The 228,740-nt window shown below is 73.2% G+C and carries 200 protein-coding genes, 9 pseudogenes and 1 riboswitch (2 of these 210 running past the window's edge); of the genes and pseudogenes, 113 read left to right on the top strand and 96 right to left on the bottom strand.

Going from position 1 to position 228,740, the window contains the following annotated elements:
• The 7 genes from J7462_RS29800 to pseB form a co-directional block, all read right to left on the bottom strand.
• Positions 1 to 627, bottom strand: the 5' portion of a protein-coding gene (locus J7462_RS29800; protein ID WP_219469209.1) for an alpha-ketoglutarate-dependent dioxygenase AlkB. Its footprint begins 6 nt before the window's first position; the window shows 627 of its 633 coding nt (coding positions 1–627); its start codon is at positions 625 to 627; its stop codon lies beyond the left edge, outside the window.
• Between the two features lie 13 nt (positions 628 to 640).
• A complete protein-coding gene (locus J7462_RS29805; protein ID WP_219470836.1) occupies positions 641 to 1,732 on the bottom strand; it encodes a PseG/SpsG family protein in 1,092 nt (363 codons plus the stop codon).
• A complete protein-coding gene (locus tag J7462_RS29810) occupies positions 1,729 to 2,457 on the bottom strand; it encodes a cytidylyltransferase domain-containing protein (RefSeq protein WP_219470838.1) in 729 nt (242 codons plus the stop codon). The genes J7462_RS29805 and J7462_RS29810 overlap by 4 nt, the downstream gene beginning before the upstream one ends.
• 116 nt (positions 2,458 to 2,573) lie before the next feature.
• Entirely contained in the window at positions 2,574 to 4,382 is a 1,809-nt protein-coding gene (locus J7462_RS29815) for a class I SAM-dependent methyltransferase (protein WP_374197558.1), read from the bottom strand.
• On the bottom strand, positions 4,379 to 5,215 hold the full coding sequence (locus J7462_RS29820; protein WP_219469212.1) for a hypothetical protein: 837 nt from the start codon (positions 5,213 to 5,215) through the stop codon (positions 4,379 to 4,381). Before J7462_RS29820 ends, J7462_RS29815 begins: the two co-directional genes overlap by 4 nt.
• Before the next feature lie 12 nt (positions 5,216 to 5,227).
• A complete protein-coding gene (locus J7462_RS29825; protein ID WP_219469216.1) occupies positions 5,228 to 6,385 on the bottom strand; it encodes an aminotransferase class I/II-fold pyridoxal phosphate-dependent enzyme in 1,158 nt (385 codons plus the stop codon).
• The gene (gene pseB, locus J7462_RS29830; protein WP_219469218.1) at positions 6,382 to 7,365 is read right to left on the bottom strand and encodes a UDP-N-acetylglucosamine 4,6-dehydratase (inverting); all 984 of its coding nucleotides are present in this window, start codon (positions 7,363 to 7,365) and stop codon (positions 6,382 to 6,384) included. The genes J7462_RS29825 and pseB overlap by 4 nt, the downstream gene beginning before the upstream one ends.
• Positions 7,366 to 7,714: 349 nt before the next feature.
• On the opposite strand from pseB, the gene J7462_RS29835 reads away from it, so the two are divergent.
• Positions 7,715 to 9,616, top strand: coding sequence for a hypothetical protein (locus tag J7462_RS29835; protein WP_219469221.1), 1,902 nt, complete (start codon positions 7,715 to 7,717; stop codon positions 9,614 to 9,616).
• 170 nt (positions 9,617 to 9,786) lie between these two features.
• Here J7462_RS29835 and J7462_RS29840 read toward each other — a convergent pair whose 3' ends face one another.
• A complete protein-coding gene (locus J7462_RS29840) occupies positions 9,787 to 10,299 on the bottom strand; it encodes a GNAT family N-acetyltransferase (protein WP_219469224.1) in 513 nt (170 codons plus the stop codon).
• Between the two features lie 88 nt (positions 10,300 to 10,387).
• Between J7462_RS29840 and J7462_RS29845 the strand changes: the two genes are divergently transcribed.
• From J7462_RS29845 to J7462_RS29860, 4 genes are all read left to right on the top strand, one after another.
• On the top strand, positions 10,388 to 10,639 hold the full coding sequence (locus J7462_RS29845) for an acyl carrier protein (protein ID WP_244252945.1): 252 nt from the start codon (positions 10,388 to 10,390) through the stop codon (positions 10,637 to 10,639).
• On the top strand, positions 10,636 to 11,898 hold the full coding sequence (locus tag J7462_RS29850) for an AMP-binding protein (RefSeq protein WP_219469226.1): 1,263 nt from the start codon (positions 10,636 to 10,638) through the stop codon (positions 11,896 to 11,898). Before J7462_RS29845 ends, J7462_RS29850 begins: the two co-directional genes overlap by 4 nt.
• Positions 11,891 to 12,637, top strand: coding sequence for an SDR family NAD(P)-dependent oxidoreductase (locus J7462_RS29855; RefSeq protein ID WP_208569046.1), 747 nt, complete (start codon positions 11,891 to 11,893; stop codon positions 12,635 to 12,637). The genes J7462_RS29850 and J7462_RS29855 overlap by 8 nt, the downstream gene beginning before the upstream one ends.
• A 94-nt stretch (positions 12,638 to 12,731) precedes the next feature.
• Positions 12,732 to 13,187, top strand: a complete 456-nt coding sequence (locus J7462_RS29860; RefSeq protein WP_308291072.1) for a hypothetical protein — start codon at positions 12,732 to 12,734, stop codon at positions 13,185 to 13,187.
• Between the two features lie 46 nt (positions 13,188 to 13,233).
• Here J7462_RS29860 and pseI read toward each other — a convergent pair whose 3' ends face one another.
• From pseI to J7462_RS29875, 3 genes are all read right to left on the bottom strand, one after another.
• Positions 13,234 to 14,286 carry a pseudaminic acid synthase gene (gene pseI / locus J7462_RS29865; RefSeq protein WP_219469228.1) on the bottom strand — a complete coding sequence of 351 codons (1,053 nt, stop codon included), beginning with the start codon at positions 14,284 to 14,286 and terminating at the stop codon, positions 13,234 to 13,236.
• A gap of 61 nt (positions 14,287 to 14,347) precedes the next feature.
• Positions 14,348 to 15,466, bottom strand: coding sequence for a glycosyltransferase (locus J7462_RS29870; protein WP_219469231.1), 1,119 nt, complete (start codon positions 15,464 to 15,466; stop codon positions 14,348 to 14,350).
• Positions 15,467 to 15,555: 89 nt separating this feature from the next.
• Positions 15,556 to 16,881: a polysaccharide pyruvyl transferase family protein gene (locus J7462_RS29875; protein ID WP_219469234.1), complete on the bottom strand. Its 1,326-nt coding sequence runs from the start codon at positions 16,879 to 16,881 to the stop codon at positions 15,556 to 15,558.
• 186 nt (positions 16,882 to 17,067) lie between these two features.
• Between J7462_RS29875 and J7462_RS29880 the strand changes: the two genes are divergently transcribed.
• The 4 genes from J7462_RS29880 to J7462_RS29895 all read left to right on the top strand — a co-directional run bounded on the left by J7462_RS29880 (position 17,068) and on the right by J7462_RS29895 (position 21,447).
• Positions 17,068 to 18,378 (top strand): acyltransferase, encoded by a 1,311-nt coding sequence (locus tag J7462_RS29880; RefSeq protein ID WP_308291073.1) that lies wholly within the window; start codon positions 17,068 to 17,070, stop codon positions 18,376 to 18,378.
• 98 nt (positions 18,379 to 18,476) lie between these two features.
• Positions 18,477 to 18,923, top strand: coding sequence for a hypothetical protein (locus J7462_RS29885; RefSeq protein ID WP_219469237.1), 447 nt, complete (start codon positions 18,477 to 18,479; stop codon positions 18,921 to 18,923).
• A gap of 126 nt (positions 18,924 to 19,049) precedes the next feature.
• Entirely contained in the window at positions 19,050 to 19,811 is a 762-nt protein-coding gene (locus J7462_RS29890) for a hypothetical protein (RefSeq protein ID WP_307799557.1), read from the top strand.
• A gap of 368 nt (positions 19,812 to 20,179) precedes the next feature.
• A riboswitch (cyclic di-AMP (ydaO/yuaA leader) is annotated at positions 20,180 to 20,324 on the top strand.
• A 226-nt stretch (positions 20,325 to 20,550) separates the two neighbouring features.
• Positions 20,551 to 21,447, top strand: coding sequence for a C39 family peptidase (locus J7462_RS29895; protein ID WP_308291074.1), 897 nt, complete (start codon positions 20,551 to 20,553; stop codon positions 21,445 to 21,447).
• Between the two features lie 232 nt (positions 21,448 to 21,679).
• Here the strand turns inward: J7462_RS29895 and J7462_RS29900 are convergent.
• The 4 genes and pseudogenes from J7462_RS29900 to J7462_RS29915 all read right to left on the bottom strand — a co-directional run.
• Positions 21,680 to 23,368, bottom strand: a pseudogene (locus J7462_RS29900) (CDP-glycerol glycerophosphotransferase family protein); the annotation flags it as partial.
• 24 nt (positions 23,369 to 23,392) lie between these two features.
• The gene (locus J7462_RS29905) at positions 23,393 to 24,901 is read right to left on the bottom strand and encodes a bifunctional cytidylyltransferase/SDR family oxidoreductase (protein WP_219469240.1); all 1,509 of its coding nucleotides are present in this window, start codon (positions 24,899 to 24,901) and stop codon (positions 23,393 to 23,395) included.
• 170 nt (positions 24,902 to 25,071) lie between these two features.
• Positions 25,072 to 25,890 (bottom strand): ABC transporter ATP-binding protein, encoded by an 819-nt coding sequence (locus J7462_RS29910; protein WP_067303417.1) that lies wholly within the window; start codon positions 25,888 to 25,890, stop codon positions 25,072 to 25,074.
• Positions 25,883 to 26,776 carry an ABC transporter permease gene (locus J7462_RS29915; RefSeq protein WP_219469243.1) on the bottom strand — a complete coding sequence of 298 codons (894 nt, stop codon included), beginning with the start codon at positions 26,774 to 26,776 and terminating at the stop codon, positions 25,883 to 25,885. The genes J7462_RS29910 and J7462_RS29915 overlap by 8 nt, the downstream gene beginning before the upstream one ends.
• A 177-nt stretch (positions 26,777 to 26,953) precedes the next feature.
• Between J7462_RS29915 and J7462_RS29920 the strand changes: the two genes are divergently transcribed.
• From J7462_RS29920 to J7462_RS29940, 5 genes are all read left to right on the top strand, one after another.
• Positions 26,954 to 27,592: a TetR/AcrR family transcriptional regulator gene (locus J7462_RS29920; RefSeq protein WP_208569036.1), complete on the top strand. Its 639-nt coding sequence runs from the start codon at positions 26,954 to 26,956 to the stop codon at positions 27,590 to 27,592.
• A gap of 173 nt (positions 27,593 to 27,765) precedes the next feature.
• Positions 27,766 to 29,874, top strand: a complete 2,109-nt coding sequence (locus tag J7462_RS29925; protein WP_219469246.1) for a DUF6077 domain-containing protein — start codon at positions 27,766 to 27,768, stop codon at positions 29,872 to 29,874.
• Between the two features lie 215 nt (positions 29,875 to 30,089).
• Positions 30,090 to 31,844 (top strand): CDP-glycerol glycerophosphotransferase family protein, encoded by a 1,755-nt coding sequence (locus J7462_RS29930; RefSeq protein ID WP_219469250.1) that lies wholly within the window; start codon positions 30,090 to 30,092, stop codon positions 31,842 to 31,844.
• Positions 31,845 to 32,003: 159 nt separating this feature from the next.
• Complete coding sequence (locus J7462_RS29935; protein WP_208569033.1) at positions 32,004 to 32,660, top strand: response regulator transcription factor; 657 nt, start codon at positions 32,004 to 32,006, stop codon at positions 32,658 to 32,660.
• Positions 32,661 to 32,670: 10 nt separating this feature from the next.
• Positions 32,671 to 34,128: a HAMP domain-containing sensor histidine kinase gene (locus J7462_RS29940; RefSeq protein WP_219469252.1), complete on the top strand. Its 1,458-nt coding sequence runs from the start codon at positions 32,671 to 32,673 to the stop codon at positions 34,126 to 34,128.
• 1 nt (position 34,129) lies between these two features.
• Here J7462_RS29940 and J7462_RS29945 read toward each other — a convergent pair whose 3' ends face one another.
• From J7462_RS29945 to J7462_RS29960, 4 genes are all read right to left on the bottom strand, one after another.
• Positions 34,130 to 35,032 (bottom strand): TAXI family TRAP transporter solute-binding subunit, encoded by a 903-nt coding sequence (locus tag J7462_RS29945; protein WP_219470843.1) that lies wholly within the window; start codon positions 35,030 to 35,032, stop codon positions 34,130 to 34,132.
• 170 nt (positions 35,033 to 35,202) lie between these two features.
• Positions 35,203 to 35,871 (bottom strand): hypothetical protein, encoded by a 669-nt coding sequence (locus J7462_RS29950; protein ID WP_219469255.1) that lies wholly within the window; start codon positions 35,869 to 35,871, stop codon positions 35,203 to 35,205.
• A gap of 95 nt (positions 35,872 to 35,966) precedes the next feature.
• A complete protein-coding gene (yaaA, locus tag J7462_RS29955) occupies positions 35,967 to 36,773 on the bottom strand; it encodes a peroxide stress protein YaaA (RefSeq protein WP_219469258.1) in 807 nt (268 codons plus the stop codon).
• A 22-nt stretch (positions 36,774 to 36,795) separates the two neighbouring features.
• Positions 36,796 to 38,424 carry a hypothetical protein gene (locus J7462_RS29960; protein ID WP_219469260.1) on the bottom strand — a complete coding sequence of 543 codons (1,629 nt, stop codon included), beginning with the start codon at positions 38,422 to 38,424 and terminating at the stop codon, positions 36,796 to 36,798.
• Between the two features lie 362 nt (positions 38,425 to 38,786).
• Here J7462_RS29960 and J7462_RS29965 point away from each other — a divergent pair, with 362 nt between their 5' ends.
• Positions 38,787 to 39,770, top strand: coding sequence for an App1 family protein (locus J7462_RS29965; protein ID WP_374197596.1), 984 nt, complete (start codon positions 38,787 to 38,789; stop codon positions 39,768 to 39,770).
• Positions 39,771 to 39,800: 30 nt separating this feature from the next.
• Here J7462_RS29965 and glgB read toward each other — a convergent pair whose 3' ends face one another.
• The gene (gene glgB / locus J7462_RS29970; RefSeq protein WP_219469263.1) at positions 39,801 to 41,903 is read right to left on the bottom strand and encodes a 1,4-alpha-glucan branching protein GlgB; all 2,103 of its coding nucleotides are present in this window, start codon (positions 41,901 to 41,903) and stop codon (positions 39,801 to 39,803) included.
• The gene (locus J7462_RS29975; RefSeq protein WP_219469267.1) at positions 41,891 to 44,131 is read right to left on the bottom strand and encodes an alpha-1,4-glucan--maltose-1-phosphate maltosyltransferase; all 2,241 of its coding nucleotides are present in this window, start codon (positions 44,129 to 44,131) and stop codon (positions 41,891 to 41,893) included. The genes glgB and J7462_RS29975 overlap by 13 nt, the downstream gene beginning before the upstream one ends.
• 191 nt (positions 44,132 to 44,322) lie before the next feature.
• On the opposite strand from J7462_RS29975, the gene J7462_RS29980 reads away from it, so the two are divergent.
• Together J7462_RS29980 and J7462_RS29985 are read left to right on the top strand one after the other, a co-directional pair.
• Positions 44,323 to 44,607, top strand: coding sequence for a hypothetical protein (locus tag J7462_RS29980; RefSeq protein WP_219469269.1), 285 nt, complete (start codon positions 44,323 to 44,325; stop codon positions 44,605 to 44,607).
• Positions 44,608 to 44,685: 78 nt separating this feature from the next.
• Entirely contained in the window at positions 44,686 to 44,997 is a 312-nt protein-coding gene (locus J7462_RS29985; protein ID WP_219469273.1) for a hypothetical protein, read from the top strand.
• Between the two features lie 234 nt (positions 44,998 to 45,231).
• Here the strand turns inward: J7462_RS29985 and J7462_RS29990 are convergent, their stop codons facing one another.
• The 3 genes from J7462_RS29990 to J7462_RS30000 form a co-directional block, all read right to left on the bottom strand.
• On the bottom strand, positions 45,232 to 45,459 hold the full coding sequence (locus J7462_RS29990; RefSeq protein WP_219469278.1) for a winged helix-turn-helix domain-containing protein: 228 nt from the start codon (positions 45,457 to 45,459) through the stop codon (positions 45,232 to 45,234).
• 289 nt (positions 45,460 to 45,748) lie between these two features.
• Positions 45,749 to 45,976, bottom strand: a complete 228-nt coding sequence (locus J7462_RS29995) for a winged helix-turn-helix domain-containing protein (RefSeq protein ID WP_219469281.1) — start codon at positions 45,974 to 45,976, stop codon at positions 45,749 to 45,751.
• A 67-nt stretch (positions 45,977 to 46,043) separates the two neighbouring features.
• Positions 46,044 to 46,271: a GntR family transcriptional regulator gene (locus J7462_RS30000; RefSeq protein WP_219469284.1), complete on the bottom strand. Its 228-nt coding sequence runs from the start codon at positions 46,269 to 46,271 to the stop codon at positions 46,044 to 46,046.
• Positions 46,272 to 46,482: 211 nt separating this feature from the next.
• Between J7462_RS30000 and J7462_RS30005 the strand changes: the two genes are divergently transcribed.
• Positions 46,483 to 46,680 carry a hypothetical protein gene (locus J7462_RS30005; protein WP_219469286.1) on the top strand — a complete coding sequence of 66 codons (198 nt, stop codon included), beginning with the start codon at positions 46,483 to 46,485 and terminating at the stop codon, positions 46,678 to 46,680.
• A gap of 16 nt (positions 46,681 to 46,696) precedes the next feature.
• Positions 46,697 to 47,899 (top strand): helix-turn-helix domain-containing protein, encoded by a 1,203-nt coding sequence (locus tag J7462_RS30010; RefSeq protein WP_219469289.1) that lies wholly within the window; start codon positions 46,697 to 46,699, stop codon positions 47,897 to 47,899.
• A gap of 9 nt (positions 47,900 to 47,908) precedes the next feature.
• Here the strand turns inward: J7462_RS30010 and J7462_RS30015 are convergent, their stop codons facing one another.
• Genes J7462_RS30015 through glgA form a run of 3 tightly spaced genes read right to left on the bottom strand, consistent with a single transcriptional unit; the run spans position 47,909 to position 49,684 of the window.
• Positions 47,909 to 48,166, bottom strand: a complete 258-nt coding sequence (locus J7462_RS30015) for a Txe/YoeB family addiction module toxin (RefSeq protein WP_091246726.1) — start codon at positions 48,164 to 48,166, stop codon at positions 47,909 to 47,911.
• On the bottom strand, positions 48,163 to 48,438 hold the full coding sequence (locus J7462_RS30020; RefSeq protein ID WP_067303547.1) for a type II toxin-antitoxin system Phd/YefM family antitoxin: 276 nt from the start codon (positions 48,436 to 48,438) through the stop codon (positions 48,163 to 48,165). Before J7462_RS30020 ends, J7462_RS30015 begins: the two co-directional genes overlap by 4 nt.
• Before the next feature lie 43 nt (positions 48,439 to 48,481).
• The gene (gene glgA, locus J7462_RS30025; RefSeq protein ID WP_255597951.1) at positions 48,482 to 49,684 is read right to left on the bottom strand and encodes a glycogen synthase; all 1,203 of its coding nucleotides are present in this window, start codon (positions 49,682 to 49,684) and stop codon (positions 48,482 to 48,484) included.
• 95 nt (positions 49,685 to 49,779) lie between these two features.
• Here glgA and glgC point away from each other — a divergent pair, with 95 nt between their 5' ends.
• From glgC to J7462_RS30055, 6 genes are all read left to right on the top strand, one after another.
• A complete protein-coding gene (glgC, locus tag J7462_RS30030) occupies positions 49,780 to 51,012 on the top strand; it encodes a glucose-1-phosphate adenylyltransferase (protein WP_219469291.1) in 1,233 nt (410 codons plus the stop codon).
• 69 nt (positions 51,013 to 51,081) lie between these two features.
• On the top strand, positions 51,082 to 52,719 hold the full coding sequence (gene pgm / locus J7462_RS30035; protein ID WP_219469294.1) for a phosphoglucomutase (alpha-D-glucose-1,6-bisphosphate-dependent): 1,638 nt from the start codon (positions 51,082 to 51,084) through the stop codon (positions 52,717 to 52,719).
• Between the two features lie 151 nt (positions 52,720 to 52,870).
• Complete coding sequence (locus J7462_RS30040; RefSeq protein ID WP_219469297.1) at positions 52,871 to 54,130, top strand: hypothetical protein; 1,260 nt, start codon at positions 52,871 to 52,873, stop codon at positions 54,128 to 54,130.
• 21 nt (positions 54,131 to 54,151) lie between these two features.
• Positions 54,152 to 55,189, top strand: coding sequence for a hypothetical protein (locus J7462_RS30045; protein ID WP_219469302.1), 1,038 nt, complete (start codon positions 54,152 to 54,154; stop codon positions 55,187 to 55,189).
• On the top strand, positions 55,186 to 55,371 hold the full coding sequence (locus J7462_RS30050) for a hypothetical protein (protein ID WP_219469305.1): 186 nt from the start codon (positions 55,186 to 55,188) through the stop codon (positions 55,369 to 55,371). Before J7462_RS30045 ends, J7462_RS30050 begins: the two co-directional genes overlap by 4 nt.
• A complete protein-coding gene (locus tag J7462_RS30055) occupies positions 55,368 to 56,660 on the top strand; it encodes a hypothetical protein (RefSeq protein WP_219469308.1) in 1,293 nt (430 codons plus the stop codon). Before J7462_RS30050 ends, J7462_RS30055 begins: the two co-directional genes overlap by 4 nt.
• A 42-nt stretch (positions 56,661 to 56,702) precedes the next feature.
• Here the strand turns inward: J7462_RS30055 and J7462_RS30060 are convergent, their stop codons facing one another.
• The 3 genes from J7462_RS30060 to gmd are packed head-to-tail and all read right to left on the bottom strand — an operon-like array spanning position 56,703 to position 60,036.
• The gene (locus tag J7462_RS30060) at positions 56,703 to 57,821 is read right to left on the bottom strand and encodes a DegT/DnrJ/EryC1/StrS aminotransferase family protein (protein ID WP_255599211.1); all 1,119 of its coding nucleotides are present in this window, start codon (positions 57,819 to 57,821) and stop codon (positions 56,703 to 56,705) included.
• Between the two features lie 2 nt (positions 57,822 to 57,823).
• Positions 57,824 to 59,026: a glycosyltransferase gene (locus J7462_RS30065; RefSeq protein ID WP_219469314.1), complete on the bottom strand. Its 1,203-nt coding sequence runs from the start codon at positions 59,024 to 59,026 to the stop codon at positions 57,824 to 57,826.
• Entirely contained in the window at positions 59,023 to 60,036 is a 1,014-nt protein-coding gene (gene gmd / locus J7462_RS30070; protein WP_208569012.1) for a GDP-mannose 4,6-dehydratase, read from the bottom strand. The genes J7462_RS30065 and gmd overlap by 4 nt, the downstream gene beginning before the upstream one ends.
• Positions 60,037 to 60,356: 320 nt before the next feature.
• Here gmd and J7462_RS30075 point away from each other — a divergent pair, with 320 nt between their 5' ends.
• Together J7462_RS30075 and wecB are read left to right on the top strand one after the other, a co-directional pair.
• Positions 60,357 to 61,457 carry a glycosyltransferase gene (locus tag J7462_RS30075; RefSeq protein ID WP_219469318.1) on the top strand — a complete coding sequence of 367 codons (1,101 nt, stop codon included), beginning with the start codon at positions 60,357 to 60,359 and terminating at the stop codon, positions 61,455 to 61,457.
• 115 nt (positions 61,458 to 61,572) lie between these two features.
• A complete protein-coding gene (gene wecB / locus J7462_RS30080) occupies positions 61,573 to 62,697 on the top strand; it encodes a non-hydrolyzing UDP-N-acetylglucosamine 2-epimerase (protein ID WP_219469322.1) in 1,125 nt (374 codons plus the stop codon).
• On the opposite strand, the gene J7462_RS30085 is transcribed toward wecB, so the two are convergent.
• A complete protein-coding gene (locus J7462_RS30085; protein ID WP_255597952.1) occupies positions 62,626 to 63,354 on the bottom strand; it encodes an acetyltransferase in 729 nt (242 codons plus the stop codon). The genes wecB and J7462_RS30085 overlap by 72 nt on opposite strands.
• A gap of 244 nt (positions 63,355 to 63,598) precedes the next feature.
• Between J7462_RS30085 and J7462_RS33075 the strand changes: the two genes are divergently transcribed.
• Positions 63,599 to 64,816 carry a glycosyltransferase family 4 protein gene (locus J7462_RS33075; RefSeq protein WP_219469326.1) on the top strand — a complete coding sequence of 406 codons (1,218 nt, stop codon included), beginning with the start codon at positions 63,599 to 63,601 and terminating at the stop codon, positions 64,814 to 64,816.
• Positions 64,817 to 64,970: 154 nt separating this feature from the next.
• A complete protein-coding gene (locus J7462_RS33080; protein WP_307799550.1) occupies positions 64,971 to 65,477 on the top strand; it encodes an acyltransferase in 507 nt (168 codons plus the stop codon).
• A gap of 59 nt (positions 65,478 to 65,536) precedes the next feature.
• On the opposite strand, the gene J7462_RS30100 is transcribed toward J7462_RS33080, so the two are convergent.
• Positions 65,537 to 67,567 carry a hypothetical protein gene (locus J7462_RS30100; RefSeq protein ID WP_219469329.1) on the bottom strand — a complete coding sequence of 677 codons (2,031 nt, stop codon included), beginning with the start codon at positions 67,565 to 67,567 and terminating at the stop codon, positions 65,537 to 65,539.
• Between the two features lie 237 nt (positions 67,568 to 67,804).
• On the opposite strand from J7462_RS30100, the gene J7462_RS30105 reads away from it, so the two are divergent.
• The 4 genes from J7462_RS30105 to J7462_RS30120 are packed head-to-tail and all read left to right on the top strand — an operon-like array spanning position 67,805 to position 72,664.
• On the top strand, positions 67,805 to 68,761 hold the full coding sequence (locus J7462_RS30105) for an NAD-dependent epimerase/dehydratase family protein (RefSeq protein WP_219469331.1): 957 nt from the start codon (positions 67,805 to 67,807) through the stop codon (positions 68,759 to 68,761).
• A complete protein-coding gene (locus J7462_RS30110; protein ID WP_219469336.1) occupies positions 68,758 to 70,218 on the top strand; it encodes a lipopolysaccharide biosynthesis protein in 1,461 nt (486 codons plus the stop codon). Before J7462_RS30105 ends, J7462_RS30110 begins: the two co-directional genes overlap by 4 nt.
• Entirely contained in the window at positions 70,203 to 71,405 is a 1,203-nt protein-coding gene (locus J7462_RS30115) for a glycosyltransferase (RefSeq protein WP_219469338.1), read from the top strand. The genes J7462_RS30110 and J7462_RS30115 overlap by 16 nt, the downstream gene beginning before the upstream one ends.
• A gap of 5 nt (positions 71,406 to 71,410) precedes the next feature.
• On the top strand, positions 71,411 to 72,664 hold the full coding sequence (locus J7462_RS30120) for a glycosyltransferase family 4 protein (protein WP_219469341.1): 1,254 nt from the start codon (positions 71,411 to 71,413) through the stop codon (positions 72,662 to 72,664).
• Between the two features lie 215 nt (positions 72,665 to 72,879).
• Here J7462_RS30120 and J7462_RS33495 read toward each other — a convergent pair whose 3' ends face one another.
• From J7462_RS33495 to J7462_RS30135, 3 genes are read right to left on the bottom strand one after another with little or no spacing between them, the layout of a single operon-like run.
• Positions 72,880 to 74,346 carry an O-antigen ligase gene (locus J7462_RS33495; RefSeq protein ID WP_219469344.1) on the bottom strand — a complete coding sequence of 489 codons (1,467 nt, stop codon included), beginning with the start codon at positions 74,344 to 74,346 and terminating at the stop codon, positions 72,880 to 72,882.
• 55 nt (positions 74,347 to 74,401) lie between these two features.
• The gene (locus J7462_RS30130) at positions 74,402 to 75,388 is read right to left on the bottom strand and encodes an SDR family oxidoreductase (protein WP_219469346.1); all 987 of its coding nucleotides are present in this window, start codon (positions 75,386 to 75,388) and stop codon (positions 74,402 to 74,404) included.
• Entirely contained in the window at positions 75,385 to 76,428 is a 1,044-nt protein-coding gene (locus J7462_RS30135) for a polysaccharide biosynthesis protein (RefSeq protein ID WP_219469350.1), read from the bottom strand. The genes J7462_RS30130 and J7462_RS30135 overlap by 4 nt, the downstream gene beginning before the upstream one ends.
• A 221-nt stretch (positions 76,429 to 76,649) precedes the next feature.
• On the opposite strand from J7462_RS30135, the gene J7462_RS30140 reads away from it, so the two are divergent.
• The 3 genes from J7462_RS30140 to J7462_RS30150 are packed head-to-tail and all read left to right on the top strand — an operon-like array spanning position 76,650 to position 79,863.
• Positions 76,650 to 77,543, top strand: a complete 894-nt coding sequence (locus J7462_RS30140) for a sugar transferase (protein ID WP_219469353.1) — start codon at positions 76,650 to 76,652, stop codon at positions 77,541 to 77,543.
• The gene (locus tag J7462_RS30145; protein WP_219469356.1) at positions 77,540 to 78,586 is read left to right on the top strand and encodes an NAD(P)-dependent oxidoreductase; all 1,047 of its coding nucleotides are present in this window, start codon (positions 77,540 to 77,542) and stop codon (positions 78,584 to 78,586) included. The genes J7462_RS30140 and J7462_RS30145 overlap by 4 nt, the downstream gene beginning before the upstream one ends.
• A gap of 5 nt (positions 78,587 to 78,591) precedes the next feature.
• A complete protein-coding gene (locus J7462_RS30150) occupies positions 78,592 to 79,863 on the top strand; it encodes a glycosyltransferase family 4 protein (RefSeq protein WP_219469358.1) in 1,272 nt (423 codons plus the stop codon).
• On the opposite strand, the gene J7462_RS30155 is transcribed toward J7462_RS30150, so the two are convergent.
• Positions 79,826 to 80,260 (bottom strand): hypothetical protein, encoded by a 435-nt coding sequence (locus J7462_RS30155; RefSeq protein ID WP_208568996.1) that lies wholly within the window; start codon positions 80,258 to 80,260, stop codon positions 79,826 to 79,828. The two genes, J7462_RS30150 and J7462_RS30155, sit on opposite strands and share 38 nt — an antisense overlap.
• A 31-nt stretch (positions 80,261 to 80,291) precedes the next feature.
• Positions 80,292 to 82,751 (bottom strand): Tex family protein, encoded by a 2,460-nt coding sequence (locus J7462_RS30160; protein ID WP_308291076.1) that lies wholly within the window; start codon positions 82,749 to 82,751, stop codon positions 80,292 to 80,294.
• Positions 82,752 to 83,009: 258 nt separating this feature from the next.
• Between J7462_RS30160 and J7462_RS30165 the strand changes: the two genes are divergently transcribed.
• On the top strand, positions 83,010 to 84,521 hold the full coding sequence (locus J7462_RS30165; RefSeq protein WP_219469361.1) for a deoxyguanosinetriphosphate triphosphohydrolase family protein: 1,512 nt from the start codon (positions 83,010 to 83,012) through the stop codon (positions 84,519 to 84,521).
• Positions 84,522 to 84,543: 22 nt separating this feature from the next.
• Here the strand turns inward: J7462_RS30165 and J7462_RS30170 are convergent.
• The 7 genes and pseudogenes from J7462_RS30170 to J7462_RS30200 all read right to left on the bottom strand — a co-directional run bounded on the left by J7462_RS30170 (position 84,544) and on the right by J7462_RS30200 (position 93,076).
• Positions 84,544 to 85,688, bottom strand: a pseudogene (locus J7462_RS30170) (MBL fold metallo-hydrolase).
• A gap of 171 nt (positions 85,689 to 85,859) precedes the next feature.
• On the bottom strand, positions 85,860 to 86,879 hold the full coding sequence (locus J7462_RS30175; protein ID WP_219469364.1) for a serine hydrolase: 1,020 nt from the start codon (positions 86,877 to 86,879) through the stop codon (positions 85,860 to 85,862).
• Between the two features lie 78 nt (positions 86,880 to 86,957).
• Complete coding sequence (locus J7462_RS30180; protein WP_219469368.1) at positions 86,958 to 87,980, bottom strand: SDR family NAD(P)-dependent oxidoreductase; 1,023 nt, start codon at positions 87,978 to 87,980, stop codon at positions 86,958 to 86,960.
• Positions 87,977 to 89,161 carry a zinc-dependent alcohol dehydrogenase gene (locus tag J7462_RS30185; RefSeq protein WP_219469371.1) on the bottom strand — a complete coding sequence of 395 codons (1,185 nt, stop codon included), beginning with the start codon at positions 89,159 to 89,161 and terminating at the stop codon, positions 87,977 to 87,979. Before J7462_RS30185 ends, J7462_RS30180 begins: the two co-directional genes overlap by 4 nt.
• 534 nt (positions 89,162 to 89,695) lie before the next feature.
• A complete protein-coding gene (locus J7462_RS30190) occupies positions 89,696 to 90,457 on the bottom strand; it encodes a succinate dehydrogenase/fumarate reductase iron-sulfur subunit (RefSeq protein ID WP_208568989.1) in 762 nt (253 codons plus the stop codon).
• A complete protein-coding gene (locus J7462_RS30195) occupies positions 90,454 to 92,391 on the bottom strand; it encodes a fumarate reductase/succinate dehydrogenase flavoprotein subunit (RefSeq protein ID WP_219469374.1) in 1,938 nt (645 codons plus the stop codon). Before J7462_RS30195 ends, J7462_RS30190 begins: the two co-directional genes overlap by 4 nt.
• Before the next feature lies 1 nt (position 92,392).
• Positions 92,393 to 93,076: a succinate dehydrogenase cytochrome b subunit gene (locus J7462_RS30200; protein ID WP_308291136.1), complete on the bottom strand. Its 684-nt coding sequence runs from the start codon at positions 93,074 to 93,076 to the stop codon at positions 92,393 to 92,395.
• 77 nt (positions 93,077 to 93,153) lie between these two features.
• On the opposite strand from J7462_RS30200, the gene J7462_RS30205 reads away from it, so the two are divergent.
• Complete coding sequence (locus J7462_RS30205) at positions 93,154 to 94,092, top strand: LysR family transcriptional regulator (protein WP_208568987.1); 939 nt, start codon at positions 93,154 to 93,156, stop codon at positions 94,090 to 94,092.
• Here J7462_RS30205 and hrpA read toward each other — a convergent pair.
• Positions 94,093 to 98,147 (bottom strand): annotated as a pseudogene (hrpA, locus tag J7462_RS30210) (ATP-dependent RNA helicase HrpA). It abuts the gene before it with no gap.
• Between the two features lie 359 nt (positions 98,148 to 98,506).
• Here hrpA and J7462_RS30215 point away from each other — a divergent pair.
• Complete coding sequence (locus J7462_RS30215) at positions 98,507 to 98,986, top strand: cytidine deaminase (protein ID WP_208568985.1); 480 nt, start codon at positions 98,507 to 98,509, stop codon at positions 98,984 to 98,986.
• 141 nt (positions 98,987 to 99,127) lie between these two features.
• Positions 99,128 to 99,340 carry a hypothetical protein gene (locus J7462_RS30220; RefSeq protein WP_219469380.1) on the top strand — a complete coding sequence of 71 codons (213 nt, stop codon included), beginning with the start codon at positions 99,128 to 99,130 and terminating at the stop codon, positions 99,338 to 99,340.
• Positions 99,341 to 99,799: 459 nt separating this feature from the next.
• Here the strand turns inward: J7462_RS30220 and J7462_RS30225 are convergent, their stop codons facing one another.
• The 3 genes from J7462_RS30225 to J7462_RS30235 form a co-directional block, all read right to left on the bottom strand.
• Positions 99,800 to 100,444 carry a hypothetical protein gene (locus J7462_RS30225; RefSeq protein WP_219469383.1) on the bottom strand — a complete coding sequence of 215 codons (645 nt, stop codon included), beginning with the start codon at positions 100,442 to 100,444 and terminating at the stop codon, positions 99,800 to 99,802.
• A gap of 283 nt (positions 100,445 to 100,727) precedes the next feature.
• Positions 100,728 to 102,662 carry a hypothetical protein gene (locus J7462_RS30230; RefSeq protein ID WP_219469385.1) on the bottom strand — a complete coding sequence of 645 codons (1,935 nt, stop codon included), beginning with the start codon at positions 102,660 to 102,662 and terminating at the stop codon, positions 100,728 to 100,730.
• Positions 102,650 to 102,985 (bottom strand): PadR family transcriptional regulator, encoded by a 336-nt coding sequence (locus J7462_RS30235; protein ID WP_219469388.1) that lies wholly within the window; start codon positions 102,983 to 102,985, stop codon positions 102,650 to 102,652. The genes J7462_RS30230 and J7462_RS30235 overlap by 13 nt, the downstream gene beginning before the upstream one ends.
• Positions 102,986 to 103,487: 502 nt before the next feature.
• Between J7462_RS30235 and J7462_RS30240 the strand changes: the two genes are divergently transcribed.
• The gene (locus tag J7462_RS30240) at positions 103,488 to 104,924 is read left to right on the top strand and encodes a vanadium-dependent haloperoxidase (RefSeq protein ID WP_219469393.1); all 1,437 of its coding nucleotides are present in this window, start codon (positions 103,488 to 103,490) and stop codon (positions 104,922 to 104,924) included.
• Between the two features lie 209 nt (positions 104,925 to 105,133).
• Here J7462_RS30240 and J7462_RS30245 read toward each other — a convergent pair whose 3' ends face one another.
• Both J7462_RS30245 and trmB read right to left on the bottom strand, forming a co-directional pair.
• On the bottom strand, positions 105,134 to 107,647 hold the full coding sequence (locus J7462_RS30245) for an RNA helicase (RefSeq protein ID WP_208568981.1): 2,514 nt from the start codon (positions 107,645 to 107,647) through the stop codon (positions 105,134 to 105,136).
• Positions 107,648 to 107,799: 152 nt separating this feature from the next.
• Positions 107,800 to 108,429 (bottom strand): tRNA (guanosine(46)-N7)-methyltransferase TrmB, encoded by a 630-nt coding sequence (gene trmB / locus J7462_RS30250; RefSeq protein ID WP_219470850.1) that lies wholly within the window; start codon positions 108,427 to 108,429, stop codon positions 107,800 to 107,802.
• Positions 108,430 to 108,643: 214 nt separating this feature from the next.
• On the opposite strand from trmB, the gene J7462_RS30255 reads away from it, so the two are divergent.
• The 3 genes from J7462_RS30255 (at position 108,644) to J7462_RS30265 (ending at position 111,682) form a co-directional block, all read left to right on the top strand.
• Positions 108,644 to 109,336, top strand: coding sequence for a hypothetical protein (locus tag J7462_RS30255; protein ID WP_255597953.1), 693 nt, complete (start codon positions 108,644 to 108,646; stop codon positions 109,334 to 109,336).
• A 301-nt stretch (positions 109,337 to 109,637) separates the two neighbouring features.
• Positions 109,638 to 110,249: a class F sortase gene (locus tag J7462_RS30260; protein WP_219469397.1), complete on the top strand. Its 612-nt coding sequence runs from the start codon at positions 109,638 to 109,640 to the stop codon at positions 110,247 to 110,249.
• A 155-nt stretch (positions 110,250 to 110,404) separates the two neighbouring features.
• A complete protein-coding gene (locus J7462_RS30265) occupies positions 110,405 to 111,682 on the top strand; it encodes a lanthionine synthetase LanC family protein (protein ID WP_219469400.1) in 1,278 nt (425 codons plus the stop codon).
• 37 nt (positions 111,683 to 111,719) lie between these two features.
• Here J7462_RS30265 and J7462_RS30270 read toward each other — a convergent pair whose 3' ends face one another.
• From J7462_RS30270 to J7462_RS30280, 3 genes are all read right to left on the bottom strand, one after another.
• Positions 111,720 to 112,037: an antibiotic biosynthesis monooxygenase gene (locus J7462_RS30270; RefSeq protein ID WP_219469403.1), complete on the bottom strand. Its 318-nt coding sequence runs from the start codon at positions 112,035 to 112,037 to the stop codon at positions 111,720 to 111,722.
• 745 nt (positions 112,038 to 112,782) lie between these two features.
• Entirely contained in the window at positions 112,783 to 113,577 is a 795-nt protein-coding gene (locus tag J7462_RS30275; RefSeq protein ID WP_219469405.1) for an exodeoxyribonuclease III, read from the bottom strand.
• Positions 113,578 to 113,826: 249 nt separating this feature from the next.
• Positions 113,827 to 114,747, bottom strand: coding sequence for a proteasome assembly chaperone family protein (locus J7462_RS30280; RefSeq protein WP_208568975.1), 921 nt, complete (start codon positions 114,745 to 114,747; stop codon positions 113,827 to 113,829).
• A gap of 420 nt (positions 114,748 to 115,167) precedes the next feature.
• On the opposite strand from J7462_RS30280, the gene J7462_RS30285 reads away from it, so the two are divergent.
• The 3 genes from J7462_RS30285 (at position 115,168) to J7462_RS30295 (ending at position 117,362) form a co-directional block, all read left to right on the top strand.
• A complete protein-coding gene (locus tag J7462_RS30285; protein WP_208568974.1) occupies positions 115,168 to 116,070 on the top strand; it encodes a peptidase M23 in 903 nt (300 codons plus the stop codon).
• Positions 116,071 to 116,301: 231 nt separating this feature from the next.
• Positions 116,302 to 116,451 (top strand): hypothetical protein, encoded by a 150-nt coding sequence (locus J7462_RS30290; RefSeq protein ID WP_172898379.1) that lies wholly within the window; start codon positions 116,302 to 116,304, stop codon positions 116,449 to 116,451.
• 191 nt (positions 116,452 to 116,642) lie between these two features.
• A complete protein-coding gene (locus tag J7462_RS30295) occupies positions 116,643 to 117,362 on the top strand; it encodes an EcsC family protein (RefSeq protein ID WP_308291077.1) in 720 nt (239 codons plus the stop codon).
• 43 nt (positions 117,363 to 117,405) lie between these two features.
• On the opposite strand, the gene J7462_RS30300 is transcribed toward J7462_RS30295, so the two are convergent.
• Positions 117,406 to 118,260, bottom strand: a complete 855-nt coding sequence (locus tag J7462_RS30300; protein WP_219469408.1) for a GDSL-type esterase/lipase family protein — start codon at positions 118,258 to 118,260, stop codon at positions 117,406 to 117,408.
• Positions 118,261 to 118,460: 200 nt separating this feature from the next.
• On the opposite strand from J7462_RS30300, the gene J7462_RS30305 reads away from it, so the two are divergent.
• The 6 genes from J7462_RS30305 to J7462_RS30330 all read left to right on the top strand — a co-directional run bounded on the left by J7462_RS30305 (position 118,461) and on the right by J7462_RS30330 (position 123,792).
• Positions 118,461 to 118,724: a DUF6343 family protein gene (locus J7462_RS30305; protein ID WP_219469411.1), complete on the top strand. Its 264-nt coding sequence runs from the start codon at positions 118,461 to 118,463 to the stop codon at positions 118,722 to 118,724.
• 12 nt (positions 118,725 to 118,736) lie between these two features.
• Positions 118,737 to 120,149: an NADP-dependent succinic semialdehyde dehydrogenase gene (locus tag J7462_RS30310; RefSeq protein WP_219469413.1), complete on the top strand. Its 1,413-nt coding sequence runs from the start codon at positions 118,737 to 118,739 to the stop codon at positions 120,147 to 120,149.
• 102 nt (positions 120,150 to 120,251) lie between these two features.
• Positions 120,252 to 121,217 (top strand): TIGR03885 family FMN-dependent LLM class oxidoreductase, encoded by a 966-nt coding sequence (locus J7462_RS30315; protein WP_219469416.1) that lies wholly within the window; start codon positions 120,252 to 120,254, stop codon positions 121,215 to 121,217.
• A gap of 37 nt (positions 121,218 to 121,254) precedes the next feature.
• Complete coding sequence (locus tag J7462_RS30320; protein WP_219469419.1) at positions 121,255 to 122,832, top strand: Na+/H+ antiporter; 1,578 nt, start codon at positions 121,255 to 121,257, stop codon at positions 122,830 to 122,832.
• On the top strand, positions 122,832 to 123,089 hold the full coding sequence (locus J7462_RS30325; RefSeq protein WP_208568969.1) for a UBP-type zinc finger domain-containing protein: 258 nt from the start codon (positions 122,832 to 122,834) through the stop codon (positions 123,087 to 123,089). The genes J7462_RS30320 and J7462_RS30325 overlap by 1 nt, the downstream gene beginning before the upstream one ends.
• Positions 123,090 to 123,207: 118 nt before the next feature.
• A complete protein-coding gene (locus J7462_RS30330; RefSeq protein WP_244252939.1) occupies positions 123,208 to 123,792 on the top strand; it encodes a snapalysin family zinc-dependent metalloprotease in 585 nt (194 codons plus the stop codon).
• Positions 123,793 to 124,458: 666 nt separating this feature from the next.
• On the opposite strand, the gene J7462_RS30335 is transcribed toward J7462_RS30330, so the two are convergent.
• Positions 124,459 to 124,869: a hypothetical protein gene (locus J7462_RS30335; protein WP_219469422.1), complete on the bottom strand. Its 411-nt coding sequence runs from the start codon at positions 124,867 to 124,869 to the stop codon at positions 124,459 to 124,461.
• Between the two features lie 148 nt (positions 124,870 to 125,017).
• Complete coding sequence (locus J7462_RS30340; RefSeq protein WP_219470857.1) at positions 125,018 to 127,627, bottom strand: glycoside hydrolase family 9 protein; 2,610 nt, start codon at positions 127,625 to 127,627, stop codon at positions 125,018 to 125,020.
• Between the two features lie 254 nt (positions 127,628 to 127,881).
• On the opposite strand from J7462_RS30340, the gene J7462_RS30345 reads away from it, so the two are divergent.
• Positions 127,882 to 128,607, top strand: a complete 726-nt coding sequence (locus J7462_RS30345; protein ID WP_208568967.1) for a PP2C family serine/threonine-protein phosphatase — start codon at positions 127,882 to 127,884, stop codon at positions 128,605 to 128,607.
• A gap of 78 nt (positions 128,608 to 128,685) precedes the next feature.
• Here the strand turns inward: J7462_RS30345 and hrpB are convergent, their stop codons facing one another.
• Genes hrpB through J7462_RS30360 form a run of 3 tightly spaced genes read right to left on the bottom strand, consistent with a single transcriptional unit; the run spans position 128,686 to position 132,314 of the window.
• Complete coding sequence (gene hrpB / locus J7462_RS30350; protein ID WP_219469425.1) at positions 128,686 to 131,202, bottom strand: ATP-dependent helicase HrpB; 2,517 nt, start codon at positions 131,200 to 131,202, stop codon at positions 128,686 to 128,688.
• Positions 131,203 to 131,227: 25 nt separating this feature from the next.
• Positions 131,228 to 131,428, bottom strand: coding sequence for a DUF397 domain-containing protein (locus J7462_RS30355; RefSeq protein ID WP_208568965.1), 201 nt, complete (start codon positions 131,426 to 131,428; stop codon positions 131,228 to 131,230).
• Between the two features lie 40 nt (positions 131,429 to 131,468).
• Positions 131,469 to 132,314, bottom strand: a complete 846-nt coding sequence (locus J7462_RS30360) for a helix-turn-helix transcriptional regulator (protein ID WP_208568964.1) — start codon at positions 132,312 to 132,314, stop codon at positions 131,469 to 131,471.
• Between the two features lie 142 nt (positions 132,315 to 132,456).
• Here J7462_RS30360 and J7462_RS30365 point away from each other — a divergent pair, with 142 nt between their 5' ends.
• Genes J7462_RS30365 through J7462_RS30375 form a run of 3 tightly spaced genes read left to right on the top strand, consistent with a single transcriptional unit; the run spans position 132,457 to position 135,247 of the window.
• A complete protein-coding gene (locus tag J7462_RS30365; protein ID WP_208569071.1) occupies positions 132,457 to 133,083 on the top strand; it encodes a GPP34 family phosphoprotein in 627 nt (208 codons plus the stop codon).
• Between the two features lie 53 nt (positions 133,084 to 133,136).
• The gene (locus J7462_RS30370) at positions 133,137 to 134,657 is read left to right on the top strand and encodes an APC family permease (protein WP_219469431.1); all 1,521 of its coding nucleotides are present in this window, start codon (positions 133,137 to 133,139) and stop codon (positions 134,655 to 134,657) included.
• A complete protein-coding gene (locus tag J7462_RS30375) occupies positions 134,654 to 135,247 on the top strand; it encodes an N-acetyltransferase (protein ID WP_219469434.1) in 594 nt (197 codons plus the stop codon). Before J7462_RS30370 ends, J7462_RS30375 begins: the two co-directional genes overlap by 4 nt.
• A 334-nt stretch (positions 135,248 to 135,581) precedes the next feature.
• Here the strand turns inward: J7462_RS30375 and J7462_RS30380 are convergent, their stop codons facing one another.
• On the bottom strand, positions 135,582 to 136,406 hold the full coding sequence (locus J7462_RS30380; RefSeq protein WP_208568961.1) for a SigB/SigF/SigG family RNA polymerase sigma factor: 825 nt from the start codon (positions 136,404 to 136,406) through the stop codon (positions 135,582 to 135,584).
• Between the two features lie 380 nt (positions 136,407 to 136,786).
• Here J7462_RS30380 and J7462_RS30385 point away from each other — a divergent pair, with 380 nt between their 5' ends.
• Positions 136,787 to 137,578 carry an acetoacetate decarboxylase family protein gene (locus J7462_RS30385; RefSeq protein WP_219469437.1) on the top strand — a complete coding sequence of 264 codons (792 nt, stop codon included), beginning with the start codon at positions 136,787 to 136,789 and terminating at the stop codon, positions 137,576 to 137,578.
• On the opposite strand, the gene J7462_RS30390 is transcribed toward J7462_RS30385, so the two are convergent.
• Positions 137,527 to 139,116 (bottom strand): phospholipase D-like domain-containing protein, encoded by a 1,590-nt coding sequence (locus J7462_RS30390; protein WP_219469440.1) that lies wholly within the window; start codon positions 139,114 to 139,116, stop codon positions 137,527 to 137,529. The two genes, J7462_RS30385 and J7462_RS30390, sit on opposite strands and share 52 nt — an antisense overlap.
• Before the next feature lie 135 nt (positions 139,117 to 139,251).
• Between J7462_RS30390 and J7462_RS32810 the strand changes: the two genes are divergently transcribed.
• Positions 139,252 to 139,380 carry a hypothetical protein gene (locus tag J7462_RS32810; protein ID WP_255597954.1) on the top strand — a complete coding sequence of 43 codons (129 nt, stop codon included), beginning with the start codon at positions 139,252 to 139,254 and terminating at the stop codon, positions 139,378 to 139,380.
• A 181-nt stretch (positions 139,381 to 139,561) separates the two neighbouring features.
• On the opposite strand, the gene J7462_RS30395 is transcribed toward J7462_RS32810, so the two are convergent.
• Complete coding sequence (locus J7462_RS30395) at positions 139,562 to 140,548, bottom strand: pirin family protein (RefSeq protein ID WP_219469443.1); 987 nt, start codon at positions 140,546 to 140,548, stop codon at positions 139,562 to 139,564.
• 11 nt (positions 140,549 to 140,559) lie between these two features.
• The gene (locus J7462_RS30400) at positions 140,560 to 141,042 is read right to left on the bottom strand and encodes a MarR family winged helix-turn-helix transcriptional regulator (RefSeq protein ID WP_219469446.1); all 483 of its coding nucleotides are present in this window, start codon (positions 141,040 to 141,042) and stop codon (positions 140,560 to 140,562) included.
• Between the two features lie 135 nt (positions 141,043 to 141,177).
• Between J7462_RS30400 and J7462_RS30405 the strand changes: the two genes are divergently transcribed.
• Both J7462_RS30405 and J7462_RS30410 read left to right on the top strand, forming a co-directional pair.
• The gene (locus J7462_RS30405) at positions 141,178 to 141,705 is read left to right on the top strand and encodes a GNAT family N-acetyltransferase (protein WP_219469448.1); all 528 of its coding nucleotides are present in this window, start codon (positions 141,178 to 141,180) and stop codon (positions 141,703 to 141,705) included.
• Positions 141,706 to 142,120: 415 nt separating this feature from the next.
• Positions 142,121 to 142,717 carry a DUF1684 domain-containing protein gene (locus J7462_RS30410; RefSeq protein ID WP_219469451.1) on the top strand — a complete coding sequence of 199 codons (597 nt, stop codon included), beginning with the start codon at positions 142,121 to 142,123 and terminating at the stop codon, positions 142,715 to 142,717.
• Between the two features lie 50 nt (positions 142,718 to 142,767).
• On the opposite strand, the gene J7462_RS30415 is transcribed toward J7462_RS30410, so the two are convergent.
• Both J7462_RS30415 and J7462_RS30420 read right to left on the bottom strand, forming a co-directional pair.
• Positions 142,768 to 143,022 carry a flavin reductase gene (locus J7462_RS30415; RefSeq protein ID WP_308291078.1) on the bottom strand — a complete coding sequence of 85 codons (255 nt, stop codon included), beginning with the start codon at positions 143,020 to 143,022 and terminating at the stop codon, positions 142,768 to 142,770.
• Positions 143,019 to 143,300 carry a hypothetical protein gene (locus J7462_RS30420; protein WP_308291079.1) on the bottom strand — a complete coding sequence of 94 codons (282 nt, stop codon included), beginning with the start codon at positions 143,298 to 143,300 and terminating at the stop codon, positions 143,019 to 143,021. The genes J7462_RS30415 and J7462_RS30420 overlap by 4 nt, the downstream gene beginning before the upstream one ends.
• Before the next feature lie 429 nt (positions 143,301 to 143,729).
• Between J7462_RS30420 and J7462_RS30425 the strand changes: the two genes are divergently transcribed.
• Positions 143,730 to 144,497 carry a DUF5753 domain-containing protein gene (locus J7462_RS30425; RefSeq protein ID WP_219469454.1) on the top strand — a complete coding sequence of 256 codons (768 nt, stop codon included), beginning with the start codon at positions 143,730 to 143,732 and terminating at the stop codon, positions 144,495 to 144,497.
• Positions 144,488 to 144,679, top strand: coding sequence for a DUF397 domain-containing protein (locus J7462_RS30430; protein WP_219469457.1), 192 nt, complete (start codon positions 144,488 to 144,490; stop codon positions 144,677 to 144,679). The genes J7462_RS30425 and J7462_RS30430 overlap by 10 nt, the downstream gene beginning before the upstream one ends.
• Positions 144,680 to 144,930: 251 nt before the next feature.
• Here the strand turns inward: J7462_RS30430 and J7462_RS30435 are convergent, their stop codons facing one another.
• Complete coding sequence (locus J7462_RS30435) at positions 144,931 to 145,518, bottom strand: general stress protein (protein ID WP_219469462.1); 588 nt, start codon at positions 145,516 to 145,518, stop codon at positions 144,931 to 144,933.
• 163 nt (positions 145,519 to 145,681) lie between these two features.
• On the opposite strand from J7462_RS30435, the gene J7462_RS30440 reads away from it, so the two are divergent.
• From J7462_RS30440 to J7462_RS30450, 3 genes are read left to right on the top strand one after another with little or no spacing between them, the layout of a single operon-like run.
• Complete coding sequence (locus J7462_RS30440) at positions 145,682 to 147,529, top strand: glycoside hydrolase family 15 protein (protein WP_219469465.1); 1,848 nt, start codon at positions 145,682 to 145,684, stop codon at positions 147,527 to 147,529.
• A gap of 41 nt (positions 147,530 to 147,570) precedes the next feature.
• Entirely contained in the window at positions 147,571 to 148,350 is a 780-nt protein-coding gene (locus J7462_RS30445) for an SDR family oxidoreductase (protein ID WP_219469468.1), read from the top strand.
• 41 nt (positions 148,351 to 148,391) lie between these two features.
• Positions 148,392 to 148,892: a metallophosphoesterase gene (locus tag J7462_RS30450; protein WP_219469471.1), complete on the top strand. Its 501-nt coding sequence runs from the start codon at positions 148,392 to 148,394 to the stop codon at positions 148,890 to 148,892.
• A 2-nt stretch (positions 148,893 to 148,894) separates the two neighbouring features.
• On the opposite strand, the gene J7462_RS30455 is transcribed toward J7462_RS30450, so the two are convergent.
• A complete protein-coding gene (locus tag J7462_RS30455) occupies positions 148,895 to 149,110 on the bottom strand; it encodes a DUF3072 domain-containing protein (protein ID WP_208569384.1) in 216 nt (71 codons plus the stop codon).
• A 94-nt stretch (positions 149,111 to 149,204) separates the two neighbouring features.
• Between J7462_RS30455 and J7462_RS30460 the strand changes: the two genes are divergently transcribed.
• Positions 149,205 to 150,143, top strand: coding sequence for an NAD(P)/FAD-dependent oxidoreductase (locus tag J7462_RS30460; protein ID WP_219470864.1), 939 nt, complete (start codon positions 149,205 to 149,207; stop codon positions 150,141 to 150,143).
• A gap of 11 nt (positions 150,144 to 150,154) precedes the next feature.
• On the opposite strand, the gene J7462_RS30465 is transcribed toward J7462_RS30460, so the two are convergent.
• Positions 150,155 to 151,450, bottom strand: a complete 1,296-nt coding sequence (locus J7462_RS30465; protein ID WP_219469474.1) for a sodium:proton antiporter — start codon at positions 151,448 to 151,450, stop codon at positions 150,155 to 150,157.
• A gap of 218 nt (positions 151,451 to 151,668) precedes the next feature.
• Positions 151,669 to 153,789, bottom strand: a complete 2,121-nt coding sequence (locus J7462_RS30470) for a SpoIIE family protein phosphatase (protein ID WP_219469476.1) — start codon at positions 153,787 to 153,789, stop codon at positions 151,669 to 151,671.
• 198 nt (positions 153,790 to 153,987) lie between these two features.
• On the opposite strand from J7462_RS30470, the gene J7462_RS30475 reads away from it, so the two are divergent.
• Positions 153,988 to 154,863 carry a hypothetical protein gene (locus tag J7462_RS30475; protein ID WP_208569387.1) on the top strand — a complete coding sequence of 292 codons (876 nt, stop codon included), beginning with the start codon at positions 153,988 to 153,990 and terminating at the stop codon, positions 154,861 to 154,863.
• An 87-nt stretch (positions 154,864 to 154,950) separates the two neighbouring features.
• On the opposite strand, the pseudogene J7462_RS30480 reads toward J7462_RS30475, so the two are convergent.
• Positions 154,951 to 155,313 (bottom strand): annotated as a pseudogene (locus J7462_RS30480) (DUF6401 family natural product biosynthesis protein); the annotation flags it as partial.
• Positions 155,314 to 155,590: 277 nt separating this feature from the next.
• A complete protein-coding gene (locus tag J7462_RS30485; RefSeq protein ID WP_219469481.1) occupies positions 155,591 to 156,520 on the bottom strand; it encodes a hypothetical protein in 930 nt (309 codons plus the stop codon).
• Positions 156,521 to 156,790: 270 nt separating this feature from the next.
• On the opposite strand from J7462_RS30485, the gene J7462_RS30490 reads away from it, so the two are divergent.
• Positions 156,791 to 157,624, top strand: a complete 834-nt coding sequence (locus J7462_RS30490) for a hypothetical protein (protein ID WP_219469485.1) — start codon at positions 156,791 to 156,793, stop codon at positions 157,622 to 157,624.
• 23 nt (positions 157,625 to 157,647) lie between these two features.
• Here J7462_RS30490 and J7462_RS30495 read toward each other — a convergent pair whose 3' ends face one another.
• Positions 157,648 to 157,860, bottom strand: a complete 213-nt coding sequence (locus J7462_RS30495; protein WP_219469489.1) for a hypothetical protein — start codon at positions 157,858 to 157,860, stop codon at positions 157,648 to 157,650.
• Between the two features lie 161 nt (positions 157,861 to 158,021).
• Between J7462_RS30495 and J7462_RS30500 the strand changes: the two genes are divergently transcribed.
• Positions 158,022 to 159,338 (top strand): sugar MFS transporter, encoded by a 1,317-nt coding sequence (locus J7462_RS30500; RefSeq protein WP_219469493.1) that lies wholly within the window; start codon positions 158,022 to 158,024, stop codon positions 159,336 to 159,338.
• A gap of 13 nt (positions 159,339 to 159,351) precedes the next feature.
• On the opposite strand, the gene J7462_RS30505 is transcribed toward J7462_RS30500, so the two are convergent.
• The 4 genes from J7462_RS30505 to J7462_RS30520 form a co-directional block, all read right to left on the bottom strand.
• Positions 159,352 to 159,615 (bottom strand): hypothetical protein, encoded by a 264-nt coding sequence (locus J7462_RS30505; protein WP_219469496.1) that lies wholly within the window; start codon positions 159,613 to 159,615, stop codon positions 159,352 to 159,354.
• Between the two features lie 134 nt (positions 159,616 to 159,749).
• The gene (locus tag J7462_RS30510) at positions 159,750 to 160,211 is read right to left on the bottom strand and encodes an SRPBCC family protein (RefSeq protein ID WP_219469499.1); all 462 of its coding nucleotides are present in this window, start codon (positions 160,209 to 160,211) and stop codon (positions 159,750 to 159,752) included.
• Positions 160,212 to 160,263: 52 nt separating this feature from the next.
• The gene (locus J7462_RS30515) at positions 160,264 to 160,680 is read right to left on the bottom strand and encodes a DUF2795 domain-containing protein (protein ID WP_219469502.1); all 417 of its coding nucleotides are present in this window, start codon (positions 160,678 to 160,680) and stop codon (positions 160,264 to 160,266) included.
• A 63-nt stretch (positions 160,681 to 160,743) separates the two neighbouring features.
• Positions 160,744 to 161,727 (bottom strand): YihY/virulence factor BrkB family protein, encoded by a 984-nt coding sequence (locus tag J7462_RS30520; protein WP_219469504.1) that lies wholly within the window; start codon positions 161,725 to 161,727, stop codon positions 160,744 to 160,746.
• A gap of 164 nt (positions 161,728 to 161,891) precedes the next feature.
• Between J7462_RS30520 and J7462_RS30525 the strand changes: the two genes are divergently transcribed.
• Positions 161,892 to 162,293 (top strand): ChaB family protein, encoded by a 402-nt coding sequence (locus J7462_RS30525; protein WP_219469507.1) that lies wholly within the window; start codon positions 161,892 to 161,894, stop codon positions 162,291 to 162,293.
• 51 nt (positions 162,294 to 162,344) lie between these two features.
• Here J7462_RS30525 and J7462_RS30530 read toward each other — a convergent pair.
• A pseudogene (locus tag J7462_RS30530) lies at positions 162,345 to 163,777 on the bottom strand (aldehyde dehydrogenase).
• 70 nt (positions 163,778 to 163,847) lie between these two features.
• Between J7462_RS30530 and J7462_RS30535 the strand changes: the two are divergent.
• Positions 163,848 to 165,461, top strand: a complete 1,614-nt coding sequence (locus J7462_RS30535) for an NAD(P)/FAD-dependent oxidoreductase (protein ID WP_219469510.1) — start codon at positions 163,848 to 163,850, stop codon at positions 165,459 to 165,461.
• 57 nt (positions 165,462 to 165,518) lie between these two features.
• Here J7462_RS30535 and J7462_RS30540 read toward each other — a convergent pair whose 3' ends face one another.
• Both J7462_RS30540 and J7462_RS30545 read right to left on the bottom strand, forming a co-directional pair.
• Positions 165,519 to 166,286, bottom strand: coding sequence for a polyprenol monophosphomannose synthase (locus J7462_RS30540; protein WP_208569400.1), 768 nt, complete (start codon positions 166,284 to 166,286; stop codon positions 165,519 to 165,521).
• 90 nt (positions 166,287 to 166,376) lie between these two features.
• Complete coding sequence (locus J7462_RS30545; protein ID WP_208569401.1) at positions 166,377 to 166,835, bottom strand: SRPBCC family protein; 459 nt, start codon at positions 166,833 to 166,835, stop codon at positions 166,377 to 166,379.
• Between the two features lie 227 nt (positions 166,836 to 167,062).
• On the opposite strand from J7462_RS30545, the pseudogene J7462_RS33085 reads away from it, so the two are divergent.
• From J7462_RS33085 to J7462_RS30585, 8 genes and pseudogenes are all read left to right on the top strand, one after another.
• Positions 167,063 to 168,720: pseudogene (locus tag J7462_RS33085) on the top strand (HAD-IIIA family hydrolase).
• A pseudogene (locus J7462_RS30555) lies at positions 168,717 to 169,690 on the top strand (glycosyltransferase). The pseudogenes J7462_RS33085 and J7462_RS30555 overlap by 4 nt, the downstream one beginning before the upstream one ends.
• Positions 169,675 to 170,892: a glycosyltransferase gene (locus J7462_RS30560; protein WP_208569404.1), complete on the top strand. Its 1,218-nt coding sequence runs from the start codon at positions 169,675 to 169,677 to the stop codon at positions 170,890 to 170,892. The pseudogene J7462_RS30555 and the gene J7462_RS30560 overlap by 16 nt, the downstream one beginning before the upstream one ends.
• Positions 170,892 to 171,596 (top strand): annotated as a pseudogene (locus J7462_RS30565) (SIS domain-containing protein); the annotation flags it as partial. The gene J7462_RS30560 and the pseudogene J7462_RS30565, both read left to right, overlap by 1 nt.
• A 233-nt stretch (positions 171,597 to 171,829) precedes the next feature.
• A complete protein-coding gene (locus J7462_RS30570; RefSeq protein ID WP_219469513.1) occupies positions 171,830 to 173,338 on the top strand; it encodes a PfkB family carbohydrate kinase in 1,509 nt (502 codons plus the stop codon).
• Positions 173,335 to 174,036 carry an SDR family oxidoreductase gene (locus J7462_RS30575; protein ID WP_219469516.1) on the top strand — a complete coding sequence of 234 codons (702 nt, stop codon included), beginning with the start codon at positions 173,335 to 173,337 and terminating at the stop codon, positions 174,034 to 174,036. Before J7462_RS30570 ends, J7462_RS30575 begins: the two co-directional genes overlap by 4 nt.
• Positions 174,033 to 175,046, top strand: a complete 1,014-nt coding sequence (locus J7462_RS30580) for a glycosyltransferase family 9 protein (RefSeq protein WP_219469518.1) — start codon at positions 174,033 to 174,035, stop codon at positions 175,044 to 175,046. The genes J7462_RS30575 and J7462_RS30580 overlap by 4 nt, the downstream gene beginning before the upstream one ends.
• Position 175,047: 1 nt before the next feature.
• A complete protein-coding gene (locus J7462_RS30585) occupies positions 175,048 to 176,031 on the top strand; it encodes a DNA topoisomerase IB (protein ID WP_219469523.1) in 984 nt (327 codons plus the stop codon).
• A gap of 193 nt (positions 176,032 to 176,224) precedes the next feature.
• Here J7462_RS30585 and J7462_RS30590 read toward each other — a convergent pair whose 3' ends face one another.
• On the bottom strand, positions 176,225 to 177,256 hold the full coding sequence (locus J7462_RS30590) for a helix-turn-helix domain-containing protein (RefSeq protein ID WP_219469526.1): 1,032 nt from the start codon (positions 177,254 to 177,256) through the stop codon (positions 176,225 to 176,227).
• A 345-nt stretch (positions 177,257 to 177,601) separates the two neighbouring features.
• Here J7462_RS30590 and J7462_RS30595 point away from each other — a divergent pair, with 345 nt between their 5' ends.
• The 5 genes from J7462_RS30595 (at position 177,602) to fxsT (ending at position 183,369) form a co-directional block, all read left to right on the top strand.
• On the top strand, positions 177,602 to 178,756 hold the full coding sequence (locus J7462_RS30595; RefSeq protein ID WP_308291137.1) for a helix-turn-helix transcriptional regulator: 1,155 nt from the start codon (positions 177,602 to 177,604) through the stop codon (positions 178,754 to 178,756).
• Positions 178,757 to 178,909: 153 nt separating this feature from the next.
• Positions 178,910 to 179,080, top strand: coding sequence for a hypothetical protein (locus J7462_RS32830; protein WP_232378610.1), 171 nt, complete (start codon positions 178,910 to 178,912; stop codon positions 179,078 to 179,080).
• Positions 179,067 to 180,263, top strand: coding sequence for a helix-turn-helix domain-containing protein (locus J7462_RS30600; protein ID WP_308291080.1), 1,197 nt, complete (start codon positions 179,067 to 179,069; stop codon positions 180,261 to 180,263). Before J7462_RS32830 ends, J7462_RS30600 begins: the two co-directional genes overlap by 14 nt.
• A 294-nt stretch (positions 180,264 to 180,557) precedes the next feature.
• Positions 180,558 to 181,028, top strand: a complete 471-nt coding sequence (locus J7462_RS30605) for a hypothetical protein (RefSeq protein ID WP_219469532.1) — start codon at positions 180,558 to 180,560, stop codon at positions 181,026 to 181,028.
• On the top strand, positions 181,021 to 183,369 hold the full coding sequence (gene fxsT, locus J7462_RS30610; protein ID WP_219469535.1) for an FxSxx-COOH system tetratricopeptide repeat protein: 2,349 nt from the start codon (positions 181,021 to 181,023) through the stop codon (positions 183,367 to 183,369). Before J7462_RS30605 ends, fxsT begins: the two co-directional genes overlap by 8 nt.
• 130 nt (positions 183,370 to 183,499) lie before the next feature.
• Here the strand turns inward: fxsT and J7462_RS30615 are convergent, their stop codons facing one another.
• The 4 genes from J7462_RS30615 to J7462_RS32835 all read right to left on the bottom strand — a co-directional run bounded on the left by J7462_RS30615 (position 183,500) and on the right by J7462_RS32835 (position 187,041).
• Complete coding sequence (locus tag J7462_RS30615; protein ID WP_219469538.1) at positions 183,500 to 184,003, bottom strand: hypothetical protein; 504 nt, start codon at positions 184,001 to 184,003, stop codon at positions 183,500 to 183,502.
• A gap of 63 nt (positions 184,004 to 184,066) precedes the next feature.
• The gene (locus J7462_RS30620; RefSeq protein ID WP_219469541.1) at positions 184,067 to 185,698 is read right to left on the bottom strand and encodes a RecQ family ATP-dependent DNA helicase; all 1,632 of its coding nucleotides are present in this window, start codon (positions 185,696 to 185,698) and stop codon (positions 184,067 to 184,069) included.
• 188 nt (positions 185,699 to 185,886) lie between these two features.
• Entirely contained in the window at positions 185,887 to 186,837 is a 951-nt protein-coding gene (locus tag J7462_RS30625) for a TIGR03557 family F420-dependent LLM class oxidoreductase (protein WP_219469544.1), read from the bottom strand.
• A 78-nt stretch (positions 186,838 to 186,915) separates the two neighbouring features.
• Positions 186,916 to 187,041, bottom strand: a complete 126-nt coding sequence (locus J7462_RS32835) for a hypothetical protein (protein ID WP_255470159.1) — start codon at positions 187,039 to 187,041, stop codon at positions 186,916 to 186,918.
• A gap of 139 nt (positions 187,042 to 187,180) precedes the next feature.
• On the opposite strand from J7462_RS32835, the gene J7462_RS30630 reads away from it, so the two are divergent.
• Entirely contained in the window at positions 187,181 to 188,668 is a 1,488-nt protein-coding gene (locus J7462_RS30630; protein ID WP_219469547.1) for a glycoside hydrolase family 3 protein, read from the top strand.
• 141 nt (positions 188,669 to 188,809) lie between these two features.
• Here J7462_RS30630 and J7462_RS30635 read toward each other — a convergent pair whose 3' ends face one another.
• The gene (locus J7462_RS30635; RefSeq protein ID WP_219469551.1) at positions 188,810 to 190,036 is read right to left on the bottom strand and encodes a cysteine desulfurase-like protein; all 1,227 of its coding nucleotides are present in this window, start codon (positions 190,034 to 190,036) and stop codon (positions 188,810 to 188,812) included.
• Positions 190,037 to 190,117: 81 nt separating this feature from the next.
• Here J7462_RS30635 and J7462_RS30640 point away from each other — a divergent pair, with 81 nt between their 5' ends.
• The 7 genes from J7462_RS30640 (at position 190,118) to J7462_RS30670 (ending at position 194,623) form a co-directional block, all read left to right on the top strand.
• Positions 190,118 to 190,480 carry a hypothetical protein gene (locus J7462_RS30640; RefSeq protein WP_208569415.1) on the top strand — a complete coding sequence of 121 codons (363 nt, stop codon included), beginning with the start codon at positions 190,118 to 190,120 and terminating at the stop codon, positions 190,478 to 190,480.
• Positions 190,481 to 190,539: 59 nt separating this feature from the next.
• On the top strand, positions 190,540 to 191,361 hold the full coding sequence (locus J7462_RS30645; protein ID WP_208569416.1) for a DUF1206 domain-containing protein: 822 nt from the start codon (positions 190,540 to 190,542) through the stop codon (positions 191,359 to 191,361).
• An 80-nt stretch (positions 191,362 to 191,441) separates the two neighbouring features.
• Positions 191,442 to 192,680 (top strand): mechanosensitive ion channel family protein, encoded by a 1,239-nt coding sequence (locus J7462_RS30650; protein ID WP_219469554.1) that lies wholly within the window; start codon positions 191,442 to 191,444, stop codon positions 192,678 to 192,680.
• A gap of 318 nt (positions 192,681 to 192,998) precedes the next feature.
• A complete protein-coding gene (locus J7462_RS30655; protein WP_208569418.1) occupies positions 192,999 to 193,433 on the top strand; it encodes a phage holin family protein in 435 nt (144 codons plus the stop codon).
• Positions 193,430 to 193,789: a DUF3618 domain-containing protein gene (locus J7462_RS30660; protein WP_219469557.1), complete on the top strand. Its 360-nt coding sequence runs from the start codon at positions 193,430 to 193,432 to the stop codon at positions 193,787 to 193,789. The genes J7462_RS30655 and J7462_RS30660 overlap by 4 nt, the downstream gene beginning before the upstream one ends.
• The gene (locus J7462_RS30665) at positions 193,786 to 194,058 is read left to right on the top strand and encodes a DUF4235 domain-containing protein (RefSeq protein WP_208569420.1); all 273 of its coding nucleotides are present in this window, start codon (positions 193,786 to 193,788) and stop codon (positions 194,056 to 194,058) included. The genes J7462_RS30660 and J7462_RS30665 overlap by 4 nt, the downstream gene beginning before the upstream one ends.
• A 361-nt stretch (positions 194,059 to 194,419) precedes the next feature.
• On the top strand, positions 194,420 to 194,623 hold the full coding sequence (locus J7462_RS30670; RefSeq protein WP_067306996.1) for a cold-shock protein: 204 nt from the start codon (positions 194,420 to 194,422) through the stop codon (positions 194,621 to 194,623).
• A 110-nt stretch (positions 194,624 to 194,733) separates the two neighbouring features.
• On the opposite strand, the gene J7462_RS30675 is transcribed toward J7462_RS30670, so the two are convergent.
• Positions 194,734 to 194,928, bottom strand: a complete 195-nt coding sequence (locus J7462_RS30675; protein ID WP_219469560.1) for a hypothetical protein — start codon at positions 194,926 to 194,928, stop codon at positions 194,734 to 194,736.
• Between the two features lie 85 nt (positions 194,929 to 195,013).
• A complete protein-coding gene (locus tag J7462_RS30680; protein WP_219469563.1) occupies positions 195,014 to 195,997 on the bottom strand; it encodes an aldo/keto reductase in 984 nt (327 codons plus the stop codon).
• 85 nt (positions 195,998 to 196,082) lie between these two features.
• Here J7462_RS30680 and J7462_RS30685 point away from each other — a divergent pair, with 85 nt between their 5' ends.
• Entirely contained in the window at positions 196,083 to 196,877 is a 795-nt protein-coding gene (locus tag J7462_RS30685) for a trans-aconitate 2-methyltransferase (protein ID WP_219469566.1), read from the top strand.
• A complete protein-coding gene (locus J7462_RS30690) occupies positions 196,874 to 197,893 on the top strand; it encodes an adenosine deaminase (protein ID WP_219469569.1) in 1,020 nt (339 codons plus the stop codon). The genes J7462_RS30685 and J7462_RS30690 overlap by 4 nt, the downstream gene beginning before the upstream one ends.
• A 243-nt stretch (positions 197,894 to 198,136) precedes the next feature.
• Here the strand turns inward: J7462_RS30690 and J7462_RS30695 are convergent, their stop codons facing one another.
• The gene (locus J7462_RS30695) at positions 198,137 to 199,537 is read right to left on the bottom strand and encodes a HAMP domain-containing sensor histidine kinase (RefSeq protein ID WP_208569425.1); all 1,401 of its coding nucleotides are present in this window, start codon (positions 199,535 to 199,537) and stop codon (positions 198,137 to 198,139) included.
• Positions 199,538 to 199,566: 29 nt separating this feature from the next.
• A complete protein-coding gene (locus tag J7462_RS30700) occupies positions 199,567 to 200,256 on the bottom strand; it encodes a response regulator transcription factor (RefSeq protein WP_204961325.1) in 690 nt (229 codons plus the stop codon).
• 73 nt (positions 200,257 to 200,329) lie between these two features.
• Here J7462_RS30700 and J7462_RS30705 point away from each other — a divergent pair, with 73 nt between their 5' ends.
• Positions 200,330 to 201,253 (top strand): ADP-ribosylglycohydrolase family protein, encoded by a 924-nt coding sequence (locus J7462_RS30705; protein ID WP_219469572.1) that lies wholly within the window; start codon positions 200,330 to 200,332, stop codon positions 201,251 to 201,253.
• 115 nt (positions 201,254 to 201,368) lie between these two features.
• On the opposite strand, the gene J7462_RS30710 is transcribed toward J7462_RS30705, so the two are convergent.
• Entirely contained in the window at positions 201,369 to 202,292 is a 924-nt protein-coding gene (locus tag J7462_RS30710; RefSeq protein WP_219469575.1) for a DUF1775 domain-containing protein, read from the bottom strand.
• A gap of 211 nt (positions 202,293 to 202,503) precedes the next feature.
• Here J7462_RS30710 and thrS point away from each other — a divergent pair, with 211 nt between their 5' ends.
• The 4 genes and pseudogenes from thrS to J7462_RS30730 all read left to right on the top strand — a co-directional run bounded on the left by thrS (position 202,504) and on the right by J7462_RS30730 (position 207,380).
• Positions 202,504 to 204,507: a threonine--tRNA ligase gene (gene thrS, locus J7462_RS30715; protein WP_219469577.1), complete on the top strand. Its 2,004-nt coding sequence runs from the start codon at positions 202,504 to 202,506 to the stop codon at positions 204,505 to 204,507.
• A gap of 70 nt (positions 204,508 to 204,577) precedes the next feature.
• A pseudogene (locus tag J7462_RS30720) lies at positions 204,578 to 205,149 on the top strand (HIT domain-containing protein).
• Between the two features lie 155 nt (positions 205,150 to 205,304).
• Positions 205,305 to 205,943 (top strand): hypothetical protein, encoded by a 639-nt coding sequence (locus J7462_RS30725; protein WP_219469580.1) that lies wholly within the window; start codon positions 205,305 to 205,307, stop codon positions 205,941 to 205,943.
• A gap of 306 nt (positions 205,944 to 206,249) precedes the next feature.
• Positions 206,250 to 207,380 (top strand): aldo/keto reductase, encoded by a 1,131-nt coding sequence (locus J7462_RS30730; protein WP_219469583.1) that lies wholly within the window; start codon positions 206,250 to 206,252, stop codon positions 207,378 to 207,380.
• A 122-nt stretch (positions 207,381 to 207,502) separates the two neighbouring features.
• Here J7462_RS30730 and J7462_RS30735 read toward each other — a convergent pair whose 3' ends face one another.
• The gene (locus tag J7462_RS30735) at positions 207,503 to 209,629 is read right to left on the bottom strand and encodes an elongation factor G-like protein EF-G2 (RefSeq protein ID WP_219469586.1); all 2,127 of its coding nucleotides are present in this window, start codon (positions 209,627 to 209,629) and stop codon (positions 207,503 to 207,505) included.
• Positions 209,630 to 209,879: 250 nt separating this feature from the next.
• On the opposite strand from J7462_RS30735, the gene pgsA reads away from it, so the two are divergent.
• The 8 genes from pgsA (at position 209,880) to J7462_RS30775 (ending at position 216,533) form a co-directional block, all read left to right on the top strand.
• Positions 209,880 to 210,500, top strand: coding sequence for a phosphatidylinositol phosphate synthase (gene pgsA / locus J7462_RS30740; protein WP_219469589.1), 621 nt, complete (start codon positions 209,880 to 209,882; stop codon positions 210,498 to 210,500).
• Complete coding sequence (locus J7462_RS30745; RefSeq protein ID WP_219469593.1) at positions 210,497 to 211,438, top strand: phosphatidylinositol mannoside acyltransferase; 942 nt, start codon at positions 210,497 to 210,499, stop codon at positions 211,436 to 211,438. Before pgsA ends, J7462_RS30745 begins: the two co-directional genes overlap by 4 nt.
• Positions 211,439 to 211,453: 15 nt before the next feature.
• The gene (locus J7462_RS30750; protein WP_208569434.1) at positions 211,454 to 212,623 is read left to right on the top strand and encodes a glycosyltransferase family 4 protein; all 1,170 of its coding nucleotides are present in this window, start codon (positions 211,454 to 211,456) and stop codon (positions 212,621 to 212,623) included.
• Positions 212,620 to 213,135, top strand: a complete 516-nt coding sequence (locus J7462_RS30755) for a hypothetical protein (protein WP_372444114.1) — start codon at positions 212,620 to 212,622, stop codon at positions 213,133 to 213,135. The genes J7462_RS30750 and J7462_RS30755 overlap by 4 nt, the downstream gene beginning before the upstream one ends.
• A gap of 250 nt (positions 213,136 to 213,385) precedes the next feature.
• A complete protein-coding gene (gene pdxS, locus J7462_RS30760) occupies positions 213,386 to 214,303 on the top strand; it encodes a pyridoxal 5'-phosphate synthase lyase subunit PdxS (protein WP_208569435.1) in 918 nt (305 codons plus the stop codon).
• Between the two features lie 43 nt (positions 214,304 to 214,346).
• A complete protein-coding gene (pdxT, locus tag J7462_RS30765) occupies positions 214,347 to 214,952 on the top strand; it encodes a pyridoxal 5'-phosphate synthase glutaminase subunit PdxT (protein WP_219469596.1) in 606 nt (201 codons plus the stop codon).
• Between the two features lie 208 nt (positions 214,953 to 215,160).
• Entirely contained in the window at positions 215,161 to 215,913 is a 753-nt protein-coding gene (locus J7462_RS30770; RefSeq protein WP_208569437.1) for a YebC/PmpR family DNA-binding transcriptional regulator, read from the top strand.
• A gap of 5 nt (positions 215,914 to 215,918) precedes the next feature.
• Positions 215,919 to 216,533 carry a DUF402 domain-containing protein gene (locus J7462_RS30775; protein ID WP_307799648.1) on the top strand — a complete coding sequence of 205 codons (615 nt, stop codon included), beginning with the start codon at positions 215,919 to 215,921 and terminating at the stop codon, positions 216,531 to 216,533.
• An 88-nt stretch (positions 216,534 to 216,621) separates the two neighbouring features.
• Here the strand turns inward: J7462_RS30775 and J7462_RS30780 are convergent, their stop codons facing one another.
• The 3 genes from J7462_RS30780 to J7462_RS32840 all read right to left on the bottom strand — a co-directional run bounded on the left by J7462_RS30780 (position 216,622) and on the right by J7462_RS32840 (position 218,499).
• Positions 216,622 to 217,569, bottom strand: a complete 948-nt coding sequence (locus tag J7462_RS30780; protein WP_219469598.1) for a permease prefix domain 1-containing protein — start codon at positions 217,567 to 217,569, stop codon at positions 216,622 to 216,624.
• Positions 217,566 to 217,907 carry a PadR family transcriptional regulator gene (locus J7462_RS30785; RefSeq protein ID WP_219469601.1) on the bottom strand — a complete coding sequence of 114 codons (342 nt, stop codon included), beginning with the start codon at positions 217,905 to 217,907 and terminating at the stop codon, positions 217,566 to 217,568. Before J7462_RS30785 ends, J7462_RS30780 begins: the two co-directional genes overlap by 4 nt.
• A gap of 118 nt (positions 217,908 to 218,025) precedes the next feature.
• Positions 218,026 to 218,499 carry a hypothetical protein gene (locus J7462_RS32840; protein ID WP_308291081.1) on the bottom strand — a complete coding sequence of 158 codons (474 nt, stop codon included), beginning with the start codon at positions 218,497 to 218,499 and terminating at the stop codon, positions 218,026 to 218,028.
• 259 nt (positions 218,500 to 218,758) lie between these two features.
• Here J7462_RS32840 and J7462_RS32845 point away from each other — a divergent pair, with 259 nt between their 5' ends.
• The gene (locus J7462_RS32845; protein WP_255597955.1) at positions 218,759 to 220,273 is read left to right on the top strand and encodes a serine/threonine-protein kinase; all 1,515 of its coding nucleotides are present in this window, start codon (positions 218,759 to 218,761) and stop codon (positions 220,271 to 220,273) included.
• Here J7462_RS32845 and J7462_RS30800 read toward each other — a convergent pair.
• Both J7462_RS30800 and J7462_RS30805 read right to left on the bottom strand, forming a co-directional pair.
• Positions 220,270 to 220,818, bottom strand: coding sequence for a hypothetical protein (locus J7462_RS30800; protein ID WP_219469602.1), 549 nt, complete (start codon positions 220,816 to 220,818; stop codon positions 220,270 to 220,272). The two genes, J7462_RS32845 and J7462_RS30800, sit on opposite strands and share 4 nt — an antisense overlap.
• Positions 220,811 to 221,350 (bottom strand): RNA polymerase sigma factor, encoded by a 540-nt coding sequence (locus tag J7462_RS30805; protein WP_208569443.1) that lies wholly within the window; start codon positions 221,348 to 221,350, stop codon positions 220,811 to 220,813. The genes J7462_RS30800 and J7462_RS30805 overlap by 8 nt, the downstream gene beginning before the upstream one ends.
• Positions 221,351 to 221,549: 199 nt before the next feature.
• On the opposite strand from J7462_RS30805, the gene J7462_RS30810 reads away from it, so the two are divergent.
• The 4 genes from J7462_RS30810 to dnaE all read left to right on the top strand — a co-directional run.
• On the top strand, positions 221,550 to 222,203 hold the full coding sequence (locus J7462_RS30810) for a TetR family transcriptional regulator (RefSeq protein ID WP_219469605.1): 654 nt from the start codon (positions 221,550 to 221,552) through the stop codon (positions 222,201 to 222,203).
• An 11-nt stretch (positions 222,204 to 222,214) separates the two neighbouring features.
• Positions 222,215 to 223,798: an MDR family MFS transporter gene (locus tag J7462_RS30815; RefSeq protein ID WP_255597956.1), complete on the top strand. Its 1,584-nt coding sequence runs from the start codon at positions 222,215 to 222,217 to the stop codon at positions 223,796 to 223,798.
• Between the two features lie 214 nt (positions 223,799 to 224,012).
• On the top strand, positions 224,013 to 225,332 hold the full coding sequence (locus J7462_RS30820; RefSeq protein ID WP_219469607.1) for a hypothetical protein: 1,320 nt from the start codon (positions 224,013 to 224,015) through the stop codon (positions 225,330 to 225,332).
• Between the two features lie 242 nt (positions 225,333 to 225,574).
• Positions 225,575 to 228,740, top strand: partial view of a DNA polymerase III subunit alpha gene (dnaE, locus tag J7462_RS30825; protein WP_219469609.1) — the 5' portion only. 365 nt of this gene lie beyond the right edge of the window; the window shows 3,166 of its 3,531 coding nt (coding positions 1–3,166); it begins with the start codon at positions 225,575 to 225,577; its stop codon lies off the right edge, out of view.

Genomic DNA, 228,740 nt, shown 5'->3' on the forward strand with positions numbered 1-228,740 from the left:
GACGTCGACCGGGCGGAACTGGACGCTGACCCGGGGGCCGACCGGGCGGGTGGTCTTGGGCACGGCGTGCTCCCAGGTGCGCTGGCAGGAACCGCCCATCACCACCAGGTCGCCGTGGCCGAGCGGGAAACGTAGCGTGTCGCCGCCGCCCCGGGGGCGCAGCAGCAGCGGGCGGGGCGAGCCGAAGGACACGATCGCCACCATCGTGTCGGTGTGCGCGGAGCGGCCGATGGTGTCGCCGTGCCAGGCGACGCTGTCCCGCCCGTCGCGGTAGAGGCACATGCCGGCGGTGACGAACGGCTCGCCCAGCTCGGCGGCGTAGTGCCGGCTCAGCGCCGTGCGGGCCGCGGTGAGCAGCGGGTGCGGCAGCGGGCGGTCGGGGCCGTACCAGCAGAGCAGGCGGGGGACGTCGACCTCGGTGTCGTACATGGTGCGGCGTTCGGCCCGCCAGGGGACCCCGGTGCGCAGGGCGTCGAGGACCGTGTCGGAGCCGTGCACCCAGCCTGGCAGGTGGTCGACCCAGGCGCCCCGGGTGAGCACCCGGCGGCGCAGCCCGGCCAGCGGGGTCAGTGTCGGGCCGGCGTCGGTGAGGTCGAGCATCGACGGTTGGTAGGCGGCCTGCGACATACCCGGCACCCTATCAGGGGTTTAGTACACCCGTACGATCGGCGATCCGGGTGAGGACGGCGTCGGCCACCCGGGCCCGGCCGCGCCCGTCGACGGTGGCCCAGGCGCGGGCCGCGAGCGCCGCCCGACGCTGCGGGGACGCCAGCAGGGCGCGCAGCGTGCGGCCCGCGTCGGCCCGTGCGGCCCGACCGGCCAGCCCCGGCGCGACCAGGTCCGGCAGTTCACCGAGGCCGGCGGCGAGCCGGTGCGCCACCACCCGGCGGTACGCCTCACGCTGGTTGTCCACCACGCAGACCAGCGCGGCGGGCGCACCCAGACAGCAGAGTTCCCAGGTGGAGGTGCCGGCGGCGCTGACCACCAGGTCGGCCGCGCCGATCAGCGCGGGCAACGTGTCGGTGGGCGCGAGGAGGTGCAGCGACTGCCCCCGCCCGGTGGCGACCCGCGTCAGCTCGGCCTCGATCTCCGGCCGCCCGACCACCACGGTCAGCTCCATCGGGTGGCCGGTGTCGAGCAGCACCCGGGCCAGCACCGGGGCCGCCCCGACGGCGTCGGTGCCGCCGAAGAAGGCCAGCACCCGGGGTCGGTCCGTCGGGGTGGCCGGCGGTGGGGCCGGCGGCCGGACGGCGGTCACCGCGTCGCGCAGCAGCGCGTACCGCACCCCGGCCAGCAACCGGCCGCCGCCGGTGCCCGTGCCGCCGGTGCCGTGCGTGCCGGCGGTGTCCGCGCCGAAGTTCTGGTCCAGGTAGAGGTCGGCGTCCTGGCCCCGGGTGTCGCCGTCGACGATGGCCAGGGTGACCACGCCGGCCGCCCGCAGCGCCCCGGCCCCCGCCGGGTCCAGCTCGTACGAGTCGAGCACCAGCGCGTCCAGGGCGTGCGCGCGGGCCGCCTCGACCAGCCCGGCGGGGGTGCCCGGACCGGGGTGGACCGGGATGCCGCGCGCGGTCAGTCGGTCGGCGGCCCAACCGACCCGCTCGACGGTCCCGAACAGCTCGACCCGGGCACCCCGGGCCAGGAACTCCTCGCCGAGGGCCAGGCAGCGCACCAGGTGCCCGACGCCGGTACGCGGGCCGGCGTCGCAGCGCAACCCGATCCGTGGTGGCTTCAGGACTCCTCCAGCCGCTTCTGGCGTACCGAGGAGTTGAGGGTACGCAGGTCGGGCCGCCCGTCCAACCAGTCGGCGAGTTTCGCCAGCGGCACGCTGACGTCGCCGAAGTGGTCGACGACCGCGCTGACCAGCGCCCAGTCCTGGTCGGTGTCGAGGGTGAGCCGCAGCGTCGACCGGTCCGGGGTGAGGGTCACCCCGAGCACCCGGAACAGCTCCGGATGGGCGTACGCCCAGGAGGTGACGTGCACCCGGTGGTGCTCGACGGCGAGCCGGTCCAGGGTACGCAGCGCGTCCGCCCGGATGATCTCCACGTCCAACCCCCGGGGCAGGGTACGGGCGATCGAGGTGCTGGCGTAGTCGAGCCCGGGGACGGCCCGGTAGACCGCCGCCACCAGGGAGACGATCTCCGGGTCGAGCAGCGGGCAGTCCGCGGTGAACCGCATGACGGCGTCGCCGGGGTGGGCGTCGAGCGCGCCGACGAACCGGCTCAGCACGTCGTCCACCGGTCCCCGGTGCACCGGCACGTCGAGCCGCGCGCACTCGGCGACCACCGCGTCGTCGACCGGGTCGACACTGGTGGCGACCACCAGGTCGGCGAGGACCCCGCTGTCCCGGGCGGCCCGGACCACCCGGCCGAGGACGCTGCGCCCGGCCAGCGGACGCAGCACCTTGCCGGGTAGCCGCGACGAGCCCATCCGGGCCTGCACGATCCCGACGATCCGCAGGTCGGAGCCGACCGGTGCGACCGCGTCGGGTCCGACGAGGTCGGCGTGGCCGGGCCGGCCCGTCGTCGGGACGCCGGCGCCGCCGGGCCGGCATCCCGGTGGGGTGTGCGGGGCGGTCACTGCTGCTCCTCCGGCGGCTTGGGGCCGAGCGCCTCACGGGCCCGCCGTTTCGCCGCCCGGGCACCCCGCTTGGCCAGCCGGGCGGGGGTGATGGCCAGCCGGCCCACCCGGTAGCTGAGCGAGCCACTGAGCAGGTTGATCGTGGCGTCGGCGCGACGTAGCGCCCGTTCCCGCGAGGTGAGCAGCTCCTCGGTCCACTTCAGCAGGGCCGCCAGCCGGGTCAGCTCCTCCCGCTGGCGTACCCAGGCTTCCCGCATCTGCTGGTAGCTGCGCGGCCCGGCGGGCGGGTCGGTGGGGGTGACCGCACGCAGTTCGGTGGCGAGCGCCCCGCGCCCGTCGGTGTCCAGGCCGCGCAGGGCGGCGGTGACCGCCGCCTCGGTCTGCACGGCCGCGTCCACGGTGGCCCGGTCCAGGTCGTGCCCGGCGACTCCACCGAGCACCACGGTCAGCCCGGCGACGTCCACGGTGGACGGCCACGGGTGGGCGTAGCCGCCGGTGAGCAGGGTGACCGCGAACCGCCACAGCCCCCGGGCCAGCACCACCTCGAGGGGCAGCGGCTCGCTGGCCTGCCAGCTCGGGTCGAGCACCGCGAAGGTGTCCCCGTCGACGACCACGGTGTCGGGGTCGGCCAGCGCCGCCGCGCCGGTCAGCCGTCCGTCCGGGTCGGCCTGCCCGGCGAGCCACCCGGCGTAGCCGCGCAGCAACCGGCGTAGGGCGTCCAGGTCGCGCCGCAGGCAGCCGTCGAGCAGCAGGGTCCGCAGCAGCCGTCCCGGCGGCACCGGCCCGGTGAGCGCGGCCGGGTCCCGGTGGGCGGCCTCCCGGCTGGCGAAGGGCGCCGGCCGGGTCCGGCCGGCCCCGCCGCCGGTGACGGCCCAGCGCCAGCCGGCGACCCCGTCGTGCACCTCGACCACCCCGATCCCCGGCGGGCCGGTCTGCACCAGCACCACCGGCAGCGCCGCGCGGGTGGACCGGTCGTCGTCGGCGGGCCGGTGGGCCACGACCAGCCAGCCCGGGGCCAGTGTCGCGCCGAGCCCGGCGTGCAGCGCGTCGACCGCCAGCCGGGCCGGGTCCTGGAGCACCGCGCCGCCGGCGAACCCACCGGCGCAGGCACCATGCAGCACCGCGTCGAGCAACCCCGAGGTGGGTGACCGGTCCAGCGCGTCGGTGCCGACCAGCGCCGTCGCGGCACCCGGATCGGGGTACGCGGCGTAGCTCGCGTCGGCGGTCAGGCCCACCTCGGCGAGCCTGTCCCGCAGCTGCTCCCGGTTGGCCGGGCGGCCGGCGTCCAGCACCCCGCCGATGCTCCACGCCGCGTCGGCCCGGTCGGCGTACCAGGGGGAGGTGGCGACCAGCCGGGACACCCCCAGCGGGTTGTCCAGGCGTAGCAGCAGCGTGCCGCCGGGCCGCAGTGCGGCGGTCAACCGGGCCAGCACCCCCGCCCAGCCCAGCCGGACGCCCTCCACCGACTCGACGGCGTCCAGGCCGGCCCCGGCCAGCACCACGTCGAACGTGTCGGCCGGGTCGAGTCCGGCCGGCCCGCCGACGATCACCCGGGCCGCCCGGTCGGTCAACACCACCGCGTCGGGGTGGCTGCGCAGCAGGCAGGTGACCTCCGCGTGGGCGAGCCGGTCCAGCAACGCCGGATCGTGCGGCCCGGCCACCAGGACCCGGGCCCCGGCCGGTACGACCCGCGCGGCCAACGCGCCCAGCGGACCGCCGTCGGCCAGCCGCTGCTCCGGCAGGTCGGACCAGGCCAGCATCTCCCCACCGGGCAGGACGACGGGGGCGGTGGTTCCAGTGGTCAACTCGTGCCTCCTGCGGGATGCGCCCAGCCGAGCAGCTCACGCAGCTCGGCGGGGGTGCAGCGGTGGTCGGTGCCCAGCTCGGCGCGGGCGATGTCGACGGCGGTCGGCAGGTCCACCGTCTCGCCGTGCAGCTGCGGCCACTGCCGGCGGATGCGGGCGGTGCCGCCGAAGGTGGGGTCCTCCTTGGCCAGGATCATCGGGTCGCCGTAGACGGCCGGTTCACAACCGGCGGCGATGCCGTAGAAGATGGCGCTGGTCAGCCGGTTGGATGCCACCCGGGCGTGCCGGCGCAGCTCGGTGAGCTGCTTGTCGAGGAAGAGCGGGTCGGTGTCGCGCCACCAGTGGCCCCGGTAGCCGTGGCAGATCACCCGGAAGCCGGCGTTCTCGTAGAGCCGGCGGACCCGGCGCATGCCGTACTCGTGCCAGTAGAGGCAGACGGTGACCGGGCCGGGTTCGGTGTCCCTGATCCGGGCGATCAGCTCCTTGTGGTCGCCCTTGACGTGCTGGCCCTCCCAACCGTGGAACGGGTACCAGATGGTGCCTTCCCGGGCGGCCGGCGGCGGGTCGTCGCGGCGCAGGTCGAGCAGGTACGCGAAGGGCGCACCGGTGACCACCACGTTGCGCCGCCCGACCGACCAGGCCCGCCGCCGGGTCTGCTCCGACCAGAGCAGGCTCGGGGTGCGCTCGGCGTACGGGTGGCCGGGAGCGAGGCCGTCGCCGATGTTCCAGCCGTGCTGGACGTACCCGTTGATCCGGGGCGGGTGGCCGTCGCCCAGCCCGCAGTAGCGGGCCAGCACGTGGGCGTGCCCGTAGAAGTGGTTCGCGTGGTGCATCGGTTCCCCCGGTCAGGCGGCGGTGGGCGCGGTGACGCCGCGCAGCGCCGCGCCGAGCGCGTCGATCACCCGGTCCTGGTCGGTGTCGGTGAGACCCGGGTACAACGGCAGCGAGAGCTGCTGTGCGTAGAACGACTCGGCCACCGGGCAGGACCCGCGCCGGTAGCCGAGGTCGGCGAAGGCCGGGTGCCAGTGCACCGGCAGGTAGTTGACCTGGACGCCGATGCCGGCGGCGCGCATCCGGTCGTAAACCTCGCGGCGGCGGCCGTCGAGGACCCGGACCGGGTAGAGGTGCCAGGCGGGGGCGGCCCACGGCCGGCGGGTCGGGGTGAGCACCCCGTCCAGGTCGGCCAGCGCCTCGTCGTAGCGGGCCACCAGCCGGGCGCGGGCGGCGAGGAAGTCGCCGAGCCGGCGCAGTTGGCTGCGGCCCAGCGCGCAGAGCACGTCCGGCAGCCGGTAGTTCAACCCGAAGGAGTGCACCTCCTGGTGCCAGCCGCCCTCGTCCGGCGCGCGCAGCTCGGCGCGTTCCCGGACCAGCCCGATGTTGCGGAACCGGCGGGCCCGCTTCAGCAGCTCAGCGTCGAGGCTGGCGACCGCGCCGCCCTCGGCGGTGGTGAGGTTCTTGGTGGGGAAGAACGAGAAGGTGGTCAGGTCGGCCAGTGAACCGACCGGCCGGCCCCGGTAGGTGGCCCCGATGGAGTGCGCCGCATCGGCCAGCAGCAGCGCGTCGGAGCCGGTCAGGGCGGTGCGCAGGGCGTCGTAGTCGGCCGGGTGGCCGGCGTAGTCGACGGCGGCGACGACCTTCGTCCGGGCGGTGGTCGCCGCGGCTGCCGCCGCCGGGTCCAGGGTGAACGTCTCCTCCTCGACGTCGGCGAAGACGATCCGCGCGCCGAGGGCGACCGCGCTGCTGGCCGTCGCCACGAACGTCATCGGCGGCACCACCACCTCGTCGCCGGGTCCCACCCCGGCCGCCGCGTAGGCGACGTGCAGGGCGGCCGTGCCGTTGGCGACCGCCGCGCAGCCGGCCCCGCCGGTCCAGCCCGCGAGGTCCGCCTCGAACGCGTCGACCTGCGGGCCGGTGGTCAGCCAGTCGCTGCGCAGGGTGGCGACCACGGCGGCGACGTCGTCGTCGGTGATCGACTGCCGGCCGTACGGGAGCATCGCCGTCACGCCGTGATGCCCAGCATGTCGCGCAGCTGCCGGACGCTCAACCACTCGTCGTTGCCGTCGGACTGGTAGGCGAACCCGTCCGGCACCGGCTCACAGTCGACGGGCGGCCGGTAACCCCAGGTGGCGATCGTCGGTTGGACGATGAACCGGTCCTTCGCGCGCAGCGTCCGGCGGCTGTCGTCCGGGGCGATCATCTCCTCGTGCAGCTTCTCGCCGGGCCGGATGCCGATCTCATGGGTGGTGGCGTCCGGGGCGACCGCCTCGACCAGGTCGAGGATGCGCATGCTGGGGATACGCGGCACGAACAGCTCCCCGCCCTGCATCTGGTCGAAGCTGTCCAGCACGAACTGCACGGCCTGGTCCAGGGTGATCCAGAACCTGGTCATCCGCTTGTCGGTGATCGGCAGGCTCTTGCCTTCGGCGGCGAGCCGGCGGAACAGCGGCACCACCGAACCCCGGCTGCCCACCACGTTGCCGTAGCGGACCACGGCGAACCGGGTGGGGTGCTGGGCGGCGTAGTGGTTGGCCGAGACGAAGAGCTTGTCGCCGACGAGCTTGGTCGCGCCGTACAGGTTGATCGGGCTGGACGCCTTGTCGGTGGAGAGCGCGATGACCTTCTTGACGCCGGCCTCGATGGCCGCGTCGACCACGTGCTGCGAACCGGTGATGTTGGTAGCGATGAACTCCGACGGGTTGTACTCGGCGGTGTCCACCTGCTTGAGGGCGGCGGCGTGCACCACGTGGTCCACCCCGTGCATGGCCCGGGTGAGCCGGTGCCGGTCCCGGATGTCACCGATGAACCAGCGCAGCCGGGGGTCGTCGCCGAGTTGCTGGCGCAGCTCGTACTGCTTGAGTTCGTCGCGGGAGAACACCACCACCCGGGCCGGGTCGGCCACGTCGAGGACGTGCCGGAGGAACGTCTTCCCGAAGGACCCCGTCCCGCCGGTGACCAGAATGGAGGACCCATTCAACTCACTCAATTTGGTGCTCCCCAGCTCGTGGTTGGTGCGCCACCGGCTCGGGCCAGGCGACCGGACGGACGCTAACCAGGTCGGGTTAACACCCCGACGCCCCCGGGTGAACCCACCGCGCTGCTCCCGTGAATGCCGGACCCCCGGCAGACGAACACTTGCCGACCCGGCTGCTGCCGGCTGACCAGCGGCTACGTCGCTGACTACAGTGGCCCGGCGCGGCCGGTGGGCACCCCGCCGCAGGCGCATCCGACACCCACGGTCGGGCACCCGCCCCGCCCGGCCCGGCCTGCGGGCCGGGACCGTCGCGCGTCCCGGGCGGGCCGACGGGGGTGCCCCGACGAGGCAGGAGGCGACGATGGTGGCCGTCACCGAGGTAGGACCCCGGGTCGCCGACCCGCCCGGGCAACCGGCCGGTCGAGGCCGTCGGCTGGTGCCGGTGCTGCTGGTGGTCGGCTGGCTGGTGGGTGTCGGCTGGCGGATGTGGTCGTCCCGGCACGTGCCGCTGCCCATCGCCCACACCGACGAGGACAGCTACCTGCACACCGCCCGCGCGTTGGCCGGTGGGCCGGGCGGCTTCAGCAGCGAGAACGGGCCGTTGCGGCGGGTCGGCTACCCGCTGTTGATCTCCCCGGCGTTCCTCGGGGAGCGGGACTTCACCGACAGCTACCGGCTGGTGCAGTTGATCAACGCGGTGCTGAACGCGACGGTGCTGCCGCTGGCGTACCTGCTGGTGCGTCGGCTGGTGCCGGTGAGCCGCGCGGTCGCCCTGGCCGCCGCCGCCGTCGCGGCCACCCTCCCGGCGACCGTCTTCTACGCAGGCGTGGCGATGATCGACGCCGTGCTGGCGCCGCTGGTGCTGGCCTGGCTGCTCGCCGTGCACCACTGGGTACGCCGACCCGGCCCGCTGGCCGCCACCGGGGTCGGTGCCCTGGTCGGGGTGTTCCACCTGCTGCACTCGCGGGGCCTGGTGATCGTGGGGGTGCACGCCGGTCTGGTGCTGCTGCTGTTGCTGCGGCGACGGATCAGCCCGGCGCAGGTGCTCGCCGCCGTCCTGCCGGTACTGGCGTTGGCCCTGCTCAACGAGGCGGTCATCCGGCTGCTCGGCGACCGGGTCTACCTGCTCGGGGACCCGCCCGGCGGCGGCACCGTCCGGGCGGTCGCCTCCGGGCCGGGGCTGCTGCGGGTCGGCGCGGCGGTCGCCACCCAGCTCTGGTACCTGGTGGTCATCACCTTCGGCCTGGCCGGTGTCGCCTGGGCCGGCGCCGTCCGCCTCCTGCTCCGCCGTCCCGCCGCGTTGTCCTCCACCCCGGCCTCGGCACTGTCCTCCGCGCCGGCTCCGGCTCCGGCTCCGGCTCCGGCTCCGGCCCCGGTCCCGGTCTCCGCGCCGGCTCCGGCCCCGGTCCTGGCCTCCGCGCCGGCCGCGACCACGGTCGGCACCTCCGTCGCAGCAGGGTCGGCGGCGGACGATGCGGCGACCCGGTGGACGGTCGGGGTGGCGGTGGTGACCAGCGTCGGGGTGGCCGCCGGAGCGTCGGTGATCCTGGCCGGCATCACCGGTAAACCGCTGGACGCCATCTACGGCCGCTACGTGCAGATGCTCGCCCCGTTCTGGCTGCTGGTCGGGGTGGTGATGCTGGTGACCGCGACGCCCCGGGTGCGGTGGCGGCGGGCGGCGGTCGCGGCGGCGGTGCTGCTGGCCGGGGCGACGCTGATCGCCGCCCGGCTCGCCTGGGTGGCCGGCCGGGGACACGAACTGCGCTACGGCGGCTTCGGCGCACCCGACCTGATGGCCCTGACCGGGGGCTGGCGCGAGTTCCGGCCGTTCACCGGCGCGGCCGTCGGACTGGCCGGCTGCCTGCTGCTGGTCGCCGCCGTGCGGTCGCCCCGGCTGCGCGTGCCGGTGCTCGCCGCGCTGGTGGTGGTGAACATCGGCACCATGCAGGTGATCACCGACCGGCTGGTCCGGCCGATGGTCGCGGCGACCGCCCCGACCCCCCGGGTGGCCGACCTGGGGGTACGCCCCGGCGACCGGGTCTGGGCGTCGCTCGGCGTGCAGTGGGTGCTCCGGTTCAACCTCAGCCACCAGGTCACCTGGGCCGACGTGCGGTGGTTCGTGGACAACCCGCCGGCCGACGCGGACGTCGTCCTCGTCCGGTGGGCACCCGGCGAGCCGGACGACTGGGACGGCACCCGGTACGGCTTCGTCCGGTTGGGGGGTAACCCGGCGCAGCACTGGGCCGCCTGGCGTCGCCACTGATCCGGGTGGTCCCCGCACGTCACCGCCACCCGGTGCCGGGTCGCGGTGGCGCACGCTTTCGCCATCCGGTGCCGCCCCGGTCGTGTGCGTTTCCCGCCGTCGCCCGGTGCGCGCCATTCGGTTAACGGGGGATGGCCGGTCGATGAATCGTCACCGGACACCTGTCGACATCAGCGTCGGCGACGATTTTCCCGGGTCAGGGAAATGGGGACGACGGTGATTTCCCGGCCGTCGACCGTCTCGGGCCGCCCGGTGCCCTCGACGAACCCGAAACGACGGTTCATCTGTCGTACGACGGTGTTGTGCGCCAACACCTCGCCGTCGAGCCGGTCCAGCGCGAGCACGTCGAAGGCGTGGTCCACCGCCGCCCGCATCACCCCCAGCCAGGCGGGCAGGGTGGCCCCCCGTTCGGCCAGCCCGTCGGCATCCAGATAGAAACCCCAGGTACCGGACCGGGTCGGCCCGTCCAAGCACAGGTCGAAGAAGGTCACCACGCCCGCCGGCAGGTCGTCGTGGAGATAGACCAGCACGCGGCGGGCCGGGTCGGTGCGGACCCGCGACCACCACGCGGCGTGCTCGGCGGGGGTGATCTCGTGACTGGTCTTGCTGACCTGCCGGTTGGTTTCCTGATTACGCCAGGAAAACATCAGGTTAACGTCTTCCGTGGTGGCCTCGCGCAACACTCGTACCCCTTTTATTCACCTGGTGGACCCGGGTCGACCCTACCCGGGTAAATGGGCGAGGTAATTGTCGGGCTGTACACTCCGGCGCATGAACGAATTGAGTCGCGCGCAGATCCGCGACCTCATGGCGCAGGTGGTGCGGAACCAGGGCAGGGTGTTGCCCGACGACGACTCCGCCGACCTGCGGGAGATCGGCTTCCGGTCCCTGGACTTTTCCGAGCTGGCGCTGCGGGTGGAGGACGAGACCGGGGAGGAGCTGAACTTCGACGCCCCCGGGCTGCGTCGGATCGCCACTGTCGGGGACGTCCTCGACTTCCTCGCCGAACTCCAACGGCAGTGACCGTCGCGACCTCGCCGGCCGGGCTGGACAACCGCATCGTCGTCGCCGGGGTGCCCCGGAGCTGGCGCGACCTGCCCGCCCCGGCGCTGCCGTCACCCGGTGCGGTCCTCACCGCCGGAGCCGCCGACGCCCTCGCCGTCGCCCGACACCACGCCGGCTACGGCACCGAGCTGCTGCTCGCGGGCCCTACCCGGGTCGACGCGACGATGCGGGACGAACTGCGCGCCGCCGGGTTCGCCGTCACCCTGCTCGTCGACGGGGTGCCGCAGACCACGCCGCCGGCCACCCCCCGGTCGCCGGAGCCGGGCCGGCTCTGGCTGCTCACCTCCGGCTCGACCGGGCGGCCCAAGCGGGTCGGGCACACCCTGGACTCGTTGACCACCGTGCGGGCGGCCCAGCCGGAGCGGACCTGGCTCTGCCCGTACGCTCCCGGCAGCTATGCCTGGTGGCAGGTGGTCACCCTGTCGCTGACCCAGCCCGGTCAGCACCTGGTGGTGGTCGACCCGGACGAGCTGGACGACTGGCCGGCGCTGGCCGCCGCGCACGGGGTGGACGCCGTCTCCGGCACCCCGACCTTCTGGCGGCGCACCCTGCACCGCGACCCGGAGGCGCTGGCCCGGGTGCCGCTGCGGCAACTCACCCTCGGCGGGGAACCCGTCGACCAGACCGTCCTGGACCGGCTCCGGGTGCTCTTCCCGACCGCCCGGATCTCCTGGATCTACGCCTCCTCGGAGGTGGGCGCGTCGATCGTGGTGCACGACGGCCGGGCCGGCTTCCCGGTCGACTGGCTCGACCAGGCCGTACCCGGTAGGCCCACCCTCTCGCTGCGCGACGGCGAACTGGTGGTCGCCTCACCGCACCACGGCGTCGGGCACGACGGCCCGGTCCGCACCGGCGACCGGGCGCAGATCGTCGAGGGCCGGGTCCTGATCACCGGTCGGTTGGACTCCGACGAGATCAACGTCGGCGGCAGCAAGGTCTCCGCCGGGCTGGTCCGCGACGTGCTCACCGCCCACCCTCAGGTGGCCTGGGCCCGGGTGACCGGCCGCCGCGCGCCGGTGCTCGGCCGGATGGTGGTCGCCGAGGTCGTCCCCACCACCGCGCCGGGCGACGCCGGCCAACCGGACGGGGCATCCCTGCTCGACGAGGGTGCGCTGGTGCACTGGTGCGCCGAGCGGCTCCCGGAGTACGCGGTGCCCCGCCGCATCCGCCTACTGACCGAGATTCCCGTCAAGGAGACCCTGAAGAGCGATGTCTGATTCCGCGCTCGTCCCACCCAGCACCGTCGTCCTCGTCTCCGGGGGGTCCCGGGGGCTGGGCCTGGCCATCGTCACCGACCTGCTCGACGCCGGGCTCACCGTTGCCGCGTTCGCCCGCAGCGTCACCCCCGAGCTGGAGAAGCTGGCCGACGCGCACCCCGACCGGGTGCACGTCGGCGCGGTGGACGTCACCGACCTCGCGGCGGCGCAGGGCTTCGTCCGGGCGGTCGAGGCGCGGTTCGGTCCGATCGACGGACTGGTCAACAACGCCGCCGTCGGGCAGGACTCGATGCACACGCACACCGCCACCGCCGACATCGCCCGGATCGTCGAGACCAACCTGACCGCGCCGTTGCAGCTCACCCGCCTGGTGATCCGGCGGATGCTCGGGCAGGGCCGGCGCGGCCGGGTCGTGAACGTCACCTCGATCTGCGCGCAGCGCGGCTTCCCCGGCCTGGTGGCGTACTCGGCCACCAAGGGCGGCATGGACGCGGCGACCCGGTCGCTGGCCCGCGAGCTGGGCGGGCGGATGCTGGTCAACGCCGTCGCGCCGGGCTTCTTCGCCTCGGAGATGTCCGCCGTGCTGGGCAGCACCCAGCTCGACCAGATCGTCCGCCGCACCCCGACCGGGCACCTGACCGAGCCCGCCGAGGTGGTACCGGTGGTGCGGATGCTGCTGCGCGAGCACACCAACATCAACGGCCAGGTCATCGTGGTCGACGGTGCTGCCTCGATCTGACCGTGCCTGCCCCGACCACCGGCCCGGCGGCGGTCGGGGCGACGGTGTCGTGACGGCCCGGTCCGGGTCGGCCGGTGGGGGTGCGGTCGGGTCGGTGGGCACCCGGCCGGGCGGGCAGGCGGGGCGCGCGGTCGGCCCGCCGGTCCGGGCGGCGGGAAACGTCGGGCTGCGACCGGTGCCGGCGCTGCTGGGCGCCGCCGAACGGCACCTGCGCGTCGGCACCCCCACCGAGCTGCGGTACGCGGTGACCCGCAGCCATCTCGACGACGGGCGCTGCGTCGGCTGGTACGGGCCGGTCACCCCAGGTTGGCGGGTGGCGATCGACGCCGAACGGGCCACCGCCGAGGTCCCGCCCGCGTTGGCCGCCCGCTTCGGCCCGGTCGACTTCTGGGCCCGCTGGACCCGGGCGGAGAGCCTGTGCAAACTGGCCGAGATACCGGTGGCCGCCTGGTGGCGGCGGCACGGTCTGGCCGTACCCCCGCACACGCGTGCGGTGTGGCGCACCCTGCACCTGGCCGACCTGGTGGTCACGGTGGCCTTCGCCCCCTGAACGCGCCCCCGCCCCGCGCGGTGGCGCGGGGCGGAGGCGGGCGGTGTCAGACGAGGTCCCAGCTCAGCGGGGTACCGCGGGGGACGTCGGTGGTGAAGGTGCGGCCGAGGACCCGGGCGATCTCCACCGGAGGCAGGCCGCCGGCCGGGCGGATCGAGCGGACGTTGGCTGCGGTCACCTCGTCGCCGGCCCGGACGTCGGCCACCACGAACAAGGAACGGCGGAACCGCAGCCCCTCCCGCTCGGCCGGGGTCGGGCCGATGGCGGTGCCGCCGAGCGCCGCGTGTGCCCGCGCCGACTCGACCACCAGGGCGGCCAGCTCGTCGGGGTGCAGCGAGAAGTCGGAGTCGACCCCGCCGTCGCCCCGGTCGAGGGTGACGTGCTTCTCGATGAAGCACGCGCCCAGCGCCACCGAGGCCACCGGCACCCCGATGCCGGGGGTGTGGTCGGACAGGCCGACCGGCACCCCGAAGGCGTCGGCCAGCACCGGGATCCGGCGCAGGTTGCTGTCGGCCGGTGGGGCCGGGTAGGCGGCGGTGCAGGCCAACAGCACGATGCCACCGGCCCCGCCGTCGCGGGCGGTGCCCACCGCAGCGTCGATCTCGGCGACGGTGGCCATCCCGGTGGAGATGACCAGCGGCTTGCCGGTGCCCGCGACCAGCCGGATCAGCGGCAGGTCGACCAGCTCCGACGAGGCGATCTTGTACGCCGGGACGTCCAGCCCCTCCAGCAGCTCCACCGCCGACGGGTCGAACGGGGACGAGAACACGGTCAGCCCCCGCTCCCGGGCCCGTTCGAAGATCGGCCCGTGCCACTCGTACGGGGTGTGGGCCCGCTCGTAGAGCCGGTAGAGGTTCTGCCCGCCCCACAACTCGTGCCCGCCGGAGATGCGGAACGCCGGGGTGTCCACGTCGATGGTGATGGTGTCCGGCCGGTACGTCTGCAACTTCAGCGCGTGCGCCCCGCTGGCCGCCACCGCGTCCACGATCGCCAGGGCCCGCCCCAGGTCACCGTTGTGGTTGCCGGACATCTCCGCCACCACGAACGGCTGCTCGCCGGCCCCCACCAGGTGCGGCCCGATCTTCACTGTCGTCGTCATCTGAGACCCCTGTTCCTGTGCTCGTTGCTCGTGTCCCGGCGGGCACCCCGACGCCGGCCGGTCACCGGCTGCCGCGACCCGCGAGCGCGTCCCGGTCGGCGGGGGAGTCGTGGGACGGCCCGACGACCGGCGGCACCGGTTGCGGCACGGCGGCCGGGCGGCACAACCACCCCGCCAGCCGGTGCGCCTGGCGCAGCACCGCGTACGCGAGGTAGGCGTCCCGGCCGACCAGCCGGTGCTTGAGCCCCGCCACGCCGCCCGGCCGGGGGTAGCCGCCCGGCGGCAGGTGCCGGCGGTGGTGCGCGGCGATGCGGTGGAAGAACTCGCGGCGCAGGTGCGGGTGCAGCCGGCCGTCGTTGCCGACCACCACCAGCATGTGGTTGATCATCAGAGTGAACAGCTCGCCGCGCAGCCGCTCGTCGGGATACCGGCGGGCGACCCAGTCGAACAGCCTGTCGTACTGGGCGAAGGCGTCGAAGTGGCGACCGCTGCGGGTGGAGGTGATCGCGCCCTGCCGACCCTGCCGGTAGAGGTAGCAGACCCGGTCCAGCACGGAGATCCGTTCCGCGCCGATGAGCAGCGGGTTGCTGAACGGGATGTCCTCGTACCAGCCGGGGTGGAAGCGCAGTTCCAGGTCGACCATGAACTCCCGGCGGACCACCTTGTTCCACGCGGTGTGCTGCACCCGCAGCAGCCCGGGTCGGTCGGCCAGCCGGACCACCCCGGGGATGCCGCGTAGCAGGTGACTGCTCGCGTCCACCTCCCGCCGGCCGTCCTCGCTCACCCGCAGGTGGTCGAGCATCAGCACGTCGGGGCGGTGCGCCCGGAGCCGGTCCAGCACCGCCGCGATGGTGCCCGGCGGCAACCAGTCGTCGCTGTCGACGAACCAGACGTACTCCCCGGTGGCCACGTCCAGGCCGGCGTTGCGGGCGGGACCCAACCCGACGTTGCGGGTCAGGTGCATCGTGCGTACGCCCGGATGCTCGGCCGCGTACGCGCGCAGCAGCTCACCGCACCGGTCCGGCGAGGCGTCGTCGACCGCGACGATCTCGACCGCGCCCGCCGCGTCGGCCGGCACGTCCGTGCGCACCGAGTCGAGGCACTGGTGCAGGTACGCCTCCACCCCGTGGACGGGGACGACGACGCTGAGCAGCGGGGTGGGCGCGGGCTGGTTGACCACCCCGCCACCCTGGTGCACGGGTATGGACGGCCACGGAACGTGACGTATCCGGCGGAGATGGAGCTGCTGAACAGCGGCCGAGCGGCAGGTTAACGGTTCAGCATCCGCCGTACCGGTGCGCCGACCGCCCGCTTGACCCGGGCCCGCAGCCGCTGTTCCCGCAGCTCCCGCACGTCGTCGCCGAGCGCCGCGTTACGGTCGCGCAGCCACTGGATGCGGGCCAGCAGTTCCTCGGGCGAGGTGGCCCCGGCGGGCCGGACCGCCGGGGGGAACACCGTCTCGCGGACCTGCGCGTCGAACCGGGCCGCGCTGTCGCCGTCGTCGAACGCGTTGCCCAGGTCGTGCCGGGCGAGGAACGCGCGCAGCACCTCGTAGCGGGCCCGGTGCCCGGTGTTGAGGGCGGTGTAGTCGGCCTCGGCATAGAGCTGTGCGGCGTCCACGTCGGCCGGCACGTCCTTCATCAGCCGGTGCGGGATGTCGAAGTACCTGGCCAGTTCCAGGGTGCGCGAGTCGTGCGCGAACAGGTAGCCGGGGGTGCCGGAGACCAGCGCGGTGATGGTGCCGTGGATGCGGGTGCCGAACGCGAAGTCGAAACCGGCGAGATAGTCCATCCAGGTCCACGGGTCGAGGAACATCCGCACCTTGTCCTCGGTGAACAGCGGGTGCGAGGTGTGCACCGGGATGGCGCTGGTCTTGCCCCGGTCCTCGGGGGCGTCGCCGTAGAGCAGGGTGCCCAGCGTCTTGAGGTCCTGCGGGAGGTAGCGCAGGTTGGGGTAGCGGGCCTGGTGCGAGGTGATGATCTTCGCCATCGACTTGACGTACGGGGAGACGGTCAGCGCCACCCGGGCGTCGGGCGGCAGGGCCGGCGCGGACTTCTCCACCCGGAACCGGTCCCCGTGCAGGAACATCGACGGGCAGCCGATCACGTCGACGGCGGAGAAGCCCAGCGTGTTCAGGTACCGCGCGGTGATCTCCCCCCGCACACCGATGCTCGGCCCCCGCTCCAGCGCCGCCCGGACGAACCGGCTGACCACGTCGTCGATCGGACGCAGGTACTCCCGGTCTCCGGTGACGTCGGTCTGCACGCCGACCCCGAACACCACCACCGGGATCCGCAGCCGCTCGACCAGCTTCGTCATCAGCTCGATGCGGTGGGCGTAGCTGCGCCGGAACGCGTTGGCCAGCGGGATGACGTACACGTCGTACTGCTCGTTGATCCGGTCGGCGTCGCGCAGGTCGACCTTGAACTCGGTCGACGTGATCCGCGCGGTGGAGGTGCGCAGCAACTTGTGCGCGGCGTGACTGAAGACCAGGTTGCCGTTGTTCTCCCCGATCCAGTTCCCCTCGTACGCCTCCTCCGGGCCGCGTACGTCGAACGGGTCCTTCTTGGCCCGCATCAGGATCCGCTGGTGCACACTCTGCTCCGTTCCTCGTTCGCCGGGCGTGCCTGCGACGGGCCGCGCCGGTCCGCCCCATGGGCGCGCGCCGACACCGACGGGTCCCGCGATGTTAGGGCAGTGGAGGGATTTCGTACACCTTCCGCACATCCGCACCACCCCGGCGCGTCACCCGCGGTGGGGTGTGCCGGTAGGGTGCCCCGGGTGACCAGCGTGCCCACCCCCGCGTCCCCGGCGCTGAACCGGCTGCCGTCGCTGACCGGGCTGCGGTGGATCGCCGCCATGCTGGTCTTCGGCTACCACGTCGGCACCATGCGGATCGTCACCCAGCCCGACGCCAGGGCGGTGGTCGACTGGCTGTTCACCCTGGGCCTGTCCGGGGTGCAGTTCTTCTTCATCCTCAGTGGCTTCGTGCTGGTCTGGTCGACCCGCGACGGCGATCGGCGGCGGGACTTCTGGCGTCGGCGGCTCGCCAAGATCTATCCCAACCACGTGCTGACCTGGGCGGCGGCGCTGCTGGTGATGTGGTGGTTCGCCGACCCGGTGGTGCCGCGCGCCGCCCTGGAGAATCTCTTCCTCGTCCAGGCGTGGGACCCCACCCCCGGCTACTTCTACAGCATCAACAACGTGAGCTGGTCGCTGTCCTGCGAGCTGTTCTTCTATCTCTGCCTGCCGCTGGTGCTGCCGGCGATCCGGCGGGCCCACTCCGGCGTGCTCTGGGCCGTGGTGGTGGCGGTGCCGCTGGTCATCCTGGCGCTCTGGCCCGGTCAGCAACTGCTCCCCGAGGGCAGCAACTGGTGGTTCACCCAGGTCTTCCCGCTGGTCCGCTCCACCGAGTTCTGGCTGGGCGTCGCCGCCGCCGAGCTGCTGCGCCGGGGCCACTGGCGGGGGCCCGGCCTGCCGCTGGCCAGCCTGCTGTTCGTGGTCGTCTGGGTGGCGGCGCACTGGATTCCGGCCGAGATGTGGGCGGCGCTGCTGTCGGTGGCGTACATCCTGGTCATCCCGGCGGCGGCCCGCGCGGACGTGCAGGGCCGCTGGTCACCGTGGCGGCACCGCACCCTCATCTGGCTCGGTGAGGTGTCGTTCGCCTTCTACCTGGTGCACGTGCTGGTGATGATGACGGTGCTGCGGCTCACCGGGCACTGGGGTGTGGGGCTGCCCGGCTGGTCGGGGCCACTGGCCGTGCTCGGTTTCCTGGTGCTGAACCTGGCGTTGGCCGCCGCCCTGCACCGCTTCGTGGAGACGCCGATGATGCGCCGGCTCGCTCCCCGCCGCCGTACCCCACCCGTGCCGGCCGCCCCCGACGCCGCCCGCGGTGCCGCTGTCCCCGACGCCGCTGTTCCCGACGCCGTTGTCGGTGGTGGGGCGCCGGCCGGCGTCGCCGCCGCCGGTGGGGTTCGGCCGGACGACGCGGCCGGCAGCGGCGGTGTCACCGTGCCGGGGCCGCGGGCTGCCGGCGACGGGCGGCGTGCCGGACTCCCCGTCGAGTACGTCGGACCGCGCGACCCGCACTGACCACCCCGCCCGGCCGTCCGGACCAGGTCCACGGTGGTGGGCGCGGCGACACGCCCGGCGGTGCTGCGGGTCGGTCACCCCGGCGGTAACGTGGACATATGCTCCCGGCCGCACTCACCAGTCCGCTGTGGTGGGTCGCCCGCTGGTGGTCCCGGCTGCTGACCGGCCTGGCCGTCGCGATCGCGTTCGCCGTCGCCGGCCCGTCGCTGCCCGGCCCGGCGTCGTTCGACCCGGGGCCGGCGGCAGCCGCCCTGCCGGTCGACGCGTCGCTGTCCTTGCACGCGGCCGGAGCCCCGGCCACCCCGACCGGCATCCGCAGCGGTGGGCAGGAGGCCGACCCGGCCGGCGTCGCCGCAGATCGGGCCGTCGCCGTGGTGCTCGCCGTGCCGGCAGCGGACCGGGCCGCCGTGGTGCTGGCCGTGCCGACGGCAGACCGGGTCGACGCCGTCGTGCCGGCCGGCGTCGCACGGAGCGCCCCGCCCCCGGCGCTGCCGGCCGGTCGAACACCCGTCGCCACCGCCCCCCGGGCACCCCCGGCGGGCTGACCGCCCACGCGGGGGCCGACCCACCCGCGACCGCCTCCGCCACGCACCACACCCGCACCGTCCGGCCGGATGTTCCCGCCGCCGGTACGGCCTCCTCTTCCGCATCCCGCCTGCGAGGTGTCGACCGTGAACACCGTGCTCTCCCAGTTCCTGATCGAGGTCCCGACCGCCACCGTGATCTGGTCCGCGCTGCTCGTCCTGGCGCTGACCGGGATCACCATCCTGGTGGCCCGGCCCGAGCGGGACCAACCGGCCGCCGCAGCCACTGCCGCCGCGCCGGCATCCGACGCCCCACCCCCCGTCGCCGACCTGCGTCGCTACGCGGAGGAGGTGGCCGTCGCCGCCTCCGGAGCCGCCCGGAGGGCCCGCCACCACCGCGTGGCCTGGCTGGCGGCCCACGACGCCCTGGAACGGGCCTGGCAGGCGTACGACGAGGCGGAGACGCTGGCCCGCCGGTTCACCGGTGCCCGGGCGCTGCCCAGCCCGCGTACTCCCCGCACGCCCGCCGAGTACGCCGGTCGGGAGCGGTGGCTGCACCAGGAGGCCGTGGCGGCGCACTGGCGGGGAGAGTTGTCGGTGGAGCGGCTGCGGGACGTCTTCGCGCACCGCGACGGTTGGGACCCGCGTCGGCACCCGGTCGAGCACGAGGTGATGCTGGCCCGCGCGGTCCGCGAGGACCGGCGTACGGCGTACCGGGCTGCGGTCGGGCGGGAACGGGCGGCGTGGCGGAACGCCGAACTGGCCGCCGAGGCGGCCCGGTCGCTGGCTGCCGAGGCACACGCGGCGGCGCAACGGTGGCGGCCGACCCGGGTCCCACTGCCCCGTCCGGCGACGTCCGCCACCCGCCCGGCCCCCGCCACCCGCTGGCGTCCGGCCCGGGTCGGCTGACCCGGCCGTCAGGTCGGCCGGCCGCTGGTTGGCGAAGCCGGACCGGTCGGCGGGTCGGCGGGTCGGCGGGACTGAATTGTTATCTGCGGGTTGTGGGTGCCGTCACTGCGGGTGGAAACCGGACACCTGGTCACAGTCGGTCACATCGACTGCGACGATCATCGGTGGTCGGTGCCCCGCCGTCCGGGTTTTCGCCTGGACGGGCCCGGGCGCTCCGACCGTCCCACGCGTGGCGGGTCAGTGCCCGAGTGCCCCGAAACTGACTCGTCCAGCCCATGTTTGTGCAGCTCAACGGGCTTGGCGAGGGGGGAAACCGGCCAGTAGTGTCGCTGCGGTCCGGTGCGGTTTCCGATCGCAAGAGGCGACGCCGTGCCGACCCGCTCAATCGTGCCAGTCACGAACCGGGGACCCACACGCACCACCTGGGGTGAATCTCCGGGCCACGGCCCGGGGTAGGGCGATCTTCCCGCCCGAATCCGTCAGCTAACCCGGTCGGCGGCAAAGGAAGGAGTTCCCTCCTCGTGCAGCATGACCCCACCCCCTCGGTAGTTCCTCCACCTCGGTGCCGGGGCACCGCCGGACCGTCGCGCCCGACGCGCTGACCCGGCTCTGTGCCCCGCCGCCCGGCCCCTGCCGGGCGAGCCGCCGATCCGCCCGGCCCCCCGTCGGGCGGTCCCTGCCGAACGAGCGGCGCAACACCCGATCCGCGCGTGGCGTGTCCGCCGCGTGCCGATGGGTTGTGCCCGCCGCCTCGCCCCGTGGAGGAACACCCTGTGAAGCACCACATGAAACGACAGCTCCGCCTACTGGGCACCCGACGCCCGTACCGGATGGTCGTCGGCTCGGCGGCGGTCCTCGTCCTGGCCGCCGGTGGCACCGCCCTGGCCGCCGGGGTCGACGACGCCCCGACCGACCAGCAGCGCGCCACCGCCGTGGCCGAGACCGCCCCCGCCTCGACGACGTCGCCAGCCGCGCCCAGGCCCGGGTCGCCGTCCCCGCCCCGACCAGCCCGTCGGCCACCCCCTCGGCCAGCCCGTCGGCGAGCGACGCCCCGTCGCCGCGCGTCACCCGGGCGAAGGCCAGGGCCACCGCCGACCCGGACCTGACCCGCAAGGCGGCCCCGAAGCCGCCGTCGTCGAAGGTCCTGCGCTACGACTACCAGGCCCAGACCACCTACTACTACTGCGGCCCGGCGGCGGTCCGCAACGCGCTCAGCGCGGCCGGCATCGAGCGCGGCCAGGACGACCTCGCCGCCCTGTTGGGCACCACCGAGATGGGCACCAACTCGGCCGAGGACACCACCCGGGTGCTCAACGCCGTGGTCAAGGGTGACCCGTACCGGACCAGGATGTTCGCCGGCACGCCGAGCGACGCGCAGATCGACCGGCTGCGGGCCGACGTGGTCACGGCGGTCGCCGACAAGCGGGCCGTGGTCGCGAACGTGGCCGGGGACGCCACCGACCTCGACGGCGGCTGGCACTCCTTCCCCGGCGGCCACTACATCGCCGCCGTGGGCTACCGGGACAACGGTCGTACCGTGCGGATCGCCGACTCGGCCGACCCGTCGCTGCCGGCCTACTGGGTCAGCGTGACCACCCTGGCGAACTGGATCGCCACCCGGGGCTACTCCGCCTGACCGAGCCACCCCACCCGCCCCGGCCGCCCGACCACGGGTGGCCGGGGCGGTTCGCTGTCCCCGGGTCGACCCGGCCGGCCGGACGAAGATCGTGCTCGAACATGGTTGTAGTGGCCTCCTGCGAGAAGGCCACTACAACATGGATCGAGCACGATCTTGCCGACGGAGGCGGGTGCGGGCGGAGGCGGGTGCGGGCGCGAGCGGGTGTGGGCGGAGGCGGGTGCGGGTCAGGCGTGGGGGGAGAGGGGGCGGCGGGGGCACGGGGGGTCGGCGGGGCCCAGCCCGGTTCCAGCTCGCGGCGGGCCGCGGCCAGAAAACCCTCGGCGTACGCGTCGGCGGGGAAGTCGCCCAGGTAACGGCGGCGGGTCTGCCAGCGGGCCGCCGCCAACGGGTCGGTGTCCAGCAGCCCGGTCAGCACCTCGTCCAGGTTGGCCATGTCCCGGCGCAGCACGTAACCGGAGCGGGCCAGCGGGAACCGGTCCAGGAACTCGTCGCCGTCGACGCCCAGGTCGGTCACCGCGTACGGCTTGCCGGAGTAGAGGTAGTCGGAGATGACCCCGGAGACGTCGGAGACCAGCGCGTCGGAGCGGTTGACGCACTCGGTCAGGCTCAGCTCGCGGCTGGCCGCCGCCCCCCACAGGTGCTGCCGGCCGGTGCGGGTCCGGTCGGCGGCGAGCAGTTCGGTGAGCCGGGCCAACTGCCGGGCCGAGGCCGGATTCTGCCCGGTGTACGGGTGGGCGCGCAGGATCACCGTGGCCCCCCGGTCGAGCAGCCGGCGCAGCAGCGGCTCGGCCACCGGCAGCGAGCAGTAGTTGGCGTCGGCGTGGTGGCCGGTCCAGGTGGGGGTGTAGAGCACGGTCGGGGCGGTCAGCGGGCGGGCCTCCCGGCGTACCTCGATGGCCTCGACCTGCGGGCGGCCGACCACGACGAACTTCTCGGCGGGGATCTCCACCCCGGCCCGCGCGTACCGCTCGATCGCCGCCGGACCGGCCACGAAGATCTTGTCGAAGATGGCCGAGACCGGGTTGGCGCTGGGGGCCTTGTCGCTGTCGCCGTGGTGCAGCTGCACGTGGGTGAGCTGGGTGAACCGGATGCAGTGACTGTTCTTCGCCCCGTGGTTGACATAGAACGCCACCCGCAGGCTGGGCACCAGCGCCTCGTCCATCGCCTTGAGGGTGGGGCAGTAGACCACCGGGGCGCTCGTCGCGGCGGCGATCGTGGGCAGGAACTCCGGCTCCCGCAGCAGCACCAGGAACGGCCGGCCGAGCCGCTCCAGGTAGGGCAGCCACATGGTGACCTGGTATTCCGAGCCGGGTGGGGCGGAGAAGTAGAGCAGGAACTCCGGCTGGTGCGCGCGCAGCGCCCGGGTCACCGGGCCGCCCCCGCCCGACGGCCGGAACCGCCGCCGGGCCAGGTCCAGGCCGACCGCACCGCAGCCGGCCGCGACCACCAGCACGACGACCAGCGCCAGCACGGCAGGCAGGGCGAACGCGGCGGCCACCGCCACCACGGCGAGCAGCCCCAGCAGTACGCCGCCGAGCCGGGCGGCGACCAGCGGGGTCCACGCCCGCACCGGCAGGTTCGCCGCCCGGATCTCCAGGTTGCCGGCATCGCGCAGCGGTCCCACCAGCAGCACCAGGCCCAGCAGCAGCAGCGCGGTGAGCGCCAGCACCGGGTCGAACCCGTCGTCGAGCCGGCGGGCGTAGCCGACCAGGATGCCGGCGGCCAGCAGCACCGTCTCGGCGACGATGTCGGCGTCGGGGCGGACCCGACGTTCGTAGCCGGCGGCGGCCAGCGCGGCCACCGCCAGGGCCAGGCCCCAACCGGTGGCCCCGGTGAACGCCACCACCAGGAAGGCGACCACGGCCAGGCCGGTGGTCAGGCACCGTGCGATCAGTTTCCTGACCAGCTCACCACGCATGTCGTACCGTCTCCGGGGGTCGGGTCAGCCGGCGTCGACGCCGCTGGGCAGCCGGTCCTGCTCGGCCGCGGTCGGCTGCGCCGGCACCGGGGCCGCCTCGCCGGGGGCCCGCCGGACGTCGATCACCTGACCGGTGAGGTCGGAGATCAGCACGTCGAGCGAGGACTGGGCGACCGTTTCGGCGGCCAGCAGGGTGTGCTCCGGCTCCTCACCGAACGCCTTGGTACGCATCGGGGTGGCGGTGCGCTCCGGGTTGATGCAGTTGACCCGGACGCCGTACTCGGCCCACTCGTCGGACAGCGCCTGGGTCAGGTTGACCAGCGCCGCCTTCGTCGAGGAGTAGAGCGCGTACTGGGCCCGGCCCCGGGTGTAGGAGCTGGACGTGTAGAGCAGCAGCTGACCCTTGGTCTGCTGGAGGTACGGCAGGGACTGCCGGGCGGCGATCACCGGGCCGACGAAGTTGACCTGGAGCACCCGGTCCATGGTCTCCTCGTCCATCTCGGCCAGCGCGCCCTTCTCCAGGATGCCGGCGGTGACCACCACGTGGTCGATCCGGCCGGTGGCCTCGAACGCGGTCTTCAGCGCGGCCTCGACGTCGCCGGTCTGCTCGACGTGGGTGCCGGTGCTGGAGCGGCTGAACGCGAAGACCTGCGCGCCGTAGCCCCGGGCCAGCTCGGCCAGGTCGTGCCCGATGCCGTAGCTGCCGCCGAAGATGACGATCGTGCGCCCGGCCAGCTCCTCGGTGTAGCTGCGGTGCGACAGCCGGGGGGCCTGGGCGGCGGCGAGCTGGAACAGCTTGTCGGCGAGGTGCACGTCGACCGGGTGGGTGACCTTGATGTTCTCGTCCGACCCGTCGATCACCTTGATCGGGGTGCCGGGCAGGTAACGCAGCACCACACCGCAGTCGTCGGTGGCGGCGAAGTCCGGGTCGCCCTCGGCCCGCCGGTACGCCTCCCGGATGGTGCCCGAGCGGAACGCCTGCGGGGTCTGCCCCCGGCGCAGCCGGGACCGGACCGGGATGTCGGTGATGCACTCGTCCTCGTCGACCTGGATGATCGTGTCGGCGGAGGGGATCGCCACGTCGACGGCGGAGTAACTCCACAGCGCGTTCACGCACTCGCGGACGATCCGGGCGCTGACCAGTGGGCGGACCGCGTCGTGGAAGAGGATGTTGACGTCGCCGTCGCCGACCGCGTCCAGGGCGGCCCGGGTGGTGGCGTTACGGGTCTCGCCGCCCTCGATGACCTTGCTGACCTTGCGGAAGCCGGCCTTGTCGACGATCTGCTGGGCGTCGGCGACGTGCCCGGTGGCCATCAGCACGATGATCTCGTCGATCTCCGGGGCGGCCTCGAAGACGGCCAGGGTGTGTTCGATGATCGGCTTGCCGGCGATCTTCAGCAACTGCTTCGGGATGCCCAGGCCGAGCCGGGTCCCGGTGCCTCCGGCCAGCACCACCGCCACCGTCCGCGAGGGCCGCCACGGTGCCGGGGTCTCCGGTGTGGCGTCCGGGCCAGTGGTGTGGTCCTGCGTCATTGCCGATCCTCACTCTCGGGGGATGTCTGCACGCGTCCCGGGGGTCACCCTGAACGAAGGATTGCGCCAGCGTGGCGACGGGATGAACCTTAACGCGCGGACCGCGCCGCCCCAACGGGACGACGCGGTCCGTGGAGCATCGGATCGATGCCGTACGTGCGCCCGGAATACTACTTGCCGTTGGCGAATGCCTCGTACGCCCGGATCACCTCGTCGGTGGGCCCGTCCATCCGGATCAGCCCCGACTCCAACCAGATCGTCCGTTCACAGGTGTCCCGTACCGAGGAGAGCTGGTGGCTGACCAGGAAGACCGTGCCGGCCCCCTCGCGTAGTTCCCGGACCCGCTGCTCGCTGCGCTTACGGAAGCCCTTGTCGCCGGTGGCGAGCGCCTCGTCGATCAGCAGCACGTCGTGCTTCTTGGCGGCGGCGATGGAGAACCGCAGCCGGGCCGCCATGCCCGAGGAGTACGTCCGCATCGGCAGGCTGGCGAAGTCGCCCCGCTGGTTGATCCCGGAGAACTCGATGATCTCCGGCGTCATCCGGGCCACGTCGTCGGGCTGCATCCCCATCGCCAGGCAGCCCAACGTGACGTTGCGCTCACCCGACAGGTCGTTGAGCAGGGCGGCGTTCACCCCCAGCAGGGACGGCTGGCCCTGGGTGTAGACCGCGCCCCGGTTGACCGGGAGCAGCCCGGCGATGGTCCGCAGCAGGGTCGACTTGCCGGAGCCGTTGCTGCCGATCAATCCGATCGCCTCACCCCGGTACGCGGTGAAGGACACCCCCTTGACCGCGTGCACCTCCTGGATGTTGGGCGCGGAGGAGCGCTTGACCAGCCGGCGCAGCGCGGCCACCGGTGTGCTCCCGCCCCCGGCGCCCTTGTGCACCCGGTAGATCACGTGTGCGTCGTCCACCACCACGGTGGGGATCCGCTCGACGACCCGGGGCAGGGTCACGGTGACGTCGTTGGACGTCTCGTACCGGTCATCCACGGCCGTACTCCTGTTCGCCGCGCCAGAAGTAGACGTACCCGGCGATCCCGCCCAGAATCGCCCAGCCGGCCGCCACCAGCCAGAGCTGGGTCAGCGACTCGTTGAGCAGTGGCGCCTGCTCCAGCAGGGCGTACCGGGCCAGCTCGATGTAGACCAGGATCGGGTTGAACTGGATGAGCGTCGAGGCCCACTCGGGCAGCCGGTCGAACAGCTTGACGTTGTAGAGCACCCCGGAGCCGTACATCCAGGTGCGCAGGATGAACGGCATGACCTGCTTGAGGTCGCTGGCCTTGGAACCCATCCGGGCGACCACCATCACGACCCCGGCGTTGAAGGCCGCCTGGAGCAGCAGTGCCGGCGGCAGCATCAGCCAGGCCAGGGTGAGCGGCTCGCCGGTCACCAGCACGATGCCGACCAGCACGATCATCGAGGCCAGCAGCTGCTGGAACTGGGTCAACGTGGCGGCCAGCGGCAGGCAGGCCCGGGGGAAGTGCAGCGCCCGGATCAGCCCCAGGTTGCCGCTGATCGACTGGGTGCCGGCCAGCACGGCGCTCTGGGTGAAGTTGAAGATGAACAACCCGGTGGTCAGGTACGCGATGAAGTTCGGGATGGTGTTCTGCCCGAGCACCACGCCGAAGATCAGGTAGTAGACGGCGGCGTTGGTCAGCGGGGTGAGCACCTGCCAGATCTGGCCCAGCTTGGCGTTGCTGTACGAAGCGACCAGTTTGGCGTTGGCGTACGCGGCGGTGAAGTGCCGGTAGGCCCACAGTCTGCGGCTGTACTCGGTCAGAGAGGGGCGCTCACCGGCGACCCGTAGTCCGTGCCGAGCGGCCAGCTGCGCCTGGGTCAGGCCCGTTTCGGGGTCGACCAGCGCGGTGGTGGCCATGGGAAGGGCGCTCCGATCTTTCGTACCAACGGGATGCGCGCGACGATGGGAACTGTGGGTCGGCGCGGTGCCGGGGCAGCCTCGTCGCTGCGTGGACGGTAGTCCATAACACGTCGGGACGCAACCGTACCGTCGTTGCGCTACATTGGCCCACGTGACAGGTGCGAAGAGTCCCCGATGACCAGCGACAAGAGGCGTGCGCCGGCCGGTGCCGCAGTGCTGAGAGGCGACATCACCAGGGCCATCCGCCGCGCGTTGATGCAGGAACTCGCCGCCGTCGGATACGGGCGGCTCTCCATCGAGGCGGTGGCCCGCCGGGCCGGCGTCAGCAAGACCGCGATCTACCGGCGGTGGAGCTCGAAGCTCGACCTGGTGATCGAGACCGTGGTCGCCGCCGCCGGCAGCAAACTGCCGGCGCTGGACACCGGCAGCCTGCGCGGCGACCTGACGCTGCTGTTCCAGGTGGTCGCCCACGCGCTGAGCCACCCGCTGGCCTCGCAGATCATCCCCGACCTGCTCGCCGAGGCGGCCCGCAACCCGACCATCGACGAGACCCTGCAGCAGTTGCTGCGGGCCAAGCAGCAGGAGATCGGCGGCCGGCTGATCGGCCTGGCGGTGGAGCGCGGCGAGCTGCCCGCCGACACCGACGCCGACGCGGCGGTCGACCTGATCGTCGGGCCGCTGTACTGGCGACTGGCCATCGCCCGTACCCCGCTGACCCCGACCTACCTGGACCTGCTGGTGGAGTCGGTGGCCATCGGGCTCACCGCGAACGGCACCGTGCCCCGGCCGCGGGCGGCCCCGGTGTCCGGTTGACCCGGCATCCACCCCACCCGGCCAACTCCGGGACACCGCCACGCCGCCCACCGGCCATCGACGGACGATGGTTGCGGTTACCCTGCTTTCCGGACCGGAGCCGGGCGACCGTCCGCCGCCCGCCGGCCGTACGACTCTCGCGTACCGTGCCCGCACGACGACAAGGACGATCCGTGCCGAACGCCGACCCCGTTGCCGTCGCGCCTCCGCCCGTCGCACCACCCCCCGCCGCACGGCCGCAGCCCGCGCACCGGCTGCGGTCGGCGCTCGCCGCCGCCCCGGCCGTCGTCACCGACGCGGCAGTGCTGGGCTTCGCGCTGTGGACGGTGCTCTACCACGCGTCCTTCCTGTTCGGGCTGCGCCCGTCGGTGACGTTCCTGATCTGGCTGGTCGGCTGCGCCCTGATCACCGCCCTGGTGGCGGTGCGTGCCCTGCGCCGGGCCCGGGTCCCCGCCCCGGCGGGTGCGGCTTCCGACGCCGCCGGAGCGCCGACGGCTACCGAAGCCGTCCCGGCGGGCGGCACGGGCCAGCCGCGCCGCTGGCTGCTGCCCGTGGTCGCCGCCGGGGTGGTCGCCGCCGTCACCGCCGGCCTCGCCGGCACCCCGGCCGGCGACGTGCTCTCCTGGTGGGTCCCGGCCGCCGCCGGCGCGGTCGCGGGCGTCGGTGCCATGCTGCTCACCCGGCGGGCGTGGCGGGCTGACGACGCGGCGCCGCCCGCGTCACCGGTCCCCACCGCCCTCCAGTCCGGGTACGCGCTGCTGATCTCGGCCGGGGTGGCGATCTCCTCGCTCTACCTGGCCCGCAACACCCCGGACGACGTCTACTACGTCGGCAAGACCGTCTGGGTGGCCGACCGTGACCTGGTGCCCACCAACGACTTCCTGTTCACCGAGAACGTCGCCCCGGCGATGGGTTCGCTGCCACCGACCCCGTCGATCGAGGTGTTCGACGGCGCGCTCGCGCACGTGCTCGGCATCCACGGCGCGTCCGCCACCTGGTACCTGGCGCTGCCGGTGATGGCGGTGCTGGCCGTCCTGGCGTTGTGGCGGCTCACCCACCGGTGGGCCCCACGCCGGCCGGTGCTCGCGTTCAGCGTCGCGGTCACCTACCTCTACCTGGTGGCCGGCTCGGACGCCGCGCTCGGCACCTTCCACCTGCCCCGCCTCTACGAGGGCAAGGGGATGTTCGTCTCGGCGGTCATCCCGCTGATGTGGCTCTACCTCACCGAGTGGTTCGACACCCGGTCGCGCCGCTCGCTGCTGCTCGTCTTCGCCCTCTCCGTCACCGCGGCCGGCCTCACCACCACCTCGGCGATCATCCTGCCGATGCTGGTCGGCGCGGCCGGGCTGGCGATGCTGCTGGTCGGCCGCTGGAAGGACGCGGTGGTCGGCGGGCTGGCCGCCGTGGCGTACCCGGTGGGGGCGATCGTGGTGTCCCGGCTGGTGCTGGGCGGTATGGACGCGGCCGGCGCGGACGACGCCTTCTTCGACGCCGAGTACACCTACCGGCGGACGCTGCTGGTCGGGATCGTCGGCGTGATCAGTGGCCTGGCGCTGTGGTGCGGGCCGCTGCTGGCCCGTCGGCGCACCCCGGCCCTGCTGGCCGCCGGTGCCGCCCTGGTGATGAGCGTGCTGCTGGTGCCCGGCGTGCTGGAGACGCTCGGCGCGCTGACCGGCATCTCCGTGGTGCTCTGGCGGGTGCCGTGGCTGCTCGCCCTGCCGACCCTGATCGGCCTGCTCTGCACGGTGCGCGTCCCGTCGCCGTCGCGGCTGCTGCGCGGTGCGGTCGGCGGGCTGGTCGCCGCCGCGATGGTCACCTCGTTCGCCGTCTGGGCCACCCCGATGTGGTCGAAGGACAGTTGGGTCGAGACGCACACCCGCCCCACCTGGAAGCTGCCCCAGCAGCGGCAGGAGATCGCCTTCTGGATCTCCCGGCAGGACCGGCCGGCCGGGTTGCTCCTCGCCCCGTCGACGATCATGCGGACCTCACTGATCGTCACCAGCCGGGTCCGGGTCGTCCTGCCCCGCGACTTCTACCTGGTGGAGTACGACCTCAACTCCGACTTCGCCAAGGACCGGCTGTTGCTGGCGCACTTCGCCGACGGGCGGGAAAAACCCGCCCGGGACCAGGTCGACGCCGCCGTCGACCGGCTCGGGGTGGGCACCATCTGCGTCTACAACGGCAACCGGTACGCCCGGGACATGGCCGTCGAGCTGGGCTTCAAGGAGTTCGCGACCCGACCGGGACCGGGCGCGACGACCTGCTACGGCCGGGCGGGCTGAGCGGCGGACGTCAGGTGTCGCCCGAGGGGTATCGTCGCGTCTGACCGAAATGGACCTGGATACCCGAGCGACACCGGGACGCCCTCTCGCGTTAAAGTCGCAATCACCCGCAGACCGGCACGTTCGGTCGCGGTGCTGCGGTCACGCCCGTCGCACGACGAGGCCGTCGACCGCCGGGCCCCGCCCGTCAACGACCTCGTAGGGAGCGTCCTCCTTTGTTCGGCACGTTACTGGAACGCACCGGCACCGCCGCCCGAGGCGCACTGCTGGTGCTGTTCTACCTGGTCATGCTCGTCGCGGGCGTCTTTGGATGGGTGGTCCTGTTCGCCGTGGCCGGGCTGGCCGCGGTGGTCGGTGAGTTCGCCGTCACCCGCTGGTCGCCGCCCTCGGACACGCTGCTGGAAAAGGTCGGTCTCAACCGGGGCTACCGGCAACTGAGCCGGGACCTGGCGTCCGTGCTCCTGGTCGCCGCCACGGTCCCGCTCACCGGGGTCGAGCTGACCTGGCTGCTGGTGCTCCCGGCGGCGGTCTGGGTGATCGCCGTCTTCGCGGGTGCCCTGAACACGATGATCGACCGGCGCAACCCCGTCTCCGCCCTGGTCCGCAACATCGAGCTGGGGCCGATCCGCTCGGCGCCCCGCCCGCCGGACTGGATCGCCAACCTGGCCGGTGTGCCGCTCGCGGTGCTCAACGTGCTGCTGGTCCCGGCCGCCGTGGTCGCCGCGGTCCGCGTCGACGCCACCCCCGTGCTGGCGGTCGCCGCGGTGGCCGCCGGGCTCGCCGCGCTGATCGGCGCGGTGGTCGCGGTGACCTGGCTGCGCGGTCGGGGCACCGGCAAGAGTCCGGTGCTGCCGGTGTTGCAGCGCTGGCTCGACAACCACCGGCCCGAGGTCGCGCTCTACTTCGCCGGCCCGGCCAAGGACGTCTACCAGGCCAACATGTGGCTGGCCCCGACCGAGGCGCTGCACCAGCGGGCGGTCGTGCTGATGCGCAGCAAGGAAGCGTTCTTCGAGCTGGCCGACACCCGGCTGCCGGTGATCTGCGTGCCCACCGGGCCCGACTTCATGAACCTCGAACTGGGCACCGTCCGGGCCGCCCTCTACGCGGCGAACGTCGGCGCCAACATCCACATGTTGCGCGAGCCGGGCATGAAGCACGTCTTCGTCGGTCACGGCGACAGCGACAAGCAGGCCAGCGTCAACCCCTACAGCAAGGTGTACGACGAGGTGTGGGTCGCCGGCCTGGCCGGCCGGGAGCGGTACGCGCGGGCCGCGGTCGGCGTCCGGGACGACGACATCGTGGAGATCGGCCGGCCGCAGCTCGCCGGGGTGCACACCTTCGGCTCGACGGCCCCCGACCGGCCGTTCACCGTCCTCTACGCCCCCACCTGGGAGGGCTGGCTCGACGACGACCCCTACCACACCTCGCTGGTGCTGATGGGGGAGCGGATCGTCCGGGGGGTGCTCGCCTCGCCGCAGGTGCGCCTGGTCTACAAGCCGCACCCGCTGACCGGTTCCCGGTCCAAGGAGGCCAAGGCGGTGCACGAGCGCCTGGTGTCGCTGATCCGGGCCGCCGGTGGTGACCCGGACGCCGGTTCGCTGGACGGCCCCGGGCACCGGGTGGTCACCGGCCGGGTCCCCGCGCTGTTCGACTGCTTCAACCAGACCGACCTGCTGGTCAGTGACATCTCCAGCGTGGTCTCCGACTTCGTGCAGAGCCAGCGGCCGTACGTGGTGGCCAACCCGAGCGGGCTGCCGGAGGACGAGTTCCGGCGCGAGTTCCCCACCTCCCGGGGGGCGTACCTGCTCTCCCGCGACTGCGGTGAGCTGCCGAAGATCCTGGCGCTGACCCGGGCCGGCGACGACCCGATGACCGACGCCCGGCGGGAACTGAAGACCTACCTGCTCGGCCCGGCCGAGGCCAACCCGATGGACCGGTTCCAGGAGGAGATCGGCCGGCTCTGCCGCTGACCGGACGGGGTACGGGGCCCGGGGCGAACACCCGTCCCGGGCCCGGTCCCGTTCGCTGGCCGGCCCGGCACCGGCCGACCCGTGTTCCCCGTGGTTTCCGGCGGGCCGGTGCTTCTGCCACCATTCGCTCGTCATCCGTACGACGAATGGGGGTCACCGGTGCGCATCCTGCTGGTCGAGGACGACCGACGGGTGGCCGCCGCCCTCGCGTCGGCGCTGACCCGCCGCGGCTACGAGGTGGAGCACGCGGCCACCGTCGCTGCCGCGCTCTCGGCCGCCCCCTGTGACCTGGTGCTGCTCGACCTCACCCTGCCCGACGGGGACGGCACCGAGGTGTGCCGGGAGTTGCGGCGGCGCAGCAGCCAGCTCGGCATCATCGCGGTGACCGCTCGCGGTGAGGAACGGGACCGGGTGCTCGGGTTGCGGCTCGGTGCCGACGACTACGTGGTGAAGCCGTTCTCCATGGTGGAGTTGCAGGCCCGGATCGAGGCGGTGCTGCGGCGGGCGGCCCACGCCGCGCCGGCGCGGGACCTGATCGAGGTCGGGTCGGTCCGTATCGACGTCGCCGCCCGGACGGTCGCCGTCGACGGTCGGCAGGTGGCGTTGACCCGCAAGGAGTTCGACATTCTGCTCTCGCTGGCCCGCCAGCCCGGGACGGCGGTGTCCCGGGACCGGATCCTGCTCGACGTCTGGGGCACCACCTGGGCCGACCGGCACACCGTCGAGGTGCACGTCGGTTCGCTGCGGGGCAAGCTCGGCGACCCCCGGCTGGTGGAGACCGTACGCGGGGTCGGCTACCGGCTCCGGGGCGAGTGAGGGGCAGCCGGTGCGGCGTCGACTGGTGATCAGCTACCTGCTGCTGATGGTGCTGGTGCTCCTGGCGTTGGAGACGCCCCTCGCGGCGACGCTGGCGTCCCGGGAGACCGACCGGGTCCGGGCCGACCGGCTCGCGGACGCGACCCGGTTCGCCTCGCTGGCCGGGCCGGCGCTGCGGGGCGGCGGCGCCGGGCCGTTGACCGGCGAACTCGTCAGCTACGACCAGCTGTACGGCATCGGAGCCGCGGTCGTCGACCGGGACGGCCGGGCGCTGGTGGTGTCGACGAGTTGGCGTACGGGCCGGGACACCCGGGCGGCGCTGGACAGCGCGTTGGCCGGGCAGCAGTTCAACGGGCCGGACTCGGTCTGGCCGTGGGTGGACGGCCCGCTGGTGGTGGCGGTGCCGATCAACGACGGTGGTGAGGTGCTCGGCGCGGTGGTCACCAGCACCCCGGTGGCGAAGGTCCGGCGCACGGTCACCGCCTGGTGGCTGCTACTCGCCGGGATCGGCCTGCTTGCCGTGCTGGCCTGTGTCTCCACCGCGTTCGGGCTGGCCGGTTGGGTGTTGCGCCCGGTGACCGAGCTGGACGCGGTGACCCACGAGATCGCCGAGGGGGACCGGGGCGCCCGGGTGCAGGACCGGTGGGGGCCGCCCGAGCTGCGCCGGTTGGCAGCCAGCTTCAACCACATGGCGGTGGTGGTGTCCGACGTGATGGACCGGCAACGGGCCTTCGTCGCGCACGCCAGCCACCAGCTGCGCAACCCGCTGACCGCGCTGCGGCTGCGGGTCGAGGAGCTGGGGCCCAGCGTCACCGACCAGGCCGGCCAGGTCGAGCACCGGTTGGCCCTGGAGGAGACCGACCGGTTGGCGCTGGTCCTCGACGGGCTGCTCACCCTGGCCCGCGCGGAGCGGGAGCAGAACGAACGGGTCACCGTGGACGCGGCGGCGGTGGCCGCGTCCCGGGTCGCCGCGTGGGAGCCGCTGGCCCGGCACCGGTCGGTCACCCTGCTCCTGGCGGCGTCCGGCCCGGCGTACGCGCGGACCGTGCCGACCGCCGTCGACCAGGCGCTGGACGCGCTGATCGACAACGCGATCAAGTTCAGCGGGGAGGGCGGCGAGGTGACGGTGGCGGTCCGGCACGTCGACGGGGGCACCGCGCTGGAGGTGCGCGACACCGGCCCGGGGATGACCTCGGAGCAGCTCCACCAGGCCACCGAGCGGTTCTGGCGGGCCCCGGACGCACAGAACATCGAGGGTGCCGGCCTCGGCCTGACCATCGTGGCGGTGCTGGTGGACGCCTCCGATGGTCGGCTCACCATGCATCCGGGTCAACCGCGCGGTCTGGTCGCCGAGCTGTGGTTCCCCGGCCCGTCCGACATCGCCCCCCCGTCGGACACCGGCTCCCCGTCCGACGCCGACTCCCCGCCGGACGCCGTCGTCCCCGCCCTGCCCGGCGGGGCGGGCTGAGTCAGGGTTTGGCGGACCGGTACCAGGCGGCTGCGCCCGGGTGCAGCGGTAGCGGGGTGGTGGCGATCGCCGAGCGGGGACTCATCCGGCCGGCTGCCGGGTGGGCGGCGGCCAGCTCCGACCGACGTTCCATCAGCAGCCGGGTCACCTCGCGCACCAGGGGCTCCGGCAGGTCCGCCCGGACGATCAGGTAGTTGGGGTTGGCGACCGTGGTGACCGGGTCCACCCCGTACACCGAGCGGGGGATGTCCCGGGAGACGTACACCTCCCGGTAGGCGCGACGTAGCGGCTCGGTCCACTCGCCCAGGTTCACCAGCCGGATCGAGGTGGCGTCGGCGAGCGCCTTCACCCCGCGTACCGGCAGGCCACCGGAGAAGAAGAAGGCGTCGATCCGGCCGGCCCGCAGCGCGGCCACCGAGTCGTCCAGCCCGAGGTGTTCCTGCCGGACCTGGTCGCCGCCGAGCCGGGCCACCTCCAAAAGCCGGGTCACCGTGACCTCGGTGCCGGACCCGGCCGCGCCCACCGAGACCCGCCGTCCGCGCAGGTCGGCGAGGTCGCGGATCGGTCCGCCGGCGGTGGTGACCAGGTGCAGCAGGTCGTCGTAGACGCGCGCCACCGCGAGCACCTTCGGTGGGCCGTTCGGGTGGGTGTCGAGCACGTCGGCCTGGGTGAAGCCCAGCTCGGCGGCACCGGAACCGACCAGCCGGACGTTCTCGGCGGAGGCGGCGGTGACCACCACGCCGGCCCGGACACCGGGCATCTCGCGGTTGAGGACGGTGGCCAGCGACTGGCCGAAGGCGTGGTAGACGGCGGTCGGGCTGCCGGTGGCGATCCGGATCCGGACCGGTTCGTCGGGGGAGTCCTGGCAGGCGACCAGCCCGCCGAGCACCACGACCAGCAGCATCAGCAGCGCTGTGCCGGCGGAGGCGGACCGCCGGCCGCGCCCGGTCCGGCGACGGCTCACGCGGTGCACTCTGCGCCGTCACCGCCCTCGGCGCAAGCTCAGACGGCCGGTGCCGGGCCTGACCGCCGGGTCAGCCCGCTGCGGGGTGGACGCCTCGACGTCCGCCGCGCTCAGGCCGGGGCGGGCTGCCGGGCGGGGGCCAACGCGGCCCGCTCCATGATCCGCAGCCGGTCCGGCCCGTCGGCGACGCTGACCACCAGGCAGCCGGTTCCCGGTCGCAGCAGCGCCGGCACCTCCAACTGGGCCGCCGACCGGACCAGCACGGCGGCCAGTTCCCGGTCGGCCAGCCGGATGCCGAGGATGTGCCGCCGGACGTGCCGGCCGCCGGCCAGCAACGCCGAGCGCCAGGCCGCCGAGGCGAGCCGGGTCCGCCAGGCGGCCCGGGGGGTGGACGAGCCGACGGCGGGGCCGAGCAGTTCCCGCCGTCCCTGCCGCCAGCCGGCCTCGCGTAACGCCGTGTACCCGGGCACCTGCGCCGTCGGCACGTGCAACCGGTGCAGCTCGTAGCGGCGACGCAGGCCACCGGTGGCCACCTCGTGCTCGACGGGGACGCCGAGCCGGACGAGCAGTTGCCGCATCCGCAGCGCGGCGTCCTCCCGGTTGAACTCCACCACCGCCCGTGGTGGGGGTGGTGTCGGGCGGTGCGTGGCGACGGCCGGCGTCGGCGTGCAGCGCACCAGGCAGGCCACCTCGAACGCGTCGGCCAGGGTCAACCAGTCCAGCGGTGGTGGGGACGCCGGGGGGCGCGGCCGGTCGAGCAGGCGGGGTTCGGAGGTCATCGGACCGCTCCTTCTCGACGGGGGTTCCCCTACGGTCGCCTGCCGGTCCGCCCGCCTCCAGCCATCGGCACCGGATTTGAGGAAATCTTGCGTTCCTAGAGTTCGGTCACCACCACGTCGACCTGACGGGGGCGGCCCGCCGTCACCGGCTGCTCCTCGACCGGGTACTTCAGGTCACGCAACGCGCCGATCAGGGCGGTCGCGGTGCGCGGCCGGGCCCCCGCAAGCAGCAGGTCGCGGACCAGCCGGCCCTTGGTGGCCTTGTTGAAGTGGCTCACCACCGTGCGTTCCCCCGGCCGGCGTTCGTGCAGCACCCGCACGGTGACCGTCCGGGCGGCCAGCTCCGCCGGCGGCGTCCAGGTCGCCGCATAGGCGGCGGACCGCAGGTCCAGCACCGGGCCGCCGCCGGCCGCCGCCGTCAGCACCGGCGACAACACCCGCCGCCAGTACGCCGACAGCGCCCCCACCCCCGGCAGCCGCGCCCCGATCGGGCACCGGTACGGCGGGATCCGGTCGGTGAGGCGTACCGCGCCCCACAGGCCCGAGCTGACCAGCACCGAACGGCGGGCCGCCCGCAGCGCCCCGGGCGGCAGGGTGGCCAGGCCGAGCGCCTCGTAGAGCACCCCGGTGTAGACCTGCCCGGCCGGTGCGGTGGCGGCCCGGTCCAGCCGGGCGTTGCGGGCCAGCTCGCCCCGCTGACCGGCGGTCAACCCCAGGGCGGCCAGGGCGGCGTCGGCGGCACCGGGCCCGTCCGACCGGCCGGCGGCACCGAGGGCCATCAGCGCGGTCAGCACCTCCTCGCGGGCCGGGGTCAACTCGGGCAGGGAGAGCCGGGTCAGGTCGAGCCGACGACCGGTGCCGGCGTCGGCCTTGCCCTCGGAGGGCGGCAGCAGGATGAGCACCCGGAAAGCGTACGGGCCGAGGTCAGCGCCACGGCCGGACGGCACTCGCCGGTTGGTACACCCGGTATCCGGCGACCTCGACCAGCCGGGCGGGGTCGGCCCCGTCCCCGAGCAGCCCCCGCAGCCGGCGCTCCGCCGGGGAGTCCACCGGCAGCACGTACCCGGGTCGTTGCGCCCCCTCCACCCGCCGCCAGTACGGTCGGTAGCGGTTCTGCCCGGGGGTGAGTTGCCCGTCGAGCACCGCGCAGACCACCCGCTCACCGGTGTCGAAGGTCAACCGGTGGCAGGTCCAGTAGTCGCCGTAGACCTCCCGCAGGCCGGTCCGGCGCACCGCGTCGGCCAGCTCCCGGGCCCGCCGCTGGTCGGCCCGGGGCGCGTCCAGCGCCGTCAGGAACAGCCCGGTCGCCACCACGGCGGTGGTGGTCAACCCGGCCAGCACCGCCGTGGCGCTCGCCCCGACCAGCCGACCGACCACCCCGACGGTGCCCCGCCAGCAGGCCGCCGCCGCCAGCCACAGCGGCCACAGCACCGCCGGCAGGGAGATCTGCACCACCGCCAGGTAGCGGGCGTTGGCCAGCGGGTCGGTCGCGGCGGGCGGACTGCGGACGTACGACAGCAGGGTCAGGGCGGCACCGGCGATCAGGGCGAGTTGGGCGACGGGCCGGACCCGCACGGCGGTCGGCCGGCCCGTGGTCCGGCGGTAGCCGACCAGGGCGAGCCCGGCGGCGGCGACCAGCAGCACCGGGTAGAGCGCCCCGAACCACTCCTGCCGGCGGGCGCACCCGGTGACCTGGCAGAGGCCGGTGGCCAGCGGCACCCCGGTCAGCAGCCCACCGCGCACCCGGTCGACCAGCGGCGGCGTCGGCCCGGTGCCGGCGCTGAGCTGGCGCAGCACCGACCACGAGTCCGCGCCCGGCGGGGCGACCAGGTTGTCCCCGACCAGCGGGGCCACCCCGACCGCGAACCCGGCCACCAGCAGCAGCCCCGACCAGCCGAGCAACTCCCGGCGGGTGGCGTAGACCAGCAGCACCCCGGCGACCGCCAGGTAGGGGGCGAGCAGCCAGTCGGACCAGAGCGCCGCTCCGGCGCACACCCCGGCCAACCCCACCGCCGCCCGTCGCCACCCGGGCCGCCGCCACCGGCCCCGTCGCCCCGCCAGCCCCACCGCGATCAGCAGGATCGCCAGCACCATCGGTTTGCCCTCGGGCCGCCCGCCGACCACGGTGAGCTGGTCGCGGACCACCCGTTCGGTGCCGAGCGCCAGCAACCCGACGGTGAAGGTGGCGAACCACGGCCCGTAGAGCCGCCGGCTCAGCCGGTGCGACAACCAGAGGAAGAGCGCGTACAACGCGACGAGCGGCAGCCGTAGCACCGGCCAGGACGGTCCGGCCAGCGCCACCAGCGGGGCGGCCAGGTAGGACTCGATCATGCCCATGTAATGCTGCCCGTAGAGGAAGACCGGGTGTTCCCGGCCGGCGGCGATGTGCAGCGCGGCCAGCCCGAAGGTCGCCTCGTCGCTGTTCGCGGCGGGCACCGTCAGCAGGGTCAGAACCAGCCGGTAACCCACCCCGGCCACCCCGAGCAGCAGCGCGACCCGCGCCGGACGGTCCAGCCGTGCGCGGTCGGGCGGTACACGTGTCGACACGACCAACGCCCCCGTCGTCGTCCCGACCGGAGTGTGTCACGCCTGCCGGGCCTCCCGGGCCGGATCGGTCCAGCCGACCCGCTGCCGGTCCGCGCCCGCCCGACGCGCCCGCCCGACTGGTCTCCCGTCCGGACTGACTCGTTTCCCGTCCGGCCCGACCCGTCTCCCGTCCGGCCAGGCCCGGCTCGTTTCCGCCCGGCCCGGGGCGTCGGACGTCTGGTGCGTGCGCCGCCGTCCACCTGGGCGCTCGACCCGCTGTGCTCCTGGTCGCTCGCCTGGCCGCTGCCGGACTCCTGTGGCAGGGTTGCAACGTGCCCTCCACCACCGCGAGCCAGCTGGCCGTACCCACCCTGCACCGGGCCGCGCGGATCGAGGACGCCCTGCACCAACTGGTCGAGCGCCGGTTGCGCCGCACCGGCTGGCAGCCCAACATCGTCGCGTACGCCGGTTACGGCGCACCCGGTTGGGCCCGGGTGATGTGCCGGGTGCTGCTCAGCCGCCCCGACCGGCGGCAGGGCCGGCTGGAGAAGGTACGCGGCTGGCGCAGCTTCGCCACCCTGCCCGCCAAACATGTCGAGGTCACCATCGAGGCCGGCGACGGCGTACACACCGCCCGCGCCGACCGCAGCGGCTTCGTCGACACCATGGTCAAGGCCAACTTCGCCCCCGGCTGGGCCTCGGTGCGGCTGCGGGTCGCCGACGCCGAACCGGTCGAGGCGCTGGTCCGGGTGATCGACCCGGAGGTGCGCCTCGGCATCCTCTCCGACATCGACGACACGGTCATGGTCACCGCGCTGCCCCGGCCCATGCTGGCCGCGTGGAACACCTTCGTCCTCGACGAGCACGCCCGCACGGCGGTGCCGGGCATGGCGGTGCTCTATGAACGCCTGGTCACCGCCCACCCCGGCAGCCCGGTGTTCTACCTGTCCACCGGCGCGTGGAACGTCGCGCCGACGCTGACCCGGTTCCTGTCCCGGCACCTCTACCCGGCCGGTCCGCTGCTGCTCACCGACTGGGGGCCGACGGCCGACCGCTGGTTCCGCAGCGGCCGGGAGCACAAGCGGGCCACCCTGGCCCGGTTGGCCGCCGAGTTCCCCGACGTGCGCTGGCTGCTGATCGGCGACGACGGGCAGCACGACCAGGAGATCTACCGGGAGTTCGCCGCCGCCCACCCGGAGAACGTCGCCGGGGTGGCGATCCGCAGGCTCTCCCCGACCCAGTCGGTGCTCGCCGGTAGCCTGCCCGTGCCGAACGACCGGCCGTCGTCGGCGGGGCCGGTGGGGCAGAAGTGGCTCTCCGCCCCCGACGGCGCCGGCCTGTGGAAGCTGCTCCGCGACGCCGGCCTGGTCTGAGCTGCCCGACCGGCGTGCAGCGCGGGTGGGTCAGTCGCGGCGCAGCCAGAGTACGCCGAGCGGGGGGACCCGCAGTGCCACCGAGGCGGGCAGGCCGTGCCAGGGGACGTCCTGGGCGTGCACCGCGCCGAGGTTGCCCACGCCGGAGCCGCCGTAGTGGTGGGCGTCGGTGTTGATCACCTCGGTCCAGGTGCCGCCGGCCGGCAGGCCGACCCGGTAGTCCTCCAGCGGGCCCGCGGAGAAGTTCGCCACGCAGACCAGGGTCGCGCCGTCCGGGGCGATCCGGACGAAGGAGACCGCGTTGTTGGCGACGTCGTCCCCGGCGATCCAGCGGAACCCGGCCGGGTCGGTGTCCTGCGCCCACAGCGCCGGGGTGTCCCGGTAGGCGGCGTTGAGGTCGGCGACCAGCCGCTGCACCCCGGCCCGCGCCGGATCGTGCAGGAGGTACCAGTCGAGGCCGCGTTCCTCGCTCCACTCCCGGTCGTCGCCCAGCTCACAGCCCATGAAGAGCAGTTGCTTGCCCGGGTGCGCCCACATGTACGCCAGCAGCGCCCGTACGTTGGCCAGCCGTTGCCAGGTGTCGCCGGGCATCTTGCCGGCCAGCGAACCCTTGCCGTGCACCACCTCGTCGTGGCTGATCGGCAGCACGTAGTTCTCGCTCCAGGCGTACGCCAGGGAGAAGGTGAGCTGATGGTGGTGGTGCTGCCGGTAGATCGGGTCCTTGGCGGTGTAGAGCAGGGTGTCGTGCATCCAGCCCATGTTCCACTTGAAGCCGAAGCCGAGCCCGCCGTCGGCGGTGGGCCGGGTCACCCCGGGCCAGGCGGTGGACTCCTCGGCGATCATCACCACCCCGGCGTGGTGCTTGTAGACGGTGGCGTTGACCTCCTGCATGAAGGCGATCGCCTCCAGGTTCTCCCGGCCGCCGTGCTGGTTGGGCAGCCACTGTCCCTCGGGGCGGGAGTAGTCCAGGTAGAGCATCGAGGCGACCGCGTCGACCCGCAGGCCGTCGATGTGGAACTCGTCGCACCAGTAGAGGGCGTTGGCGACCAGGAAGTTGCGCACCTCGCGGCGACCGAAGTCGAAGACGTACGTGCCCCAGTCGGGGTGTTCGCCGCGGCGCGGGTCGGGGTGTTCGTAGAGCGGGGTGCCGTCGAAGCGTGCGAGGGCCCACTCGTCCTTGGGGAAGTGCGCGGGCACCCAGTCGAGCAGCACCCCGATGCCGGCGGCGTGCAGCCGGTCGACCAGGTGCCGGAAGTCGTCCGGGTCACCGAACCGGGAGGTGGGCGCGAAGTAGCCGGTGACCTGGTAGCCCCAGGAACCGCCGAACGGGTGCTCCATCACCGGCAGGAACTCCACGTGCGTGAAGCCCATCTCGGTGACGTACGTGGTGAGCTGGTCGGCCAGCTCCCGGTAGCTGAGGCCGGGCCGCCACGAGCCGAGGTGCACCTCGTACACGCTCATCGGTTCCCGGTGCGGCTGCCGGCGGGCCCGCTGCTCCAGCCACCGCGCGTCGGTCCACTCGTAGCGGGACCGGTGCACCACCGAGGCGGTGGCCGGCGGCACCTCCGCGTACGCGGCCATCGGGTCGGCCTTGTCCCGCCACCGCCCGTCGGCACCGAGGACGCGGTACTTGTAGCGGGCCCCCTCCGGGGCGCCGGGCACGAAGATCTCCCAGACGCCGCTGGATCCGAGGCTGCGCATCGGCCAGCCGTCGTCGGGACCCCAGCCGGTGAAGTCGCCGACCACGCGCACCCCACCGGCGTTCGGGGCCCACACCGCGAAGGCGACACCGCCGTCGCGGACCTGCGCGCCGAGCGCCTCCCAGAGCCGTTCGTGCCGGCCCTCGCCGATCAGGTGCAGGTCCAGCTCGCCGAGGGTCGGCGGGTGGCGGTAGGGATCGTCGGTGACCCAGCCGTCGACGTCGACCCGGTAGTCGAGCACGCTGCCTTCGACGCGGGCCTCGAAGACGCCGACGTCGTGCACCCGCTTCATCGGGTGCCGGTCGTCGCCGACGAGCAGCGTCACGTCGCCGGCGCCCCGCCGCAGGGTGCGGATCGTGGTCCACCCGTCGGCGGGGTGCGCGCCGAGCAGGGCGTGCGGGTCGTGCGTCGCGCCGGCGATCAGCTGGTCCATCGGTCGTCCTTCGGGGCGGGGTTGGTCGGGGTGCTGCCGTGCGGGGCACGGCCGGTCCTGGAGCCACCGGTCCGGGCGCGGCGGGCCCTGGCGGGGCGGGGCGCGGCGGTGCCGGTCGGCTGGTCGGCCTCCGGGGCGGGGGTGGTGGGCGCGGTGCCGCCGGAGAGTTCGGCGGGCACCTCCGTCACGGTCAACTCGGCTGGTTCCGCGCCGGCCGGCAACTCGGCCGGTTCCGCGCCGGCCGGGATCTCGGCCGGCGGGGTCGGCGGGCGGCGGACCGTCAGCACGTGCGCCGGTTGCAGGTACGGGTCGAGCCGCACCGCGTTGCGCTGCCCCCACTCGTAGCTGGCCCCGGTCAGCTCGTCGTGCACGGTGAACCGTTCGTGCCAGTCGAAGCCGAGCGCCGGCATGTCCAGGGTGGTGTTGCCCCACTGGACGGTCTGGGAGTCGAACGAGCAGACCACGATGACCGTGTCGCCGGTGTCCGGGTCGTGCTTGGACCAGCACAGCAGCGTCGGGTTGTCGATGTCGTGGAAGACCAGGTTGCGCAGCCGGTGCAGGGCCGGGTGCTCGCGGCGTACCCGGTTGAGGGTGGCGACGAACGGGGCGAGCGAGCGGCCGTGTGCCTGCGCGCCGGCCCAGTCCCGGGGGCGCAGCTCGTACTTCTCGTTGTCGAGGTACTCCTCCGCGCCGGGGCGGGCGACGTGCTCGAACAGTTCGAACCCTGCGTAGATGCCCCAGGAGGGGCTGAGCAGGGCGGCCAGCACCGCGCGGATCTTGAACATCGGCGGTCCGCCGTGTTGCAGGGACTCGTGCAGGATGTCCGGGGTGTTGGGCCAGAAGTTCGGCCGCATCCAGTCGGCTGAGGCGACCAGCTCCTCGCAGTATTCGCGCATCTCGGCAGCCGTCGTGCGCCAGGTGAAGTAGGTGTACGACTGGGTGAAGCCGACCTTGCCGAGCCCGTGCATGATCGCCGGCCGGGTGAACGCCTCGGCCAGGAAGAGCACGTCCGGGTCGGTGCGCTTGACCTCGGCGATCAGCCAGTGCCAGAAGTCGAACGGCTTGGTGTGCGGGTTGTCCACCCGGAAGATCCGCACGCCCTCGCCGATCCAGTGCCGCACCACCCGCAGCACCTCGGCCCGGATGCCCTCGGGGTCGTTGTCGAAGTTGACCGGGTAGATGTCCTGGTATTTCTTGGGCGGGTTCTCCGCGTACGCGATGCTGCCGTCGGCGCGGGTGGTGAACCACTCCGGGTGCTCGGTCACCCAGGGGTGGTCGGGGGCGCACTGCAACGCCAGGTCCATCGCCACCTCCAGGCCCTGCTCGGCGGCGGCGGCGACGAAGTCGCGGAAGTCGGCCGGCGTACCCAGGTCGGGGTGGATGGCGTCGTGGCCGCCCTCGGCCGCGCCGATCGCCCACGGCGAGCCGACGTCGTCGGGGCCGGCGGTCAGCGCGTTGTTGCGGCCCTTGCGGTTGACCCGGCCGATCGGGTGGATCGGCGGCAGGTAGAGCACGTCGAAGCCCATCGCCGCGACCCCGGGCAGCCGGTCCGTCGCGGTGACGAAGGTGCCCGAGCGGGCCGGGGCGTCGACGGTGGCCGGGACCGCGCCCTCGGAGCGGGGGAAGAACTCGTACCAGGCGGAGAAGAGCGCCCGGGGGCGGTCCACCCAGAGCAGGTGCGGGGTGCCGGTGGTGACCAGTTCCCGCACCGGGTGGGCCCAGAGCAGGTCGGCCAGGTCCAGTGCCGGGGCGACCCGGCGGGCCAGCTCGGCCTCCTTGTCGCCCAGCGCGGCCACCGCCGCCTCGACCCGCCCGACGTCGCCGGCCGGTACGAGCTCCAGGGCGGCGGTCAGCACCCGCACGCCCTCGGCCAGGTCGTTGGCCAGCTCGGCCGCGCCCTGCCCGGCGGCGACCTTCTTGGTCACCGCGTTCTGCCAGGTCAGGTACGGGTCCTGGAACGCCTCGACGGTGAAGGTCCACTCGCCGACGGCGTCCGGCCGGATGGTGGCGTGCCACCGGTCCTGCCCCGGCTCGCCGGGCCGCATCCGGGTGAACGGGCGGGTCACACCGTCGGGGCCGTGCCAGACCACGTTGCAGCCGAGGGCGTCGTGCCCCTCCCGGTAGGCGCGCGCCGACACCGGCACCAGCTCGTCGACCACCGCCTTGGCCGGGTAGCGACCGCAGGCGACGACAGGGGAGACGTCTTCGATCGGGAACCGTCCGCTCACCCGCTCAACCTACTGTGCGAGATCCCTTCGCGCTCAATCAAGCGTCCCCTTCTCCCGCCGACGCCCCGTCGGACGTTCGCCCAGCTCCGGACACGTGGCGTTGCGGGCCGATCACCGCGTGTGTATGGTCGGCCGGGTCAATCGACAGATCATGATCTGGAGGTAGGATGAAACGGCTCAAATCCCGCGCAGTGACCCTCCTGGCAAGCGCCATGATCGTCGGCCTCGCGGTGGTCGCGGTTCCCGGTGGGGCCGCCCAGGCCGGCTACTACCAGTACCGGAAGTGCTCCGACGCGGTCTCGCTCTCCTTCTTCGTCGACAGCACCTCGTCGACCACGCGGTGGCCGCACTCGATCGGCTGGAACAACGTCATGTACGCGGCACAGGAAGCCAATGGCCGCTACCACGTCTCGCTCTGGGACACCTCGGGTGACACCAACGGCTGGGTCAGCACCGCCTGGGTCCGGCCCTGCTGAGCCCGGCCGCCGTACGGCGCCGACCGTGACGCCGACCCGGCTCCGCGCCCACCACACCTGACGACCCGGAGGTACCCCGTGAGAACGACCAGTAAGCGCGTGTTCGCCCTCCTGGCGGTGACCGCCCTGACCAGCCTCGGCACGGCCGTGGCCACCGGTGGTGCCGCCCAGGCGGCCTACTACCAGTACAGCAAGTGCTCCACCGCCGTCAGCCTGTCCGTGTTCGTCGACAGCACCTCGTCGACCACGAAGTGGCCCCACTCGGTCGGCTACAACACCCGGATGTTCGCCGCGCAGGAAGCCAACGGCCGCTACCACGTCTCGCTGTGGAACGACAGCGGCGACACCAACGGCTGGGTCAGCACCGCCTGGGTCCGACCCTGCTCGTAGCCCTCCCCGCTGCGGCGGGCATCCGTCCCGCCTGTAGCTCTCCGGCGGTGCTGCACGCGGCCCAGCCGTGCGGTAGGTCCCTGCCCCCTCTCAGGCGCCTGCCCCGCGTCGGATCCCCTCCCCGCGTCACCTGTCCGGAGACACGTGTGCCCGGCTGGCATGTCCCTGCCAGCCGGGCAAACGGTCTTCGTGAGCGCGGATCTCCCCTGCCGGGGGCCAGCGGCGTTCGCCGGGCTAAGCGGGTGGTTTCGGTACGACGAACGACCCCTTGCCCTGGTGTACCTCGATCCAGCCCCGCTCCTCCAGGATTCGCAGGGCGAAGCGGACCGGCCAGGCACTCGACTGGTACTGCTCGCATAGTTCGGCGATGGACGGCAGTTTGTCGTCGGGGTGAAGCATGCGGCTGCGGATCGACGCGGTGACATCGTCGATGATCTGCTCATAGACGGGTTTGCGGGGCACCGGTGACCACCTTTCGTCAGGCTGACCAAAATCTCACTGACTGCGACTCGACGTGGACCCTGGGTGAGTCGTGTGGCTGGTGCCTCGGTGGCCGTCTTCCGTTGCCCGTCGGGGTGTTCATGGACCCGACTCCGTCTGACCATGTTCTTGTTGGAGGGGCGTATGACTGTCCGGCATAAATATGCCGGACAGTCATACGCCCTTCTGGAGAGTGATACTCCCGCCGAGGCGTCGCAGCGTCCGGGCCGACAAATCCCCGGGGTTCCGGTATCCAACAACGCTCGCCGCCCTAGGCGGGGGGCTTGGGCGCCACGAACGATCCCTTGCCCTGGTGTACCTCGATCCAGCCCCGCTCATCCAGAATCCAGAGGGCTCGCCTGATCGGGTAGTCGGAAGAGCTGTACTGCTGGGCGAACTGAGCGATCGTGGGTAGCCTGTCGCCGGGCTTGAGCATGCCGCTGCGGACCGATGCGACGATGTCGTCAATAACCTGCTCGTACACGGGCTTGCGGGGCACGGGGACCGCCTTTCGGGAGACTGAACATGATCTCACCGAATGCGACCTGGTGTGGACCCTGGGTGACTCAGGTGGGTGGAGCCTCGGCTACGTACAGGCCGGCCCCTTGGACGCCAACGATGATCCCCTGGACTTGCAGGAGCATCACGGCTCGTTGGACGGTGGAGACGCTTGCCGAGTAGAGCTGGGCCAGCTCGGCGTAAGAGGGCAGCCGGCTCTCTGGTGGGTACTCGCCCTGCTTGATGCGGGCGTGAAGATCGGCGGCTATCTTCCGATAGCCCATCGGGATGGTCATGGACTTGTCTCCGTTCGGCAGCCCCGATTCGACCACGCCACCTCACCCCGTTCAACCTCATCGTTGACTTAGGTATCAATGAGACTTAGCGTGATGGGTGTGACGCTCTCCGTTCGGCGACGGGGCGCACGCTGCCGGGCAAGGCAGATGGCTACTTCTGGTCGATCGCCTTGCCCGGCATCCAGATACCACTGATCCCAAGGGAGCTTCGATGCGAGAACGGCCCGTTGACCGACCGCCCTGGACCGCGCACCACGTCCCGGGTGGCCCTGCTCCGCTGCCCGACGGCGACCGGGTGCCGGTGCCGGTCCGGCCGCGCCGCGCGGCGGTGCGTCGGCGGCGGTTCGCCTACGGCGTGGCGGTCGCGGTGTGCGTACTCGTGCTGCTCGTGGTGGGGGTCTTGCGGTGAGCGGGACGGGTCGGCGGTGAACGAGCTGCCGGTGGGCCGCCGGGTCGCCCAGTGGCGGGTGCGGCGCAACATGACGCAACAGCAGTTCGCCGACCATCTCGGCAAGTCGAAGAGCTGGGTCGACAAGGTCGAGCGCGGGGTGCGCCGGCTGGAACAGGTGTCCAACCTCCGGATGGTCGCCGAGACGCTCCGCATCGACCTGGAGGTGCTGCTCGCCGGGTCGGCGGGGGAGTCGGCACGACCGGAGACCGCCACCACCGGTGTCGACGCGGTGCTGGCCGCGCTGGCCCGCTACCACGTCGAGCCGCCGGCCCGGCCGCCCGACGTCGCGGAGGTGCGCGCCCGCCTGGCCCACGCGGAGCAGAGCTACCGGCACGCCCGCTACCCGGAACTGCTCGTCGTGCTGCCCGGCCTGGTCGATGCGGTCCGCGCGGCGCGGGCACTCCGGCCCGGTCGGGCCACCGACGGGCTGCTCGCCCGGGGGTACGGCCTGGTCGCGCTGGTGCTGCTCAAGGTCGACCGGCCGGAGGTGGCCTGGCTGGCCGCCGACCGGGCGGTGGCCGCCGCGCAGGTCACGAAGGACCCGTGGGTGGCCGCCGCCGCCACGGTGCCGCTGGCCCAGGCCCTGCGCCACGGCGGCCGGCGGCGGGCCGCGATGGAGGCCGCCGCCGTCGCGGCCCACCGCCTCCTGCCGGGGCGTTCCCCGGGCGCGCCACGGGCGACCTCGTCGACGCCCGGTGACGACCGGTCGGCCGACCCCGCGCTGCTCGTCACGCTGCTGCTCCAGGCCGGCCTGGCTGCCGCCGGGCGGGGTGACGGGCGGGCCTCCCGGGATCTGCTCGACCGGGCCGGTCGGGCCGCCCGGGAGGCCGGGGCCGAGGGCGGCGGCGCGGCGGTCGAGGCCGCGCGGGTGGTCGCCGAGGCCGCCCTCGGCGAGGTCACGGCGGCGACGGTACGCCACGAGCGGCTGGTGGCCGGCGACGAGTGGCGGTGGCTGCCCCCTGAGCACCGGGCCGCGTACCTGCTCGATACCGCCCGGGCCTACGTGCTCGACGGCAACCTGCTCCGCGCCGGCCGGGCGGTGCTCGAAGCGGAGCGCACCGCCCACGGCGAGGTGCACCACCGCCCGGCGGTACGCCCCCTGGTCGCCGTGGTGGCCCGTTCCCCCGCCGCCCCGCCCGCCCTGACCCGCCTCGCCGCCACCCTCCACGTCACCTGACCCTGGTGGCTACCTGTCGCCGTAGTGGTACCGGCAGGCGATGATCTCGACGTCGTCCTTCGTGATGCGGTACACCAGCCGATGTTCGCGATCGATCCGGCGGGACCAGAAGCCGGACAGCTCACCCCGCAGGGGCTCCGGCTTGCCGATGCCCTCGTATTCGTTGCGCATGACGTCGGCGATGAGATCGTTGATGCGTTTGACCAGCTTGCGGTCCGTGTGGCTGAGGTACTGGCTCCACGCCGTCGCGGTGAAGACCAGCCTCACGCGACGTCCCGTACGGTCGTCGGGTCGACCAGTTCCCGCTCGGTGGCGTCACCCTCGTCGAGTTCCGCGATCGATCGGCGCAGGGCCGCCGCGTTGCCCGGACTGCGCAGCAGGTACTCGGTCTCCTTCATCGACTCGTACTCCGCCAGCGGCACGATGACCACCGGCTCGTGACCCGACCGGGTCACCACCACTTCCTCCGCGTCGTTGATGACGCTGTCGAGTTCGGCGGCCAGGTTCTGCCGTAGCTGGGTGAAGTTCACGGTCCGCATGACCACCTCCGAGGTAGGTACAGAAAACTGTACCTGACCCTGGTTATTCCAGGAGTGAGCGGTACAGCTCCAGGGTCTGGACGGCGATGGCGTCCCAGGAGAAGTGCTCCACGGCCCGCCGCCGGCCGGCGAGACCGAACGCCTCGGTGCGCTTCGGGTCGGCCAGCAACTCGTTGATCGTCGCGCCGAGGTCGGCGACGAAGCGGTCCGGGTCCAGCGGGTTGCCGGAACCGTCGCCGGCCTGCTCGATGGGCACCAGCAACCCGGTCTCGCCGTCGGCGACCACCTCGGGGATGCCCCCGGTGGCGGTCGCCACCACCGCCGTCTCGCAGGCCATCGCCTCCAGGTTGACGATGCCCATCGGCTCGTAGACCGACGGGCAGACGAAGACGGTGGCGTGGGTGAGCACCTGGATCACCTCGGGCTTGGGCAGCATCTCGGCCACCCAGACCACCCCGGACCGGTTGGCCCGCAGCTCGCTGACCAGCCCCTGCACCTCGGCGGCGATCTCCGGGGTGTCCGGGGCACCGGCGAGCAGCACCAGCTGGGTGTCGGCGGGCAGCTCCCGGGCGGCGCGCAGCAGGTAGGGCAGGCCCTTCTGCCTGGTGATCCGCCCGACGTACACCACGCTGGGGCGGGCGGGGTCGATGCCGAGCCGGTCCAGCACGTCGGTGCCGTGGTCGGGGGCGTACTGGGCGGTGTCGATGCCGTTGTAGACCACCCGGACCCGGTCCGGGTTCACCGCCGGATAGGCGGTCAGCACGTCCCGCCGCATCCCCGCACTCACCGCGACGATCGCGTCGGCGGACTCCATCGCCGTCCGCTCGCACCAGGAGGAGAGCGCGTAGCCGCCGCCGAGCTGCTCGGCCTTCCACGGGCGCAGCGGCTCCAGGCTGTGCGCGGTCACCACGTGCGGCACCCCGTACAGCAGCTTGGCGGTGTGCCCGGCCAGGTTGGCGTACCAGGTGTGGCTGTGCACCACGTCGGTGCCGGCGCACCCGGCGGCCATCGCCAGGTCGACGCCCATGGTCCGTAGCGCCGCGTTCGCGCCGCCCAGGCCGGCCGGCTCGGGGTACGCGGTGACGCCCGGCTCGACGCGCTCCGCGCCGAAGCAGTGCACCCGGACGTCGGCGAGCCGGCGCAGCTCCCGGGCCAGGTACTCGACGTGCACCCCGGCCCCGCCGTAGACCTCCGGCGGGTACTCGCGGGTGAGCAGGTCCACGCGCAGCGGGGCGGAGTCGGTCATGCCCGGCACCCTAGTGCAGAAACCGGCCGCGCACCGGTCACGGAACTGTGCCCGTACGAGTGGTGAAGTCGCAGCGGTATGGATAGCGTCTGGTCATGGCTGCCAAGGTGCTCGCGATCGTCCTGGCCGGCGGAGAGGGCAAGCGCCTCATGCCGCTCACCGCGGACCGGGCCAAGCCGGCCGTCCCGTTCGGCGGGATGTACCGCATGGTCGATTTCGTCCTGTCCAATCTGGCGAACGCCGGCTTTCTCAAGATCGTCGTTTTGACCCAGTACAAGTCCCACTCTCTGGACCGGCACATCACCAAGACGTGGCGGATGTCGACACTGCTCGGCAACTACGTCACGCCGGTGCCGGCCCAGCAGCGCCGGGGCCCCTGGTGGTTCGCCGGTTCCGCCGACGCGATCTACCAGAGCTTCAACCTGATCAACGACGAGCAGCCGGACTACGTGATCGTCTTCGGTGCCGACCACATCTACCGGATGGACCCCCGGCAGATGGTCGACGACCACATCGCCTCCGGGGCGGCGGTCACCGTCGCCGGCATCCGCCAACCGCTGTCGATGGCCGACCAGTTCGGCGTGATCGAGGTCGGCGAGGACGGCAAGCGGATCCGGGCGTTCCGGGAGAAGCCCACCGACGCGGTCGGCCTGCCCGACGCCCCCGACCAGATCTACGCCTCGATGGGCAACTACGTCTTCTCCACCCGGGCGCTCTGCGAGGCCGTCGAACGGGACGCCGCCGACAAGACCAGCAAGCACGACATGGGCGGCAGCATCATCCCGATGCTTGTCGAGCGGGGCGAGGCGAACGTCTACGACTTCAAGGACAACGAGGTGCCCGGCAGCACCGACCGGGACCGGGGCTACTGGCGGGACGTGGGGACGCTCGACTCGTTCTACGACGCGCACATGGATCTGATCAACGTGCACCCGGTGTTCAACCTCTACAACTTCGACTGGCCCATCTACACCGACCAGCCGCCGTACCCGCCGGCGAAGTTCGTCCACCAGTGGGGTGAGCGGGTCGGCCGGGCCGTCGGCTCGATGATCTCGCCCGGCGCGGTGGTCTCCGGCTCGCTGGTGGAGAACTCGGTCGTCTCGCCCAAGGTCAAGGTGCACTCCTGGGCGCAGGTCGACGGCGCGGTGCTGATGGAGGGCGTCGAGGTGGGCCGGCACGCCGTGATCCGCCGGGCCATCCTCGACAAGAACGTCTTCGTGCCCGAGGGCGCCGAGATCGGCGTCGACCTGGAGAAGGACCGGCAGCGCTACACCGTCTCCGACAACGGCGTCGTCGTCATCGGCAAGGGTCAGCGCGTCGAGCCCTGAGCCGGGTGTGACCCGGCCGACGCCGGGGAAGACAGCGCACCGACCCGTACCCTCAAGGAGGTTTCCGCAGTGGCCCACCCCCGTGCCGGACAGCCCGCCGAGCCCGCCGACCTGGTCGACGTGCCCCGGCTGGTGACCGCCTACTACGCCGAGCACCCGGACCCGGACGACCCGGCGCAGCAGGTCTCCTTCGGCACCTCCGGCCACCGGGGGTCCAGCCTGCGCAACGCCTTCAACTCCGACCACATTCTGGCGGTCACCCAGGCGTTGTGCGACTACCGCCGCCAGGAGGGCCTCACCGGACCGCTCTTCCTGGCCCGGGACACCCATGCGCTCTCCGCCCCCGCCGAGGCCGACGCGCTGGAGGTGCTCGCCGCCAACGGGGTGACCGTGCTGCGGGACAGCCGCGACGGCTACACCCCCACCCCGGCGCTGTCGCACGCCGTGCTCACCCACAACCGGGGTCGCACCGACGGGCTCGCCGACGGCATCGTGATCACCCCGTCGCACAACCCGCCCGACGACGGCGGCTTCAAGTACAACCCGACCAACGGCGGGCCCGCCGACACCGACGTCACGAAGTGGATCCAGGACCGGGCCAACGCGATCCTGGCCGCCGGGCTCAAGGAGGTCAGACGCATCCCGTACGCGCGGGCGCGCGCCGCCGACACCACCGGCACGTACGACTTCCTCGCCGGCTACGTCGACGACCTGCCGTCGGTGCTCGACATCGACGCGATCCGCGACGCCGGGGTGCGGATCGGGGCCGACCCGCTCGGCGGGGCCAGCGTCGCCTACTGGGGTGAGATCGCCGAGCGGCACCGGCTCGACCTCACCGTGATCAACCCACTGGTCGACCCGACCTGGCGGTTCATGACCCTCGACGGCGACGGCAAGATCCGGATGGACTGCTCGTCGCCCAACGCGATGGCGTCGCTGATCGCCGCCCGGGACCGGTTCCAGGTCTCCACCGGCAACGACGCCGACGCCGACCGGCACGGGATCGTCACCCCCGACGGGGGCCTGATGAACCCCAACCACTACCTGGCGGTGGCGATCGGCCACCTGTTCCGTACCCGGTCGCGGTGGAGTCCGGCGGCGGCCGTCGGCAAGACCCTGGTCTCCTCCTCGATGATCGACCGGATCGCCGCCGACCTGGGCCGACCGCTGCTGGAGGTGCCGGTCGGCTTCAAGTGGTTCGTCCCCGGGCTGCTCGACGGCACGGTCGGCTTCGGCGGCGAGGAGAGCGCCGGGGCGTCGTTCCTGCGCCGCGACGGCAGCACCTGGACCACCGACAAGGACGGCATCCTGCTCTGCCTGCTCGCCGCCGAGATCATCGCCAGCACCGGCCGGACCCCGAGCGAGCACTACGCCACGCTGACCGAACGCTTCGGCGCACCCGCGTACGCCCGGATCGACGCCCCGGCCAGCCGGGAGCAGAAGGCGGTGCTGGGCCGGCTCTCCCCGGAGCAGGTCACCGCCACCGAGCTGGCCGGTGAGCCGATCACCGCCACCCTGACCAGCGCCCCGGGCAACGGGGCGGCCATCGGCGGGCTGAAGGTGACCACCGAGTCGGGTTGGTTCGCGGCCAGGCCGTCCGGCACCGAGGACGTCTACAAGATCTACGCCGAGTCGTTCCACGGGCCGGCGCACCTGGCCCAGCTCCAACAGGAGGCGAAGGCCCTGGTCGACGCCGTGCTGGAGTAGTTTCGGCGGCTGCCCTGCGCCCCGTCCGGCTAACGGACGGGGCGCACGCCGTGCTGCCCCCGGTGCCCGGAGTTTCCGCTCCGGAGCGTTTCGTGGACCTCGACTCGCTCGTTGCGCATGAGGCGACCGAAAACGGGTGAGGGGGCGGACGATGACCTGTTCCAGGGCGGTCTCCGACCCTGGCTCCGAAATCGATGTCGTCGACTCCCGGGCAGCGTCGTCGGGACGCCATCGGGAACTGGTCGGTCGGCTGCTGCGCTGCTATCCCGTGAGCTTCCTGGTGCTCGCCCCGTATGCGCTGTTGATCTTGCCGATGGCGTTGGTCAATCACAACCCGCGTACCGGTTTCATCGTGTTCCTGGTGGGCCTGGCGTTGCTGGGCAGTGTCTCCGTGGAGACGTTCTGTCTGCTCCTCGGGCGACCCGATCCGCAGTGGCGGCGCGGCATGCGCCAGGCGACCGCCCGGTACCCGGGGATCTATCCGGTGGCCCGCCTGGTCGTGTTGATCAGCATCGCGGCCGAACTGCTGGGGGCGCACCTCGGGGAGGGGAACCTCGTCGCGCAGATCTCCGGGGAGACGTCCGACACGCCGATGGTGGCGCTGACCAAGTTGTTCTCCGGTTGGGCGGCGCTCGGGTTCGCGCTGCTGGTCGCCAGCCACCTCGGCGGCCACCTGTCCAAGGCGAAGCTGTACGGCTGGTTGGGCGCGCTCGTCGTCACCAAGGCCTTCGTCACCGTGCTGACCGCCCTCACGGCGCCCCTGATCGCCTTCGTCTTCTTCGCGGTCACCGCCGGGGTGGTCTGCGGCGTGTTCCGGTTGCGGTACCTGGTGTTCGGCACACTGGTGCTGGTCCTGTTGTGGCCGGCCATGTTCGACTACCGCAACGGGATACGGGAGGACCAGGGCGTCGCGGTGGACGACGCGGTGACCGCGACGGACCGGATGCGCCTGGACCGGCAGCTGACGGTCGTCGCCCCCACGGAGGTCCCCGTCGACCTCGGTCAGCCCGAGGGCGTCGACTACCTCAGGTACGGGCTGGTACCGCGGCTCCTGGACCCCGACCGGCCGGCTCTGACGACCGGGCAACGGATCAACCGGTACCTCGGCGGTAGCCGGACGTCGGCCTCCAACTTCCTGCTGCTGGGCAACATGTGGTTCTTCGACGGTCCCGTCGGGGTGGTGGCCGTGCACGCCTTCTGGGCCGGGTTCGTGGCGCTGTTGCTGCGCTGGCGGGGCCGGCCCGGCCCGGCCCGGTTGAGTCTGGTCTGTCTGGTGTTCTCCGACGCGTTGCTGTGGTCCGGCACCTACCCCGACTCGATGATCGGGTTCCTGCAACACGCGGTGTCGGCGATGGCGGTCTTCTTTCTACTGTGGTTGGCCCGCAGCTTCCCGGGCCGGGCGCCCGCATGACCCGAGCGGGGCGGGGTCCGGGTGAAACGTCAGCGGGAGTTGGTCGGCGGGCTGCTGCGGTGCTATCCCGTCAGCTTCCTGGTGCTCGCCCCGTACGCGGTGTTCATCGTTCCGATGGCGGTGCTCCACCACAACCCGCGTACCGGCTTCCTCGTGTTCCTGGTGGGCCTGGCGTTGCTGGGCAGCGCCAGTGTGGAGACGGCCAGCCTGTCCTTCGGGCGTCCCGATCCGCAGTGGCGGCAGGGCATGCGGCAGGCGACCGCCCGGTTCCCCCAGATATATCCGGTGGCCCGGCTGGTGACCCTGACCGGCATCGCGGCGAACATCGTCGGTGCCCACCTCGGTCGGGGGACCGTCGTCGCCCAGGTGTCCGGCGAACTGGCCGACACACCTCTGGGAATGGTGTGCGCGCTCTTCTCCGGGTGGGGCACGCTGGGCTTCGCACTGCTGGTGGGCAGCCAACTCAGCGGTCGGCTCTCGCGGCCGAAGCTGTACTGCTGGCTGACCGCTCTCGTCGGCGTGGAGGCGTACGTCGCAGCGCTGACCGCCCGTTCCGCGCCACTGGTCGCACTGGTGTTCTTCGTGGCTGCCGCCGGAGCCGTCTGCGGCGTCTTCCGGCTGCGTCATCTCCTGCTCTGGACGGTGGTGCTCCTCCTCGCCTGGCCCACCATGTTCGCCCAGCGCAACGCCATCCGGGAGGAGTCCGGGGTCATGGTGGACACTCAGGTCACCGCCGCCGACCGGCTCCGTCTGGACAGTCAACTCACGGCGGTGGCGGGCTTCGAGGTGCCGGTCGAGATCGGCCAGCCCGGTGTCGTGGACTACTTCCGGTACGGGCTGGTGCCCCGGGTGATCGATCCGGACCGGCCGGCGCTGTCCACCGGGCAACGGATCAACCAGTTCCTCGGCGGCGGGCCGACGTCGGCCTTCAACTTCCTGTTGCTGGGCAACATCTGGTTGTTCGACGGCCCCGTCGGAGTGGTGGCCGTGCACGCCTTCTGGGCCGGGTTCGTGGCGCTGCTGCTGCGCTGGCGGGGCGACCGGGGCCGGCCCGCTTGACGTTGTGCTGCCTGGTCTTCTCCGATGTGCTGCTCTGGTCCGGGACCTACCCCGACTCCACCATCGGCTTCCTGCAACACCTGATGTCGGCGGTACCGGTCTTTCTCCTGCTGTGGCTGACCCGTCGCTCCCCCGTCGGGCGGGACGACCGGGTGCCGCTGTTGCGGGGTGCCGCCCGGTGACCGTCCGGGTCCGTGCTCGCGCGGCCCGGCACCGGGCCGTTCCGGGCCCGCCCCGGACCGGTCGCCGTGCCCTGCTCGCCCTGGTCGTCGGGGGTCTGTCCAGCGGCGGCAACCTGCTGGTGGCGATCACCGTCACCCGGCTGGAGCCGATCGGTGGGGTGGGTCAGTTCGCGCTGGCCTTCTCGTTCTACATCCTCGGCTCCGGGCTGGTACGCAGCATGGTGACCGACTCGACCCTGGCGGCCGGTACGGGGGCCGCGTCCGCCGCCCGGCGGGCCATCCTGCTCGGCACGGTCAGCGGGGTGGCGCTCGGCGCGGCGGGGATCGCGTATGGCTCGTCCTATCTGGTGTTCGTGGGCCTCGCCCTGCCCGGTCTGGTGCTCTACGACTACACCAAGGCGATCGCCGTCGGCGTCGGGACACCGTCCGGGGCCCTGGCCCAGGAGACCGCCTGGGCGGCGGTCACCGGCTGCGCCGCGCTTGCCGGCCTGTTCCGGCTGCTCGACGCGCCGTACGTGTTCGCCCTCTGGGCGTTCGGTGGCGGGCTCATCGGCGTGGTCGTCGCGCTCCGCCGCCGGTACGCGTTGCGGCCCGGCTGGCGCATCGGTCGGGCGGAGAGCCGCGTCGCGTTGGGGTTCGGCACGCAGTTCCTGCTGACCACCGGATCGGCGCAGTTGGCGCTGACCGCCCTGGCCGCCTTCGCGGGCACCGCGGTGGTCGGCGCGTTGAGCGCCGGCAGGACGCTGCTGGGGCCGGTGAACCTGGTCCTGTCCACCGCCGCCACGCTGATCCTGCCGCACCTGGCCCGCAGCCGTGCCGAGTCCCGCGCGGTGCGGACCCGGGTGGCCGTACGACTCGCGATGCTGGTGTCCGCCGGTGTCCTGCCGATGACGACGGCGGTCGCCCTGCTGCCCGACGCGGTCGGGACGACGCTACTCGGCGCCAACTGGGACCTGGCCCGCAGCCTGTTGGTGTTGCTCGCGCTGGAGAGCCTGTTCGCGGCGCCGGCTGCCGTCGGCTTCGCCGGGCTGCGGGTGGAGCAGGCGAGCCGGCTGGCGATCCTGCTCGGCGTCCTGCTCGGCGGAATCCGGGTGCCCGTGGTCGTTGCCGCAGCGGTCCTGTCCGGTGCGACCGGTGCGGCCGGCGCACTCGCGGTGCTGGCCCTGGCCAGCGCGGTCGCCTGGGGCGGCAGCTATCTCCTGCTGCTGCGCAGACGCGAGGCGGACCGCGCGCGGGGTGTCCGGCGAGACCCCACCGACGAACTGGCCGACGTTGTCCGCCCGACGTGAGCCGCCCCCGCCCTGCGGCACCGGGCGGGGGCGGCACCCGCGTCAGGCGACGGTCGACAGGGCGGCGCGGACGCGCTCCACCACCGTCTTGACCGCCGGCTCGGTCAGCTCGGGGTACGTGGGCAGGTTGATGCCGCGCCGGCTCAGGTCGACGGTCACCGGGCAGTCCGCGTCCGGATCACGGTGCGCCGGCAGATCGGGGATCGGCACGAAGAAGGGCCGGGTCTCCACGCCGAGCCGGTCGAGCGCTCGGGCCACCGTGTCCCGGGAGGTGGCGTCCCCTTCGGGCCCGACCAGGAAGGCGGCCATCCACGGTGCCCGGCGGACGCCGGCGAGCACCGGCTGGGCCGACAGCGCCGGCTGGTCGGCCAACTGCGTCTCGTAGCCGGCGATCACCGCGTCCCGCCGGGCGATGATGTCGTCGGCCCGCTCCAGCTGGGCGCAGAGCAGCGCGGCGGCCAGGTTGGTCATCCGGTAGTTGTAGCCCAGCACCGGGAAGTAGTACCGCCGCTGCGGATCCATGCCCTGGTTGCGCAGCAGGCGCATCCGGTCGGCCAGCGCCTCGTCGGAGGTGGTGACACAGCCGCCCTCACCCGCGGTGATCACCTTGTTGCCGAAGAAGGAGAAGGTGGTGGCGTCGGCCAGGGAACCGGTCGGGTGCCCGTCGACCGTGGCCCCGAAGGACTCTGCGGCGTCGGCCACCAGGAGCAGTCCGTGCCGCTGGCACAGCGCGCGCAGGGCGGGATAGTCGGCGGGGTGGCCGTACAGGTCGACGGCGATGACCGCCCGGGTGCGTGGCCCGATCGCGGCCCGGACGGCGGCGGGGTCGACACACCAGCTCTGCGGCAGCACGTCCACACAGACGGCGCGCGCCCCGCAGTACGCGACGGCGTTCGCGGTCGCCACGTAGGTGAGCGCGGGAACGATGACCTCGTCGCCCGGACCGATACCGGCGGCGGCGAGGACCAGGTGCAGGGCGACCGTGCCGTTGGCGGTGGCCACCGCCGTGCCGGCGGCGCACCGCCGGGCGAAGCGGTCCTCGAAGGCGTTGAGGTAGGGGCCCCGGGAGGAGACCCAGCCGCTCCTCAGGGCGTCGACCACGTACCGCTCCTCCAGGTCGGACAGGCTCGGTCGGGCCACCGGATAGCGGTCGTCCGTCATGCTCACGACGCTTCCTCCCCGCTGAGTTCGGCGGCGAACGCGGATCTCGGTATCGGTCCCGGTCGTCCCTGCGCCACCCAGCGCAGCACGTCGAGGTAGTCGGCACCGGTCGCCGCCCAGGTGCGGGCGGCCAACCGGCCGTTGGCGTGCCGGGCGGCGGTGGCGTAGCGCGCCCGGTCGGCCAGCAGCCGCTGGACCGCCTCGGCGAGGGACGCCGGGTCGGTGGCCCGGAAGACCGTCGCCTCGGCACCGGTGAACTCCAGTTGGGCCAGCAGCGGCTCGGCGTCCGCGCAGGCGACGGGCAGCCCCCAGCTGAACGCCTCCAGCATGGCACCGCTGGCCGCCTCCCAGAGCGAGGGGATCACCACCGCGTCGGCCCGGGCGTAGAGGGCGTTCAGCTCGTCGAGGGTGACGAACCCGGGGAAGGACACCCGGCCCCGCAGGTCGGGCTGCGCGGCGCGGGCGAGCAGGCGGCTGGCGTCGGGCTCGACCAGCGGGCCGGGGCAGACCAGCCGGCACTGCGGCAGCAACGCCATCGCCTCCAGCAGGGTCGCGTGGTTCTTGTGGGTCGCGGTGGAGGACGGGTAGACCAGCAGGCCCGGTTCGGGCCGGGCGGCAGCCCGTTCGGGTGCGGGCTGGAACGTCGGGGTCGGGATGAGCGCGGTCCGCTCCGCCGCCTCGGGAAACAACCGCAGGGTCTCCCGGTACGGGTGCGGCCAGGTGACCACGAGGGCGGCCGCGCGGGCCACGTTCTCCCGGACCACCGCGGCGAAGCCGGGGGAGTGGAAGGCGGCCCGCAGGTGCCGCAGGTCGTGCACGACGACGACCGACGGGCCGGGCCCGATCGGGGCGCTGTGGAACGGGTACAACGTCACGTCCGATCCCCGCTGCCGAGGGACCGAGCGCTGCCGGACCGCGTTGACCGCCCTGCGGACGGCGAGCGAGTCGCGGACCCGGGTCGGCGTCCAGCGGCGCAACAGCTGCCCGGGAGGAGTGTCCGAGCGCAGCGGCTGGGCGACCTCGGTCCAACCGAGCTGATCGGCGGGCACCTGGTCACGCCACTGGTCGAGGGTGCCCCGCAGGATGTTCACCCGCAGGTCGTGGGAGGTGTCGGCGGCCATGCCGGTCAGCAGGCCGTAGGTGAAGGCCTCGACCCCGGCGGCGTGTCCGGGGCGGATCGGGGTGGCGTCGACGGTGATCCTCATCGGTCCACCCGCACGAGACGTCCCATCCGCTCGTCTTCCAGGAGTTGTCGGTCGGCGTCCACCATCACCCGTACCAGGTCGCCGAACAGGGTCTTCGGCGCCCAGCCCAGGTGCCGCCGGGCCTTGCTGTAGTCGCCGATGAGCGCGTCGACCTCGGCGGGCCGGAAGTAGGCGGGGTCGATCTCCACGTACCGCTGCCAGTCAAGACCGACCCGGTCGAAGGCGGCCTGGACGAACTCGCGTACGGAGTGCCCCTCGCCGGTGGCCACCACGTAGTCCTGTGGGGTGTCCTGCTGAAGGGCCAGCCACATCGCCTCGACGTACTCCGGGGCGTAGCCCCAGTCCCGGACCGCGTCGAGGTTGCCCAGGTAGAGCTTGTCCTGGATGCCGGCCTCGATCCGGGCCACCGCGCGGGTGATCTTGCGGGTGACGAAGTTCTCGCCGCGCCGGGGGCTCTCGTGGTTGAACAGGATGCCGTTGACGCAGAACATGTCCCACGACTCGCGGTAGTTGACCGTCGACCAGTAGGCGTAGACCTTGGCGCACGCGTACGGGCTGCGCGGGTGGAACGGGGTCTCCTCCCGTTGCGGAGGCGGGGCGGAGCCGAACATCTCCGAGGACGAAGCCTGGTAGAAGCGGCAGTCGATGTCGGCCGCCCGCGCCGCCTCCAGCATCCGCAGGGCGCCGAGCCCGGTGATGTCGGCGGTGTAGCCGGGGACGTCGAAGGAGACGCGGACGTGGCTCTGCGCGCCGAGGTTGTAGATCTCGTCCGGCCGGATGTCGCGGATCAGCGCGGTCAGTGAGGCCGGGTCGGAAAGGTCGCTGTAGTGGAGGAACAGACGCGCCTCGCCGTTGCGGGGATGGACGTCGACGCGGTCGATCCGTTCGGTGTTGAACGAGGACGACCTTCGCTTTATCCCGTGCACCGTGTATCCCCGGTCGAGGAGGAACTCGGACAGATAGCTACCGTCCTGACCGGTGGTGCCGGATATGAGTGCCACTCGCGACATGGGGGTCCTCTCGTGTCGGTTGGGATTTGTTGCGCGACTCCCTTATACCGTTTGCCGGACCGGTGATCATGATTTTTCGGGTGGCGTTCGACGAATTTGCGCGAAGCGCGGTACGCAGTCACCGAAGTGACGCTCGCTCGTTGTTCAACCCAGTTCCCAGATTTCAGCGAGGAGCGAGGATGGCCGGTGACACCAGCCCCGCAACGAACGTTGACGAACGGTTGGCGAGTGCCGGGGGGACCACATTCCGGGTCCTCGTCACGGCGGGCTACTTCAGCCCCGGATGGCGTGCCGGAGGGCCGGTCCGTTCCATTTCGCACGTGCTCGAAACGGCCAGCGGCGCGGTTTCCGCCACCCTGCTCACCCGGGATCGCGACCTCGGTTCCCGGGCGGCCTATCCCGGGCTCTCCGGCACCTGGGTGCGACGCGGCCGGACGAAGGTCTTCTACCTCGGGGTACGGCACCCGGCGCACTGGCTGACGCTCTGGCGTTCGTTGCGGTCGGCACGTTTCGATCTGCTCTACGTCAACAGCGTCTGGTCGGTCTTCTCCATTCTTCCGATCGCCGCCACCCGGCTCGGCCTGCTGCGGGCGGATCGCATTCTGGTGGCCCCGAGGGGTGAATTCGGCTCGGCCGCCCTCGCCCTGCACCGGGCCCGCAAACGGATGTTCCTGGCCGGCTGGCGGTGGATGCTGCGGGGGCCCCGGGTGCTGTGGCACGCCACCGGGCCGCAGGAGGTCGCCGACATCCGGGGGGTGCTGCCCCGGGCCAGGATCGGCGTCGTTGCGATCGGCGTCGGCCCCGAACCGCGCCCCGCCCCGGCCGACCCGCCGCCGGCCGACCCGCCCCGGCTGGTCTTCATCGGTCGGATCTCACCGATGAAGAACCTCGACCTGGTGCTCGCCGCGCTCGCCCACGTCCGGGCCCGGGTGCGGCTCGACATCTACGGCCCGGTGGAGGACGCCCGGTACTGGCAGCGCTGCGAGCAGTTGCGGTCCGCCCTGCCGGACCCGTCCGTCGTCAGCTACCGGGGAGAGTTGCGCCCCGACCAGGTCGGCGAGACCTTCGCCCGGTACGACGCCTCCGTCCAGCCGACCCGGGGGGAGAACTTCGGCAACGCGATCGCGGAGAGCCTGGCGGCGTGCTGCCCGGTGATCTGTTCGGACCGGACACCGTGGACGGCCGTGCTGCGTGACGGCGGCGGGCAGGTGCTCACCGAGCTGACCCCGGTGGCGTTGGGCGCGCTGTTCACCCGGCTCGCCGCCACCTCGCCCGAGCAGCGGCAGGCGGCCCGGGCGGCGGCGGGGGAGGCTTACCGCCGCTGGTGGCTCGACCGGCCCCGGATCAGCGTCCTCGACCAGGCATGGCAGGCGGTCAGTGCCCCGGCGTGCCGGGTCCCCCCACAGGGACGGCCGTCGTGACACCGGCCGACCCGCGTACCGCCGACCCGGACCCCGCACCGCACCGCCGGGCGGACCGCGCCCACCGGTGCCGGGCGGTCCCCGCCACACCGCGACCGACCATGAGGAGACATCCATGACCCGGGTGATGACCGTCGTCGGGACCAGACCGGAGATCATCCGGCTGGCCCGGGTGATCGACGCGCTGGATCGGACCGTGGAGCACACGGTGGTGCACACGGGCCAGAACTGGGACCCCGCGCTGTCGGACATCTTCTTCACCGAGCTGGGTGTCCGGTCCCCGGACCGCTTCCTGCGGGCCGACACCCGGTCGCTGGGTAGCCTGCTCGGGGCCGTGCTGGTCGGCACCGAACAGGCGATCGGTGAGCTGCGCCCGGACGCGCTGCTGGTGCTCGGCGACACCAACAGCGCCATCGCCGCGTTGATGGCCCGGCGGATGAAGGTCCCCGTCTACCACATGGAGGCCGGCAACCGCTGCTTCGACCTCAACGTGCCGGAGGAGACCAACCGCCGGCTGGTCGACCACGTCGCCGACTTCAACCTCGTCTATTCCGAACACGCCCGGCGCAACCTGCTCGCCGAGGGCCTGCACCCCCGCCGGATCCTGCACACCGGCTCACCCATGCGGGAGGTGCTCGACCACTACCGGCCGCAGATCGACCGGTCCACCATCCTGGCGCAGCTCGCCCTCGAACCGGGCGGCTACTTCGTCGTCAGCGCCCACCGCGAGGAGAACGTCGACCACCCGGACCGGCTCCGGCGGCTGCTGGACTGCCTCTGCGCCGTACGCGACGAGTGGCGGCTGCCGCTGCTGGTCTCCACCCACCCGCGTACCCGCAAGCGCCTGGAGTCCCTCGCCGTCGACGGCACGCTGCTGGACGGCATCACCTTCCACGAGCCGTTCGGGTTCTTCGACTACGTGACCCTGCAACGGCACGCCCGGTGCACGCTGTCCGACAGCGGCACCGTCAGCGAGGAGGCGGCGATCCTCGGGTTCCCGGCGGTGACCCTGCGGGAGTCCATCGAGCGCCCCGAGGCACTGGACTGCGGGGCGATCGTGATGACCGGGCTGGACCCGGCCGGGGTGGTGGAGGCGGTACGGGTCGTGGTGGCCCAGGTGGCCGCCGGTCCGGTCGCCTGCCCGCTCGACTACCAGGTGCCGGACACATCACGCCGGGTGGTCGACTTCATCCTGTCGACCGTGCGCCGGCACCACGCCTGGGCGGGCATCCGCCGCTGACCGGTCCACCGGCCGGGCGGGCACCCCGGTGACCACCGCGCCGGCCGGGACGTCCCGGGTCACACACGCGCCCGCACCCACCACGGCGTCCCGACCGACCCGTAGCCCCGGCAGGACGGCGGCGGTGGTGCCCACCATGACCCCGTCGTCGAGCCGGCAGTAGCCGGAGACCGCGGCGAGTGGATTGACCGAGACGTGGTCGCCGAGCACGCTGTCGTGCCCCACCGTGCAGTTCTGGTTGAGGTGCACCTGACGGCCCAGCACCACGTTCGTCGTGACCCGGGCGCCACCGGCCGCGAACAGCCCTTCCTGGAAGACGCAGTCCGGGCCGATCTCGGCGGCCGGGTGCACCACCGTGGCGGCGGGCAACCCGTAGCGGGCCAGGGCCCGGTCGGTCTCGCGGCGCAGCCGGGGGTGCCCGACACCCAGCGCCACCTGCAGGCCCGCCGGTGCTCCGGCGAGCCACCGGGTGGGGCCGAGGAAGGGCACCCCGAGCCGCCGCACCCGCTCCACGTTCGGCGCGGTCGGATAGTCGTCGACGAAGCCGAGGACCCGCCACCGGGCGTCGTCGACCGGGTAGGCGTTCAACAGCCGAATTACCCCGAATATCTCCCGGCCCATCCCGCCCACACCTACGATCACTACGTCGGTGGTCAACCGTTGCCCCCTCGGCCACGCAGAGCACCGGTCGCGCTCCGCCATCCGCCCCCGGGCGGCACCGCCGGGGTCCGCCCGGCGCGGGCACCGGCAAGGGTCGAGTTCCCGGCCCGCGGACGCGTCCCCCTCCACGACTGCGGCATCCGGTACGGGCTGCGCCCCCCGGCAGCCCCGGTCGTTGCCTGTGCAAGCCAGACACCCCTGCGTGATGCCGATCTGCGGACGGCACGGTGAAGGTGGGCCGATGGTGGACAAGTTGACAAGGCTGCCCTCCCTGGACGACGCCGCCGTCGTGCGCCGGACCGGTGACGCGGTGGGCGGCTACCGGGTGGTCGCGACCGCAGGGGTGTTCGAGCCGGGCTTCCGAGGTGGCGGCCCGATTCGCTCGCTGCGGTTCATCCTGGACACCCTGCCGGGGCATCTCGACGTCACCCTGGTCACCCGGGACCGGGATCTCGGCTCGTCTGCACCGTACCCCGGTCTGTCCGGGCGGCTGCTGCGGCGCGACGAGCGGTCCGCCGTTTTCTACCTGGACCCGTGGGCGCCGCGACACTGGGCCCGGCTGATCCGCCACGTCCGCGCCCGCCCGGTCGACCTGCTCTATGTCAACAGCATCTGGTCGCTGTTCTCGGTGGTGGCGATCCTGGCGGCGGCGCTGCGCCTGGTGCGCGTGGGGGCCGTCCTGGTCGCCCCGCGCGGTGAGCTGTCGCCCGGCGCCCTCGCGATCCGGTCCGCCAAGAAGCGGCTCTTCCTGGCGGTGTGGGCGCCGCTGCTGCGCCGGCTGGGGGTGCGCTGGCAGGCGTGCAGCTGGCTGGAGGAACAGCAGATCCGGGCGACCATGCCGTGGGCGCAGGTGATGGTGAACGGCAACGAGAGCCCGATCCCGGCGCACCCGGCCCCGCCGGCCCGACCGCACGACGGGCCGCTGCGGTTGGTCTTCGTCGGCCGGATCTCGCCGATGAAGAACCTCGCCACCGCCCTGGAGGCGGTGGCCGGCACCACCCGGCCGATGGAGTTCGACATCTTCGGGCCGCCGGAGGACCCGCACTACTGGTCGCGCTGCCAGCGGATCATCGCGGCCATGCCGGGCCACGTCCGGGTCCGCTACCTCGGCGAACTCGTGGCGGCGGACGTCATGCCGACGTTCAGCCGGTACGACGCCTTTCTCTTCCCCACCCTCGGCGAGAACTTCGGTCACGTGATCCTGGAGAGCCTGGCGTCGGGCTGCCCGGTCGTCTGTTCGGACAACACGCCGTTCAGCGAGCTGATCGCCGACACCGGCGGGACGGTGGTGCGGCCGGCGACGGCGGCGGGTCTCAGCCGGGTGCTCGACCTGCTCGCCGACCGGTCACCCGAGGAACGGGCCGAGGCGAAGGCGACGGCCGGCCAGCGGTACCGGCGTTGGCGGCAGCGCCGCCGGGAACCGAACGTGCTGGAGCACGCCCGCCAGTTCTGCCGCTGAGCCCGTTCCGGGCCGCGCCCGGCGTCACCGTGGCCGGGCCCGGCTCGTTCACCCCAGTGACCGGGACCACCTGCCCCGGTCCGGTGCTCTCCCAGCCGTACCCTGCGATCGAGGATAGTCAGTGCCCAGTCGTGTTCGTACGATGGTCCGGCGGGTGCGGGACCATCTGGCCGCGTCCCGCGACCCCGAGGCGTTCGTCCGGTCCCTCGGGGTCAACCTGACCGGCCGGGTCAGGTTCTACGGGGTCAACCGGGCGATGTTCGGCTCGGAGCCCTGGCTGATCACCATCGGGGACAACGTCTACGTCACCTCCGAGGTGCAGTTCGTCACCCACGACGGTGGCACCCTGATCCTGCGCAAGGACTATCCCGACCTCGACTGGACCGCGCCGATCAGGATCGGCGACGACGTCTACATCGGCATGCGGGCGATGATCCTGGCCGGGGTCACCATCGGCAACCGGTGCGTCATCGGGGCGGGCTCGATCGTCACCCGGGACATCCCGGACAACACCGTGGCGGCGGGGGTGCCGGCGCGGCCGGTGCGCACCACCGACGAGTACCTCGAACGGCTGCGGGCCAAGTCGCTGGGCATCGGACACCTGCCCGTCCCGGCCAAACACGAGGCGATGAAGCGGATCTACGGCGTCCCCACCGGTTGAGGCCCGCCGGGACCCGACGCCCGCCGGTGCGGTCCCGCCGGGGGCACGGGGCACCGGGGTCAGGCCCGCCGGTACGCCACCTGCGGCGGCGCGAACTGGTGGACTCCGGTGATCGTGATCGCGCCCAGCGCACCGGTCACCCCGGTCACCTCGTAGCCGAACCGGTCCCCGGTCATCGCCGCCGCGCCGGCACCGAGGTTCAGCGTGGTGGCGGCGCCGACGCCACTGACCCGTACGGCGGGCGGCGTGGTGCCGCTGGCCTGCCAGACGTGCGCGTACCAGTGCCAACCGGCGGGCAGCACCACGGGAGCGACCAGCACGGACTCCCGCACCCCGACCGAGGTGACGGCGACGGTGCCGAAGTCGGCGATCGGGCCGAGGACGGCGGGACGCCCGGTGGACGGATCGTGGGCGTACACGCCGTGCCGCAGGACGCCGGTGCCGGCCACGGTGACCTCCACACAGACCCGGTCGACCGGGGTCGGTTCGGCCAGGAAGACCGGGTGCAGCAGGAGCCGCTGGTAGGTGCCGGTGCAGGTGCGGCTCAGCGTCGGGCCGGACCGGACGAGGAAGTAACTGCCCCGGGGTCCGGTCGCCCCCGGTAGCGGTCCCGATGCGACCTGGTCGGGTTCCGCGCGCCACGTCCCGTACCCGGGGGAGACCGGCACGGTGTACGGGATGCCGTCGACGGTGACCCGGTCCGGCACGTCGAGGTTCGTCGGGCCGACCGGGACCAGCAGCCGGTGGAACAGTTGCGGCGCCGTCATCTCGGCCTGCGCCACGGTGCCGACCCGTTCGATCACCACGAAATCCGCGCCGTCGGCGGACACCACGATCTCGGTGGCGGTCGACGGGGGCGCCAGGTAGCGGCGGTAGGCGGTGCCGGTCACCGACTCACCGGCGGCCAGGGTGCGGCCCCAGACCAGTTGCGGGTAGTTCTTCTTGAGGCTGGAGCTGATGAACCAGCCCTTGGCCGTGGTGTAACGGACCCGGATCTCGGGCTTCCCGTCCGCGACCGGCAGCAGCCCGACGGCGATGCCCCACTGTTGGACGCCCCCGCCGCTGACCACCCACTGGGTCATGCTGCTCGCCGGCATCAGCCGGTTCCGCAGCGTCGCCGGGGTGAAGTCGGTGAGCGCCGTCAGGGTGTCGATGTTCGCCCAGACGGACCAGTTCAGGCCGCCGGCCACCCCCACGTTCGGCATGAACTGCCGACGGGTGCCGCCGGCCACCGGGGTCAACGGCCCGCACTGGGTGACCCCCGCGTTGAGGGTGAACCGGCTCAGGGCGGTGACCGTCTGCGCGACGATCAGGCTGCCACCGGGCGACCAGCGGTATTCGTTCGAGATCCGGCACAGGGACGGGATCCTCGGCATGATCGTGGCGATCGGGGTGCCGATGTTCGCCCGTGCCGTGTCGATCATCCCCTGGTAGGAGGGGATGACGTACGACTCCCGGATCACCAGCTCCTGGCCCGTGGACCGACCGTCGGGCACCGGCCGGCCGTCGAGTTCGACGGCCACTGTGTGGGAGTGGGTGGCCGGGCGGATCTGCACGTCGGGGGTGAGGCCGGTGATCGGCACGGTGGTCCGGTTGGTCGCCCCCGAGACGTGGGTGAGCGGTGCGGCCGGTTTCACCCGCGCGCCCTGGGCGATGCCGTCCACGATCGTGTACGGGTTGCCGAACAGCAGGCTGTTGGCGTTGGTCACCGCCAGCAGGGTGAAGATGCGGGTCCCGTCGCTCCACTGCGAACCCACGTCGGCGGTCGTCTTGCCGTGGTTGGCCACCGCGATCTGGTTGCCGACGTTGTAGCCGTGGTTGCCGCCGACGTACGACCAGCCGGTGTTGATCGGGCAGTTGTCGTCCGAGGTGTCGTGGATGCGGGTGCCGACGGCGGACAGGACCGGCCACACCTGGGCGTCGGTGGCGGTCGAGGGCACCAGGCTCACCTGGGGCAGGCCGGAGTGCCACATGCCGACCATGCTCTCCGCGTACGCCAGGTTGACGGGCATGATCACGTCCCGGGTGGCGTCGATCCGCGACCTGACGGACATCAGGGCGTTGGACCGGTAGACGATCAGCTCGGCCATCCTCCACACCTCCACCGTTGAACTGCGACGATGCTGTCACTGTGCGCGTTTGCCCAGCTGGCGGTTGGTGTCGGTCGGCTCCCGGACAGCACCACCGGCCGTTCGGTGGACCCCGGCCGGGCTGCTGCAGGCCGACGGCCGAGATTTGTCCTAATTGTGATGAAGATTCCGTCTGTGCCGTAATGTGCTGCATGCCTGCTTCGACGAACAGGTGAGGTGTGTACCGGGGGGTTGTCCATGCGCATTCTGATCACCGGTGGGGCCGGCTTCATCGGCGCCAACCTGGCCCGCGCCGCCCTGGACGAGCCGGCCGTCAAGGAGGTCAGCGTCCTCGATGATCTCTCGGTCGGGCTCCGGGGCAACCTCGACGGGCTGGACGTCGAATTCGTCGAGGGGTCGATCCTGGACCCGGCCGCCCTGGACGCGGCGATGGCGGGTCGGGAGGCGGTGGTCCACCTGGCCGCCCTGCCCAGCGTGCCCCGCTCGCTACGCGACCCGCTGGCCTCCCACCACGCGAACGCCACCGGCACGTTGATGGTGCTGGAGGCGGCCCGCCGGCACGACGTGGGACACGTGCTCGTCGCCTCCTCCTCGTCGGTGTACGGCATGAACCCGGCGTTGCCCAAGGCGGAGCAGACCTGGACCCGCCCGATGAGCCCCTACGCGGCCAGCAAGCTCGCCACCGAGGCGTACGCCCTGGCGCACCAGGCGTCGTTCGGGCTGCCCACCCTGGCCTTCCGGTTCTTCAACGTCTACGGCCCCGGGCAGCGGCACGACCACGCGTACGCGGCCGTCATTCCCCGGTTCACCCACGCCGCCCTGCGCGGCGAACCAGTCGTGGTGCACGGCGACGGCACCCAGTCCCGTGACTTCACCTACGTCGGTACGGTCTGCGACGTCATCCTCGACGCGCTGCGCCGCCGGGTGCACCACCCGCATCCGGTCAACCTCGCCTTCGGGGCGCGGGCCAGCCTGCTCCAGGTGCTCGACGAGTTGGAGGAGCTGCTCGGACGGCCGATCGCCCGGGAGCACGCGCCGCCGCGTACCGGCGACGTCCCCCACTCGCTGGCGGACGACAGCACCCTGCGGCAACTGTTCCCGGACGTCACGCCGGTCCCCCGGGCGCAGGGGTTGCGGGCGACCGGCGCGTGGCTGGCCGCGCGGCTGGGGGTCGCCCCCGCCCCCCTCCGGTGACCCGGGCCGTGGGCCGGCCCGCCGCCGAGGCGGTCGCCGCCGGACCGCCGGCTCCCGCGCCGACGCCGGCCCCCGCGCCGACGCCGGCTGCGGCGCTGACCGGCACGGCGGTCGTCGCCCCGGTGGCGACGTCCGGCCCACCGTCGGGGCCCGGTCGCGACCGCGCCGTCACAGTGGGCATCGCCACCGCGATGGTGGCCAAGGGGATCGGCCTGGCCGCTCCGCTGGTCATCACGCCCGCCTGCTTCCGGTATCTCGGCGACCAGCGGTACGGCCTCTGGATGGCGATCACCGCGCTCACCGGGATGGCCTGGTTCGCCGATCTGGGGCTGGGCAACGGGCTGCTCACCCGGCTCGGTCAGCTGGCCGACGACCCCCGGCAACAGGCCCGGGAGATCTCCGGGGCCTTCGCCACCCTCGGTGTGGTCGCGGTGCTGCTGCTGGCGACACTCGCGGTGGTCACGCCGGTGGTCCCCTGGGTGGACCTGTTCGCCGTCCGCGACCCGGCCGTCGCCGCGCAGACCACCACCATGGTGCTGATCTGCTTCGGCGCGTTCGCGGTCAACATCCCGCTGTCGGTGATCCAGCGGATCCAGTACGCCCGCGGCCAGATGGTGCAGAGCAACGCCTGGCAGTCGGCCGGGGCCCTGGCCGCCCTGGCCGTCGTGCTGGTCGCCATCGCCGCCGACTGGGGACCGCTGGTGGTCGTCGGCGGCGCGGTGCTGGCCGTGCCGGTGACGAACCTGCTCAACACGGTCACCTACTTCTGGTCCGCCGACCCCGCCAGCCGGCCGGGACCCCGGCTCGTGCACCGGGCCACCGTCGTCGGCCTGCTCCGGCTGGGTCTGCAGTTCTTCGCGCTCACCACGATGTCGTCGATCGCGCTCAACGTGGACAACCCCCTGGTCGCGAACGTCCTGGGGCTGACGGTGGCGGCGCACTACGCGGTCGTCGGAAAGCTGTTCGGGGTCCTGTGGATCTTCGTCGGGCTAGTGGGCATGACGGTCTGGCCGGTCAACGGCGCCGCCCTGGCGCGCGGCGAGGTGGCCTGGGTACGCCGCAACACCCGTCGCATGATGGTGCTCTACGGCGTGATCGTCGGGGCAGTCGGGCTGCTGCTGGTCGGCTACGGCCACCGGCTGATCGAACTCTGGGTCGGCCAGGTCGACCGGTCGACGATCCGGCTCCCCGTCCTCGTCGGGCTGGCCGGCTGGTCCCTGCTGGTCGCGGTCACCTCCCCGCTGATCCTGGTGCAGAACAGCATCGGGCTGCTCCGGCCGCAGTTCGTCGGCTGGGCGTCGTTCCTGGTGCTGGCGACCGGGCTCAAGGTCTGGGGACTGCGACAGTTCGGCCTGGCCGGGCTGCCCGCGGCAGCCTGCGCCGGGTACCTGCTCACCATGGTTCCGGCGGCGCTGGTGGGATACCGGCGGGCCCTCGCCCGGTGCGGACCGTCGTGACCGGCCGGGTCCGGGTGCTGCGGGTCGTGGGTGAGCTGAACTTCGGCGGCACCGAGATGCGTACGGCCGAACTGCTGCCCCGGCTCGCCGCCGCCGGCACCGAGCTGCACCTGGTGACCCTCAGCGACACGGTGGGGCCCGGACCCCTGGCCGACATGGTCACCCGGCACGGCGGCACCGTCACGGCGATCCCGCTCGACCTGCGCTTCCCCGCCCGGTTCCTGCGCCTGGTCGGGAGGCTGCGCCCGGACGTGGTGCACGCGGACTGCGCCAACTTCTCCGGGGTGCCGCTCGCGCTCGGCGCGCTGCGGGGCGTACCCGGACGGGTCGCGCACTTCCGGGGGGACGACAACCGGCCGCGTACCCTGCGCCGCCGGGTCTACCGGTGGATCTGCGGTCGGCTGCTGGGCAGCTGCGCCACCGACATCCTGGGTGTCTCACCCAGTTCGCTGACGTTCGGCTACCACCCGGGTTGGCGTGCCGACCCCCGCTGCCGGGTGGTGCTCAACGGGCTCGACCTCGACCGGCTCCGCCGCCCCAGCCCCGACGACCTGCGGGCCCTGATCGGCGCGGGGCCGGCCGACCTGGTCTGCGTGACCGTGGGCCGGGCCTCGCCCGAGAAACGCCGCTGGCTGTTGCCGCCGATCCTGGTCGCGCTGCGGGAACTGGGCGTGTCCGCGCACGCGGTGCTCGTCGGGCCGGGTGACCCGGCCGACGACGACCGGGTCCGGGCGGCGGCGCACGCCGTCGGGCTCGGCGACCGGGTGCACCTGCTGGGCCCCCGCGACGACGTCGGCGGGCTGCTGCGGCAGGCCGACGTCGTCGTCCACCCGTCCTGCCTGGAGGGGTTGCCCGGGGGAGTGCTGGAACCCGTTGCGGTGGGCGTGGGCACGGTCGCCGCCGACCTGCCGGGCGTGCGCTTCATCGGCGACCGGCTACCCGGGGTGAGCATCGTCGGTGTCGACGCCCCGCCGCACGTGTGGGCGCGGGCGGTGGGCCGGGCGGCGGCGTACACCGCGTCGACCGCCCCGGCGGTGGCCGCCGACCGGTTCGAGCACAGCGTCTTCGCCATCGACACGGCGGCCAGCATCCACCTGGAGATCTACCGACGGTGGGCCTCGGCCCACCCCGGGCGGGACCGGGTGCCACGAGAGAGCAGCCGACCCCCGGTCGGCTCGGGACGGTGAGAGAGATGACCGATCAGAGCATGCTCGTCGGCCGGGAGCCACGGCCGGCCGGCGGATCGACTGCACGGGCCGACCAGCCCCGCCCGCTGCTCGTCGGCGCCTACGCCTTTCCGCACGGGGACGCCACCTCGAACCGCCTGCTGCAACTCGCCCGGTCCGCCGCCCCCGAGGGCAGCCGCACGCTCGTCGTCAACGACTGGCCCTGCGAGCTGGCCTTCCCGGCCCGACCACCCGAGGCGGCCGGCGTCGACCTGGTCACCCTGCGCGTGCGTGGCCGGCACCGGCTCACCCGGCTGCCGGCCCGGCTGGCCCGCCCGGTCCGGGTGCTGCGGGCCGCCCGCCGGCAGGGGGTACGCCGTGGCGACGTGAACGTGGTGCTGCTCCCGATGGCGTTGATGACCCTCGGCAACTGGACGGTGCTGCGTCTGGTGCTGCGCTGCCCGATCGTGGTCGACGCCAGCGAGCGGCACGACCGGCGGCAGTTCCGGCACGGCTGGCTGACCCCGTACTTCGTCCGGCACCGCTGGTCGACGTTCCTGGCCACCCGGCTCGTCGGCCGGGCCACGGCGGTGTCCACCACGTTGGCCGGATACCTCGCGGCGCACGGGCTGGCGGTGCTGGTGGTGCCGCCGCAGGTGGACTGCGACGACTTCCCGACCGGCCGGCCGCCCGCCCTCTCCACCGGCCTGCGGCTGCTCTACGCCGGCACCCCCGCCCGCAAGGACATGCTGGACGTGATCCTGCGCGGCATCGGCCGACTCACGCCGGAACAGCAGCGACGGGTCAGCCTCACCATCGCCGGGGTCACCCGGGAGGCTGCCGCCGCCCACTCCGACCTGGACGTCTCGGTCCTCGACGGGCTCCACGCCGAGGTGCGGTTCCTGGGTCGGGTGCCCCGCGCCACCGTGCTGACGCTGCTCGCGGAGTCGCACTTCTCGATGCTGGTCCGCCCCACCGGGGGATACGCCGCCAACGGCTTCCCGTCCAAGGTGCCGGAGAGTCTCGCCGCCGGCTGCCCGGTGCTGCTCAACCACACCAGCGACCTGGCCACCTACGTGCACGACGGTGTCGAGGGGCTGGTGCTCGCCGGCAACGGGCCGGACGACGTGCGGTGGGCGGTCGAGCGTGCGTTGCGGCTGACCGACGACGACTGGACGGCGATGAGCCGGGCCGCCCGGTCGAGGGCCCGTGAGTCGTTCGACCACCGGGCCTGGCGGGACCGGGTCAGCGCCTTCCTGGCGGCCGACGACCGGAGCTGACCCGGGCGTTCCGACGAGGCGGTGGGCGTCCCGACCGGACGCCCACCGTCGTGCGATCCCAGGCCCGGTACCGAAGCCGGGTCTCAGTTTCTCCGCCGTCGGGTGATCGTTGCGCAGCGCCGTCGGGTGAGCTCAGTGCAGCACCGTCGGGTGAGGTGAGCTCAGCGCAGCGCCGTCGGGTGAGGTGAGCTCGGGGCAGCGCCGTCAGGTCGACGTCAGCGCAGCACCGGCACCGGCACCGGCCGGCGCGGCACGGCGTCCACCGGGGCGTTGACCTGGTGCGGGTGTGCCGGCGCGGGGGAGGGCTCGACGCCGTCGTCCGCGTCGGCCCGGCGGTCGGGCAGGTGCCGCAGCACACCGGCGGCCACCAGCCAGAACACGTACGGGTAGGTCTGCCCGGTGCCGAAGATGGCCGACTCGGTGATCTGGATCAGCACCCCGGTGACGACGAGCCAGACCAGACCCGAGTCGGCCCGGCGCACCGGTGCCCGCAGCGCGACCCGCCCGACGGCCAGCAGCAGCAGCGCCAGCGGCGCCACGGCGGCGAGCCCCAGCTCCAGCAGCAGTTGCAGGTAGCTGTTGTGCACCACGCTCACCCCGGTCCCGAAGGACTCGTCGAGGCTGGCGAGGGCGAACAGGTGGTTGCGGGACGCGTACCCGAAGCCCAGGGTGGGGCGGTTCTGCCACCACAGGTCGACCGTCGCCTGCCACATCTCGGTGCGGCCGTTGGACAGGTCGCCGCCGGTGGGGGCGGTGAAGCGCAGCACGAGCTGCCGCATCCAGGGGCCGGCGAACAGGATCGGCAGCAGGTTGAACAGGTACGCCACCAACAGCCCGGCGGCCAGCCCGGCGGCGATGCGGACCATCCGGCCCAGCCCGTGCCGCAGCACGACCCAGAGGGCGCCGACGAGCACGGCGATCAGCCCGGTGCGGGACTGGGAGAGCAGCAGACAGGCGACGGCCGGCACCATGCCGAGCAGTTCCGCCCGTCGCCGGGACGCCCGGTAGACCGCCCAGCCCAGCGGGGTGGTCAGGGCACAGACGATGCTGAGCATGTTGGGGTTGTTGTAGAGGCCCTCGAAGCGGTCGGTCTGCGACAGCGCGGCGACGAGGGTGCCGTCGGCGAGCCCGAGGCCGAGGCTGAGCAGGGCGGAACCGCTGAGGACCAGGTAGACCACGCGCAGGTCGGCCAGCATGACCGCCCGGTCCGCCCACCGGCAGCGGATCAGGACGTGCACCAGCGCGGCCAGCAAAAGCAGCGCCACGCCGCGTTGGAGAGTCTCCAGCGGCACCACCGACCAGGTGAAGCTCAGCGTGGCGAGTCCCGCCATCGCCCAGAGCGCGCCGATGAGCAGGCGGGTCCACCGATCGAGCCGGGCCACCGTGCGTCCCGGGGTGCGCAGCGCCCAGACGATCAGGGCGGCGACCGCCGCGTACCGGGGATAGAAGCTGGCCTCCACCAGGGACGGCAGCTTGGACGAGGCGCAGACCAGGAGCACCATGGTCAGGCCCAGCAGCCACCGCCAGCCGTCCATCTGCCGCGCGAGGGCGAACAGCGCGAGCAGCAGCAGAGCCACCGCCCCGACCGCCACCATCGGAACGTTGACACTGGCGACGGTGGTGACCACCGCGACGACGAACGCCCCGACGATCAGGCACAGTTGACCGACTCGGTTCCCCACGTGATGTCCTTTGACTCCAGCAGGCCGGCGGTGCCGGCGGTGGTCGTTTGGTCCGTCAGCGCGGGACGCCCGCCAGGCCCGGCCGGGCCCGGTCGAGCGCCCAGCGGGACCGGGCCGCGTGCATCGCCGCGATCATGTCCGGCCAGCTCGGCGGACGGTAGCCGGTGACCTGGGCGAGGGCGTCCGCGCACATCGACCGGTCGCAGACGAACTCGTCGTCCGGCACCAGTTCGCCGGGCCATCCGTACACCTCGGCGACCAGGCGGAGCAGGTCATACTTGGCGATCGGTGCGGCGGCGACGTGGTAGAGGCCGGTCAGCTCCGCCCGGGGCAGGACCACGGTGCGCAGCAGCCGGGCGAACTCCACGGTCGTCACCCCGCTGTAGATGGCCCGGGTGAACCCCCGTACCTGGCTGCGTCGGGAGAGGAACCAGTCGACCAGGGAACGGTTCGTGCCCAGCTCGTGCCCGACGATCGAGGTACGCAGGGTGAGGGCCGACGCTCCCGACGCCTCGCCCAGCAGTTTGGACCGGCCGTAGAGGTCGGGCGGGTCGGGCAGGTCGTCCTCACGGTAGCCGCCCCGGCGGCCGGAGAAGACGCAGTCGGTGCTGACGTGCACGAGCCGGCTGCCGACCTGCGCGCAGGCGTCGGCCAGCAGGTGGGGCAGGAGAGCGTTGAGGGTGACCGTGGGCACCGCGTCCTGCACGTCCGGTCGCTGCTTGATGACGCCGACGCAGTTGACGACGACGTCCGGTCGCAGCTCGTCCACGAGCCGCCGGACGTCGTCGAACCGGGTCACGTCCACGGCCGCGACGATGCGGGCGAGCAGGTGCGCGGGGAACCACCCCGCCCGGTCGTCGATGATGCGGGCGAGGCCGCGGACGTCGAGATCCGGGTCGTCGGCGAGTTCGCGCAGCACGGCGTGGCCGAGCATGCCGGTGACGCCGACGACGAGGACCCGACGGGCCGGGCGGTCGGCCTGGTGGTCGCTGCGCCGCCGGGGCACCCGGTCGGGCCGGCCGGTGTCGGCGGCCGCGCTCATGTCGTCACCACGGCCGCTGCGTGGGCCTGCACCTGCGCGCGCACCTCGGGCAACGTCATCAACAACGACTCGATCTCCGGTACGGACAGCCGGCGGGCGTTGTGCGAGTGGAAGTCGGCCAGGCCACCGTGCTCGACGTCACCCTCCTCGAAATAGAGGGAGTAGTTGAGGTCGCGGCTGTCCACCGGCACCCGGAGGAAGTCGCCGAGGTCCTCGGCGAACGCGAGTTCCTCCCGGCTGGCCAGGGTCTCGTAGAGCTTCTCCCCGTGCCGGATGCCGAGCACGGTGAACTTCGCCGGCACCCCGAACAGGTTGCACAGGGCGGTGGCGAGGTCGCCGATGGTGCAGGCGTCGGCCTTGCGGATGAAGACGTCCCCCGGCTGGCCGAAGGTGAACGCGTGCTCCACCAGATCGACCGATTCGGGCAACGACATCAGGAAACGGGTCATCGTCGGGTCGGTGACCGTCGGCAGTCCGCCGCGCAGGATCTGGTCGATGAACAGTGGAATCACCGATCCGCGCGAGTACATGACATTGCCGTACCGCACGCAGCAGACCCGGGTCCGGGCCGCCGCGTTGTTGCGGGAATGGGCCTGGGCGACCTTCTCCATCAGCGCCTTGGTCATGCCCATCGCGTTGACCGGATAGACGGCCTTGTCGGTGCTCAACAGGACCAGCGTCTCCACACCGACCCGCTCACAGGCGTCCACCACGTTGGCGCTGCCGAGCACGTTGGTGCGGACCGCCTCGAGGGGGAAGAACTCGCAGGAGGGCACCTGCTTGAGAGCCGCGGCGTGGAAGACGAACTCCATCCCCCGGGCGGCCTTGAGCACACTGTCGTAGTCGCGGACGTCGCCGACGTAGTAGCGCACCCGGTCGTTGCCGAGGCGGTGCCGCATCGCGTCCTGTTTCGACTCGTCCCGGCTGAGCACCCGCACCTCGGCGGCACCGGCGTCGAGCAGTCGGGAGACCATTGTCTGGCCGAACGACCCCGTGCCCCCGGTGATCAGGAAACGCCTGTCCGAAAGCGAGGGAAGCATATCTCCTCCTGCCTGTTTCCCGGCGGACCATCCTCGGGAATCGCGATCTCGTCAAAGGTGACCATACTGTTGCAATAACGAGACCGGGCGGGCTTCCGGTAAAGGGAGGAACAATCATGTTTCACCTTTACCGGGGATGCTGCGCACTCCATTGTCGACCTGTCCGGGGTGGCGAATGTGAAAGCGCGGATCGTCCACCGTAAAGGTGGTAGGTGTGTTTCATGCCCAAAGTTGCTGTCCACACGGCACCGCCGCGAGCCGGGGCCGACGGGCGGGGAGCCACCCCGACACCCCGGCGGCCGTACGACCGCTGGAAGCGGTTGTTCGACGTGCTCGGCGCGCTCGTCGTGCTGACCGTCGGCGCACCCCTGCTGGCCCTCGTCGCCCTGGTGGTGCTCGTGACGCACGGGCGGCCGGTGCTGTTCCGGCACACCCGGCCCGGCCTGCACGGCGAACTGTTCGAGGTGGTGAAGTTCCGCACCATGCTCCACCCCGACCCGGACCGGGGGCTGGTGACCGACGCCCAACGCCTCACCCGGGTGGGTCGTTGGCTGCGGGCGAGCAGCCTCGACGAGTTGCCCGAGTTCTGGAACGTGCTGCGCGGCGAGATGAGTGTGGTCGGTCCCCGTCCACACCTGGTGCGCTACCTCGACCTCTACAACGCCGAGCAGGCCCGCCGGCACGAGGTGCGGCCCGGCATCACCGGGCTCGCCCAGGTGCGCGGGCGCAACGCCCTGAGCTGGGAGGCGAAGTTCGGCTACGACGTCGAGTACGTCGACCGACGCTCCTTCCTGCTGGACCTGAAGATCCTGCTGACCACCGTCCGGGTGGTGCTCACCCGGGAAGGTATCTCGGCTCCCGGTGCCGCCACCTGGCACGAGTTCACCGGCAACGCCCCTGCGCCCGCGTCGGCGCCGGCCGACGCCCGGCCGGACGCGTCGGCACCGGCCGACGCCCGGCCGGACGCGTCGGCACCGATCTACGCCCGGCCGGACGCGTCGGCACCGACCGACATCCGGACGGGCGCGTCGTCGCCGGCCTACGTTCAGCCGGTCGACGGCCCGAGGCCCGTGTCGTCGCCGGTCGACGACCGGGACGCCGCGTACCGCCGATGAGCCGGGTGCTGCTGCTGGGCGCGGGTGGTTTCCTGGGCCGGCACATCGGTGCCGCACTGGCCGGGCACACCGACCTGCGGTCGCCCACCCGGGCACAGTGCGACCTGGTCCGGATGGACCTGCCGGAGCTGACCGCGCTGGTCGCCCGGGAACGACCGGACGTGGTGGTGAGCGCGGCCGGCCAGATCGTCGGTTCCGGGCTCGACTTCGTGCGGGCGCACGTCGTGACCACGGCGAAACTGGTCGAGGCGGTGGCCGTCGCCGCCCCCCGGGCCCGGCTGGTCCGGATCGGCTCGGCCGCCGAGTACGGCGTCGTGCCGCACGGCCTCGCCGTCGCGGAGGACCACCCGGCCGCCCCCGTGAGCGAGTACGGGCTCAGCCACCTGGCCGCGACCCGCCTGGCCGAGCTGGCAGGCGACACCGGCCGCCTCGACACGATCGTGCTGCGGGTCTTCAACCCGGTCGGGCCGGGGATGCCGGCGGGAAACATGCTGGCCCGGGTGACCGCGATGGTCCGCGCGGCGGCGGCCGACGGGGCGGGTGACCTCGCTCTGGGGCTGCACGACACCTACCGGGATCTCGTCGACGTGCGGGACGTGGCGGCGGCGGTGCTGGCCGCGACGCGGTGCGCCGCGCCCACGCAGCGGGTCGTCAACGTGGGCAGCGGACGTGCGGTCGCGACGCGCGATGTCGTGCGGCTGCTGGCCGACGTGGCCGGTTTCCCCGGGGAGATCCGGCCGGGCGGCTTCCCGCCCGACGCCACCCGCTCGGCCGCGGTGCCGTGGATGTGCGCCGACCTGGACCGCGCCCGCCGGGTGCTCGGCTGGACCCCGGTCCACGACCTGACCGAATCACTGCGCGCCCTGTGGGCGGCCGACGGCGTGCGGCCGACCGATCCGGCAGCTGACGGCGTGCGGCCGACCGGCCCGGCGGCCGACGGCGTGCGGCCGACCCGCCCGGCGACCGACGGCGTGTGGCCGACCGGCCCGGCGGCTGACGGCGCGCGACCGACCCGCCCGGTGGCCGGCGTGGCGGCGGGGTGACAACGATGCGGATCGGCCTGCTCACCCAGTGGTTCGACCCGGAACCGGGCCCGGCGGCCCTGCCCGGGATGCTCGCCCGCGCTCTCGCCGACCGGGGACACGAGGTCCAGGTGCTGACCGGTTTCCCGAACTACCCGAGCGGCCGGCTGGCCCCCGGCTACCGGCTGGCCCGCCGGGTCGACGAGACCGACGGCCCGGCCCGGGTCCGCCGGGTCGCCCTCTATCCCAGCCACGACCGTTCCGCGCCACGTCGGTTGGCCAACTACGGGTCCTTCGCCGTCTCCGCGCTGGTCTCCGGCACCCCGGTGCTGCGGGGTCTGGATGCCCTCTGGGTCGGCAACTCGCCGATCAGCGTCGCCCTGCCGATGTGGTTCACCCGCTACGTGCACCGGGTGCCGGTGCTGCTGCACGTGCTGGACCTGTGGCCCGACAGTGTGCTGGCCAGCGGCTTCCTCGGCACCGGTCGGGTGTCACGGACCGTCGAGCGGGGGATGGCCGCCTGGTGCGGTGCGATGTACCGCAGCGCCGCCCGGGTCGCCCACGTCTCCCCGGGCGCCGCCGAGCTGCTCGCCGGCCGGGGGGTGCCCCGGGAGAAGCTGGTGCACATCCCGATGTGGGCGGACGAGACCCTGGGCGTCCGCGCCACCGACCTGCGCGCCGACCTCGGACTCCAACCCGACCAGGTGGTGCTGGTGTACGCGGGCGCGCTCGGCGAGGCGCAGGGGCTCGACTCGCTGATCGACGCCTGCGCCCGCACCGGCGACCCCCGCCTGGTCTGCCTGATCGCCGGTTCCGGCACCACCGAGGAGCGGCTGCGTCGGCGGGCCGCGGCGGTGGGGGCGGCGAACGTCCGCTTCCTCGGGCAGCTGCCCCGGGACCGGATGCCCGCGTTGATGGCCACCGGTGACGTCCACTACGTGAGCCTGCGGCCCGGTGGCATGTCCGCATACACGATGCCGAGCAAGGTGCAGTCGACCCTCGCCGCCGGGCGGGCGCTGCTGGTCGCTGCGGAAGGCGACGCCGCCGCGGTGGCCCGGGACAGCGGCGCGGGCATCACCGCCCGCCCCGGTGACCCCGACTCGATCGCCGACGCCCTGCGGGAGGTCTGCGACCTGGGCCGGGAGAAACTGGACCTGCTCGGGCAGGCCGGCCGGGCGCACTACGACCGGATGTTCTCCGTCGCGACGGGTGCCGACCGGGTCGAGCGGACCCTGCACGAGATGGTGGCCGCCGGGCCGGTCAGGGCCAGTCGTCGCCGGCGGCCAGCCGACGGGTGAGCAGGTCGGCCAGCGGGACCGACTCACCGTCGCGTCCGCCCCGGCCGACGACCAGGGGCGGCCGGGCCGGTGGCACGTCCACGCCGAACAGTCTGGCGCGTACGCCCGGCGGCACGGTGAGCAGGAAGAACCGGCCGTCGACGGCGACCGCGCGCAGGCCGGCCCGGTCGACGTACCAGCCGGTCAGGCCGGTCCGGTAGCGGCCCCGTCCGTCGTAGCCCTGAGCCACCAGCCGGGTGGTCCGCAGCCCCCGCCGGGTCGCCTCGGCCGTGAACCGGGCGACCAGTGCCTCGGCCTGCGCGTGCTCACCGTCGCGTTGGCGGGCGTCGGCCGCCGCGTGCGCCCGCGCCGCCCGCTGCTGCTGCTCCCGCCACCCCGAACCGCCGTCACCACCCATGCCGCGACGGTACGCCCACCCCCTCGACCGCTCAGGCCAGGCCCGCCCGGCGCAACGCTTCGGCCATCGCGTCGTTGGCGGGTGCCGGTGCGGAGCCGCCCCGGCCCTGCCGTTGCTGCGACCCGCCCCGGGACCCGCCCCGTTGCTCCCGCTGGCCGCCGGACCCGCCTGCCCCGCTGGACCTGCCTGCGCCGCCTGCCCCGCCGGACCCGCCCGCGCCGCTTCGCCGGCCGCCCGGCGCGTCACCGCGCCCGCCCTGGGGGGCACCGCGTTCGCGACGCTGCCCGTCGGCCGCCGGCCGGTCACCGCCGGTCGGCACCTCGTCGTCCAACCGCAGCGTCAACGAGATCCGCTTGCGCGGCACGTCGACGTCGAGCACCTTGACCCGCACCACGTCACCGGACTTCACCACGTCGCGCGGGTCCTTGACGAAGGTGTGCGACATCGCCGAGACGTGCACCAGGCCGTCCTGGTGCACGCCCACGTCGACGAACGCGCCGAACGCGGCCACGTTGGTGACCACACCCTCCAGCAGCATCCCGGGGGTCAGGTCGCCGATCTTCTCCACCCCCTCGACGAAGGTGGCGGTGCGGAACTCCGGTCGCGGGTCCCGGCCGGGCTTCTCCAGCTCGGCGAGGATGTCGGTGACGGTGGGCAGGCCGAAGGTGTCGTCGACGAAGTCGGTGGCCCGCAGCCCGCGCAGGAGGGCCGACTTCCCGATCAGCGAGCGCAGGTCCTGCCCGGTGCTGGCCAGGATGCGGCGCACCACCGGGTACGCCTCCGGGTGCACGCTGGACGAGTCGAGCGGGTCGGTGCCGCCGGGGATGCGCAGGAAGCCGGCGCACTGCTCGAAGGCCTTCGGGCCGAGCCGGGCCACCTTCTTCAGCTCGGCGCGGGTGCGGAACGGCCCGTTGGCGTCCCGGTGCAGCACGATGTTCTCCGCCAGACCCGCGCCGATGCCGGAGACCCGGGTCAGCAGGGGAGCGGAGGCGGTGTTGACGTCCACCCCGACCCCGTTGACGCAGTCCTCCACCACCGCGTCCAGCGAGCGGGACAGCTTCACCTCGGACAGGTCGTGCTGGTACTGGCCGACGCCGATCGAGCGCGGGTCGATCTTGACCAGTTCGGCCAGCGGGTCCTGGAGCCGCCGGGCGATGGAGACCGCGCCACGCAGCGACACGTCCAGGGTGGGCAGCTCCTGCGAGGCGTACGCGGAGGCCGAGTAGACCGACGCGCCGGCCTCGGAGACCATCACCCTGGTCAGGCCGAGCTGCGGATACCGCGAGATCAGGTCGGCGGCGAGCTTGTCGGTCTCCCGGCTGGCGGTGCCGTTGCCGATCGCGACCAGCTCCACCTGGTGCGCCCCGGCCAGCTTCGCCAGCGTCTCGATCGAGGCGTCCCACTGCCGGCGCGGCTCGTGCGGATAGATCGTGTCGGTGGCGACCACCTTGCCGGTGGCGTCCACCACCGCCACCTTCACCCCGGTGCGCAGGCCCGGGTCGAGACCCATGGTGGCCCGGCTGCCGGCGGGGGCGGCGAGCAGCAGGTCGCGCAGGTTGGTGGCGAAGACCCGGACGGCCTCCTCCTCGGCCGCCTGCCACAGCCGGGTGCGCAGGTCGGCCCCGAGGTGGATCAGGATCCGGGTACGCCACGCCCAGCGCACCGTGTCGGCCAGCCACCGGTCGGCGGGCCGCCCCGCGTCGGTGACACCGAACCGGCCGGCGATGGCCGCCTCGTAGCGGGTCGGGCCGGTCGGGTCCTCCTCGGCGTCGGGGGCCATGGTGAGGTCGAGCACGCCCTCCTTCTCCCCCCGGAACATCGCCAGGATGCGGTGCGAGGGAAGCTTCGGGTACGGCTCGGCGAAGTCGAAGTAGTCGGCGAACTTCGCGCCGGCGGTCTGCTGCCCGTCGCGTACCCGGGAGACCAGCCGGCCCCGCGACCACATCTGCTCACGCAGGGTGCCGATCAGGTCGGCGTCCTCGGCGAACCGCTCGATGAGGATGGCCCGCGCCCCGTCCAATGCGGCGGCGACGTCGGCGACCCCACGCCCGGCGTCGACGAACCCGGCGGCCGTCTCCTTCGGGTCCCGGGTGGGGTCGCCGAGCAGCGTGTCGGCCAGCGGCTCCAGCCCGGCCTCCCGGGCGATCTGTGCCCGGGTCCGCCGCTTCGGCTTGTAGGGCAGGTAGATGTCCTCCAGGCGGGACTTGGAGTCGGCCGCCATGATCTGCGCTTCCAGCGCCTCGTCCAGCTTGCCCTGGCTGCGGATCGACTCCAGCACCGCGGCCCGCCGTTCGTCCAGCTCCCGCAGGTAGCGCAGCCGCTCCTCCAGGGTGCGCAGCTGGGCGTCGTCGAGCAGGCCGGTGGCCTCCTTGCGGTAGCGGGCGATGAACGGCACGGTCGCGCCGCCGTCGAGCAGCTCCACGGCCGCCCGCACCTGGCGCTCGGCGACGCCGAGCTCGTCGGCGATCCGCTGATGGACTGACTGGGTCACGATGTTGATCCGCCTTCGTTTCGGGTTCCCTGCTGCATTCTGCCGCCCACCCCCGACGCCGTGCGCCACCCCCGCCGCCCACCCCCGTCGCCGGGCCGGCCGCACTGCCGTCGCAGCCCCACCGTTCCCGGCCCCGGGCCGGCCTGCCGCGCCCCGGTGACCCGTCGGCCCGGTGACCCGTCGGCCCGGTGGCTAGTCGGCCCGGGAACCCGTCGCGTGCCGCCGTGCCGGTCGGCCCGCTGCGCTAGCGTGGCGATCATGGAGCAACCTGCGGATCCGCGTGCCCGTCGCCTCTTCGGCGGCAGTGCCCGAGCCCTCGGTGACCTCGCCGCGAGCCCGTTCCGGGCCGACCGGGACCGGATCGTGGCCTCGCCCTTCTTCGCCCGCCTCGGTGGGGTGACCCAGGTGATCAGCCCGGTCGGCTCCGGACTGCTGGTGCACAACCGGCTCACCCACAGTCTCAAGGTGGCGCAGGTGGCCCGGGCGATCGCCGAGCGGTTGACCGCCGACCCGACCCAGCGGGACCTGCTGGAGAAACTGGGCGGCTGCGACCCGGACGTGGTGGAGGCCGCCGCCCTCGCCCACGACCTCGGTCACCCGCCGTTCGGGCACCTGGGGGAGCGGGTGCTGGACCGGTTGGCCCGGCAGCGGCTCGGGCTGGCCGACGGATTCGAGGGCAACGCCCAGTCGTACCGGATCGTCACCAGCACCGAGATCCGGGGGGCCGCCACCACCGGTCTCGACCTGACCGCCGCCGTGCGGGCGGCGATGCTGAAATACCCGTGGACCCGGCTGGACCACCCCGACCCGCACCCCCGGCACCTGCGTCCCGCACCCCGGGGCGCCGCCGCCCCACCGGACGACCCGGACAGCGGCTCGGCGAAGTTCGGCGCGTACGGCACGGAACTGGCCGACCTGCGACAGGCCCGCGCCCCGTTCACCGGGCGGATCGCGCAGTGGCAGCAGACCGTCGAGGCGTCGGTGATGGACACCGCCGACGACATCGCGTACGCCATCCACGACGTGGAGGACTTCTACCGGGTGGGGGTGCTCCAGCAGGGCACCGTCGCCGCCGAGCTGATGGCCTGGCAGCGCGAGGGCGGGCACCTGCGCGCGGTCACCGACCCGGCGCTGGCCGGTGCCGCCCGCCGACCCGGCACGGCGATCGAGGCGCTGCGCCGGCAACTGCACCGCAAGGACGCCTGGATCGCCGACGACGACGCATTCGCCGCCGCCGTCGAGCACGTCCGCGAGGAACTGGTGGACGGGCTGCTGGCGTTGCCCTTCGACGGGTCGATCGAGGCGGAACAGTACGTGGCCCGGTTCTCCGCCAGGTGGACCACCCGGCTGGTCGACGCGATCACGGTGACCGCCACCCCGGACGTGCGCTCCGGCCACGTGCAGCTGGCCCCGGCGCAGTGGCACGAGGTGCAGGTGCTCAAGTTCGTCCACCACCGCTTCGTGCTGGCCCGCCCCGACCTGGCCCTGCACCAGCGGGGCCAGGCCCGCCTGCTGGACACCCTGGTCGACGCGCTCTGGCAGTGGCTGCTCGACCCCGAGGAGGAGTCCCGGCTGCCCCGCCGGCTGCCCGACCTGGTCGAGCTGGCCGAGGCGGAGCTGCACCCGCGTACCCCCGACCGGATCGGCCGGGCCCGCGGCCGGGCCATCATCGACTTCGTCGCCCAACTCACCGACGGTCAGGCCGTGGCGATGCTGGACGTCCTGTCGGGTCGCTCCGGGGCGCTGTGGACCGACGCCTTCGTGCTCTGAGCGGCGGGCGGTGGGCGCGCGGTCAGGCGATCGTCTGCCACCAGCCGTCGACCGGCGGCGGGTCGGCCACCACCACCCGCTCGCCGGGCCGGGGCACCGCCAGCCGCACGCCGTGCGCCTTGGCCTCGGCCCAGAGCCGGTCCACCGGCTCGGACCAGTCGTGCAGGGCCAGGTTGAAGGTGGCCCAGTGCACCGGGACGAGCAGGTCGCCGCGCAGGTCGAGGTGGGCGGTGACGGCCTCCTCGGGAAACATGTGGATGCCCGGCCAGGCCCGGTCGTACGCGCCGATCTGCATCAGCGTCACGTCGAACGGCCCGTGCTCCGCGCCGATCTCGGCGTACCCGTCGAAGTAGCCCGAGTCGCCGGTGTAGAAGACCTTCCGGTGCGCCCCGGCGACCACCCACGAACTCCACAGCGTGCCGTCACGCCGCAGCCCCCGGCCGGAGAAGTGCTGGGCGGCGGTCGCGGTGATCTCCAGGCCGCCGACCCGGTGCCCCTGCGACCAGTCCAGCTCGACGATCCGGTCCTCCGGCACCCCCCACCGGTCGAGGTGCGCGCCGACGCCCAGCGGCACCAGGAACGGCGCCGACTGCCGGCGCACCAGCTCCCGGACGGTGGCCATGTCGAGGTGGTCGTAGTGGTCGTGGGAGATCAGGATCGCGTCGACGGTGGGCACCTCGTCGAGGCGTACCGGGGGCTCGTGCAGCCGCTTCGGCCCCACTGCGGCCGACGGCGAGCAGCGGTCGCTCCACACCGGGTCGATCAGCACCCGGTGCCCTCGATCTCGACCAGGGTCGAGGCGTGGCCGTACCAGACGATGCCCAGCTCACGGTCGACGTCGGTGGTCGGGGCCGGGGCGGGCCGCACCAGCGGGACCGGGGCGGTGGGGCGGCGACGCTGCTGGCCGAAGAGCAGCTCCCGGAGCAGGTTGCGACCGGGATCACCGCCGGGCACGGTGCGGGTGGCCACCCGGTTGTGGAAGGTCCCGTCGCGGAACTGCGCCGACCGGGCGGCCCGTTGCGCGCGTGCGCCGGTCAGTCGGCCGCCCAGCGCCGCCGGTACGTCCCGCGCCGTCCAGGCCAGGCCGGCGACCGCCGCCAGCCCCGCCACCTGCCACAGCCGACCGCCGAGCCTCCGCTCGACCGCGCGTTGCGCTGGTTGCCCCATGTGTCGTCCCCCTCGCCGGTGTCCCCGCACTACACGGTAGTCACCACCGGCGGCTCCCGCCCACGCCGACCCTCGGACCGCCCCGCTTCCCCGGGCCGGCCGGCGGGGGCCGGGGCGGCCCGGACGCCGGGCCGTGGGAGGTCCGGGTGGCGGGACGGACGGCAGGGCCGGTCAGCCGCCGTTGCTGGGTCGTTGCCGGGCCACCCGGTGCCGGGGCGCGTCCGCGGTGCCCCTCAGCTGTGCGGTGGCGTCCAGGAGGAACCGGCCGAGCCGGGCCCGGGCCTGCACCACCGGGTGGGTGGCGCCGAAGTTGTCCCGGTCGGCTTGGCCGTCGGCGAAGAGGACGTAGGTCAGCACGGCCGCCCCGGTGGTGTCGAAGACCACACCGGCCTCGTGCCGGGCGTCGACGAACCAGCCCGCCTTGGTGGCCACCCGGGCCCGCTCCGCCGAGGACATGGTGCGCCGGATGCCGTCGGTGAAGGCGACCGGGGCGCGCAGCAGCTTGAGTACGAGGGCGGTCGACGACGGCGACAGCAGGGTGCCGGCGACCAGGGCGCGCAGCAGCGCGTGCGTCTCCCGGGCGGTGCTGGTGCCCAGATAGAACCGGTGCGGGTCGGACAGCGGCTGCACCTGGGTGTTGGGGAAACCCTTTGCGGCGAGGGTGCGGTTGATCTCGGCGGCCGGGCAGACCAGACCGCACAGCCGCGACGCGGTGTCGTCGGAGACGGTGAGCAGGTTGGCCAGCACGTGCCCGACCGTCACCGAACTGGGGTAGGCGGTGTCCAGGACGAAGATGCCGTCACCGCCGGGCACCACGGTCGAGGCGGCCACCTCGACCCGCTGGTCGAGGGTGAGCAGCCCCCGGTCGATCTTGTCGAGCACTGCGACGGCCACCGCGATCTTGTTGACGCTGTACGCCTCGACCCGCCGGTCGGCGGACTCGGAGACCGCGACCAGCGGGGTGACCCCGTTCTCCAGGCTGAGGTGGACCTGCCAGTTCCCGCCGGTCAGCGACTTCTCCCGCTGGAAGGCCGCAGCGATCCTCGGGGCGACGAGCTCGGGGCTCGCCGCGGGGGCAGCGGACTTGCCGGGGCGGCCGGCGGCCGATGCCGGTGTGCCGACGAGTACCGCCCCGGCCGTGGCGGCCGTGCCGAGACCCAGCGCCGTCCTGCGGTTCACCCTGCTGGTCACGTCTCTCCCGTCGAGCGGTGCCCGGAGCTGTCTCCGGGCCACCACTCTAGGTGGGCGGACCGGCCCGTGGGGGGCTGCTCACCGCCGCCGACGCCGGGCCGCCCCACCCGCCGCGAGTGCCGTCCCGACCGCCAGCGCCGTCCCGGCCGCGACCGCCGCCCCCGCCGCGACCGCCGTCGCCGCCCGGCCGGTCGGGGCACCGGCCCGGCGCAGCAGATCGGACAGCTCCGGCAGCCACCCGCCGCGGACGGCCGCGCCCGCCGGGTCCGGGGAGAAGACGACACCGTCGTGCGGGGCGACCGGCTGCCCGGTCAGCCCGCCGCGCCGCATCAACGGCCCGACGAGCGCGTCGTAGACGCCCGGCAGGAGGGTGAAGCCACCCCGCATGAGCAGGTTGACCCGGCCCACCGACACCTCCCGGCGGCGGGGCCGGTCGGCCAGGCGCGCGACGGCCCGGGCCACCCGCTGCGGGGTGGTGATCGGCAGCGGTGGCCGGCCGGCCCGCCCCAGGTAGTTCGCCGCCCGTTGGTAGACCGGGGTGTCCACGCTGCCCGGGGTGACCAGGCAGACGTGCACCCCGGGCAGGTCCCGGGCCTCCTGCTGCACCGAACGGACCAACCCCTGAAGGCCCCACTTGCTGGTCACGTAGCCGCTCATGTAGGGGGCGGTGACGTGCCCGAGGACCGAACCGGTGAGGATCAGGGTGCCCCCGCTGGCCGCCCGGAAGCAGCGCAGCGCCACCCGGACGACGCCGGCCGCGCCGAGCAGGTCGGTGCGGACCACCTGGTCGAAGACCTCCGCCGGGATCTCCTCGAACCGGCCGTACGCCATCACCGCCGCGGTGTGCACCCACACGTCGATCCGACCGAACTCGCGTACCGCCGTGTCGGCCAGGGCGTCGAGCGCGTCGGGGTCGGTCACGTCGGTGGGCACCGTGCGTACCCGGTCCGCGCCGGCCGTGCGGCACTCCCGGCGTACCTCGGCCAGGCTGGTGGGGGAGCGGGCGGCGAGGACCAGCCGGTCCCCGCGCCCGGCGAACTCCCGGGCCGCCGCGCGGCCGATGCCGCTGGTGGCCCCGGTGACCACCACCACCCGACTCACGGAGCCAACACGACCTTGACGCAGCCGTCCTCCTTCTTCTGGAACATCTCGTACGCCTTCGGCGCGTCCACCAGCGGCACCCGGTGGGTCCGCAGGTCCTCCACGCCCAGCGGGTCGTCGTCGCCGGACAGCAGCGGCAGGATCTCGTCGGTCCACCGGCGTACGTGGCACTGACCCATCCGCAGTTGGATGCCCCGGTCGAACATCTCCATCAGCGGCATCGGGTCCACCTCGCCGCCGTACACCCCGGAGATCGAGACGGTGCCGCCGCGCCGCACCGCCTTGAGGGCGGCCTTGAGCACGGTCAACCGGTCCACACCGACCTTGTCGATCATCTTCTCGGCCAGCTTGTCCGGTAGCAGCCCGGCGGCGTGCTGGGCCAGCTTGCCGCTGGTGGAGCCGTGCGACTCCATCCCGACCGCGTCGATCACCGCGTCCGGGCCGCGCCCGTCGACCAGGTCGACCAGCGCGCCGGGCACGTCGTCGAGCTGGCTGACGTCGAGCGTCTCGATGCCGTGCCGGCGGGCCATCTCCAGCCGCTCGGGCACCAGGTCCAGCCCGATCACCCGGCCCGCGCCGAGGTGCCGGCCGATCCGGGCGCAGAACTGCCCGACCGGGCCGAGGCCGAACACGGCCAGGGTGCCACCGGGCGGGGTGTCGGCGTACCTCACCGCCTGCCAGGCGGTGGGCAGGATGTCGCTGAGGTACAGGTAGCGCTCGTCGGCCCCGGTCTGCGGGATGACGATCGGGCCGAACTGCGCCTGCGGGACCCGCAGGTACTCGGCCTGCCCACCGGGGACCGAACCGTAGAGGGAGGTGTAGCCGAACAGCGACGCGCCCTTGCCCTCGGCGGTCACCTGGGTCGTCTCGCACTGGGCGAAAAGCTGCCGCTCGCACATCCAGCAGTGCCCGCAGGCGATGTTGAACGGGACGACCACCCGGTCGCCGGGCTTGAGTCGGGTCACCCCGGAGCCGACCTCCTCGACGACGCCCATCGGCTCGTGCCCGAGGATGTCACCGGGCTTCAGGTACGGCCCGAGCACCTCGTACAGGTGCAGGTCGGAGCCGCAGATCGCGGTCGAGGTGATCCGGACGATCGCGTCCGTCGGCTCCTCGATCCGGGGGTCCGGGACCTCGTCCACCCGGACGTCGCGCTTGCCGTGCCAGGTCAGTGCCTTCATCGCTGAGTCCCCTCGCCGTGCCGTCGAGGGGTCTGCTACCCGAGCGGGGACGCTTGAACCGGCCACCGGCCAGCCAAGGTCGGCGGCCCACCGAGCCGTGATCGTCCCCTGCCCCGGCCCCTGCCCTGATCGTCCCCTGCCCCGGCCCCTGCCGTGATCGTCCCCTGCCCCGGCCCCTGCCGTGATCGTCCCCTGCCCCGGCCCCTGCCGTGATCGTCCTGGACCACCGCCGTGATCGTGCTCGGTCCTTGCCCGTGGTCGTCCCCGGTCTCCGTCGTGATCGCGCTCGATCCTGGATGTAGTGGCCTCATGGCGTGCGGAGGCCACTACATCCAGGATCGAGCCCGCAGCCCGCAGCCCGCAGCCCGCAGCCCGCAGCGCGGGGCGTGGGGCCCGGAGCGCGGGGCACGCTGGGTGTGGGGCGTGGGGCGTGGGGCGGAGGCGTGGGGGCGGGACGGAGCGACCGCCGCACCCCTCGGTCGGGGGTGCGGCGGTCGGAGGGTCCGGAGGCGGCCGGTCGGACCGTCGGTGGGGTCAGGAACCGGGGGTGTCGCCGCGCTTGGCGGTGGCGGTGAGGTAGTCCCGGTTGAGCCGGCCGATGGTGTTCAGCGGGATGCCCTTGGGGCAGACCGCGGTGCACTCGCCGGCGTTGGTGCAGCCGCCGAAGCCGGCCTCGTCGTGCGCGTCGACCATGCCGATCACCCGGGTGTAGCGCTCCGGTTGGCCCTGCGGCAGCAGCGACAGCTGGGTGACCTTGGCGGCGGTGAAGAGCATGCCGGAGCCGTTGGGGCAGGCCGCCACACAGGCCCCGCAGCCGATGCAGGCGGCGGATTCGAAAGCCGCGTCGGCGTTGGCCTTGGCCACCGGGGCGGCGTGCGCCTCGGGGGCGCTGCCGGTCGGCGCGGTGATGTAGCCACCGGCCGCGATGATCTTGTCGAAGGCGTTCCGGTTGACCACCAGGTCCTTGATCACCGGGAACGCGCGGGCCCGCCACGGCTCGATGTCGATCGTCTCGCCGTCTTTGAACTGCCGCATGTGCAGTTGGCAGGCGGTGGTGCCGCGCTGCGGGCCGTGCGCGTCCCCGTTGATCATCAGGCCGCACATGCCGCAGATGCCCTCGCGGCAGTCGTGGTCGAACGCGACCGGCTCCTCCCCGGAGAGGATCAGCCGCTCGTTGAGCACGTCGAGCATCTCCAGGAACGACATGTCGGGGGAGACGTCGTCGACCGGGTAGGTCACCATCCGCCCCTTGTCCTGGGGGCCGGACTGACGCCAGATGCGCAGGGTCAGGTTCACTTGTAGCTCCGCTGCGTGGGGTGGACGTACTCGAACTTCAGGTCTTCCTTGTGCAGCACGGCCGGCTCACCGGTGCCGGTGAACTCCCAGGCCGCCACGTAGGCGAACCGGTCGTCGTCGCGCTGCGCCTCACCGTCGGGGGTCTGGTGCTCGGCCCGGAAGTGGCCGCCGCAGGACTCCTCGCGGTGCAGGGCGTCGATGCACATCAGCTCGGCCAGCTCGAAGAAGTCGGCCACCCGACCGGCCTTCTCCAGCGACTGGTTGAGCCCTTCGCCGTCGCCCGGCACCCGGACCCGCTGCCAGAACTGCTCCCGCAGTGCCCGGATCTCGTCGATGGCCTTGCGCAGCCCGGCCTCGGAGCGCTCCATGCCGCAGTGCTCCCACATGATCTGACCCAGCTCCCGGTGGAACGAGTCCACCGTCCGGTCGCCGTTCACGGCCAGCAGCCGGGCGATCCGGTCTTCCACCTCGCGCCGGGCCTGCACCGCCGCCGGGTGGCTGGCGTCGACCTTCTCCCGGGGCCCGGACGCCAGGTAGTGGGCGATCGTGGTGGGCAGCACGAAGTACCCGTCGGCCAGGCCCTGCATCAGTGCCGACGCGCCGAGCCGGTTCGCGCCGTGGTCGGAGAAGTTGGCTTCACCGATGACGAACAGGCCGGGGATGGTCGACTGGAGGTCGTAGTCGACCCACAGCCCGCCCATCGTGTAGTGCACGGCCGGGTAGATCCGCATCGGCACCTGGTACGGGTCCTCGCCGGTGATCCGCTCGTACATCTCGAACAGGTTGCCGTACTTGGCCTCGATGGCCTTGCGGCCGAGCCGGTCGATCGCGTCGGAGAAGTCGAGGTAGACCCCGAGCTTGGTCGGCCCGACGCCCCGGCCCTCGTCGCAGACGTTCTTGGCGGCCCGGGAAGCGATGTCCCGGGGGACCAGGTTGCCGAACGACGGGTAGATCCGCTCCAGGTAGTAGTCCCGCTCGTTCTCGGGAATGTCCCGGGGGGCGCGGTCGTCGTCCTTGTTCTGCGGCACCCAGACCCGGCCGTCGTTGCGCAGCGACTCGCTCATCAGGGTCAGCTTGGACTGGTGGTCGCCGGAGACCGGGATGCAGGTCGGGTGGATCTGGGTGTAGCAGGGGTTGGCGAAGTACGCGCCTTTGCGGTGTGCCCGCCAGGAGGCGGTGACGTTGCAGCCCTTGGCGTTGGTGGAGAGGTAGAAGACGTTGCCGTAGCCGCCGGAGGCGAGCACCACCGCGTCGGCCATCTCGGTGCTGATCTCACCGGTGACCATGTCCCGCACCACGATGCCCCGGGCCCGGCCGTCCACGACGACCAGTTCCAGCATCTCGTGGCGGGTGTGCATCTCCACGTTGCCCAGGCCGATCTGCCGCTCCAGCGCCTGGTACGCGCCGAGCAGCAGCTGCTGGCCCGTCTGGCCCCGGGCGTAGAAGGTGCGCTGCACCTGCGCGCCGCCGAAGGAGCGGGTGTCCAGCAGCCCGCCGTACTCGCGGGCGAACGGGACGCCCTGGGCGACGCACTGGTCGATGATGTTGACCGACACCTCGGCGAGCCGGTGCACGTTCGACTCGCGGGAGCGGAAGTCGCCGCCCTTGACCGTGTCGTAGAAGAGCCGGTGCACCGAGTCGCCGTCGTTGCGGTAGTTCTTGGCCGCGTTGATGCCGCCCTGGGCGGCGATCGAGTGTGCCCGGCGCGGGCTGTCCTGGTAGCAGTAGCTGCGGACCCGGTAGCCCTGCTCGGCGAGGGTGGCGGCGGCGGAGCCACCGGCCAGGCCGGTGCCGACCACGATCACCGTCATCTTGCGCCGGTTCGCCGGGTTGACCAGCTTGGCCTCGAAGCGGCGGGTCTCCCAGCGCTTTTCGACCGGGCCGTCGGGAGCCAACGTGTCGGCGATCGGCTCGCCCTCGGTGAAGAGTTCCATGTCAGGACACCAATCCGGTGAGTACGGCGAACGGGACCACCAGGTAGCCGACGGTCAACGCGACGGCGAGGACCAGGGCCAGGGCGCGTGCCCGGCGCTCGCCCGCCGGGGTCTGCTGGCCGAGGCTGCGCAGGGCGCTGAACAGCCCGTGCCGCAGGTGGAAGCCGAGGGCGACCACCGCGAGGGTGTAGAAGAGCGTCACGTACCAGCGGTCCGGCGCGAAGTCGGCCACCACGTTGGCCTGCGGCCGGGCCGGATCGCCGACCGGGTTCAGGTGTCCGGTGGTCAGGTCCAGGATGTGGTAGACCACAAAGAGCGCGATGATCACCCCGCCCCAGCGCATGGTGCGGGCCGCGTAGCTGCCCTGGACCTTCTTGCGGTGGGCGTAGCGGACCGGGCGGGCGGCGCGGGCGCGCAGCGCCAGCACGGTGGCCGCCCAGATGTGGCCGACCAGGGCGAGCAGCAGCACGCCGCGTTGCAGCCACAGGTACCAGCCGGGGGCCAGCAGCGGGGTGCCCAGGTCGCGCAGCCAGTGCGCGTAGTGGTTGAACGACTCGGCGCCGGTGAAGATCTTGAGGTTGCCGAGCATGTGGGCGACGAGGAACAGCACGAGCATGATGCCCGTCACCGCCATGACGGCCTTGAGGCCGACGTTCGAGCGGATGGGCGACCGAGTTTTCGTGATTACCACCTGACCGACGCTAGGAGCCCTGCAATCAGTCGTCCAATGCATCGACCTCGCAGTCTCGATAGCCATAAGCTATGAAGATGCAGCTCCATCAGCTGAGGTACTTCGTCGCGGTGGCTGAAGTACGACATTTCACCCAAGCCGCCGACCTCGTCGGCATAACCCAGCCGTCGTTGAGTAAGCAAGTTCACGCTCTGGAGACCGCCCTCGGCGCCCCCCTGTTCGAGCGGGTACGCGGCAACATCGCCCTCACCGCCGCCGGTGAGGTGCTGCTGCCGTTGGCCAAGCGCATCCTCGCCGACGTCGACACCGCCACCCGGGAGGTGCAGGAACTGGTCGGCCTGCGCCGGGGCCGGGTCCGGCTCGGGGCCACCCCCAGCCTGGCCACCTCGCTCGCCCCACCGGTGCTGCGCCGGTTCCGCGACGCCCACCCCGCCGTCGACCTGCGGGTCGAGGAGGGCGGCTCGCAGGACCTGGTCCGCGACCTGCTGCGCGGCGACCTCGACCTCGCCCTGATCATCATGCCCGCGCAGGGGGCCGACCCCGGGCTGCGGGTCGACCCGATCCTGCGGGAGAGCCTGGTGATCGCCTCGGTGGAGCCGCTGCCCGCCGCCCTGGTCAGCGGCGAGTTGCGGATCACCGACCTGCGCGACCAACCGCTGGTGATGTTCCGCGAGGGCTACGACCTGCGCGACGCCACCATCCAGGCGTGCCGGGAGGCCGGCTTCGAGCCCACCTTCTCGGTCGACGGCGGCGAGATGGACGCCGTGCTCAGCTTCGTCGAGGCCGGCCTGGGCATCGCCCTGGTGCCGGGCATCGTGGTCAGCCGCCGCCCCGGCATCCGGGTCACCCGGCTCGCCCCGCCCGGGGTGCGCCGGACCATCGCGGTGGCCCGCCGCCGCGACGTGGTGCCCACCCACGCCGGGCGGGAGCTGCGCCGCATCCTGCTCGACTACGTGCACGCGGCCACCAGCACCAGCGACCTGCCGCCGGGCGTGGAACCGCTGCCCTGATCAGCGCCCCTCGGCGTCGTCCATCGCGCGGTAGATGCGCTGCTCGGAGACCGGATAGGGGGTGCCGAGGGCCTGCGCGAAGACGTTCACCCGCAACTCCTCGATCATCCAGCGGATCTGCCGCACCGGGGCCGAGGCGCGGCGGGCCGGGGGCAGCCCGGCCACCAGGTCCCGGTACTCCTTCTGCACCGTGGCGATCCGGTCCTGCTGGGACTTGTCCCGCTGCGGGTTGGCGGTCAGCCGGTCCAGCCGGCGCTCCATCGCGGTCAGGTAGCGCAGCAGGTCGGGCAGGCGCGCGTAGCCGGTCTCGGTGATGAAGTCCTTGTGCACCAGGCCGGTGAGCTGCTGGCGCAGGTCGGCCAGGGCGGCCACCACGGCCAGGTTGCGGGTCGCGCCGAGGCGCTGCTCCACCGCGTACGCGGCGGCGAGCACCTGGCGGACCCGGCCCATCACCTCCACCACCGTGTCGACCAGGTCGGCGCGGACCCGGTCACGCAGCGCGGCGAAGCCGTCGGCGTCCCAGGCCGGCCCGCCCGCGTCGGCGATCAGCTTGTCGATGGCGGCCCCGGCGGCGTCGGCGATGAGCTGCTGCACCCCACCGTGCGGGTTGCGGCTCAGCGCCAGCTTCGCCTCGTTGCTCAGCCGCCCCTGGAGGAACTGCGCCGGTGACGGCACGGTCAGCCGCAACAACCGCCGGGTGCCCGCCCAGTGCGCGGCGGCCTGCTCCGCCTCGGAGTCGAAGACCTTCACCCCGACCGTCGTACCCTCGTCGACCAGCGCCGGGTAGGCGGTCACCGCGTAGCCGGCCCGGACCTGCTCGATGGTGCGGGGCAGGGTGCCGATGGTCCACCCGGTCAGCCCGGTCCGGGCCACCTCCGGTGCGGCGGCGGCCACCACCTGGCGTACCTCCTGGCGGAGCTGGCGTTGCAGGGCCGGCAGGTCCTTGCCCTCGGCGACCGGCTTGTCGGCGTCACCGATCACCCGGAACGTCACCCGCAGGTGCGGCGGCAGCTTCGCCGGCTCCCACGCCTCCCGGGGCACGGTCACCCCGGTCATCCGGCGCAGCTGCCGGCTGAGCGCGTCCAGCAGCGGCTCCGCACCGGGGGTGATCGCGGCGAGCGCCGCGCGGGCGTGGTCCGGCACCGGGACGAAGTTGCGTCGGATCGGCTTGGGCAGCGACCGGATCAACGCGATCACCAGCTCCTCGCGCAGCCCCGGCACCTGCCAGTCGAAACTCTCCGCCGGCACCTGGTTGAGCAGCGGCAGCGGGATGTCGACGGTGACGCCGTCGGTGGCGACCGTCGGGTCGAAGGTGTACGTCAGCGGCAGGGTCACCCCGTCGGCCTGCCACTCGTCCGGAAAGTCGGCCTCGTCGACCCCGCCACGCCCGGCATTGACCAGCACCTCCCGGGTGAGGGTGAGCAGGTCGGGCTGCTCGTGCCGGGCCTTCTTCCACCAGGCGTCGAAGTGTCGCCCGGAGACCACGTCGGCGGGGATGCGCTGGTCGTAGAAGGCGAAGATGCTCTCGTCGTCGACCAGGATGTCCCGGCGGCGGGCCCGGTTCTCCAGCTCCTCGATCTCGGTGCGGAGCTTCTCGTTGTCCCGCCAGAACGGGTGGTGGGTCTGCCAGTCCCCCTCGACCAGGGCGTGCCTGATGAACAGCTCCCGGCTCAGCGCCGGATCGATCCGCCCAAAGTTGACCTTGCGGGAGGTGACCAGCGGGACGCCGTACAGGGTGACCTTCTCGTAGGCCATCACGGCGGCCTGCTTCTTCTCCCAGTGCGGCTCGCTGTAGCTGCGCTTGACCAGGTGCTGGGCCAGCGGCTCCACCCACTCCGGCTCGACCCGCCCGGCGACCCGGCCCCACAGCCGGGAGGTCTCCACCAGCTCGGCGGCCATCACCCAGCGCGGCGGCTTCTTGAACAGCGCCGAGCCGGGGAAGACCGCGAACTTCGCCCCCCGGGCGCCCAGGTACTCGTGCTTCTGGGCGTCCTTGAGCCCGATGTGCGACAGCAGGCCGGGCAACAGCGACTGGTGCACCTTCGGGGTGTCGATCTCCTCCGGCAGGTCGGCGGCCGGACCGCGCCGGCCCCCGTCGGGCGGGCCTGCGTCGCGCCCCGCCGCCCCCGACGCCCGTCACCCTGTTCCGGGGTACGCAGCACCTGGCGCAACTGGGCGACGATGTCCTGCCACTCGCGTACCCGCAGGTAGTTGAGGTACTCCGCCCGGCACATCCGGCGGAACGCGCTGGACGACAGCTCCCGCTGCTGCTCCCGCAGGTAACGCCACAGGTTGAGGAACGACACGAAGTCCGATTCCTTGTCGGCGAACCGGGCGTGCGCCTGGTCGGCCTGGGCCTGCTTCTCCGCCGGCCGCTCCCGCGGGTCCTGGATCGACAGCGCGGCGGCGATCACCAGCACCTCGGTGGCGCAGCCGTTACGCTCGCCCTCGATCACCATCCGGGCCAGCCGGGGGTCGACCGGGAGCTGGGCCAGCCGACGGCCCAACGGGGTGAGCCGCCTGGCCGGGTCGGCCTCGGTCGGGTCCAACGCGCCCAGCTCGTGCAGCAGGTTGACCCCGTCGGTGACGTTGCGCCGGTCCGGTGGGTCGATGAACGGGAACGCGGCGAGGTCACCGAGACCGATCGCGGTCATCTGGAGGATCACCGAGGCCAGGTTGGTGCGCAGGATCTCCGGGTCGGTGAACTCCGGCCGGGAGGCGAAGTCCTGCTCGTCGTAGAGCCGGATGCAGATACCGTCGGAGGTCCGGCCGCAGCGGCCCTTGCGCTGGTTGGCCGACGCCTGGGAAACCGGCTCGATGGGCAGCCGCTGCACCTTCAACCGGCTGGAGTAGCGGGAGATCCGGGCCGAACCCGGGTCCACCACGTACTTGATGCCGGGCACGGTCAGCGAGGTCTCCGCGACGTTCGTGGCGAGCACCACCCGGCGACCGGGGTGGGCGGCGAAGACCCGATGCTGCTCGGCCGCCGACAGCCGGGCGTACAGCGGCAGGATCTCGGTGCCCAGCAGCGAGCGTTTCGACTGGGTCAGCTTGCCCAACGCCTCGGCGGTGTCCCGGATCTCCCGCTCCCCACTGAGGAAGACCAGGATGTCGCCCGGCCCCTCGGCGGCCAGCTCCTGCACCGCGTCGCCGATCGCCTGGATCTGGTCGCGGACGTTCTCCTCGTCGTCGGCCCCGTCCTCGTCGCCCTCGGCGACCTCGACCAACGGCCGGTAGCGCACCTCCACCGGGTACGTCCGCCCGGACACCTCGACGATCGGCGCGGGCCGGCCGTCGGCGTCGGCGAAGTGCTCGGCGAACCGGGCGGTCTCGATCGTCGCCGAGGTGATGACCACCTTGAGGTCGGGCCGCTGGGGGAGCAGTTGCCGCAGGTAGCCGAGGATGAAGTCGATGTTGAGGCTGCGCTCGTGCGCCTCGTCGATGATCAGGGTGTCGTACTGGCGCAGCATCCGGTCGGTCTGCAACTCGGCCAGCAGGATGCCGTCGGTCATCAGCTTGACCAGGCTGCGGTCGCTCACCTGGTCGGTGAAACGGACCTTGTAGCCGACCACGTCCCCCAGCTCGGTGCCGAGTTCCTCGGCGATCCGGTCGGCGACCGTCCGGGCGGCCAACCGGCGGGGCTGGGTGTGCCCGATCAGCCCGGTGATCCCACGCCCCAACTCCAGGCAGATCTTGGGCAGCTGGGTGGTCTTGCCGGAGCCGGTCTCACCGGCCACGATCACCACCTGGTGGTCACGGATCGCGGCGGCGATGTCGTCGCGGCGCTCGCTGACCGGCAACTGCGCCGGATAGGTGATGCTCGGCACGGCGGCCCGCCGGGTGGCCAGCCGGGCCTCCGCCCGGGACACCTCCCCGGCGATCTCGACCAGCGCCTCGTCGCGCCGCTGCGGGTCACGCAGCTTGCGTACCCCGTCCAGCCGACGCTGGAGGCGGCGCTGGTCGCGGAACATCAGCGGGGTGAGACGGCGGTGCAGCTCACGGGCGGACACGGCATCGGCGGGCGCGGCGGGGCCGGAGGCGGTTGGATTCTGCATGTCGTCGCCAAGGATAGGCAGCCCGCCGCCGGACCGCCCCCGGGTTACGCCTCCCGGGCTACGCGCCGCCTCCGCCGTGTGGATGTGGTCCGGGTGGCGGTCTGTTGCGGGGCGGCCCCCGGGTAGCGGCTTTCGGGCGCGGCGCCGCGCCCACCGTCGGGTGCCTCCGGTCCGGGCAGGTCACGGTGTCAGCGCGCCGACGGGTCACGGCGTTGCGGGCCGAGGGGGTCGAGACGCAGGTCACGGTGCTGCGGGCCGGGCGGTCCAGGTGTCGCCGCGTCCGTCGGAGCGCTGCCCGGGAAACCGGCCGTCGCCGGGCTACGCTGACCGCCGGACGACGCGACACGGGGGGCTGCCGGATGACGACGACGATGCTGGACACCGACCGCGCACTGGTCCAGGCGGCCACTGCGGTCGCCAAGCTGCGCTGCCGCAGCGACAACCACTCCGTCGCGGCGGCCGCCCGGACCGCCGACGGCCGGGTGTTCACCGGGGTGAACCTCGCCCACTTCACCGGCGGCCCCTGCGCCGAGCTGGTGGCCCTCGGCGCCGCCGCCACCCAGGGGGAGACGGAACTGGAGACCATCGTCGCCGTGGGCGACCGGGGGCGCGGGGTGCTCCCGCCGTGCGGACGATGCCGGCAGGTACTGCTCGACTACCACCCGGGCATCCAGGTCATCGTCGGGCCGATCGACGCGCTGCGGAAACTGCCGGTGACCGACCTGCTGCCGGACAGCTACGTCTGGGCCGACCAGCAGCTGGATGCGTCGGCGATCGTGCGGACCGGGCAGTGGCCGATGCCGACGGTCCCGGCCAGCCGGCCCGCCTCGGAGGACTGACCCGGCGTCGAGCCCCGATCCCTCCCGGTCCCGGCTTCTCGGTGTGGAGCCCCTGTTCTCTACTCCTCGGTCCTTGGCGTCAACCCGTGGGCCGATTCTTGGTGTCGAACCGTGGGCCGATCCTTGGCGTCGCTGGACTCGGTGGAGGCGTTCCTGCGCGGTCTTCTCGGCTGGCGCGAGTTCCTCCGGCAGCTACCCGTCGGCCGCTCCTTGGTGTCGAACCGTGGGTCCTCGGTGTCGACGTCGGGGTCTCGATCCGTCAGGGCAAGCGTGACGCATGACGTCTCCGGCGATGTCTGGAAGATCCGCGTCGGCATCGCCAACAAGATCCTCGATGCCCTGGCCAGCACCTGACGGACTGATCCACCTCGCCCGCCCTCCGAAGTAGGACGGGCCTCCTCCCCGGACCCGGGTCTCCTTCCTTGGCACCAGGGGCCCTGCCCCGAACCCTGGGGGTCCTTGCTCGGCACCGTGGCCCCTTCCCTGACACCTGGGCCCCTTCCCCGGCACCGGGTGCGTCTTTTCCGACCGCAGTTGGAGGCCACTACATCCTGGTTCGAGCACGATCTTGCGCCGCGCGGACCCGCATCCTCGGCCTCGCTACGCCGGTCCCCGTGGTACCGAGTCCAGGGGCGTCCGCGCGGCGGGATGGGCGGGGTGGTGAAAGCCAGCAGCGTCCGAGCCTCGACGCTGCTGGCGGGTGCGCTGCTGGGTGGGCCGGGGGAGGGTGGTCGCGGTGGGTCGGTGGGCTGCCGGTGGGGGCTGGCCGGTCCGGGTGGGCTCTGCTCCTCCCGGACCGGCCGTTGCCCGGGATCAGGCGGCGGTGGACCAGATGGCGCGGAAGGCGGCGGCCTCGCCGGCCAACCACTGCTCCACCTGTGCCGACTTGACGTGCTCGCGTGTCCGGTGCGCCACCCCCCGCCGCACGTCGACCAGGACCGGCTCGGCGTGCGGCAGCACCGCGTCCATGTGCCGGGCCATCAGGTGCAGGGTGGCCAACGCCGCCTCCTCGCTCGGCGGGGTCTCGTCGAAGTGCAGCCGGACCGCCTCGGCGTGACCGTCGGCGTACCGGATGCCGAAGTGGGGGTTGATCTTGACGGGTAGGTCGCCGAGCATCGCGAGGGCGTCGCGGGTCTGCGCCAGGTCGATGCCGGCCGGCTCGCCCAGCGACTCCAGCCAGGCCGTCGCGCCGGGCACCAGTGCCTGGTAGAGCGGACGCCAGCGCGGCTTGACCACGTCGGCCACGCCGGCCAGGTGGGTGCCGCCGGTGTGGAAGGCGATGTCGGCCTTGAGCGCCTTGACGAACTGGCCGTGCGGGTTGAAGCCGTGCCGGCTGGCTCGCTGCTTGCGCAGCCCGCCGACGAAGCTTGCCTTGGTGGGCCCGGTGCGGTCGACGTACCGGGTGAAGCCGAGGAGGGTGGCGTACGGCGTGAGGGGGGCGTTGACGGGCGCGGTCACGAGCGTCCTCCCAGGTCAGGAACTCGATTAGTACATACATTCTAATCGACGGGTGTGACATCTCCCAGGGTCTGGAGGGGGGTTCTCTTGTCCTGTCCAGTCGAGCCTTGCGGTGTCCAGATCCACCTGGCGGGGGTTGACATGGAACGGTCCGTTCGTGGCGTACACGATGCAGGTCTGACGGACTCCGCGATGACCGTCCAGACCTACTTTCGGGGCGCTGGCCAGCGACCAGCCGACCGAGATCTTCGGCTGGACCGGCCAGCAGCCGTGTCCGCGCTGCTCAGGAGCCCTGGAACGCCCGCCAGAACGGCGGCTCGCCTTGACCGGCCGGTGCGGTGACGCCCGACTCCGGCAATCCCGGCGCCGGGTCCAACACCAGCGGCCGCAGCAGCCGCGCCACCACCAGGCCGACCACCACCGCGATCAGCGCTCCGATGGTGTCCTGGTCGGCGCTGTTGACCGGCGGGCTGCCGGCCATCGCGGTGAATAGGCTGCCGACCGGCAGGAGGATCGAGAGGTAGGTCAGCGGCACGATCAGCGCAGGGATGGCGACTGCAGCGACGGCGAGGGCCACCATGGGGCGCAGCCACTGCCGGGCCGTGCGCGGGCGGGGCCCGGCCAGCATCACCACGGCGAACAGGGCCAGCGCGAGGGCCAGCAGGACCCCGTGGAACCGGCCGTCGACGGGCTGCGGATACCGCAGGCGCACCAGCCACGGGCCGGCGGCGGCGAGCAGGACGGCCGCAACCGTGGCGGCGGCCCGCCAGCGGCTGACCGTCCCGGCCGCGCGGACCGCGGCGAGCACGGCGACCGCCGCAAGCAGCGAACCAGCAGCCGCACTGCCCAGGTTCAATCCGGGCTCCCCGTCGGTCGGTGACTCGGTCTGGGTCGTGATGGCCGACAGCACGGCGGCGACGATCGCCACGGTCAGCAGCACCGGCGGGCGGGGCACGACCGCTGCGGCGCCGATGACTGCACAGGCCACCACGGCGACCGAGACCGCCGCGACAGCCAGCCCGGTGGTGGCCGAGGACGTCAGGTCCAGCTGGTCGAGCACGATGTCGGCGGCCAGCCCGGCGACCCCGCCGAACAGCACGCCGCGGGTGGCCCGGCGGTCCCCGCGTACCTGCACGACCAGGCTCAGGACGATCGCGATCAACGCGCTCCAGCGCAGTTCCCGGGCCCAGTACGTGTTGTTCTCGCCGATCGCGCCGTCGGTCGGCTCGCTCAACGGTTGCCACACCGTCATGCCGATCGCCCACACCAGCGCCGCGGCGGCGGCCAGCACCGTCAGCACAACCCGGACCACGGTGACCCGGGGACCGGCGGCCGGAACCGCAACGGCGGGTACGGCAGCCGAGGCCCGCGACGCGAGCCCGTCCTCGGCCGGTGCCGACCAGCGGCGCACCACGGCCCGGCCGAAGACGACCGCACACACCGTCCATGGCAGCAGGAACAGTCCGACGCCGGCCAGCTGGTCTGGTAGGAGGAACATCGGCACGCCCGGGACGCCCTGCGACAACAGCACGCCGACGACGGGCGGCAGGACCACGGCGACCGGCACGGCGACCACCGGCCAGATCCGGGCGCCGCGGATGCCGGTGACCACCAGCAACCCGGTGGTCACCGCCCACACCGCGGCCATCGCCACGGACACCACCAGCGGTTCGTAGGTCAGCTCGGCCAGAACGTACGGCATCGGCACGGCCAGCGGCACGACCACCGAGGCGGCGGCGCCCAGACTGCCTGCCGGGCCCGGCTCCGGCGCCACACGCCGACCGGCCCACCGACCCACCAGGACGGCGTAGACCATCACCACGGCGGCGGTCACGCCGGCATGGAACAGGCGGCCGATCAGGAACCCGGTGTCGTCGGCCGGCACGAGTTCCGGCAGTGACGTGACCATCTCCCGGACGACCAGGGCCAGCCCGTAGCCGAAAGCGCCGGCCATCGCTACCCGCGCCATGGTCCGCAGCGTCGCCCCAGCCCGCATCCACTCCCAGCTGCCGCGTGGCGCCCCACTCTCGTCGAAGGTCAGCGGCGTGACGGCGAGACTGGCCGCGAAGGCCATCCGGCGCCATCCGGTGCCGCGGCGCTGCCGCAGCATGGCGACCTCGGCGACCCATTCGCGGGCCATGTCGTCGCGCTGGCTGACCGGCCAACGCCGGGCGGCCGTCCGCAGGCAGGCCGCGATCAGCCGGTCTACGAAGCCCACGTCGGCTCCACCCGGACGGCCGCGCCGGGCGTGGCGGTGCGCTGCCGGTAGGCGGCGAGCCCGGCCCGGGCGGCCACGAGGCCGTCGGCGCTGAGCCGGTACCAGCGACGGGCCGGCCGGCCCGCCGCGGAGGGATCGATGTCCTCCCAGTGCGCGTCGAGCCAGCCGGCGTGCTGCAGCCGGCTGAGGATCGGGTAGACGGTACCGCTGGGATAGCCGGTCACCTGCATGATGTCGAGGCCGTACCGTTCGGCTGCCGGGTCGGTGAGAAACGCCGCCAGCACGCCGGCCACGGCGGCCGTCATACGAGGGGATGACGCCATGGGCCGTACGCTACATAGGGTCGGCGAGTTTGGCTACATAGGGTCTCAGAGATGGCCGGCGCCGCATCGTTGCGGTCCGAACATCACCGGGTCCCGGAGATCGTCGGCCCGGCGCGTCCGGTGGACGCGGCCCGCCCGCCGGAAGCTCCGGGGCGGGGGCGCGTGGCCCAGCCCCGTGTGGTCGACCCCCGGGCGGGGCTGTCACCTGGCACAACGTACGTGCCCGGTTCCGTTGCACCGTTTTCTCGAATGCCTACTCCCGACAGTCGCCCACAATTTCGGTGCTTTCGCTTGACCCGTCGTGCCGCCGGTGGCAACCATTGATTGTCGACATCCAATCCAGGATCGGGGCGTCGAATCGCCGACGTCTCCGCAGCTCAGATCCGGCGAGAATTGCACCCAACGGCATTGTTCCCGCAATGCGCGTCAAATTCTGGCCGCCCATCCGAATACGGTACGGGTGTCGAGAAACTGTCTGTCCACCACACCTCGGGGGAGCATCGTGGACCCAATCATGTACTGGAACGAGGTCGCTCTGGAAGCGGACCGGGTCACCCACACGACGGGTGATCCGACCGAGGCGGGGGCGCGGGGCCCGCTCGGCAGTTCGCGGGCGCTGGCCATCACCCACCTCGCCATGCACGACGCGTTCTTCGGCATCGTCGGCGGGCAGGAGCCGTACCTCGGCAACCGGCTGCCGACGCCGCCGACCGGGGGCGACGTGGCCGCCGCCGTCGCGGGCGCGGCCCGGACGACGCTGAGCGCGCTCTACCCGGCGCAGCGGGACCACTTCGCGGCCCGGCACCTCGCGGCCGGGCTGGTCGACGGCAAACACGCCGCCGAGAGCCACGACTACGGGCGGCGGGTGGCCGGGAAGCTGCTGGCGCTGCGCCGGGGCGACCCTGGTCACGGCGACGAGGGCTACGTGCCCTCGCTCGCCCCGGAACACCACCGGGAGGACCCGGACAACCCCGGGCAGGGTTTCTACGCGCCCTTCCACGGTGCCCGCTCAGCCTGCTTCGCGGTCAGCGTCCGCCACCGTCTGGACGGCCCGCCGCGTCCCGGCGACCGGGCCTACCGGCGGGCCCTGCGGCAGATCCGCGGCAAGGGCATCGCTGCGCACCTCACCGGTACGCTGCCCGACCGGTTCCCGCAGCGGACGCCCACCGAAACCGGCATCGGGCTGTTCTGGGCCTACGACGGTGCCAAGGGCCTCGGCACGCCACCACGACTGTTCAACCAGATCGTCCGGCGGGTCGCCCGGGCGCGGGACAACGACCCGGCCGCCAACGCCAGGCTGTTCGCACTGGTCAACACCGCGATGGCGGACGGTGGGATTCTCTGCTGGACCGAGAAGTACCGCCACGACCTGTGGCGTCCGGTGGTCGGGATCCGGGAGCACGACAGTGCGCTGGGGCCGACCGGACAGGGCGGTACGGAACTGGACCCGGACACTGACATCGGGTGGCTGCCGTCGGGTGCGCCGAACACCAACAACGTCGGGCAGAAGAACCGCACCCCGAACTTCCCCGCCTACCCGTCGGGTCACGCGACGTTCGGTGCGGCGGCACTGCAGACGGTGCGCCAGTTCTATGGCCGGGGCGGCCACGGCCCGGACGACCTCGCCGACGGGCTGGAGTTCGTGTCCGACGAACTGAACGGCATCAGCGTGGACAACACCGGCACGGTACGTCCACGCCTGGCACGCCGGTTCCCCGGCGGGCTGTGGCAGATGATCGAGGAGAACGGTCGTAGCCGGGTCTACCTCGGGGTGCACTGGGTGTTCGACGCGTTCGCCGTGGACGACGAGGACCGGATCGATCTCGGCCCCAACGTCGGCGGTGTGCGGCTCGGGCTGGCCGTGGCCGACGATCTCGCGACGCACGGTCTGCACGCCGCCACGGCGGCGGGACCGGCCGAGGAACCCGCCGGTTCCTGACCGATCCGGTCACCCGGGCGGTGCGGGCGCACCGTGGGCGAGGTGGCGGTGTCACCAACAGGTGATGCCGCCGCCTCGCCGGGGCCGGGTCGAGCACCGTGGCGGAGCGGGGCCGAGCACCGTGGCGGGGCCGGGTCGAGCACGGTCGGCGGGGCCGGGTCGACCACCGTCAGGTCGATCCGGCAGCCGACCGCACCCCGACCTCCGCGCTAGAGCTGCCCGACGTCCGTCACCCGGACGACGGCGGCCCCCACCTCGTCCGAGGCGGCCAGGTCGACCTCGGCGCTGATCCCCCAGTCGTGGTCGCCCTCCGGGTCGTCCAGGATCTGCCGGACGGCCCACTTCTCCCGCCCCTGTTCGATCATGAGCAGCGCCGGGCCGCGCGCGTCCGGCCCCACCCCGATCCCGTCGTACGCCTCGAAGTACGGCTCCAGCGCCTCCGCCCAGGCGTCGGCGTCCCAGCCCGATGCGCCGTCCAGCTCGCCGAGGTCCCACCAGCGGCGCAGGGCGGCCAGCTCGACCCGACGGAACAACGCGTTGCGGACCAGCACCCGGAAGGCGCGGGCGTTGCGGGTGACCGCCGGCACCCGCTCCTCAAGCGACGCGTGCGCCAATGCGGCGTCGGCGACGTCGGAGGGGTTGCGCAGCCGCTCCCACTCGTCGATCAGGCTGGAGTCGACCTGGCGGACCAGCTCGCCCAGCCACTCGATGAGGTCGATCAGCTCCTCGGTCTTGGCGTCCTCGGGGACGGTCTGCCGCAGCGTCTTGTACGCGTCGGCGAGGTAGCGCAGGACGAGGCCCTCGGAGCGGGTCAGCCCGTAGAACTGCACGTACTCGCCGAAGGTCATCGCGCGTTCGTACATGTCCCGCACGACGGACTTGGGGGAGAGCTGGTGGTCGGCCACCCAGGGGTGCCCCTGCCGGTACATCTCGTACGCGGCGTGCAGCAGCTCCGCCAGCGGCTTCGGCCAGGTCACCTCGTCGAGCAGCTCCATGCGGGCCTCGTACTCGATGCCGTCGGCCTTCATCGCGGCGACCGCCTCGCCGCGCGCCTTGAACTGCTGCGCGGAGAGCACCTGGCGTGGGTCGTCGAGGATCGACTCGATCACGCTCAACACGTCCAGGGCGTACGACGGGGATTCGACGTCGAGCAGTTCGATGGCGGCCAGCGCCAGCGGCGACAGCGGCTGGTTGAGCGCGAAGTCGAGCTGGAGGTCGACGGTGAGCCGGACCCGCCGGCCGGTCTCGTCGGGCGTGTCGAGCTGCTCGACCACCCCACCGGCGCGCAACGCCCGGTAGATGGCGATCGCCCGACGGATGTGTCGGCGCTGGGCGGCGGCGTCCTCGTGGTTGTCGGTGAGCAGGTGCCGCATCGAGGCGAACGCGTCACCCGGCCGGCCGATCACGTTGAGCAGCATCGAGTGGCTGACCTGGAAGCTGGAGGTGAGCGGCTCCGGCTCGGCCTCGACCAGGCGCTGGAAGGTCGGCTCGCCCCAGCCGATCGAGCCCTCCGGTGGTTTCTTCTTCACCACCTTGCGGCGTTTCTTGGGGTCGTCGCCGGCCTTGGCCAGCGCTTTCTCGTTGTCGATGACGTGTTCGGGGGCCTGCACCACGACCCGCCCGATGGTGTCGAAGCCGGCCCGTCCGGCCCGACCCGCGATCTGGTGGAACTCGCGGGCCTTGAGCAGCCGGGTGCGTACCCCGTCGTACTTGCTCAGGCCGGTGAACAGCACGGTGCGGATCGGCACGTTGATGCCCACGCCCAACGTGTCGGTGCCGCAGATGACCTTCAGCAGGCCGGCCTGGGCCAGGGTCTCCACGAGCCGGCGGTACTTGGGCAGCATCCCGGCGTGGTGCACGCCGATGCCGTGGCGCACCAGCCTCGACAGCGTCTTGCCGAAGCCGGAGGTGAACCGGAAGTTCCCGATCGCGGTGGCGATCATGTCCTTCTCGGCCCGGGAGCAGACGTTGACGCTCATCAGCGCCTGGGCGCGTTCCAGCGCCGCGGCCTGGGTGAAGTGCACCACGTACACCGGGGCCTGCTTGGTCTCCAGCAGCTCTTCGAGCGTTTCGTGCAGCGGCGTCATCGCGTACGAGAAGATCAGCGGTACCGGCCGCTCGGCCGACCGGACGACGGCGGTGGACCGGCCGGTACGCCGGGTCAGGTCGTCGACGAACCGGGTGGTGTCCCCCAGGGTGGCCGACATCAGCACGAACTGCGCCTGCGGCAGCTCGATGATCGGCACCTGCCAGGCCCAACCCCGGTCGGGCTCGGCATAGAAGTGGAACTCGTCCATCACCACCTGGCCGACGTCGGCCCGTGCCCCCTCGCGTAGCGCCAGGTTGGCCAGGATCTCGGCGGTGCAGCAGATGATCGGGGCGTCGGCGTTGACGCTGGCGTCGCCGGTGAGCATGCCGACGTTCTCCGCGCCGAACACCTCGCACAGCGCGAAGAACTTCTCCGACACCAGGGCCTTGATCGGGGCGGTGTAGAAGCTCGTCCGGTCGTCGGCCAGGGCGGTGAAGTGCGCCGCGATCGCAACCAGGCTCTTGCCCGAACCGGTCGGCGTATTCATGATCACGTTGGCGCCGGAGACGATCTCGATGACCGCCTCCTCCTGGTGGGGGTAGAGGTTCAGCCCACGCTCGGACGCCCAGCCGGCGAACGCGTCGAAGAGGGTGTCGGGGTCGGCGCTTCGAGGCAGCGCGGCAGTCAGCGTCATAGCGTCCCCATCGTGCCCGCACCACCACCCCGCCCGCCAACCGGGCCACCCGCCCGCCCCGATCGGTCCCCGCCGCCCGCCCGGTTTCCCGGATGGCCGAGGAGGCGGTGTCGCCGGCGGTCGGATGCCGCCGGGCGGGCGGTCCGACGGGCTCAGGGGCGGCGGCGGTGGATCAGGTCGAAGACGGGACGCCCGGCGGTCAGCGCGCGGCGTTCGAACTTGGTCACCGGGCGGTGGTCGGGGCGGGGCGCAAAGCCTGCGTACCCGTCGACCAGCTCCGGGTCGGCGGTCAGCGTCGAGCGCATCGACTCGGCGTACTCGGCCCAGTCGGTGGCGCAGTGCAGCGTCCCGCCGCCGGCCAGCCGGGACCGCAGCAACGCCACGTGCTCCGGCTGGATGATGCGCCGCTTGTGGTGCCGCGACTTGGGCCACGGGTCGGGAAAGAACACGTGCACCGCGTCCAGACAGCGCTCCGGCATGGCCCGGACCAGGTCCAGCGCGTCACCCTGGGCGACCCGGACGTTGCCCAGGCCGTCCCGCTGCACCAGGTCGAGCAGGTGGGCGATGCCCGGGGTGTGCACCTCGACCGCGAGGTAGTCCCGGTCCGGGTCGGCGGCGGCCATCGCCGCGGTGGCGTCACCCATCCCGGAGCCGATCTCCAGCACCACCGGCGCACCGCGACCGAAGAACCCGGCCGGATCGACCGGCCCGTCGAGGTCGGCGATCTCGATCCCGTACGCCGGCCAGAGCCGGGCCAGCGCGTCGGTCTGCCGGCTGCTCATCCGGCCCCGACGGGGATGGAAGGTGCGGATCCGGGTGGCCGACGGGGCCACCGGGACGGCGGGGTTCTGGTCGATGGAGGTCACAGCGACCCGAGCGTACGCGACGGTTCCGCCGTATCGGATGTGCCGTCGGTCGGGGGGTGAGACGATTCATCCCGTACGGCAGGTCGGCGTCCGGGTCGTCCGGCGCTGCCCTGGGCGCCGGGAGGGGGACATGGTGGCGATCGCGCTGTACCGCACCGCGCTGGCGGTCGCCGTCGGTGCCCTCGCCCCCGCGCTCTGGCACGCCGCCCCGGTCTCCGCTGCTCCGCCCATCTCGGCCGTCCCGGTCTCCGCTGTCCCGGTTGCGGCTGTCCCGCCGGCTGTGCCGTTGCCCGCTGGTCCGCCCCTGCTGTTCGCCGGGCCGGTCGTCGGCCCGGCGGTCGCTGCTGCGGCCCCCGGCCCGGGGCAACCCGCGCCGGACCAGGGCGGAGATCCGCAACCACCGCCCGGCGTGGTCTTCGTCGAGGTGACCCCGGGCACCGTCGAGCCTGGCTATCTGGTCGGCATCGAGGCGAGCTGTCACGACAACTCGATCCCGGCGACAGTCGTCTCGGACGCCTTCGGCCGGGTCCAGGTGCAGCCGCAGCACGGACGGCTCACCGCCGCCCCGATGGTCAGGGACCGGGTCCGGCCCGGCAACTACCGGATCAAGCTGGAATGTCCCGACGGGGCGACCGCCTCGACGGCGCTCCAGGTGGTCAAGAAGGTCAAGCCCAGCCCTGGTCCGCACACCGGCTTCGGCGGTGCGGCGGACGGCGGGTTGCCCGGCGGACTGCTGGTGCCCGGCGGGTTGGCGCTGACCATCGCCGGGGCCGTCGTCGGGATCGTGGCGGCCCGCCGGCCGCGTGGCGTCGCCGGGAGCTGACCATGCCCCCACCGCCCGTCCCCTCAGGTCCCCGTAGCGGCCCGTTCCGACCGTCCCCCGGCCCGAACCCGCAGCACCACGACCCGGTCCGGCTACCCGGTGGCCAGGCGTCGCCGGGCGGCCCGATGCCACCCCGCAGCGGTCCGTTCCCGCCACCCGGTGGGCTGATCCCGCCGGGTGTCTCTGCGTTCCCGCCGCGTGGTGGCCCGTTCCCACCGCCCGGTGGGCCGACGGCGCAGCCGGGCGTCCCCGGGCCGGCGGCGTCGCGCGGGGCCCGGCGTCGACCCGCAGTCCCTGGTCGGTGCCGCTGGCCGTGCTGCTGGTGCTGCTGGGTGTCTTCGCCACCGGGGCCGGGCTGGGTCGTACGGTCGGGCCACTGGACCGGACCGACACGACGGCGCAGCGTCCGGCGGCCGGTGCCCGGCAGAGCCCCACGCCGGGCGGCCTGCCGGCCAGCCGACCGGTCCGGCTCACCGTTCCGACGATCAAGGTGGCCGCCCCGGTGGCCCCGGTCGGTCAGGCCCGGGACGGGTCGATCGACGTCCCGCCGCTGGACCGGCACCAGGAGACCGGCTGGTACGACCGGGGTCCGACCCCCGGCGAGCCGGGCCGGGCGATCATCGTCGGCCACGTCGACTCGAAGGACGGGCCGTCGGTCTTCTATGACCTGCGCAAACTCAAGCCAGGTGATCGGATCGAGGTGACCCGCGACGACCGCCGGGTGGTGGTGTTCCGGGTCGACTCGGTGGAGTTCTTCGACAAGTCGGCCCTGCCCGCCGACCGGGTCTACGGCGACAGCGGAGCGCCGGCCCTGCGGTTGATCACCTGTGGTGGCCAGTGGATCGGCGGGCGTACCGGCTACGCCGACAACGTCATCGCCTTCGCCTCGCTGGCCGAGACCCGCTCACCCTGACCCCCCGCTCACCCTGCCCCCGCGCCCCACCGCGCCGGCCGGGTCCGCCGCCTGACCGGGGCACGGCCGGGACCGCCCACCCTGACCGGTCGTGGCCGGGGTGTGCGCCCGATATTGCGGGGACGCCGTCGGGCGGCGGTGGCAGGATCGGCGCGGTGACGGCGGACGTGGTGCGGCAGGCGTTCAGGTGGATCGAGTCGGTGGCGGTGCCCGCCGAGGGTGGTCTGGGGTGGCAGGAGGCGGGTGAACGCTTCGACGACCTCTATGCCGGGACCGCCGGGGTGCTGCTCGGCTGTGCCGAGGCCACGGCCACCGGCCGCCACCCGGCCGATGGGCCCGTCGTCACCACGACCGACGGCGGCGTCGCCACCGCAGCGGGGTCGGCGCTCGGCCGGGTCGCGGCCGGGGCCCGGGGTCGGCTGGTGCATCTTGCCCGGCACGAGCCGGACGCCGCGACGATGCCCGACGACGGGCTGTTCGGCGGCTGGGCCGGGGTGGCGGTCGCGTTGCGCGCCTGGGGCCGGGTCTCCGGCGACCGGGTGGCCCTCGACACCGCCGCGTCGGTGACGGTACGGATAGCCGAGCGGCTGCTGCGCCGTCCGGTGGACCCGGGCCGGTGTTCCGATGTCATCTCCGGCGACGCCGGCATCCTGCTGGCCCTCCTCGACGCCCTCGACGATGATGCCGATCCGGTGGTGGCGCAGGCGGCCCACGTCCTGGCCGACGGGCTGGTGGGGTTGGCCGAGGACCGGCCCGACGGCCTGCACTGGCGGATGCGGGCGGGCGACGAGCGCCTCATGCCCGGCTTCTCCCACGGCACGGCCGGCGTCGCCTACGTCCTGGCCACAGCCGGCGACTCCCTGCGTCGCGACGATCTGCGCGATATCGCCGTGCGCGCCGCCGACGGACTGTTGGCCCTGGGGCGCCGCCCCGGCGGGTGGGCGCTGCCGCTGCTGGTTCCGCCCCGCCCGGACCGTCCGGCGGTCACCTTCGGCTGGTGCCACGGCCCGACCGGCACGGTACGACTCTTCGCCCTCCTCGACGCCGTCGACCCGCAGCCCCGCTGGCGGCTGGCCGTCGAGGAATGCCTGGGGGCGCTGCGCGACAGCCGTCTTCCGCAGCGGCTCTACCCGGGGTACTGGGACAATCTCGCCCGCTGCTGCGGCACCGCCGGGGTCGGGCAGATGCTGGTCGACCGCTTCCGGGACGCCGGCGACCCCGCCCTGCTCACCTGGGCCGACACGCTCGCCGAGGACGTTCTCGCCCGTACCGTGTCCACCTCGGCGGGCGTCACCTGGTCGAACACCGAGCACACCAGGACCCCGCCGCAGCTGCCGCCGGAGCCCGGCTTCATGCAGGGTGCCGCCGGCATCGCCGGCTGGCTCGCCCGGCTGGCCGCCCCCGCCACCGCCCCCGTCCTGCCCTGGATCTGAGCCGCCCGCCGGCGACCGCCGTGGGCGGTATCGCCGGTCAGCCCTTGCCGGTCACCTGCTGGACCACCTCGAACTCCAGCAGCGTCGCGCCGGAGGCGACCGGCCGCCGCTGCTCGCCGCCCTCGCCGGCATGTGCGGCCCGGGACGACCCGGCGGCCCATGCCTGGTACGCCTCCTCCGTCTCCCACCGGGTGTAGACGAAGTAGCGGCTCTCCCCGGCGACCGGGCGCAGCAGCTCGAAGCCGAGGAAACCCGGGGAATTCTCCACCGCGCCGGCCCGAGCGGCGAACCGCTTCTCCAACTCCTCGCCGGCACCGGGCGGGACGTCGATCGCGTTGATCTTCACGACTGCCATCCCACCACCCTAACCCCGCCCCTGCGGCCGGACCGTCCGGCGGCCAGCCTGGCCGTACGCCGTCGGTGGTGCCCGCGCGACGCGGAGTTGCCGTGCAGGATGCGGCGGGCGGACCCGGGGCGGCGCGTGGCGCGCGGGCTGCGGGGCGTGGGCGCATGCCGAGCGCGGGGAGACGCGCCTCCGGCGGGGGGAGCGCGGAGCGCACGCGGCTTTGTGGAGAGTTGTTGTCGCCAGGGGCGCAACAACTCTCCACAATCCGCCTGCGTCGCCCGGTCGCCGGCCGGCCGGATGGCGGGCGGGGGCGGGCAGCCGCCGGCAGAGTGGTGGGGGAGAGGCGCGGCCGGCGCGGGACGGTCAGTCGGCGGGCGGGCGGGCCCAGGTCAGGAAGCAGTCGGTCAGGTCGGCCTGGCGACCGCTGTCGAGTCGCGTCAGGTGGTCGGTCGCCTCCACCGACAACCGGGACAGCAGGATCAACAGGCCCGGCCGGTCGCCGTCGTACCTCGCGAGGAGCGCGAGTTTCGCCTCGCCGCACGGCCAGGGCCGTGCGGCGACCCGGCGCCGGTGATCCGGCCCGGCCCCCGGTAGGCCTGGAGCGTGGCGTGGCTTCGTCGACCGCGCCAAGACGTCCCACCCCCGATAGGCGGCAGCGGCACGCAGGGACGCCCCGGGCGGGGCACGCCCTGACAGGAGGGGGCGCCCCCATAGGCGGGAGCCGGAACCGTTGGCGGCGCTGTCCCGGGGCGGGTCAGGGTGCGTCGACAGCTGGTTGGTCGGTGTCGACCACGATCGGGGCATGGTCGGAGGGGCCTTTGCCCTTGCGGGCCTCCCGGTCGACGTACGCGGCGCGGACCGTCGCGGCCAGCGGCGCGGACGCGTACACCAGATCGATGCGCATGCCCTTGTTCTGGTGGAACATGCCGGCCCGGTAGTCCCAGTAGGTGTACGGGTGCGGGCCCTTCATCGGGGTGGGCACCACGTCGCTGAGCCCGAGGTCGCGCAGGGCGGCCAGGGCGGCCCGCTCGGCGGGGGTGACATGCGTGGAGGTGACGAAGAGCGCCGGGTCCCAGACGTCGGCGTCGGTCGGGGCGACGTTGAAGTCCCCGCAGACGGCGACCGGCCCACCGGCGGCCACCTCCGGTTCCAGGGCGTCCCGCAGCGCCGCGAACCAGGCCAGCTTGTACGCGTAGTGCGGGTCGTCGACCGCCCGGCCGTTCGGGACGTACACCGACCAGATCCGGACCCCGGCGCAGGTGGCGGAGATGGCGCGGGCCTCGGGCTGCGGAAAGCCCGGTTCGCCGGGGAAGCCGACGGTGACGTCGGTCAGGCCGACGCGGGACAGGATCGCCACCCCGTTCCACCGGCCGTCGCTGTGGCTGGCCACCTCGTAGCCCAGCTCACCGACCTCGGCGACCGGGAAGGCCCCGTCCGGGCACTTGGTCTCCTGGAGGCAGACCACGTCGGGGGTGGTGCCGGCGAGCCAGTCCAGCAGCCGGGGGAGGCGGGCCTTCACCGAGTTCACGTTCCAGGTCGCCAGGCGCATGTGCCCAGCCTGCCGCATCCCGGCCCGCCCCGCCGGGCAGCCCGCCGGCGTGGTCACCGACCCCGCCCGCCGCGGGCTCCGCGCACCGCCGATCCTCGCGGCGCGAGGGCTCGCCGGGCCTGGCGGCGCACCAGCTCGCCGGGCCTGGCGGCGCACCGGTGTGCCGGGCCGCCCCGGCGTGCCGGTGCGTCGGGGATGACCGGGCGGCGGCGTCCCGGGTCGGGTCGCCGCCGCCGTGGTACGGGTGGGTCAGGTGCCCGGGGTGTCGCCCGGTCGGGTCTGCTCGGCGAGGAAGCGTTCCAGCTCGGCGCCCAGCTCGTCGGCGGTGGGCAGCGGGCCGGTCTCGGCGGCCAGCAGGTTCTTCTCGCCCCGTCCCCGGGCGAACGCGTCGTACTGCTCCTCCAGGGCGGTGACCAGCGCGGCGGCCTCGTCGGTCTGGGCGACCTGCCGGTCGATCTCGACCCGGACCACCTCGGCGGCGGAGCGGAGGCTGTCGTTGGGCAGCAGCAGGCCGGTGCTGCGGGACACCGAGGAGAGCAGCACCTCGGCGGCGGCCGGGTACTCGGTCTGCGCGACGTAGTGCGGCACGTGGGCGGAGAACCCGAGGGCGTCCCGGCCGGCCTGGCCGAGCCGGTATTCGAGCAGGTGCCCGACGCTGCCCGGGACCTGCACCCGCTGCAACCACGGCTCGTAGCCGGAGATCAGTTCCCGGCGGGTGGCGTGTGCGGTGACCCCGGTGGGCCGGGTGTGCGGCACGGCCATCGGGATCGAGTTGAGCCCGACGGTGAGCCGGACGTCGAGTCGGGCGGCCACCGCGCTGACCGCCGCCACGAAACGCTCCCACTGCAGGTCCGGTTCCGGGCCGGTGAGCAGGAGGAACGGCGTCTCGTCGTCGTCGTGCAGCAGGTGCAGGGCAAGCTCGGGGGCGTCGTAGTCCTCCCAGTGGTCCTCGACGAAGGTCATCACCGGGCGGCGGGACCGGTAGTCGAAGAGCTGGTCGACGTCGAAGGTGGCGATCGTGCGGGCGTCCAGCGAGGTGAGCAGCTGCTCGCGGGCCAGCCGACTGGCGTTGCCGGCGTCGACGAAGCCGGTGAGCGCCTGGATCAGCACCGGCTGGCCGAGGTCGGGCAGATCGTCGGTGAGCTCGTAGAGCTCGTGTGGGTCGAGCACCGGTCGGACCTCCTGAAGAAACACGCGCGTACGGGCGACCGTGCGCGGACGGCACCCGGTTCGGGGAACGTACCTGTCGGCGTCATCCATTCCAGCACTGGGCGTGTCGTGACCGATCCGGCTATCAAACCCGGAGGAAGCCACCAATTCGCCGATAGTGCCGGGGCGACTCGGTCGGATGGTTCCGGCCTGTCACCCGAAAGGCGGACATAGTGGATCATGCGGCCGGCCGCGGCGCTCTGGGCGGTTGACCACGCGGGACGACGTGGCCCGGATTTCCTGACCGTAATGCCTGTTGCGGGAGGTCTGTCACCCTGGCCGCGCGTCCACGACGGGTGTCCCACCCGTAGGTGCGCGATTGTGATGAGGGCCACCCTGTGACGGTGGGTCACCGGATGGGAGCGTGTCTAGCCTCGGCGGATGCGTGACGACGACACCATCGACGACCAGGTCGCCCCCAAGGGCATGACTGGCCGTTCGGACGACACCCCCTCGTCCGTTCAGGTCGGCGTTCTCGATGAACCCCGCTCCTTCCGTACCCGCCTCGGCGGGCTCCTTAACCTCCGCCGCCGCCCGGTGCGTACCCGGGTGGCCCTCGCCGCCGGGGTGCTCTGCTGCCTCGGCGCGACCGCCGTCGCCGGCGCACAGGCCCTGCCGGACGAGCCGACCGCCGACCGGGCCGGCACCGAGGCGGCGCTCGCCGAGCGCAGCCGGCAGGCCGCCTCCCGCGCCGAGATCCGTACCCCGGTCACCATCGTTCCCGGCACCCCCACCGCCAGCCCGACCGTCGCCAGCCCGACGGCCGCCGCCCCGACGCCGACCGCGACCAGGACCACCAGGCCCAAGCCCCGCCCCAAGCCCACGCCGAAGCCGAAACCGAAGCGGATCGTCCCGGTGGCCGGTCTCGACCAGGCCCAGATGGACAACGCCAAGGAGATCGTCAAGGCCGGGCGGGCGATGGGTGTGCCCCGCCGGGCCCTGATCATCGCGGTGGCCACCGCGATGCAGGAGAGCAACCTCTACAACTACGCCAGCGGCGTGCTGCCCGAGTCGCAGAACTACCCGCACCAGGCGATCGGCTGGGACCACGACTCGGTCGGGCTGTTCCAGCAGCGGCCCAGCAGCGGCTGGGGCGAGGTCGGTCAGCTGATGGACCCGGCGTTCGCCACCCGGGCGTTCCTCACCGCGCTGCTGGCGATTCCCGGCTGGGAGGACCTGCCGTTGACCGTCGCCGCGCAGGCCGTGCAGATCTCGGCCTACCCGGACCTCTACGCCCAGCACGAGTGGCGGGCCACCGAGGTGGTGGGCGCCATCCTGGTCTGAGTCACCGCCTGTCCGGCCGGAGCGGCATCCGCCCCGGTGACCCGGCCCGCCCGAGCCCGGCTTGGGCGGGCCGGTCCCGTTCGTCCCGTTCTGCTGGCCCGGGCCGTGCGGGGCGGTCGGGTCCGTTCGGGGCGAAACCGGTCGGTGGTTATCCTCGACCGGACACAGTGGACGGTTGGCGGTTGCTCGAATCGGGTACACATGACGCAGGACACCCGATCGGAGGACGACATGTCAGCACTGATGCAGCGGATCAGCGCCTTCCTGCGCTCCCCCAAGGGGCAGCAGTTGGTCGACCGGGGTCGGCGCGAGCTGGCCAAGCCGGAGAACCAGGCGCGGCTCAAGCAGGCAGCCAGCAAGCTGTCGGGCCGCCGCCGCTGACCGCCCCTGAACCGATTCCACCCCCGGGAGCCTTTGTGACCGACGCCGTGCCTGTCGACGACGAACCGACCGTCCCCACGCCGCCGGTCCGGGCCGACACACCGGCGGTCCCCGCGCCGCCGCCGCCCGCCGCCCCGACGGCCGCGCCACCACCGGCGGCCCCGGGAACGGCTGTCGCAGCGGTGCCGGGGGTGGCTGTCACGGCGGTGCCGGGAGCACCGGCTGGTGACCCGGGTGACGCCCCCGAGGCGCCGCCGGCCCGGCTCTGGGACCGGATGCGGGAAGATCCGCAGTACGCCCCGGAGCACCTGGCCCTGGAGGCGGTCCGCCGGCTCGGCCCGGAGGCGGCCCAGTGGCTCGCCAGGGCGCGGGCGGAACGACCCGACGCGACCGCCGACCAGTTGGCCGAGCAGGCGATCCGGCGCTTCGTCAACCGGGCCCGGCTCTCCGGGGCGGTCTCCGGCGCGGCGGGGCTACCGGGTGCCGTCATCGACGTCGGGGTGCTGGCCTGGACCCAGGCCCGCCTGGTGTTGCACGTCGCCGCCGCGTACGGGGCGGACCCGGAGCACCCGGACCGGGCCACCGACCTGCTCGTCCTGCAGAAGGTGCACAAGGCGGCCGAGACGGCCCGGCTGGCGCTGGGCGTCGCGGCCGGTCGGGAGCGGGCCGGTGCGCTGTTCGGCCACGCGGCCCAGAACCCGCTGGGGCGGGTGATGCTGCAACTGGGCGTCCGGCTGGCCCGGATGGCCGGGGTGCGGGCGGCGAAGCGGGTGTTCGCCAAGGTCGTCCCCGGGGCCGCGATCATCCTCGGCACCTGGGCCAACTCGTCGGCCACCAAGGATCTCGCCGAGCGCGCCCAGACGCTCTACCGGGAACACCGGGACGGGGTGCCCCAACCGCGTCGCCCCTGATCAGTGGGCACGCCGGGCCCGGCCCGGCGGCTGCCCGGGTGGCTCACAGCCGCCAGCCGGCCGCCGGGAAGGTCGCGTCGGCGAGCCGGTTCTGCCCGGCGACGTTGGGGTGGAACCAGTCCAGCGCGTTGACCTCGTCCAGGCTGAACCGCACCCGGTGCACCGCGCCGCCGTCGTAGCGGCACCGCGACCCGTACGCCCGGCAGGCCGCCTTGAGCTGGCCGTTGTACGCGTCGATCCGCTCGGCGAAGCGGGCCCGGCGGTCCCGGTCGACCTTGGCGTCCGAGGTGGGGTTGGCCAGCAGGGCCGGGCAGATGCCGGTCTTCCAGATCCGCACCGCGCGGGACTCGGTGTGCCCGATCTCCCAGAGCCGGTTGAGGTCGGGGACGCTGGCCACCAGGACCCGGGCCTTGGGGCGGCCCTCGCGCAGCACCCGCAGCGCCCGGTCGACCTGGCTGCGGAAGGTGGCCGTCGAGGTCATCGCGTCGATGTCGGCGCGGCAGGCGTCGTTGGCGCCGATCAGCACCGTGACGTAGTCGGCCTTGTCCTTGACGGCGGCACCGGCCTGCCCGGCGAGGGCCTCGGCGCGGGCCCCCGGCACGGCGTGGTTGCGGGCCCGGTTGCGGATCGGCGCGTCGGCGTCGAGCAGCCGCCGGTAGTGACTCTCCACCCGGATGCCGTCCCCGGTGGACCAGGAGTTGCGTTGGCACGAGGTGAGCACCAGGCAGGAGCCGAAACCGGTGGTGATCGAGTCGCCGAGGGCGGCCATCGTGGTGGGCAGGCCGGTCGGTGTCGACCCGCTCTTCGTCGGGCGGGGCGACGCCCCGCCGCCCTCCTCGCAGGCGAGCGCGACCAGCGCGAACAGGCAGGCCACGGCGGCGACCCAGCGTCGAGGCATGCGTCTTCCCCCGGTCAGACGGCGCAGAGCGACAGCCCGGTCACTCTACGGGCCAGGTGCGGTGTTACGGCCCGGTCGTGTCGACTTCCGGGCAGATTAAATACCTGGAAACATGAATCTGGTACGAGTGTGTAAGACACCCGTCGTGATCCGGGCGTCGGGGCCGGTTAACGGTGTCCGTGCCGGGGTAGCCCCAGACGATGACGAGATCGCAGCCCCGGCGTGCCCGTGGCACGGTCGGCCACGCCTACAGCGCGTTGAACCTCCGCCTGACGCTTGCCCTGTTCGGCCTGGTGAGCATGGCCGTCTTCGCGGTCGGCGCGTTCTGGGCCGGGCTGGCCTGGCTGGGTGTGCTCTGCGCGCTGTTCGCCGTCGTGGCGGTCGTCGACCTGGTCGTCATCCAGCGCCGCCGTGCCGCCCGCCGCCATGAGCAGCCGGGCGCGCGGCACTCACTCTTCGAGTGACAGGAGTACGAGATGCCCATCGCCACCACCAACCCCGCCACCGGTCAGGTGCTCAAATCGTACGAGCCGATGTCGGCCGAGCAGATCGACGCCGCCATCGACCGGGCCGATCTGGCGTTCCGGGACCTGCACCGGACCACGGTCGCCCAGCGGGCGCAGTGGATGAACACCGCCGCGGACCTGCTCGACGCCGAACGCGACGACACCGCCCGGCTGATGACCACCGAGATGGGCAAGACCTACACGGCGGCGAAGGCCGAGGTCACCAAGTGCGCGACCGCCTGCCGGTTCTATGCCGCGCACGCGGAACGGATGCTCGCCGACGAGCCCGCCGACGCCGCCGCGGTGAAGGCCAAGCGGGCCTTCGTGCGCTACCAGCCGATCGGGGCGGTGCTCGCGGTGATGCCGTGGAACTTCCCGCTCTGGCAGGTGCTGCGGTTCGCCGCGCCGGCCCTGATGGCCGGGAACACCGGCCTGCTCAAACACGCCTCCAACGTGCCGCAGACCGCGCTCTACCTGGAGGACGTGTTCCGCCGGGCCGGCTTCCCCGAGGGCGCGTTCACCACCCTGCTGGTCGGCTCCGACGCGGTCGACCGGATCCTCGCCGACCCCCGGGTCCGGGCCGCCACGCTGACCGGCAGTGAGGGCGCGGGCCGCTCGATCGCCCAGATCGCCGGCCGGGAGCTGAAGAAGACGGTGCTGGAGCTGGGCGGCAGCGACCCGTTCGTGGTGATGCCCTCGGCCGACCTGGACCGGGCCGCCGAGGTGGCCACCACCGCCCGCTGCCAGAACAACGGGCAGTCCTGCATCGCCGCCAAGCGGTTCATCGTGCACACCGACGTCTTCGACGCGTTCGCACAGAAGTTCGCCGCGAACATGGCCGCGCTGCGGGTCGGCGACCCGATGGACGCCGACACCGACGTCGGCCCGCTGGCCAGCGAGAGCGGCCGGGACGAGATCCACGCCCAGGTGCAGGACGCGGTGGCGCACGGCGCGACGGTACTCTGCGGCGGCGAGAAGCCGACCGGCGACGGTTGGTTCTATCCGCCGACCGTGGTCACCGACCTGAACCCGCAGATGCGGATGTGGGCCGAGGAGGTCTTCGGGCCGGTCGCCGGGCTCTACCGGGTGTCGTCGTACGACGAGGCGGTCGAGGTGGCCAACGGCACGCCCTTCGGGTTGGGCGCGAACGCCTGGACCACCGACCCGGCCGAGCAGGAGCGGTTCGCCACCGACCTGGACGCCGGCAACGTCTTCGTCAACGGCATGACCACCTCGTACCCGGAGCTGCCCTTCGGCGGGGTGAAGAACTCCGGCTACGGCCGGGAGCTGTCGGCGCTGGGGATGCGGGAGTTCTGCAACACCAAGACCGTCTGGGTGGGGGAGGGTGCCGCCACCGCCGGGGCCGGCGCGCACGCCGAGTGACCCCGCGTCGCCGCCACCCGGGCCGGGCGGCGGACGCCCGCGCCGGCCAAGTCGGCGCGGGTGAGCTTTAACCGGGCACCGTCATGGGTACGGAAGGACGCCATGACGGTGTTCGGCTTCCACGCCTCCCACGAGCAGATCCATCCGAGTCGCCTGCTGGAGGCGGTGGTGCACGCCGAACGCGCCGGCTTCGACGCCGCGATGTCGTCGGACCACTTCTCGCCGTGGAGCACCCGGCAGGGCCAGTCCGGGTTCGCCTGGTCCTGGCTGGGGGCCGCGCTGCAGGCCACCGGGCTGCCGTTCGGGGTGGTAAACGCCCCCGGCCAGCGCTACCACCCGGCGATCATCGCGCAGGCCATCGGCACCCTCGGCGCGATGTACCCGGGCCGGTTCTGGGCGGCGCTGGGCACCGGCGAGGCGAGCAACGAGCACATCACCGGCGACGGCTGGCCGCGTAAGGACGTGCGTACCGCCCGGCTGCGGGAGTGCGTCGAGGTGATCCGGGCGCTGCTGGCCGGCGAGGAGGTCAGCCACGACGGCCTGGTCCGGGTGGACCGGGCGAAGCTGTGGACCCGGCCCGAGGAACCCCCGGCGCTGATCGGGGCGGCGGTCAGCGTGGCCACCGCCCGGTGGTGCGCCGAGTGGGCGGACGGGCTGATCACCGTGAACGCGCCGACCGCGCACCTGCGCGAGATGATCGACGCCTACCGGGACGCCGGTGGGCGGGGACCGGTGCACCTGCAGGTGCACGTGAGCTGGGCGCCGGAGCAGGCCGAGGCGGAGGCGATCGCGTACGAGCAGTGGCGCAGCAACATCTTCCCGCCGCCGGTCTGCTGGGACCTGGACACCGCCGAGCACTTCGACGCGGTCAGTGAGCGGGTGCCGCTGGAGCAGGTCACCGAGGTGGTGAACGTGTCGTCGGATCTGGGCCGGCACGTGGGCTGGCTCGAGGAGTACCTGTCGCTGGGCGTCGACCAGATCGCCCTGCACCACGTCGGGCAGGAGCAGCGCGCCTTCATCGACACGTTCGGCGCGGAGGTGCTGCCGAAGCTGCGCGCCGCCGGGTGATCACCCCGGCCGGGTCGTACCCCTAGGCTCGTACCCCATGGAAGCTCTGTTCGAGGTCGTGGTCTTCCTGGCCATCGCGACCTTCGGTGCCGCGCTGGCCCGCAAGCTGGGCCTGCTCGCGCCGATCCTGCTGGTGGTGCTGGGCCTCGGGCTGTCCTTCCTGCCGGGGTTCCCGCACGTCCGGCTCGACCCCGACCTGGTGCTGGTGGGCATCCTGCCGCCGCTGCTCTACGTGGCGGCGTTGGGCACGTCGGTGCCGGCGTTCCGGCTCAACCTGCGGCCGATCCTGCTGCTCGCGGTGGGTCTGGTCATCTTCACCGCCTTCGTGGTGGGCACGGTGGTGCACCTGTTCCTGCCCGACCTGCCGTACGCGATCTGTGTGGCGTTGGGTGCGGTGGTGGCCCCGCCGGACGCGATCGCCGCGACCGCGGTGGCCCGGCGGGTGGGTCTGCCCCGGCGGGTGGTGACCATCCTGGAGGGGGAGAGCCTGGTCAACGACGCCACCGCGCTGGTGCTGCTGCGGGTGGCGATCGTCGCGGCCACCGCCAGCGCCGGCTCGGTGAGCTTCGGGTACGTCGCGCAGGAGGTGGTGGTCGCCACCGGCGGCGGGGTGCTGGTCGGGTTGCTGGGCGTGGTGGTCTTCGGCTACCTGCACAAGCGGACCACCGACCCGCTGCTGGACAACGCGCTGTCGCTGATCGTGCCGTTCGCGGTGGTCTTCGCCGCCGAGGAGATCCACGCCTCCGGGGTGGTGGCGGTGGTGGTCACCGGGTTGGGGATCGGCCACAAGATGCCGCTGCTGCTGTCGGCCGCCTCCCGGTTGCAGACCGGCGCGTTCTGGCGGCTGGTGCAGTTCCTGCTGGAAGGGCTGGTCTTCCTGCTGGTCGGCCTGCAACTGCCCGAGGTGCTGCGGGATCTCGACGAGCCGACCGGGCGGCTGGTGGGGATCACCGCGGCGGTGCTGGCGGCGGTCTTCCTGACCCGGTTCGTCTGGGTCTTCCCCGCCACCTACCTGGCCCGGCTGGTGCCCCGGGTCCGGCAGCGCGACCCGGGCCCGCCGGTGCAGTTTCCGATCGTCATCGGCTGGGCCGGGATGCGCGGGGTGGTGACCCTGGCCGCCGCGCTGGGTCTGCCGCTGACCCTGGCCGGGGAACAGCCCTACCAGCGGGCGCTGTTCATCTGGCTGGCCTTCGCGGTGATCATGGCGACCCTGCTCGGCCAGGGCGCGACCCTGCCGTGGCTGGCCCGCCGGTTGAAACTGCCCCCGGACGACCCGGTGGCCGACGCGCTCTCCGCCGCGACGGTGCAGCAGCAGGCCGGGCGGGCGGCCCGGGAGAAGCTGGACGCGTTGGCCGACGGTGCGCCGCCGGCCGTGGTGGAGCGGTTGCGCGGGCTGGTGCAGAGCCGCACCAACCTGGCCTGGGAACGGCTCGGTGGCAGCGACCGGGAGACCCCGTCGCAGGCGTACGGTCGGTTGCGGCAGGAGATGATCGACGCCGAGCGGGAGGTCTTCCGGGCCGCCCGCGACGAGGGACGGATTCCCGAGGAGGTGCTGGTGCGGGCCTACCGTGACCTTGACCTGGAGGAGTCGTTGTTGCGACGGGAGAGCGACTGATGAGCTGTGCGCACCTGACCGGGGCGGGGACCGCCGAGCCGACCGTCACCGACGCCTGCCCGGAGTGCGTGGCCGTCGGCAACGACGACTGGGTGCACCTGCGGTCGTGTGTGGAGTGTGGGCAGGTGGGGTGCTGTGACTCGTCGCCGTACCAGCACGCGACGAAGCACTTCGAGTCGAGCGGGCACCCGGTGATGCGCTCGATCCAGCCGGGGGAGTCCTGGCGCTGGTGCTTCCTCGACGAGGAGATCGGCTGACCGGGTGGCTGAGGCGGGAGCGGCCGGGCGGGCGGTCGCGGCGGTATGACGTAACCGCTATTCGACCCGGGTCCGACCAACCACATAACATCGGTAAACTTCTATCGATGGAGGTCGGATGATTCGACGACGACAGTTCTCGCGTACCGCCGGGACCCTGCTGGCGTTGGTGCTCGCGGCGACCGGCGCGGTCACCTCGGCCGGCACCACCGCGTCGGCGGCCGCCCGGACGGTCTACTACGACGCGAGCCGGGCCGGCGAGTTCCGCACCAACTTCGACCAGGCCGCGACGATCTGGAACAGCTCGGTGGGCAACGTCCGGCTGGTCGCCCGCACGCCCGGCAACATCACCATCTACGTCGACACGGGCTGGCCCCGGGCGCAGACCACCAGCCTCGGCAACGGTCGGGTCTGGATGGGCACCCAGGCCGTCGACCAGGGCTACGACCGGACCCGGATCGCCACCCACGAGATCGGCCACATCCTCGGCCTGCCGGACAACCGGACCGGCCTGTGCACCGACCTCATGTCGGGCAGCAGCGCCCCGGTCTCCTGCCGCAACGCCAAGCCCAGCGCCGCCGAGGCGTCCCGGGTCAACTCGCTGTTCGCCGGAGGGTTCGCCGCACCGGACGTGGACGCCAGCTACGTCTGGACCGGCGGCGACGTCGCCGTGCCCGCCGCCGTCAGCGGCCTGCCCGGCTGAGTCCGGCCGGGTTCGAGCGCCCGCCTGTCGTGCCGTGACAGCGGGCGCTCGGCCCTGCGCTGCTCGGCCCCTTCGGCCCCGCTGGTTTCATGTGCTCGCGCCAGGCGGGCATCGGCCGACGTCGCCGCGCTGCTCAAGCGGGACCTCCCTAGATCTCTGGTCCGCTCTCCACGCCACCGACTGGCACTGCTGGTGGCGGTCAACGACAAGGCGGCTGCCCACCCGATGTGTTGTCGATGATCGCCCTGCGTGAGCGGCAGGGGTGTATGACTGCCCTGGAACACGTATGACTGTCCGTCATATTTATGCCAGACAGGCATACAGGTCTCGGGCAATAGTGTGGGTCGGCGCCCGACCCCGACCCCGACCCGGCCCCGCGGTCGTCGGGCCTCGGTGACCGCGCTGCCTGTGCTGTTGGCTGTCCCTGGGCCGCCGCCGGTTCCGCTCGCGCCGCCACTGCCGCGCCGCTGCCACCGGCCCCGCCCGCACCGTCCGTGCTGCTGGCATCGCCCGCACCGTCCGTGCTGCTGGCATCGCCCGCACCGTCCGTGCTGCTGGCATCGCCCGCACCGTCCGTGCTGCTGGCATCGCCCGCGCCACTCCACTGTTGATCAGGCGGGAGCGCGGAGGGCGGGGTCCGGGTCGGCGGTGGGGCGCGAAGGGCGGTCAGGGGGCGGGATGGTGACGCAGGGCGGCGATGAACCAGTCCAGGACGGGGGCGAGGGTCGGGGGTGGGGTCCAGCCGTTGACCGTGGCGAGGAGTTGGAAGTAGCGCTCGGTCCGGGGGTCGTTCGCGACCTCCAGGCGGGCCAGTAGCGCGCTGCGGTAACCGGCGTCGTCGACCCGGTCGAAGACCTCGCCGTACGCGGCGACCAGCGCGGCCACCACGTGGCCGGCGCGGGGCGACTCGGGGGTGATGCCGGCGGCGCGGGCCAGCTCGACGGTGTCGCGGACCCGGAAGGTGAGGTCACGGACCATCGCCACGACCTCGGGGTGGGCGTCGCCGACGGTCTCGTCGACGAATTCGTGGACGATGCGCCGACGTTCGGCGTCGGAGATCGTGGTCAGCTCGGGCATGGAACTCGTCTCCACTACTGGGCCGGAGGGACGTCACGGGTGGGGCGTGGTGAGGGGCTTGAGGGGGAGCGCCGGGCGGTCGGGGGACGACCGCCCGGCGCGCTCGGGCCCCGGGTGGCAGCCCGGGGCCCGAGGGTGGGAGTGCCGGTCAGGACACCGTGCAGGCGACGCCGTTGACGGTGATCAGGTCCGGCGACGGGTTGGCCAGCGTGCCGGTCTTGGCGAGCAGACCGAAGGTGATGCTGGCGCCCGGCGCGATCTTCGCGTTGTACGACTCGTTCTTAGCCGTCACGGTGGCCCCGGACTGGGTCACCTTGGCCGTCCACGCCTGGGTGACCTTCTGGTCGCCGTTGTAGGCGTACCGCAGGGTCCAGCCGTTGATCGCGGTGTCACCGGTGTTGCGCAGGACGACCTGGGTGTTGGAGCCGTCCGGCCAGGTGCCGTGCACCTGGTAGCTGACCGCGCAGGTGCGCGGGGCCACGGCCTTGGCCTCCCCCTGGTCGGCGAGGAACGACGCGAGCCAGGCCAGCGCCGAGTTCCAGTTGACCGCCACCTCGTTGGTCGAGTACGAGTTGATGTCGTCGACATAGCAGAACATCGGCGCGCAGTCCTTGAGCAGCTGGGCGACGAACGGGTCCTGCAGGGCGGCGTTCGGGCCACCGGCGAGCGAGCCGACCGGCGGGTTCGGCATGGCCGGGTTGAGCTGGTTGCCGAAGATCCGGCTGTGCTGGTTGCGCGCGTTCTGCTCGCCCCAGCCGGTCACGTACGACATGTTCAGCGCGTTGCGGCCGAGCAGGTAGTCGGTCGCCTGCACGGCGCCGTCCCGGTACTTCGCGTCCCGGGTCAGGTCGAACGCGGTGGCCAGCACGACCATGTTGTTGATGATGTTGCTGTTGCTCCCCCAGACGTAGCTTGCCGCCTCGCCCGGCACCGGCAGGCCGTACGCCTGGGCGTGCAGGGTGGTCAGGTAGTTGTCGGCGGCGGCGGTCACCGAGTCGCGGACCCGGGTCTTGTCGGCGGCCGGCAGGCCGTTCGGCACGGTGGCCAGGTCGAGCCGGCCGACCGCGCCCACGCTCTGCCAGCTGAACGCGCCGCCCGTGGCGAACACGTCGCCGTTGTGCTGGGGCGAGGCGGTCAGGTCGTCCAGGTACGCCTTCTTGCCGGTGGTCAGGTACAGCTCCACGGCCGCCCAGTAGAACTCGTCGGTGACGTTGGTGTCGTCGTACGCGCCGCCGCCGATGCCGTCGTTCGGGTCGGCGTAGACCGCCGGGTGCGCCTTCGCGGCGGCGTACGCGCTCGACGCGGCGGTGCCGCAGCGGGCGGCGAACGCCGCGTCGTACGGGGCGAACAGGCGCTGGCACTGCGCGGCGACGGCAGCCAGGTTCAGGGTGGCGGCGGTCGTCGGCGGGTGCAGCTCACGCGGCTGGGCGTCGTCCTGCGGGGCGAGCGGCAGGCCGGTCCACGCCTTGTCGTGGATCTTGTGGTGGACCATCCCGGACAGCGGCTTGCCGTCCGGCACCTGCATCCGGAGCAGGAACTCGATCTCCCAGCGGGCCTCGTCGAGGATGTCCGGCACCGCGTTGCCCCGCTCGGGCACCCGCAGCGTCGAGTCACCCAGTGCGGCGCCACCGGCGGCGGTCTCCGCCGTCTTGGTCCGCTCGAAGGCGCTCAGCAGCTGGTAGGCGGCGATACCGCCGTTGACCACGTACTTGCCGTGGTCGCCCGCGTCGTACCAGCCACCGCGCACGTCCAGCGAGTAGTCGCAGACGCCGGGCTGGCAGGGCACCTGCGTGTCGCCCTGGTTGGGGGCCACGCCGAGGTGGCCGGCCGGGCGGGCGTACTCCTCGCCGATCAGGTCACCGTCGATCTCGATGCCGCTGCGCTGGGCGTAGAAGAACTGCATCGCGTCGGCCCGCAGCCGGTCGTAGAGGTCGCCGGAGATGTCGAACGGGTGACTGGTCTCGCCGTCGGCGACCAGCGTGTAGCCGGTGCCGGGCGTGCGGAAGGACGAGAAGTCGACGGTCTGCACGTTCTGCCCGGAAGCGGCGTCGACCCCGCGCGGGGTGCTCTGGCCGCTGGCGACGACCGTGCCGGCGGCCGACTTGAGCTGCCAGGGCAGCGCCCCGGTCGACTCGGTCACCACGGTGGCGTTCTTCGGGCCGCCGGGCAGGTAGCCGACCTGGTTGACCCGGACCCGGGGGCCGGTGTCCGGCACGTACGGCGGGGCGGCCTCGCCACCGCGCAGCGAGACGTTGTCCAGGCAGATCCGCTGCTCGGCGGCGGCCCCGCCGACCTGGAAGATGAGCTGGGCGTTGGGGTTGTCGTCCGGGACGGTGAACGTCTGCTCGACCCGCTTGCTCGTCGGGGCGGCCACCGCCGGCACGCTCGCGTACGACGTGTAGGGGGCGCTGCCGAGCTGGAGCACGGCGTTGACGCTCAACCCGGGGGTGGCGGAGATGTCGAAGCTGAGCTTGTATTCGGCCCCGGCGTTGAGCCGGACCCCGTCGTGGCCGATGCCGGCGTCCCACGGGTTGGCCAGGCCGGCGGGGACGGTGACGCAGAGCCGGCCGTCGACGACGTCGAGCGGGCCGGTGCCGTAGGAGAACCAGGGCGAGACGCCCTCGCTGAAGTCGCCGTTGCTGATCTGCTCGGGCGCGTCCGGCGGGACTTCGGCGTGGGCCACGCCGGTGCCGGCGCCGGTGAGGATCAGGGTCGTCGCTGCCAATACCGCGAGATGCCGCCGACGTCGTCGGGTCAGGATCACGGGATTCCTTTCCGGGCGGAAGGACAGTGGTGGGGTGTGCCGTAGATGGTCATCACTGGGAGCGCTCCCAGCTATCAGCCAGATGTTTCCAGCGCGTCTCGTCCCTGTCAATCGATTCGACTGGATGACCTTCGGGCTGGTCGCAGCCGTCCGGATCGACGCCTGCGGTAGTGAGATTCGCCGCGCCACGCGCAGTCGTCCTGATCTCCTAGAGACAACAACGCCCTCCGCCTGGCAGGCTGCCACCCATGACCCTGAAGCTTCGTTCCGTCGGGACGAGCGACCGTGGGCTGATCCGCAGCGGAAACCAGGACGCCCTGCACTCCGGTGCCTGGCTCGTCGCCGTCGCCGACGGCATGGGCGGGATGGCGGCCGGCGACCTGGCCAGCCGGATCGCCATCGACGCGGTCGCCCCACTGGACGTGGAGACCCCCGAGGACGCCCTGGTGGCGGCGTTGCAGACCGGCATCGAGCTGGCCACCGCGCGGATCCACCAGGCGGTCGAGGAGGACCGGGAGCGGCAGGGCATGGGCACCACACTGACCGCCCTGCTCTTCTCCCGCACGGGCAGCTGCCTGGCGCTCGCGCACGTCGGTGACTCCCGGGCCTACCTGTTCCGCGAGGGCACCCTCAAGCAGGTCACCCGGGACGACACCTTCGTCCAGATGCTGGTCGACCAGGGCGTGATCAGCCCCGAGGAGGCGTCCAGCCACCCCCGGCGGGCCGTGGTCACCCAGGCGTTGCAGGGCGAGCAGGTCTCCCCGTCGTACGCGACGATGGTGCCCCGGGCCGGTGACCGCTGGCTGCTGTGCAGCGACGGCCTCTCCAACGTCGTCCGCCTGGAGACCCTCACCGAGGTGCTCCGGGAGACCCCCGACCGGGAGGCGTGCGCCCGCCGCCTGATCGACCTGGCGCTGCGGGCCGGCGGCCCCGACAACATCACCGTGCTCATCGCCGACGTCGTCGACGAGTGACAGCTCCGCCGCCCTGCGGCGTCGGCTCGGCGTCGTCCGGCGGTGCGTCGGCCCGGCGTCGTCCGGCGGTGCGTCGGCTCAGCGTCGGCGGTGCGTGGTGTGCCGGGTCGGGGTGGCCGTGGTCGGGTCCTCCGGCCAGGGATGGCGCGGATAGCGCCCGCGTAGTTCCCCGCGCACCTGCGGGTAGCCGGTGCGCCAGAACGACGCCAGGTCGGCGGTGACCGCGACCGGCCGGCCCGCAGGGGAGAGCAGGTGCAGCAGCACCGGCACCCGACCGTCGGCCAGCCGGGGCGCGTCCGCCCAGCCGAACGTCTCCTGGAGTTTCACCGCCAGCACCGGCGCCGCCGGATCGGCGTAGTCGACCCGGACCCGGGAGCCGCTGGGCACCTCGATGCGTTCCGGGGCCAGCTCGTCCAGCCGGCCCGCCTGCGGCCAGGGCAGCAGCCGACGCAGCGCCCCGGTCACGTCGATCCGGGCCAGGTCGGCACGGCGACGGGCGGCGGCCAGCTCCGGCCCGAGCCACCGGTCGGCGGCGGCGAGCAGCGCGGCGTCGGAGACCTCCGGCCAGTCCGCCCCCAACGCCTGCCGGCAGAACGCCAGCCGCTGGCGCAGCGTCCGGGCCGCCGGGGTCCAGGTCAGCAGGTCCAGGCCCACCTGGCGCAGCCCGTCGGCGAGGGCGGCGGCCAGCAGCTCCGACGCCGGCCGGGCCAGTGGGCGGCTGACCAGCTCGATCGCCCCGAGCCGGGCCACCTGCCGGGCCAGCACGTCGCCGTCGACCCAGCCGACCTCGCGTACCTCGGTCAGCAGCGGACCGCCGACCTCCCGGGCGGTCGCCTCGTCGACCGGGGCGGCCAACCGGACCCGGGCGGTCGGTGCGCCCGGCGACCGGTCGGCGACGGCGACGGCCAGCCAGCCCGTCCCGGCCAGCGCCGACCCGGCCGCCAGCTCCGCCCCGGTCCCACCCGCCATCAGGTACGACGTCCCGCCGGCCCGGCGCAGCCGGGCCAGCCGCTCCGGATAGGCCAGCCCCACCAGCAGCCCCGCCGCCAGGTCGTCCGGCAGCCGTGCGCCGACGTCGCCCCGCTCGGTGGTGGCGGGCAGGGCGGCGCGCAGCCGGCGTACCTCCGCACGCCAGCGGGCGGTGGCACCGGGATCGGTGTCGTCGCGCAGCCGCCGCCACCCGGCGGTGAGGTCGTCGTGCCGCCCGGCCAGTCCGTCCTCGGCGAGCAGGGCGACCAGTTCGGCGGCCCGGTCCCGGCCGACCCGGGCGGCGCCGTCGAGCAGGGCGCGACCCAGCCGGGGGTGGGTGCCGGTGGCGGCGATGGCCCGTCCCCGGGCGGTCACCCGACCGTCGGCGTCGATCGCGCCGAGGCTGGTCAACGTCTCCCGGGCGACGGTCAGCGCGGCGGGCGGCGGTGCGTCGGGCAGTGCCAGGCCGACGCCGTCGGGGCTGCCCCAGGCGGCCAGGTCCAGGGCGAAGCCGGTCAGGTCGGCGGTGGCGATCTCCGGCTCGGGCTGGGCGGCGAGCCGGCCGTGGGCGGCCTCGGACCAGCAACGGTAGACCACCCCCGGGGCCTGCCTGCCGGCCCGCCCGGCCCGCTGGGTCGCCGCGGCCCGGGACACCGCCACGGTGACCAGTGCGCCCAGCCCCCGGGACAGGTCGGTGCGGGCCACCCGGGCCAGGCCCGCGTCGACCACCACCCGGACCCCGGGCACGGTCAGGCTGCTCTCCGCGACGGAGGTGGCGAGCACCACCCGACGTCGTGCGGCCGGGCGCAACGCGGCGTCCTGTGCGGCGGCGGGCAGCCGCCCGTGTAGTGGCAGGACGGCCACCCGGTCGGTCAGGTCGGCCAACCGGCGGGCCACCGCCCCGATCTCGCCCGCCCCGGGCAGGAAGACCAGCAGGTCGCCGTCCTGCTCGTGCAGGGCCCGCCGGACGGTGGCGGCGACGTGGTCGAGCAGCAGCGGATCGACCCGTCCCGCGCCCGGCGGCGCGACCGGGCGCGGCGGCGGCGTCCAGACCCGGGCGACCGGGTGCAGGGCGGCGTCGGCGCGGACCACCGGGGCCGGCGTGTCGCCGCCGAGCAACGCGGCGAACCGGTCCGCCTCCGGGGTCGCCGACATGGCCACCAGCCACAGCTCGGGCCGCAGCGCCGCGCGGGCCTCCACGGTGAAGGCCAACGCGAGATCCGCGTCGAGCTGCCGCTCGTGACACTCGTCGAGCAGCACCGCGTCCACCCCGGGCAGCTCGGGGTCGCGCAGCAACCGGCGGACCAGCAGGCCGGTGGTGACCACCTCGATCCGGGTGGCCGGGCCGACCCGGCGGTCGCCGCGCACGGCGTACCCGACCCGGTCGCCGACCCGCTCGCCGAGCAGGTCGGCGATCCGTCGGGCCGCCGCGCGGGCGGCCACCCGGCGGGGCTGGGCGACCAGCACCCGACCGGGCACCCCGTCGGCCACCGCGAGCGGCGCGAGGGTGGTCTTGCCGGTGCCGGGCGGGGCCACCAGGACCGCGCTGCCGGTGCCGGTCAGCGCCCGCAGCAGCGGTGGCAGCGCCGGCCGGACCGGCAGGTCGAGTGGTACGTCACGGAGCACGGCTGCCACTGTGGCACGCCGGGGGTCAGCCCGGTCGTACCGCCTCCATGCCGGTGACGAAGGCTGTCCAGGCGTGGGCGGAGAAGACCAGCGCGGGACCGCACCGGTCCTTGCTGTCGCGCACCGCGATCCGGTCGTCGGTGGTGGCGATCTCCACACAGTTACCGTTGCCGCTGCTGCGGCTGCTGGTCCGCCAGTCCATCATGGACAGAGGCAGCGCCTGCATTCCCATACCTTCCGTTCCCCCCGGGCGTGCCGCAATGCGATCACGCAAAGTGACGAGCAGCCTCCTCCAGGCGGGCCAAAGACGCCGCCGGATCCAGTGCCATCCGGCACAGCTCCTCGTGCACAAGGGTATACCCGCGCACGTGTCCCGCTTCCTCCAGCGCCAGACCCAGCGTGAGATTGTCCAGGTAAACCACGGAATTGTCGGCCGCGTCGGCAAACGTGATGATCACGTACGGAGTGCTCATCGCCGGGTGCCCGCCGGACGCGAACGGAAGTACGTGGCATGTCACGTTCGGTGACTGGGCGATCCGGGCCATGTGGGTCAGCTGCTCCGCCATGACGGCCGGTCCGCCCACCGGGCGCAACAGCACCGCCTCGTTGAGCACCACCGACAGCTCGACCGGGGGAGACTCCCGGTGCAGCACCTCCTGCCGGCGCAGCCGGGCGGCCACCTTGCGTTCCAACCCCTCCTCGCCGGCCGTACGGCGGAACATCTCCCGGGCGTACGCCTCGGTCTGCAACAGGCCGGGGACGGACTCCGCCTCGTAGGTGCGCAGGCTCTCCGCCTCCGCCTCGAGGCCGACGTAGAACTCGAACCACTCCGGCAGCACGTCGCTGTAGTTCTGCCACCAGCCGCGCTGCTGCGCGCCCCGGGCGATCTCGATGAGCGCCTCGGCATCGACGCCGGTCACCTCGTAGAGGGCCAGGGCGGCGCGGACGTCACGGGGTTTGATCCCGATCTGCGCGTTCTCGATCCGGGACAGGTTGCTCTTGGACATGTCGAGTTGGCGGGCGGCCACGTCGAGCGTCATGCCCGCGCGTTCCCGCAGTTGGCGGAGTTCACGGGCGATGCGGCGGCGGCGAACGGTGGGGCTGGCAGTCACCCTCCGAGTCTGTCACGACAAGATCCGCAGGTCGCATGAGTACGGAGTGCAACCATCGAATCTGGGAGTTGCAAAGCTGGAGGTCTGGGGGCATCCTGTCACCCGGCGTGGATCACCTGTGGACAATGCGTTGGAGGCTCGTTTGCTGATCGCCGACGAGTTTTTTCTGATTGCGCACAACGACAGCCGGGGCAAGGCCAAGCTGCATCCGAGCGCCACCGGCCTCGGTCTCGCCGCCGGTCTGCTGGCCGAGTTGATCCTCTTCGGACAGATCACCGTCTCGGGTGGACTGGTCAGCGTGATCGACCGGCGTCCCCCGGCCGACGCGCTGGCCCACACCGTGCTCGACCAACTGATCGGTGAGTCGCAGCACCAGGCGGTGCGCACCTGGCTCGCCTTCCTGGCCCAGTCGTCCACCACCTCGGTGGGGGAGCGGCTGGCCCGTGCCGGGGTGCTGCGCCGGCAGGAGAACCGCCGGCTGCTGCGGACCACGGTCAGCTACCTGCCGATCGACCTCAACGCCGCAGCCTGGCCGGCGACCCGGCTGCGGGCCCTGGTCGAGCGGCCGGAGCAGCCCCTGGTGTCGGACACCACGCTGCTCGGGCTGGTGGCCGCCGCCGGGCTGACCCGCGAGGTGCTGTGGAGCGCCGGCCCGCGCGCCCACCACCGACTGGCCACCCTCGTCCAGTCGCTGCCTCCGCCGCTGAAGGAACTCGTCGTGCACACCGAGGCCGCGGTCGGCGCCGCGGTGCTGCGCGGCATCCCCTGATCTCGCCGCGCCACCACCTTCCCCCTCATCTCCCCCTCTTCCGGAGCAGCCCCATGCCCCCCCATCCGACAGTCGTACGACCAAGCAACGTCAGTGACGCCCTGGCCCGTGGCCGCCTCGGCGTGCCGTCGGTCATCTTCTTCGTGCTCTCCGCCGCCGCCCCGCTGACCGTGGTGGCCGGCGTGGTCACCACCGGTTACGCGGTCACCGGCATCACCGGGATGCCGCTGGCCTTCCTCGCCGTCGGCGCCGTGCTGGCGCTCTTCTCCGTCGGCTACGTGGCGATGGCCCGCCGGGTGGAGAACGCCGGCGCGTTCTACGCCTACGTCGCGCGTGGCATCGGCCGGCCGGCCGGCGTCGGCGCGGCCTGGGTCGCCCTCATCGCGTACAACGCGCTCCAGGTCGGTCTGTACGGCGCCATCGGCGCCGCCGCCGCGCCGGTGCTCGGCACCCTCTTCGGCGTCGAGCCGCACTGGGCCGTGGTGGCCCTGGTGGCCTGGGCGCTGGTCGCCTTCCTCGGCCTGCTGCGGGTGGACGTCAACGGCAAGGTCCTGGCGGTGCTGCTGATCGCCGAGATCGTGGTGATCGTCGTGTTCGACCTGGGTCAGCTCAGCAACCCGGCGGGCGGCACGACCAGCTTCGCCGCGCTGGCCCCGTCCAACCTGCTGGTGCCGGGGGCGGGTGCGCTGCTGGTGCTCGCCATGACCGGCTTCGTGGGGTTCGAGTCCTCGGTGGTGTTCAGCGAGGAGAGCAAGGACCCCAAGCGGACGGTGCCGCTGGCGACGTACCTCTCGGTGGCGATCATCGCTGGGCTCTACGCCCTCTCCTCCTGGTCGATGACCGTGGCCGTGGGGCCGGAGAACATCTCCGCCGCCGCCGGTGAGCAGAGCATCGAACTGATCTTCAACCTGGCTGCCGCGCACCTCGGCGACACCGCCGTCACCATCGGCCAGGCGCTCTTCATGACCTCGGTGCTGGCCGCGATGATCTCGTTCCACAACACCACCGCCCGGTACGCCTTCGCGCTGGGCCGGGAGCGGGTGCTGCCGGCCGCCTTCGGGCAGACCTCGCCCCGAACCGGGGCACCCCGGGTGGCGTCGCTGGCGCAGAGCCTGCTCGGCCTGCTGGTGATCGTGCTGTACGCGGTCAACGGCTGGGACCCGGTGGTGCAGCTCTTCTACTACGCCGGCACCGGCGGTGGCTTCGGCGTACTGCTGCTGATCGCCACCACCAGCGTCGCCGTGATCGTCTACTTCGCCCGGTCCGACACCTCGGAGTCGCTCTGGCGGCGGGCGATCGCCCCGGCACTGGCCACCGTCGCGCTGGCGGCCGTCGTCGCGGTGGCGGTGACGAACTTCGCCACCCTGCTCGGCGTCGCGCCGGACTCGCCGCTGCGCTGGATCATCCCGGGGGTCTACCCGGTGGCCGCGCTGATCGGCTTCCTCTGGGGCATGGTGCTGCGGTCCAACCGTCCCGATGTCTACGCCCGGATCGGGCGCGGCGCGGAGAGCGCGGCGACCTCACTGTTCGACCCGCCGGTGGACGGCCCGGTGCCGGTGGAGGCCCGGCGGTGAACACGGTCACCGTCGAGCGACTCGACGCCGCCGACACCCGGCTCGTCGCCGAGCGGATCGCCGAGGCGTTCCTGGTGCTCCCGGCGACCCGGTGGCTGGTGCCGGACGAGGCGAAGCGGGAGGCCGTCTTCGCCGACAACTTCGAGATCCTGGTCGACCACGCGATGCGGCACGGCCTGGTCTTCGGCACCGCGGACCGGGACGGGGTGGCGGTCTGGCTGCCGCAGGTCGGTGGCGATTCGCCGGCCCCGGTGGACTACGACGACCGGCTGGCCGCCGCCTGTGGTGAGTGGACCCCCCGGTTCCAGCACCTCGACGAGCTGTTCGCGGCCAACCATCCGCATCCCGACCACCACCACCTGGCGCTGCTGGCCGTCCGGCCGGGGCGGCAGGGCCAGGGGCTGGGTACCGCGCTGCTGCGGCACCACCACGCCTGGCTGGACGACCATGGGGTGCCCGGCTACCTGGAGGCGAGCAGTGAGGCCGGGCGGGACCTCTACGCCCGGCACGGCTACCGGTTGCGGGAGGTCTTCCGACTGCCGGACGGCACGCCGTTCTATCCGATGTGGCGGGACCCGGCGGCCGGCTGACCGGACCGACGAGACCGTGGCCCCGACGCACGCGCGTCGGGGCCACGGCTTTTCCGCTTCGGAGCCACGCCGCGCGGAGTCGGGCGCGGCACTTCCTACGTCGGGTACGGCGGTTGCGGAGCCGGGCACGGCGCTTCCTACGTCGGGTACGGCGGTTGCGGAGCCGGGCACGGCGCTTCCTACGTCGGGTACGGCGGTTGCGGGTCGGGCCACGGGGTTGCGGGGTCGGGCACGGCGGCTCCGGACATGGGGAAGGCCCGGCCGGCGAACCGCCGGCCGGGCCTCGTGGTCGTGGCCGTCACCGACCCGCCGGGTCGGTGACCGCCGCCACCCCCTAGTAGGTGCCGTCGAGCTGACCGCGCAGCTTGGTCAGGGCCCGGGCGAGCAGCCGCGACACGTGCATCTGCGAGACGCCGATCTGGTCGGCGATCTGCGACTGGGTCAGGTTGCCGTAGAAGCGCAGGGTGAGGATCTTCTGCTCGCGCTCGTCGAGGGTGGCCAGCGCGGGGCCGAGGGCGACCCGCAGCTCGGCCAGCTCGAACTCGTTGTCCTCGCCGCCGAGCATGTCGCCCAGTTCGGTGGCCCGGTCGCCGTCGCCGGTCGGGGTGGACAGCGACACCGCGTTGTAGGCGCGGGCACCCTCCAGGCCCTCCAGGACCTCCTCCTCGGTGATCTTGAGGTGGGCGGCGATGTCGGCGACCGTCGGCGAGCGGCCGAGGGTCTGCAGCAGCGAGCTGTTGGCGTCGGAGATGGCCAGCCGCAGCTCCTGGAGCCGACGGGGCACCCGGATGTCCCAGGTGCGGTCGCGGAAGTGCCGCTTCAGCTCACCGATGATGGTCGGGATGGCGTAGCCGGCGAAGTCGACACCGCGCGTCGGGTCGAACTTGTCGATCGCCTTGATCAGGCCGACGGCGGCGGTCTGGGCCAGGTCGTCGGTGGGCTCGCCCCGGCCGCTGTAGCGGTGGGCCAGGTGGTTGGCCAGCGGCAGCCAGGCCTCGATCGCCCGGTCCCGCAGCGCGGCCCGCGACGGGTGGTTGGCGGGCAGTGCGGCCATCGCGTTCAGCAGGTCGGCGGCGCTGTCGGTGAGGGCGCGCGGGTCGAGCTTCTCGGTGGTGGTCGGCGTGGTGGTCGCCTGCTCGCTCATGGTTGACGCGGTCATTGGTGGTCCTCCCTGCACCTCGTCCGCGGAAAAAGGCGTGACGCTTTGGTTTAGCTTCAGATGGGCCGTTCGGAAGCCACCATAGCCTGATCGGTGAAGGGAAATCTAGCCGAAAGGCTGATGTACTTAAGTGATTTTGCTTCACCAAAGCCCCGAAACGGTCATAGATTACCGATGACGGTGATCCCCACCACGCAACGTCGTCCGATCCGGGGACCGGAGCCGGCACGGCCCCGCCGGGTCGCCCCGCCCGGCCCACCGGTGGACCGGTCCGTCGACCGGGAGCCCGACACCACGGTGCCGTGTCGGGTTTCCGTCCTTGTCCCGCCGCCGAGCCCGCCCGTACCGTCGCGGGGACCACCCCGTACGGAGGAAACACCGTGCTCGACCCCGCGGACCCGCAACTCGTCGTCGACAGCCGGACGCTGCACTTCAGCTGGCTGCCGGCCGACCCGGACGCGGTCGCCGCCCTGGTCCCCCCGGGCCTGCGCCCCCGGCCCGACCGCCAGGTCTTCATGAACCAACAGGTCGTCGAGGACGCCGCCCAGACCTCCGGCTTCGGCGCTTACACGCTCACCTACCTCGGGGTGGCCCTCGCCGGGGTCGACGCGCCCGACGGGGTGACCCCCGGCGGCTGGTGGACCCACTACGTCACCTGCAGCCCCCGGGTGCGTGACTACGCCGCCGCCCGGGGCGCCCCCGCCGTGCTGGGGCGCACCACCCTGCGGGTACGCGGTGACGTGCTGGTCGCCGACACCGAGATCGGCGGCGCCCCGTTGATCCGGACCCGGGCCCGGGTCGGCCAGACCGGCCACGAGATACGCGCCGGACACCACCGCTACTTCACCCTCCGCGACGGCGACCTGGTCAGCGGCGTCTACCCGTACGTGTCGGAGCCGGTCAGCCCCTTCGAGATCGAGTCGGTCGAGTTCTTCGACCCGGTGCACCCGAGCTACGCGCTGCGCCCGGAGAACCCCCTGCTCATCGTCGGTGGCTGCTACGCCCCGCGTACCTCGTTCGCCTACCCGGGCGGACTGACCCGGTATTCCCCGCCGCCCCCGGCGACGTCAGCCACCGCACCCGCCCGGCCCGCGTCCAGCGGGCCGACCGCCTCGGAGGCTCACCAGGTGCCCTTGCGCCGGGCGTGCAGCGGCCTGCCGTCGGGGTCGTAGACCAGCCGGTAGGCCGGCAACGCCCAGAGCCGGGTGTACCAGGGCAACCGCTCGGGCCGGTGCGGACGCAACCGGCCCGGTGGCCGGGGACCCTGCCGACCGGTGTCGTACCACCGTTGCAGGGCGTCGGCGGTCGAGGTGATCGCCGCCACCGCGTCGGCCGGATCCAGCAGGTCGACGTCGTCGGCCCCGTCCGGATCGCGGTCCAGGTGCTCACGCCACAACCGCAGCCGCAGGTCCCGGGCGAACACCCGGGCACCGTCACCCTGACCCGCCGGGTCGGCGGGGGCCCTCGGGTCGCGGGTGTCGTCGAGCACCGCGCAGGACAGCTCGCTGTCGTGCGTCCAGGACCGGCGGTTGAAGTTGTCGCTGCCCACGCTCGCCCAGACGTCGTCGACCACGCAGATCTTGGCGTGTACGTAGACCGGCTCGCCCGCCCGGTTCTCCACGTCGAAGACGTGCACCCGTTCCGGGGCGGCCCGCTCACACAGCGACAGCGCCTGCTCCCGGCCCACCATGTTCGGCGGCAGCGCCAACGCGCCGTCGACGTCCGGATGACGCGGCACCACGGCGACCAGGTGCAGGTCCGGATTGGCCCGCAGCGCCTCGGCGAACAGCTCCGCCACCTCGGTCGACCAGAGGTACTGGTCCTCCAGGTAGATCAGCCGGCGGGCCCGGCGTACCGCCTTGGTGTAGCCGCGGGCCACCGTGCGCTCGCCGTCCGGCGCGAACGCGTAGCGGGGGCGGACCGCAGGATAGGTACGCAGCACCTGGATGCGGTGCGGCCCGCAGGGCGGCGGGTCGGCCGGCTGGGCGGGCAACGGATCGGGGCGGAGGTCGGAGCCGCGCAGCCGGTCCCGCAGGTAGGCCAGCGGGTTCTCCGAGTCCAACGGCATCGGGTCGGTCCACCGCTCGCGGAACGTGGTGTCCAACGCACCGACCACCGGCCCCCGGACGGCGAGCTGCACGTCGTGCCAGGGCGGGCGCGGGCCGTACCGGGGCGACATGGCCAACGGCTGCGGGTCGCCGTGGTGGTCGGCGTCGTCGCGGCGGCTGTGGCACAGGTCGATCCCGCCGGCGAAGGCGACGTCCCGTTCCGGCGCGTCGGGGTGGCGCAGCACCACCAGCTTCTGGTGGTGCGACCCGCCCCGCCTCACCCGCTGGTCGAGCAGCACCTCACCGCCGGCGGCGTTGACCGTCTCGCTCAGGTCCCGGTTCTCCGCCTCGCTGTAGGACAGCGCGTCGAGGTGGGAGCGCCAGAGCAGCCCCTTGACCACCACGCCACGTTGGGCGGCCTGCGCGAAGAGTTGGGCCACCGTCGGGCCGTCCGGGCGCATCCGTTCGTCCGGGTCGCCCCGCCAGTCGGTGAAGAAGAGGTGGTCACCCGCGCCGAGGGCCTCCACCGCGCTGACCAGGCGGTCGAAGTACGCCGCACCGTGAATCAGTGGCTCGGCGAGGTTTCCGGTCGTCCAGACGGGTATCCCCGACACCGGGTTGGCGCGTTCCTCAGCGGTCAGGAACCAGTCCTCGATCGCCACGCTCCACCTCCCGAGGTCGACGACGTCCTCACGGTAGGACCCCCGCCGCGAATGCGCATTCCGGGTAGCACGACAGACGCCCGGACGGTGGCCTACCGCACCCCGTAGAGCCGCGAACGCCGAGGAGGCACCGCAATGCCCGCCGAGACGACGAATTCCGCGACCGAGGACCGTACGCAGGCGGTCGAGAGCGAACGCGGCGCAATCCTGGCGGTGCTGCTCATGGTGATTCTCGGGGTGGCCGGGATCTTCGCGGTCTCCTGACGGCCGCCACCCACCTGCCACCACCGCCCGCCCCGGTCCACCGGAACGGACACCGGGAAAAGGACACCTCGGCGCACGAGGGCCTCCCCTTCGCGCCGGTCACCGCGCCCGAAACGGGCGTCCCGGGATGTCCCGGGACGCCCGTGGACGGGTCACCGGCTTCAGACCGGCGTGCGCCCGGTCAGGGGCGGTCGCCCTGGCCGCCGGTGTGCGGCAGCCGCTGGGCGGGCACGACGCCCAGCTTGCCGGCCTGGAAGTCCTCGAAGGCCTGCATCAGCTCGGCGCGGGTGTTCATCACGAACGGCCCGTAGTGCGCCACCGGCTCCCGGATGGGCTTTCCGCCCATGATGTAGAGGTCCAGGCCCGGGGTGTTGCCATCCTGCTTGCCGGCGGCGGTCACCCGCAGCGCGTCGCCCGGACCGTGCACGGCCAACTGGCCGCCCTGCAACGGTCGCCGGTCGGTGCCGACCGTGCCGCGACCGGAGAGCGCGTAGACCAGCGCGTTGAAGTCGGCCCGCCAGGGCAGGTCCAACTCGGCACCGGGCTCCAGCGTGACGTGGGCGATGGTGATCGGCGTGTGGGTCGACCCCGGCCCCTGGTGCCCGGCGATCTCACCGGCGATGATCCGGATCAGCGCGCCGCCGTCCGGCGTGGTCAGCAGGGCCGCCTCCCGACCCCGGATGTCCTGGTAGCGCGGCGGCATCATCTTGGCCACCCGAGGCAGGTTGACCCAGAGCTGGAGGCCGTGGAAGAGGCCACCGCTGGCGACCAGGTGCTCCGGTGGGGCCTCGATGTGGAGCAGGCCGCTGCCGGCGGTCATCCACTGGGTGTCGCCGTCGGTGATGGTGCCGCCGCCACCCTGCGAGTCCTGGTGGTCCATGATCCCGTCGATCATGTAGGTGACCGTCTCGAAGCCCCGGTGCGGGTGCCACTGGGTGCCCTTCGGCTCGCCCGGCGCGTAGTCCACCTCGCCCATCTGGTCGAGGTGGATGAACGGGTCGAGATCCTGCATCGGCACCCCGGCGAAGGCCCGGCGGACCGGGAAACCCTCACCCTCGTAGCCGCTCGGGGCGGTGGTCAGCCGGCGGACCGGCCGGTAGCTGGTGGTCTCGTCGAGCCGGGGCAGGCGGGGCAGGACGAGGACGTCGTCGACGGTGATCGCGGGCATCTCGGCTCTCCTCAGGTGTCGCGGTGGGTGGACGACGCGTCCCGGTCGGCGCGCAGCCGCCGGCCGAGCCGATCGAAGACCCGGGTCAGGGTGGTGACCTCGGCGTCGTCGAGGTCGTCCATCAAATGCCGGCGGACCGAGGCGAGGTGCCCCGGCGCGGCCTCGCGCAGGGTCAGCAACCCGGCGGCGGTGAGCACCGCCTCACTGCCCCGACGGTCCCCGGGGCAGGACTGCCTGGAGACCAGGCCCCGCCGCTGCATGGTGGAGATCTGGTAGGTGAGCCGGCTGGGGGAGAAGACCAGCCGGCCGGCCAGCTCACCCATCCGGAGCCGCTGGCCCGGCGCCTCGGAGAGCAGGACCAGCACGTGGTAGTCGGCGAAGCTCAGCTCCCCGTCGGCACGCAGGTCGTCCTCCAGCTGGGTGAACAGCCGCTGGCTGGCCTCGATGTAGGCACGCCAGCAAGCCATCCGCTCGCTGTCCAGGCTCTCCGTCATGCCCGAACAGTAGCACTCCTTCAAATTTAAACAAGCTCTCTAATGTGCCTGTGAGCAGCGAGACACTTCTCCTTGACGGGAGGAAATTCAGGATTTGAAAGGAAAGGGTGGCCGGTGAGCTGGCAGACTGCCCCGGTGGAACCCGTACAGATCACCGCACCCGGCCTGGTGCTGCGTCCCTGGCGGGCGGCGGACGCGCCGGCCGTGTTGGCCGCCCTCGTCGACCCCGACATCGTCCGGTGGAACGGGCAGGGGGTGACCGACCTGGCGCAGGCCGCCGCGTGGATCACCCGGCGGTCCGACCGCAGCGACGGCAGCCACGTCTCCGTCGCGGTCACCGACGCCACCGACGGGACGCTGCTCGGCGCGGTCTCCGTGCACCAGATCCGGGACGGCAACGCCGCCGTCGGCTACTGGACCGCCGGGCCGGCGCGCGGACGCGGGGTCGCCTCCGGCGCGCTGCGGGCGCTCACCGGCTGGGCCTTCACCCACCTCGACCTGCACCGGATCGAACTGTGCCACGCGGTCGACAACCCCGCCTCCTGCCGGGTCGCCACCCGTGCCGGCTACCGCTGGGAGGGCACGCTGCGTGAGTCGCACCGCTACGGCGACGGCCACCGGCACGACGAACACCTGCACGCCCGCCTCGCCACCGACGACTGACCCGCTCCGCTCCCGCTCACCCGTCGCGGCCCTGCCCTGTCCCGGGTGATCAAGAGCTTTGCGTCACCGTTGAGCTCGATTTCCGCCTCAAACTTCTTGATCACCGCCGCTCGGCGCGGTGTCCCGGTGGAGCGTCCCGTGATCAAGAGGTTTGCGTCATCGATGAGCTCGATTTCCGCCTCAAACTTCTTGATCACCGCCCCTTCGGCGCGGTGTCCCGGCGGTGTCCCCGGTGATCAAGAGGTTTGCGTCATCGTTCAGCCCGATACTGACGCGAACCTCTTGATCACCGGGGACGGCGGCTCGGGGGAGGGTGCGGGGGTCGGGGGAGAGCGGCTCAGGGTGGGGGAGGGGAGAGCGGCTGGGGTGGCGGGAGAGGGGTGGGTCGGGTTCGGCGGCTGGTTAGGGTCGGTGGGTGGACGATCTCGACGTGCTCGACTGGCGGGAACGCACCGCCGCGCTCTACCTGTCCGACACCGACCTGGCCGGCTTCCGGGCCGCCCGGGACGAGTTGTTCCGCAGCCACCCGGCCAGCCCGCTGCCGGCCGCCGACCGGGCCGCTTTCCCCGGGCTGGGCTGGTTCCCGGCGGATCCGGCGGCGGTGGTCGAGGCCCCGCTGCGTCCCGCCTCCGGCACCGAGACCATCGACACCGGCGGCCCGGACGGGGTGGTGCGCTACCGGCGGGTGGCGGTCGCCGAGACCCCGTGGGGGCCGCTGACCCTGTGGTGGATCGAGGCGTACGGCGGGGGACTGTTCGTGCCGGTCCGCGACGGCACCAGCGGCCGGGAGACGTACGGCGGCGGTCGGTACCTCACCGACACGGTCAAGGGCACCTTCGGGCGGGGACTCACCGTGCTCCCCGGGCACCGGGTCCGCCTCGACGCCAACTATCTCTACAACCCCAGCTGCGCGTACGACGACACCTGGGCCTGCCCGCTGGCACCCCCGGAGAACCGGGTCAAGGTGCCGATTCGGGCCGGTGAACTGGTCTATCCTCGCCGCGACCGCTGACCCTGCCACGTCCCCGCCCCACCCACCTCGCCGCTCGGAGAGAGGTGAGGTCAGCGGCCGGCCTGGTATGTCCAGGTCAGGAAGCGGTCGGTGGCGTCCACGGGCCTGCCGCCGTCGAGCTGCGTGAGATGGTCTTCGGCTTCCTCCTTGAGCGTCGACAGCAGGGTCAGCAGGCCCGGCCGGTCGTCGGCGTACGCCGCGATGAGCGCGAGTTTCGCTTCCCCGCAGGGCCACGGGTGGGCGTCGATCCGGCAGAGCCAGGTGGGTGGTAGCGGCGTGTGCCGGCCGGGAAGCAGCTCGGTCACGCCACCACGACCTTTCCCGGGATCGGCCTGCGTGGAGCCGGTCGACGGGGGCCGGGCTCCAGACGTGTCGCTCCGGCCGGCATCAGGAACAGGGTCCGCCGCCGGACCGCGTCGCCGGCTGCGTCCAGCTCGTAGGCGTCGATCCACAACCAACAGTCGTACGTGTGCCGGTCGGTGAGCACCCGGATGACCCGTACCGTGGTCGGCCGGATGAACTGCACGCTCGCGGCGCGCGTCAGGTGGAGCACGTCACCGGGGCGGATCGTGTGCGGGGTCACCGGGCCAGCTCCCGTTCCAGCCGGGGGGCCCGGCGGTGGCAGTGGGCCCGGCGGTGGCAGGGGACGGCGTTCCCCAGCCGGCCGGGGCCCCGCCATGGTGGGATGAACGGCCCGATCGGGCCGGGCACCGACGGGCGTGCCGGTGGTGGGTCGTCGTCAGGCTTGCGGTGCGGCTCGGGCGGCGGTGGGCTGTCGGGCTCCGGCGTGTCCGGCACGGTGTTCCCCCTTGGTAGCGGTGGATGGAACGGGGGCCGCCTCCTGCCCCTCCACAGGAGACGGCCCCCGCAGCAGGCGCGGCCGGCGGATCTCCCCTCCGACCGGCGGCGCCGCTCTGGCTCCACCTTGCCGAGGGTTGTGGAGCGAACACACCGCGTAGCAATATGGAGGCAGACGTTCGGAACGTTCGGTCGGAACGGGGGAGGGAGCGGGATGAATCTGGCAGTCAAGGAGGCCATGGCGCAGACCGGGGAGACCGCCGAGAGCCTGGCAGCTCAGGTCGGGGTCGACCCGAAAACCGCAGCCAGGTGGGCACGCCACGGCAGCATCCCGCAGACCCGGCATCGCGCCAAGGTCGCGGCGGTCCTGGGCCGCGACGTCCTGGACCTCTGGCCGGACGCGCTGAAGCGCCACGAGCCGGTCTGGTTCCGACGATGGGCGGACATCGAGCGCGAAGCGGTCGAGCTGCGATGGTTCGAACTCGCGTGGGTGCCGGGGCTCCTGCAAACGGAGGCGTACGCGCGGGCGACGCTGGCGCTGGCTACACCCACCCCCGAAGAGGTCGACGAACTGGTGACGGCACGGATGCAGCGGCAGGCGATCCTCCACCGGCCGCAGCCTCCGCTCGTCGTCGCGGTGATCGATGAAGCGGTCCTCCGGCGGCGCGCAGGCCGCGACGGCAAGCTGATGCGCGAGCAGTGCGAACACCTCGCGGCCTGCGCCGAACTGCCGTGCGTGCAGGTGCACGTCGTACCGCTCGACACGCCCATCTACCTGGGCATGGGCGGTCCGTTCATCCTGGCCGAGCTGCCGGACGGTGCGCGGATGGCGCACCAGGACGGTCCGGCCAGCGCACACGTCACCGACGACGCGGCAGAGATCGCTAGCCTTGAACGTAGGTGGGCTCGCATAGTCGGCGAGGCCCTACCCCGGTCGCAGTCTCTCGACCTCATCAGGAAAGCGGTGGCAGCATGGACCTGACCGGCGCGCGGTGGCGCAAGAGCACGAAGAGCGGGGACAACGGCGGCGCGTGCGTCGAGGTCGCCGACAACCTGCCCGGCGTCGTCCTGGTGCGGGACACGAAGGACCGTGACGGCGGGACGCTGGCGTTCGCGCCGGGCGCGTGGCGGGGGTTCGTGGACTTCGCGAGGACGTCCCGCTAGTCAGACAACATTCAAGGCCCCGATCGGCCGGGGCCTTTTCGTCCTGATCGTCACCTCCGGTTCGCCGTCGCCGTGGCCGTGGCCGTGGCCGTGGCCGTGGCCGTGGCCGTGGCCGTGGCCGTCGCCGTCGACCGGAGCGGCGGGTGCTCCCCGGGCCTGTCGTGGTCGGGCCGCCCGCCCCGGTCAGGGGCCGACGACGCGACCGCCGCCCCGGCGCTGGGCGCGTCGGGGCGGCGGCTGGGTCGGACGGGTCAGCGGGCGGTGGCCCCGGTCGGGGTCAGGTGCATCCGGCCGAGCATCTGCCGCGCCTGGTCGGCCAAGCCGGCGTCCACGGTCACCGCGTACTGGCCGGCCCGCAACGAACTGGCCGAGGTGAAGTCACGCTGGCCGCCGGACATGGCGTGCGCCACCGCGCCGAACACGGCACCCCAGATCGCGCCGATCACCAGCCCGACCAGGATCACCGCGAGCCAGTTGCCGACCGTGAAGATGCCGAACAACAGGCCGATGAACAGCCCGAACCACGCGCCGGTGCCGGCACCCAGCAGGGCGGCGCGTCCCGTGGTGAGCCGGCCGAGGACCGTCTCCACCAGGGTGAGGTTGGTCCCTACGATCGCGCTGTGCTCCACCGGGAACCGGTTGTCCGCCAGGTAGTCCACCACCCGTTGCGCGGACGGATAGTCCGGGTACGCGCCGATCGTCACCGCCGGCGCTCCGGCCTGCGGGCCGTGCCCGTCCCCCGGGGGCGTCGCCGGCCGGCCGGCCGGACCGGACGGGAGGTTGTCGCCGCCCGGCATCCCGGGTCGCCAAGTGGCGGTCGGGTTCGCTGCTCTGGTCATGGCATCCTCCTTCGTCAACGACCGGCGTTCCCGCCGGCCCGCCGAGGTAACGCCGGCAGCTCCGGCAATCCGCGCCGGGCGGCCGGGGTGACGGTCACGGGCGGACAGACAGAAGACGGTGTGGTCGAGGAATGCGCTCCGGGGTGCCCGGGTAACCCGGCCCGTGGACAGCGGACGGATCAGCGAGCACGGGTTCCTTGCCGACGGTCGCAGCGCCGCGCTGGTGGACCGGCACGGCTCGGTCAACTGGTGGTGCCCTGCCCGGTTCGACAGCCCGTCGGTGTTCGGGCGGCTCCTCGACGACCGGGCCGGGCACTGGTCGATCGCCCCGGAGGGCGACGACGTGCGGGTGACCCGCTCCTATCTGGACGACTCGCTGGTGCTGCGTACCGTCTTCCACACCGGGGCCGGGTCGGTGGCCGTCACCGACGCGTTGGCGCTGGAACCGGACGCACGCGGGCACGACATCGGCCTGCGCTCGCCCCGGGTGCTCGCCCGGCTGGTCGAGGGGATCTCCGGCGAGGTGCCGGTACGCGTCGAGTTCGCTCCCCGGTTCGAGTACGGCCGGGTCACCGCGTACCTGACCCACGCCGCCGGGGTGATCGACGCGCGTGCCGGCGCGTGCCGGCTCAGCCTGCGCTCCGACGTGCCGTTGGCCTGCCGCCGTGGCGACGCCGTCGGCCGGGCGACCGTCCGGGCCGGGGACACCCTGCGGTTCACCCTCGGGTACGCCCCGACCTACGGCGGCGGCGAGCCGGCCCTGCCCGCCGCCGACCGGGTGGTGGCCGACGCGGTGGCCGGCTGGCGCTCCTGGGCCGACCTGCACGACTACCAGGGTCTCTACCGCGACCAGGTACGCCTCAGCGCGATGGTGGTGCAGGGCATGACCTACCAGCCCAGTGGCGCGATCGTCGCGGCGGCCACCACCTCGCTGCCCGAACAGCTGGGTGGCGACCGCAACTACGACTACCGCTACGTCTGGGTCCGCGACTTCAGCCTCACCCTCCAGGCGCTGTGGCGGTCGGCCTGCCCCGACGAGGCCGACCGGCAGTTCTCCTGGGTGGCGCGGGCGATGGGCCGCATCGACGACGGCCGGGTGCCGATCATGTACGGCGTGGAGGGCGAGCGGGACCTCACCGAACACTCCCTGGACCACCTGCGCGGCTACGCCGACAGCCGGCCGGTGCTGGTCGGCAACGACGCCTGGACCCAGCGGCAGAACGACGTGCTCGGCGAGATCCTCGACGCCGCCTGGCTGATGCGGCACTACCTGGACCCGATGTCACCCGACGTACGGCACCTGCTGCGGGCCCTGGCCGACCAGGCGGTCCGGGCCTGGCACCTGCCGGACTCCGGCATGTGGGAGTCCCGCGACGCCGAACGGCACTACGTGTCGTCGAAGGTCCAGTGCTGGACGGCGTTGGACCGGGCGGTGCGCTTCGGTCCTCGCCTCGGCGATCCGGCCGACATCGGGCGGTGGGCGCGGGCCCGCGACGAGGTCCGCGCGGCGGTGCTGCGGCGGGGATGGAACGACCGGCTCGGCGCGTACACCGGGGCCTTCGACTCCGACCGGTTGGACGCCTCGGTGCTGCTCATGCCGCTTGTCGGGTTCCTGCCCGCCGCCGACCCGAGGATGCGCTCCACCATCGACGTGGTGGAGCGGCGGCTGTCGCGCAACGGGCTGCTGCGCCGCTGGGACGGCGACCCGGCCGGTTTCGTCATCTGCTCGTTCTGGCTGGCCGGTTGCCTGGCCCTGGCCGGCGAGCAGGAGCGGGCCACCCGGCTGTTCGAGCAACTCGCCGGCCGGGTCAACGACCTCGGCCTCTACGCCGAGCAGATCGACCAGGCCACCGGCGAGCAGGTGGGCAACTTCCCGCAGGCCTTCTCGCACATCGGCCTGATCAACGCGGCCGGCTTGCTCACCGACGTCGCCGAACGACGACGCGACCTCGCCACGGAGCGACCGCATTTCGTGACGACCGGCACCGACATCGTGCCGACGTCGACCTGAGCCGTGCCGACCGGTACGGGACCGACGAAGGGAACACGCTGATGAGTGGACGACTGACCGGCCGCACCGCCCTGATCACCGGCTCGGACTCGGGCATCGGGCAGGCCACCGCGATCGAGTTCGGTCGGGAGGGCGCCGACGTGGTGGTGCACTACCTGCACGACCACGCCGGCGCGGACCACACCCGGGCCGAGATCGAGAAGGCCGGCCGGCGGGCGGTGGTCGTGCAGGGCGACATCAGCGTCGAGCACCAGGTCGAGGCGATGTTCGACGAGGCGCTGACGGCGTTCGGCACGGTGGACGTGCTGATGAACGACGCCGGGGTGGACGCCTCCGGCATCGGCGTGGCCGACCTGGACACCGAAACCTGGGACCGGTGCATCCGTACCAACCTGTACGGGATGTTCTTCTGCTGCCGGCGGTTCGTCCGGCACCGCCGCGACCAGGGCGGCGGCGGGAAGATCATCAACATCACCTCGATCCACCAGGAGGTCGCCCGGGCCGGCGGGGCGGACTACGACGCCAGCAAGGGCGGCATGCTCGAACTGGCCAAGAGCCTCGCCCTGGAGGTCGCCCCGATGCGGATGAACGTCAACAACATCGGACCCGGGATGGTGCTCACCCCGTTCAACCAGGAGGCCATCGACGACCCGAAGTACCTGGCGGAGCAGGTGCAGAGCATCCCGTGGAAGCGGGCCGCCGAGCCGGTCGAGATCGCCCGGCTGGCCGTCTTCCTCGCCAGCGACGACGCCGACTACGTGACCGGGTCGACGTACTTCATGGACGGCGGCCTGATGCAGAATCAGGGCCAGGGCGCCTGAGCCGGCCGGCCGCGCCCGGCCCCGCCCGGAAGGTCCGCCTGATGCGGCTGCTCATGATCGCCGACACCCACCTGCCCCGCCGCGCCCGGGACCTGCCCGACGAGGTCTGGGCGGCGGTGGACGCCGCCGACGTGGTGCTGCACGCCGGGGACTGGGTCGAGGTGGGACTGCTCGACCGGCTGGTCGGCCGGGCCCGTCGGCTGGTCGGCGTGTACGGCAACAACGACGGCCCCGACCTGCGGGCCCGGCTGCCCGAGGTGGCCGAGGTGGAGCTGGCGGGCCTGCGGGTGGCCGTGGTGCACGAGACCGGGCCGAAGACCGGCCGGGAACAGCGATGCGCGGCCCGGTTCCCCGATCGGGACCTGCTCGTCTTCGGCCACTCGCACATCCCGTGGGACAGCGTCGCACCGGGCGGCCTGCGGTTGCTCAACCCCGGCTCGCCCACCGACCGGCGGTCCCAGCCGTACGCCACGTACCTGACCGCCGAGGTGGTGGCGGGGCAACTCGACCGGGTCGTGCTGCACCGCCTGCCACCCCGTTGAGGTCACCGGCCCCGGCCGGTCTCCTCCTGCAACTCGTCGATCCGCTGGGACGCCTCCGCCTTCGTCAGGTCGTCCGGCACCTCCTCGCCGGCCTCCCGGGCCAGGGTGTGCAGGTACGACTCCTGGGCGGCGGTCGGCGGTTCGTCGCCGGTCACCCACTCCTGCGGATCCTTGATCGCCCCACGCGGGTCGGGCTGCTGGTCGTTGCGGTCGGTCATCAGGTTCACCTCTCCTCGAACAGCCGTGCCAATACCCCGCCGGTCGCCCGGTCATGCCGGTCGCGGCGCATACGATCACCGGGTGGACGCGGATGTGATCGTGGTGGGTGCCGGCATCTCCGGGGTGGCGTGCGCCGCAGAACTGGTGCGGGCGGGTGTGCCGGTGCAGATCCGGGAACGCGGTCGGGTGGCCGGGGGCCGGATGGCCAGCCGACGCTTCGACGGCCGCCCCGCCGACCTGGGTGCGGCGTACCTGACCGCCGACGACCCGGACTTCGTCGAGGTGGTCGGGCGCTGGCAGGCCGCCGGGCTGGTGCGGGAGTGGACCGACACCTTCGTCGCGTACGGCCCGGACGGCCGGCGGGAGGTGCCCGGACCGGTCCGCTGGGCCGCCCCGCGCGGCCTGCGTTCCCTGGTCGAGGAGCTGGCCCGGGAGTTGCCGGTGACCGTGGACCGGTTCGTGTCGGGCGTCGCACCGGGCCCGGTGGTGGACGGGGAGTCCGCCGCCGCCGTGGCGCTGTGCACCCCGGGTCCGCAGGCCGCCCTGCTGCTCGACCCGGCGCTGACCGGGGCCACCGGGGCCGCCGTACGGCAGGGGTGGTCGCCGGTGCTCGCGGCGGTGCTGCGCTTCCCCGGCCGGCGGTGGGCCGACTTCCGGGGCGCGTTCGTCAACGGGCACCCGGTGCTCGCCCTGGTCTGCGACGACGGCGACCGGCGCGGCGACGCCGCCCCGGTGCTGGTCGCCCACACCACGCCGGAGTTCGCCGCCGGGCGCCTGGCCCAGCCCGGGGCGGCCGGCCCGGCGATCGAGGAGGCCGTCCGCGACCTGCTCGGCCTGCCGGACCCGGCCGAACTGGTCCACGTGCACCGCTGGACGTACGCCCGGCCGGTCGAGCCGGACCCCGACGGGACGTTCTTCCTGGACGACGACCTGGTCGGGCTGGCCGGGGACGCTTTCGGCAAGCCCCGGGTGCAGAGCGCCTGGCGCTCCGGCCGGGACCTGGGCCGGGAGTTGGCCCGCCGACTGACCTGACCGGCCACCGGTCAACCCCGCGCGCCGTCCAGGGCCGGCTCGTCGCGTCGACCCTGCTCCGACGGGTCGCCGGTGCGTTCACCGGCCCGGTCCAGCAACTGCATGACCGGGGTCGCGGCCATCCCGTGCACCACCACCGACACGACCACCACCAGGCCGACCGTCGCCCAGATCAGGTCCGCCTGGGCGAAGTCCGCCTTGGTGGTGGCGTACGCCAGGTAGTAGAACGAGCCGACGCCCCGGATGCCGAACGACGAGATCACCCAGTGCTCGGCCGGCCGACCCGGTGCGCCGCGCAGCGACAGCCACCCCACCAGCGGCCGGATGACGAACACCAGGGCCAGCCCGACCGTCGCCGCCTGCCAGGTGAGCGGGGCGAGCAGACCGGTGATCACCGCGCCACCGAAGAGCAGCAGCAGCAGGACGGTCAACAGCCGCTCGGTCTGCTCGGCGAAGTCGTGCAGCACGGCGTGGAACTCGTGGGTCCGCTCGGCGGCCCGGATCGCCCGCGCGGCGACGAAGACGGCCAGGAACCCGTACCCGCCGACCACCTCCACCAGCCCGTACGCCAGGAAGGTGGCGGCCAGCGCGAGGAACCCCTCGGCGTGCCGGGCCAGCCGCAACTCGCTCGGGGCGCGGAAGAAGAGCTTGCCGAGCAGCCAGCCGATCAGCAGGCCACCACCGACGCCGACGGCCAGCTTGTAGAGCACGTCGACGGCGAACCACTCGGCGAACCAGCCCGACGGGGCCAGCCCGACGCTGGCGATCGCGATGGCCGCGTAGACGAACGGGAACGCCAGGCCGTCGTTGAGGCCCGCCTCGGAGGTCAGCGCGAAGCGCACCTCGTCCTCGGAGTCCTCGGCGTCGGTGGGTTCGCCGACCTGGACGTCCGAGGCGAGCACCGGGTCGGTCGGGGCCAGGGCCGCACCGAGCAGCAGCGCGGCGGCCGGCACCAGACCCGCCCACCACCAGCCGAGCAGCGCCACCGCCGCGATGCAGATCGGCATCGCGATCGCCAGCAACCGCCAGGTCGACGACCAGCGTTTCCAGCTCAACGGTCGGTCGATCTTCAACCCGGCGCCCATCAGCGCCACGATCACGCCGATCTCGGTCAGGTGGGTGGCGACCTGCGGGTAGCGCAGCGGGTCCGGGGAGGGCAGGCCGATGGGCAGCGCGAAAACCAGCATCCCGAGGCCGAGGAACGCTATCGGCATGGACAGCGGGCGGCGCTCCAGCAGTCGGGGGAGCACCCCGGCCAGCAGGGCTCCCGCGCCCACCAGCGCGAACTCGACATCGACCAGTTCCACCCCGACCACCTCTCACCCCCGGCCACGGATGTGGGCGGGGGTGGGACTGTGCCCCGTCGATGGCCGGGCTAAGCCTGGGTGTCCGGCTTGTCTCCGGACCCGTACCCAGGTAGGCAAGATCGCGCTACTTCCAGGTTGTAGTGGTCTACGACCGTAGCGAGGCCACTACAACATGGTTCGAGCGTGACCTTGAAGCGTGGCCCCCAGCGGGACTCCGGTCAGGTCGGGGGAAGGAGGATCTCGAACCAGACGGTCGAGCCCCGCACCGTCGGGTCGGTGCCCCAGGCGTCGGAGAGCTGTTCGATCAACCCGAGGCCCCGGCCCCGGCTGCTCAGCGTGTCGGTCTGGGCCCGGGTCACCGTGCCTCGGGTGCCCGAGTCGGCCACCGACACCAGCAGGCGCTCGGGGCTGAGGTCGATCTCCACCCGGGCGGCGGTGCCGGCGTGCAGCAACGCGTTGGTGGTCAGCTCGCTGGTGCACAGCACCGCCGCGCCGATCACCGCGTCGGGCACCTGCCACTCGCCCAGTTGTGCCGTCATCCAGTGGCGTACCCGGCTGGGTGCGGTCGGCTCGGCGGGCATCTCCATCCCGGCGGAGCGGCTCGGCTTGAGCGCGTGCTCCACCGCGAGCACCGCCACGTCGTCCTCGGTGGCGCCGGGGACCGCGCCGGTGGCGACGGCGCAGAGCGCCCGGGGGTCACCGCTGGCCGCCCCGGCCACCGCCGCCGCCAACCCGGCCAGGCCGGCGGTGAGGCTCTGCCGTCGCCGCTCGACCACCCCGTCGCTGTAGAGCAGCAGGGTGTCGCCGGGGGCGAGCGGCACGGTGGCGGTCGGGGGTCGGCAGCCCAACCCGAGGGGTGCGCCGGTCGGCAGTTCGACGAAGGTGGCGGTGGCGACGCCGTCCGGCCCGCCGCGCCGGATCAGCGGCGGGGGGTGCCCGGCGCTGGCCAGGGTGATCTCACTCCGGTCGGCGTCGACCACCCCGAAGACCACGGTGACGAAGAGTTCGTGGGTGCCCGTCTCGGTGCCCAGGCTCGCCACCAGCCGGTCCAGCCCGGCCAGGACAGCGTCCGGTCGCGGGTCGGTCAGCGCCAGCGCCCGCAGCGCCGCCCGGACCTGCCCCATCCGGGCCGCCGCTTGCACGTCGTGCCCGGCGACGTCGCCGAGCACCACACCCAGGTCGCCGGAGGGCAGCAGGAACGCGTCGTAGAAGTCACCACCGGCGGCGTTGCCGTCGACACCCGGGTCGTAGCGGGCGGCGATGCGCAGCCGGGGCAGGGCCGGTAACTGCTCCGGGAGCATGCTGCGTTGCAGCAGTTGCGCCGTGCCGTGCTGGGTCTCGAACCGGCGGGCCCGCTCCGCCGCCTGGCCGACCAGCTCGGCCGAGGCGGCCAGCAGTGCCCGTTCCGCCGCCGACCAGCCGTGCGGGGTCTGGTAGCCCACGGCGATCCCGCCCCGGATCACCGACGAGCGCAGCGGCAGTGCGGCCAGCGAGCGAATCTTCTGGTCGTGCCGGTCGACGGCGGTGTCCCGCAGCGGCTGGCCGTCCCCGGCGAAGAAGGGCACCCCGCTGTGTGCACCGACCACCACCGGCGCGGTGGTGTCGGCCGGGACCGGCCGCCACAGCGGGGGCAGCCGCTCGTCGGCCTCGTCGAGCAGTTCGCCCCGGATCCGGCGGACCAGCCGCCAGGCCGGGCCGTCGTCGACCGCGAAGGAGACCTGGTCGGCGTCGAAGGAGTGCAGCGCGTAGCGCAACGTCACCCGGGCCACGTCGTCCAGGGTGAGGGTGCCCGACAGTGCCGCGGCGAAGTCGGACAGGCTCTGCAACTGCTGGGTGAGCTGGCTGGTCTGGGCGGCGACGGTGAGCACGCCGACGATCCGTCCGGTGCTGTCGCGCACCGGGGAGTGCCCCCGGGTGAAGACCGCGTGTTCGCCGGTGGCGTGCTGGTGGACCGGGAGCACCGACTCCTTCTGCAGGAACGACTCCCCGTGCCGGTAGGCCCGCTCGATCACCTCACCGACGTCGGGGGCGTGCCACAGGTCGGCGTACACCTCGGGGGCCGGCCGGCCCAGCGCGCCGGGGTGCCGGTCGCCGATCACCTCGGCGTACGCCTGGTTGTAGAGCAGCACGAAGTCGTCGCCGTAGTGCAGCGCCATCGGTACGGGGGAGGACAGGATCACGTCGACCAGCACGCGGACCGTCACGTCCCAGCCCTGTTGCGGGCCCAGCGGGGTGTCGGCCCACGGGTGGGCCCGCACGGCAGCCACCGCCGGTGAGACCCCGTCCGGTCCCGGTACGGGGGCTGGTGACGTCGGGACCCGCCCGACCGTGCCTGGCATGTCCGCAGCCTATCCGGCGGCGTCCCGGGGCGAACCGATCGTGCCCCGTGCCGCCTGCCCGACGCCGCTGCCGGAGATGTTCGTGCAGGTCAGGGGCTTTTCTAAAAACATGTCGGAAAAATCCGTACGGATTCTGCGGCGTGCTGGTGCGACGGACGGGTAACCGGGCGGCGCAGTCCATTGGACAGGAGGGACATCATGCCGGAAACCCTTGCGGTCAGGCAGGTCGACATCGGTAGCGCCTTGACCGACATGTGGCGGTCGGTGCTGCTCTTTGTGCCGAGGGCCATCGCGTTCATCGTCATCCTCGTGGTGGGCTGGCTCATCGCCCGCGCGGTACTCAAGATCGTGGACGCGGCGCTGGAACGGGTGGGCTTCGACCGGGCGGTCGAACGGGGCGGGATCAGACGGGCGCTGGAACGCACCAAGTACGACGCCAGTGACATCCTGGCCCGACTGGCGTACTACGCGGTGCTGCTGTTCACCCTGCAGTTCGCCTTCGGGGTGTGGGGGCCCAACGCGATCAGCGACCTCATCCGGGGGGTGGTGGCCTGGCTGCCACGGGCGTTCATCGCGATCGTCATCGTGGTGGTGGCCGCCGCTATCGCCAACGCCGTCCGGGACCTGGTCTCCGGTGCGCTCGGCGGCCTGTCGTACGGCAAGGTGCTCGCCGACCTGGTGGCGGTCTTCATCCTGGCGCTGGGCGTCATCGCCGCGCTGAACCAGGTCGGTATCGCCACCACGGTCACCACGCCGGTCCTGATCGCGGTGCTCGCCACCGTGGCCGGCATCCTGATCGTCGGCGTCGGCGGTGGTCTGGTGAAGCCGATGCAGTCCCGCTGGGACGGCTGGCTGGACCGGGCGGCCGAGGAGTCGCGGGCGGTCCAGGAGCACCGGCGGGCCCGCGCGGCCGGGCAGGGCGACATGAGCCGGCAGATGGCCGACCGGGGCGGCGAGCGGACGCAGACCATGCCGCGCGTCGACGAGGCCCGGACGATGGCCGGTGGCCGGGGCACCTACCAGTCGGGTCAGTCCGGCGACGAGACCCAGCAGTTCGGTCGTCCGGGCAGCTGAGTCGGCACGTACCACCGGGAGGGTGTCCGCGCGACGCGGACGCCCTCCCGTTCGCGCTGCGCCGGGCCGTCCCCGCCGCGGTCGGTCAGGCCGGGTCGAGGTGCCGGGGTCGAGGGTGCGGGCCAGGGCGCAGACCGCGAGCAGCCGGGTCAGCACCCAGTCCGGCGCGGCGAAGTCGGCCGCGCCGACGGGCAGCAGGCCGTGCGCGCCGGCGGTGTCCCGGATCCCCTCGGCATAGCCGGCCAGGGCCGCCGGGGTGAGCGGCCGGCGGTCACCGTCGAGGCTGTCCCGGACGGCTGCGGCGTGCTGGTCGACCAGCGCCAGCAGGCCCGGCCGGGCCCGCGCGGCGGCGAGGCCGGGAGCACCGACCGAGGCGGTGAGCAGGGCCAGCCGGGAGCGTGCCGCGCGCACGGCGGTCCCGGTCGCTCCCTGGGGGTACGGCACTCGCATGAGGACCGAGGTTAGCCACCGGCTGACCGGGGCGGGGTCGGCCGCCCGGCCGGTCCCGGCGCACCCTTGCGGCCGGCCGGCCTCCGCCACGCGGACCGACCCGGTCCCCGGCGGGCAGAGGGAACACCGCGCTCACCGGCCACCTGCGCGGCCGGGACGGGCGGCAACGGGACGACCCGGACACCCGATCCGGGTCCCCCGGCCCGTCCCAGGGCTGGCCCGGGGCGTGTCCCAGGGCTGGCCCCGGGCCCGTCCCAGGCTGGCCCGGGGCCGCGCCTCAGGGGGTCAGCGAGCCGAGCAGGACGGTGCCGGCGCAGGGCAGTTGCCCGACGTTGCCGACGGTCAGGAGGTACTGCCGTTGGCTGGTGCCGTCCGGGTTGATCCGCTGCGCATACCGGCTCCGGGTCACCTCCAACTGGCAGGCGGTGCCGCCGCCGGCACCCGTCGGGGACGCCCCGGGCAGGTAGACCGCGCTCAGCGGGTTGGCGTTGGTCCAGGTCCAGCTGGCCGAGGCGCCGACGGCCAGGGTGCCGGTCGACCAGGAGGCCGCCGGGCTGGTCTGGGCGAGCTGGAACTGCCCGGAGCAGGTGATCGTGCCGATGTTGCGCAGCACGAAGTAGAACTTCCGGACCCCGTCGGGCTCCTGCCGGTACCAGGTGCGGGTGATCTCCAGCTGGCAGGCGGCCGTCGCGGTCGCCCCGGTCGGCGTCAGCCCCAGCAGGTACGACACCGTCGGCGCGATCTGCTCCACCCAGCCGTAGTTGCCGCTCGCCCCGGGGGCCAACGCCCCGGTCGACCAGTCGTGGGTCGGGGTCAGCCAGGACAGCAGGACGGTGGCCCCACAGCTGGTCGTACCGCTGTTGCGGATCACGAAGTGGAAGCGCCGCTCGCCGCTGGGCTGCCGGGAGTACCAGCTGCGGGTCACCTCGAACTCGCACGGGGTCGTGGAGTTCGCCCCGGTCGGGGAGAAGCCCACCTGGTAGGCGGCGTTGAGCGGGTTGGCGTTGTTCCACACCCAGCCCTGGGTGGCGCCGGCGGCGACCGGGCCGGTGGACCACGACGCCTGCTGCGCGGCGCTGCGGGTGGTGGCCCGGTCGCGGGCGTCCCGTTCAGCGCCGGCCGGGGCGGCCGGGGCGGGCGTCGGGGCGAGCAGCACGGCTGCCAGCAGGCTCAGCAACCAGGTCCACACCGTCGGTCGTCTCGTCACGGTCGGTGCTCCTCAGCGGTCGGGTCGGCGGTGGTCCGGGTGCCGCCGGTGGGCGCACGGTGGTCCGGTTGCCCGGGAGCGGCAGTCGACCTGCGTCGGTCGCTGCCCGGGGCGGCAGCCGACGTGGCTGGTCGTGGTGCCGGGTGCGGCTGGGGACAAGGTCGCACAGGGACGGCCGGCGCGGTGGGGCCGATATCCGACAGCGCGGTAGCGCCCCGTGGCGCCCCGACGTCGCTACAGTCCAGATCCCGCCTGGAAGGAATCCCACCGATGGCAATGTCCCGAACCGGCCGCCGGTGGTGCGGCGCGCACCTCGCCGCCCTCCTCGCGGTGACCCTCGTCGCACCGCTGCCGTACCCCGGCGCGGCGGTCGCCGGCACCGGACTCGGCGACGGCGACGTGCTGGTCGCCCGCACCGCGCAGGACTACGTCTACCGCACCTACCAGCGGCGCTGGTCGGTGGTCGCCGTCCAGCCCGGCGCGACCGCCGACTGGGACCTGACCCTGCGCGACGCCGCCGGCACCACCCTGGCCACCAGCTGGTACGGCGTCGGGCGCACCGACTTCGTGGTGGTCGACTCCACGGCCGGGCACCGGCCGTTCGGCGCGTACACGGCCGCCGTGAGCGCGTACACGGCCGGTCCGTACTGGGTGCAGCAGCGCACGGACACCACCACGATCACCCTGCCGCCGGTGACCCACTCCGGCACCACCGGAGCGGCCGACCCCGACCTGACCTTCTCCAGCCTGGTCGACCACGACGTGATCACCGTCGCCGACCTCTACCTGACGGCGGGGGAGTCGTTCTGGGCGAACACCACGACCGCCGCGTCGTCGCTGCTGCTGGCGGAGAGCGACCCGGCCGACCCGGCGACCTTCGCCCAGGGCCGGGCCACCGTGGCCGCCCGGCAGCACACCCAGGTCCTCGACGGCTGCACGCTCTATACCGCCCAGCGCACCGGCTGGCACGCCCTGGTCCAGCTCGGCGACCGGGCACCCAGCACGCACGTCCCGACCCAGGGGACCGGGTACGCCCTGCACCGGGTCGACCCGGCCCGTCCGCTCAGCTGCCCGCAGCGGGAGTTCCCCGGCCCGACTCCCTGATCAGCGGTGCGGCCGGGCGGGTGTCATTCCGCGGGGGTGGCGTCGGCCGGGCGACGACGGCCGGCGTCGTCGGCGATGATCACGGTGGCCACCATCAGCGCGACGCAGAGGCTGAACAGCCACGAGTCGTCGGAGGAGAATTTGGCGGAGACCGGAGCCTGGAGCGCGGCGAGCAGGAAGCCGAGCCAGGCCAGGCGACGCTGACGAGGGGTGAGGAAACCGGAGCCCTGTTGCATCCCGAAAGTCTTGCGCGCCCCCTGCGGATTACCGTCAGCCGAACGGTGGATTCTGGACTACCTGTCCGCTTTCCTGCCCGTCCGGGCGTTCCAAACCACCGGTTCGGGGGAGGCGACAATCACGTCGACCCGTTCTCGATGATGCGGCAGGATGAGCCTCCGTGCCCGTCGCCCCGCCCCGTACCTCCCTGCTCCTGCTCGCCTACCTCGCCTTCGTCAGCCTCGGCCTGCCCGACGGCCTGCTCGGCGTCGGCTGGCCCTCGATCAGCACCGAGTTCGGCGTACCCACCGCAGCGGTCGGCCTGGTGCTCACCGCCGGCACGATCGGCTACCTCACCTCCAGCGTCCTGGCCGGGTTCACCCTCGCCCGGCTCGGCGTGGGCCGGCTGCTCGCCGGCAGCACCCTGCTGGCCAGCCTGGCGCTGACCGGGTACGCCAGCGCACCCGGGCTGACCGTGCTGATCTGCTGTGCGCTGGTGCTCGGCCTCGGCTCCGGAGCCATCGACTCCGGCCTCAACGCGTACGCGGCCGGGGCGTTCGGCCCCCGGCACATGAACTGGATGCACGCCTTCTTCGGCCTCGGCGTGGCGATCGGCCCCCTGGTGATGACCGCCATGCTGAGCACCGGCGCGGGCTGGCGCTGGGGGTACGCGGTCACCGCCGCCGCCCAGCTCGCGCTGGCCACCGCGTTCGCGCTCACCGTCGGCGCGTGGCGGGACCGGGCGGGCGGCCCGGGGTCGCCGAAGCGCGCCGGGCCGGCCGGGGAGACCGCCGCCAGTGCACCGGTCGACGCCGTCGCCGCCACGCCGGTCGGGCCCCCGCAGCGTGGTCCGGTCGACGACGTTGTGCCGGGCGGGGTGGCGACGCCGGGCGGGGCGGCGGAGCCGGCCGTGGTGCGGATCGCCGAGACCCTGCGGCTGCCCGCCGTCTGGTTCGGCGCGCTCGCCTTCGCCATCTACGTGGCCATCGAGGTGTCCGCCGGGCTCTACGCGTTCCTGCTGCTCACCGAGGGGCGAGGGCTGTCCGCCGCGGTCGCCGGGCTGAGCGTCTCCGCCTACTGGGGGAGCCTGTTCGTCGGCCGGGTGGTGCAGGGGCTGGTCGCCGAACGGCTCGGCACCGCCCGGGTGCTGCGGGGCAGCCTGCTGGGGATGGCCGTCGGGGCGGTGCTGATCGCGCTGCCGGCCCCGGGCTGGGTGACGGTGGCCGGCCTGGTCGTGCTCGGCTTCGCCGCCGCGCCGGTGTTCCCGCTGCTCACCCTGAGCACGGCGGAGCGGGTCGGCCGGCAGCACACGGACCGGGTGATCGGCGTGCAGATCGGCGCAGCCGGGATCGGGGCCGCCCTCATCCCGGCCGGGCTCGGGGTGCTGCTCGGTGACACGTCGGTGCGGTTGCTCGGCCCGGTGCTGACGGTGCTGGCGGTGGCCCTGCTGGTGGCGCATGCGGCAGCCGCCCGCCGCACCGCCGCACCGGCCGACTGAGCGGGCCGTTGGGTCACATGGTGTCCGGGCCGGTACGTCCCGTCGTGGAGGGGCGGTAGGCACGCTCGGTGTCGGTCATCTCCCGACGCTCGGCGGCCGGGCCGGCACCCCGGTCCACCGGTTCGGGGCCGTGCCCGAAGGCCGCCTCCTCACCCGCGTCGTTGCCGGTCGGATCGTCGGCCTGCCCGTCGATGGTGGACCGCGCGATCGCCCGGTCCAACTCCTCCAGCGGTGTCTTCTCCTCGTCCCGCCAGACCCTGCCGTCGTTGTCCGTCATCCCTTCGCGGTACCCCGACCAGATGATCGCAAACGGCCAACCCGGGGGCGGACCGCAACACCCCGGCACCGCGGACGGCCGCCGGGGAGCCGGCGGCCGTCGGTGGAGCGCCTGACGTACGTGCGGGGGGTGGATCAGGGCTGCGGGCGGTCGACCGACCCGCGCCACGCGCCGGTCTCCTGACCGCGACGCTCGATGAACTGCTTGAACCGCTCCAGGTCACCCTTGGTGCGCCGGTCCACCACGCCGAGCTTGTCGCCGGCCTGCTCGACCACGCCGTGCGGCTCGAAGTCCATCTGCAGGGTCACCCGGGTGTTGTCCTCGTCGAGGCGGTGGAACGTCACCACGCCGGCCTGCTGGGTGCCGCCTGTCGACTTCCAGGCCACCCGCTCGTCGGGCAGCTGCTCGGTGATCTCGGCGTCGAACTCGCGCTTGACCCCGGCGATCTCCACCGTCCAGTGGGTCATCGTGTCCGACAGCTGCCGGACCTCCTGCACCCCCTCCATGAAGTGGGGGAACTCCTCGAACTGGGTCCACTGGTCGTAGGCGGTCCGTACCGGTACGGACACGTCCACATGTTCGATAACGCCGCTCATTGGAAGTCCTCCTCTGCCCGCTGGTGGTCGTCCGGATCGTGGGCCGATCCAGTCACCAGCGCGTCGTCTCGTTTCGGTGCCCGAGGGCGGCCCACACCTCGGAAATCGTCTGGTAACGGGTGCCCTCCGGCAGCCGCTCCAGGGCGGCCACGAGGTCGTCGGGCGCCTGGTTCTCCCGCGCGTTGGCGATCAGGGCCAGGCGGTCCCCCGGCAGGGCCGCCATCGTGATGAACCGGCCCAACCGGCTGCGCGCCTCCACGTCCTCCGAGGTCATCCCCTGGGGGGTGCCGGTCCGCAGGTCGCCCGCCGGGGCCGTGGTGGCGCCCGGCTGGTCCTCGCCGGCCGGCTCCGCCTCGCGGAACTCCTCGACCCGCGAGCCCGCGGTGCCCGGCCCCTGGACGAGGCCGCTGACCTCCTGACTCATCTGGTCGTCGACCCTCGGTGCGTGCTTGCTGCTGCCACGTTCCATGTCTGGTGTGCTACCCGCAGTCGGTGCGGGGAAACGCCGGGCCGGACACGGGTACCCGACCGGTCACGAACCGGCGGTGGCCTTCGGCGGCAACGCCGGCTCAGCCGCGGCGTCCCGGCCCGCCTGCAACCGGCGTCCCCGCTGCAACTCGGCGTTGATCTGCACCCCGAACATCAGCGCCGAGTTCGACAGGTACAGCCACACCAGGAAGGCGATGACCGCGCCCAGGCTGCCGTAGGTGACGTCGTACGAGCCGAAGTTGGCCACGTAGAGGCCGAAACCGAAGGAGACGACGATCCAGGACAGCAGGGCCACCGCCCCGCCCGGGGTGAGCCAGCGGAACCGGGGCTGCCGGACGTTCGGTGCTATCCAGAACATCAGCGACAAAAGTGTCATCATCACCATGGCCAGCACCGGCCACTTCGCGACGCTCCACACCGTGCGGGCCAGTCCACCCGCCCCCACCAGGTCGCCCACCGCGTCGGTCACCGGCCCGCTGACGATCAGGCCCAGCGCCACCACCGCGAGCAGCACCAGCGACAACGCGGCCATCGCGATCTGCAACGGGCGCAGCCGGTAGAACGGGCGGCCCTCCTCGACCCCGTAGATCGCGTTGGAGGCCCGGGTGAACGCGCCGATGAACCCGGACGCCGACCACAACGCGCCCGCCAACCCGAAGCTGAGCAGCACCTTCGTGCCGCTCTGCTGGTCGACCACCGTGCGGACCACCGAGACGAAACCCTCGTTGCCGACCACCGAGCCGGCCCCGATGTCGCGGGCCAGATCCAACACCGTGTCCACGGTGCGCTCGCCGTCGGAGACCAGACCGACCAGGGCGACCACCACGACCGTGGACGGAAAGAGGGCGAGCACCCCGTAGTAGGTCAACGCCGCCGCCCAGTCGGCGCAGTTGTCCTTCACGAAACCCTGCCCGCTGCGGATCAGCACCCCCCGCCAGGTGGACCAGCTCAACTGGCGCATCCGCCGGGGAATCCGCAGCTGCGGTCCGTCCTCGGCGACCGCGGTCGGCTCCGTCGTCGCTGCCATGCTCGGCTCCTCGTCGCCCGGCGACCCGCGGACCCGACGTCCGGTGCGCGCCTGGGCCGGGCGGTACCCGACGGCGGAAATCGACAAACCCGACGCCCGTGTTTGCCGGTGCGGGCGCAGGGAACCGTGCAGACAGCCAGACAGTCGACGCGGAGGAGGACGAGATGCCCGGGCGCGAGGTACTGCCCAGCACGCTGCGACGCTCCCCGGACAAGGCGCAACGCACCTGGGAGAAGACACACGACTCGGCGGTGCAGACCTACGGCGAGGGGGAACGGGCGCACCGCGCCGCCTTCGCCGCCGTCAAGCACAGCTTCGAGAAGGTCGGCGACCACTGGGAACCCAAGGGACGCAAGGGACCCAGCGACCGGCAGGCCACCGGCGGTGGCCCCGCCCGCCGGGCACCCACCGCCGGTGGAGTGGACGCCAACGCCACCAAGGACCACCTGATGCAGGTGGCGAAGAAACTCGACGTGCCGGGCCGCAGTCGGATGACCAAGCCGGAACTGGTCAAGGCCATCGAGAAGGCCAACGACCGGGCCACCCGCAAGGCCCGGGGCGACTGACCGCCGGATCCGGTGAGGTACGCGGGCCGCTCCGGTTCGGGGCGGCCCGGCTCACCAGTGCCCGCCGGCCGGCGGTTCCAGGTGGACCGCCTTGACCGCGCTGAACTCGTCCAGCAGTTCCGGGCCGTACCCGAAGCCCTGGCCGCTGCCCCGGCGTGGCTGCGCGGCACCACCCGGAGCGCCCCCGAACACCGCGTTGACCTTCACGGTGCCCACCGGCAGCTCCCGCCAGGCCCGCTGGGCGTGGCTCATCGACCCGGTCAGCACCGTCGCCGCCAGCCCGTACGGCGAGTCGGCGGCACACCGCAGCGCCTCGCTGAACGAATCCACCGAAACCACCGCCGCCACCGGCCCGAACGTCTCCTCCCGGACCAGCGTCATCTCGTGCCGGCAGTCGGTGACCACCGTCGCCGGATAGAACGCCCCCGGCCCGTCCGGCAGCACCCCACCGGCGCGCAGCGTCGCCCCCTGCGCCACCGCCGCCGTGACCTGCCCGTGCACCTGGTCACGGTGCCGCCGGTCGACCAGCGGGCCCAGCTCGGTGGCCGGGTCGCGCCCCGGCCCGACGACCAGCGCCCCGGCCCGCTGCACCAGCGCGTCGACGAAGTCCTCCGCGACGTCCCGGTGCGCGTAGATCCGCTCCACCGCCACGCAGAGCTGCCCGGCGTTGGCGAACGCGCCCAGGGCCGCCTGTTCGGCCGCCCAGCCCGGGTCCACCCCGGCGTCGACCACCAGCGGGTCGCTGCCGCCGTTCTCCAGCAGGGCCTTGGCCCCGGTCCGGGCGCAGGCCGCCGCGATCGCCCGGCCGGTCGCGGTGGCACCGACGTGCGCCACCACGTCCACCGGCTGCGCGGCCAACGCCGCACCCACCTCCGCGCCCCGGTCAGCAGGGACAGCACCCCCGCCGGGAACACCCCGTCGAGCAGCCGGGCCAGCAGCCAACCGGTCACCGGGGTCCGTTCGCTGGGCTTGAACAGCACCACGTTGCCGGTGACCAGGGCGGCACCGAGCAGGCCGCAGGAGACCGCCACCGGGTCGTTCCACGGGGTGATCGCGGCGACCACCCCCCGAGGCTGCGGCGTCATGAAGTCGATCGCGTCGACGCCGCCGTGCAGCGTCCGGCCGCCCCGCAGCGGGCCCAGTTCGGCGTACTGGCGCAGGGTGCCCACGCCGGCCGCCACCCCGCCCCGGGCGTCACCCAGCGGCTTGCCCATCTCCGCCGTGGTCGCCGCGGCCAACTCCTCCGCGTCCGCCGCCACCGCGTCCGCTGCCTGGAGCAGCAGCTCCGCACGCTGCGCCGTCGCGGTGGCCGCCCACTCGGCGGCCACCTCCCGGGCCGCCTCGACCGCCTTGGCCACCTCGTCCGCCGTCGCCACCGGCACGGTGCCGACGGGGGAGCCGTCGGCCGGATCGTGGACCGTCAGCTCACCACCCTCGCCGCCCGCGCCCCACACCCCGCCGATCAGCTGCTCCACCCGGTACATGCGGCGGGATGCCCCGCTCCCGGCGAAGCAAACGCGTTTCGCCCGGTTGCCGGCCGGGTAGCCGGATCTGATGACCGCGACCGGCACGGACAGCGCGGACGCCGTCGTCATCGGCGCCGGACACAACGGCCTGGTGGCCGCCAACCTGCTCGCCGACGCCGGCTGGGACGTCCTGGTGCTCGAGGCGACCGACGCGCCCGGTGGGGCGGTGCGCTCCGCCGAGGTCACCGCCCCCGGCTACCTCAGTGACCTCTACAGCTCCTTCTACCCCCTCGGGTACGCCTCCCCGGTGCTGGCCGGCCTCGACCTGCCCCGCTACGGGCTGACCTGGACGCACGCCCCCGACGTGCTGGCCCACCTGCTGCCCGACGGGCGGGCCGCCGTGATCAACCGGGACCTGGACACCACGGCCGCCTCGCTGGAGACGTTCGCCCCCGGCGACGGGGACCGCTGGCGGCACGCGTACGCCGACTGGGCGCAGGTGTCCGGGCCGATGCTCGACGCCATCACCACCCCCTTCCCCCCGGTACGCGGCGGGCTGGGTCTGCTACGCCAACTGCGGGTCGGCGGCGCGCTGCGCCTGGCCCGCCGGCTGGTCCTGCCGGTACGCAAACTCGGCGGTGAACTGTTCACCGGCGAGGGCGGCCCCGCGCTGCTGGCCGGCTGCGCCCTGCACACCGACCTGTCCCCCGAGGAGGCCGGCTCCGGCGTGTACGGCTGGCTGCTGGCCATGCTGGGTCAGCAGGTCGGCTGGCCGGTGCCGGTGGGCGGCGCGCAGCGGATCACCGACGCGCTGGTCGCCCGGCTCACCGAACGCGGCGGCCGGATCTCCTACCGGGCGCAGGTCGACCGGGTGCTCACCGCCCGGGGCCGGGCGATGGGGGTGCGCACCGTCGGCGGGGCCACCTTTCGGGCCCGCCGGGCGGTGCTCGCCGACGTGCCCGCTCCCGCCCTCTACCTGGACCTGGTGGGTGCCGCTCTGCTGCCACCCCGGCTGGTGGAGGACCTGGCCCACTTCCGCTGGGACGGCTCCACCCTCAAGGTCGACTGGGCGTTGTCCGCCCCGCTGCCGTGGACCAACCCGGCGGTGGCCGGCGCCGGCACCGTGCACCTGGGCGCCGATCTCGACGGGCTCACCACGTACTCCGCCGAACTGGCCCGGGGCGAGATCCCGGCGCAGCCGTTTCTGCTGGTGGGGCAGATGAGCACCGCCGACCCGACGCACTCGCCGGCCGGCACCGAGTCGCTCTGGGCGTACACCCACCTGCCGTTCCGGCGGCACTGGCGGGCCGAGGACATCGCCCGCCAGGTGGACCGGATGGAGGACGTGCTGGAGGCCGCCGCCCCCGGGTTCCGCAGCCGGATCGTCGGCCGGCACGTCGCCGGGCCGGCCGAGCTGGAGCAGGGCGACCCGAGCCTGGTCGGCGGGGCGCTGGGCGGTGGCACCGCGGCGGCGTACCAGCAGCTGTTCCTGCGCCCGATCCCCGGCCTGGGCCGGGCCGACACCCCCATCGACCGGCTCTACCTGGCCAGCGCGTCGGCGCACCCCGGCGGCGGGGTGCACGGCGCACCCGGCGCGAACGCCGCCCGCGCCGCGCTGGCCCGCGACCGTGCCGTCACCGGCGGCCTGTACGCCGGGATGATCGACGCCGCGCACCGGACGCTCTACCGCGCCGACCACTGAACCGGGCGGAACCGGCCCTGCGGCGGGCACCGGCGACCCCGGTCACCGGCGCCCGCGTCAGGAGTCCAGGTTGCGGTGCCGGGTACGCAGCTTGAACGGCATCAGCGCGCTCTCCACCTTGGTCGCGGTCGTCATCTTGGACAGGCCGTCGCGACGCTCCTCGAACCGGATCGGCACCTCCAGGATGGTGTGCCCCAGCTTGGTGGCCAGGTAGTGCATCTCCACCTGGAAGCTGTAACCGTTCGACTGCACCCGGTGCAGGCCGATGTCGCGCAACGCGTCGGCCCGCCAGATCTTGAAGCCGGCGGTCAGGTCACGGATGCGCACCCGCAGCAGCGTGTGCACGTACAGGTTGGCCCAGCCGCTGAGCGCCCGCCGGTAGAGCGGCCACGCCTCGTCGAGCTGGCCGCCGGGCACGTACCGGGACCCGATCACCACGCCGGCCTGGGTGGACAGCAACGCCCCCAGCATCCCGGGCAGCGCCTCCGGCGGGTGCGACAGGTCGGCGTCCATCTGCGCCACGTACTCCGCGCCGCCGTCCAGGGCCCGGCCGATGCCGTCGACGTACGCCCGGCCCAGGCCCTCCTTGCCGGCCCGGTGCACCACCTGCACCTTGTCCGGGTGCTCGATGGCCAGCTTGTCGGCCACCTCGCCGGTGCCGTCCGGCGAGTTGTCGTCGGCGACGAGCACCTTCAACCCCGGCAGCGGAAGGGCCAGCAGCCGGTCGACCAACACCGGGAGGTTGCCCGCCTCGTTGTAGGTGGGGACCACGACGGTCAGGCGTGCGTCCCGCCACGGTGACGGCAGCTCCACGGGTTCGATCATGTCGGACATCCTCAGTCGGCGGACGGCATTCCCCCACAGGGTAGCCAAAAGCCCGGCGGGACCCCGCCGAGGCTCCCCGCGACCGCCCGGTCACCGATCGGCGTGCGTGTCGGCCTTCTGCCGTACGGCGATGTCGGAGAGCCGACGCAGGGTCTCCTTGTTGCGCTGGTGCAGCACCAGGTCGTTGAGCTTGGTGCGGAACCAGCGCAACGGGCCGGCGGCGAAGTCCTCGCCGATGCGGACCCGGGTCGCACCGTCACCGGTCGGGGTCAGGGTGAACACCACGATCGCCTCCCCGGCCGGCCACAGGCCGGCCCGCAGCACCAGCCGGTGCGGTGGGTCGCAGGCCAGCACCGTCGAGGCGTCCTCCAGCGAGAACGGCCACGGCCCGGCCCGGTGGTGCAGCCGGGTGCCCACCCGGGGCCACTGCGCGTCGACGTCGCGCACGTGCACCGTGCCGACCACCCAGTCGCTGTACGTCCACCCGTCGGCCAGCACGTCGAAGACCTGCTGCGGGGGTGCATCGACCACTCTCTCCACGATCGCCATCGCTGCCCTGTACCCGGGTCGTCCCGGCCTAACCCGGCGCGTTAGCTTCTCCGGGCCGACGGGTAACGCTGCACCGCTGACCCGACCCACCTGCCGACAGGGTCAGGTTTACTCCCCGGGGCCTCGGGAACCCGCCGCCCGTGCCACGGGACGCGGAGCCATATCAGTGCAGGTCAGGCCGGGTTGACCCGGGCGTTGACCGGGGCCGTCCCGCGCTGTACGACGCGGTGCTGCTCGACCGGGACGGCACCCTGATCGAGGACGTCCCCTACAACGGCGACCCGGACAAGGTCCGGCCGGTGCCGGGGGCCCGGGCGGCACTGGACCGGCTGCGCGCCGCGGGCCTGCGCCTCGGGGTGGTCACCAACCAGTCGGGGCTGGCCCGGGGGCTGTTCACCGCCGCCCAGCTGCGCGCCGTCAACGCCCGGGTGGAGGAGCTGCTCGGCCCGTTCGACACCTGGCAGCACTGCCCGCACGACGAGCGCGCCGGCTGCGGCTGCCGCAAGCCCGCCCCGGGCATGGTGCACGCCGCCGCGCGGGCGCTCGGCACCACGGCGGACCGCTGCGTGCTGGTCGGGGACATCGACGCCGACCAGGCCGCCGCCGCTGCGGCCGGTGCCGCCGCGATCCTGGTGCCCACCCCCACCACCCGGGCCGCCGAGGTGGCCGCCGCCGGACACGTCGCCGCCGACCTGCCCGCCGCCGTGGACCTGATCCTGCGCCGGGCCGCCCTGGTCGCCGCCCCGTCGCCGCGCCGCACCGGCACCGTGCTGGTGGTGCGCAGCGACTCCGCCGGGGACGTCCTGGTCACCGGTCCCGCCATCCGCGCCGTCGCCGGTCACGCCGGGCGCGTCGTGCTGCTCTGCGGCCCCGGGGCCGGGACGCCGCCGCTCTGCTGCCGGGTGTCGACGAGATCGTCGAGTGGCCGCTGCCCTGGATCGACGGTGCACCCGCCCCGGTCGACCCGCAGGACATCGACCGGCTCACCGCCCGGCTGCGGGCGGTACGCGCCGACGAGGCGGTCGTCTTCACCTCCTTCCACCAGTCACCGCTGCCGCTGGCCCTGCTGCTGCGGATGGCCGGTGTCCCGAGGGTCAGCGCGATCAGTGACGACTACCCCGGCTCCCTGCTCGACGTCCGGCACCGGGTCCCCGCCGGGCTGCCCGAGCCGGAACGGGCGTTGTCGCTGGCCGTCGCCGCCGGCTTCGCCCTGCCCGACGGCGACGACCTGCGGCTGCGGGTGCGCACCGACCGGCTGCCGCCCGCACCGGCCGGGCTCGGCGGCCCCGGCTACCTGGTGCTGCATCCCGGTTCGGCGGTGCCGAGCCGGGCCGTGCCACCCGACCTGGCCGCCCGGATCGTCCGGGTGCTCACCGCCGCCGGGCACCGGGTGGCGGTCACCGGTGGACCCGACGAGGCCGCGCTGACCGCCCGGGTGGCCGGCGACACCGGCATCGACCTGGGCGGCCGGACCGGGCTGGCCGAGCTGGCCGGGGTGCTCGCCGACGCCGGTGCGCTGGTGGTGGGCAACACCGGGCCGGCGCACCTGGCCGCCGCGCTGGGCGTGCCGGTGGTCAGCCTGTTCGCCCCGACCGTCCCCTACGGACAGTGGGGTCCGTACCGGGTGCCGACGGTCCGGCTGGGCGACGCCGCCGCGTCCTGCCGGGACACCCGGGCCACGGTCTGCCCGGTGCCCGGCCACCCCTGCCTGGCCGCCGTCGAACCGGGCCGGGTCCTCGACGCGGTACGCCTGCTGGGCGTTCCCGCCGACGCCCCGACCGGCCCGGTCGGCGTGCCGCTCCTCGGCCCCGCCGGACCGTCGCCGGCCGGACCCTCGCCGGCCGGGGCGTCGCCGGTGACCGTGGGGCGGGGGAGTCACCGATGAACATCCTGCTCTGGCACGTACACGGGTCGTGGACCACGTCCTTCGTGCACGGCAAGCATCGCTACCTGGTGCCGGTCACCCCCGACCGGGGCGCGTACGGGCTGGGCCGGGCGCGCACCTACCCGTGGCCGGACAGCGCCGTCGAGGTGACCCCGCAGCAGTTGCGCCACGCCGACGTCGACGTGGTGCTGCTGCAACGCCCCGAGGAGTACGACCTGGCCGGCGAGTGGCTCGGCCGGCCGGTGGGCCGGGCGGTGCCGGCGGTCTACGTCGAACACAACACCCCGAAGGGCGACGTGCCGAACACCCGGCACCCGATGGCCGACCGGGACGACCTGCTGCTCACCCACGTCACCCACTTCAACGAGCTGTTCTGGGACAACGGGAGCACCCGCACCGCAGTCGTCGAGCACGGGGTGGTGCCCCCGCCGTCACCTGGACCGGCGAGCTGGACCGGCTCGCCGTCGTGATCAACGAGCCGGTACGCCGGGGCCGGATCACCGGCACCGACCTGCTGGCCCGGTTCGCCGAGATCGCCCCGCTGGACGTCTTCGGGATGAAGGTCGCCGGGCTCGCCGACCACCTGGGCCTGCCGGCCGACCGGCTGACCAGCCACGACGACGTCCCGCAGCACCGGATGCACGCCGAGTTGGCCCGGCGGCGGGCCTACCTGCACCTGTGCCGGTGGACCTCGCTGGGGCTGAGCCTGATCGAGGCGATGACCATCGGCATGCCCGTGGTCGCGCTGGCCACCACCGAGGCCGTACAGGCGGTGCCACCGGGGGCGGGGGCGCTGTCCACCCGGGTCGACACCCTGCTCGCCGCCGCCGCCGGGTTCGTCGCCGACCCCGCCGAGGCCCGCCGGGTGGGTGCGCAGGCGCGTACCGCCGCGCTGGGCCGTTACGGCCTCGACCGTTTCCTCGCCGACTGGGACCGCCTGCTGGAGGAGGAAGTATGCGCATCGCGATGATCTCCGAGCACGCCAGCCCGCTCGCCGTGCTGGGCGGTGAGGACGCCGGTGGGCAGAACACGCATGTCGCGGAACTCTCCGCCGCGCTGGTGGCGGCCGGCCACGACGTCCGGGTCTACACCCGGCGCGACGCCGTCGACCTGCCGGTCACCGTCCGGGCCCCGGACGGGTACGAGGTGGTGCACGTGCCCGCCGGTCCGGCCGAGCCGGTCGCCAAGGACGCCCTGCTGCCGCACATGAAGGAGTTCAGCCACTGGCTCACCGCCCGGTGGCGGGGCGGGGACTGGACACCCGAGGTGGTGCACGCGCACTTCTGGATGAGCGGGCTGGCCGCGCTCGCCGCCAGCCGGCAGACCGGGGTGCCGGTGGTGCAGACCTACCACGCGTTGGGCACCGTCAAGAAGCGCTACCAGGGGGTGCAGGACACCAGCCCGGCCCGGCGGATCGGCTACGAACGGGAACTGGGCCGCGCCGTCGACCGGGTCGTCGCCCAGTGCCGCGACGAGGTCGGGGAGCTGGTCCGCCTCGGTGTCCCCCGGTCCCGGATGACCGTCGTGCCGTCCGGGGTGAACCTGGACACCTTCGCCCCGCTCGGCCCGGCCGTCGAGCGGGAACCCGACCGTCCCCGGGTGCTCACCGTCGGCCGGCTGGTCGAGCGTAAGGGCTTCCAGACGGTGATCCGGGCGATGGCACTGGTGCCCGACGCCGAGTGCCTGGTGGTCGGGGGGCCGCCCGCCGGGCTGCTGGAGACCGACCCGTACGCCCGGCGGCTGCGGGCGCTCGCCGGCACCTGCGGGGTCGCCGACCGGGTCCGGCTGGTCGGGGCGGTGCCCCGGGAGGAGATGGGCCGCTGGTACCGGTCGGCCGACGTGCTGGTCGCCGCGCCCTGGTACGAACCGTTCGGGCTGACCCCGCTGGAGGCGATGGCCTGCGGGGTGCCCGTCGTCGGTACCGCGGTCGGCGGCATCCGCGACACCGTGGTCGACGGGGTGACCGGCGACCTGGTCCCGGCCCGTGACCCGCAGGCGTTGGCCGCCGCGCTGGGCAGCCTGCTCGGCGACCGGATCCGCCGCTTCGGGTACGCCACCGCCGCGTTGCAGCGGGCCCGCCACAGCTACTCCTGGGCGACCGCCGCCGACCGGCTGGCCGAGGTGTACGCCGAGGTCGCCGCCGTGCACCGGCCGAGCCGGGTGGTCGCCTGATGACGACGTCGACCCGGGCGGCGCGGGCCGGCCTACTGGACGCGCACCTCGACCTGCTGGTCGAGGCGATGCTGCCGTACCGCGCGGCGGAGCCGTTGCTGGCCCGCTGGGGCACCGAGCTGGCCGGCATCCTGGCCGGCGGCGGGCGGTTGCTGGTCGCCGGCAACGGGGGCAGCGCCGCCGAGGCCCAGCACCTCACCGCCGAGCTGGTCGGCCGGCTGCGTGACGACCGGCAGCCGCTGTCGGCGATCGCCCTGCACGCCGAGACCTCGGCATTGACCGCGATCGGCAACGACTACGGCTACGACGAGGTCTTCGCCCGCCAGGTGCGGGCCCACGGCCGGCAGGGTGACGTGCTGCTGCTGATGTCGACCAGCGGGGCCAGCGGCAACCTGCTCGCCGCCGTCGACGCCGCCCGGGAGACCGGGTTGCGCTGCTGGGCGTTCACCGGCCCCGCGCCGAACCCGCTCGCCGGGGCCTGCCACGAGGCGCTGACCGTCGCCTCCCCGGACAGCCAGGTGGTGCAGGAGCTGCACCTGGTCTCCACCCACGTGCTCTGCGAGTACGTCGACCGGGCGCTGCCCACGGCGCTGGCGGCCCTGGCCGGGCAGTCGGCCGCCGTGGCCGCCGACCGTGGCGTCGCCCCGACCGGGCAGCCGCCCGCCCCCCCGGGCGGCGTCCCGGACCTGCCGGTCGACGGCCCGCCGGCCGACGAACTGCCCGATCCGCTGGTGGACGCCGTGCCCGACCCGTCGGTGGACGCCCTGCCCGACCCGTCGGTGGACGCCCTGCCGGTGGACGGTCCGTTGGTGGATGGTCCGGCGGGGGATCGTCGGCCCGTGCCGCCGCTGGCGGATCCCGGTCCGGTGCGGGCCGGGGTGGAGGTGGTCGTCGACGGGATCGACCCGGCGGCCGACGGGCACCGGGAGGATCCGGCGTGAGGGGCCCACTGGTGGTGGTCGGGGACACCCTGCTCGACCGGGACGTCGAGGGGGTGGTGAACCGGCTCTGCCCCGACTCACCCGTGCCGGTGCTGGACGAGACGGCGTACGCCGACCGGCCCGGCGGGGCGGGCCTGGCCGCCGTCTTCGCCGCCGCCGCAGGTGCCGAGGTGGCGTTGGTGACCGCCCTCGCCGACGACGCCGGGGCGGCCCGGCTCAGTTGCCTGCTGACCGCCGCCGGGGTGCAGGTGTACGGCCTGCCGCTGGCCGGGACCACGCCGGAGAAGATCCGGCTGCGGGCCCGGGGCCGGGTGCTGCTGCGCCACGACCGGGGCGGCGCGGCGGGCGAACCGGGGCCACCCTCCGAGGCGGTCCTCCGGCTGCTCGCGGGGGCGTCCGCAGTGCTGGTCAGCGACTACGGCCGGGGGGTGGCCCGGCAGCCGGCGCTGCGGGCGGCGCTGGCCGCGACCCGGGCCCCGGTGGTGTGGGACCCGCATCCGCGTGGCCCGGTCGCCGTGCCCGGGGTGCAGTTGGTCACGCCGAACGAGGCGGAGGCCCGGGACCTGGCCAAGGTGCCGCCGGGCGGGTCACGGCTGGCGGTCGCGGCCCGTGCCGGGCAGGGGCTGCGGGACCGGTGGCGGGCCGGGGCGGTGGTGGTCACCCTCGGCGGTGACGGCGCGCTGCTCTGCTCCGCCGGGTCGACCCCGCTGATGGTCTCCGCGCCGCTGTCCGCGGAGGGGGACACCTGCGGGGCGGGGGACCGGTTCGCCGCGGCGGCCGGGCTGGCGCTGGCCCAGGGTGCGCTGGTCTCCGAGGCGGTCCAGGCGGCGGTCGGCGCGGCATCGGCGTACGTGGCGGACGGGGGAGTGGCCACCGCGCTGCCCGCACCGGTGCGGGCCTGCCCGCCGGTGCTGGTCGGCGGCGGGGAGCGGATCGGGGCCGCCGCCGCCGGTGCGGTGGTGGCCGAGGTCCGGGCGGCCGGCGGGACGGTGGTGGCCACCGGCGGTTGCTTCGACCTGCTGCACGCCGGGCACGTGGCGACCCTCCAGGCCGCCCGGCAGCTCGGCGACTGCCTGGTGGTGTGCGTGAACTCCGACGCCAGCGTCACCGCGCTCAAGGGCCCGGACCGGCCGGTGATCCCGCAGGGGGACCGGGCCCGGCTGCTCGCCGCGCTGGGCTGCGTCGACGCGGTGGTGGTCTTCGACGAGACCACCCCGCACGCGGCGCTGGGCTGGCTGCGGCCCGACATCTGGGTCAAGGGCGGGGACTACGCCACCGGCGTCGGTGACGGACCGGCCCTGCCGGAGGCCGAGCTGTTGCGCCGGTGGGGTGGGGACAGCGTGGTGGTGCCGTACCTCGCCGGGCGTTCCACCACCGAGATGATCGCGGCGGCCCGCGGTGGACGCCGGACCGCCGCCCCGCAGCCGGGGCCGGCGGGTACCCCGGCGGGCCCGGCGCCTTCGACGGTGGGCCCGGCACGTACGACAGCGGAGGGAGCACGATGAGCAGCAGTCCACCCGGTGCCGGTCCGGCCGTCCTGGTCACCGGCGGGTCGAGCGGGCTCGGCGCGGCGGTGGTCGCCGCCGTGGCCGGCTCCGGCGGACGACCACTCGTGCTGGACCGACGCCGCCCCGGCGACGGGGTGCCGTGGGTCGAGTGCGACCTGGCCGACACCCGGGCCGCCGAGGAGGCCACCCGGGAGCTGGCCGAGCAGGCCGGCGGGTTGGACGCGGTGGTGACCGCCGCCGGGATGGACGTGCCGGGCCGGCTGGCCGACGTCCCCCGCGACACCTGGGAGCGGATCGTCGTGGTGGACCTGCTCGCCACGGTGGCGGTGATCCGGGCCGCGCTGCCCTACCTGGCGGAGTCCCGGGGCAACGTCGTCACGGTCGCCTCCACCCTGGGCGTCAAGGCGGTCGGGGACGCCACCGCGTACTGCGCGGCGAAGTTCGGGGTGGTCGGGTTCACCCGGTCGCTCGCCGCCGAGCTGGCCGGCAGCGTCGGGGTGACCCTGGTGATCCCGGGCGGGATGCGGACCGCCTTCTTCGACGACCGCGACCCGCAGTACCGACCGGGGCCGGACGCGAAGCTCAACGACCCGGCCGACACCGCCGCCGCGATCATGTTCGCGCTGTCCCAACCACCCGGCTGTGCCGTGCGGGAACTGGTGGTCTGCGCCGAACAGGAGACCTCGTACCCGTGATCCTGGTGCTGCGGGCGCTCGGCGTCGGTGACCTGGCCACCGCGGTGCCCGCGCTGCGGGCGCTGCGGGCCGGATACCCGGACGAGGAGCTGGTGCTGGCCGCGCCGGCCTGGCTGGGCCCGCTGGTCGACCTGGTCGGCGGGATCGACCGGTTACTGCCCACCGACGACCTCGGCCGGCCACCCTGGCCCGATACGACCGGGTGGCCCGACCGGTCGTCCGGTGGTGCGCCGCCCTGGCTCGGGTCGTCGCCGTCGGGTGCGCCGGGGTGGTCCGGGCCGCCGCCGGAGGTGGCGGTCAACCTGCACGGGCGGGGACCGGGCTCGCACCGGATGCTGGCCGGGGCGGGCCGGCTGTGGGCCTTCCGGTGTCCGCCGGCCGGGCACTGCGCCGGCCCCGGCTGGCGCGACGACGAACACGAGGTGGACCGGTGGTGCCGGTTGCTCGCCTGGTACGGCGTCACGGCCGACCGCACCGACCTGGCGTTGCGGCGGCCGGCAGCGGGGCGGATGCCGACCGGGGCGACAGTCGTGCATCCCGGCAGCAAGGTCGAGGCGAAGCGGTGGCCGGCGGACCGGTTCGCCGCGCTGGCCCGGCAGCTGACCGACCGGGGGCACCGGGTGGTGGTGACCGGTTCGGCCGGCGAGCGGGAGCTGGCCGGCCTGGTGGCGGCCGAGGCGGGCCTGCCGGGGTCGGCGGTGCTGGCCGGCCGGACCGACCTGGGCGAGTTGGCCGCGTTGGTGGCCGCCGCCCGGCTGGTGGTCAGCGGGGACACCGGGGTCGGCCACCTCGCGACCGCCTACCGGGTGCCGTCGGTGCTGCTGTTCGGCCCGGTGCCTCCGGCCCGGTGGGGGCCGCCGCCGGACCGGCCGTGGCACCGGGTGCTCTGGGCGTCGGGCGAGGATTGCGACGGTTCGTCCGGGGTACCACCGGCGTCGAGATGGGCGGCGCTCCCGGTCGACCGGGTGTTGGCCGCCGTGGACGAGGCCGAGGAAACGGTACGGGTCTGAGGTGCGACTGCGGCGTAGTGATCCGGGTCGGGCGGGGTACGGGCGTCGCCGACGTGGCAAGGGCTGGACCTTCCTGGACCGGCACGGTGCCCGGGTCCGGGACCCCGACACCCTGGCCTGGCTGGGCGACCTGGTGATCCCACCGGCCTGGTCGGACGTGTGGATCGCGCCGTACCCCAACGGGCACATCCTGGCCACCGGGACCGACGCCGCCGGGCGCCGGCAGTACCTCTACCACCCCGAGTGGCGGCGTCGGCGGGACGAGGCGAAGTTCGACCACGTGCTGGAGGTGGCCCGGCGGCTGCCGAGCCTGCGGGAGCGTATCGCCGGTGACCTGGCCGGCCGGGGGCTGAACCGGGACCGGGTGCTCGCCACCGTCGCCCGCCTGCTCGACATGGGCACCTTCCGGGTCGGCAACGAGCAGTACGCCGTCGGGGAGGACGCCACCTTCGGCGTGTCCACCCTGCGCCCGGAGCACGCCCGGTCCCGGGGCGGCTGCGTGGTCTTCGAGTTCCCGGCCAAGGGCGGCATCGAACAGGTCCGCCGGATCGAGGACCCGCAACTGTGCCGGGTGCTGACCCACCTGCGTCGGCGGCGGCGGACCGAGGAACGGCTCTTCGGCTACTGGGACGGGCGGACCTGGCGGGACGTGCGCAGCGACGAGGTCAACGGCTACCTGCGCGACGCCAGTGGCGGCGAGATGACCGCCAAGGACTTCCGCACCTGGCACGCCACCGTGCGGGCGGCCACGGAACTGGCGACCGTGGGGGCGCAGCGTTCCGTGACGGCCCGTCGCCGGGCGGTGGCCGGGGTGATGCGGGCGGTCGCCGAACTGCTCGGCAACACCCCCACGGTGGCCCGTACGTCGTACGTGGACCCCCGGGTGGTCGACCTCTACCACGACGGGGTGGTGCTGCCCGTGGCCGCAGGCTCCCCGCAGGAGCAGGTCGAGCGGCTGGTGCTGGAGTTGCTGGAGGAGGCCTGACCGGCCCCGCCGCGAGTCCTGGGGGGAAGGGCGACGGGGCCGGGGTCGGTGCGGCCGGGGAGCCCACCGCGTGATGTCGGTCGCGCCGGGTGGATGCGGCACCGGGGCGGTCGTCCGTGACCGTGGGTCACGGACGCCACCGCGGTCCCCCGTTACCGTCGGGCCGCACGGTCGGGTGACCGTCGGCCCACGGTCAGTATGTCGGCCCCGGGTTGACTTCGGACGCCGGGCTGTTGACTATCCGTGCCTGTTGCAGGTGGAGCGTCCGGTACGCCTGGGGGGTCAGCTGATGGGCGGCCCGGAAGGCGCGACTGAAGTGCGCCTTGTCCCGGAAACCCCAGCGGGCGGCGATGGCCTGGACCGGCCGGTGCGCCAGCGCGGGATCGGCCAGGTCCCGCCGGCAGCGCTCCAACCGCAGCTCCCGGATGTACGCCGCCACCGTGGTCTGTTCCGCCTCGAAGAGCCGGTGCAGGCTCCGTACGGAGACGTGGTGCGCCTCGGCGATGGTGGCGGGGGTCAGCCCGTCGCCCAGCCGACGTTGGGCGTACGCCCGCACCTGGGCGAGCAGCGCCTGACGGCGTACCTCGCGGGGCAGCTCGTCCTCGGCGACCAGGTACCGGCCCAACATGGTGGAGACCAGGTCCAGCGCCACCCCGCCCAGCCGTTCGGCGTCGGCCTGCTGGTACTGCTCGGGGTACGAGGTGATCCGGGTCAGGTACTGGGCGACCAGCGCGCCGATCCCCTCGCTGGCCGACATCCGGCCGGCCAGCAGCGGCGTGAGCCGATCCGGGGTCAGCGGGATCGACCCGTACGGGATCAGGGCGACGATCGAGGCGGCGTGCTCCGCGCCGTTGCCGTCGCCGAGGTGGCTCACCTCGTGCGGCCGGGAGCCGTCGTAGAAGGTGAACTCGCCCGCGCCCAGGCGGCTCTCCCGCCCGGCCTGCCCGGCGATGCCGGTGCCGTTGGTGGTGAGGGCGAGCATGTGGAAGTCCACCTCGGTGCGGCGGACCAGCTTCGCGGTGCGGACCGCCTCCAACGACGGGTAGCGGTACCGCACCAACCGGAGCGGACCCAGTTCGACGAACTCGGCGCGGGCCCGGAAGTCGTGCTGGTGCGCGGAGCGGATCCGCAACGGCGCGGCGGTCCGGGCGACCAGGTCCAGCCACATCCCGAACCGTTCCGCGGGTGGTAGTTGTTCGGTGTCGATCACTGTGCGGTGCACCATGTCCGGCCTCCCCGTCGGCGGGCACTTCCCCTCCATTCTGGACGAAGACCCCACACCCGGGGTATCGCATGTGGTCGCGGGGGTGTCGATGCCGCTATTTCGCCGAAATAGCGGCATTGGAGCGCCGGCGATACCACTCCGTCGGCGACATTGAGTCGATCAACTGGCTCACGCTCGCTCGGCATCGTTCTTGAGCGCCGGCCGGCGACCAGCGCAGGGTGTCACGCATCCGGTGGTGCGGGTGTACTTTCCGTGGTGGCAGCCTGTCGGTTCCGGCCGGTGGGGATCTCGTGTCACCGGGGGAGTGTGCTGATGCCTCGTCGCTCTATTCCTGCTGATCCGTCGATCGGTGATCGTATTCGTGCTCGCCGGGAGTTGCGTGGTTGGAGCGTGCGGTATGCGGCCAGCCGGGCGGGCATTTCCCACACGTCGTGGTCGCGCATCGAGCGGGGACTACAGCGCACCGACCGGTACATGGTGGTGGATCTGGCGGCGGCGCTGGAGTGTTCGGTGGTCGACCTGACGGGTCAGGCGTACACGCCTGCTGATCGGCAGCTCGATGCGGCCCGGATCGACGCCGAGCGGGTGTGGCGGGTCATGATGGACACGCCGATGGCCCGGCGTTCCGAGGCGACGGCGACGGTCGAGCAGGTGCGTCGCGAGGCGGCGTTGGTGTGTGGTCTGTATGGGCGGTGTGATTACGCGGGTGCGTTGCGGCGGCTGGTGGATCTCGTGCCGGCGATGCACGGCCTGACGGACCGGCGGGCTGCGTTGTCGGAGATGGTGCCGGTGTACGGCGTGGCCATGGGGTCGTTGCTGAACGTCAGCTATCCGGCCCATGCCTGGCTGGCGGCCGAGCGTTGCGCCGAGGCTGCCGGGTTACTCGACGACCGGGTGGCGGTCGGGGTGGCGGCGGCCAACCGGGCGCGGGTGTCGGCCCACTCCGGGGCCTACGGGCCGGCCCGCGCGTGGTGTGACGCGGCGGCGGCCGATCTTGCGGGTAGCGCTGCCGATGGCGCGTTGGACGTGCTGGGGTTCCTGCACCTGGCGCGGGCGCACCATCTCGCCGGTCTGCGGGACCGGGTCGGTGCCGAGGATCATCTCGCCGAGGCGGCGCGGATCGCCGTGCACACCGGGGAGACCGAGAGCTGGGATCTCGTCTGGGGTCCACGGAACGTGGCCCTGTGGACGATGGCGTTCCAGCTCGACACGGGTCGCCCGGAACTGGCGATGCGGACGGCAACGGGTGTGGAGCTGACGGGTCTGCCGGCGGTCCGGCAGGTGTATTTCTGGCTCGACATGAGCCGGGCGGCCGAGGGTACCGGTCGGGATCGTGACGCCGTGCGGATGCTGCTCGCTGCGGAGCGGATCGGGCCGCAACATGCCCGCTCGTCGGTCGCCGCCCGGGAGACGGCGCGGTCATTGCTGCGTAAGGGGGCGACCTCCCCCGAGCTGCGGGGCCTCTGCGAACGGATGAGCCTGACCATGGGTGGTGCGTAAGCGTTCCAGCCTTCCCGTGTGCTCTCCGTAGCGTTGTGATCACGGTGCGGTGACGCCTCGTCGGTCTGGTGACCGGCCGTCGCCGCGCCGCTGATCGTGCGCGGCGGTGGTGACCTCCAGGTACACCGTCGCGCCCTTGCGAAGGGGACGCCGGTGGGCGACGAAGAACGTGATCCGGGTGAGAGCCGGGGTGAGCGGATTCAGGCGGTCGAGCGGGAGGCGGCGCGGCGGCGGTTGCTCGCGCAGGCCGAGGCGGAGCGGATTCCGGTGGAGGAGACGACGCGGGCGGTGCCGGATCGGCGGTGGCGTCGTGGAGGGCGGTGAGTTGTTGCCGGTGGGTCGGCGGGTGGCGCACTGGCGGGGGCGGCGTGGGTTGTCGCAGCAGGTGTTCGCCGATCGGTTGGGTAGGTCGAAGAGTTGGGTGGACAAGGTCGAGCGGGGTGTCCGGACGCTGGACAAGGTGTCCACGCTCCAGGACATCGCCGCTGTCCTGCGGATCGACCCGGGTGTGCTGCTCGGCCGGGACCTCCGGCCGGCCGACGTGTCCGGTCCGGTCGAGGCGGTGGAACGGGTCCGCGAGGCGTTGTCGACGTACGACATCGCGGTGGGTCGTTCGACAGTGCGGGGTCAGGTGCTGTCGGCCGATCGGCTGGCACGAGACGTCGCCCACGCCTGGGGCATGTTCCAGCACGCCCGCTACCCGCAGGCGACCGGGCTGCTCCCGGGTCTGGTGATCGCCGCGCAGCGTGCGTACGCGGATGATCCGGTGGCGGGGCGGTCGATGCTGGTGGAGGCGTATCGGGTCACCGCGTCACTGCTGGTCAAGCTGGGTGAGGTAGAACTGGCATGGTTGGCTGCCGATCGGGCGATGACCATCGCGGCCGGTGATGCGGTGCTGGTGGCCACCGCTGCCGTGCAACTTGGCCGGGTGCTCCGCGCTTCGGGGCGGGCACGGGCGGCGAGGTCCACGGCGCTGGCCGCCGCGTACCGGATCGCTCCACCCGACCTCGACGACGGGCGCGCCCCGGTGTTGTCGCTGTGCGGTGCCCTGGTCATTGAGGCCGCGTTGGCCGCAGCCCGAGACGGCGACGATCACGCCACGGCCGACCTGCTCGACGAGGCCGCCGAGATGGCGGCCCGGGTCGGCGACGGCCACGACCACTATCGGACCGCCTTCGGGCCGGTCGCGGTGGACCTGGCCCGGGTCGTCGCCGCCCTGGATCTGGGCGATGCCGGTGCAGCGGTGGCCTGGCATGAGCAGGCCATCGCCCGCGACGGCTGGCGGTGGCTACCGGCGGAACACCGCGCCGGGCACCTGCTCGACGCCGCCCGCGCCTATCTGCATACCGGCGACTCGGTCAACGCCAGCCGCGCCCTCATAGCCGCCGAGCACGCTGCCCCGCCGAGGTGCGCCACCGGCCTGCCGTCCGATCGGTGCTCGCCCAGTTGGCCCACGACCCACGGGCTTCAGCCGCGATCATCCAGCTCGCCGCCACCCTCCGGGTGACCTGAGCATGACCGCGCCGTTCCTGTCCCTGGCCCAGATCCGCAACCGACTGATCCTCGCCGCCCGCCGCGCCGAACGATCCGCGCCCGACGGTCGCTGTCCCCTCTGCGGTGCCGTGGCGACCGCCCCAGGTCCGCCACGCCGCTGAAGAAGGGCGACGGTTCCCGGCCTGCTCTCGGGAGGCGTTATTGGCCTTTTGGGTGGTCTTCGATGTCGGTCTCCCGACTCCGGGGTGGCGTCCGCCCGTCCAGGGTGTCTGGCGTCGACAGGTTGCGATATTCCTATGGGTTGGGCATGTGGGCGACCGATCAGGGGGCTGTGATGGCGGCGGAGGAACTGCTCGCGCTGGCGGGAGCCGGTGGTACGGCACTGGTGGGCGCGGTAGCCCAGGACGCGTGGGGGCTGGCGAAGACCGGCTTCGTGCGGTTGCTCGGCCGGGGTGACCGGGCGAGAGAGGACGCGGTGACGCAACAGTTGGAGCGGACCCGTGGCGCGGTGGAGACGGCGGGCGCGGACGGCGACCGGGTGCGTGCACAGCACGAGGCGCTGTGGGCGGGCCGGCTAGAGGACCTGCTGATCGAGCAACCGGCTGCCGCTGCCGAACTGGAGACGCTGGTACGGCAGGTCGCCGCGAGCGCCGGGGTCCGCTCTGCCGGTCACGTCGTACAGCATGTCACCGCCTCCGGCAACGCGCGGCAGGCTGTGCTGGGTCACGGCAGCCAGGTAAACACGTTTGGTACTGCAGAGCAGCGCGCCGATGGCTGAGCCGTCCAGCGGTCCCGTGGCCGAGCCGTCACGCAGTCACGGGACAGGTGGCGAGCCGGCGGACGGGCCCCCGCTGGTGACTCAGCGGATGCAGACCGAGGGGCACGGCACGAGTGCCGGGGTGGGCAGCGGTCTCCAGATCAACAACTTCATCAACACCAGCGGCGTACCCGATCCCCGGCCCGCCACCGATCGGCCCGCCGCCGCAGCGGATCGGCCGTTGTCGGTGTGGAATCTCCGGACCCGGGATCCGAACTTCGCCGGTCGGGGGAGCGAGCTGGCCGAGCTGCGGGCACGGCTGTCATCCGGTGGTGCTGCGGCCGTGCAGGCGGTGCACGGCCTCGGCGGGGTCGGCAAGACCCAGTTGGCCCTGGAGTACGCGTACCGGCACCGGGCCGACTACGACGTCGTGTGGTGGATCTCGGCGGAACAGTCGGGGGCCATCGGTGAGCAGTTCAGCGCGCTCGGGATCGCGCTGGGCGTGCTCGACGCTCAGGTGGACAGCGTGATCGCCCAGAGCAAGGTCAAGGAGTACCTTCGGAGCCGGGACCGCTGGTTGTTGATTTTCGACAACGCGGAGCGACCCGACGACCTCCGCCCCTGGCTGCCGGACGGTGCCGGGCACGTGCTCGTCACGTCCCGCACCACGGCCTGGGGACAGCTCGCCCGGACCTTGGAGCTGGACGTCCTCCCCCGCACCGAGGCGGTGGAACTGCTGACGTTGCGCCTGACCAGGATCAGCGCGACCGAGGCCGCCCGGCTCGCCGAGGATCTTGGCGACCTACCCCTGGCGCTGGCGCAGTCAGCGAGTTACCTGGCCGAGTTCGGTATGTCCGTCGCCGACTACCGGCAGGTGCTCCGGGAGGAGACGCGTGCGGTGCTCGACGAGGGGCAGCCCGCAGGCTATCCGCATTCCCTAGCGGCAGCGGCCACCCTGAGCATCACTGCGTTGGGGGCCAAGGATCCCGCCGCGCTCGCCGTCCTCCACCTGTGTGCGTTCCTGGCACCCGAGCCGGTGTCGACCGATCTCGTCGTTACCATCGCCCGGCACGCCGACTTGCACCTAGAGAATCTCGCGCCGCTGGCGCAGATCATCGACAAGCCGCTCCAGCGCCAGCGTTCAATCAGTGCAGTCGGTGCCTCCGGACTGGCTCGGGTCGAACTCGGGACGATCACAGTCCACCGGCTGGTCCAAGCGATCGTCCGGGACCAGATCGAATCGGCCGTCGCCGCCGAGCTAAGGACGCGCATCGAGGCAGCGCTCGGCACCGTCGACCCGGGCGATCCCCGCGACGCCGCGACCTGGCCCCAGTGGAGCATGGTCCTGCCCCATCTGCTGGCGGCGGACCCCGCGTACACCGACAACCCCGATCTCCGCCTGCGGGCACGGAACGCCATCGTCTACCTGATCTGCCGGGGCGACAGCCGTGCCGCCCAGCAACTCGCCGACAACCTCTACCAGGAGTGGAAGAAGCGACACGGCCCGGACGACGTGGACACCTTGCGCGCTGCCACCGAACTAGTCTGGGCCTACCGCGACCTGGGCCAGCTCGACCGGCTCCGCCCCCTGATCGACGACACCCTCACCCGCCAGATCGATATTCTCGGCCATGACCATCCCGACACCCTCCGGACCGCTTCCGACCTCGCGGTGGTTCACAGCGAGTTAGGGAACTACCAGCGGGCACGCGAAATCAACGAGGATGTTTATGGTCGGCGTGTGCGGTTGTTGGGTGAGGATCATCCCGACACCCTCCAGACCGGTTCCAATCTCGCGGTAAGTCACAGTAGGTTGGGGAATTATCGGTGGGCACGCGAAATCAACGAGGATGTTTATGGTCGGCGTGTGCGGTTGTTGGGTGAGGATCATCCCGACACGCTGGCTTCTGCGACGAATTTTGCCACTACCTTAGCTGATGCTGGGGAGCTTCGGCGAGCGTCGGAAGTCGCGGGGGATGTGTATCGGCGGGCAGTGAGAGTGCTGGGCGTAGATCACCCGGACACATTAAGCATTGCGAGCAATCTGTCGAACGTGTTGGATCGGGTCGGGAAGTCCAAGCGGGCGTTCGAGGTTGGGGAAGACGTGTATCGGAGGCGGCTGCGGGTGCTCGGCGAGGATCATCCGGATACGCTTCTCAGTGTGGTAAATTTCGCACGTTTGATGGCTCAACGGGGGCAGTTGCTACCAGCTCGGCGATTGGCTGAATCAGCCCATCGGAAGCTGCGAACCAATCTCGGTGGGGAGCATCCCTACACAAGGGAAGCCCGCACCGTCCTCGACCGGATAGCCGCTGCGATGGGTGGACGCCAGTCGACGGGCAAGGCCCGCCGCCGTCGTTGAGCCCGGCTCAGGCGTCGGTGCCGTCGTCGCAGAACCTGCCGCCAGGCCGTCTGAACGTACGCGCTGCACCAAGACGACAGCGCGGGCCGGGCCGCCGTCAGGCTGGCCCGGCCCGTCGCCGTGGTCGACGTCAGTCGTTGAGCACCTGGGAGAGGCGGTCGCGGAACTTCCGCTCCGAGTCGCTGACCTGGTCGCCGCCGATGCCGAGCAGCCCTCCGCTGGACGCCGCCCCGACCACCTGCTCGGCGATCTCCACCAGCCAGTGCCGGTAGGCCCCGCCCTCGCCCTCGTCGACCTTGGCGGCCAGCAGGGCGGCCGCCTCCCCGGCCCGGACCAGCACGTCGTCGATGAGCGCCTGCGGGTCGGCCGGCGAGATCACCGGCAACTCCTCGCCGGCCTCCGGGTCGCCCACCCGGGACACGATCTCCCCGGCGACGGCGGCGACCAGCGGGCTGGCCGACTCCCGACCGGTGGCGATGGTCTCCAACCCGGCCGCGTTCTCGGCCCGGGTCCGCCGGGCGCCGTCCGACTCGGCGGCGCTCGCCGCGGTCAGGACCGACTGCGGCAGGCCGACCAGCAGCCCCCACTCCTCGTCGGAGAACCCGAACCCGGTGTACGCCGGCTGTTCGATCACGACTGAGCCCCTCTCGGTTCGTTTCACTGCGGGCACCGCACCCGGGCGGTCGCCCGGGTCAGGCTAGTCCAGCGTCAGCAGACCCTGTTCGGACACCACGCGCACGGAGAGCGTCTTGTAGCCCACCTCGTCGAAGAGCACCGTCATCCGGTCGTCCTCGTAGTTGAGGACCAGGCCGGAGCCCCACTCGGGGTGCCGGACCTGGCTGTGCACCGGGAAGGGGCCGACCGCGCCGTCGTTGGCGGCGCTGGTGCCGGCGTGGCAGTTGTCGCAGTGCCCGCAGATGTGCGACATCTGCTCACCGAAGTACGCCAGCAGCACCTGCCCCCGGCAGCCCGTGGTCTCGGCGAACGCCCGCATCATGTCGGTACGGGACCGGGTCACGGTCTGCTGCCGTTCCGCCTCGGCCAGGGCCGCCGCGCCGGCCTCCGCCGGGGTGGGGGCGTAGCGCGGGGCACCGATCTTCTGCCCGGCCCGGGGTTCGGCCGCGCCGATCTGCTCCAGCAGGGCCAGGTACTGGCCGAGCTTGCGCGGCCCGAGGCCGGTCGACTCGCGCAGCGCCTTCTTGGTGGCCGGTCGACGACGCAGCAGCGCGGCGAGGTCCCGCAGCTCGGTCTCGTCGGGCAGGCCGCCGGAGAAGTAGCGTTGCAGGCCGACGTCCTCGGCCCGCCACAGCAGCAGCACCCGGGCCGGCGCACCGTCGCGCCCGGCCCGGCCGATCTCCTGGAAGTAGCTGTCCGGCGAGTCGGGCAGCGCCATGTGCACCACCCAGGCGATGTTGGGCTTGTCGATGCCCATGCCGAACGCCGAGGTCGCCACCATGATCGGCACCTGGTCGGCGAGGAACGCCTCGTGCAGCCGGTGCCGGGCGGCGGTGGGCATCCCGCCGTGGTAGAACTCCGCCGGGTATCCGGCGGTGGTCAGTCGCTCGGCCAACTCCTCGGCGGCCCGCCGGGTCGGCACGTAGATGATGCCGGGCCGTACGTCGTCGCGCAGCAGTGCGATCAGCCGTCGCCAGCGGTAGTCGTCGGTCGGGCAGTGGGCGACCTCGACGAACAGGTTCGGCCGGTCCAGCCCGGAGACCACCACCTCGGGGTCACGCAGCCGCAGCCGGGCGATGATGTCGTCGCGTACCGGCGGGGAGGCGGTGGCGGTCAACGCCACTACCGGCGGGCGGCCGAGACCGTCGATCAGGTGGCCCAACGCCAGGTAGTCGGGGCGGAAGTCGTGCCCCCACGCCGAGATGCAGTGCGCCTCGTCGATCGCCACCAGGGCCGGCTCCAGCGACCGCACCTCGGCCATCCGGTCGGGGTTGGCCAGCGCCTCCGGGGTGATGAAGAGGAACTCCGCCCGCCCCTGCCGGATCTCGGTGATCGCCTCGGCCTGCTGGGCCGCGCTCTCGTCGGAGCTGATCCGCACCGCGCGCAGCTCGGGCCGCTGGCGTTCGTTGAGCGCGGCGATCTGGTCCTGCTGGAGGGCCAGCAGGGGGGAGATCACCACCGTCGGCCCGGGGATCAGGCTGGCCGGGATCTGGTAGATCGCCGACTTGCCGGCTCCGGTGGGGAGTACCACCAGGGCGTCGCGTCGTTTCATCACCGCGCGCATGGCGGCGAGCTGGTTGGGCCGCAGCGCTTTCCAGCCGAACAGGCTGCGCGCCGCGCGGCGCAACGTCGTCGAGTGCATGGACAGCTTCATCGAGGGCCGGAGGTACCCGGGGGCATCAATGCCGAAACCGCTCCCACCGGATCGGACCCACCGCCCACGGGGGCCGGTACGTCGCAGGTCAGGCGTCGTGACCGGGCGCGCACGCGCGATCGACCACGGGTCACCGACGGCGGTGTGCGTCGGTGACCCGTGGTCGATCGTGGTCGGTGGGGGAGGGGTCAGCGGAGGTGGGGGAGCACCTCACGCTGGTAGAGGTCGAACAGGCCCTGCCAGTGCGGGCCGGCGTTGCCCACGTAGACCTCGTCGAAGCCGGCCTTGGCGTACCGGTCGATCATCTCGAGGTGGGCGTCGGCGCTGTTGCCGCAGACGAAGCCCTGCCGCACCTGCTCCGGGGTGACCAGTTGGGCCGCCTGCTCGAAGTGCCGGGGGGAGGGCAGCACCTGGGACAACTCGCCCGGCACCCCGGCGTTGGGCCACGTCTCGTACGCGATCCGGGCGCCCTCGTCCTCGGTGTCGGCGTACGCGGCCTTGAAGCCGGCCTGGCACGGCTTGTCGCCGCCGCCGTTGTCCCGGAACCGGCTCACCAGGTCGCCGTCGGGCATCATGCTCACGTAGCCGTCGCCGATCCGGGCGGCCAGGTCGACGGCCTTGGGCCCGAAGCCGGAGACGTACACCGGCGGGGGTGTGTCGGGCAGCGTGTAGATACGGGCGTGCTCCACCGTGTAGTGCCGGCCGTGGTGGTTGACGAAGTCGCCCCGCCACAGCTCCCGCAGCACGGCGACGGCCTCCTCCAGCATCTCCAGCCGGACGTCGGTCTGCGGCCAGGCGTCGCCGAGGATGTGCTCGTTGAGCGCCTCGCCGGTGCCGACGCCGAGGACGAACCGGCCGGAGTGCATGACGGCGCTGGTCGCCGCGGCCTGCGCCAGCACCGCCGGGTGGATGCGGACCGTGGGGCAGGTCACCGCCGTGCTCACCGGCAACGAGGTGACCTGGCTCAGCGCCCCGATGACGGACCAGACGAAGGGGCTCTGCCCCTGGGCGTCCGTCCACGGATGGTAGTGGTCGGAGATCCACAGTGCCTGGAAACCGGCCCGCTCGGCACCCCGGGCCTGCTCCAGCAGTTGCGCCGGGGTGAACTCCTCACTGGACAGGAAGTAACCGATCTTCATGGTGTCCCCTCGCCGGGACGCCGCCGGGTGCGGCGCGACCTCCGCTAGCGGTACCCCGGGTGGTGGGGGATCAGTCGGTCAGCGGCGGCCGAACATGGCGCGGATCGCGGCCAGCAGCAGCAACCCGCCGACCACCAGGCCGAGCAGGCGTACGCCGGGGATGTCGGCCGGTGAGGTGGCGTCGGCGAGCGGCGGCAGGTCCATCCCCGCACTGTCGCACGCCTCCCCGACCGACGCCAGACAGTAACAGTAAGGTTTATTGACTATTACGTCGCCCGGTGTGACCATGGCAGCACCGCGACGGCACCGGGCCGTCGACACGCGACGGGGGTACCGGGGCCGGATGAACGAGCGCAACCTGGCGGGGCTGGCCGCCACCGTCCTGCAACCCGGCTTCGTCGGCACCACCCCGCCCGACTGGGTCTGCCGGTGGCTCGCCGACGGGCTCGGCGCGGTGGTGCTGTTCGCCCGCAACGTCGTCGACCCCGAGCAGGTGGCCGCGCTCACCGCGACGCTGCGCGCCGAGCGCCCCGACGTGCTGGTGGCCATCGACGAGGAGGCCGGCGACGTCACCCGGATCGAGTCCGGCCGGGGCAGCTCCCGGCCCGGCAACCTCGCCCTCGGCGCCGTCGACGACCCCGCCCTCACCGAGGAGGTGGCCCGCGACCTCGGCGTCGAACTCGCCGACCTCGGCATCACCCTCAACTACGCGCCGGACGCCGACGTCAACATCAACCCGGCCAACCCGGTGATCGGGGTGCGTTCCTTTGGCGCCGACCCGCAGCTGGTGGCCCGGCACACCGCCGCCTGGGTACGCGGCCTCCAGTCCGCCGCGGTGGCTGCCTGCGCCAAGCACTTCCCCGGCCACGGCGACACCCGGGTCGACTCCCACCACGACCTGCCCCGGATCGCCGCCAGCCGGGCCCGGCTCGACGCCGGCGAGCTGGTCCCCTTCCGGGCCGCCGTCGCCGCCGGGGTGCAGGCGGTGATGACCGGGCACCTGCTGGTCCCCGCCCTCGACCCCGACCTGCCGGCCACCCTCAGCCCCCGCATCCTCGGTGACCTGCTCCGCGAGGAGCTGGGCTTCTCCGGCGTGGTGGTCACCGACGCGGTGGAGATGCGCGCCGTCGCCGACCGGTACGGCTTCGCCGGCACCGCCGTACGGGCCCTCGCCGCCGGGGCGGACGCGGTCTGCGTCGGCGGCGAACGCGCCGACGAGGCCACCGCCCGCTACCTGCGCGACGCGATCGTGGCCGCGGTCCTCGCCGGTGAGCTGCCCGAGGAGCGCCTCGCCGAGGCCGCCAAGCGGGTCGGTCAGCTCGCCGAGTGGAGCACCGCCGCCCGCGCCGGCCGGCCCGCCCACGCCCCACGCCCCGCTGACGGCTCACCGGTCGGCCTGACCGCCGCCCGGCGGGCGGTACGGGTCAGCGGCGACGCGGTCGGCCGGCTGCCGTTGACCGCCGCCGCGCACGTGGTCGAGTTCGCCGCGCCACACAACATCGCGATCGGCGCGGAGACCCCGTGGGGGCTCGGGGCACCCCTGGCCGACCTGATTCCCGGCACCACCACCGTCCGGCTCACCGAGGCCGACCTGCCCGCCGACCCGACCGCCGCGGCGGCCGGCCGACCGCTGGTGCTGGTGGTACGGGACCTGCACCGGCACCCCTGGATGCGGGCCGCGGTCGACCGGGCGTTGGACACCCGGCCGGACGCCGTCGTGGTCGAACTGGGCCTGCCCGAGCTGGTCACCGGCGGGCTGCACCTGGCCACCCACGGCGCGACCCGGGCCGCCGCCCGGGCCGCCGCCGAACTGCTCACCGGAGCCCGCTGACCCGGCCCCGCCGGCCCGCCCCGCCCCGCCGGCCCGCCCCGCTGACCCGCTCCGCCGAACCACCCGGCCGAACCGCCGGTTCAGCGGCCAGGCCGGTCGGCCCCTGGCGGTTCAGCGGCCAGGCCGGCGGCCCCCGGCGGTTCAGCGGGCCGCCGGTTCCCCCTGGTCGGTGAGCCGGTCCAGCTCGGCCAGCAACCGGTCCACCTCGTCGAGGGTGTTGTAGTGGTAGACGCTCGCCCGGACGGCACCGCCGCTGTCGCGCCACCCGAGCGCCTGGAAGTACTCGTAGGCGTAGTAGTCGCCGCTGGACAGGCAGAGCCCGGCGGCGCCGAGTGCGGCGGCCAGCCCGGCCGGCGTCCACCCGGCCAGCCGGAACGACACGGTCGGGCAGCGGCGTGCCCCGGCCGGCAGGACGGTCACCGCCGGGCGGGCGGCCAGCCCGGCGGCCAGTCGGGCGAAGACCGACCCCTCGTGCGCCTGGGCGGCGGCCAGGCCGGCCCGGATCCGCGACCGGCGGTCCCCGGTCGCCGTCGGGTCCAGCCCGGCCAGGTGGTCGACGGCGGCGGCCACCCCGGCGAGCAGCGGGAAGCTCGGGGTGCCGGCCTCGAACCGGTCGGGCACCGCGTCGGAGGAGGGGATCAGCTTGGCCGGGTGCAGCCCCGCCCAGCGGGCCGGGTCGGCCACCATAGCCCCCAGGTGCGGCCCGGACCACTTGTAGGCGCTGGTGACCAGGAAGTCGGCACCCGAGGCGGCCAGGTCGGTCGGACCGTGCGGCACCGAGTGCACCCCGTCCACACAGACCAGCGCGCCGACCGCGTGTGCCGCCGCGGCGATCGCCGCCACGTCCGGCATCGTGCCGGTGGCGTTGCTGCCGGCGGTCACCGCGACCAGCCGGGTCCGCGCGCCGACCAGGTCGGCGAACTGCCCGGCGGGCAGTTCACCGGTGCCCGGGTCGAACTCCGCCCAGCGGACGGTCGCCCCCGCCGCCTCGGCCGCCTGCACCCAGGGCCGCACGTTGGCGTCGTGGTCGAGCCGGGAGACCACCACCTCGTCCCCGGGGCCCCAGTCCGCACCCAGCGTCCGGGCCAGGGTGTACGTCAGCGTGGTCGCGCTCGACCCCAGCACCACCCCCTCCGGTGCGCCGCCGAGCAGATCGGCCACCGCCGTGCGGGCCTGCGTCACCAGCTCCAGCGAACGCCGGCCGGGCACGGAGGCGGTGCTGCGGTTGCCCACCGCGAGGCGCATGGCGTCGGCCACCGCGTCGATCACCGGTTGCGGGGTCTGGGTGCCACCGGCACCGTCGAAGTGGGCGAAGCCCTCGGCGAGCGCGGGGTACGCGGCCCGGGTCCGGGTGATGTCGATCGGCATGCCGGGACCCTAGCCCGCCCGCCACCAGGCCGGAGATCCACCCGGGTGGTGGGCTGGGCAACGTCTCGTACCCTTGGTGGGGTGACGAAGCGAAGCGCCACCGCCCCCACCCCCCTCCGTCGGACCGCCGGCCTGCTGGCCGGCCTGGCGCTCGGCGTGGCCGTGCTGGCCGGATGCAGCTCGGACGGCGCCGACACCGACTGCGGGCTGGACGCCTGCACGGTCACCTTCGACCGGGGTGTCGACGCCCGCGCCTCCATCCTCGGGGTCGAGGCGAAGCTGATCGGCGCGCAGGGTGACCAGGTCACCGTCGAGGTGGCCGGCGAGCAGCTCTCGTTGACCATCGGCCAGCAGGCCACCGAGGTGGGCGGTTTCGCGGTCACCCTGGACAGCGTCACCGACCAGCAGGTGCAGATCCGGGTGTCGCGCAACGCCGGCAGCTGACCTGCCCCGGGCCGGCGGCACCACGTTTGGGGATCTTCCCGAACGGAGATTGTGGGCCCATGTCTCTCACCCGGAACGCCCAAGCCACCGCTAGCCGCACCGCGGACAGCCGCTGGCTGGAACTCCTCGCCCGGGCCGGTTTCATCGGCTACGGGATCGTCCACCTGCTCTTCGCCTGGGTCATCCTCCAGATCGCCTTCGCCGGCTCCGGCGAGGAGGGCAACCAGAACGGGGCGCTGCGCGCCCTGGGCGCCCAGCCGATGGGCAAGTTCCTGCTGATCGCGATCGCCGTCGGCCTGATCGCGATGGCCATCTGGCAGGCCCTGGAGGCGGCCGTCGGCCACCACGCCAAGCGCGGCAAGGAACGCCTCTTCGAGCGGATCGCCTCGGTCGTGCGTACCGTCGTCTTCCTCTGGCTCGCCTGGACCTCGATCAAGGTGGTGCAGGACGCCAGCTCCAACAGCGCCGACCAGCAGGAGCAGTTCAGCGAGAAGCTGATGGCCTCCAGCGGCGGCCGTGGTCTGGTCGGGTTCGCCGGCCTGGTGCTCGCCGCCGTCGGCATCGGCATGGTGATCTACGGCTACAAGAAGAAGTTCGAGCGGAACCTCAAGACCAACGAGATGAACGGCAAGACCCGGCAGACGGTCCGCCGGCTGGGCATGGCCGGTTACATCGCCCGGGGTGCGGTGTTCGCCGTCGCCGGCCTGCTGATCGTGGTCGCGGCGATCAACTACGACCCGGAGAAGGCCCGTGGCCTGGACGCCGCGCTGCGCACCCTGCGGGACCAGCCGTACGGGCCGTTCATCCTGGCGCTGATGGCGCTCGGCATCGCCGCCTTCGGGGTCTACTGCTTCTTCCAGTCCCGGTTCCGCAAGATCTGAGCCTGGTCGATACCGGAAACGCCGGGCACCATTGGGCCTTTGCCCGATTGCGATCAGCCCGGCCGGAGGGAGACAACCACGTGCAGGACTACCTCGAGACGATCGCCGCCGCGGCCACCGCGGCGGCGATCGCGCTGTTGCTCGTCGAGGTGGTACACCGGGTGATCCGGCGGCTGGGCCGCCGGTCCCACCTGATGACCGAGTTGACCGCACACGTGCACCGGCCGTTGCAGGTCGCCGGCACGGTGGTGGCCGTCCAGTTCGCGGTCCGCTGGACCACCGGCTACGCGGTGGGCACCGGGTGGCGGCAGGCCGTGCTGCACATCCTGGTGCTGGGGGTGGTCGCCGCGGTGGCCTGGCTGGTCGCCTCGTTGCTGGTGGTGGCGGAGGACACCGCGTTGGCCCGGTTCCTGCGGGTCGACGTGCCCGACAACCGGCACGTCCGGCGGGTACGCACCCAGGTGGTGCTGCTGCGCCGGTTGACGATCGTGGTGATCGTCGTGCTCGCCGTCGGTGTGATGCTGATGACCTTCCCCGCGGTACGGGGCATCGGCGCGGGCGTGCTCACCAGCGCCGGCCTGGTCGGTGTGGTCGCCGCGCTGGCCGCGCAGAGCCTGCTCGGCAACGTCATCGCCGGCCTCCAGCTCGCCTTCAGCGACGCGGTCCGCCTCGACGACGTGGTGGTGGTCGAGGGGGAGTGGGGCCGGATCGAGGAGTTGACGCTCAGCTACGTGGTGGTCCAGATCTGGGACGACCGGCGGCTGATCCTGCCCACCTCCTACTTCACCAGCACCCCGTTCCAGAACTGGACCCGGACCGAGGCGGCGGTGCTCGGCACCGCCGAGTTCCACCTCGACTGGTCGGTGCCGGTGCAGTCGATGCGGGAGGAGCTGCGTCGGCTGGTGGAGAGCACCGACCTGTGGGACGGCCGGGTCTGCGTGCTCCAGGTCACCGACGCCACCGGCGGCGCGATCAAGGTGCGCGCCCTGGTCAGCGCCGCCGACGCCGGCAGCCTGTGGGACCTGCGCTGCCTGGTGCGCGAGCACCTGGTCGGCTGGGTCCGCGACCACCGCCCCACCGCGCTGCCCCGGACCCGTACCGAGCTGGGGGACTCCTCGGGCAGCCTGCCCTGGCAGTGGGTGCAGCCGCGCCGGCCGGTCCGCCGCCGGTCCGAGGGCGAGGTGCCCGACGACGCCCGGGTCTTCGGTGGCAGCGACGACGGCGACGCCCGCAGCGAGGCGTTCGTGGGTCCCGACGGCGACGCCCGTGGCGACGGCGTCGCCGTCGGTGCCGACCATGGTGTCGACGGCCGGCGCTGAGCCGATCCGCCGTCCGGCGCTGAGCCGATCCGCCGTCCGGCGCTGAGCCGATCCGCCGTCCGGCGCTGAGCCGATCCGCCGTCCGGCGCTGAGCCGATCCGCCGTCCGGCGCCGGGCCGGGTGGAAGTGCCGCCGGCCGCCGCCGGGTCGTCACACAGCCCTCGTGACAGTTGGTCTCGGGGGCTGTGTCGGTCCCGCTTCCGCGTTTCGCCGGACGATCCGGGCCGACCTGGGGTCAGATGTGGTTGGTCACCGTGTGCAGGATTGACGGACGGCGGCTCCGGGCATACAGCGCGGTGATGACGAAAGGAGGACAGCATGGCTGACGTCGCGAACCACCGTACGTCCCGGACCGGGAGCGAGCCGTCCACTGCCGAACTGGTGCAGCGGGCCACCGAGCAGGTCTCCCGACTGGTCCGGGACGAGCTGGCCCTGGCCCGGGCGGAGCTGACCCAGAAGGGCAGGCACGCCGGGATCGGGATCGGCCTCTTCGGCGGGGGCGGGGCGCTGGCCCTGTACGGGCTCGGCGCACTGGTCGCCGCCGCGATCCTGCTGCTGGCTCTGGTGCTACCCGCCTGGGCGGCGGCGTTGATCGTGGCGGTGGTGCTCTTCCTCATCGCCGGGGTGCTCGCCCTGGTCGGGAAGAAGCAGGTCAGCCAGGCGGTCCCCCCGATGCCGGAGGCGACCGTGCGTAGCGTCCGCGCGGACGTGGACACCGTCACCGCCGCGGTGAAGGACAGGGGACGGGCATGACCGGCACGACAGGAAGCAACGGCAACGGGACCGGAGACACCGAGGCGCTGCGCGAGGAGATCCGGCGGACCCGGGTGGAGTTGGGCGAGACGATGGAGATGCTGGCCGCCAAGGCCGACGTCAAGGCCCGGTTGAAGGACTCGGCGGAGCAGGCGAAGGAGCGGGTGCGTGAGCAGGCCGCGCTGACCGTGGCCCGGGTGCGGGGCCAGGCGGCGCAGGGTGTCGACCTCGCGCGGGCCCAGGCGTACGACACCTCGGTGGCGGTGCGGCGCGATCCGGTGCCGTGGGCGACGATAGCGGCCGGTGCGGTGGCCGCGGTGGTGGTGTTGTTGATCATTCGGGGGAGGCGCAGGTGAGCAAGGGCATCAGCAGGACCGCGTACAAGCCGGTCGGGGTGTTGCTGGGACTGGCGGCCGGCGCGCTGGCCGGAACGATCTTCCGGCAGGTGTGGAAGGCGACCGCCGGGGACGGTGAGGCGCCCGACCCGACCGACGAGGACCGCCGCTGGGGCGAGATCCTCGCGGCGGCGGCGTTGCAGGGGGCGATCTTCTCCGTCGTCCGGGCGGCGGTGGACCGGGGCGGCGCGGTCGGCGTACGACGGTTGACCGGGCGCTGGCCCGACTGACCCGTCCCGGCGCGCGCCACCGGGGCCGGCGCGGCGACCGCGCCGGCCACGACGGCGGCCCTCCGGTCCGGTGACGACGACCTGTGGCCCCCCGACCCATCGATGGGCGGGGGGCCCTTTTGCCTGGCTTTGCCGAGCCGGTCAGCAATCGTCGGGCATCCGTCAGGTCACATGTCGAAGAATTTCGTCGATTAGGCTGTGCAGAGTTTTTGGGTACGTGGTTTGCTGATCCCCGCTGTTGCGAGACGGCGTCGGCACGGAGCGGTCTTCCCCTCGTGGGTGGCTGCCCGGGTCACCGCTGCTCGAAACGGCCAATCGGCCGCACGGCGTGCTCGGCCGCCAGTTTTAGAAGGAGATACACATGGCGCAGGGAACCGTGAAGTGGTTCAACGCTGACAAGGGCTTCGGCTTCATCACCGTCGATGGCGGGGGTGCTGACGTGTTCGTCCACTTCTCGGCGATCCAGTCCAGCGGCTACCGCTCGCTGGAGGAGAACCAGCGGGTGGAGTTCGAGATCGCCCAGGGTCAGAAGGGTCCGCAGGCCGAGCAGGTCCGCCCCCTCTGAGCGAAGCCGGTCGGCTAACGCCAGCCCGGGTGATCCGGCCAGCCGGATCAACGAGAAGCCCCGTGTCCACCTCAGGACGCGGGGCTTTCCGCATCGCGCGGCTGCCCGGATCAGGGCAGCCGGCGGGCGCGCAGGCCGCGCCGCAGCAGCACCAGCCCGGCCAGCACCAGCAGCACTCCGGCGACGGCCCAGAACCGTTGGTCGCTCATCAGGCTGCCGTCGAGATAGCCGAGGCCCTGGACGGTCCAGACGGCACCGACCACCACGGCCAGCAGGCCCAGGGTGAGCGTGAGCCACCCTCTCACCGGTCCCCCCTCCCCGGGTCGGAGCCGACCCGGTCACCAGGATGCGGGCCGGGCCGGGCCGATGCGACGACCCGGCCGGCGTGGCTCACCACCGGTCGTGCACCCGGGGGCGGACCAGCTCGTCGTAGACCGACCGGACGGTGTCGAGTTCGGTCGCCGTCAGCGCGGGGGCGCCGGCCGCGGCGGCGTTGCCGCGGGCCTGCTCCGGGTTGCGGGCACCGGGGATTACCACGGTCACCCCGGGCTGGTCGATGATCCAGCGCAGGGCGAACTGGGCCATCGTGCGTCCGTCGCCGACCAGCGGGGCGAGCCGACGCACCACGGTCAGGCCGAGGTCGAAGTCGACGCCGGAGAAGGTCTCGCCGACGTCGAAGCTCTCCCCGTGCCGGTTGTAGGTGCGGTGGTCGTCGGCGGCGAAGGTGGTGTGCTCGTCGTAGCGGCCGGAGAGCAGGCCGCTGGCCAGTGGCACCCGGGCGATGATCCCGACGCCGGCCGCGGCGGCGGCCGGCAGCACCTCGTCGAGGGGCTTGAGCCGGACCGCGTTCAGGATGATCTGGACGCTGGCCACCCCCGGCCGGGCGATCGCGGTGAGCGCCTGGTCGCAGGTCTCGACGCTGACGCCGTACCCGGCGATGCGCTTCTCGGCGACCAGGGTGTCGAGACCGTCGAAGACCCGGTCGTCGGCGAAGACCTCGGTCGGCGGGCAGTGCAGCTGCACCAGGTCGAGGGTGTCCACGTCGAGGTTGGCCCGGGACCGGTCGGTCCAGGCCCGGAAGTTGTCCAGGGTGTACGCCTGCGGCGTCTGCTCGACCCGGCGGCCCATCTTGGTGGCGACGGTCAGCCCGTGCCCGGGGTTGTCCCGCAGGAACCGCCCGATCAGCTGTTCGCTGCGGCCGTCGCCGTAGACGTCGGCGGTGTCGAGGAAGGTGACGCCGGACTCCACGGCGGCGTCGAGGACGGCCAGGGCGTCGCTCTCGCTGACCTGTCCCCAGTCCGCGCCGAGCTGCCAGGCCCCGAGACCGACCACACCCACCTGCCGGCCGAGCCGGTCGAAGCTGCGCTGTTCCATGTGGTGAAGCCTAGTGACCAGGTTGCCGGGGCGCAGCGTGGGCCGTACCGTCGCAACAAAACGTACGTACGGTATGGGGGTAGTCATGTGGGACCCGACCAGCTATCTACGCTACGGCGACGAACGGTCCCGGCCGTTCCACGACCTGCTCGCCCGGGTCGGGGCGGAGCACCCACGGGCCGTCGTCGACCTCGGGTGCGGGCCGGGCACCCTGACCGCGACCCTCGCCCGCCGCTGGCCGGCCGCCCGGATCGCCGGCCTCGACTCGTCCCCCGAGATGATCGACCGGGCCCGCACGCTCGACACCACCGTCGACTTCACCGTCGGTGACGTCGCCGACTGGCGGCCCGCCCCCGACGTGGACGTGCTGGTCGCCAACGCGGTGCTCCAGTGGGTGCCCGACCACCCGGCCCTGCTACGCCGCTGGGCCGGCGCACTGCCGCCCGGTGGGTGGCTCGCCGTCCAGGTCCCCGGCAACTTCGCCGGTCCCGCACACCGGGCGCTGCGGGAGGTCGCCGCAGACCCCCGCTGGGCGGCCACCGTCCGGCCGTTGCTGCGCGAGGACCCCGTCGACGACCCGATCGGGTACGCCGCCGCGCTGACCGCCGCCGGCTGCGCCGTCGACGCCTGGGAAACCACCTACCTGCACCTGCTGCCCGCCGGTGCCGACGCCGAACACCCCGTGCTGAGCTGGCTGGACGGCACCGCCCTGCGCCCCGTGCGGGCGGTGCTCGACGACACCGCCCTGGCCGACTTCCGCGCCACGCTGGCAGCCCGGTTGGCCCACGCGTACCCGGTACGGCAGGGTCAGGTGTACTTCCCGTTCCGTCGGATCTTCGTGGTCGCCCGTACGGGTGCCCGTCAAGAGGAGCAGCAGTGACCGACCTGTCCGCCTTCATCGCCGAACTGCCCAAGGTGGAGCTGCACGTGCACCACGTGGGCTCCGCGTCCCCCCGGATCGTCGCCGAACTGGCCGCCCGGCACGAGGGACGCAGCCCCGTCCCGGCGGACCCGGACGCCCTCGCCGACTACTTCGCGTTCCGCGACTTCGCCCACTTCATCGAGGTCTACCTCAGCGTCGTCGACCTCATCCGCGACCCCGACGACGTCTGGCTGCTCACCCACGAGGTGGCCCGCGAGCTGGCCCGCCAGCAGGTCCGTTACGCCGAGCTGACCGTCACCCCCTACTCGCACGTGCGCCGGGGCATCCCCGCACCGGCGTTCTGCGAGGCCATCGAGGACGCCCGCCGCCGCGCCGAGGCCGACTTCGGCATCGCGCTGCGCTGGTGCTTCGACATCCCCGGCGAGGCCGGCCTACCGGCAGCCGAGGAGACCCTGCGGATCAGCCTCGACGAGCGCCCCGACGGGCTGGTCGCCTTCGGCCTCGGCGGCCCTGAGATCGGCGTACCCCGGCCGCAGTTCAAGCCGTACTTCGACCAGGCGCGGGCGGTCGGGCTGCACTCGGTCCCGCACGCCGGGGAGACCACCGGCCCGCAGACCGTCTGGGACGCCCTGCGCGAGTTGGGTGCCGAGCGGATCGGCCACGGCATCTCCGCCGCGCAGGACCCGGAGCTGCTCGCCCACCTGGCCGAGCGGCGCATCCCGCTGGAGGTCTGCCCGACCTCCAACGTGCGCACCCGGGCCGTCGCCCGGATCGAGGAGCACCCGTTGCGGCAACTGGTCGACGCGGGGGTGCGGGTCACCATCAACTCCGACGACCCGCCGATGTTCGGCACCACCCTCAACGACGAGTACGCGGTCGCCGCCCGACTGCTCGACACCGGCCCCGACGGGCTCGCCGCGCTGGCCCGCCAGGCGGTGTCCGCCTCGTTCCTCGACCCGGCCGGCCAAGCCCGCATCATCGCCGAGATCGACGCCTTCGTGGCGGCCCACTGACCCACCACGGGGTCGGGAGAAGTGGTGTACACGCGGCGGGAGCTGGTGTGGGGGACCGTGCCCCCGCCGCGCGTACCGATCCACCGGCCGGTGGGTGTCAGGGGCGACAGGCCGGTGGAACTGATGGGTTCGGACAGATCCTGTCAGCCGGCACGTCCCGCGTCGCCGTCGTTAATCCGGATCTAAGGAAACCTTGCGCCGCAGCACAGTCACGGCCGGCGCGACCCGGCCCGCAGGCGGCGCTCAGTCGTCGGTCGGACGCGGCCGGGGCCAGCGGCGGCCACCCTTCTGCTCGCGTGCCTCGCGTGCCATCCGGCCCACCAGACCGAACCGGTTGACCTGCCGGGGCGTCGCCTGCGGATCGGCCAGCAGCATCACCACACTCGCCCCGCCCAGCCGGGCCCGGTCGAGGCTCACCGAGCCGTTGGCCTGCAACGCCACCCGCCGGGCGATGTCCAGCCCCAGCCCGGTCGAGCCCTGGCCGCTGGCACCACGCCGCAACGCCCGGTCCGGGTTGGCGATGCCCGGCCCCGCGTCGTCGATCCGGATCGCCACGTAACCGTCCCGACGGGAGACGGCCACCTCGAACGCGGTGCCCTGCGGGGTGTAGCGGAAGACGTTGCCGATCACCGCGTCCAGGGCGGCGGCCAGCTCGGCCCGGGGCACCAGCACCGGAATCCGGAACTGGGCGCCGCTGACCCGGTGCGGGCGGTTCTGGTCGCCGGCCAGCGCCGCCCAGAACACCATCCGGTCCCGGACCACCTCGCTGACGTCACACTCGGCCGGCCCGGCCTCGTGCGCGACGGACTTACGGGTCGTCTTGATCAGGACGTCGATCTCGCCCTCCAGGGTGACGATCGCCTGCCGGATACGCCGGATCGTGCGCCGCCGGTCCAGCTCCGCCGGGCTGAACGAGCCGACACTGGTGTCGTCGGAGTCCAGCCCCTCGGCGTCCAACCGCAACACCGTCAACGGGGTACGCAGCCGGTGCGACAGGTCCGCCACCAGTTCCCGCTCGTCGGTGCGGGCCGCCACCAGCCGGTCGGCCATCCGGTTGAACGCGTACCCGGCCTCGGCCAGCTCACGGGGACCGCTCGGCTCGACCCGTACCCCCAGGTCACCGTCGCCGACGGCGAGCGCGGCGCGGACCAGCCCCCTGGTGGAGTCGACGGCGCGCGCGGCGACCCGGTCCACCACGACCACCGCCGCGCCGACCAGTGCCACGGCCACCCCGGTGAGCAGCAGCCAGGTGCCACCCGCCCCCTCGTCGAGGACGGCGGCGGGCACGAAGACCTCGACCACGGCGACCCGGCCGTCGAGCACCACCGGGTCGAGCCGCACCAGCCCACCGTCGACGTCGACGACCCGCGACTGCTCCCCGGCGCGGGCCCGCTCCACATCCTCGGCGGAGGCCCGGCCGGCGGGCTGCTCCCCGGCCAGGCCGTGCACCACCGGGCGGGTCGCCGGGTCGTCACCGGTGGCCTCGACCGCGCGGCGGACCGTCGCCGGGGCGGTGCTGACGGCGAGCGCGCCCGTGACCATCGCGCCGCGTCGCGCCGCGTCGGCCAGCGCCTCCTCCCGGACCTCACCGCGCAGGGTCAGCCCGAGCGGAACGAGGAACGCCGACGCGACCAGCGCGCACATGCCGGCCGTCAGGGCGGCCAGCGCCGTCCTCAGTCGGGGGCCACCAGCCGGAACCCCACCCCCCGCACGGTGCGCAGGTAGCGCGGCTTCGCCGCGGACTCGCCCATCTTTCGCCGCAGCCAGTACAGGTGCACGTCGATGGTCTGGTCCTCGCCGACCGACGGCTGGCGCCATACCTCCTCCAAGAGCTCCCGCCGGGACACCACCCGGCCAGGTCGTGCGGCCAGGTACGCCAGCAGGTCGAATTCCTTGCGGGTGAGCGCCAGTGGCTCCCCGTCGAGCACCGCACTGCGTTCGCCCACGTCCACCCGCAGGCCGCTGACGGTGTGCACGGCCGGGGCCACCGTCCGGCTGGCCCGGCCGACCCGGCGCAGCACGGTGGTGATCCGGGCGTCCAGGTGGGCGCCGGTGAACGGCTTGACCATGTAGTCGTCCGCGCCGGCCCGCAGCAACCGGACCACCGACTGCTCGTCGTCGCGGGCGGTGGCGATGATGATCGGTACGTCGGTGATGCCGCGCAGCATCCGCAACGCGTCCGAACCGTCCAGGTCGGGCAGGCCCAGGTCGAGCACGACCAGATCGGGGGTCTCGGCGGCGACCCGGCGCAACGCGTCCAGGGCTGTCCCGACCGCGTGCACCGCATGCCCCCGTTCGCTGAGCGAGCGCAGCATCGCGCCGCGGACGACGTGGTCGTCTTCGACCAGGAGCACGGTGGCCACGTCAGCACCGTACTGCCCGTGGCAAGTCGGGTGCGTTGCGACGGACCCGTGAACCGGGCAAACTGGTACGACGATGCCGTTCACCCTCTTTCCCGACGCACGGCTGGCGCTGGCCCGGGACAGCCTGGCCGGGCTGTCCGTCGGCGACGCCCTCGGTTCCCAGTTCTTCGTCCCGGGCCAGCGGCCCGACGACCTCGCGGCCGGCCGGTTGCCCCCGCCGCCCTGGCAGTGGACCGACGACACCGAGATGGCCTGTTCGGTACTTGCCGAACTCGCCACCCACGGCGACGTCGACCCCGACCGGTTGGCGCTGGCCTTCGCCACCCGGGCCGAGCCCTACCGGGGCTACGGCCCGGGTGCGGTGACGATCCTGCGGTTGATCCGCACCGGCACCCCGTGGCCGGTGGCCGCCGCGTCGGCCTTCGACGGTCAGGGTTCCTGCGGCAACGGCGCCGCGATGCGGGTCGCCCCGCTCGGCGCGTGGTACGCCGACTCGACCACCCGGGCGGCGACCCGGGCCCGCGCCAGCGCCGAGGTCACCCACGCCCATCCGGAGGGGGTCGCGGGCGCGGTGGCGGTGGCCGTCGCCGCCTCACTCGCCGCCCGGACCCGACTTGAGGGGGAGCACCGTCCCGACGTCACCCGGCTGCTCGCCACCGTCGCCGGGGCCCTCGACCCGAGTACCGAGGTGCACCGGGGGACACGCCGGGCGGCCGGTCTGCTCGGCCGCCCCCTCGACGAAGCGGTCGCGGCCCTGGGTAACGGCTCCCGGGTCACCGCCCAGGACACCGTCGCCTTCACCCTCTGGGTGGTCGCCACCCACCTGGCCGACTACCCGGCCGCCATCCGTGCCTGCGTCGAGGCGGGCGGGGACGTCGACACCACCGCAGCGATCGTCGGCGGGATCATCGGCGGCCACACCGGGGTCGGCACGCCCGGCGGGGTGCCGACCGACTGGGTGGCCGCCCGGGAGGCGCTCCCCACCTGGCTGGACTGAGACCGCCCGCTCCGCGTTCGGCCTGCGGCGGGTCCCTCGGCTCTCCGCGTGCTGCCACCCGGTCGGTGCTCAGCGCGCCGCCAGCTGCTGCCACCAGCTCGGCGCTGGCATCTGCTCAGCGTGCTGCCACCTGCTCGGCGTCGGTGTCGGCGTGGTCGGTCGGGACGTGCTCGTCGAGCCGCCAGCCCTGGTCGGAAGGGGTGCGCCCGACCGGGGCGCGGTCGGTGTCCGACGTCGGGTCGTCGGCCCCGGCGGGCTCCGTGTCCCCGGCGGGCTCCGTGTCCCCGGTGGGCTCCGTGTCGGCGGCGGCCCGACGGCGGGAGCGGCTCGCCACCCAGCCGATCGCCGCGCCGCCGCCCAACCCGACCAGCAGGCCACCGCCGAGCAGCAGGTCGGCGCTGGGGCCGCCGTCGCCCTCCGTCGGTGCGGCGGCGTCCGGGGCGGACTGGGCGTCCGTCGCGTCGGCCGCCCCGCCGTGGTGCCCGGGGGCGGCACCGGGGGCGGGTGGCACCAGTGCCAGCGTCGGGGCGGGATGCCCACCCCCCACCGGGTCGGCCCAGCGCACCACCGTGCCGTCGGAGTAGGTCTGCACCACCTCGAAGGTCATCCGGTCGAGCTGCGGCAGCGGGCCCATGGCCACCGAGAGTCGCGCCGGACCCGACACCGCCGGTCCGGCACCCCGGGTCCAGACCACCGCCGAGGTCACCGTGCTGACCGACGGGGCGTGGATCCCGGCGACCGGCGCGTCCAGGTCGCGGGAGGTGATCAGTGGTGCCCAGCCGTCCACCGACAGCGGGTAGACCTCGCCGATCGGGGCATCCGGCGGGAGCCTGAACTCGATCTTCTCGGTGCGCGCGCCAGGCCGCTCCTCGGGCACCACGAAGGTCAACTCCACCGCGTCGCCCTGCACCGCCTGACCCGGGCTGGACGTCACCCCGTCCGCCGACGCCGCGGTCGGGGCGCCGAACACCCCGGCCGCCACCGCCGCCAGCACCAGTACGGTCCGACGCCGCCGGGCGCCACCACGGGTCGTCGCCATCTTCCGCCCCCATCCGTCTCGCCGCGGCCGACACCGGCTCCGGCCACACCTGGTAGTTCGGACGGCGGGCCGGAAAGGTTCAACGCCGGTGCGGGTCGATACCGCGACCGGGCTTCCTTTCCCGGCGACCGGGGGCGACGGCGGGACCGATAGCATCGAAGCAGCCGGCGCGTCCGGCCCATCCGTGCCGCCTGCCGTTGAGGAGTTCACCGTGTCCGCACCCCGTACCCCCGTCGTGGCCGACCCCGTCGTCGTGGCCGCCGGGACGACGGCGGCCGACGCGGTGGCCGCGGCCGGGCTGCCCGCCGCCGGCCCGAAGGCGGTCGTGGTGGTCCGCGACCCGCAGGGCCAGCTGCGTGACCTGGACTGGGCACCCGCCGAGGAGACCACCGTCGAGCCGGTCAGCCTCGACTCGCCGGACGGGCTCAACGTGCTGCGGCACTCCACCGCCCACGTGCTCGCCCAGGCCGTGCAGGACGTCTTCCCCGAGGCCAAGCTGGGCATCGGCCCGCCGATCGAGAACGGCTTCTACTACGACTTCGCGGTCGACAAGCCGTTCCAGCCCGACGACCTGGCCAAGCTGGAAAAGCGGATGCAGGAGATCGTCAAGTCCGGCCAGCGGTTCCGCCGCCGCCGCTTCGACAGCCTGGACGAGGCCCGCACCGAGCTGGCCGCCGAGCCGTTCAAGCTCGAACTGATCGAGGTCAAGGGCGAAGGGCTGGACACCAGCGAGGTGATGGAGGTGGGCGGCGGCGAGCTGACCATCTACGACAACCTCGCCGCCGGTGAGGACAAGGTCTGCTGGTCGGACCTGTGCCGGGGCCCGCACCTGCCGAACACCCGGCTGATCGGCGCGTTCAAGCTGATGCGTTCGGCCGCCGCGTACTGGCGGGGGTCGGAGAAGAACCCGCAGCTCCAGCGGGTGTACGGGACCGCCTGGCCGACCCGCGACGAGCTGAAGGCGTACCTGAAGCTGCTGGAGGAGGCCGCCCGGCGCGACCACCGCAAGCTCGGCGTCGACCTCGACCTGTTCAGCTTCCCCGACGAGCTGGGCTCCGGCCTGGCGGTCTTCCACCCCAAGGGCGGCATCATCCGCCGGGAGATGGAGAACTACTCCCGGATCAAGCACGAGCAGGCCGGCTACTCGTTCGTCAACACCCCGCACATCACCAAGGGCCACCTGTACGAGGTCTCCGGGCACCTCGACTGGTACGCCGACGGGATGTTCCCCCCCATGGAGGTCGAGGGGGCGAACTACTACCTCAAGCCGATGAACTGCCCGATGCACGACCTGATCTTCCGGTCCCGGGGCCGCTCCTACCGGGAGTTGCCGCTGCGGATGTTCGAGTTCGGCACGGTCTACCGGTACGAGAAGTCCGGCGTGGTGCACGGCCTGACCCGGGTCCGGGGCATGACCCAGGACGACGCGCACATCTTCTGCACCGAGGAGCAGATGGCCGGCGAGCTGAAGTCGCTGCTCGCCTTCGTCCTGGAGCTGCTGCGCGACTACGGCCTGGACGACTTCTACCTCGAACTGTCCACCCGTAACCCGGACAAGTCGGTCGGCACCGACGAGAACTGGGTGCGGGCCACCGAGGCGCTGCGCTCGGCCGCCGAGGAATCCGGCCTCACCCTGGTGCCCGACCCGGGCGGCGCGGCGTTCTACGGCCCCAAGATCTCCGTCCAGGCCAAGGACGCCATCGGCCGGACCTGGCAGATGTCCACCATCCAGGTCGACTTCAACCTGCCCGAGCGGTTCGGCCTGGAATACCAGGCGGCCGACGGCAGCCGGCAGCGGCCGGTGATGATCCACCGGGCCCTGTTCGGGTCGATCGAACGGTTCTTCGGGGTGCTCACCGAGCACTACGCCGGAGCCTTCCCGGCCTGGCTGGCGCCGGTGCAGGTGGTCGGCATCCCGATCCGCGAAGACCACACCGAGTACCTGCACGGCTTCGTCGCGGCGCTGCGCGCCGAAGGCATCCGGGCCCAGGTCGACGCGGGTGACGACCGGATGCAGAAGAAGATCCGCACCGCCCAGCAGCAGAAGATCCCGTTCATGGTGATCGCCGGGGACGACGACGTGGCCGCCGGCACCGTGTCGTTCCGCTACCGCGACGGTTCGCAGCGCAACGGGGTGCCGGTCGCCGAGGCGGTCGCCCACGTGCTCGACGTGGTCTCCTCGCGTACCAACTCGGGGCCGTCCGCCGGCAGCTGACCCCGGCCCGTCACCGGCCGCGTACCCACGGCCGGTGGCGGTCGGCGCGGGAGATCGTAGGATCGGCGGTGTGACTGGGGCGGAGCGGCACCTCGACGGCGACACGGACCACGGCCCGGCGGACGACGGACTGGCGGACGGGCTCGACCGGCTCTGGACGCCGCACCGGATGACCTACATCTCGGGGGAGGACCGGCCGGAGGGCGGCTACGAGAAGCCCGCCGGCTGCCCGTTCTGCCTGGCCCCGGCCTGCCGCCGGAGCGGAGCCTGGTGGTGGCCCGGGGCGAGCACGTCTTCGCGGTGCTCAACCTCTACCCGTACAACCCGGGGCACCTGCTGGTCTGCCCCTACCGGCACGTGGCCGACTACACCGCCCTCGACCAGGCCGAGACGGTGGAGCTGGCGGCGTTCACCCAGACCGCGATGCGGGTGGTCCGGCAGGTCAGCAGCGCGCACGGGTTCAACCTGGGGATGAACCAGGGCGGGGTGGCCGGCGCCGGCATCGCCGCCCACCTGCACCAGCACGTGGTGCCCCGGTGGGGTGGGGACATCAACTTCATGCCGGTGATCGGCCGGACGAAGGTGCTCCCGCAACTGCTCTCCGACACCCGCGAGTTGCTCGCCCGCGCCTGGCCGTCCTGAGCGGCGGCCCGGGCTATCCGCCACGGCACCCCCGGGTCCGGCGCGGGCCGGTGTGCCGGGGCCGCGTGACGGCACGTCCGGGTCGGGCGCGGGTCGGTGGGCCGGGCCTGCGTGACGGGTGCGGCGGTCGGTGTGGCGACTCCTAGGATGTGATCATGGCGTTGTTGCACCAGGCGGAGATCCGCCCCACGAAACTCGAACTCCTGGCCGGTTGGCTGCCGGGCCGGCGCTGGTATTCCGGGCCGGCGGCCGGCGAGCCGGTCCGGGTGGCCGCCTACCGGTTCGACGACCCCGCCGGTGCCGTCGGTATCGAGACGATCCTGGTACGGGTCGACGCCGGCCCGGTCTACCAGGTCCCGCTGACCTACCGGGACGCGCCGTTGGCCGACGCCGACGAGTGGCTGGTCGGCACCACCCACCACTCGGTGCTCGGCCCCCGCTGGGTCTACGACGGGTGCGGCGACCCGGTCTACGCCGCCGCCCTGGCCGCCGCCATCCTCACCGGCACCGGTCAGGCGCAGGAGTACTTTGAGATCGACGGAGTGCGGGAAGTCCGCGAGCCGTCCATGACGGTGGCCGGCACCGGCAACGTCGGGGCCCCCGTCGTCGGCGCGGTACGCCAGGTGGGCGACGACGACCCGACCAGCATCGGCACCGACACCGTCGACCTGCTCGTCGCCCGCCGGCTGCCCGGTGCCGGACTGCCCGACGACGGGCCGGCCGCCGCCACCCTGACCGGCCGTTGGCCTGGGCAGTCGACCCCGGTGCCGCTGGCCCGAGCCCTGCCCCGCTGATCACCCGGCGGGCCCCGGCACCACCGGGCGGGCCGGGTGGGTCGCCGTCGTCCGTTGTCCGTGCCGCCACCGGGTGGGTCGCCGTCGTCCGGTGTCCGCGTCGCCACCGGTGGGCCGGGTGGGTCGCCGTCGTCCGGTGCCACCCTGCCCGCCTTCACCGCCCGCGACGGCGTGTGCCGACCGGCGGGGTCGGCGAAGTCCGCGCCGCCATCCGCCGTGCCGTGCCGGCGGTGTCGCTTGTGGTCGATCGGGCACGATGCGTCAGCTTCGTCTCCCCACGCGTCCCGAAGGTGACACGATGCGGCGATGGCAGTGACGACACGGATGTTGGGTCGCAGCGGCATCGAGGTCAGCGCCCTCGGCATGGGCTGCTGGGCGATCGGCGGCCCCTGGGCCGAGGGCACCCAACCGCTGGGCTGGGGCGCGGTCGACGACGAGGAGTCGGTGCGGGCCGTCCGCCGCGCGCTCGACCTCGGGGTGACCTTCTTCGACACCGCCGACACGTACGGCGCGGGGCACAGTGAGCGGGTCCTCGGCCGGGCGCTGGCCGGCCGCCGCGACGAGGCGGTGATCGCCACCAAATGGGGGTACACCTTCGACGAACGGTCCCGGCAGGCCACCGGCGAGGACGCCTCCCCGGTGTACCTGCGGCGGGCGGTCGTCGACTCGCTGCGCCGCCTCGACACCGACCGGATCGACCTCTACCAGCTGCACCTGGGTGACCTCCCGCTGCCGCGGGTGGAGGCGCTGGTCGGCACCTGCGAGGAACTGGTCGCCGACGGACTCGTCCGGGCGTACGGCTGGAGCACCGACCGGGCCGACCGGGCCGCCGGGTTCGCCCAGGCGGCTCCGCACGCCACCGCCATCCAGCACAGCCTGTCGGTGCTGCGCGACGCCCCGGTGATGCTGGCCGCCTGCGACAAGCACGACCTGGCCAGCGTCAACCGGGGGCCGCTCGCGATGGGGTTGCTCACCGGCAAGTACACCAACGGCTCCACGCTGCCCCGCGACGACGTGCGGGGAGTGGCGCCGGGTTGGCTGGAGTGGTTCCGCAGCGGTCGACCCGCACCGGAGTGGCTGCGTCGGGTCACCGCCGTGCGGGGCGCGCTCACCGCCGACGGGCGGACCCTGGTCCAGGGCGCGCTGGGTTGGCTCTGGGCGCGCAGCGACCGGACGGTGCCGATCCCCGGTTGCCGTACCGTCGCCCAGGTCGAGGAGAACGCCGCCGCGTTGCGCCTCGGCCCGCTCACCCCGGACCACTTCGCCGAGGTGGAACGGCAACTCGCCGCCCTGCGTACAGCCGCCCTCCGGGACGCCGACCGCCCCCACTGGCCACTACCCCCGTCCCCGCCGCCCGCCCCTGACCCCCGCCCACCCGTCCCCCACCCCCGCCACCTCCCACCCCCGTCGATCATGGAGTTGTGGGGCCCCGCGTAAGCGACATATGGGGCTCAACACCCACCACAACTCCATGATCGACGCGGTGGGGTGGTGGGGCGGTGGGGGTGGTGGGGCGGTGGGGGTGGTGGGGTGGGGTGGGTGGTAAGGGTGGGGTTGGGTTATTTCGGGGTGGGGGTGGGGGTGTAGTGGGCGAAGGTGCGGCGGAAGGTGCCGGTGCCGGCGGTCAGGGCCCGCAACTGCACGGCGTAGCGCAGCAGTTCCTGGGCGGGGACCTCGGCCCGGACCAGGGTGCGGCCCTCGACGTCCGGGTCGACCTCGGTGCCGAGCACCCGGCCCCGCCGGCCGGACAGGTCACCCAGCACCGCACCGACCGAGGAGTCGGCGACCCGGACCACCACCTCGTCGACCGGCTCCAACAGGGTCGGAGCGCCCCGCTCGGCGGCGTCGCGCAGGGCGAGCGCGCCGGCCGCCTGGAACGCGGCATCGGAGGAGTCGACGCTGTGCGCCTTGCCGTCGACCAGGGTCACCCGCACGTCCACCACCGGATGCCCGGCGACCACCCCGCGGGCCAGCTGCGCCCGGACACCCTTCTCCACCGCCGGTACGTAGTGGTGCGGCACCGCCCCGCCGACCACCCGGTCGACGAACTCGACACCCGCCCCCCGGGGCAGCGGCTCCACCTCGATGTCGCAGACGGCGTACTGACCGTGCCCGCCGGACTGCTTGACGTGCCGGCCGTGTCCGGTGGCGGCGGCCGTGAACGTCTCCCGCAACGGCACCCGCACCGGCTCGGTGTCCAGCTCCACCCCGCCGGCCCGGAGCCGGTCGAGCACCACGTCGGCGTGTGCCTCGCCCATGCACCAGAGCACCAGTTGGTGGGTGTCCGGGTTGCGCTCCAGCCGTAGCGTCGGGTCGCCGACGATCAACCGGCCCAGGTTGCGGGCCAGGGCGTCCTCGTCGGTCCGGCTCCGGGCGGCCACCGCCACCGGCAGCAGCGGCTCCGGCATCTCCCAGGGCGCGATCAGCAGCGGCTCCCCCTTCGCCGAGACGGTGTCGCCGGTCTCCGCGCTGCCCGCCTTGGTGATCGCGCAGATGTCGCCCGCGACGCACGCGTCCACCTCGCGCAGGGCCGCCCCGAGCGGGCGGTAGACGTGCCCGACCCGCTCGTCGGCGTCGTGGTCGGGGTGGCCGCGCTCGACCAGCCCGTGCCCCGACACGTGCACCGTCTGGTCGGGGCGCAGCGTGCCGGAGAAGACCCGGACCAGGCAGACCCGGCCGACGTGCCGGTCGACGGTGGTCCGGACCACCTCGGCGACCAACGGGCCGTCCGGGTCGCAGTCCAGCGGCGGGCGGGGGGAGCCGTCCACCCCGGTCACCGCCGGGACCTCGCGTTCCAGCGGCGACGGGAAGGCCGACACCAGGGCGTCGAGCAGCACGTCCAGCCCGACGCCGGTGGCCGCGCAGACCGGCGTCACCGGGTGGAAGTGGCCCCGGGCGACCGCCCGCTCCAGGTCGGTGACCAGCACGTCGGTGTCGATCTCCTCGCCGTCGAGGTAGCGGTCCATCAGGGTCTCGTCCTCGCTCTCGGCGATGATCCCCTCGATCAGCTCACCCCGGGACTCGGTGATCGCCGGCAGGTGCTGCGGGTCCGGCTCCCGGACGTCGGCGGGCAGCCCGGCCGAGTAGTCGTGCACCCGCCGGGTGATCAACGCGAGCAGCCCGACGACCGCCTCGCCGTCGTCGCCGAGCATCGGCAGGTGCAGCGGGAGCACGTTGTCTCCGAAGACCCGCTGGCACAGCGCCACCGCCTCGTCGAAGTCGGCGCGCGGGTGGTCCAGCCGGGTGACCGCCACGGCGCGCGGCAGGTCCACGGCGGCGCACTCCTCCCAGAGGGCGGCGGTGGCGGCGTCCATCCCGTCGACGGCGGACACCACGAACAGTGCCGCGTCGGCGGCCCGCAGCCCGGCCCGCAGCTCGCCGACGAAGTCGCCGTACCCGGGGGTGTCCAAGAGGTTGACCGTCACCCCGGCGTGCACCAGCGGGGCGCAGGCGAGGCTTACCGAGCGCTGCTGGCGTACCGCGGCGGGGTCGTGGTCGCAGACGGTGGTGCCGGCGGCGACGGTGCCGGCCCGGTCGATCGTGCCGGTGGCCGCGAGCAGCGCCTCGACCAGGGTCGTCTTGCCGGCGCCGGAGTGTCCGACGAGCACCACGTTGCGTACCCGGTCGGGCGTGGTCACCACCGGCGTGTCACCGGTGGCGCCCTGGTCCTGGTTCTTCTGCGCCATCGCGGCGCACCTCCCTGAGCCGGTGGTGGGTGGCGACCGCCGCGCACGACGGGGAGCGGCCCGGTCGGGTGCCGCGGCGATATCCTCCGGTGGCCCGGCGACCGGCGAACGGTCAACGGGCGAGGTGGTGAGCTGGCTCACCTTCCGCCCCGATCCCACACCCGTCGACGGACCCCGCACAAGTCTCGTCGGGCGGGTCGGGCGACCGGCCGTATCGCGCGGCACTGCCGGCCGTTATCGTGGGACCGCCATGGCGAAGATCTTCCAAGTGACGGCCCGCGCGGGGATGACCCGCGTCGTGGAGCCGGTCGCGCGCGGTCTGCTCCGCGCCGGTGTGTCCCCCAACGCGGTCACCGTGGCCGGCACCGTCGGCGTGCTCGTCGGCGCGCTCGGGTTCGGTGCCCGCGGCCAGCTGGTGGCCGGAGCGCTGATCGTGACCTTCTTCGCGCTGACCGACATGCTCGACGGGACGATGGCCCGGATGAGCGGCGGCTCGACCCGGTTCGGCGCGTTCCTCGACTCGTCGATGGACCGGGTCTCCGACAGTGCGGTGTTCGGCGCGGTCGCCTACTGGCTGGCCACCGAGGGCAACCACTCCGGGGTGGCCGCCGCGTTGATCTGCCTGGCCGCCGGAGGGCTGGTCTCCTATGTCAAGGCCCGCGCCGAGGGGTTGGGGATGAGCGGGAACGTGGGCGTCGCGGAACGCACCGAACGGCTGCTGATCGTCGGGGTCGGTGGGCTGCTCACCGGCCTCGGGGTCGGCCCGGCCCTGGAGATCTCGCTCTGGCTGCTCGCCGCCGTGTCGATCTTCACGGTCGGCCAGCGGGTGGCCCACGTTTACCGGCAGGCGCAACTGGCCGGCCCCGAGTGAACCTCACCGAACTCGGCTACGTCGCCGGCTGGCGGCTGGCCCGCGCGCTGCCCCGGCCCGTGGTCGCCGCGGCCTTCCAGGCGGGCGCCGACCGCGCCCACCGCGCCCGGGGCAAGGGCGCCACCCGACTGCGCGCCAACCTGCGCCGGGTGGTCGGCCCCGATCTGCCCGAGGCGGAGCTGGACGCACTGGTCAAGCAGGGTCTGCGGTCGTACGCCAGGTACTGGATGGAGGCGTTCCGGCTGCCCTCGCTGAGCCGCCAGCAGATCCTCGACGGGTTCGACCTCGGCGGGTCGGAGCTGCTCGTCGCCGACGTGGCGGCCGGCCGGGGCGCGGTGGTGGCGTTGCCGCACGCCGGCAACTGGGACGCCGCCGGCGCCTGGGTGGCCGCCGCCGGCCTGCCGATCACCACGGTCGCCGAGCGGCTCAAGCCGGAGGGCGTCTACCGGCGCTTCCTCGCCTTCCGCGAGGGTCTCGGCATGGAGATCCTGCCCACCCACGGCGGTGCCCGGCCCGCCTTCGACGTGCTGGTGGACCGGCTCGGCGCGGGCACCGTGGTGCCGCTGCTGGCCGACCGGGACCTGTCCGCCCGGGGCATCGAGGTGGACTTCTTCGGCGGCCGTACCCGGATGCCGGCCGGGCCCGCCCTGCTGACCATCCGCACCGGCGCCCCGCTCTACGTGGCGTCGCTGTGGTACGAACCGGAGATGCCGCGCGCGCAGTTGGAGGGCCCGCTGCCGGTGCCCGACCCGGACAGCGCACCGTTGGACGAGCGGGTCCGGGTGCTGACCCAGCGGATTGCCGACTGTCTGGCGGCGGGCATCGCCCGTCATCCGCAAGACTGGCACATGTTGCAGCGGATGTGGCTGGACCAGCGGGGCTCCACCGACGGCGGGTCCACCGCGGCGCCGCCCCCGGCCAGCGCCGGTTCGGTCTGAGGGGAGGGGGCGCCAGTGCGGATCGGCATCGTGTGCCCGTACTCCTTCGACGTCCCGGGCGGGGTGCAGAACCACGTCATGGACCTGGCCGAGGCGCTGCTCGGACTGGGGCACGAGGTGAGTGTCCTGGCCCCCGCCGACGAGGAGTCGACGCTGCCGCCGTACGTGGTCTCCGCCGGGCGGGCGGTGCCGCTGCCGTACAACGGTTCGGTGGCCCGGATCGCGTTCGGGCCGGTCTCCACCGCCCGGGTGCGGCGCTGGCTCACCCGGGGCGAGTTCGACGTGCTGCACGTGCACGAGCCGCTCACCCCGAGCCTGTCGATGCTGGCGGTGCTCTCCGCCCGGGGGCCGGTGGTGGCGACCTTCCACACCGCGATGACCCGGTCCCGGGTGCTCGCCGCCGCCCAGGGGGTGCTCCAGATCCTGCTGGAGCGGATCACCGCCCGGATCGCGGTCAGCGCGTTGGCCCGCAAGGTGCAGGTCGAGCACATGGACGGCGGGGCGGTGGAGATCCCCAACGGGGTGGCGGTGGCGAAGTTCGCCGGGGTCGAGCCGTTGCCCGGCTGGCCGGGGGAGTGCGCCACCGGCAGCGGCGGGACGCTGGGTTTCCTCGGCCGGTTCACCGAGGCCCGCAAGGGTTTCCCGATCCTGCGCGACGCCTTCGTCGCGTTGGCCGCGCACCGGCCGGGGCTGCGCCTGCTGGTGGCCGGACCGGGTGACCCGGACGACCTGTTCGGGCGGTTCCCGGCGGAGCTACGCGACCGGGTGACGTTCCTCGGTCTGGTCTCCGAGGTCGACAAGGCCCGGATGCTGCGCAGCGTCGACCTCTACGTCGCCCCGAACACCGGCGGCGAATCGTTCGGCATGATCCTCACCGAGGCGCTGGCGGCCGGCGCGACCGTGGTCGCCAGCGACCTGGACGCGTTCCGGCGGGTGCTCGACGGCGGGCGGGCCGGTCGGCTCTTCCCGACCGGTGACCCGGCCGGCCTGCGGACCGTCCTGGCGGAGCTGCTCGACGACCCGGCGCAGCGGGCCGCGTTGAGCGCCTGCGGCGATCAGGTGGTGGCCCACTACGACTGGCCGGTGGTGGCCCGTCGGGTGGTGGAGGTCTACGCGGCGGCCATCGAGGCCACCGACGGTCGGGTCATCGACCAGGAGTGGGCGGGGCTGGGTGGTCCGCGGTGACCCCGACGGTGCCGCAGCTGTGGGCGGTGTCGGTCGCCGTGGTCGTCGTCGCCCTGGTCGTGGTCTACCTGGTCTGGACGGCGGGCCGGGTCGAGCGGTTGCAGACCCGGGCGGAGTCGGCGGCCCGCGCGCTCGACGCCCATCTGCTGCGCCGGGCCGCCGCCGCCGCGGTGCTGGCCGAGCAGCGCCACGGCGTGGAGCTGTACGCGGCGGCGCGGATCGCCCTGGACGCCGTCCCCGAGGAGCGGGAGGCGGCGGAGAACGACCTCACCCGGCAACTGCGGGCGGCCCGGCTGGACCCGGCCGATCCCTCCTGCGGGGCGGTGATCGCGGCGAGCCGGCGGCTGGCGCTGTCCCGGCAGGTGCACACCGACCTGGTGCGGGACGCGCGTAGCGCGCGGAGCCGACCGCTGGTGCGGGTGTGCCGGATGGGCCGCCGCCACCCCTGGCCGCGGTATTTCGACATCGACGACCCCACCCTGGCCCTGCCCGCCGACGTCCCGGCGGGCTGACCGGGGCTGCCGACCGGTTGCTGCCCGACGGTGCGGCCCCTTTCGCGGTGGCGGCCCCGGGTCGCGGTGGCGGCTCGGGTCGCGGTGGCGGGCGGGTCGCCGGGGCGGGCGGCACCGGCCCGGGTCGAGCCGGGGTGACGGGGGCCACAGGGCAGGCCACCGTGGGGCCGATTGGCTGTCGGAGCGGCGTCCGGGGCGTCATAGCATCAGCCGGAGCCAGCCCCCGAGCACGTCCGAGGAGTGATGGACCATGTCCGAAACGACGTCCCCGAGCGCCGATGCCCCCCAGGTCCGGGGCACCGCCCGCGTCAAGCGCGGCATGGCCGAGATGCTCAAGGGCGGCGTGATCATGGATGTGGTCACCGCCGAGCAGGCCAGGATCGCCGAGGACGCCGGTGCGGTCGCCGTCATGGCGCTGGAGCGGGTGCCGGCCGACATCCGCGCCCAGGGTGGCGTGTCCCGGATGAGCGACCCGGACATGATCGACGGCATCATCGCGGCCGTGTCCATCCCGGTGATGGCCAAGGCCCGGATCGGTCACTTCGTCGAGGCGCAGGTCCTGCAGTCCCTCGGCGTCGACTACGTCGACGAGTCCGAGGTGCTCACCCCGGCCGACTACGCCAACCACATCGACAAGTGGGCGTTCACCGTCCCGTTCGTGTGCGGCGCGACCAACCTGGGTGAGGCGTTGCGCCGGATCACCGAGGGCGCGGCCATGATCCGCTCCAAGGGCGAGGCGGGCACCGGGGACGTCTCCAACGCCACCATGCACATGCGGAGGATCCGGCAGGAGATCGCCCGGCTCAGCTCCCTGCCGGCCGACGAGCTGTTCGTCGCGGCCAAGGAGTTGCAGGCCCCGTACGACCTGGTCAAGGAGGTCGCCGAGACGGGCAAGCTGCCGGTGGTGCTGTTCACCGCCGGGGGCATCGCCACCCCGGCCGACGCCGCGATGATGATGCAGCTCGGCGCGGAGGGCGTCTTCGTCGGCTCCGGCATCTTCAAGTCCGGCAACCCGGCGCAGCGGGCCGCCGCGATCGTCAAGGCGACCACCTTCCACGACGACCCGGACGTGCTGGCGAAGGTGTCCCGGGGCCTGGGTGAGGCGATGGTCGGCATCAACGTCGACGAGATCCCCCAGCCGCACCGGTTGGCCGAGCGCGGTTGGTGAGGCTTGGGTCGGGGCTGCTGCCGGTGGCGCGGGAGGAGGGGACGTGGGTGGACCGGTGATCGGGGTGCTCGCCCTCCAGGGTGACGTCCGTGAGCATGTTTCCGCCCTCGCCGGGGTCGGCGCGGACGCCCGTGCGGTGCGTCGGCCAGCCGAGCTGGACGCGGTCGACGGGCTGGTGATCCCGGGTGGGGAGTCCACCACCATGAGCCGGCTGGTGGACATCTTCGGGCTGCGCGCGCCGATCGACGAGCGGATCGCCGCCGGGATGCCGGTCTACGGGTCCTGCGCCGGGATGATCATGTTGGCCACCGAGGTGCTGGACGGCCGTCCCGACCAGCGGGGCTTCGCCGGCATCGCGATGACGGTGCGACGCAACGCGTTCGGTCGGCAGGTCGACTCGTTCGAGGCTCCGGTGGAGATCACCGGGATCGACGGCGGGCCGTTCCACGCCGTGTTCATCCGCGCCCCCTGGGTCGAGCGGGTCGATGCCGACGTCGAGGTGCTGGGCCGGGTCACCGGGGGTCCGGCCGTCGACCGCATCGTCGCCGTCCGCCGGGGCAACCTGGTGGCGACGTCGTTCCATCCGGAGTTGACCGGGGACCTGCGTCTGCACCGTTACTTCGCCGACCTGGTCGGGGCCGCCCGCTGAGCCGCCCATCTCCCGGCGAAAGGGGCGATTTCCGCGCGGGTTGGTGGCGGTGCCGCGCCGGGTGTGACGGCGGGGTGGGTGCTCTCGGTAGGATTGCCGCGGTTCGGCGCGGGCACTGCCCGTCGCAGCCCTCCAACGCGGCCGGTGCTGGCCCGGAGTCGGCGCGGCCAGCCGACGCGAGGCGTGAGTCAACAGACGGAGGTACGAGATGTCCGGCCACTCTAAATGGGCGACCACCAAGCACAAGAAGGCCGTCATCGACGCCAAGCGCGGCAAGATGTTCGCCAAGCTGATCAAGAACGTCGAGGTGGCGGCCCGCACCGGCGGCGGTGACCCGGCCGGTAACCCCACCCTCTTCGACGCCATCCAGAAGGCCAAGAAGAGTTCGGTCCCGAACGACAACATCGACCGCGCGGTCAAGCGCGGCTCCGGCCTGGAGGCCGGCGGCGCCGACTGGCAGACCATCATGTACGAGGGGTACGGCCCGAGCGGCGTGGCCATGCTGATCGAGTGCCTGACCGACAACCGCAACCGGGCCGCCACCGAGGTCCGCACGGCGTTGACCCGTAACGGTGGTTCGCTCGCCGACGCCGGCTCGGTGTCGTACATGTTCTCCCGCAAGGGCGTGGTGATCGTCCCCAAGGCCGACACCACCGAGGACGACGTGATGATGGCGGTCCTCGACGCCGGGGCCGAGGAGGTCAACGACCTCGGTGAGGCGTACGAGGTGGTCTCCGAGCCGACCGATCTGATCGCGGTCCGCACCGCCCTGCAGGAGTCCGGGATCGAGTACGAGTCGGCCGAGTCCGCCCTGATCCCCAGCGTCAACGTGCCGTTGGACGAGGACGGCGCACGCAAGATCTTCAAGCTGATCGACGTGCTGGAGGACTGCGACGACGTGCAGAACGTCTACGCCAACTTCGACGTCTCGGACGACGTGATGGCGGCGGTGGACGCCTGACGGTCGTGCCGGCACACCGGTTCCCGCCGGGCGACGTGGTCGTCCGGCGGGAGATCCTGCGTGGTGAGGTCTGGTTCGGCTGCCCCACCATCTGCGTGGCGGACACCGACGACCTGTTGGCGCTCTATCTGCCGCCGGGTGCCGAGTTCGGCTTCCCGGAGCACGGCGAATTCCCCTGCGGCCGGCACCCGTGGCAGACGGCGGGGCACACCGCGTGGTCCGGGCACGGCAAGCTGATGCTGCACCGCCCGGGCGAGGCGCACTCGGTCGACGTCTTCTGGACCGGGCCGGACCGCACCTTCGCCGGCTGGTACTTCAACCTCCAGGACCCGCTGCGGCGTACCCCGATCGGGGTGGACACCCTCGACCACGAGCTGGACCTGTGGTGGGCGGCGGACGCCGACCGGTACGTCTTCAAGGACGTGGAGCTGTTCGCCCAGCGCCTCGTCGAGGGGCGTTACCCGGGCATGGCACAGGCGATCCGGGCCGAGGGGGACCGGATCGCCGCGCTGCTCGACGCGGGGCAGCGGTGGTGGGACGAGGGCTGGGCGCACTGGCGGCCGGAGCCGTCCTGGCCGGTGCCGCAGCTGCCGCCCGGCTGGGCTGCCGTGCCGTGTTGACCTGACCCGCCCCCGCGCGGGCCGGGGGTTCCCGGACCGTGCGACGGGCTCGGCGTGGGTACGCCGGGCCCGTCGGGTGCTGGTTCTTTCAGCGCGTCTGGCGGCGTGTCTTCACGGCGCTGTCGATCAGCCCCCAGACCACCACCCCGGCGGCGCTCAGCGCGATGACGACTCCGAGGGTGTCCCGGTTGTCCTGGTCGGCGAGCCAGCTCAGCCGGTCGGCCAGGGCCGGGTTGAGCAGCCGGTCGGAGAGCGCCAGCCAGGCCACCGGCACCGCGAACGCCACGTCGAGCAGGCCCTTCACCCCGAACAGCGGCCAGGTCCAGCGTCCGGTCCGGTACTTGACGATCTCGAACCCGATGCTGGCGGCCAGCACCACGATCAGCGCCGGCAGCCAGAACGACCACAGCGCCGGGTCGAGGATCGGGATGTTGCCGCCGTCGGTGTCGTGCACCCACGACTGGTAGTGCTGGAAGGGCAGGTATCCGATGGTCAGCGCCAGCATGGCCACCGAGGCGACGGTGTCGGCGAGGGAGACGTCCCGGTGGGTGGGTACGTCGGGGAGCTGGTCGACGGTCCAGCCGGGCATCGTGGTGCCCGGCTGGCAGCGTTCGATGAGGGCGAACGTCAGGGTGAGCCAGAAGGTGATCTGCACGCCCACCTGCATGGCGACGACGATCCCCCGGCCGATGGCGCCGAAGCCGTTGCCCTGTGCCACCTCGACGACCACGACGACCGTGCCGACGATCGCCGGGATGAAGCTGAGCAGCAGTTTGAGCAGCCGGAGCCAGACGAGGTAGTAGGTCGGGCCGATGAGCTGGAGCCGGCGGTCGGCGTACCGGGAGGCCAGCAGGTCCGGGTTGCCCAGCTCGGTGAGCACCTCCCGCTCGGCGGTGGCGGTGTGCTGGCCGCCGCCGCTCCGGTCCTCGATCATGTCCTCGATCGAGGCGCGCAACTCGGTGGCGATCTCGTCCCGACGCTCGGCGGGCACCGAGCGGAGCGTCGCCGCGAGGTAGCGGTCGGTCAGGGTGTTCATCGGTCGGCTCCTTCGATCAGCCCGGTCACGGAGGTCTGTACGGCGGCGAGGTCGTCGAGCAGGCGGGCCAGGACCGTCTCTCCGTCGGCGCTGGTGCGGTAGAACTTGCGCGGTCGGCTCTCCTGGGTGTTCCACTCGCTGGTCAGCAGCCCCTGCTCCTCGAGTCGTCGGAGCAGGGGATAGAGGGTGTTGGCGTCGACCGGGAAGCCGTGCCGGGTGAGGCGTTGCAGCAGCGCGTAGCCGTAGCCGGGTTGGCGCAGGGCCAGCAGGCTGGCCACCACCACCGTGCCGCGACGCAGCTCCTGGAGATGGGTCCGCAGGACCTCCTCGCTAATCATGTGTCACACCATACTGTGTGACACACACTAATGTCGAGGACGACAGCAATGTTGGCGATGCCACCATGCGAACCGGGGCGTCGGGGAGAACCCCCGACGCCCCGGCCCGGACCGGCGGTCAGCAGGAGTGGCCCTGGCGGAAGGCCCGCTCGACGTGATCCGCCAGCCCGACCTGGAAGTAGCCGACACCCGGCCGGATCGGGTGCCCGGTGAACAGCTCGACCCGGTTGCCGAACCGCACCAGGTAGGCCGTGGCGTCCCCGGCGTCGTTGTGGATCAGCGCGCCCCGCGGACCGTAGATCTGCTCCAGTTCGGCCCAGGACATGCCCACGCTCGCCCCGGCCGGCGAGCGGGGCGGTGCGGTGGCGGTGCCCACCTCGACCAGCCGCCCGTTGCGGAAGGCCACCATGATCACACCTGCCCACTCACCGGTGACGCCGGCCGTGACCACGCCCTCGCAGTCGAGGGCCGTCCAGTCGATCAGTCCGGCCGAGGTGAGCCGGGTCAGTGACGCGCCGATCCGGAACGGTCCCGCCCCCCGGACGCTGAGCAGGTCGGTGCTGCCGGCCGGGCGGTCCGGCGAGAGGGCCACGGTGGCGCCGGGCCGGACCCCGGGCCCGGCCCGGCGGCCCGGCCGGGCCGGCCGGGACGACGGCGGCGGCCACGGCCAGCACGCCGGTGAGCAGGATGGTGGGAAGACGACGCATGACGGCACTCCTTCGCAGGTACGGGTCTGTCGTGCTGTTGGTCTCCGCCCGGCCGGATTCCGTTCGTCGTTTTCCTGACAGGTCCCGGATGCCCCGGACGCCGACAGCGGTCGATGCCGGTTACCGTGCGGTGGGGGTGGGGCGATGAGCACTCCGGCGTGGATCGGCTCCTACCGGATCGAGCGGCTGCTCGGCGCGGGCTCCTTCGCGACCGTCTGGCTCGGCCACGACCCGGTCCTCGACTCCCGGGTGGCGATCAAGGTGCTCGCCGAGAACTGGAGCCACGACCTGCGGGTACGGGAACGATTCCGGGACGAGGCCCGGCTGCTGCGGCGACTCGACCACCCCCGGCTGGCGCGGGTGCACGCGGTCGGTGAACTGCCCGACGGCCGACCGTACGCGGTGCTGGCCCTGGCCGACGGCGGCAGTCTGCGGGACCGGCTGGCCGCCGGACCGCTGCCGGTGCCGGTGGCCCTGGCCCTGCTCGACGAGATCGCCGCCGGGGTCGCCGTGCTGCACCGCCAGCGGGTGGTGCACCGCGACCTCACCCCGGGCAACGTGCTCTTCACCTCGACCGCCGACGGCGAGCGGGTGGTCATCGCCGATCTGGGGCTGGCCAAGGCGCTCGCCGCCGCCTCCGGGCTGACCGCCCGTGCCGGCACCCCCGGCTACATGGCGCCCGAGCAGGACGATCCCCTCGCCGTGGTGGACACCCGCAGCGACGTGTTCGGGCTGGGCCGGCTCGGCCTGCGGCTGCTCGGCGGCCCCGACCAGCGCGTGGCCGGGGTGCCCGCGCCGGTGGCGGCGGTGCTGCGGCGGGCCACCGCACCCCGCCCCGCCGACCGTCACTGCGACGCGGACGCCTTCCGGGCGGCGCTGCGCCAAGCCATCCGCCGGCCCGGCGACCCGGGCCCGGCGGGAGCACTGCCACCGGGGACCGGGTCCGCCGACGACGCTCCCCGCCCCGGCCGGGCCGGCCGCGCTCTCCACCGTGACCGCGCCGACCGCGCCGACCGCGCGGGTCGCGCGGGTCGCGCGGACCATGCGGATCGGGCGGGTCGGGCGGATCGGGTGGTGGCGGGGCCGTCGGGGTTCCGGCGGGGAGCCGCCCACCGGCTCCGCCTGGTCGGGGCCGCTGCCCTGGTGCTCGTCGCGGTGGGGGTGACCGCCGGCGACGCGGGCGCCCCCGCGCCGGATGCCGGGCGGGGTCGCAGCGGCCCGGTGAGCGTCACCCTGCCGGCCGGCTGGCGGGCCGCCGGGACGGGCTGGGCCGGCCGGTACGACGAGCGGGGGCGGCTCGAACCGGCGCTGGTCGTCTCGCCCGACCCCGGCCGGTGGGCGACCGACCCGACGGTGCCCGGGGCCTTCGTCGGGCTCTCCGCCGGCCTGGCCCGGCAGACCACCCCGGCGGACTTCGTCGCGCAACGCCCGCACGCCGACTGCGTGGCCGGGCCCGTGCGGCGCACCCGGCGGGGCGGCGTGGAGTGGGTGGTCGCCGGGTTCAGCTGCCCGGCGGGGCGTCCGGTGCTGGTCGAGGCGGCGGCCCGCGCCGGCCGCGACGGCCTGCTCTATGCGCAGATCGTCCCGCCCCCGGGCGGCGGGCCGGAGTTCGTCGACACGCTGCTGGCCGGGGTGCGGGTCCGCCCGGCCGACGGTTAGACCACCACCACCGTGACCGGATATGTCTTGCCGCCCTGCGGGATGGTCACCTGCACCGTGCCGGAGTGGACGAAGCGGATGTCCACCACCCCGGCCTCGTAGTGGCTGGAGACCAGGTCCTCCCGGTCCACCTCGACCTCGCCGGGCCCGATCCCCTGGATGCGGAGCACCCCACCGACGCTCAGGCAGAGCGACTTCAACAGGGCCAACTCGGTGTCGGAGACCACCAGGTCGTAGCGGACCGGGCCGAGGCAGGCCTGCGGCCGGGGGCTCGTCGACGGCGGGCGGGTGCCGGCGGTCGGGGTCCGGCGTGGCGGCGAGGGGGTGTGCCGGGCCGACGGCGCGCTGACGGCGCTGACGACCGGGCCGGCCGAGGTGGGTACCGCCGTGGCCGGGGCGGTCGGGGCGGTCGGGGTCGCGGGGGCGACCGTCGGGGTCGCCGACCGGACCGGCAGCGGCGCGACCGGGGTCGGTCCGCAGGCCGTCACGGGTACGAGCGCCAGCAGGGTGATCAGCAGCCGGCCCGGCCAGGGGCGCTCACTCACCGGTCAGCCGTTGCCGGACCTGCCGGCGGGCCAGGTGGACCCGGGACTTCACGGTGCCCTCCGGCACGTCGAGCAGGGTGGCGATCTCCCGGTAGGGCAGGCCGAGCACGTCGCGCAGGGTCAGCGCCTCGGCGACCTCGGGGCGGACCGCGTCCAACGCGTCGAGCAGGTCGAGCCGGGTGCCGGCGACCACGCTGGTGCGCCGGGGGTCGGGTGGGTCGGGCAGCGGCACCCCATCGGCCTCGACCTGCCAGCGTCGACGCAGTGCCCGGTAGGTGGAGCGGGCCCGGTTGGCGGTGAGCTGGTAGAGCCAGGTGTGGAACGACGACCGGCCCTCGAACCGGTCGATGCCCCGGGCCACCGCGAGCAGGGCGTCCTGGCAGGCCTCCTCGGCGTCCTCCCGGTGCGGCAGCAGCCGGCCGCAGAGCCGCAGCACCTCGGGGCGCACCGCTGTCAGCAGCGCGTCGAGGGCACCCGGCTCGCCCCGGGCGGCGGCGCCGGCCAGGTCGTCTATGTCGTTCGCGAGGAGCATTCCGGTCCCTGTCCGCCGTGATGTGGTGCCGTAGAGGCTATGTCGCGGCACCGGCCCGGCGGGTTCCCGAGTCGGCCAGCCGACCGATGCGGCCGACCGCCGGACCGCCGGACGGGGAAGCTCACCTGCGGCCGGCCGAGTTTCATGTCACACCATGCAAGTTTGCAGTGGCTGCATCTTTGTTCCTAGGCTCCAGCACATGACCATCGACGAAGGGCTCGGGCGGCGGGACCGCAAGAAGCGTCAGACCCGCGCCGCGTTGGCCGCCGCCGCGCTGCGCCTGGTCGCCGAGCGGGGGCTCGACCAGGTCACGGTCGAGGAGATCAGCGAGGCGGCGGACGTCTCCGCCCGGACCTTCTTCAACTACTTCGCCACCAAGGACGACGCGCTGGTCGGCGACACCGAGGGGGACCGGGAACGGGTGCTGCGGGCGCTGGCCACCGTACCGGCGCAGGTGCCGGCGCTGACGGCGACCCGGTCGGCCCTGTCCGGCGTGATCGACGAGGTGGAGGGTGACGCCGCGTTGTGGCTGCTGCGGATGCAGGTGGTGATGCAGCACCCGGTGCTGCTGGCCCGGCTGGTCTCCGGCAACGCGGCGACCGAGCAGGCCATGGTCGAGGCGCTCGCGGCGCGCACCGGCCATTCGCCGGACGACGGCTATCCCGCCCTGGTGGTGGCGGTCACCGGAGCCGCGTTGCGGACCGCGATGGTCCGCTGGGCCACCGGCGGCGGGTCCCGCTCCCTGGCCGAACTGCTCGACGAGGCGTTCGCCGCCGTCGCCGCCGGGCTGCCCGACCCCCGTACCACCGACCAGCCCGGCGCGACCGCGCCGGGCGTGCACCGCACCCCGTGAGGAAACGTGTCATGACCGCAACTGCCGAGCCGATCCCGCCGACCGGGGCGGGTGCCGGCCGGATGTCCCGCCGGGAGATCCTCCAGGCACTCTCCGGCCTGATGGTGGGCATGTTCGTGGCGATCCTCGCCTCGACGGTGGTGGCGAACGCGCTGCCACGCATCATCGCCGAACTCCACGGCAGCCAGACCGTCTACACCTGGATCGTCACCACCGAGCTGCTGGCGATGACCGCCACCGTGCCGCTGTGGGGCAAGATGGCCGACCTCTACAGCAAGAAGCTGCTCATCCAGCTGTCGCTCGGCCTGTTCGTGCTCGGCTCGCTGATCGCCGGGCTCGCCCGCAACGTGGAGACCCTGCTCGCCAGCCGGATCGTGCAGGGCGTCGGCGCCGGCGGGATGACCGCCCTGGCGCTGATCGTGATGGCCGCCATGATCCCGCCCCGCGAGCTGGGCCGGTACGCCGGCATCTTCGGCGCCGTGTTCGGCGTCGGCACGATCGCCGGCCCGCTGATCGGCGGCGTCATGGTCGACACCTCCTGGCTGGGCTGGCGGTGGTGCTTCCTGATCGGCGTGCCGTTCAGCCTCATCTCGATCGTCCTGCTGCAACGCACCCTGCACCTGCCGGTGGTCCGCCGCAAGGCGCGCATCGACTGGTGGGGCGCCCTGCTGATCACCGCGGGCGTGTCCACCCTGCTGGTCTGGTCGTCGCTGGCCGGGCACCGGTTCGCCTGGGCCTCCGGCTGGACCGCGCTGATGGTCGTCGGTGGGCTGGTGCTGCTGGCCCTGGCGGTCTGGGTCGAGTCGAGGGTGCCCGAGCCGATCATCCCGCTGCGCATCTTCCGCAGCCGTACCGTCACGTTGACCACGGTCGCCAGCGTGCTGGTCGGGGTGGCCCTCTTCGGCGGCACGGTCTTCCTGTCGCAGTACTTCCAGACCTCGCTGGGCAAGTCGCCTACCGTCGCCGGCCTGATGAGCCTGCCGATGATCCTCGGCCTGCTGGTCTCCTCCACCGTCGCCGGTCAGCTCATCACCCGGTTCGGCCGGTGGAAGGTCTACCTGGTGGTCGGGGCGGCCGTGATGACCGTCGGGATGCTGCTGCTGAGCACCATCGACGCCGACACCGGCGTACCGCTGCTCTCGCTCTACATGGCGGTGCTCGGCACCGGCGTGGGCATGCTCATGCAGAACCTGGTCCTCGCCGCGCAGAACGACGTGCCCGCCCACGAGCTGGGCGCGGCCACCTCGGTGCTGACCTTCTTCCGCAGCATGGGCGGGGCGATCGGGGTCAGCGCCCTGGGCGCGGTGCTGGCCAACCGGGTCACCGGCCTGATGATCGAGCGGCTCGGCCCGGCCGCCGGCGCCACCGGCGGTGGCACCACCGAGGTGCCCGACCTGTCCGCGTTGCCCGCCCCGGTCCTGGCGATCGTGCGGGACGCGTACGCCACCGCCACCTCGGAGTTGTTCCTCATCGGTGCCCCGATCGCCCTGCTCGCCCTGATCGCGGTCCTGTTCATCCGGGAGAAGCCGCTGCACGAGGTCAGTGGCGACGAACGGGCCGAGCAGGAGGCGGCGGCCCTGACCGCGATGCACTGACGTCGTCGACGACGGTCCCGCGCCCAGTCTCCGGCCCGGGACCGTCGTCGACGACCAGCGGGGGACCATCGGGTCCGGGGAGCCACCCGTAGTCGATCGTGACCGAACTCGGCGGCCCCGTGCTGCGGTGTCGTCGGGAGTGGATCTCCGGCGCAGGGGACTAGGTGGTTTCTGCCGATGCGAGCCGGCTGAGCACCTTGGCAGGATCGGCTCCATGAGCGAACCAGCGAACGACAAGAAGTCCGGTAGGAGGAGGTGGGTGTCGCTGAGTGTTCGAGCCAGGGCGGCCCTCGCGGTGCTGGTGGCCGGCGTGCTGCTCGCCCCGGCGGTGCCGGCGACGGCAGCGCCACCGGCCGAAGGGCCGCCGACAGCGGGGGCGGCGGCGGGGCCCGCCCGGTCGACACTGGTCAGCCCCTGCCAGTTGCCCACGCCGGTGACCGGGTGGCAGCACGAGGGGCCGACCAACTACACCACCTGGCTGCCGCCGACCGGCACCGTCCGGGGCATCGTGCTGTTCGTGGACTTCATCAACGCGGCCCCGGTCAGCGGGGAGCGGGCCGGCCGGACCAGCACGTTCGGCGCCGCCCCGAACGTCTTCACCCAGTCCTCGTACGGTGCGCTGAACCTCCAGTTGACCTTCGACACCACGTGGCGGCACATCCCGCAGACCCACGGCAGCTTCGCCGGCTACAAATCGAACTTTTCCATCCAGCGGTCGTACCTGGCCGCCGCGGTGGCCGCCGCGGACTCCGCGATCGACTTCAGCCTCTACCAGATCGTCTACGTGGTGCCGCCGAAGTCCGCGACGACCTTCGACATATCGCCGGCCTGGGTCGCGGCCCCCGGTGACGGAGTGACCGCCGACGGGGTCGAACTGCGCCATGCCGTCACCTTCGGTCAGGACGTCGACTACTGGGGCTACAAGATCCTCAACCACGAGACCGGGCACCTCTTCGGGCTGCCGGACCTCTACTCGTACAACTCGGCCGACAGCATCCACCGGGCGGTGGGCGGCTGGGACCTGATGGGCCTCATCTCCGCCCGGGCTCCCGACCTGTTCGCCTGGCACAAGTGGAAGGCGGGCTGGCTCACCGACTCCCAGATCGACTGCCGGACCACGACGGGGAGCGCGTCGGCGGTCCTGACCCCCCTGGGTACGACCGGTGGCACCAAGGCGGTGGTCGTCCACACCGGCGGGAACACCGCCGTGGTGGTGGAGAACCGGCAGATCAGCGCGCTCGACGTGTCGTCGGGTTGCTTCCAGCCCGGAGTGCTGGTCTACCGGGTGACCACCTCGGTGTTCAGCGGGGGTGCCTCGCCCGGCGGGAGCGTTCCCCCCATCGGCGGGCCCTTCCCGGTCGAGGTGGTCGACCGCACCCCGGGCTCGGATGTCACCAGTTGTGGCACGGACGAGAAGGCGCTGGTCAACGCCACCCTCACCGCGATCGGCCACACCGTCACCTACGGCGGGGTGACCGTGCAACTGACCGCCACCCCCGGGAACAACCGTCAGGTCTCCGTCACCGTCGTCTGATCCGCGGGTGACGCCGGTGGGCGTCGTGGGGGTGCCCCCGCCCGACCGGGCGGGGGCAGCCCTGTCCGCGTCGGCGTCGGGCTTTGCGGGGCCGCGCGGTGACTGTCGGTGTACGGCGTGCGGGACCGCACGACCTCCGCGCGGAGGTCTCCGCGCGGCGGGTTCAGTGGCTTCTCCGGGCGGCGCTATCGTGGACCGGCCTGATCTCGTGACCCATGATCCGATCCGGGGGGATTCCACGCATGGGCGATTCGTTCGCGCATCTGCACGTGCACACCGAGTACTCGATGCTCGACGGGGCGGCCCGGTTGAAGGACCTCTTCGCCGAGGCCAACCGGCTGGGGATGCCGGCGGTGGCGATCACCGACCACGGCAACATGCACGGCGCGAACGACTTCTACAAGCAGGCCATGGCGGCCGGGATCACCCCCATCCTGGGCGTCGAGGCGTACGTGGCGCCGGAGTCGCGCTATCACAAGGCGCGGGTCAAGTGGGGCCGGCCGGAGCAGAAGAGCGACGACATCTCCGGTAACGGCGCGATCACCCACAAGACCATGTGGGCGCGCAACGCGCAGGGCCTGAAGAACCTGTTCACCCTCAACTCCCGGGCCTCCATGGAGGGCCACTACGTCAAGTGGCCCCGGATGGACATGGAGCTGATCGCCGAGCACGCCGAGGGGATCATGGCGACCACCGGCTGCCCGTCCGGCGCGGTGCAGACCCGGCTGCGGCTCGGCCAGTTCGACGAGGCGCTCAAGGTCGCCGCCGCCTACCAGGACATCTTCGGCAAGGAGAACTACTTCCTGGAGATCATGGACCACGGGCTCTCCATCGAGCAGCGGGTCCGTGAGGATCTGATCACCATCGCCCGCAAGCTGGACATCCCGCCGGTGGTCACCAACGACTCGCACTACACCCACGAGGCGCAGGCCGAGGCGCACGACGTGCTGCTCTGCGTGCAGACCGGCAGCAACGTCGCCGACCCCAACCGGTTCCGGTTCGAGGGCGGCGGCTACTTCGTCAAGTCCGCCGACCAGATGCGCGCGGTCGACTCCTCGGAGTTCTGGCAGCAGGGCTGCCGCAACACCCTGCTGGTGGCCGAGAAGGTCGACCCGAGCGGGATGTTCGAGTTCCACAACCTGATGCCGCGCTTCCCGGTGCCCGAGGGGGAGACCGAGGAGTCCTGGTTCCGCAAGGAGACGTTCAAGGGGTTGGCCCGCCGCTACCCCGGGGGCATCCCCGAGGGCCACGTGGTGCAGGCCGAGTACGAGCTGGGCGTCATCAACCAGATGGGCTTCCCGTCGTACTTCCTGGTGGTCGCCGACTTCATCCAGTGGGCCAAGAACCAGGGCATCGCGGTCGGCCCGGGGCGTGGCTCGGCAGCCGGTTCGCTGGTCGCGTACGCGTTGGGCATCACCGACCTGGACCCGATCCCGCACGGCCTGATCTTCGAGCGGTTCCTCAACCCCGAGCGGGTCTCGATGCCGGACGTCGACATCGACTTCGACGAGCGTCGGCGCGGCGAGGTGATCAAGTACGTCACCGACAAGTGGGGCGAGGACAAGGTCGCGCAGATCGCCACCTTCGGCACGATCAAAGCGAAGGCCGCGATCAAGGACTCGGCCCGGGTCCTCGGCTTCCCCTACGCGGTCGGCGACCGGATCACCAAGGCGATGCCCCCGGCGGTGATGGGCAAGGACATCCCGCTCACCGGCATCTTCGACCCCAAGCACCCCCGGTACGCCGAGGCCGGCGAGATCCGGGGCCTCTACGAGTCCGACCCGGACGTCCGCAAGGTGATCGACACCGCCAAGGGCATCGAGGGGCTGATCCGGCAGACCGGGGTGCACGCCGCCGGGGTGATCATGTCGGCCGAGCCGATCATCGAGCACATCCCGCTGACCCGCCGGGACGCCGACGGGGCGATCATCACCCAGTTCGACTACCCGACCTGCGAGTCGCTCGGGTTGTTGAAGATGGACTTCCTCGGCCTGCGCAACCTGACGATCATCGACGACGCGGTCAAGAACATCCAGCTCAACCACGGTCGGGAACTCGACCTGCTGGGCCTGGAGCTGGACGACAAGCCCGCCTACGAGCTGCTCGCCCGGGGCGACACCCTGGGCGTGTTCCAGCTCGACGGCGGGCCGATGCGTTCGCTGCTGCGGCTGATGAAGCCGGACAACTTCGAGGACATCTCCGCCGTGCTGGCGCTCTACCGGCCGGGCCCGATGGGTGTCGACTCGCACACCAACTACGCGCTGCGCAAGAACGGCCTCCAGGAGATCACCCCGATCCACCCGGAGCTGGAGGAGCCGCTGCGGGAGATCCTGGCGCCCACCCACGGCCTGATCGTCTACCAGGAGCAGGTGCAGCGCGCCGCGCAGATCCTCGCCGGCTACACCCTCGGCCAGGCGGACCTGCTGCGCCGGGCGATGGGCAAGAAAAAGAAGGAGATCCTCGACAAGGAGTTCATCCCGTTCCGGGACGGCTGCCGCGAACGCGGCTACTCCGACCAGGCCATCCAGGCGGTCTGGGACGTCCTGGTGCCGTTCGCCGGGTACGCCTTCAACAAGGCGCACTCCGCGGCGTACGGCCTGGTGTCGTACTGGACGGCGTACCTCAAGGCGCACTACCCGGCCGAGTACATGGCGGCGCTGCTGACCTCAGTCGGTGACGACAAGGACAAGATGGCGCTCTACCTGTCGGAGTGCCGCCGGATGCGCATCCAGGTGCTGCCGCCGGACGTGAACACCTCGGCCGGCCCGTTCACCCCGGTCGGCAAGGACATCCGCTTCGGCCTGGCCGCGGTCCGCAACGTCGGGGCGAACGTGGTCGCGGCGATCATGCGATGCCGCGAGGAGAAGGGCGAGTACGCCGACTTCTACGACTTCCTGTCCAAGGTCGACGCGGTGGTCTGCAACAAGAAGACCATCGAATCACTGATCAAGGCGGGTGCGTTCGACTCGCTGGGGCACACCCGCAAGGGCCTGCTCGCCGTGCACGCCGACGCCATCGACGCCTTCGCCGACGTCAAGCGCAAGGAGGCCGTCGGCCAGTACGACCTGTTCGGGGCGGGCTTCGGTGACGCCGACACCGGCAGCACCACCGTGATGCCGACCATCGGCGACGCGGAGTGGGACAAGCGGGACAAGCTCGCCTTCGAACGCGAGATGCTCGGCCTCTACGTCTCCGACCATCCGCTGTTCGGGCTGGAACACGTCCTCGGCGCGGCGGCCGACACCACCATCGCCGCGCTGTCGGAGGAGGGCACCGTCCCGGACGGGGCGGTGGTCACCCTGGCGGGCATCCTCTCCGGCGTGCAGCGCCGGGTCACCAAGCAGGGGCGGGCCTGGGCGTCGGCGGCCCTGGAGGACCTGGCCGGCGGGGTGGAGACGCTGTTCTTCC

Source organism: Micromonospora sp. RL09-050-HVF-A (genome assembly GCF_019374995.1).
Classification (GTDB): Bacteria; Actinomycetota; Actinomycetes; order Mycobacteriales; family Micromonosporaceae; genus Micromonospora; species Micromonospora antibiotica.

Excerpts from the sequence above, each read along its gene's own strand:
- J7462_RS30655 (WP_208569418.1), top strand. The coding sequence starts at position 192,999 with ATGGCTGACGTCGCGAACCACCGTACGTCCCGGACCGGGAGCGAGCCG.
- J7462_RS32810 (WP_255597954.1), top strand. The coding sequence starts at position 139,252 with ATGCCCGCCGAGACGACGAATTCCGCGACCGAGGACCGTACGCAGGCG.
- J7462_RS30145 (WP_219469356.1), top strand. The coding sequence starts at position 77,540 with ATGAGCCGGGTGCTGCTGCTGGGCGCGGGTGGTTTCCTGGGCCGGCAC.
- J7462_RS30545 (WP_208569401.1), bottom strand. The coding sequence starts at position 166,835 with ATGGCGATCGTGGAGAGAGTGGTCGATGCACCCCCGCAGCAGGTCTTC.
- J7462_RS30645 (WP_208569416.1), top strand. The coding sequence starts at position 190,540 with ATGTCTCTCACCCGGAACGCCCAAGCCACCGCTAGCCGCACCGCGGAC.
- J7462_RS30020 (WP_067303547.1), bottom strand. The coding sequence starts at position 48,438 with ATGCGGACCGTGAACTTCACCCAGCTACGGCAGAACCTGGCCGCCGAA.
- J7462_RS29885 (WP_219469237.1), top strand. The coding sequence starts at position 18,477 with ATGCTCCCGGCCGCACTCACCAGTCCGCTGTGGTGGGTCGCCCGCTGG.
- J7462_RS30185 (WP_219469371.1), bottom strand. The coding sequence starts at position 89,161 with ATGAAGGCACTGACCTGGCACGGCAAGCGCGACGTCCGGGTGGACGAG.
- J7462_RS30780 (WP_219469598.1), bottom strand. The coding sequence starts at position 217,569 with ATGAACACCCTGACCGACCGCTACCTCGCGGCGACGCTCCGCTCGGTG.
- J7462_RS33075 (WP_219469326.1), top strand. The coding sequence starts at position 63,599 with ATGGTGGACAAGTTGACAAGGCTGCCCTCCCTGGACGACGCCGCCGTC.
- J7462_RS30305 (WP_219469411.1), top strand. The coding sequence starts at position 118,461 with ATGACGAGATCGCAGCCCCGGCGTGCCCGTGGCACGGTCGGCCACGCC.
- J7462_RS30815 (WP_255597956.1), top strand. The coding sequence starts at position 222,215 with ATGACCGCAACTGCCGAGCCGATCCCGCCGACCGGGGCGGGTGCCGGC.
- J7462_RS30695 (WP_208569425.1), bottom strand. The coding sequence starts at position 199,537 with ATGTGCGCGCTGGTCGCGTCGGCGTTCCTCGTTCCGCTCGGGCTGACC.
- J7462_RS29820 (WP_219469212.1), bottom strand. The coding sequence starts at position 5,215 with ATGCACCACGCGAACCACTTCTACGGGCACGCCCACGTGCTGGCCCGC.
- J7462_RS30300 (WP_219469408.1), bottom strand. The coding sequence starts at position 118,260 with ATGCCTCGACGCTGGGTCGCCGCCGTGGCCTGCCTGTTCGCGCTGGTC.
- J7462_RS30590 (WP_219469526.1), bottom strand. The coding sequence starts at position 177,256 with ATGGTGCACCGCACAGTGATCGACACCGAACAACTACCACCCGCGGAA.
- J7462_RS30705 (WP_219469572.1), top strand. The coding sequence starts at position 200,330 with ATGCCGTTCACCCTCTTTCCCGACGCACGGCTGGCGCTGGCCCGGGAC.
- J7462_RS30575 (WP_219469516.1), top strand. The coding sequence starts at position 173,335 with ATGAGCAGCAGTCCACCCGGTGCCGGTCCGGCCGTCCTGGTCACCGGC.
- J7462_RS30320 (WP_219469419.1), top strand. The coding sequence starts at position 121,255 with ATGGAAGCTCTGTTCGAGGTCGTGGTCTTCCTGGCCATCGCGACCTTC.
- J7462_RS30040 (WP_219469297.1), top strand. The coding sequence starts at position 52,871 with ATGACCTGTTCCAGGGCGGTCTCCGACCCTGGCTCCGAAATCGATGTC.
- J7462_RS30710 (WP_219469575.1), bottom strand. The coding sequence starts at position 202,292 with ATGGCGACGACCCGTGGTGGCGCCCGGCGGCGTCGGACCGTACTGGTG.
- J7462_RS30120 (WP_219469341.1), top strand. The coding sequence starts at position 71,411 with ATGACCGATCAGAGCATGCTCGTCGGCCGGGAGCCACGGCCGGCCGGC.
- J7462_RS30685 (WP_219469566.1), top strand. The coding sequence starts at position 196,083 with ATGTGGGACCCGACCAGCTATCTACGCTACGGCGACGAACGGTCCCGG.
- J7462_RS30495 (WP_219469489.1), bottom strand. The coding sequence starts at position 157,860 with ATGCAACAGGGCTCCGGTTTCCTCACCCCTCGTCAGCGTCGCCTGGCC.
- J7462_RS30000 (WP_219469284.1), bottom strand. The coding sequence starts at position 46,271 with ATGACCATCCCGATGGGCTATCGGAAGATAGCCGCCGATCTTCACGCC.
- fxsT (WP_219469535.1), top strand. The coding sequence starts at position 181,021 with ATGGCTGAGCCGTCCAGCGGTCCCGTGGCCGAGCCGTCACGCAGTCAC.
- J7462_RS30810 (WP_219469605.1), top strand. The coding sequence starts at position 221,550 with ATGACCATCGACGAAGGGCTCGGGCGGCGGGACCGCAAGAAGCGTCAG.
- J7462_RS30805 (WP_208569443.1), bottom strand. The coding sequence starts at position 221,350 with ATGCTCCTCGCGAACGACATAGACGACCTGGCCGGCGCCGCCGCCCGG.
- wecB (WP_219469322.1), top strand. The coding sequence starts at position 61,573 with ATGACCCGGGTGATGACCGTCGTCGGGACCAGACCGGAGATCATCCGG.
- J7462_RS30735 (WP_219469586.1), bottom strand. The coding sequence starts at position 209,629 with ATGGCGCAGAAGAACCAGGACCAGGGCGCCACCGGTGACACGCCGGTG.
- J7462_RS30065 (WP_219469314.1), bottom strand. The coding sequence starts at position 59,026 with ATGAGGATCACCGTCGACGCCACCCCGATCCGCCCCGGACACGCCGCC.
- J7462_RS30315 (WP_219469416.1), top strand. The coding sequence starts at position 120,252 with ATGACGGTGTTCGGCTTCCACGCCTCCCACGAGCAGATCCATCCGAGT.
- J7462_RS30270 (WP_219469403.1), bottom strand. The coding sequence starts at position 112,037 with ATGGCAGTCGTGAAGATCAACGCGATCGACGTCCCGCCCGGTGCCGGC.
- J7462_RS30630 (WP_219469547.1), top strand. The coding sequence starts at position 187,181 with ATGAACGAGCGCAACCTGGCGGGGCTGGCCGCCACCGTCCTGCAACCC.
- J7462_RS30310 (WP_219469413.1), top strand. The coding sequence starts at position 118,737 with ATGCCCATCGCCACCACCAACCCCGCCACCGGTCAGGTGCTCAAATCG.
- J7462_RS30525 (WP_219469507.1), top strand. The coding sequence starts at position 161,892 with ATGCCCGGGCGCGAGGTACTGCCCAGCACGCTGCGACGCTCCCCGGAC.
- J7462_RS30785 (WP_219469601.1), bottom strand. The coding sequence starts at position 217,907 with ATGATTAGCGAGGAGGTCCTGCGGACCCATCTCCAGGAGCTGCGTCGC.
- J7462_RS30335 (WP_219469422.1), bottom strand. The coding sequence starts at position 124,869 with ATGCCCGAGCTGACCACGATCTCCGACGCCGAACGTCGGCGCATCGTC.
- J7462_RS30680 (WP_219469563.1), bottom strand. The coding sequence starts at position 195,997 with ATGGAACAGCGCAGCTTCGACCGGCTCGGCCGGCAGGTGGGTGTGGTC.
- pdxS (WP_208569435.1), top strand. The coding sequence starts at position 213,386 with ATGTCCGAAACGACGTCCCCGAGCGCCGATGCCCCCCAGGTCCGGGGC.
- J7462_RS30820 (WP_219469607.1), top strand. The coding sequence starts at position 224,013 with ATGAGCGAACCAGCGAACGACAAGAAGTCCGGTAGGAGGAGGTGGGTG.
- J7462_RS30215 (WP_208568985.1), top strand. The coding sequence starts at position 98,507 with ATGACGACGACGATGCTGGACACCGACCGCGCACTGGTCCAGGCGGCC.
- J7462_RS30105 (WP_219469331.1), top strand. The coding sequence starts at position 67,805 with ATGCGCATTCTGATCACCGGTGGGGCCGGCTTCATCGGCGCCAACCTG.
- J7462_RS29945 (WP_219470843.1), bottom strand. The coding sequence starts at position 35,032 with ATGCTGCTGGTCGTGGTGCTCGGCGGGCTGGTCGCCTGCCAGGACTCC.
- J7462_RS30275 (WP_219469405.1), bottom strand. The coding sequence starts at position 113,577 with ATGCGCCTGGCGACCTGGAACGTGAACTCGGTGAAGGCCCGCCTCCCC.
- J7462_RS30725 (WP_219469580.1), top strand. The coding sequence starts at position 205,305 with ATGGCGTTGTTGCACCAGGCGGAGATCCGCCCCACGAAACTCGAACTC.
- J7462_RS30195 (WP_219469374.1), bottom strand. The coding sequence starts at position 92,391 with ATGGAACTCTTCACCGAGGGCGAGCCGATCGCCGACACGTTGGCTCCC.
- J7462_RS30515 (WP_219469502.1), bottom strand. The coding sequence starts at position 160,680 with ATGGAACGTGGCAGCAGCAAGCACGCACCGAGGGTCGACGACCAGATG.
- J7462_RS30560 (WP_208569404.1), top strand. The coding sequence starts at position 169,675 with ATGCGCATCGCGATGATCTCCGAGCACGCCAGCCCGCTCGCCGTGCTG.
- J7462_RS30370 (WP_219469431.1), top strand. The coding sequence starts at position 133,137 with ATGCCCCCCCATCCGACAGTCGTACGACCAAGCAACGTCAGTGACGCC.
- J7462_RS30100 (WP_219469329.1), bottom strand. The coding sequence starts at position 67,567 with ATGGCCGAGCTGATCGTCTACCGGTCCAACGCCCTGATGTCCGTCAGG.
- J7462_RS30205 (WP_208568987.1), top strand. The coding sequence starts at position 93,154 with ATGAAGATGCAGCTCCATCAGCTGAGGTACTTCGTCGCGGTGGCTGAA.
- J7462_RS30245 (WP_208568981.1), bottom strand. The coding sequence starts at position 107,647 with ATGACGCTGACTGCCGCGCTGCCTCGAAGCGCCGACCCCGACACCCTC.
- J7462_RS30620 (WP_219469541.1), bottom strand. The coding sequence starts at position 185,698 with ATGAAGCTGTCCATGCACTCGACGACGTTGCGCCGCGCGGCGCGCAGC.
- J7462_RS30670 (WP_067306996.1), top strand. The coding sequence starts at position 194,420 with ATGGCGCAGGGAACCGTGAAGTGGTTCAACGCTGACAAGGGCTTCGGC.
- J7462_RS30355 (WP_208568965.1), bottom strand. The coding sequence starts at position 131,428 with ATGCAGGCGCTGCCTCTGTCCATGATGGACTGGCGGACCAGCAGCCGC.
- J7462_RS30255 (WP_255597953.1), top strand. The coding sequence starts at position 108,644 with ATGGTGGCGATCGCGCTGTACCGCACCGCGCTGGCGGTCGCCGTCGGT.
- J7462_RS29855 (WP_208569046.1), top strand. The coding sequence starts at position 11,891 with ATGTCTGATTCCGCGCTCGTCCCACCCAGCACCGTCGTCCTCGTCTCC.
- J7462_RS30400 (WP_219469446.1), bottom strand. The coding sequence starts at position 141,042 with ATGACGGAGAGCCTGGACAGCGAGCGGATGGCTTGCTGGCGTGCCTAC.
- J7462_RS30135 (WP_219469350.1), bottom strand. The coding sequence starts at position 76,428 with ATGCTTCCCTCGCTTTCGGACAGGCGTTTCCTGATCACCGGGGGCACG.
- J7462_RS30535 (WP_219469510.1), top strand. The coding sequence starts at position 163,848 with ATGACCGCGACCGGCACGGACAGCGCGGACGCCGTCGTCATCGGCGCC.
- J7462_RS30635 (WP_219469551.1), bottom strand. The coding sequence starts at position 190,036 with ATGCCGATCGACATCACCCGGACCCGGGCCGCGTACCCCGCGCTCGCC.
- J7462_RS30475 (WP_208569387.1), top strand. The coding sequence starts at position 153,988 with ATGCCGGAAACCCTTGCGGTCAGGCAGGTCGACATCGGTAGCGCCTTG.
- J7462_RS30445 (WP_219469468.1), top strand. The coding sequence starts at position 147,571 with ATGAGTGGACGACTGACCGGCCGCACCGCCCTGATCACCGGCTCGGAC.
- J7462_RS29915 (WP_219469243.1), bottom strand. The coding sequence starts at position 26,776 with ATGGCCACCACCGCGCTGGTCGACCCCGAAACGGGCCTGACCCAGGCG.
- J7462_RS30470 (WP_219469476.1), bottom strand. The coding sequence starts at position 153,789 with ATGCCAGGCACGGTCGGGCGGGTCCCGACGTCACCAGCCCCCGTACCG.
- J7462_RS30235 (WP_219469388.1), bottom strand. The coding sequence starts at position 102,985 with ATGGCGTCATCCCCTCGTATGACGGCCGCCGTGGCCGGCGTGCTGGCG.
- J7462_RS30425 (WP_219469454.1), top strand. The coding sequence starts at position 143,730 with ATGAATCTGGCAGTCAAGGAGGCCATGGCGCAGACCGGGGAGACCGCC.
- J7462_RS32835 (WP_255470159.1), bottom strand. The coding sequence starts at position 187,041 with ATGGACCTGCCGCCGCTCGCCGACGCCACCTCACCGGCCGACATCCCC.
- pseI (WP_219469228.1), bottom strand. The coding sequence starts at position 14,286 with ATGACGACGACAGTGAAGATCGGGCCGCACCTGGTGGGGGCCGGCGAG.
- trmB (WP_219470850.1), bottom strand. The coding sequence starts at position 108,429 with ATGAGCAGCCGGCAGACCGACGCGCTGGCCCGGCTCTGGCCGGCGTAC.
- J7462_RS30285 (WP_208568974.1), top strand. The coding sequence starts at position 115,168 with ATGCGTGACGACGACACCATCGACGACCAGGTCGCCCCCAAGGGCATG.
- J7462_RS30140 (WP_219469353.1), top strand. The coding sequence starts at position 76,650 with ATGCCCAAAGTTGCTGTCCACACGGCACCGCCGCGAGCCGGGGCCGAC.
- J7462_RS30325 (WP_208568969.1), top strand. The coding sequence starts at position 122,832 with ATGAGCTGTGCGCACCTGACCGGGGCGGGGACCGCCGAGCCGACCGTC.
- J7462_RS30380 (WP_208568961.1), bottom strand. The coding sequence starts at position 136,406 with ATGACCGCGTCAACCATGAGCGAGCAGGCGACCACCACGCCGACCACC.
- J7462_RS30660 (WP_219469557.1), top strand. The coding sequence starts at position 193,430 with ATGACCGGCACGACAGGAAGCAACGGCAACGGGACCGGAGACACCGAG.
- J7462_RS30290 (WP_172898379.1), top strand. The coding sequence starts at position 116,302 with ATGTCAGCACTGATGCAGCGGATCAGCGCCTTCCTGCGCTCCCCCAAG.
- J7462_RS30430 (WP_219469457.1), top strand. The coding sequence starts at position 144,488 with ATGGACCTGACCGGCGCGCGGTGGCGCAAGAGCACGAAGAGCGGGGAC.
- J7462_RS30345 (WP_208568967.1), top strand. The coding sequence starts at position 127,882 with ATGACCCTGAAGCTTCGTTCCGTCGGGACGAGCGACCGTGGGCTGATC.
- gmd (WP_208569012.1), bottom strand. The coding sequence starts at position 60,036 with ATGTCGCGAGTGGCACTCATATCCGGCACCACCGGTCAGGACGGTAGC.
- J7462_RS30520 (WP_219469504.1), bottom strand. The coding sequence starts at position 161,727 with ATGGCAGCGACGACGGAGCCGACCGCGGTCGCCGAGGACGGACCGCAG.
- J7462_RS30605 (WP_219469532.1), top strand. The coding sequence starts at position 180,558 with ATGTGGGCGACCGATCAGGGGGCTGTGATGGCGGCGGAGGAACTGCTC.
- J7462_RS30490 (WP_219469485.1), top strand. The coding sequence starts at position 156,791 with ATGGCAATGTCCCGAACCGGCCGCCGGTGGTGCGGCGCGCACCTCGCC.
- J7462_RS30150 (WP_219469358.1), top strand. The coding sequence starts at position 78,592 with ATGCGGATCGGCCTGCTCACCCAGTGGTTCGACCCGGAACCGGGCCCG.
- J7462_RS30330 (WP_244252939.1), top strand. The coding sequence starts at position 123,208 with ATGATTCGACGACGACAGTTCTCGCGTACCGCCGGGACCCTGCTGGCG.
- J7462_RS32845 (WP_255597955.1), top strand. The coding sequence starts at position 218,759 with ATGAGCACTCCGGCGTGGATCGGCTCCTACCGGATCGAGCGGCTGCTC.
- J7462_RS30730 (WP_219469583.1), top strand. The coding sequence starts at position 206,250 with ATGGCAGTGACGACACGGATGTTGGGTCGCAGCGGCATCGAGGTCAGC.
- J7462_RS30395 (WP_219469443.1), bottom strand. The coding sequence starts at position 140,548 with ATGCCCGCGATCACCGTCGACGACGTCCTCGTCCTGCCCCGCCTGCCC.
- J7462_RS30435 (WP_219469462.1), bottom strand. The coding sequence starts at position 145,518 with ATGACCAGAGCAGCGAACCCGACCGCCACTTGGCGACCCGGGATGCCG.
- J7462_RS30510 (WP_219469499.1), bottom strand. The coding sequence starts at position 160,211 with ATGAGCGGCGTTATCGAACATGTGGACGTGTCCGTACCGGTACGGACC.
- J7462_RS30455 (WP_208569384.1), bottom strand. The coding sequence starts at position 149,110 with ATGACCGACCGCAACGACCAGCAGCCCGACCCGCGTGGGGCGATCAAG.
- J7462_RS30625 (WP_219469544.1), bottom strand. The coding sequence starts at position 186,837 with ATGAAGATCGGTTACTTCCTGTCCAGTGAGGAGTTCACCCCGGCGCAA.
- J7462_RS29835 (WP_219469221.1), top strand. The coding sequence starts at position 7,715 with ATGGTGGCCGTCACCGAGGTAGGACCCCGGGTCGCCGACCCGCCCGGG.
- J7462_RS30540 (WP_208569400.1), bottom strand. The coding sequence starts at position 166,286 with ATGATCGAACCCGTGGAGCTGCCGTCACCGTGGCGGGACGCACGCCTG.
- J7462_RS30505 (WP_219469496.1), bottom strand. The coding sequence starts at position 159,615 with ATGACGGACAACGACGGCAGGGTCTGGCGGGACGAGGAGAAGACACCG.
- glgB (WP_219469263.1), bottom strand. The coding sequence starts at position 41,903 with ATGGACCAGCTGATCGCCGGCGCGACGCACGACCCGCACGCCCTGCTC.
- J7462_RS29905 (WP_219469240.1), bottom strand. The coding sequence starts at position 24,901 with ATGACGCAGGACCACACCACTGGCCCGGACGCCACACCGGAGACCCCG.
- J7462_RS29950 (WP_219469255.1), bottom strand. The coding sequence starts at position 35,871 with ATGACCTCCGAACCCCGCCTGCTCGACCGGCCGCGCCCCCCGGCGTCC.
- J7462_RS30450 (WP_219469471.1), top strand. The coding sequence starts at position 148,392 with ATGCGGCTGCTCATGATCGCCGACACCCACCTGCCCCGCCGCGCCCGG.
- J7462_RS30155 (WP_208568996.1), bottom strand. The coding sequence starts at position 80,260 with ATGGGTGGTGACGGCGGTTCGGGGTGGCGGGAGCAGCAGCAGCGGGCG.
- pgsA (WP_219469589.1), top strand. The coding sequence starts at position 209,880 with ATGGCGAAGATCTTCCAAGTGACGGCCCGCGCGGGGATGACCCGCGTC.
- J7462_RS30130 (WP_219469346.1), bottom strand. The coding sequence starts at position 75,388 with ATGAGCGCGGCCGCCGACACCGGCCGGCCCGACCGGGTGCCCCGGCGG.
- glgC (WP_219469291.1), top strand. The coding sequence starts at position 49,780 with ATGGCTGCCAAGGTGCTCGCGATCGTCCTGGCCGGCGGAGAGGGCAAG.
- J7462_RS30165 (WP_219469361.1), top strand. The coding sequence starts at position 83,010 with ATGGAGCAACCTGCGGATCCGCGTGCCCGTCGCCTCTTCGGCGGCAGT.
- J7462_RS29845 (WP_244252945.1), top strand. The coding sequence starts at position 10,388 with ATGAACGAATTGAGTCGCGCGCAGATCCGCGACCTCATGGCGCAGGTG.
- glgA (WP_255597951.1), bottom strand. The coding sequence starts at position 49,684 with ATGACCGACTCCGCCCCGCTGCGCGTGGACCTGCTCACCCGCGAGTAC.
- J7462_RS30060 (WP_255599211.1), bottom strand. The coding sequence starts at position 57,821 with ATGACGGACGACCGCTATCCGGTGGCCCGACCGAGCCTGTCCGACCTG.
- J7462_RS29920 (WP_208569036.1), top strand. The coding sequence starts at position 26,954 with ATGACCAGCGACAAGAGGCGTGCGCCGGCCGGTGCCGCAGTGCTGAGA.
- J7462_RS30005 (WP_219469286.1), top strand. The coding sequence starts at position 46,483 with ATGCGAGAACGGCCCGTTGACCGACCGCCCTGGACCGCGCACCACGTC.
- J7462_RS30770 (WP_208569437.1), top strand. The coding sequence starts at position 215,161 with ATGTCCGGCCACTCTAAATGGGCGACCACCAAGCACAAGAAGGCCGTC.